Origin of the sequence: Halobaculum gomorrense (assembly GCF_900129775.1) — an archaeon.
Classification (GTDB): domain Archaea; phylum Halobacteriota; class Halobacteria; order Halobacteriales; family Haloferacaceae; genus Halobaculum; species Halobaculum gomorrense.
Genome location: NZ_FQWV01000001.1, coordinates 426,786 through 648,270 on the forward strand (window position 1 = coordinate 426,786; position 221,485 = coordinate 648,270).

A 221,485-nucleotide genomic window follows, 5' to 3' on the forward strand; every position below is an offset into this window, starting at 1 on the left:
GACGACCTTGCCGCGGTCGATCTCGACGGCGTCCATGTCGAACGCCTCCGGCTCGAACGTCTGCTCGGTGACCGCCATCGCGAGGTCGGCCGCGAGATACACCGGGGTCTGGTACTTTTCGGCGAGGTTGAACGCCTCGACGGTCTTCCAGAAGCACTCGTCGACGGTGGTGGGCGCGAGGACGAACCGCGGGATCTCGCCGTGCCCGCCGTACAGCATCATGTTGAGGTCGCCCTGCTCCTGCTTGGTCGGCATCCCCGTCGAGGGACCCGAGCGCATCACGTCGACGATGACAAGCGGCGTCTCGGAGGTCGCCACGAGGCCGAACGTCTCGGTCATCAGGTCGATGCCGGGACCGGAGGTCGCGGTCATCGAGCGGGCGCCGGCGCGGGCGGCGCCGAGCGCGAGGTTGATCGCGGCGAGTTCGTCCTCCGCCTGAACGACGTGGCCGCCGAAGTGCTCGATGCGGCCCTTCAGGTACGTCATCACGTCCGTCGCGGGCGTGATCGGGTAGCCGGCGTAGTACTTGCAGCCGGCCGCAATGGCGCCCATGCCGATCGCCTCGTCACCGTTGAGCAGGACGTAGTCGTTGTCGGTCGTTTCGAGATCGTAGTCGAGGTCGGAGTCGGGGTAGTTCTCCTGAACGTACTCCTGACCGAGTCGAGCCGCCTGCTTGTTGTTGTCGACGAGCGCCTGCCCCTTGTCGCCGAAGCGCTTCTTCAGCGAGGAGTCGAGGTGCTCGATGTCGAAGTTCGTCGCCTCGCAGGCGGCGCCCAGCGCGACGACGTTGCGCATGATGGCCCCGCCGGCGTCCTCCGCGAGGCTCTTGAGCGGCACGTCGAGCCCGATCATTCCGTCGGGGATCTCGACGTCGGCCATCGTCGTCCGCTCGCCGTCGTAGATGATGACCGAGCCCTCGTGGAGCTCGTCGAGGTTCTCATCGATCGTTCGGGGCGTGAGCGCGACGAGGACGTCCAGCCGGTCGACGACGGACCGGACCTTCTCCGTGGACGTGCGCACCTTGTACGCGGTGTAGCCGCCCCGGATCCGGGAGGCGAAGTCCTTCGACGTGAAGACGTGTCGACCCGCCCGGGAGAGCGCCTGCGCGAAGATTTTCCCGGTGGAGTCGATGCCATCGCCGGCCTCCCCGCCGATGGCCCAGTTGAAGTCCGCTGGCATACTGGTCACACCTTCCCACGGTCGGTGGAAAAGCCTTCTGAATAGGTGGACGGCCGGTTTCCGACGGATCGTCGGACATCCTCCCGAACGAAACGACAATTGTGGGCTCGAACGTCCGAATGGCCGCAATGCGACCGACGATCGATCGGTTCTCGCCGTTTCACGGCAGGAATTGTATCGGTTGCCGAACGGACCGGATCTCGGGTACGACAGGCGTACTAGCCGGGTTCGACGGCCGACGACGATCGGGACGCGGTCACGGTCGAAGTGATCGGGACGCGGTCACGGTCGAAGTGATCGGGACGCGGTCACGGTCGAAGTGGTCGGGACGCGATCGAGGCGGTCGGGGGTCGACCGCCGCCCGGGGAGCCGCGGCGGGGCGTCGAAAGCGACAGCTTCGGGTACCCCGACGCGCAATCGGCGCGCATGGACGCAACAGTCGCGGTGCGGTCAGTCGCGGAGGTCGGTCCCGACACGGTCGCGGTGACGCTGGACTCGCCTGCGGAGTTCGAGGGTAAGCCGGGACAGTTCGTGAAGCTCACCGCCGCCGTCGATGGGGAGGAGGTGTCGCGCTTCTACACGATCTCCTCGCCGGATACGGACGGCGACTTCGAGACGACCGTCGGCCTCGACGGTGGCGACTTCTCGCGGTACCTCGCCGACCTCGCCGCGTGCGACGAGATCGACGTGAGCGGTCCGTTCGGCGACGACTACTACGAGGGCGAGTCGCGCGCGGTCGTGCTGGCGGGCGGGCCGGGCGTCGGTCCCGCCGTCGCTATCGCGGAAGCCGCGCTCGGCGCGGGCAACGAGGCGGCGGTCGTCTATCGAGACGACGCGCCGGCGCACGGGGCGCGGCTCGACGACCTGCGCGAGCGCGGCGCGAGCGTCGTCGTCACCGACGGCGACTTCACCGACGCGGTCGCGGCGGCGGTGACGGGCGCCGATGGCGAACAGGCGTTCATCTACGGCTTCGCAGACTTCGTCGACAAGGCGACCGCCGCGCTGGAGGCGGCGGGGTACGCGGGCGACGCGAAAGTCGAGAACTTCGGGTAACGCGGTCGATCGGGGTAGTTCACACCAGGCTGGCGCCGTCGAAGTCGGCGCGGGCGTGCTCCACGTCCATCAGGTCGAGGATTGTCGGCGCGATGTCGAGCAGGTCCGCGTCGACGATGGTCGCGTCGGGGTCGTCGACGAACAGCGTCGCATTCTCGAAGCTGTGCATCCCGTTTCGCGGCCCGGTGGAAAAGACCCCGTCGTCGTGCGGCTTGAACTTCGCCTTCAGGTCGAAGCCGTGGTTCGGGATGATCGTCAGGTCAGGCGCGATGTCGTCGTGCTCGCCCCGGAACGCGTCCTCCTTCTCGACGACGCGCTTGGCGACGGGCGTCCCGTCGGGGCCCTCGAGCGCCTCGATGTCGGCTTTCAGCTCGTCGCGGACGGCCTCGTAGTCCGACTGGGACACCGATCCGCGGGGCTCGCGGCCATCGAGGTTGATGTAGAGCCGACCGGGAATAAGCGAGTACGCGCGCGCATCGTCGGCGATGTCGCCCAGTTCCTCGTGGTCGTCGTCCTCGAACGAGAGCCACCCCTCGTCCTGGAGCCACTGGTTGATCTCGACCTCGTAGTCCTGCACGGTGAAGCCGTGGTCGGAGGCGACGACGAGCGTCACGTCCTCGGGGAGCATGTCGCGAATCTGGCCGACGTAGTCGTCGACCTTCTCGTAGAACTCCATGAACTCCTCGTAGTACTCGCCGTCGCGGGCGTAGTCCTCGAACAGGAAGTGGTTCACCCGGTCGGTCGTCATGAAGACGCCGAAGAACAGGTCCCAGTCGTCCTGCTCGATGTAGTGGGTGAACGCCTCGAAGCGCTTGTCGATGGTCTCGTGGGAGACCTCGATGAACTCCGATTTGTCGTCCTGGTGGCCGAGCTTCGCGTTCGTGTCGATGCGGTAGTCGATCGACTCGAGGTACTCGCGCAGGTCGTCGGGGTAGGCGGCCTTGTCGACGCCCGGCGAGAGGAACCCCGAGACCATCCGCTGGACGTTCCGCTGGGGCGGGAACGTCACCGGGACGTTCAGTACGCTCGCGTCGCGCCCGGTGTCCGCGATGCGGTCCCAGATGCGCGTCGCCTGCACGTCCCGGCCCATCGGAACGTACGTGTCGTAGCTCCCGATCTCGCGGTCCTGGAAGCCGTACACGCCCGTCTCACCGGGGTTGACGCCGGTCGTGAGCGCGGGCCAGCACGCCGACGACTCCGGCGGCACGATGGAGTCGATGGCCGCGGCCGACCCCTCGTCGGCGAGCGCGGCGAAGTTCGGAAACCGGTCGGGGTGGTCCTCCAACAGCGAGTGCGGCACCCCGTCGATACCGACGAACGCGACCCGGGGATCGTCGTCCCCGCGGAGCCGGTCGAATAGTCCCATAGGGGAGTCATCTGCAGGGGCGCGTAAAGTAATTCAGGTTCTGTCGGTCGGTGCCGACGGTCATCGACACCGGCGATCCTCGCCGGGTCGGGACTGTCGAGACGGCTCGCCGCCCCCGGTACGGTTTTGGGTTCCCCGTTCGCAGCGTACGCCGATGGTAGACCGCTCCGATCCGGGCGGCGGCGCGACGACCGATGCGGAGCCGGAGCCCGATCCCTTCGATTCCTTCCGGCAGTTCACCGCGCTCCCGGGCGACGTGCTCGTGGTCTCACTGGCGATGTTCGCGTTCAGCCTCGGCTTCCAGGCGACCGGGCGGTACCTGCCCCAGTACCTCGCGGTGCTTGGCGCCTCCAGCCTCGCGCTCGGCGCGTACGGCTCGGTCGGGAACCTCATCTCCGCGGTGTTCCCGTACCCCGGCGGCGCGCTGTCGGACCGCCTCGGCTCGCGCACGTCGCTCACGCTGTTCGGCTTCGCCTCGACGCTCGGCTTCCTCGTGTGGTGGGCGGCGGACCCGTTTCGGGACGTGACCGTCGGGCCGACGAACCTCGCGGTCGTCATGGTCTTCCTCGGGCTGTTTCTCTCGCAGGCGTGGAAGTCGTTCGGGCTCGGAGCGACGTTCGCCGTCGTGAAGCAGTCGGTGCCGCCGGACCGGCTCGCCTCCGGGTTCGCCGCGACGGAGACGTTCCGCCGGACCGCGTTCCTGCTGGGGCCGCTGCTGGTCGCCGCCGTGCTCTCGGCGTACGCGTTCACCGACGGGTTCCGGCTCGTACTGCTGGGGGCGGCCGCCGTCGGGGCGGTCGCGACCGTCGCGCAGTACGTCCTGTACGACGCCTCCAACGACTCCATCGGCAAGTCGTTCGCGGGCGTCGCGACGGTGCTCGACGACCTGCGGTCGCTCCCGGACCCGCTCCGTCCGTTGCTCGTGGGCGACTCGCTCGTTCGCTTCGCCAATGGCATGGTGTACGTGTTCTTCGTGCGCGTCGTCGTCGACGTGCTCGCCGTGGGCGCGACCCTCCCCGTCGTCGGCGCGCTCTCTCCGGAGGCGTACTTCGGCGTCCTGCTGGGCGTCGAGATGGCCGTCGCGCTGCTCACGATGGTGCCCGTCGCGCGCCTCGCGCGGTCGGTCGGCCTCAAGCCGGTGGTCGCGATCGGGTTCGCGGTTTACGCCGTGTTCCCCGCGATGTTGATCTTCGCGCCGCCGGACGCGACGGTGTTGGCCGCGCTGTTCGCGTTTTCAGGGGTCCGGTTCGCGGGGCTACCCGCGCACAAGGCGCTCATCGTCGGGCCGGCCGAGGCGGACGCCGGCGGGCGCGTGACCGGGACCTACTACCTCGTCCGCAATATGATCACGATCCCGAGCGCCCTCGTGGGCGGGTGGATCTACGGCCGCTCACCCGAGGTCGCGTTCGGTCTCGCGACGGTTGTGGGACTCGTCGGCGTCGCGTTCTTTCTCCTGCGGGGGCGGGAGTTCGAGGCGTACGCGACCGTGTGAGGCCCGCCGCACCCGGCGCGCGATTGCGGCGTCGAATGGCGAAGGCGATGGGAATTTGAGGTGGAGGCCCCAAACCGAACCGTGAGCGAGGAGTCACGCGACGCCGGCGACCGGTCGGCCCCCACAGAGTCGCGCCCGGATCGCCCGCCGATCGCCGGGCTGCTGGCGACGCTGTCGGTGAAGCGCAACGTGACGGTCGGGGCGGCCGTCGGCGTCGCGCTTGCGGTCGCCGTCTACGCGGTCCGCGCGCTCGAACTGTTCGGGCCGGTCGGCGGCACTCGGACGTACCCCGTGTTGGGTCCGGACGGTTACTTCCTGCTGCTCGCGTTCGTGCTCGCGTCGGCGACGACGCTGTTCGTCGCTTCCGGACTGACCGTCGTCGCCGCGGTTCGCGTGCTCCGGACGCCGGCGGAGTGACCCCCCGAGCGGTCGACAGACCGCACCCCTGTCGTCGGTCGGTCGGTCGTCGGCCGACCGCCGACCGGCGGCTCCCGAGGGATCGCCGGAACCGCAAAGTCGGTGTGGTGCGTGATCCGTTCTCATGGCCGCGATCGAGTCCGAACCGGTCGTTCGCCTCGTCCTCACGGCGATACTGTCTCTCGTCCCGACGGTCGCGTTCCTCGGACTGCTCCGGCTTCTCGACCGACTCCGGAACGACGTACTCATCGAGCACACGGTTCGGATGGCCGCCGAGGAGAGCGGGACGGGCCGTCTCGCGGGAACGAGGCTCGATCCCGCAGTCGTGCTCGGGTCGGAGCGGTCGGACGACTCGACCCGGTCGGCGGCGTCGGACGACCTGCGACGGGACCGGACGCTCGTGCTGTGTGCGGCCTGCGCGATGCTGCGACCGTCGCGGTCCGGCGCGTGTCCGACGTGCGGCGAACCGCTCTCGGCGGAGGACTCGGAGGGAACCGCCGGACAGCGCTGACGGGGGCGCAGCGCCGACGGGACGCACCGCAGCCGACGCGTCAGTCTAGGGGTCGGTACGCGTCGACCACGCGTCAGTCCACGTCGAACTCCTCGGGCGCACCAGCGAGCGCGGTGAGGCGCTCTGCGCCCGCGCGCGTCCCCTTCGCGATGAGCACGTCGCCGGCGCGAAGCCGGGTCCGCGCGCTGGGCGAGACCACCCACTCCCCGCTCCCGTCGTCGTCGCTTCCGTCCTTGCCTTTGTCGGTCTCGGCGTCGTCCCCGCCTTCGTCGGTCTCGGCGTCGTCGCCGTCCGCGTCGGTTCCTCCTCGCCGGACCGCGATCACGCGCATCCCCGTCTCGGTCTTCACCTCGCGGTCGCCAAGCGTCGCGCCGGTCAACTCCGAGTCCTCGCCGACGACGATCCGGACGATGATCTCGTCGGACTCTTCGACGGCCTCTGCGACGACCGGGTGCGCCTCCAACCCGCGGAGCACGCCCTCGCTGATCTCGAGGGCGGCGTCGCTGATCTCCTCGGTCGCGGCCGCCAGGTGAACGAGCCCGCGGAGACTGACCGGGTCGTCGACCCGCGCGGCCGCCCGCAGCGTCCACGCCTCGAAGCGCGACTTGAGCGCGTCGACCTCCGCCTCCAGCTCGGCCACCTCCTTGGCGACGCCCCGGCTGTCGAACAGCACGGCGCCGTAGGCGAGGTCGACGGCAAGCTCGCTCATGTTCTTCATCAGGACGATGGAGTCGACGGCCCGCTCCAGGTCCTCGACGGCGGGGTCGGGCGGTGTGGGAACCTCGTACGGCTCGCCGGCGGCCGCCTCGTACACCTCGCGCAGCCCCTCCTCGAACCCGCGGAGGATCAGCGTGTCGCCCGCGCGAAACTCCGTGTCGCGCCCCGGATTCGTGATCCAGCGGGCCTTCCCCGTCGCCTGATCGCGGCGGACGGCGATGACGCGTACGCCCGTCTCGGTCTCCATGTTGATCCCCGCGAGCGTTCGGCCGACGTACGCCGAGTCGTCGGCGACCGGGGCGCGCACGAGCGACTCCACGGCCTCGGGCAGGGCCGCCCGCATCGCCTCGGGAAGCCCGACCTCCTCCAGCACGACCTTCGCGATGTCGCCGGCGGCGTCGCTCACCTTCTCGGCGGCGCCGACGACGCCCAGCACCGGCGCCAGGTCTTCCACATCCTCGGGCGATCGCGCGGCCATCATCACGCTCATCCGCGCCTGCAACTGGAGTACGTCCATTCGCGATTCCAGCGCGAGCACCTCTTTCGCGAGGTCGGGGCTACCGTGCAGCACCGCCGAGTACGACAGGTCGATGAGCAGTTCGGCGGTGTCTTTCATTTCGGCCAGCACGGCCTTCACGCTCACCGGCTCGTACTCGACGGGATCGTCTCGGTGCATCCGGTTGTCGAACGGTTCGGCGGGCTGGTGCAAAAGGATTGCTCGGGCACTCGTGCCCGCCGGGATGTCGGATCGTCAGTCCGGCGTTCCGGCCCTCCGACCGTCCGTTTTTCGGTCGTTCCGTCGCTCCGTCGGGTGTCGCACCCGGCGGCTACTCCCGGTCGGCGTCGCGAAAGAGGCGGTAGGACGTGCGTCCCACGGCCACGTCCTTCTGCTCGCCGTCGGGGGCGACGCTGGAGACGAGCGTGTCGGTGAACCCCATCGAGCCGCCCGCGCGCAGCACCTCGGCCTCGACCCGAAGGTCGTTGGTCGCCGGCCGCAGGTAGGTGACGTTGAGGTCCGTCGTCGCCAGCGACCCGGTCGTCGGGTCGTCGAACGTCGACCGGAGGGCGAACCCGGACGCGGTGTCGACCAGGGTCGCCGCGATGCCGCCGTGGATTGAGCCCACGGGCGAGCCGGGATTGACGAGCTTCTCGTGGTACGGGACGGACATAACGATCCGGCCGCTATCGAGCTCCTCGACGGTGAGATCGAGCCACGAGAGGAAGCCGTGGCTCTCGATGAACGCCTGCAGCAGGTCGACGTGGTCGGCGTCGATTCGGGAGGGGTCGTCGCGCATGTCCCGAGTGGCGCCGCCCCGACACTTCACCGTTCGGTTCGGTCGCTGACGGGGAGGGTTCCGCTCGCCTTACTCGTTCGAGCCGGAGTCGAGGACGTCGCTCAGGTCCGTCTCGTCCGGCGCCGAACCCCCGCCGCCCTCGCCGAAGCCGGCCGAGAGGATCCGCGTGAGCGCCTCCTCGACCTTCTCGTCCGACTCGGTCAGGTCGTCGGGGTCGATCTCGATGACGAACCCGGTTGTGATGTTCGGCGCCGTCGGCATGAACACGACCTCGCGGCCGTCGTCGGTCGTCTTCCCGGTCTTGAACGCGGTCATGCGCATCCCGTTCCACGGTTCGATCTTCACCGGCGTCTGGAGGTCCTCGGTGCCCGTGAGCGCCGTCTCGACGGCCAGCTTCGAGGCGTTGTAGATGACGCGTAGCCCCGGCACACGGTTGATCGCGTCGTCGAGGAACCCCTCCGCGAGCCGCCCCGCAGTCGTCCGCATGAGGTAGCCCGCCGAAAAGACGATCAGGACGAACACCACGAGCGCCATGAGCACCTCCGCGAACTCGTAGAGCGCGAGGAGGTCGGGGTCCGGGTTCTCCGGGGTGATCGTGGGGACGAACGGGAGCGTCGACAGGAGGTTGTACAGCCAGTTGGCGACAAAGAGGATGACGAGGATCGGGGTGACCACGACCAGCCCGCTCGCGAAGTCGCGCTTCCACGTAGACATTCGAAGTTCACTCGCTCGTCCGGGTTGGGGCCATATCAGCCCTTCTACACGGTCGTCGACCGCACCGGGGGTCCACCGTCGGCTCGCCGTTTGACCACCACCGGGCCGCCGTTTGGCCACCGCCAGGCCACCACCGGGCCGCCGATCTCCATCGCGGTCAGACGCCGACGACCGCGCGGAGGGCGAACAGCGCGTTCTCCTTGCGCTCGCGCACCCGGCGGTAGAAGTACGAGAGCCACTTGTCGCCGTAGGGGGCGTACTGCCACACCTCGACCCCGTCGGCCGCGAGGCGGCGCTGTTCGTCCTCGCGGACGCCCATCAGCATCTGCACCTCGTAGTCGGCGCCGTACTCGGCGGCGAGTTCCTCGGCGTAGGCGATCATCGCCGGGTCGTGGCTGCCGACCGCGATCCCGCCGTCGCGCTCGCCGAACAGGAACTCCAGGTCCTCGCGGTACGCCTCGTTCACGTCGGCCTTCTCGGTGTAGGCGATCGACTCGGGCTCGTCGTAGGCGCCCTTCACGAGCCGGAGCTTCCCGGGTACGTCGGCGAGCCGATCCAGATCCTCGCGGGTGCGGCGGAGGTTCGCCTGGACGCACTGCCCGACGCCGCCGTCGAACTCGCGGGCGAGCTCCTCGAAGGCGTCGAGCGTCACGTCGGTCGTGTCGGCGTCCTCCATGTCGCACCAGACGAACACACCGTGCTCGTCGGCGGCCTCGACGATCCGGCGGAAGTTCTCGCGGAACACGTCGTCGCCGATGTCGATGCCGAGTTGCGAGGGCTTCACTGAGAGGCACGCGTCGAGGTCCGTGTCGGCCACATCGCGAACAAGCGAGACGTACGCCTCGGCGTCGGTGTCGGCGTCGGCGCGCTCGTGGTAGTGCTCGCCGAGGAGGTTGAAGATAACCTTCACGCCGTCCTCGTTGGCGCGGCGGACGTGGTCGAACGCCGTGGCCGGCGTCTCGCCCGCGACGAACCGGCTGGCGATGGGCGGGATCATGTGGGTGGCAACGCTTGCCGGTCAGGTGTCTTGAGTCTCGTGGATCTGCGCCGACAACGAGGGGGACGCCGGTGTCGTCGCCGGAGCGCGGGCGCCGTCGCCCGGAACCCCGCCAACTTAACACCAAACGCGAGCCAGCATCGGCCGATGGCCGGACTCGTCGAACTCGTCGCGGGCGCGCTGTGGGTGATGCTGCCGGCGTACGTGCCGAACAACGCCGCCGTGCTCGCTGGCGGGGGCGCGCCGATCGACGGCGGTCGAACGTGGGATGGCCGCCGGATTCTCGGTGACGGCAAGACGTGGCGGGGAACCGCCGTCGGCACGATCGCGGGCGTCGCGCTCGCCGTCGCGCTCAACGCGGTCGCCGGCCCCGTCGGCGCCGGTGCGGGCGTCGACCTCCCGTCGTTCCCCCCGCTGGCGGCACTGGGGCTCGCGCTCGGCGCGATGCTCGGCGACATCGGGGCCTCGTTCATCAAGCGCCGGTCGGGGCGCGAGCGGGGCGCCGCCTTCCCGGGGCTCGACCAACTCGACTTCGTCGTCGGCGCCCTGCTGCTCGCGCTGGCGCTGGCGCCCGCGTGGACGGTCGAAACCTTCTCGCTCGAACGGCTCGCCGTCGTGGTCGTCGCGACGCCGCTGTTGCACGTGCTCACGAACGGCATCGCCTACCTGATCGGCGTGAAGAACGAGCCGTGGTGACGACACCGTAAGCGGTAGGTTCGGCGGGTGCGGCGGATTCGGCAGTAGACGAGGCGGACGCGGCGGGTGCGGTGGATGCGACGGGCGACCACATTTAGATACTCACGCGTGAGAATTGGGACGGTGCGGTTTTCAGGTCGCCCCGCGGTGGTCCGGACGTGAGCGAACCGGACGCCGCCGCATCGAACGAGCCTCCGGAAGGCGTCGAGGAGGAGGACGAGCTATCGCCGCGCCAGCACGTGCGGGTCATGTTCCCGACGCTCGCGCTGGCGTTTATGCTCCTCGCTGCCGCCAGCGTCGCGGGCATCGGCGGCGTCGTCGCGACGGGGCTCGGCGGCGAGCCGATCGACCGTCCCGAGGGCTTCTCGTTCACGGTCGACGCCGACGGCGACGACACGGCGATCGTGATCACCCACCCGGACGGGGTCGTCCCCTCCTCGAAGCGGGTCGTCGTCGTCGACGAGACGGGCACGAAAGTACCGTGGACGGACCTACAAACCGATGTCGGCGAGGCGCGCATCACCGGCCGCAGCGCGCTCGCGTGTCCCACGCAGGGGGCGACGTACCGCGTCGTGTTCGAGGGCCGCGCGGCCGACCACACGGTCGGCGCCTACGAGGTCGACGCGCCGGTCCCCGCGAGCGTCGTCCAGCGGTGTCAGGCGGCGAACTGAGCCGCGGCGCTCGACGCCGTGTTCCCGGCCGTGCCGGTCGTCGCCGCCGATGCGGACCGATAGCCTTTCGCGGCGGCGCGCACCTCCCTCGCGTATGAGCGACACCACCGACGGCGCCGGCGAGGACGCCGACGCGGAGCTGATCGCCGCGCTGCGCGACGCGGAGGCCGTCCTGTTCGGCGAGTTCGAGCTCTCTCACGGCGGGACGAGCGACTACTACGTCGACAAGTACCGCTTCGAGACGGACCCCACGTGCCTGCGGCTCATCGCCGAGGCGTACGCCGAGCGCGTCGGCGACGCGACGCTCGCGGGCGTCGCTCTCGGGGCCGTCCCGCTCGTCGCCGCGACGGCCGTCGAGACGGGATCGCCGTACGTCATCGTCCGGAAGGCCGCAAAGGAGTACGGCACGGGGAACCGTATCGAGGGCGAACTGGATGCCGGCGAGGAGGTCGTCGTGCTGGAGGACATCGCCACCACGGGACAGTCCGCGCTCGACGCCGCCGAGGCGCTGCGCGAGGCCGGCGCGACCGTGAACCGGGTGCTCGTGGTCGTCGACCGGGAGGAGGGCGCGGCGGACCTGCTGGCCGACCACGGTCTCGAGTTGGAGTCGCTGCTGACGGCGACGCGCCTGCTGGACTCGGAGTAGTCGGCCGGTCGACGACTCGCGACGGGCCCTCCACCCGCGCTCCACTCGCGCTGCTTCTGTCGGCGGTCTCCGGCAGCCCCGCGTTTCACTGCGCTCTCGCGGCGCGGGCCGTGGTGTAGTCACACATGCGCAGGTCTGTCGACTCGACACGGTTCGAAATCCGAAGTGTTCATACTTGCACGAACGAGCATAGATCCATGAACAGGGCCGAGAAGGCCGCCCTGCAGTTGCAGGCGGTCGCCGTGTTGCGGACGCTGAAGGAGACGCGAACGTACGACGAACTCGCCGAGGTGACCGGCCTGCCGGCGGGCGATCTGAACCGCTACGTCAACGGGCACGTCCTCCCGGGTGCCGAGCGCGCGCAGGAGGTCGTCGGCGGCATCGGCCGCGAGACGCTCGCCGCGGAGCTGGAGGCGCGCATCGGCTTCGACGACGAGGGGTACGTCGACAACTCCGGCGTCGTGTTCGACCAGCCGTTCCTCGACCTGGTCGCCCCCGTCGCCGCCGAGTCGTTCGACTTCGAGACGCCGGACGTGGTCCTCACGGCCGCGACCGACGGGATCACCCTCGGCGCAGCGATGGCGAGCCACTTCGACGCCCGCGTCGCCTACGCGAAGAAGTCGAAGGAGACGGCCGTCGAGGAGTTCATCGAGTCGCGCCAGCGCCTCGCGAGCGGGATCGAACTGACGTACTACCTCCCCGCGGGTGCAATCGACCCCGGCGAGTCCGTCCTCGTCGTGGACGACCTCATCCGCTCGGGCGAGACCCAGGAGCTCCTGCTCGACATCGCCTTGCAGGCCGACGCCGACGTGGCGGGCGTGTTCGCGCTCATCGCCGTCGGCGACGAGGGCACCGAGCGGGCCGCCGAGATCACCGGCGCACCGGTCGGCGCCCTGACCCAGTTCGAGTAGGGCGTCGTCAAGCGAGCGAGACGACCCTCGGGAACTGCACGTCGCCGCCGACGCGAGCCGGACGAACAGTCCGGGCGGTTCGGTTCGGTTCGGCGGCCTCGTCGTGAGAGGTTCTGCACCGTTCAGTTAACTGACTGCTCCGCGACAACGAATATACAATATCTTGTACATCTAGTCGGCAAAAAGCCGAATAGTTAAGTAAGGTATGCACAAGTGTGCCGCCATGGGGCTGCAACAGCAGTTGGCGGAGTACTTCGACTTCGAGGAACTCGGTACGGACCTTCGGACGGAGGTCGTCGCCGGGTTGTCAACGTTCTTGACGATGAGCTACATCGTATTCGTGAATCCGAGTATCCTCGTCGGCATCGAGGGCGAGAAGCCGGGCATCATCATCGACGGCGTGCCGTACGCCCAGACCATTCAGATGGTCGCGGTCGTGACGCTCATCGCCGCCGCGGTGGCGACGCTGATCATGGCGCTGTACGCCAAGCGGCCCTTCGGCCAGGCGCCCGGCCTCGGACTGAACGCGTTCTTCGCGTTCACCGTGGTCGGCGCGCTCGGCGTTCCGTGGCAGACGGCGCTCGCCGCCGTCGTCGTCGAGGGGCTCATCTTCATCCTCCTCACGGCAGTCGGCGCGCGCGAGTACGTCATCAACGTCTTCCCGACGCCGGTGAAGCTCGCCGTCGGGACCGGTATCGGGCTGTTCCTCACCATCATCGGACTCGACGCGATGCGCATCGTCGTCGACGACCCGGCGACGCTCGTCACGCTCGGCCCCGTCGCGTCGGACCCCGTCGCGATCGTCTCGATCGTCGGCCTGTTCGTCACGTTCGGGCTCTACGCGCGTGGCGTTACGGGCTCGGTCGTGATCGGCATCCTGTTCACGGCGCTGCTGGGCGGCGTGGTGAAGGTCGCCGGGCTCGCGCCCGAGGCCGCCCTGCTCGGGAACCTCTCCGCGCAGGCGACGTACGACATCTCGCCGCTCGCGGGCGCGTTCGTCACTGGTCTGCAGGACGTGGACGCGCTCGCCTTTTCGCTGGTCGTCTTCACATTCTTTTTCGTCGACTTCTTCGACACCGCCGGCACGCTGGTCGGCGTCTCGCAGGTCGCTGGCTTCCTCGACGAGGAGGGCGATCTGCCCGACATCGACAAGCCGCTGATGGCCGACGCCGTCGGCACCACCGTCGGCGGGATGCTCGGGACCTCCACGGTGACCACCTACATCGAGTCTGCGGCCGGCGTTGAGGAAGGCGGTCGCTCGGGTATGACCGCGCTCGTCGTCGGGATCCTGTTCCTTGTCTCGCTGGCGTTCGTCCCGCTCGCGGCCGCCGTCCCGCTGTACGCCAGCCACCTCGCGCTGGTCGTCATCGGGATCGTGATGTTGCGCAACGTCGTCGAGATCGCGTGGGACGACCTGACGGTCGCCATCCCCGCCGGGATGACCATCCTGATCATGCCGTTCACCTACTCCATCGCGTACGGCATCGCCGCCGGCATCGTCACCTACCCGCTCGTGAAGGTCGCCGCGGGTCGCCGCGACGAGACCCGCCCCGGCCATTGGGCGCTCGCCGCGGCGTTCGTCGTCTACTTCGTCGTCCGTACCAGCGGTATCCTCACGAGCGCCGTCTGAGCGCGGTCGTCCCGGATGCGGAGTCTTTCGCATCCGGTTCCGTCTGGAATCTCGCACCGACGCAGTCTTGCGGTGCGGAGCACAAGAGTTTCCACCACACATCCCGCGACTGGCAGTATGGCTATTTTCCTCCCCGTCTCGCGAACGACGGTAGCGCGCGTGCTCGCCGCGCTCGCCGTCGTGGGGCTCTTCGCGCCCGCCGCCGCGCAGGCGTTCCTGCCGACCAGCACCGGAACGCCCGGGACCGTCGGCCTGGAGGCGGGCACCATCGAGTCGCCCGCGAACGACTCGACGGTCGTCGCCATCCAGGGGTTTCATTTCCAGGGGCAAGGCTCCAAAAAGAAGCCCGCGCGACTCGTGAGCGTCGCGGGCAACGGCTCGACGGAGTGGGTGTACGACGGGTCGAACCAGAACGCGCGGTGGTTCTACGACGTGGACCCGCTCGCGAACGGGAACCTGCTCGTGGTCGGCACGAACCCCGACGGGACGGTCGTCACCGAGCTGGACCCGGCCACCAGAGAGCCGGTGTGGACGGAGCGCTTCGACTTCCACGACACCCACGACGTGGACATGCTCCCCAACGGGAACCTCCTCCTCGCGAACATGCGACAGTGGAACGAGTCGGCCCAGCGCTCGGACGACCGCGTGCTCGTGTACAACCGCAGCACCGAGGAGGTCGTCTGGGAGTGGACGTTCCGGAAGCACTACCCCAACTCGACCGACGGCGGATTCAGCAAGGACTGGACCCACATCAACGACGTGGACCGCATCGCCGAGGGCCAGTATCTCGTCTCCCCGCGTAATTTCGACCAGGCGATCGTAATCAACCGCTCCACGAAGGCGATCGACTACCGACTCGGCAGCGACGGGAATCACGACGTGCTCGACGAGCAGCACAACCCGGACTGGCTCCTCAGCGAAGACGGCAACCCGACGATCCTCGTCGCGGACTCCGAGAACGACCGCGTCGTCGAGTACGAGCGCCGCGACGGCGAGTGGGTGCAGACGTGGACGGTCGGCACCGGCCAACTCGACTGGCCGCGCGACGCGGACCGACTGTCGAACGGGAACACGCTCATCACCGACTCTCTGAACCACCGGGTCATCGAGGTGACGCCGCGCGGGGAGATCGTCTGGGAGTACTACGCCACGTGGGGGCCGTACGAGGCCGAGCGGATCGGAACCGGCGACGAGTCGACCGGCCCGACGATGGCCGATCTGGGTGTGACCGGGAGCTACCAGATCTACGGCTCCGCGGGACTCATCGAGGGGACCGGCGACTCGCTGACGTTCGCGACCGCCGTGCACAACACCTTCGCCGGCACGGTGTTCGCCGGTCCCGCCATCGCGTTCGCGGACGCCTGGTCGGGCGTGACGCCGTGGGTCCGCCCGGTCTGGATGGGATCGTGGGCGTTCGCGGCCGCCGTCGCCGGCCTGATCGTCGCCCTCGGGTGGGCACTCGTCGAGTTCGTCGCCGCGCGCGAGACGATCCGACGCGGCGTGCGGAAGGCGGCGAGCCAGGTTCGCGCGCGCTGATCGGACGGCAGGTGCGGCGGAAGCTGGCGCCTCGGTCGTTCGCTTCGCTCACTCTCTCGGCGACGCCGTTGAGGGGCGGTTCGCCCACAAGCTCACCGCCGCGTAATCGTCGCCTCGGTCGTTCGCTTCGCTCACTCTCTCGGCGACGCACGTGACGCGTGCGTTCCGCAAACACCTTATATCGACGTGGGCAAACCCACAGACGACGAGTATCCATGCCGAGACCCGAAGTTCTCGAACGCGTGAAGGAGGCCGAAGCCGATGCCGAGGAGATCGTCGCCGAGGCCGAGGCCGACCGCGAGGCGCGGATCTCGGAGGCCAGGTCCGAGGCCGACGAGATCGTCGCCGAGGCTGAAGCCGAGGCCGATCGCATCGAGCAGGAGCGCCTCGACGAAGCGCGCGACCAGATCGAGGAGAAACGCGAAGAGACTATCGCGGCGGGCCGCCGCGAGCGGAACGAACTCGTCGACGAGGCGAGCGACCGGATCGACGAGGTCGTCGAGTTCGCGGTCGAACGGTTCGAGGAGGCGGTACATGCTCAGGCCTGAGCGGATGAGCAAGGTCTCAGTGACCGGGTCGAAGGCGTATCTGGACCCGGTCGTCGAGGCCGTCCACGAGCTGAATCTCCTACACGTCACCGACTACGGCGGCGGCTGGGAGGGGTTCGTTCAGGGGAACCCGCAGTCGGAGGCCGAAGACGCCGCCGAGAAGCTGGTCACCGTCCGCTCGCTGAAGTCCATGCTCGACGTGGACGAGGACGACGCGGGGCCGACCCGCGTGTTCGACGACGACGAGCTGGCGGCCGAGCTCGAAGATCTCCGCGAGGAGGTCAACGCGCTGGACGACCGCCGCGACGAGCTTCGGTCGCAGCTCCGAACGATCGAGGAGCGCGTCGAGGCGGTCGAGCCGTTCGCCGAGCTCGGCATCGACCTCGACCTGCTGCAGGGGTACGACTCCCTGCAGGTCGCGGTCGGCGAGGGCGCCCGCGAGACGGTCGAACGAGCCATCGTCGACGCGGCCGCGCTCACCGAGTACCAGATCTTCGGCGACGACGTGCTCGCCGTCTTCGCCCACCCCGAGGGCGACGCCGACGAGAGCGCGCTCGCCGACGCGCTGGTGAGCGCCGAGTTCGCCGCGCTCGACGTTCCGGAGGTCGACGACGACAACGTCTCTCCGGAGGCGTACGTCGACGAACTCGAGCGCGAGCGGCAGTCGATCGAGTCCGACCTCGAGACTGTCGAGTCGGAACTCGACGCGGTGCGCGCCGACGCCGCCGACTTCCTGCTGGCGGCCGAGGAGAAGCTCGCAATCGAGGTCCAGAAGACGGAAGCGCCGCTGTCGTACGCGACGACGGCGAACGCCTTCGTCGCCGAGGGATGGATCCCCACCGATAGCTACACCCAATTCAAGTCTGCGGTGCAGGACGCGGTCGGAAGCCACGTCGAAATCGAAGAGGTCGAGCGCGCGGCGTTCGGCGCCGACGGTGAAGTGCAGGTCCGCGAGGACGTGCCCCCGGCGGTCGAGGACGCCGGTCCCGACGAGGGCGTCGAGGCGACCGACGAAGACGAGGCCGAGCAGCGACGCGCCGTCGCCGACGGTTCGGGCGGCTCGGTCGTCATGCGCAACGACGACCCGCCGGTCGTGCAGGACAACCCCGGGCTCGTCTCGCCGTTCGAGGTGCTCGTGCAGGCGGTCGGGCGCCCGAACTACCGCGAGTTCGACCCGTCTGTCGTCCTGTTCCTCACGTTCCCGGCGTTCTTCGGGTTCATGATCGGGGACCTCGGCTACGGGATCCTCTACGGGCTCATCGGGTACTACCTCTACTCGAACTTCGACTCGCAGGCGTTCAAGTCCATGGGCGGCGTCACGATGGCCGCTGGACTGTTCACCGCCGGCTTCGGCGTGTTGTACGGTGAGATATTCGGGCTCCACCTGATCTCGACGTACCTCTGGGAGGGCGCACTCGGTCTGCACGGTCCGCCGATCCACAAGGGACTGCAGCCGGCCGACATTTACTGGGCACAGGCGTGGCTGGTCGTCTCGACCGTCGTCGCGCTGATCCACCTGGACATCGGCTACGTCTTCGGCTTCCTCGAGGAACTGGAGTTCCACGGGGCGAAGGCGGCCATCACCGAGAAGGGCTCGTGGCTCCTCGGCATGAACGGCCTCTGGCTGTTCGTGTTCAGCCGGCTGTACGCCGGTAAGAAGCCGTCGTTCATCTTCTCGGTGTTCGACGGCACGGGCGTCGCGCCCGAAGCCCAAGGCGAGTTCGCCTCGACGGCGTTCGCCCTCGGCTTCAACGGCTTCCCGCCGGTCGTCGGCTACCTCGGGCTCGGGATGTTCGTCCTGGGCGCGCTGCTTCTGGCCGTCGGCGCGCCCGCGGAGATCCTCGAGATCTTCGATGTGCTCGTGAACGTGCTGAGCTACACCCGGATCGCGGCGGTGCTGCTCGCCAAGGCGGGGATGGCGTTCGTCGTCAATCTTCTGTTCTTCGGCGCCTACCAGCACGACGGCGAGTTCCACTTCATGCTCTCTCACGGGCCCGAGCACTACGCCGCAGAGTACGGTCGTGAGGCGATCATGTTCGGCGGGCTCGTCCACGGCGGGATCGCTGCGCTCGTCGGCGGCATCGTGATCCTCGTGCTGGGGCACCTGCTCGTGCTCGCGCTCGGAGTCACGTCCGCCGGCCTGCAGGCGGTCCGTCTCGAGTACTACGAGTTCTTCTCGAAGTTCTTCGAGGGCGGGGGGACGGAGTACACGCCGTTCGGCCACGAACGTCGCTTCACGAGCGACGAGTAGCCGCTCCCGACCGCCCCGCCCGGGGCGGCCGAACCGCTGTTACGGAAGTGCAAGGAGAAAGCCCCGCCTTCAGGGCGGGAATGAATCCGACAATTGCTGACGCAATACACCGCCGATAGCCGTTCGAGTTTGATTCTTAACACTCATGTGGGGTTCGACCGTGCTACGTGATGATGGTCTTTCCCACCCACGGGACGACGGCTTCGCCGTCTACTGGTCTTCGACCAGTGACCGAGGTGGGTAACAAAACCAGCACCAGTCCGCCACGTCCTCGTAATGGAGACGCGAATGGCGGTACCCAAGAGGCTGGATACCCTCCCGTAGAGGGAATCGGTATTCCCGTTGAAGCGTCCAGCGCGTCTGGATGGGAAGGTCCCGTTGACAGGGCTGTATCCGTTGCAATGCACGTCCTCGGTCACAATTGGACGGCTACCGCTGACGAGGCACGCGAAAGCGTCTTTGACCCCCGAGGATACACGGAACTTCAAACTCCACTTCGTGGAATCCTCGCCCTTTAGGGCGGAGAGGATGTCAACTATCACGACAGGTCCGTGTCGAGTACGGCCCGAAGTGTGGACTGTTGACACGCCAGCGGCGCGTGAGGCCGCCGTAGACGGGCTTCTCGCCGGTCGTTTTGGGAAGCTTTATGCACTCCACAGGTGCAACCACGCCTTGTCCGGAGTTAGGCATCCGCCTACCGAATACCATGCTCGAAATCGCACCCGAACTCGCTAACGTTGTACTGCAGGAAGGTAGTAACGCACCGGCCATCCCGTCCGCGTCCGCCGCGGCGCTGGCGGTCGGTCTGGCAGCCTTCGGCGCCGGCTATGCCGAGCGCGGCATCGGCTCGGCCGCCGTCGGCGCCGTCGCCGAGGACGAGGACCTGTTCGTCACGGGCCTGATCTTCACGGTCCTGCCCGAGACCCTCGTCATTCTCGCACTGGTCACCATCTTCCTGGTCTAAACCGCCCCCTCCCTTTCCACCATGAGTCTGGAGACAGTCGTCGAAGACATCCGAGACGAGGCCCACGCGCGTGCGGAGGACATCCGTGAAGAGGCCGAAGAGCGCGCCGAGGAGATCGTCGCGGAGGCCGAGGAGGAGGCCGAGAGTATCGTCGAAGAACGAGAACAAGCGGTCGAGCGGCAGATCGATCAGGAGCGCGAGCAGACGCTCTCCGCGGCGAAGCTGGAGGCGAAACAGCAGCGACTCGAGGCGCGCCGAGACGTGCTCGCTGACGTGCGCGAGCAGACCGAAGCGGCCATCACCACCCTCGAAGGCGAGGAGCGCAAGGAACTGACCAAAGCGCTGCTCGACGCGGCCGCCCCCGAGTTCGAGGACGACGAATCGGTCGCGGTCCGCGGTCGCGCCGACGATGAGAAGCTCCTGACCGAGATCCTCGAGGACTACGACGGGTGGTCGTACGTCGGCGAGCGCGAGTGTCTCGGCGGCGTGGTCGTCGAGAGCGAGGAGTCGCGCGTCCGTGTGAACAACACGTTCGACTCGGTCCTCGAGGAGGTCTGGGAAGACAACCTCAAGGAGCTGAGCGACCGACTGTTCGACGATGAGTAGCCACGGCGGAACGTCGAACCCCGAGTACGTGAACGCCCGCGTTCGATCGCGGCGCGCTGCGCTGTTCGAGGAGGACGACTACCGGAAGCTGGCCAGGATGAGTCCGGCGGAGATCGCCCGGTTCATGGAGGAGTCACCGGCCTACGAGGAGCAGATCAACGCGCTCGGGTCGCGGTTCTCGGGCGTCGACCTCATCGAGTACGCGCTGAACGCGAGCCTCGCCGAGGACTTCGAGGACATCCTCAGCTGGTGTGAGGGGGCGCTGTACGGACACGTCGCCCGCTATCTCCGTAAGTTCGACGCGTGGAACGTCAAGACCGTGCTGCGCGGCGTCTACGCGGACACCGACCGGGAAGCCGTCTCCGACGACCTCATCCGCGCCGGCGAGTTCGACGACCGCCTGCTGGAGCGGCTGCTCGACGCCGATTCCATCGAAGAGATCGTCGAGCTCCTGTCGGGCACCGTGTTCGGTCGCGCGCTCGGCGATGCGCTCGACGATTACGAGTCGACGGGCGTGCTGGTGCCGCTGGAGAACGCCGTCGATCGTGCGTACTACAAACTGCTCCGCACGGACGACCTCACCGGCGAGGCGCTCTCGGAGTACCGCGAGTTCCTGGAGGCGGAGATTGACTTCAGGAACGCGATCAACACCCTGCGGCTGGCCCGTTCAGGTGCCGATATCGACCCCTCGGAGTACTTTATCGAGGGTGGCGTGCTGTTCTCGGCAGCCGGACTGCGCCAGCTCGCGTCTAACACCGACGAACTGATTCAGCGGATCCGCGAGTCCCGCTACGGCGAAGAGCTGTCAGAGGCGCTGACCGAACTGGAGGCGGCCGAGAGCCTCATCGGATTCGAGCGCGCCCTCGAAGTGGCCCTGCTGGAGTACGCGGACTCGCTGGGGCTGGTTCACCCGCTGTCAGTGACGCCGGTCGTGTCGTACGTGCTCACGAAGGAGCGCGAGGTGGACAACATCCGCGCGATCGCGCGCGGGAAGGAAGCCGGCCTCGGCCCCGAAGAGATCGAATCCGAGCTGGTGGTCTTATGAGTCAGGAGATCGCAGTCATCGGCAGTCCCGAATTCACCACCGGGTTCCGGCTCGCCGGCGTCCGCAAGTGCGAGAACGTCCCCGAAGACGAAAAGGACGACCGCCTCGACGAGGCGGTCGAGGAGACGCTCGCGGACGACGGCATCGGCATCGTCGTGATGCGCGACGAGGACCTCGATCACCTCTCGCGGACCGTCCGCAGAGACGTGGAGGGGAGCGTGGAACCGGTGTTGGTCACCCTCGGCGGCGGCGCCGGGAGCGGCCTACGCGAACAGATCAAGCGAGCCATCGGGATCGACCTGATGGACGAGGATGAGTGAACACATGAGTCAGGCAAGCGAAACCGAGACGACCGAAGGAACCGGACGCATCAAGAGCGTGAGCGGCCCGGTCGTGAAAGCTGTCGACCTCGACGCCCGGATGAACGACGTCGTCTACGTCGGCGACGAAGGGCTGATGGGCGAGGTAATCGAGATCGAGGGCGATGTCACGACCATTCAGGTGTACGAGGAGACTTCCGGGGTCGCCCCCGGAGAGCCCGTCGAGAACACGGGCGAGCCCCTCTCCGTCGACCTGGGCCCGGGGATGCTGGACGCCATCTACGACGGGGTCCAGCGCCCGCTCGACGTACTGGAGGAGAAGATGGACAGCGCGTTCCTCGACCGCGGGGTCGACGCACCCGGCATCGACCTGGAGAAGGAGTGGGAGTTCACTCCCGAGGTCGAGGCCGGCGACACCGTGGAGGCCGGCGACATCGTCGGCGTCGTCCCCGAGACGGTCACCATCGACCACAAGGTCATGGTGCCGCCGGAGTACGAGGGTGGCGTCGTCGAGAGCGTCGAGGAGGGCAAGTTCACCGTGGACGACCCCGTCGTCACGCTCGAGAACGGCGAGGAGATCGCGATGCGTCAAGAGTGGCCGGTGCGCGAGCAGCGGCCGACCGTCGAGAAGCGCACCCCGCGCACGCCGCTGGTGTCGGGACAGCGCATCCTCGACGGCCTCTTCCCCATCGCCAAGGGCGGAACCGCGGCGATTCCGGGGCCGTTCGGCTCCGGGAAGACCGTCACCCAGCACAGCCTCGCCAAGTTCGCCGACGCCGACATCGTCGTGTACGTCGGCTGCGGCGAGCGCGGCAACGAGATGACCGAGGTGATCGAGGACTTCCCCGAGCTGGAGGACCCGAAGACGGGCAACTCGCTGATGGCCCGCACCTCGCTCATCGCGAACACCTCGAACATGCCCGTCGCCGCCCGCGAGTCGTGCGTGTACACCGGCATCACCATCGCCGAGTACTACCGCGACATGGGCTACGACGTGGCGCTGATGGCCGACTCTACCTCGCGGTGGGCGGAGGCCATGCGCGAGATCTCCTCCCGACTGGAGGAGATGCCCGGTGAGGAGGGGTACCCCGCGTACCTCGCCGCCCGGCTGGCAGAGTTCTACGAGCGCGCCGGCTACTTCGAGAACCTCAACGGCACCGAGGGATCGGTGTCGGCCATCGGTGCGGTCTCCCCGCCCGGCGGCGACTTCTCGGAGCCGGTCACCCAGAACACGCTGCGTATCGTGAAGACGTTCTGGGCGCTGGACGCCGACCTGGCGGAGCGCCGCCACTTCCCGGCGATCAACTGGAACGAGTCGTACTCGCTGTACCAGGACCAGCTCGACCCGTGGTTCGAGGAGAACGTCGCCGAGGACTGGCCCGACAAGCGGCAGTGGGCGGTCGACGTGCTCGACGAGGAGGGCGAACTCCAAGAGATCGTCCAGCTCGTCGGGAAGGACGCGCTGCCGGAGGACCAGCAGCTCACCCTCGAGGTGGCGCGGTACCTGCGTGAGGGGTACCTCCAGCAGAACGCCTTCATCGACGTGGACATGTACTGTCCGCCCGAGAAGACGTACGCGATCCTCTCGACGATCCAGACGTACAACGACGAGGCGTTCGACGCGCTCGACGCCGGAGTCCCCATCGAGGACATCACGTCCATCGACGCGGCGCCGAAGCTCAACCGGATCGCCACCCAGGAGGACTGGGAAACGTTCGTCGACGAACTGAAATCGGATATCACCGAGCAGATCCGCTCGCTCTACTGAATCATGAAAGAGTACCAGACAATCACGGAAGTCAGCGGCCCGCTGGTGTTCGCCGAGGTCGACGAGCCCATCGGCTGCGACGAGATGGTCGAGATCGAGACGCCGAGCGGCGAGACGAAGCGCGGCCAGGTCCTCGAGAGCGAGGACGGCATCGTCGCCATCCAGGTGTTCGAGGGAACGACCGGCATCGACCGCAACGCGTCCGTCCGCTTCCTGGGCGAGACGCTGAAGATGCCAGTCACCGAGGACCTCCTCGGTCGGGTGATGGACGGCTCCGGCAACCCGATCGACGGCGGTCCGGAGATCGTCCCGGACGAGCGCCGCGACATCGTCGGCGCCGCGATCAACCCGTACAGTCGGGAGTACCCCGAGGACTTCATCCAGACGGGCGTATCCGCCATCGACGGGATGAACACGCTCGTGCGCGGTCAGAAGCTCCCGATCTTCTCGGGCTCGGGCCTGCCGCACAACGACCTCGCGCTCCAGATCGCCCGCCAGGCGACCGTCCCGGAGGAGGAGGGCGAGGGCGACGACGACGAGTCGGAGTTCGCGGTGATCTTCGGCGCGATGGGTATCACGCAGGAGGAAGCCAACGAGTTCATGGACGACTTCGAGCGCACGGGCGCGCTGGAGCGCTCGGTCGTCTTCATGAACCTCGCGGACGACCCCGCGGTCGAGCGGACGGTCACGCCGCGACTCGCGCTGACGACGGCGGAGTACCTCGCCTTCGACAAGGGATACCACGTGCTCGTCGTCCTGACGGACATGACGAACTACTGTGAGGCGCTCCGTGAGATCGGTGCCGCCCGCGAGGAGGTGCCCGGCCGGCGTGGCTACCCCGGGTACATGTACACCGACCTGGCGCAGCTGTACGAGCGCGCGGGTCGCCTCAAGGACCGAGAGGGCTCGGTCACGCAGATCCCGATCCTCACGATGCCGGGTGACGACGACACCCACCCGATCCCCGACCTGACGGGGTACATCACCGAGGGGCAGATCATGATGGACCGCCCGCTGCACAGCCAGGGCATCAAGCCGCCGGTGAACGTGCTGCCCAGCCTCTCGCGGCTGATGGACGACGGTATCGGCGAGGGCCTCACCCGCGCCGATCACGCCGACGTGTCCGACCAGATGTACGCGGCGTACGCGGAAGGTGAGGACCTCCGTGACCTCGTGAACATCGTCGGGCGGGAGGCGCTGTCCGAGCGCGACAATAAGTACCTTGACTTCGCGGACGCCTTCGAGGAGGAGTTCGTCCAGCAGGGATTCGACACTAACCGGACGATCGACGAGACGATCGAGCTCGGCTGGGACCTGCTGTCGACGCTGCCGAAGACGGAACTCAACCGTGTCGACGAGGAGCTCATCGAGGAGCACTACCGCGAGGACGCCTCGGCGGTCGACGCCGAGGCTGAGGAAGTCTCCGCGGACTGAGCGCGAAATCGGTCTCGCGCACGCCGGTCACGGATCCACCTCTTTCGACCGCTCGAACCGCGAGCCTCGGCCACGTCGTCGGCCGACCGCCGCACACGCGCACGCCGACTAACAAGGATTAACACCCTCGCCGCGCAACCGCCGGACAAGACCATGGCGAACGATGTCAAACCGACCCGGAAGAACCTCATGGAGATCGAAGACCGGATCGATCTGTCCGAGCGGGGCCACGACACGCTCGAACAGAAGCGCGACGGCCTCATCATGGAGTTCATGGACATCCTCGACCAGGCACAGGACGTCCGCGAGCAGCTGGAGGCCGACTACGACACGGCCCAAGACAAGATCAACAAGGCCCGCGCGATGGAGGGCGACGTGGCCGTCCGCGGCGCCGCCGCGGCGCTGAAAGAGCACCCCGAGATCACGACCCAGTCGAAGAACATCATGGGCGTGGTTGTCCCGCAGATCGAGTCTTCGAAAGTGAAGAAGAACCTCGACGAGCGGGGCTACGGCGTGCTCGGCTCCTCCGCTCGCATCGACGAGGCGGCCGACGCATACGAGGAGCTGCTGGAGTCGATCATCCTCGCCGCGGAAGTCGAGACGGCGATGAAGAAGATGCTCGAGGAGATCGAGACGACGAAGCGCCGCGTCAACGCCCTGGAGTTCAAGCTGCTCCCCGAGCTCAACGAGAACAAAGAGTACATCGAGCAGAAGCTCGAGGAGCAGGAGCGCGAGGAGATCTTCCGGCTCAAGAAGATCAAGGCCAAAAAAGAAGAGGAAGAAAAAGAGGAGGAAGAAGAGCGCGAGGCCGCCGCGAAGGCCGAGGCCGAGGCGATCGAGACCGGCGTCGCCGAGAGCGACGACTGACGCCGTGGTCGGCGGACGGTCCTCACTGCGTTCGATCCTCTGACCGGAGCTCCGGGCCGTTCGAGGGATCGCCGCGATCGCGGCAGTCCGCGTTCGGCGTCGCGCAGGCCCCCCATCGGGGCGCCGTCGCCGCTGTCCCGAAGTTTATGTACGCTCGCTTGCGACGCCGGGTATGACCTGCCCCCAGTGTGACACCGAGGTCGTCGCCTTCGCGGTCTCGGACGCCCTCCGTACGCACGCGCCCGAGCGAACCGCGGTCGCGAGCCTCTGTCCGAACTGTCTCGCCGTCGAGGCCGTCGACGCCGACGGGCCCAAGGCGATAGCCGGCGACGGTGGCCCGGACTTCTCCCGCGTCCACGAGTCGTTTCCCGACGGCGACGGCGGGGTCGCGTTCGCGCTGCTGATCGGCACGCTGCCGTCCATCGCCTTGAACAAGGAGTCCGCGCAGGCGCTGCGTGAGCGCGCCGAGCGCGAGGGCGTCGACGTGGCGCTGGCGTTCGACCGCCTGATCGACGCGGTCGACGGTGCGGAGATCGTCCCCGAGTTCGATCTTCGGCGACGCGTCAGGCAGTTGGACTCGTTGTTGGACGGGTCGTAACTCCCGCATGGCGGCGTGGCGGCGCGGCACGAAGCGAAGACGTATGCCGGCTCGTTCCGTCACCCGAGCACGAACCGATGGACGGCGACACGACCGGGAGCCTGCTCGTGCTCGCCTCGGCGGCCGCGTTCGGCACGCTCGGCGTGCTCGGCGAGGTCGCGTTCGGCGCGGGCGTGTCCATCCCCTCGACGCTGGCCCTCCGATTCGCCGTCGGAAGCCTCGTCGTCTGGACGGGGATTCTGGCCCACCGCGCGCTGACCGACGGGCCGCACCCGGCGTTGGGTCTGCCGCCCCGCGAGGCGCTCACCGCGGTGGCGCTGGGGGCGGTGGGGTACGCGGGCGTCAGCTACGGCTTCTTCGTCGGCGTCGAACGGATGACCGCCGGATTGGCCGCCGTCGTTCTCTACACGTACCCGCTGTTCGTCGTCGCGCTCGCGGCGGTGTTCCTCGACGAGCGCGTCGGCGCGCGGACCGTCGTCGCCGCGGGGCTCACGCTCGCCGGGGTGGTGGTGATCTCGCGGACCGGGCCGGGCGCGTTCGACCCCGTCGGGGCGGCGGCGACGGTCGGTGCTGCGGTGCTGTATGCCGCCTACATCGTCGTCTCGCGCGTGACGTTGGAGTCGACGGACGAGCGCGTGCTGACCGCCTACGTCGCGCCGGCGGCCGCGGCGTCACTCGCACTCGTCGCGGCGGCGACGAACGCGGTCACGGTGCCGTCGACGCCGACCGGCTGGGGCGCGGTCGTCGCGCTCGGCGTCGTCGCCACCGCGTTCGCGATCTTCGCGTTCTTCGCCGGTCTAGCGCGCGTCGACGCGGGACGGGCCGGCGTGCTCTCGACGGCGGAGCCGACCGTCGCGGTCGGGCTCGGCGCCGTGTTCCTCGGCGAGCCGGTGACGCCCGCGATGCTCGCGGGCGGGGCGCTGGTGGTCGCCGGCGTCGTGCTGGTACAAACTGCGGCCGAGTGAACCGCCGCGGACCAGCCGATCGTTAAAAGGGGCGGGTCGGCCGTCGGCGCTCACACGCCCGTGGAGTAGCGGAGGATGCCGGCGACGCCGCCGAAGGCGTCCATGAGCTGTTCGCCCTTCTCGAAGTCGGTGGAGATGAACTTCGTCTCAGTGCCGCGCTGCTCGGCGATCTCGATGAGGTGTTCGACGACGTCCTCGCGCTCGCCGGCGTCGCTCGCGTCGACGACCTCGTCGCACTCCTCACACTCGTGGTCGGGCGTGGAGTGGCGGCGTTCGACGATCTCGCGCTCCTCGTGGCCGTTCGGACACTCGTAGGTGATCACGTCGTCCTGGAGGTCCTCAGAGAGGAGCAGGCGCTCGACCGAACCCATGATGAGGTTGCGGCGGGTCTGCTCGAAGCCGTAGGTCGCCTTGTCGCCGGTGTGGAGGTTCTCGAAGAACTCCTCCATCTCCCGTTTGTCCTTCATCACCTCCTGGTCGGCGAGCACCTCGCTCGCGGCGTCGACCAGGTCGTACAGCCCCGACTCGTCGGTGTAGGCCACGTCGAACTTCCCGATGACGTGGTCCTGCAGCTCGTGGTGGAGGTAGTCGCCGTCGAGGAACTCGTCTTTCGTCGGCGAGGGGCCGCCCACGAGGATCCCCTCGATGTCGTGGCGCTTGTCGACCATCAGGTCGTTCGCCATCCCCGCGACCTCCTGATAGAAGTTGTCGATGGCCTCCAGGCGCAGGCGGGCGAACCGCTGCGCCGACTGGCCGCCCTTCCGCTGCTTGCCGGGCACCAGCGAGGAGGCGGACTTGACGGGTTCGACGCGCTTGCCCTTGAGCCAGCCGACGTTCGCCTCCCGCCGGTCGAGGACGATGAGCCCGAACAGGCCCTTGTCGGTCATCATGTCCTCCAGCGGCTGGGTGAGGAAGTCCGAGTCGCAGTGGTAGCGGAACGACTGGATCGGCTCGGGCGGCGACTCCAGCACCTTCGTCACCATCTCGGTCTGGCCGCCGCCGGAGTCGACCGCGCCCGAGAAGATGACGATCCCGTTGTCGGGCGGGTAGGTGTCGTAGTAGCGGAGGCGGTCCTTGATGCTCGTCAGCGCGTCCTGCACGGCCGTCCGCGTCTGCTTGGACTTGATGTTGGACGCCTCGCTGTGCTCTTGGGTGACGTGCGCGACCACGTCGGAGATCTGCTTGTCGTCGGGGATGTAGATCGTGACGAGTTGGGTCCCCGAGCCCTCGAAGTCGTCGAGCTCGTCGAGGACCTTCCGGAACTCGTACTTCCGTCGGTCCTCGCTCGGTTGGCCCTCCTCGGCGTCGCTGCTCATTACGGGCTAGTAGGCCGTCCGCGGGGTAAGTACCTGTTGAATACCCGAGTGTGGGGACCCACATTTATCACGTGGGACCGCCGTACCCACGGTAAATGCCGACAATCTACGCCGTCGCGAGCGTCAAAGGGGGGGTGGGAAAGACCACGACAACCGCCAACCTCGCGGCCACGCTCGCGGCCGCCGGCTACGACACGATCGCTGTCGACGCGGATCTCGGGTCGGCCAGCCTCGGCCCGTCGCTCGGCGTCGTCCCGGGGGAGATGACGCTGCACGACGTGCTCGCGGGCGAGGCCGACCCCGCCGAGGCGACCCGCGAGGGCCCCCACGGGCTCGCGGTGCTCCCGGGCGGCGACAGCCTCGACCACTTCCGGAAGGCCGAGCCGGGGGAGATCGTCGACGTGCTGGAGGCGATCACGGGCGCCGACTACGTGATCGTCGACACGGGCGCCGGCTTGACCCACCAGACGGCCCTCCCGCTGTCGGTCGCCGACGGCGTCCTCCTCGTATCGACGCCGACGCGCGACGGGCTCGCAAACACCCGCAAGACCCAGGAGCTCACCGAGAAGCTCGGCGGCGACGTGGTCGGCCTCGCGCTCAACGAAGCCGAGGGGGACGAGGACACCGGCGCCGTCGACGTGCCGGTGCTCGGTGCGATCCCGGACGACCCGCTGGTCGCTGAGGCGCAGGCGGCGGGCAGCCCGCTGTCGGCGCACGCGCCCGACAGCGACCCCGCGGCGGCGTACCGATCGCTGGCGTCGTCGCTCACCGGCGAGCCGATCCGCCCGGCGGTCACCCCCGACAACGCGGGGGCGACACCCGACGACCCCGAGTACGACGCGGCAGCCGCGACCGACGACCAGCCCGAGGCCGCGCTGGACCTCCCCGATCCCGACGCTGACCCCGACCCGACGAGCGGTTCGACGGGCGACGCCACCGCCGAGGCCGCCGAAGCCACCGAGGCGGCTTCGACAGCGGAGGCGACCGCCGATCCGGAGGCGGACACGGCGGTCGAATCGGGTACCGAGACGGAGCCAGAGCAGGACGCCGAGACCCAATCGGACGCCGACGCGGGTACCGCGGACGATGCCGGATCTGACTCTGAGTCCGCGGCTGACCCGGATCTGGAAGTCGACGACGCGGTCATCCTCGACGACGACCCCGCCGGCGCCGGCGACGACGCGGAGGACGACGCCGCGGTGGCGGCTCGGACCACGGTACTGGAAGGCGACGAGTACGCGGGCTACCGGGAGGAGCCCGATGATCCTCCGACCGTCGAGGACGCCGAGTCTGGCGAGTCCGCGGAGATCGGCGAGGACGTGATCCCCTTCGCCCAGCAGAGCAAGGAGCGCACCGAGCAGGCGAAACAGGAGAGCGACGACGGCGACGAGGACGACGAGGAAGACGGCCGCGACAACGGCGGCTTCCTCGGTCGGCTGTTCCGGTCGTCGTAACCGGCCGCGGGAATCGAATCGGGAGTTTCTTTTCGTCGCCGCCGCCTCTCGGGAGTATGAGCGAAGCAGGCAACGACTCCGTGCCGGTCTGGTGGATCCTCGTCTTCATCGTCCTCGCGCTCGGGCTGGGCGCTATCGTGGTGCTCTCGGTCGGCGGGAGCCTGATCACGCCGGCGGGCGCGCTGTGGCCGGCGCTGGCGGTGTAGAGCCGAGACACTCCCGACCACGTTCCTTCTCCCTTACATGGACTCGGGCGCCTCGACCCCGAGCACGTCGAGTGCGTTCGCGACGGTGTGTCGCGCGGCGGCGACGAGCGCGAGGCGAGCCTCGCGGGTCGCCTCGTCGTCGGCGGTGAGCACGGGGCACTCCCGGTAGAAGGCGTTGAACGTCTCCGCGAACTCGCGGGTGTAGGTGGCGACGCGGTGCGGCTCCAGGTCCTCGGCCGCCTGCTCGACGACGGCGGGGAACCGCGCGACGACCTTCAGCAAGTCGCGTTCCTCGGGCGTCGACAGCGCCTCCGGATCGACAGCGGCGTCGGGCGCGATCTCCTCGTCGCCCGCCTCGTCAACGATCCCACAGCAGCGCGCGTGGACGTACTGGACGTATGGCGCCGACTGCGCCTCGAAGTCGAGCGCGCGGTCCCACTCGAAGGTGATCGACTTCGTCGGCTGCTTGCTGACGATGTCGTAACGGACCGCGCCGATGCCGACCTGGCGGGCGATGCGGTCGACATCCTCTTCGCGCAGGTCGTCGTCGCGGATGCGGTCGTCCATCCGGGACTCCACCTCCTCGCGGGCGCGGTTGATCGCCTCGTCGAGCAGGTCGTCGAGGTTCACGGCGGTTCCCGCGCGCGTGGACATCTTCCCCTCGGGGAGGTTCACGTACGAGTAGAACGTGGACTGCAGGCGGTCGGTGTCGTTGCCCAGCAGGTCGAGCGCGGCCTGCAGCTGCCCGGCCTGGAGCTTGTGGTCCTCGCCGAGCACCGTCACCGCGCGGTCGTAGTTCTCGAACTTCCACTCGTGGTGGGCGAGGTCGCGGGTGGTGTACAGCGAGGTGCCGTCCGAGCGGAGGAACACGAGCTTCTTCTCGTAGCCGTACTCCGAGAGGTCGACCTGCCAAGCGCCTTCCTCAAGCACCGACTCGTCGAGAGCTTTCAGACGCTCGGCGACCTCATCACAGGAGCCGTCGCGGATGAAGCGTGTCTCCTTGACGAACTCGTCGAACGCGGCCGGGAGGCGGGCGAGCGACGCCTCCATGCCCGCGAGCACGGTGTCGACGACCTCGCCGACGCGTTCGTACGTCTCCTCGTCGCCCGACTCCAGTCCCTGCAGGATCGACGAGACCTCCGCCTCCGCCGCCTCCACCGTCTGCTCGTCGCCCTCCTCCAGCACCTCGTTCCCCTTGCGGTAGTAGCGCACGAGGTCGTAGTCGGCCTTGTCGCGGGCCGGCTCGGGGAGATCGCTCTCGTCGAACGTCTCGTAGGCCCACGTGAAGATCGCCATCTGCCGGCCGGCGTCGTTGACGTAGTAGTGCCGGTCCACGTCGTAGCCGGCGTACTCGATGGCGTTGGCGACAGCGTCGCCGATGATGGGGTTGCGCGCCCGGCCGACGTGGACCGGGCCCGTGGGATTCGCGGAGGTGTGCTCCACGACGACCGACTCGCCGTTCGGCGGGAGACGGCCGTACTCGGCGTCGCGTGCGGCGTCGAGCGTGTCCGCGAGGTACGCGTCGGCGACGAAGAAGTTCACGTACGGCCCGTTGGTGTCGACGCGCGCGAGGTACTCGGTGCCCGCCACGTCGACCGCCTCGGCGACCTCGACGGACACCTCCGGCGGCGGCGCGCCCGCCTCGCTCGCCAGCCGGAACGCGACGCTTGAGGCCAGCGTTGCGTCGACGCCGTCGGGCGGGTCCTCGATGCCGAGGTCGTCGGTCGGGTAGCCGAGGTCGGCGAGCGCGTCCGAGAGCGCCGCCGCCACGGCCGACCGGAACTGTCTGAACATGCGCGAGGCTTTCCCCGCCGCCGATAAATGGGTTTCCGATGCGTCCGGCCGCGGGGCGACGGTGCAGGCGGGGCGGCGTCGGTCACGTCGGCCGATGCCGGACCCTCGTCGGTCGCCGCCGCGTTCGCCACCGACACCGACGGCTTTTGGTACGTCGCAGTCACAGTTCCGGTACAGATATTCAATGCGGCACAGTTCGTAACGGTTCTGTTACGCCTACCATATCCGGTACCCTTTTGCGTCGCGCCCACCGAGAACAGGGCAATGAGTGCTTCCACGACGACCGTCGGCCACGACGAGGTGGTCGCACTGAAGACGGTCGCGCTCTACGGCGGGCTCCGCGAGCCGGTGAAGGTCTCCTGTTCGACGCTGGGCGAGCGACTCGACGCCTCCAGCCAGACGGCCTCTCGCCGACTCCAGCGGCTCGAATCCGCCGGCTTGCTCGACCGCGACGTCGTCGGCGACGGGCAGTGGGTGACGGTGACGGACGCCGGCGAGCGCCGCCTGCGCGCGGAGTACGCCGACTACCGAAGGCTGTTCGAGGGCGAGGCCGGCCTCTCGCTGTCGGGGACGGTCACCTCCGGGATGGGCGAGGGTCGCCACTACATCCAGCTGTCGGGCTATCACGAGCAGTTCGTCGAGCGCCTGGGCTACGAGCCGTTTCCGGGGACGCTGAACGTCGAACTGTCGGAGGCCGCCGTGCGCGCCCGCGCGGGGTTGGACTCCGTCGAGGGCGTGCCGATCGACGGCTGGGAGGACGAGGAGCGGACGTTCGGGCCGGCGACGTGTTACGCCGCGGAGGTCCGCGTCGACGGCGAATCGTTTGCGCCGGTCCACGTCATCGTGCCCGAGCGCACCCACCACGACGAGGACCAACTCGAACTGATCGCGCCGGCGAGGCTGCGCGACGAGCTGGGACTGGACGACGACGACGAGGTCCGGGTGTACGTCACCGACGCCGAGCGCGCCGACGAGTCGGCGCCAGCGACCGAGGCGTCCGGCGCCGGGGGGTCGGCGTGAGCCGGCAGGCGGGGCGCCTCGACAGGGCGCTCGCGGCGTTTCGCGCCGGCGGGCCGGTGCTCGTCCACGACTTCGACGACCGCGAGGGGGAGACGGATCTCGTGTACCCCGCGGGCAGCGTCGCCCCGGCGGACGTGGCGCGCATGCGCAACGACGCCGGCGGGCTGATCTGCGTCGCCGTCTCTGACGCCGTCGCCGACGCGGTCGGGCTGCCGTTCCTCGCAGATCGGATCGACCACCCGGCGGCCGCGAGCCACGACCTCGGGTACGACGACCGCTCGTCGTTCTCGCTGCCGGTGAACCACCGCGACACGTTCACCGGGATCACCGACGACGACCGCGCCAGGACGATCACGGAGCTGGCGTCGATGGCCGCCGCCGTCGAGGGCGGCGTCGACTACGACCCGGAGGCGTTCGCCGCGGAGTTCCGCGCCCCCGGCCACGTCCACGTGCTCCGCGGTGCGCCCAACGGGCTCGACGACCGCCTGGGTCACACGGAGCTGGGGCTCGCGATGGCGGCCGAGACAGATCAGCCGCCCGCGGTCGTCGTCTGCGAGATGCTCGACGACGAGACCGGCGCCGCGCTGTCGCCGGCGGCCGCCCGCGAGTACGCCGACCGCCACGGCTTCCCGTACGTCGAGGGCGAGGAGCTGATCGAGGCGCTGCGGTAGCCGTCGGGGCTCACGACGCGCCCCGATTCGCGGTCACACGCCGCCGAAACGACTTTTCGAACGACGGCCGAGCGGAGACTCGTGTCCGCCGACATCGCCGTCCGCGTCGCCGCCGCCCGCGACCGCCGCGAGATACAGGAGACCCTGGCGCGGTCGTGGCGCCACGGCTACGACGGCGTCCTCGACGGCGACGCGCTGGCGGAGGCAACGGCCGACCCCGCCGAGTTCTATCCGGGAGCGAGGTTCGAGCGCAAGCGCGAGGCCGACGGCCTCCTGTTCCTCGTGGCGGTCGTCGATGACCGGGTCGTCGGCGTCTGCAACGTCGCGCTGGGGCCTGAACACACCCACGCGTTCGTTCCAGACGGCGCCGCGCAGCTCCGGGCGGTCTACGTCGACCCCGACCACTGGGGGGACGGCGTCGGAACCGCGCTCGTGGGGCGGGGCACGGACGCGACCGGGGACGACACGCCGGTGTACGTCGAGTGTCTGGCCGCCAACCATTGCGGGCGACGCTTCTACGAGTCGCTCGGATTCCGGCCGTGCGGCGAGGGAGTCATCGACCTGTTCGACGGGACACACGAGACTGAGCGGTTTCGCCGGTAGCGACCGAGTTGGAGAACAGTATCGCCGACCCGTCAGGGGCTCCCTCGCTTCGCCTGCGTCTCGCGTTAGTCGTCCGCGGGTGCGGCCCCCCTCTCCGCGTCCGTCGGCGTCGTCGCCCGCCCGGCCAGCGCCATCCCGACGAGCGCCAGCACCGACAGCGGCCCGAAGAAGTAGTACGGGACGAACGCCCACGACGACTCGAAGCCGAGCGCCGCCGCCATGAAGACGGCGCCGGCGTGCCACGGGAACAGCGGCCCGGTGGGGGTACCCGCGGCCTCGACGGCTCGCGAGAGGTCCCGCGAGTCGAGGCCGTACTCGTCGTACAGCTCCCGGAGGCTGACCCCGGGGACGACGATGCTCATGTACTGCTGGGCGGTGAACGCGTTCGTGAGCAGCGCGGCGGCCCCCGTGGCGACCACGAGAGAGCCGCGAGACCACACAACGTCGGCCAGCCGATCGGCCACCACCGCGAGTACGCCGGTGCCCTCCAGCAGTCCGCCCAGCGCGAGGGCGGCGACGACGACCGCGATGGTCCAGCCCGATCCGGCGACGCCGCCGGTCGCCAACAGCCCGTTGACGAGCTCGCTCCCCGTCTCGGGCGCGGTGCCGTTGAGGAACGCGTCCCAGGCGGCGGTGAACGACCGACCCTGCGCGAGCACGGCGGTGCCGGCGCCGGCGAACACGCCCGCGATCAGCGACGGGAGCGCCGGGTACCCGCTGATCGCCAGCCCGAACGTGACCACCAGCGGGAGGAACACGAGCGGACCGAGCGCGTACGCCGACGCGAGCGGCTCGGTGATCGCGGCGGCGTCGCCGCCGGACCCAGTCACCGCGAACATGCCGAGGACGGCGTAGCCGACGACCGAGAGGCCAAGCGCGACGGCGGTGCCGAGGCGCATGGCGTTGATGTGGTCGTACAGGTCAGTGTCCGTCACCGCGGCCGCGAGGTTGGTCGTGTCCGACAGGGGGCTCTGCTTGTCGCCGGCGTACGCCCCCGAGACGATGGCCCCGGCGGTCATCGGCGCCGACACGTCCAGCCCGCTCCCGATGCCGATGAACGCGACCCCGAGCGTCCCGACGGTCGTCCACGAGGAGCCGATGGCGAACGCGACGACGGCCGACAGCAGCGCGGTCGCCGGGAGGAACACGGCCGGCGACAGCAGGCCGAGCCCGTAGTACATCAGCCCCGGGATGGTCCCGGCCGCCGTCCACGTCGCGATCAGTCCGTAGATGACGAACAGAATGAGGACCGCCTGCATGCCCATCAGCAGGCCGCCCTCGGCGGCGTCGTAGACACCGTCCCAGTCGTAGCCGAGCCGGTAGCGCGCGAACAGCCCGGCGAAGGCGATGCTCCACAGCAGCGGCGCGTGCGGCGACAGCCCGAGCAGCCCCGAGCCGACGCCCAGCGAGGCGACGACGACCGCGAGCGGCACGAGCGCCTCTCGGAACGTCGGCGGCCGCACGTCGCCGCGGGCTCCGTCGGCGCGTGGCGTCTGCGTATCCATCACCGATCGGTAATTCACTGAAGTAATTAAAATATACGTTTTTATTATTCACAGTCGTAGATGGAAGTCGGATCCGGAGATCTCGACGTGGTGGCGTGTGCCGACCGGCGGTGAGCGACGCCGACGTGGCGGGACGGCGGTGACTGCGCGGGAGCCGCGAATGGGGGGTGAACGGGGGTGGGCTCCCCGGCGTTTCTGTGGTATTTATTGTCCGGCAAATCCTGCGACTGCGTATGGCTGGCTTCGCGGAGATGGACGTCGACACCATCTGGCAAAACGGCGAGTACGTCGACTGGGACGACGCGACGACGCACGTCCTCACGCACGGACTGCACTACGGCACGGGCGTCTTCGAGGGCGTGCGCGCGTACGACACCGGAGAGGGGACGGCGGTGTTCCGCTGGGAAGAGCACCTCGACCGCTTCTTCGAGTCGACGAAGCCGTACGACATGGAGATCCCCTACTCCCGAGAGGAGCTGACCGAGGCGACGATGGAGGTCATCCGCCGCAACGACCTCGACTCGGCGTACGTCCGCCCCATCGCCTACTACGGCTACCACCAGCTGGGCGTCTCGCCGGGCGACTGCCCGACCGACGTGGCGATCGCGGCGTGGCCGTGGGGCACGTACCTCGGCGACGAGGCGCTGGAGAACGGCATCAAGGCGATGGTGTCCTCGTGGCGCAAACACTCCTCCTCGCAGATCCCGACGAACGCGAAGACGACGGGGCTGTACGTCAACTCCCTGCTCGCGGGTGAGGAGGCCCGCCGCAACGGCTACAAGGAGGCCATCGTCCTCAACAAGGAGGGCAACGTCGCGGAGGGTCCCGGCGAGAACATCTTCCTCGTGCGCGACGGCGAGATCTTCACGCCCGGCCTGTCGGAATCGATCCTCGACGGCATCACTCGCAACACGGTGATCGAACTGGCCCGCGAGCGCGGCTACACCGTCCACGACAACGTGAGTATCTCGCGCGGCGAGCTGAACACCGCAGACGAGTTGTTCTTCACCGGCTCGGCGGCTGAGGTCACGCCGATCCGGCAGGTCGACAACGTCGAGATCGGCAACGGCTCGCGCGGACCGATCACCGAGGAACTCCAGACCGCGTTCTTCGACCTCGTGGAGCGTCGCACCGACGACCACGAGGAGTGGTTCACGTACGTCTAGTGATCGAACCCGCGCACGGTTTGTCCTTCTCGACCCGTAGCGACCAGCGGACGGCGTGTCCCGAGGCGGCGACCTCGTCGCCGCGATCGACCGATTACCGCTCCAACTCCTCGTCGACGCACTCGCGCACGGGCGCGACCAACTCGTCGGCCACGGTGTAAGGATCCGTTTCCTTCGCGAGCACGTCGTCGGCGAGCGCGTCGATCCCGCCGCGGGCCTCGATCACCTCCTCCAGCAGGGCCGCGGTGTCGCTGCGGACCAACTGGCGGATCTCCTCGGCGTACCGCGTGCGCGCCTTGTTATCGATCCGGCCGGTCTCGCGGAGCCACGCGGCGTGGTCGTCGAGCGTGTCGATCAGCTCCTCGACGCCGGTGGCGTCGGTGGCGACCGTCTCGACGACCTCAGGGTCCCACGTCGCCTCGTCCGCGTCGTCGATGGCGACCTGCGCCATCTCCTCCTCGTCGACGGGGCCGTGGTGGCCGGTGTTCAGCCCCGCCGCGGGGTTCTCGCGCATGTGGATCATCTCCTCCAACTCGGCGACCGTGCGCTCGGCGCCGTCCATGTCGGCCTTGTTGACGACGAACACGTCGCCGATCTCGAGGATCCCCGCCTTCAGCATCTGCACGTCGTCGCCCGAGCCGGGCTGGACGAGGACGCACACCGTGTCGGCGGTCTTCACGATGTCTACCTCGTTTTGTCCGGCGCCGACCGTCTCGATGATCACCGTGTCTTTGCCGAAGGCGTCGAGCGCTTTCACCGTGTCAGACGTGGCCGTCGAGAGGCCGCCGAGCGTGCCTCTCGCGCTCATCGACCGGAAGAACACGTCCATGTCGCCGACGTTGGAGGCCATCCGGATCCGGTCGCCCAGCACCGCCCCGCCGGTGTACGGCGAGGACGGGTCGACCGCGATGACGCCGACGGTGTCGCCGCGGTCGCGGTACGCCTTCGCCAGTTTGTCGACCAGCGTCGACTTCCCGGCGCCAGGGCTGCCTGTGATACCGATCACGTCTGCGGCCCCGGTGTGGGCGTGGAGCGCAGAGACGATCTCGCGGTAGCCCGGCGAGCGGTTCTCGATCTTCGTGATGACGCGCGCGAGCGCCCGGTGTTTTCCGTCCAGCAAGTCGTCGACCAGCGCCGACTCCGTTCTTGTGACCGTCATCACTCGCGGTCGTGAACGTTCTCGCGGACGAACTCGATCGTCTTCTCCATCGGCGTCCCGGGGCCGAAGACGGCGCCGACACCCATCTCCAGCAGGTCGTCGCGGTCGTCGTCGGGAATGATCCCGCCGACGAGGATCAAGGTGTCCTCGAACGCGTCGTACTCTTTCAGGCCGTCGACGATCTTCGGAACGAGCGTGTTGTGCGCCCCCGAGAGGATCGAGATGCCGAGGACGTCGACGTCCTCCTGGACGGCCGCCTGGACGATCTCGTCGGGCGCGCGGTGGAGACCGGAGTAGATGACCTCGAAGCCGGCGTCGCGAAACGCCCGCGAGATGACGTGCGCGCCGCGGTCGTGACCGTCGAGACCGACCTTCGCGATGAGACAGCGGATCTGCCGCCCCTCCTCGCGCTCTTGGGTACTCATGGCTCTCGGTTGGACGGCGCCGGTGTTGACTTTAACGGACGTCCATGATGTGCCGGCCGGCGGCGGGTCGGGGCCGTCGGTGGCCGGTACGAGGCCCATCGCGCCCTACGGGAACTCGACGCTCGCGGCGTACAGTCCGAACGCCGCCGTCTCGATCCCCGAAATCGGGATCGGGACCACGCCGACGGTGAGGCCGACCGGTCCGTCGTCGGTCTCGCGAGTGATCTCTCGGTGGGTCACATCGTCCGGGCCGTCGGAGCCGAACAGCGCTCGCTCCGTGTCGGTCGGGAACGCCTCCGACACGGGGCGACCGACCTCCTGTGATCCGAACATGGCCTCGTAGGCCGAGTTCATCTCCGTCAGAACGGGCTCGCCGCCGTCGGTCGACTCGACGTACACCGCTGGCGACTTGATCCCGTCGAAAAAGTAGTGCAGTCGATCGCGCTCGACGCGGAGATCGGCCTCCCGTTCGAGTCGGGCGAGCGCCTCGGCGGCGTGGGACCCGACGATCTCGATGAACTCGGCGTCTTGTCGGTCGAACGCCGCCCGCCGGTCGGTCGTCACCTGCAACACCCCGATGTCGCCGACCGGGACGCTCACCACGGACCGAAGGCCGTCGATGTCCCGCACGTGGTCCGGATCCGTCCGGTAGTCGCTGACGATCTGGGTCTCGCCCGTCTGGTAGGTCCGCCCGGCGATGCCCTCGTCGGTGTCCAGTCTGACGTTCAATTCGCCGTCGTACGTGTGGCCGTACGGATAGAACTCGTCGCCCTCACGCAGCGCGAGCGCGCACTGACCGTGTCCGAGCGCGTTCGTCACCGCCGAGACGACCGTGTCGCTCACCTCCTTGACCGACTGGCAGCCGGTCAGCTCCTCGGTGTACACGTTCAGCGCCGACAGCTTCGCGTTCGCCTCCGCGAGGGCGTTGCGCTCGCGCTCGCGCTCGACGCGCTCGGAGACGCGGCGGGCGAGCAGATCCGTCCCCCCGTCGGTGGCGATGACCTCGTCCACGGGGACCGTCGGCACTTCGTCCCCGTAGACGATCAGCGGGACCGCCCTCGCCGCGGAAGCGATGTTCTCGACGCAGTTCGACCGGACGGAGACGACGACGACGCAGTCGAGTGTCGGTCCCAGTTCGCGGAGGAACTCGGTCGCGACGGAGCCGCGTTTGTGCAGGACGGTCGCGTCGAGGCTCGATTCGATCGCGTCCACGACATCCGCGCCGAATCCGCTGGGCGTGCGGCTCGACACCGCAACGACGACGCGGGCGTCGTGAGAAGAAGACATCAGTCGTTCAGTGTGACCTGATGGATCGCAAAGAAGATAATTCATTCGTCCGGCCGGTGACGGGACGGCGTCGCGGCCGAGGGTGCACGGCCGACGACCGGTTCCGCCGACCGCCTCAACCCCTCACACGTGTTCGTGGAGGAACTCGACGACCGCGCGGTACGCCTCGATGCGGTTCTCCAGCTTCGAGAAGCCGTGCCCTTCGTCCTCGAAGATCAGCTTCTTCGTCGGGACGTGTTCGCTCGCCTCCTCGACGATCTGTTCGGCCTCGTCGACGGGAACCCGGGGGTCGTTTGCGCCGTGGAGGACGAACAGCGGCGCCGCGATCTCGTCGACGTGGTTGATCGGCGAGATGGACTCCAGGAACTCCCGGTCGTCCGCGAGGCTCCCGTACTCGGCCTCGCGCAGTTCGCGGCGCCAGTCGCCGGTGTTCTTGAGGAACGTGACGAAGCTTGCGATGCCGACGATGTCGACCCCGGCGGCCCACAGGTCGGGGTACTCCGTCATCGCCGCGAGCACCATGAAGCCGCCGTAGCTGCCGCCCATGGCGACGATCCGGTCGGGGTCGACGGCGGGGTGGTCGTGGAGCCACTCGACGGCCGCCTCGATGTCGGCGACCGAGTCCATCCGGCGTTCCACGTCGTCGAGGTGGGCGTACGCCTTCCCGTACCCCGAAGAGCCGCGCACGTTCGGCTCGAACACGCCGTAGCCGTTGTTGAGGAAGTACTGCTTCACGGCGTTGAACGACGGCCGGCGCTGGCTTTCGGGACCGCCGTGGATGTCGACGACGACGGGCGTCTCGCCATCGGTCGCGTCGTCGGGCGTCGAGAAGAACGCGGGGATCTCGCGGCCGTCGAAGGTCGGGTAGTGGACCAGCTCCGGCTCGACGAACGTCTCCTCGGGAATGCCCGCGGTCGCGGCGTGGGTCCACCGCGACGCCTCGCCGGTCTTCACGTCCACGACGTACGCGTTCGCGTTGACGGTGCTGCCGGTGACGGTGGCCGCCAGTCGGTCGGCGTCGGGGCCGAACGAGACGCCGCCGGCGACGCCCTTCGGGAGCTCCGCCTCGGCGAACGGGTCGATGCGGTCGGCCGCGGTGAACTCGCCGACGGTGATCTCCGTGTAGCCGTCGACGTTGCGCGAGTAGGCGACCCGGGTGGTGTCCTCGTCGACGACGACGCCGTCGACGTTCCAGTCGCCGCCGTCCTCGACGACGAACAGGTCGCCGAGCGCCGCATCGCCGTCGCGGTTCCCGTCGCCACCGCTCTCGTCTCCCCGTCCGTCTCCGCCGCGATCGCTGCCACCGGGGGCGATCCGCTCCAGCCGGAGAGTGTCGGAGGCGTGGTCGGTGCACACGTACACGCCGTCGCCGTCGGGCGCCCACTCGGGGCTCTGGAAGCGCGCCTCGCTCGTGTGAGGCGTGAGGTGGATGAGGTCGCCGGTCTCCACGTCGAGCACGTGGAGGTCGTGGTCGAAGCTCGCGTGCGCCTCGTGGACGAGCAGCCGCGTGTCGTCGGGCGACCAGCCCGCCACCGACAGCCAGCCGTCTCCTTCGTACACCAACTCGGCCTCGTCGCCGGTCTCGTCACGCCCCTGCACGTACACGTCGAAGACGGACTCGTCGCGTCGGTTCGACGCGAACGCGAACTGCTCGCCGTCGTGGGACCAGCCGCCCCAGCGGTGTTTCGCGTCGGGCATTCCGGTCCACTCGGTGACGACGCCGGCGTCGGGATCGAGCCGGTACAGCTGCATCCGCTCGTTGCCGCCCTCGTCCATGCCGAACGCGAGTTCGCGGCGCTCGGGAGACCAGTCCACGAACGTGACGCGCTCCTCGTAGAAGGTGTGCTGTGCGGGCCAGGCCCCCGCCTCGTCGAGGCTCCACACCTGCGGGGTGCCGGTGGTGTCCATCAGGAACGCGAGGGTGCCGTCGGGGGCGAACGCGGCGCTGTGGGCCGAGCGGACGTTGAGGTACCGCTCGATGTCGTACGTCGGGTCGCTCATAGCGTTGTAATCCCCGTCGCGCGTCGAAAGCGTTCGGGTCGGCGAACGGGCTCGCTCCCCGCGTCGCGCGTTCGGGGCGGGCGTCGTCGCGGCGCCGACCGCACCCCGGGGAGTATCGCCTCTCTTTTTATTCCCCCACTGGTAGCCGATCGCACAATGCGCGTCGCGGTGGTCTCGATGGACACGGTAACAACGCGGGACGCCCCCGCGGTCCGTCGGACGCGCCGCGTCGCCACCGGGCTCGACGCCCGCGGACACGATGTCCACTGGCTGTGCGCGCAGTGGTGGGGCGGCGAGATCCGGCAGTTCGAGCAGGACGATATCGCGTACCACGCGGTGACCGAGCGGCCCGCCGCCGCCCGCTTCCGATCGAAGCTCCCCTTCGCCCTCCGCCGCGTCGACCCGGACATCGTCCACGCCGTGTCGGTGCCGCCGGGACACGCGACGACCGCGAAGACGACCGCCGCGATGCTGCGGGTCCCGGTCGTCCTCGACTGGTGGGAGCGCGATCCAGACCGCGGCTCCGACCGCCGGTACCGGAAGGCGGCGACGCGCGCCGACCGGGTAGTCGCGCCCTCCGAGACGGTCCGCACGGCCGTGCGCGAGCACGGCGCCAGCGGCGTGAACGTCCGCGTGATCCCCGAGAGCATCGACATCGACCTGGTCCGCTCGGCCGACGCGGACGACCGCTTCGACGTGGTGTGGGGCCGCGATCTCGACGGCGACGCCAACGTCGGCGAGTTCCTCCTCGCGCTGGCGGAGCTGCGCGACCGCGACTGGCGGGCGGCGGTCGTCGGCGACGGCCCCGCCCGCGACGACGCCGAGCGCATGGCCGCGGACCTGCGGATCGACGACCGGGTGCGGTTCCTCGGCGACCTCGACGCCGCGGAGTTCGTCCCCGTGCTCAAGGGCTCGCACGTGTTCGCCCAGACGGCGACCTACGAGCCGTTCGCGACGGGGCTGCTGTGGGCGCTGGCGTGCGGTTGCGTCGGCATCGTCGAGTACCAAGCGGGGTCGTCGGCGCACGAACTCGTCGAGGGGCTCGACCGCGGGCGGCTCGTCACCTCGCCCCAGGAGCTGGCCGACGAGATCGTCGCCTGCGGCGACCTCCCCCAGTGGGAGACGAACGACGGGTTCGCCGGCTTCGGCCACGACGAGGTGCTCTCCGAGTGGGTCGACTGGTACGAGGACGCGATCGACGACCACGGCTGGTTCTAAAGAACCTCTTTTCGCCTCGGGTTTCCTCGCGCGCCGCTTCGCGGCGCGCTGCGGGAACCGCTCGGCGAAAACCCGTTCATACCAAAGTTCCCGCTCGCTCGGCCTTCGGCCTCGCTCGCGGAACAACTACTAGTGACTTCCACACCGCTTCAGCGACCGCGTCCGCACCGCTTCAGCGACCACGCCCGCACCGCTTCGACGACCGCGTCCGCACCGCTTCAGCGACCGCACCGCCCCCGCGTCCGTACCGCCTCCGCACCGTCCCCCGCCACGGATTCGATCGACGGATATAGGTTCGGGACACGCCAAGCCGCGGGCATGGAAGACGACACGCTCAGCCGCCGGAGCTTCCTCCGGGGGGCGGCGGGCGCGACCGCCGCCGCGGGCGCGGTCGCAGCGGGCGCCGGGAACGCCGCCGCGCAGGCCACCGCCGACGGCTCCGGCACCGTCGAGGTTGGCGCCGGGTCCCAGGGCCTCAAGTACGTCCCCGGCACCGACCAGACGCTGTACGTGACCCCCGGAACCACCGTCACGTTCGAGTGGGTGACGGGCGGCCACAACATCATCGTGGAGAGCCAGCCCGATGGCGCCTCCTGGGGCGGCCACGAGCCGCTCGAGGATGAGGGCTTCTCGACGGAGTTCACCTTCGAGACGACCGGCGTGTACGAGTACTACTGCGAGCCCCACCAGTCGCTTGGGATGGTCGGGACGCTGGAGGTCGTCGAACAGCTCCCGACGCCGACGGCAACGGCTGCCGGTCCGCCCGAGGTGCCCGACTCAGCGAAGAGCCTCGGTATCGCCTCGTTCATCGCGATGGTGTCGACGCTCGGGCTGGCATTCTTCTTCACGAAGTACGGCGGCGACTACGAACCGCCCGAGGAATAGCCGACGCGACGGTAGTTGGCGGCTTTTTCGGCGACGTAATCCAACTAATGGCACGGCTGTCTGCCCCGTGTAGAGCCGCCTCAGTGTCTACACGTGCCCACTCTCAACCGCGCTACTGGTCGCTGTCAGTTGCTACTGGTCGCCGTCGCTGGCGGGCGGAGCGTCGTCGCAAAATCGAACGGCCAGCCGCGGAATCCAGTGAGCGAGTCGAGTTATCCGAACTTCCCGCTGATGTACTCCTCGACGCGCTGGGACTGCGGGTTCTCGAAGATCTTGTCGGTGTCGTCGTACTCGACGAGTTCACCGCCGGTGAGGAAGACGGCCGTCTGGTCGGAGATACGCGCCGCCTGCTGCATGTTGTGCGTCACGATGACCACCGTGTAGTGCTCGGAGAGGTCGTCGATCAGGTCTTCGATCTTCGCGGTCGCGATGGGGTCCAGCGCGGACGCTGGCTCGTCCATCAGGATGACCTCCGGGTCGACGGAGAGACAGCGCGCGATACAGAGGCGCTGTTGTTGCCCGCCGGAGAGGCCGAGCGCGTTGTCGTCGAGACGATCGGACACCTCGTCCCACAGCGCCGCGTCGCGCAGACAGCGCTCGACGAGTTCGTCGCGCTCGTCCTCGTTCGCGCGCCCGAGGAGGCGCGCGAGCAGCCCCGTCTCGATGTCGCCGTGTTTGCGTGGGCCGTAAGAGATGTTCTCGGCGATCGACTTCGGGAACGGGTTCGGCGACTGGAACACCATGCCGACGCGCTTGCGGAGTTCGACGAGGTTGACGCCCTCCTGGTAGATCTCTTGGCCGTCGAGTTTCACCGAGCCGTCGATGCGGGCGCTCTTGACGCGGTCGTTCATCCGGTTGAGACAGCGGAGGAACGTCGACTTCCCGCAGCCAGACGGTCCGATGAGCGCTGTGACGCTGTTCTTGGGGATGTCCATCGAGACGCCCTTGAGCGCGTGGTCGTCGCCGTAGTACACGTCCAGATCGTCGACGGCGAGTTTCGGTTCGCCGGCGAACTCGTAGTTGCGCCACTCGTCTTGGACCTGTTCTTCGGTCTCGCCGGTGGTCGTCTCGGGGTCGGTCTGCGTGTCGGTGCGGTTCTCGGTCTCCATGTCGGTCGTTCGCTGAGTGGTCTCGCTCATTGGTTAAGTTCCCTCCGGAAGTAGTACCTCGCCGCGATGCCGATCGCGTAGAACGACAACACGACGACGAGCAGTACGAGCGCGGTCGCCCACTTGAACTCGTCAGGGTTGGCGACGTTGCCGGACGCGCCAACGCCGGCGGTGATCAGGGCGTACAGTTGGTACGGCAGCGCCGATGCCGCATCGAGCAGCACCGGATTCTCGACGAACGGCGGCGACGAGGTGAACGCGAAGCCGCCGACGATGTCGGGCGTCTGGCTGCCGGGGACGAACACGCCGCCCGCCATCGTCAGCAGGATGGGTGCCGTTTCGCCGGCGATGCGGCCGACGCCGAGGATGATGCCCGTGACGACGCCCGGCAGCGCCGCCGGGAGGACGACGCTGCGGATGGTCTGCCACTTCGTGACGCCCAGCGCCGCGCTGGCGTCCCGGTACTCGTCGGGCACCGACAGCATCGCCTCACGGCTGGTGATGACCACAAGCGGGAGGAGCATGAATCCGAGCGTGAGCATTCCCGCCAACAGCGACTTCCCGTTGCCGAAGCGGGGGATGAGGAACGCGAACCCGAACAGGCCGAAAACGATACTCGGCGTCGACCAGAGGCCGTTCGTCGCCACCTCGACCGCCTGCGTGAAGCGGCCGCGCTCGGCGTACTCGGTGAGGAAGATGGCCGCGCCGACGCCCAGCGGCACCGCGAACAGCACCGCGCCGACGACGAGCCAGATGGTTCCCACGATGGCCGGGAGGACGCCGTTGAACTCGTTCATCAGGCCAACACCGTTCATCACGAACGGGAGGTACACCGGCCAGTCAAACGAGAACGCGATGCCAAACAGCACGACCGTCGACGTCGGGCCGACGCCCGCACCGACCGCGAAGCCGTTGAGCACGCCGCCGATACCCTTGTACACGGTGAACGCGAGCAGAATGAAGAGGACGCCGACGATGGAGACGGCGTTGAGATAGACGAGCGTGTACGCGCCCGTGTGGCGGCCGCGTGCGCCGAAGCCGCCGTACGCCTTCGCGGCGGCCCACCCCGAGAGGAGCGAACTGAACAGCGTCAACGTCGGGATGGTGAAGCCGGCCGTGAACGACGCCTGCTGTTCCCAGCCGAGATTCCACACCCACGACGGACCGATGACGCCGGTGACGAACACGAGGCCCACGAACGCGGTGAGCACGCCCGCGGGAAGCGTCGACCCGATGTCCTCGCGGGTGACGACGCTCACCGCGAACACGCCGCCGCCGACGAAGATCGCCGAGAGCAGCCACCCGATCGTGCCGACTCCGATCGTCTGGGAGGCGACGAGGCCGCCGGCGACGAACCAGACGAATCCGAACGCGATGCCGGCGACCATGCCGGCGCTTGCCTGCGGTTCGGTCTCGACGTAGCCGAGTCGCGAGCCGACGCCGAAGACGACGACCGCGCCGCCGAGCACGACCAGCGCACCGCCGAGGAACGTCGAGACGGGAACGCCCGCGAGCGTGTCGGTCAACGATAGCTGTTGGAACAGCGCCGCGAGCGAGAGCGCGAACAGCAGCGCCGCGAGGGCGACCGCGCCCGCGGCGACGAGTCCGGTGCTCTCTGCGCCGTCGCGGACGAGCGGGTTTCGGGTGTCGGTCTCGGTCGACATCACTGCTCACCTCCGAGCTTGCTCCGCATGCGAGCTTCGACGTACTGCGACCCGATCGAGAGGAACATGACAGTGATGAAGAGAATGACGCCAGCCATGAACAACGCACTCAGCTGGAGGCCGTCGGCCTCGCCGTAGTTGCGCGCGATGAGCGACGTGAGCGTCTCCTGTCCGTAGAAGGCGTTGTACAGCGGTTCGGTCAGCTTCGGGACCCCCCGGAGCATCACCGTTGCCGCCATCGTCTCGCCGATGGCCCGACCGACGCCCAGCAGGACCGCCGCCGAGACGCCGGAAAACGCCGCGGGAAGCGTGATCGAGATCATCGTCTGCCAGTCGGTGGTGCCCATGGCGAGCGACCCACTCTTCATCGACTCCGGCACCGACGAGAGGGCGTCCTCCGCGACGGAGACGACCGTCGGGAGCGCCATCAGGCCGACGACGATACCCACGAACAGATACGTCCCCTGTCCGAGGATGTCGAACTGGTCTGAGGCCCACGGGCTGAGGATGGTGAAGCCGATGAAGCCGTAGACGATCGACGGGATACCGGCGAGAATCTCCACGCCGGGCTTGACCGCCTCGCGGACGGGAGCGGGCGCGATCTCAGAGAGGAACAGCGCGGCCGCGACGCCCAGCGGCGCGGCGACGGCCGTCGCGATGATCGTCACCATGACCGTCCCGTGGATCATCGGGACCATCGAGAAGCGGATAGGCGGGGAGACGGCGTCCCAGTTCGGTTGGATGAACATGCGGACGCCGGGGATCGACACCCCGAACACGGTCACGCTCTCGTAGCGGACGACGGGGACTGCCTCAACGATGATGAAGACGGTGATCAACAACAGTATCAGGATCGTCGACACGGTCGTCGCCAGCGCGAGGACCTTGGCGGTGAGTTCCTGGTGTCGAACCCAGCCGTAGCCCGCGGAGATGACGAAGACCGCGAACGGGAGTATCGTCAGCGACGAGACGAGTAGGAAACCGACGAGGGCGAACAACAACGAGGCGACGACGACGCCGGCGACGGCGACGGCCTCGGGTTCCTCGTCCTCGAGGGAATCCCTAACGCGACGGACGGTTCTGGCTGCCGTCTCGACGCTCGATTCTACTCTGTTGGTTGCTTGTGCCATCGTGCGTGTATTGCGGTGGTTCGGACGTATGGAAATAAACGGCGTGATGATACGGCGAGACGAAACGGCAGCGTGACAGGTCGTCTTAGACCTGGTCTGGCAGCTTCTCGAACTCGCTTTTGATGTCTTTCGTCGGCAGCGGGATGTAGTTGTTCGCCTTGACAAAGACTTGCTGTCCGAAGTCCGTCAGGAACATGTTCATGAACGCGGCCTCGCGCATGTCTGTGCCCGAGGGCGTCTCCTCCGTGATCTTCGTGTACTGGTGAAGGTCACGGTTGAGTGGGTACGCGGAGTCGAAGATGGTGTTCTTCGCGTCCTTGTCGGGCTTGTAGACGGTGCCATTGAAATTGATCGCGATGGGACGAACCGACTCGCTGGTGAACGCCAGCGCCATGTACGCGATTGCGCCCTCGTTCTGCTGGACGGCCTGTGCGACCTGCTGGTTCTGGCCGAAGCGCGTGTCGACGCCCGACATCGGAGCGTCTGCGGAGCCCAGCATATTCAGACGGAAGGCGGTGTCCGTCCCCGAGCCCTCGGCACGGCCGATGACGTAGATCTCTTGGTCTGGGCCGCCGACCTCGTTCCAGTTGGTGATCTCGTCTTGGTAGATCTTGCGGATCTCTTCGCCGGTCAGTTGCGTGACGCCGGCCTCGTAGATGTCGGAACTGACGACGACGGGTTGGCCGTCACGACCGAGGACGTGGTCGACGACTTCCTCGTTGGCTTTCTCCTGGCTCCAGCCGAGTTCGGCCGTGATGGGGCCCGAGGAGTTGCCGATGTCGACGAGGCCGTCGACGACGGACTGACAGCCGGTGCCCGAGTGGCTCAGGCCGATCGACGTCGGGTACGGCGGGGTCGCCTGCTGTCCGGTCGGCTCGAATCCGTAGAGGCTGGCGAAGTAGTCGGCGAGGCGCATGTCCGACGCGCCGTTGCTCGCGAGTTCGTTCCAGCCGGGGACGGTGTTACCCTCCTCCTCGTTGCTGCCCCAGTACTCACCGTCGGAGGACGGCGGGTTGGAGTTCCAGTAGGAGGAGCCCTTGTTGGCGATCGGATACACGGTCGAAGATCCCTCCGCCGTCAGCATCGACGGAGCCGAGGAACTGTCTCCGGAGCTCCCCGAGTCGCTTCCTCCGGAGCCGCCCGAGCTATCGGAGCCGCCCGAGCTATCGGAGCCGCCCGAACCGCTGTCAGTCGACGAGGCCGAACAACCCGCGAGTCCGGCGACGCCCGCCGCGCCGGAGGCCGCGAGGAACGTTCTCCGCGAGAGACGTTTGGTGCTGGCCGCAGTATCCTGCGTCATCACCTGGGTGGATGTCTCTGGAGTAAAAAGCGGTTTATATGATAGGTACCGTGAAGTTGGGTAGCTAACCATGTGAAGAACTGTGTTACGTATCAAACCTAGCCAGTTGTATAGGTATATAGTTCAATATATCTATTGGCGGTACCGGTAGCGATCGAGTGACTGCGCTCACATGACTGCGTACCGAAGCTATATTGGTTGCTGACGCCCGAGCGAGTCACCATGGACGACGCCGCCGACAGCGACGACGAACTCGTCGGAACGACGCTCGCCGAGGCGGCCGCACGCGTCGCCGACCAGCGTGAGAGTGTCGACGAGGGCTCCGCGCGGGTGACGCTCTCGTCGATCAGCGACGAGGGTGAAATAACGATAGAGACGATCCACGACGCCGTGGCGTACGCGGCGAAGGTCGTCTCCACGCCGGCTACGCGTGCCGAGTTCGCCGCGCTCGACATCGAGGATGCCCGCGATGCCGCCAGCGACGTGGACGACGTCGACGCGGTCGCCGCTCGCCTCGACGGCTTCGACGAGCGACTGGCCGCCATCGATTCGCGGGTGGCCGACCTCGACACCGACCTCCAACAGTTGGTCGCCCGTGCGGGCGAGCGCGCGAACGGCGATGTTCCCGACGACGTGTACGCCTTCGCGCAGGATCTGAACCGACTCCAGACGGCGGCGAACGAGCAACAGGGCGCGGCGGACGAACTCGCGATGGAGGCCGAGGCGTTCGAGCGGTGGCTGTCGTCACCCAGCGAACGTGTGGAAGAACTCACCGCCGACGTGGAGGAACTGGCGACGGCGGTCGACCGGCTGGCCGACGACGTGGAAGCGGTGGCTGCCGCGAACGGGGACGCTGACCTGTGGTTCGACTGTACGCTCCGGCGGCGCGTCCTCGAGCTCCAGGTGCGTGACCTGCGAGCGGAGGTTCGCGACCTGGAGACGCTCGCGGACCGGGCGGACAACGTCCCGGCCGGTCACCACGACGATCTGACCGACGCCGTAGAGCGACTCGACGACTTCGGCGCGGCGGTCGACGAGGCGGCCCGCCGACTCGACGACGCCGCCAGTCCGGAGTGGTACGATCACTTTGAGGAGCGCCTCGAAGCCCTCGATGACGACCTCGATGCGGTGTCGCCACCGGTCCCGTGGGGCCGTGTCCTGCGGGCACTCGAAGCGGCGCGCGAGGAGTAACGACCGGCACATCACCACGCGGGCCTCTCACGCGGCTCCATCGACGGGCGATCACAGTTCTCACGACAGGTTGCCAGAACCGACCGACTCGATCGGGGGGCGATCACAACGTGAGACGCATCTGTGAGCAACTGGCAAATTTATTCCAGATCCAATAAGTTGACAAGGAAATCCGAGAACGCTCACCCGGGGTGCCCGGGAGCGCGATGTCAGAGGCACACGACGGGGCCGCCCCACCGCGGCCGTCTCCGCCCGAGGCGGCCGGGGACCCGCTGACGCGAGGCCGTTTCTTCGCGAGCGCTTACAGCGAGTAGTCGTGGCTGCCGTCCTCGCTGTCGAGGAACGCCGTCAGCAGGTCGATGGTCGCGCGGATGTCCTCGCGGTGGGCCGTCTCCGTCACCGTGTGGAGGTACCGCGTCGGGATCGAAATCGCGCCCACCGGCTTCGCGCCGTTGGTGTTCTGGAAGCCGGCCGTATCGGTGCCGCCGGCCGGGAGCACTTCCAGCTGGTGTGGGATCTCCTCGGACTCGGCCACGTCGCGCAGGCGGCGGGTCACCTTCGGGTTCGTGATGACCGAGCCGTCCTTGAGCTTGATCGCCGCGCCGTCGCCGAGGCGGGTCACCTGCTTGTCCTCGGAAACACCGTCTATGTCGGAGGCGATGGTCACGTCGAGTGCGACGGCGAGGTCCGGGTCGACGTCGACGCCGAGCGCCTGCGCGCCGCGGAGGCCGACCTCCTCTTGGACGGTCGCACAGAAGTGGATCGTCGCCTCGGAGGCCTCCAGTTCGCGGGCGGATTCGAGCATCGCGAACAGGCACACGCGGTCGTCGAGCGCCTTTCCGGTGACCGTCTCGCCCATCCGGACGGTGGACTGCTCCATCGTCACGAGATCGCCGACGGAGACGAGGTCGTCGACCTCTTCGGCGTCGCGCCCGAGGTCGATGACAACATCCTCGACGGCGTCCTCCTTCTCGCGGTCCTCCTCCGAGAGCGTGTGCGGCGGCACCGAGCCGATGACGCCGGTGAGGTCGCCCTGTTGCGTGTGGACGCGCACGCGCTGAGCGCGCAGTACGCGGGGGTCCCAGCCGCCGAGCGCGTCGACCTTCAGGAAGCCGTCGTCGGTGACGTGCTTCACTATGAAGCCGATCTCGTCCATGTGCGCGGCGACGGCGACCTCGTAGTCGCCGCTGCCCTCGACGGTCCCGATCACGTTCCCCATCGCGTCGGTGCGCACCTCGTCGACGGCTTCGTCGAACACCGTCCGCACGCGGTCGCGCACGCGATCCTCGTAGCCGGGGACGCCGCTGGCCTCGGTCAACTCACGCAGCAGGTCGAAATCGAAATCGAACGCCATAGCCCACAGTTCGGCCCGCCCAGGATTAATCGCGGGGATTCCGGCCCGGTCCGCCGGGTGCTGAAACTCTCCCGGTGTTTACCGTGGTTCCGGAACGCTTTTGCGGCCGTCGCCCGGCGGTGTGCGTATGTCTGACGACGTGGAAGCCGACCTCCGCAAGCAGTTCGAAGACGCGTTCTCCGGCGCCGACTTCCCGGTGTCGAGCCAGATGGATCTCGTGCCCGCGCTCCCCCAGGGCCCCGGCACGAAGTTCGAGTCCGGCGACTTCTCCGTCACCGCGATGGAGCTGGCCGCCAAGCTGGGCTCCAGCCAAGACTTCCCCTACGAGAACGTCGACTCGCTCGTCGACGACGTCATCCAGGGGCTGAAAGACAACGGAATGATCTGAGCGGCAGCGACACCACCCTCTTCCTCCTCTCTTCACCGCCACCTCCCGAGCGACTGCGCCGCGGGCCCGTGCACCGCTGTCTATATAGATCACGGTCGTCGTCATCTATATAGCGTCTAGACGCCGTCGGCTGTCCGGACGACGATGCGGGCGCGTCCGCACGCGGCTCCGGCGGACCGGCGAGGGGTTCAATAGCGCCGGTCGCCAACCGCGGGTGTGTTCGGTGAGTGGCTCGCCGCGCTGCCGGGATGGCTCTTGTGGGGCGTCGCCGCCGGCGTCCTCGCCTCCGCCGGCGTCGCCGGCGTCTTCCTCGCGGCCAATCGCCTGTTTCCCGATCCGCCCGCCCGCCCGGGCGGCCCCGACCAGGGGTCGCTCCGGCGGAAGGCGGAGATCCGCGACTACCTCCGGCGTATCGACGAGCGGTTCGTCGAAGACGCCGACATCGACGGCGTTCGCGTCGCCTTCTACCTCCCGGACCGACGGGTCGCGCTCACCTTCGACGTGCACGCGTACTTCGGCATCACGAACGACGACTCGCGCGACGAACACGTCGTGCTCTGTGAACACGAGATGCCGGGTCGTCACCTGGGACGGCGGCTCCCGTTCGAGGTTCCCGAGGTCCACCTCGGCCCCGACCCGGCGGCGTCGCCCCCGGTCACCGCCGCGTTCGACACGCTTGGCCTGCCCGCGACCGCCGACGAGGCGTCCGTCGAGCGGGCCTACCGGGAGAAAGTGAAGGAGACGCACCCGGATCAGGGGGGGAGCCGCGAGGCGTTCACCGAGGTCCGCGAGGCGTACGCCACCGCGCTCGATCACACCGAGGAGCCACCGGAAGCGGGCCGCGAGCGTGACCGGGGACGCGGCCGCGTCTGACCGGACGGCCGTGCTACCGCGAGATCCCGCCCTCGCCCTCGGCGACGACGCGCTCGACCTCTGTGGGCGTGACGACCGCTAGGTCCCCCGATATCGTCCGCTTGAGCGACGCGGTCGCGGCGCCCCACTCCAGGGCGGCGTCCACGTCGCCGCCGGCGCACCGCTTCGCGAGGAAGCCGCCGACGAACGCGTCGCCGGTGCCGATGGCGTCGAGCGTGTCGGCCTCGTACACCGGCTGCTCGAACACCTCGCCGCCGTGGAGCGCGAGCGCGCCGCGGTCGCCACGGGTGATCACGACCGTTTCGAACCCGAAGTCGGTGGCGAGGCCGTGGGCGACCTCGACCGCCTCGCCCTCGCGCTCGAGCACCGCCTCCGCGTCCCGCTTCGCGACGAACAGCGCGTCGACGTGATCGAACAGGGCTGTCAGGGTTTCGCGTGCCTCCGCGTGGCTCCAGAGTTTGCTCCGGTAGTTCAGGTCGAAACTCGTGGTCGCGCCCGCGGCGCTCGCGCGTTCGAGCACCGCGCGCGTCGTCTCGGCGGCGGCGTCCGACAGCGCCGGGGTGATTCCGGTCGTGTGGAACGCGGTCGCATCGTCGAGCACGCCCAGCGGGAGCTCCTCGGTCGACACCGTCGTCACCGCCGAGTCCGCGCGGTCGTAGATGACGTTCGTGCCGCGCGGCTCGCCGCCGTGTTCGAGGTAGTACGTGCCGAGGCGCGCGTCGTCGCCGTCGTCCCACGCGACGCCGGTCCGGACGCCGTGGGCGCGCAACTCACTCACGACGCGGCGGCCAAGCGGCGAGCGCGGGAGCTTCGAGAGCCACACTGAGTCGAGCCCCAGCGACGCCCCCGCGACCGCGACGTTGCTCTCGGCGCCGCCGACGCGCACGTCAAATTCGGCTGTCGTCTCCAGGCGGGTCCCCTGCGGCGGAGAGAGTCGAAGCATCGTCTCCCCGAACGTGACGAGGTCGGTCATGCGCGAGGTGACGGCAGGGGCCACCAAGAAGGGTCTGGAAGCGCCGCGCCGGTCGAGTCGACGCCGCCTACTCTTCGCGCCGCCCGCCGTGACCGGGGTAGTCGCGTTCGAAGCGGTCCTCGATCTCCCCGCGGCCGAACTCCACGAGCACTGGGCGCCCGTGCGGGCACGCGTAGGGGTTCTCGCAGGCGTCGAGCGCGTCCAGCAGCTCCGCCACGCTGCCCTCGGTCAGCGAGGTGTTACCAGTGACCGACGGGTAGCACGCCAGGTCCGCCAATAGGGCGTCTGCCACCTCCGAGACGGGGCGGTCGCCGGCGGTCACCTCGTCGGCGAACGCCGCGAGCACGTCCCGCAGCAGGTCCGGGTCAAGCGTTGCGTCGAACACCGCCGGAACCGCCGTCACCGCGACGGCGTGGCCCGTGGAGGGATCTTCGCTGTCGTCGTTGCGATCACCGTTCCCTCGCTCCACCCGCTCCGCGCGGAAGCAGACCTCCCGCAGCGCCTCACGGAACGTCTCGAACAGCTCCGACTCGCGGGCGGTCAGCTCCAACTCGACGGGGCTCGCGAGCGTCTGGGCCGGCGCGGCGTCGCCGACGGCGTCGCGGAGCCGCTCGTAGTTGACGCGCTCGTCGGCGGCGTGCTGATCGACGAGCATCAACCCGTCGTCGGTCTCGCAGACGACGTAGGTGTCGTCGTACTGCCCCAGGATGCGCATCGGCGGGAGGCGGTCGCGTTCGGTCCGCTCGTCGGTGGTGCCGCCGGCGAGGGTCGACTGCGAGGGCGTCCCCCACGTGCGGTCCCCGGCCGGCAGTTCGCCATCGTCCGCCGTTCCGTCGTCGACCACTGTCTCGCCGTCGTCCGCCGCCTCGCCGCCGTTCGACTGCCAGGCTCGCGGCGAGGGCGCGCCGCCGGCGGTCGCGTCGGTCCGCCCGCGCTCGGGGTGGTCCGTCGGTCGGTCGGTCGCGTCGCCGCTCCCACCGATGTCGACCCGCCACGCCGCGTCGCCGTCGTCGGTCGCGGTGTCCGTGTCGGTCGCGGTGTCCGTGCCGGTCGCGGTGTCCGTGCCGGTCGCGTCGGTCGCCGGCGTGTCGGCCGATTCGCCCGCCGGCTCAGACTCCGGGGTGCCCGTGTCGCCGTCGGGCGGTGTCACGCCGTCCGCCGGCGCGTCCGCGGGGTCGTCGGGCGTCGCGTCGGCGGACTCACCCCAGGCGTCGAGCACCGAGGAGGTGGGCTCCGCGCCCGCGCTCGTCGCGTCGGCGGTCTCCCCGTCGCCGCTGGTGTCGCTGTCGTCGCCGTTGTCGCCGCCACCGTCGTCATGCTCGACGGCCCCGCCGCCCGCTCCCTGCCGCTCGCGCGCGGCGCGTTCGTGATCGGTCCCGGCGCCGCCGACGACCTCGGGGTCGACGGCGGCCTCCTCGGGCGCCGAGCGTCCCCGCGGCGCCGATGAGCGCACGAGGCCGTGCTCCAGCAGCGCCGCCCGGACCGCCTCGCGGGCGGTCTCGATCACGTCGGCGTCGTCGTCGAAGCGCACCTCCGTCTTGCGCGGGTGGACGTTCACGTCGACCGCGCGGGCGGGCACGTCGACGAACAGGACGGCGAACGGGTAGCGGTCGGTGGCGAGTTGGCCGCCGTAGGCGTCGACGACGGCGCCGCGGAGGTCGCCGTCGCGCACCCAGCGGTCGTTCACGTAGGTGGTGAGGTACTCCCGGCCCGCGCGGGTCGTCTCCGGGTGTGAGACGAGCCCCGAGACGCGGACCTCGCCCGAGTCGGACTCGTGGTCCACGTCGATCATCGATTCCGCGACCTCGCGGCCGTACACCGCCAGCACCGCCGAGCGACGGTTCCCGTCGCCGGGTGAGGCGAACACCTCCCGGCCGTCGTGCTCCAGCGACACGGCCACCCCGGGGTTCGCGAGCGCGTACGCGGAGACGACGCCGCTGACGCGATCGAACTCCGTGGCGGGCGTCTTGAGGAACTTCCGGCGCGCTGGCGTGCGTCCGAACAGGTCCCGGACCTCGACGGTGGTGCCGACGGGACACCCCGCCGGCTGCACGTCGCCCTCGTCGCCGTGGTCGACGACCAGCTCCGCGCCGGTGTCGGCGTCTGGGGTGCGCGAGCGGACCGTCAGCTCCGCGACCGCGCCGACGGAGTGGAGCGCCTCGCCCCGGAAGCCGAGCGTGGCGACGCCCGAATCGAGGTCGTCCATGCCGTCGAGCTTGCTGGTGGCGTGTTTCGCCACGGCCATCGGGATCTCGTCGGGGGGGATCCCGGCGCCGTCGTCGCGGACACGGATGCCGTCGATGCCGCCGTTCTCGACGGCGACGGCGACCCTGGATGCGCCGGCGTCGAGCGCGTTCTCGACGAGTTCCTTCACGACGGAGGCGGGTCGCTCGACGACCTCGCCCGCGGCGATCTCGCGGACGGTGCGGTCGTCGAGCGCGCGGATCTCCCTTGTCATGCTTCCGATCGAGGCGACCGAACCGTATCAATCCCGTGTTCGGCGGTCCGCACGCTGTGCTCTGTGTTCTGGACTATCGTGCCTGACCGATGCTCAAATCGCCCGTCGGCGACAGGACTTTTATCCGTTCGGTCACCACGGCCCTACACTCACAGTGACCCGTCGATTTTCACCGGACACGACCGCAGCAGCGACCCGTAAACCGATCCCCGCGAGCCGGGGTGTCAGGTAGTGTTCGGAACGGGGGTCCCGGCCGTCGGGCTCGTCGTGCTCGTGGTGCTCGGGTTCACCATCGCCACGACGGTGAACACCTTCGCGATGGAGGCCGCCGTGCTGTTCGTTCCCGCGTTCCTGTTCGTATTCCCGGCGCTCGTTCCTGGGTTCCCGGACCTCGCGGTCAACGCGGCCGTCGGGCTGGCGCTGTTCGTCGAGCTGTTCGGGTACTCCTCCAGCGTCGCCGCGTACTGGTACCGCCACCAGATCGATTTCAACGTCGCCGCGCGGCTGCTCGCGATCGCGGTGCCGGTCGCCGCCATCGCCCGTGTCGGCTCGTACTTCGTCCCCTCGAACGCGCTCATGCTCGGGTTCGGCGGCCTGCTCGTGACGCTCGCGGTCGTCCTCTACGAGGCACACGAGCACGGCCCGTCGCTCGTCGACGCGGTCGCGGAGAAGCCGGAACTGTCCGTGCTCGCCGTCCTCGACGCCGACTACGAGCCGCAGACGCGTGTGTTCTCGGACACGCACGACGCCGCCGAGACGCCGCCGAGCGACCACATGGGCGGGGCGGCCGATTCCCCGAGCCAGCGGGGCAGCGGCGACGCCGTCGTCGGCGACGGCGGCGACCCGGCCGACTTCCACCTCGAACTGCCGGACGTCCTCGTCACCGTGCTCGGGGGCACGCTCGCGGGGCTGGTGGGTATCGCCATCGGGGAGCTCACTCAGGCGATGCTCACGCTCCGCCGGCGCGTCCCGCTGAAGCTCTCGACGGGGACGAGCGCGCTCGTGCTCCACGTCACCATCGTCGCGGCGCTGCTCGCCAACCTCGCGCTCCTGCGGTTCGTCCCCTCGATCACCGGCGAGGGGTTCACGGTCCCCTTCGGTGTCGGGATCTTCGTCGCGACCGGCTGCCTGTTCGGGGGACAAGCCGGCGCCTACCTCAACAACCGCCTCTCGGAGTCGACCGTGATGCGGATGCTCATCGGCGTCTACTTCCTCGTCGGCGTGTTCGTCGTCGTCCGAACCCTGTTCCTCGGCGGCGCGGCCCACTGAGGTCGTTGTCGCGATCGCCTGATTACCGTCGGTGAGAATCCGGGGGAATCGATTACGTACACCACCCGCGTCGGCGGGGGTAGACACCATGAGCGGGCGCGGGAGGGCGGGACACGCGACGGGCGAGGGCGACGGCGTCGAGAGGCAGGACGCCGGCGAACCGCGAACACGGACATCGAAGGCGGAACTGGCGTTGACGCCGCCGGGTGCCGAGCGGCGGACGACGCTGAAGCGGCAGGCCGTGACGGGGTACGTCGAGCACCCAACGGTGGTGGAGTTCACCTACGACACGGACCCGGTGACGCTCCACGAGCGCTGGCGCGCGGAGGTCGGCTCCCCGCCGTGTCACATGGTGGTCGACGCCTCGGGCACCGGCGAGGTCCCGGGCCCGGGGGTCGCCGCCGACGGGGGGTCGTTCGCCGCCGAGACCGCCCACCCGCACGACCTCACCGGCCTGTGCATGAAGTGGCAGGACGCCCTCGGGGAGGCGCGCACCCACGGCGGCCTCTTCGTCGCGTTCGACTCCGTGACGGCGCTGCTCCAGTACGTTGATCTGCGGGAGGCGTACCGGTTCCTGCACACGCTGGTCACGGGCGTTCACCGGACCGGCGCCCGCGGGCAGTTCTACCTCGACCCGCGGGCCCACGACGATCGAACCGTCTCCACGCTCCAGGGGCTGTTCGACGCCGTGCGTTGCGTCGACTGACGCTGTCGGAGGGCGGCGACCGCCCGGAGCGGCGGGTTCGGTCGGCCACGCACCGCACCCTCACCGCGGAAGCTCCACTTCCGCGCCGTCCGCGTACACGGTCGGCTCGGTCACGATCCCGTCGAGGTGGAGGGGCGCGTCCGTGTCGCCGCCGATGCCCGCGTCGTCGCCGATGGCGACGTGGACGGTGCCGGCGGCCTTCTCGTCGAGCAGGACCGAGCCGACCAGGTCCGTGACCCCGACGTTCGTCCCGATCCCGAGTTCCGCGAGGTTGTAGGCGTCCTCGCCGACCTCCTCGGCGGCGGCCTCCACCTGCTCGCGCACCTCGTCGTCGGAGATGTGGGTCACGTAGCCGTCCTCGACCTCGAACGCGAGTTCCCGGCCCTCCAGCAGCCCGTGTGGCATCATCGTCCCGTCGACGACGTACGTCCCGTTCGCGGTCTCGGGGCTGACGAACACCTCGCCCGCGGGGAGGTTCGAGAACGACCCCGGCTCGCTCACGTCGCCGGTGTCCGACAGGAACTCCCGGGACCCCGGCTCGACGGTGAGGTCGGTGCCGGCCTCCGTAGTCACCCGGATCTCCTCGGCGTCGTCGACCTGCTCGCGCACCTCGGCGCAGTGACGGGCGATGGCCTCGTAGTCGGCGTCGAGTCCAGTGAGGAACACTTCGCGGGTGATTCCCGGGAGCGTCGCGCCGCGCGAGCCCGCCTCGCAGGCGGCACCGCGAGCGCGAGTATGGCTCAGGCTCTTGGTCGTCGGCGCGAGGAAGGCGTCGGCCTCCCGCATCGCGGCGGCGACGGGCGCCGGCGGTTCCTCACCGTGCTGGCTCGCGGACGGATACCGGACCACGCTCGCGTCGAGCATCACCTCGCCGGCGACCGCGTACAGCGCCTCGCCGATCTCGGCGCGCTTGTCGTCGGTGACGACTGCGAGCGACTCCTCGTCCCCGAGGTCGAGACACTGGTGGATCGCCGTTTCCGCGGCGGCACGGAGGTCGTCGTCCATACCGGCGCTGCGAGCCGATTCGGTTTGGACCTGTCGGAGCGCCGCCCAAGACCGGGGTCGACGACTCCCGAGATCGTCCCGATCGCGCGTGGGCGATTCCGGCGAATTCGGGGAGCTTACTCGGTCCGTAGTTGCTTTCTGGTTATACAACCCGTAACGATTAACCCCGGTCACGAAGGACCATCTGACAATGATCCAGGTGGGCGTCAACGGGTACGGCACGATCGGAAAGCGCGTCGCCGACGCGGTGGCCGCACAGCCCGACATGACGCTGACGGGCGTGGCGAAGACCCGCCCGAACTACGAGGCGGAGGCGGCGATCCGGAAGGGGTACCCGCTGTACGCCGCGATCCCGGAGCGCGCGGACCTGTTCCACGAGGCGGGCATCGACCTCGCCGGCGAGGTCGAGGACATGGTGATGACCGCGGACGTGGTCGTCGACACGACGCCCTCCGGCATCGGCGCCGACAACCGCGAGCTGTACGAGCGCTACGACACGCCGGCCATCTTCCAGGGAGGCGAGGACGCAGACATGGCCGACGTGAGCTTCAACGCCCGCTCGAATTACGACCGGGCCCGAGCCGACGATGTCGACGCCGCCCGCGTCGTCTCCTGCAACACGACGGGGCTCTCGCGGCTGCTCACCCCGCTGATCGAGACCTACGGCGTCGAGAAGTCCCGCGTGACGCTCGTTCGCCGCGGCGGCGACCCCGGACAGACCTCCCGCGGACCGATCAACGACATCCTCCCGGACCCGGTCACGATCCCCTCTCACCACGGCCCCGACGTGAACACGATCATCCCCGACGTGGACATCGACACGCTCGGCGTGAAGGTGCCCGCAACGCTGATGCACCTCCACTCGGTGAACGTGACGCTGGAGGAGGCGCCCTCCGCCGACGAGGTGCGCGATCTGCTCTCGGCGGAGTCGCGGCTGTTCCTCGTCCCCGAGGAGACGGGGATCGACGGGACGGGGAAGCTGAAAGAGTTCGCGATGGACACCGGGCGCCCCCGCGGCGACCTCTGGGAGAACTGCATCTGGGAGCACTCCGTCTCGATGGAGGGGCGCGACCTGTACCTGTTCCAGTCGATCCACCAAGAGTCCGACGTGATCCCGGAGAACATCGACGCGATCCGGGCGCTGCTCGACTGGGAGGACCGCGAGACGAGCATGGCGACGACCGACGAGACGCTCGGCGTCGGCCTGGAGTCACTGTTCGATGGCCAGCGCCAGCGGGTGGTTCCGAAGAGCAACAGCGACGACTGACCCCGGTTCACGCGATTCCCGAACGGTCCGTCGGTCCCGCTATCCGAGCCCGACGAACGACACCTCGTCGGACGCGGTATCGACGACTGCGGCGGCGGGCTCCTCCTCCCGTCCCGGGATCGGAACGCCGCCGGGGTTGATGTGGACGGTCCCCCCGCGCTCCTCGTGCACCCGTTCGTGGGTGTGACCGCGACAGACGTAGTCGTAGTTCTCGCTGGCGATCAGGGCATCGACGATCGGCTCGCTGGTGCCGTGGTAGACGGCGAAGTCCGCGCCGTCGAGCGTCAGCTCCGCGAACTCGCCGTGGTAGGTGCCGAACGACTCGACCGCGTCAGCGAGCGCCCACTCGCCGTCGTTGTTGCCGCGGACGGCGTGAAGCTTCCAGTCTGCGTCCGAGCCGTCGACTGCGTCCGGGTCGAACGGCGTCACGGAGAACGGCGCGACGATGTCGCCGCAGTGGACCACGGCGTCGACGCCCGCGTCAGCGAAGGCGGCGACCGCCGCGTCGACGTACTGTGCGTTGTCGTGGGTGTCGGAGACGACGCCGACGAGCATGGTCGGCGGGTCGCGCCGTCGAGTAATCAAACCATGCGCCTGCGCTGCGACGCCCGCGCTCGCGCGTGGTCACAGAGCGGGCCGTGTTACGCCTCGCGCTCGGCGCTCTGGACCAGTAGTTCGACCGCGGGAAGTGGCTCGCCCGTGAGCGCGCGGATGTACGCGCCGCCGGCGATGGAGACGTGCGAGAAGTCGCTCTCCGACATCCCGTACATCGTGATCGCGCGGGAGGTGTCGCCGCCGCCGACGACCGAGAAGCAGTCCGTCTCGGCGATGGCTTCCAGCACGCCCACCGTGCCGACGCTGAAGCGCTCGTCCTCGAAGACTCCGAGCGCGCCCTTCACGAACACCGCCTCGGAGTCGCGGACCACCGGCTCGTAGTCGGCGACCGTGTCGGAGCCGATATCCAGGAACGATTGCGACTTCTCCTCGATGTCGCCCACGGCGACCTCGGCGCGCTCGCCGTCGTCGTCCTCGTAGGCGAGGTCGGTCGCGAGCGTCACCTGATCGCGTCGCTCGTCGAGCACCGAGCGGATGACCTCCTCGTTGGCGTCCCACTGATCGTCGAACAGGTCAGTCTCCACGTCCTCGCCGACCGAGTAGCCGGCCGCGCGGAGGAACAACTCGCCGGCGACGCCGCCCAGCAGGAACCGGTCGACGGTCTCATCGAGCGCCTCCATCACGCCGATCACGTCGGTCGCCTTCGTCCCGCCGATGACCATCGTCACGTCGCCGTCGAACTCCCGCTCGGCGATGGCGGTGTTGGCCTCGTACTCCGTCTGCATCACCCGGCCGGCGTAGCTCGGGAGCGCGAGCGGGAAGCCGACGAGCGAGGCGTGTTTGCGATGCGCGGCCGAGTAGGCGTCGTTGACGTACGCGTCGAACTCCGCCGCGAGTGTCTCGACAAAGTCGCTCGCGGCGTGCCCCTCGGGCTCTTTTTCCGGCAGTTCATCGTCGGTCATCCGGGTGTTCTCCAACAGGAGCACGTCGCCCGCGTCGAGGCCGCGGATGGCCGCGAGGGCGTCGTCGCCGAAGGTGTCCGGGACGAAGTCCACGTCGACGCCGGCGTGCTCCGCGAGGATGTCGGCGTGCTGCTCCAGCGAGACGAAGGTGTCTCTGCCGGGGCGACCCTGGTGGGCCATGAGCGCGACGCGGTGGCCGGCCTCGGCGAGTTCGGCGACGGTCTCGGCGTGGCGCGAGAATCGGCGGTTGTCCTGCACGACGCCGTCCTCGACCGGGGAGTTGAGGTCCAGGCGGACGAGCACGCGCTGCTGTGCCGGCAGGTCGTCGAGGGTGCGGAAGGAACGCATCACGCGAACGGTCGGCGCTTCGCGACTTAGAAGGCGCGGATGGCGCAGACCGACGCAGCCGCTTCGGAGCCGTTCCAGATTGGCGAACAGGTGGCCGTGCTCGGGGCGAGGGGACCGGCAGTCGCGTCCGCTCGCTTTCGAGCGCGCCGTCGGGCCACGCAACCGCGTCCCGGCGCGCCGTCGCAGTTAGCGCATTGTGGTGGCTGGTCCGGTATCGGTGAAGAAGGCACGGGCGAACCCACACGTCGCTCGCTTCCGCCTCAGTCGTCGCTCGCTTCCGCCTCAGTCGTCGCTCGCTTCCGCCTCAGTCGTCGCTCGCTTCCGCCTCAGTCCGGGAGGCGCGCTTGGCCGCGCGGTCGATGAACTCCTGCGGGAGTTCGTCGATCTCTCCGGCCTGCACGCCCCACAGGTGGGCGTAGAGACCGTCCTCGCCGAGCAGTTCCTCGTGGGAGCCGCGCTCGGCGATCCGGCCGTCCTCCAGCACGACGATCTGGTCGGCGTCCTTGATCGTCGAGAGCCGGTGAGCGATGGCGAAGGTGGTGCGATCCTCGGTCAACTTGTCGATAGAGCGCTGGATGAGCATCTCGGTCTCCGTGTCGACGTCGGAGGTCGCCTCGTCGAGGACGAGGACCTCGGGGTCCTTCAGGATCGCGCGGGCGATCGAGAGGCGCTGCCGCTGGCCGCCCGAGAGCTTCACGCCGCGCTCGCCGATCTCGGTGTCGTAGCCTTCCGGGAGGTTCGTGATGAACTCGTGGGCCTCGGCGGCCTTCGCCGCCTCGCGGATCGCGTCCTCGTCGGCGTCGAAGGTGCCGTAAGCGATGTTGTCGCGGACGGTCCCGTAGAACATGAACGTGTCCTGACTCACGTAGCCGAGCGACTGGCGCAGGCTCGGGATCGTCACGTCGCGGATGTCCTGTCCGTCGATCGTGATGCTCCCCTCGTCGACATCGTACATCCGCAACAGCAGTTTCAGCACGGTTGACTTCCCGGCGCCGGTCGGCCCGACAAGCGCGAGCGTCTCGCCGCCGTCGACGTCGAAGGAGATGTCGTCGACGATGATCTCCTCGTCGTCATAGCTGAACGTCACGTCGTCGTAGACGACCTCACCGTCCTCGACCACGAGGTCCTCCGCGGCGGGGTCCTCGACGATCCGCGAGGGCGTGTCCATCAGGCCGAACAGGCGGGCGCTGGACGCGCGAGCGCGCTGGTACATGTTGATAATGGAGCCGAACTGCGCCATCGGCCAGATGAACCGCTGGGTGTAGAGAATAAACGTCGTGAACGTCCCGACCGTGAGGCTCTCACTACCGGTGATCCACGTCGGTGCGACCCCGAGCACCCAAAAGCCGCCCACGCCGAAGGTGATGACGAAGCCGATGCCGGCGATGACCCGCAGGGCGGGGAAGAACTTGATCCGGGTGGTGATCGCGTCCCAGTTGGCGTCGTAGTACTCCCCGGAGACGTCGTCGACGCGGTCGGACTCAAATCCCTCGGTGTTGAACGTCTTGATCACCTTGATACCGCCGAGGTTGTTCTCCAGCCGGGAGTTGAGGTGGCCGACCGTCGATCGGACCTCGGCGTACTTCGGCTGGATCACGTCGATGAACTTCCAGGTCACGGCGGCGATGATGGGCACCGGAAGCAGCGAGACGACCGCGAGCCGGGGATTCAACCAGAACATGATCCCCGCGATCCCGAGTACCATCACCGACAGACGGAACGCGGAGTTCATCCCGTCATTGAGGAACCGCTCCAGTCGGTTCACGTCGTTCGAGAGGACCGACATCATCTCGCCGGTCTGCTTCTCGGCGAAGAAGTCCATGTTCAGCCGCTGCATCTTGTCGTAGGTGTCCGTCCGGATGGCGTGCTGGATGTTCTGTGCGAAGGAGTTCCAGCCGTAGTTGCGGATCCAGTGGAACACCGATCCGCCGAAGAACGCGAACGCTATCACGCCGAGGGTGAACACGAGTTGGCCGTTCGGCTCCGTCGGGAGCAGCCCCTGCGGGACCAGCGGGAGGGTGAACGGTCGGTCGTTACGGAAGATCGCGTCGATGGCGAGACCGAGCAGCAGGGGAGGCAACAGGTCGAGCAACCGCGCGGCGACGCTACCGAAGAATCCGAGCCCGAAGAAGCGGGCGTTGGCGGTACCGTACTCCGAGAACAACCGCTTCATCGGGTTATCCGTTTTCTCACGGATATCCTCGAAGGGATCGTCCTCGTCGGAGGGATGGCTCATTACATACTCTCAGCGACACCAGCATCCTAAACAGTTCGCTTCGAATCGAAACACGCCTCGATGTCGGTGCGGTCACCCCCGGTACTCTCCGCCGCGGCGACGCTCAGTAGTCGCCGGCGATTTCCACGGTGTCGCCCTCGCATACGTCGTGATCGCTCGTCCAGCCGTACGGCACTTCGAGCACGTACTTCCCGGTTCCGCGGTAGCGGGTGAGGTCGGACCCGCTCGTTCCCTCGGCCGGGAGTTCGGCGTGGTGGATCCGGGCGATCGTGCCGTTAGCGGCGACGAACACGATGTCGATCGGGAACGCCATGTCGCGCATCACGTACGCGTGGCTGCCCTCGGTGTCGTGGACGAACAGCATGCCCTCGTCCGGTCCGAGCGATTCGGTGTCGGAGAGTCCGGTGTAGCGCTTGTCGAAGGTGTCGGCGACGCGCGCGTCCACGCTGCCGAGTTCGGTGCCGCTCCCGTCGACGACGGTGACGGTCGTGTGCTCGTACTCGCCGTCGTTCGCGACGTTCGCGACGGTTCCGATGCAGCCGGCGAGCACGACCAGCAGCGCGAGGAGCGCGGGGGCGACGCGGCGGGCGGCCATTGTGACACCGTCGGGCGGGGAGCGGGAAAGGGTATCGGGCAAAAGGTAAGCGTTATTCGAGCGCAGGCGGTCTGTCCGGTACGGGCTCGTGGTCTAGTGGTTATGACGCTTCCCTTACAAGGAAGAGATCGGTGGTTCAACTCCGCCCGAGCCCAGTTCTGCCGCCGACACGGCGAGGAGCGAAGCGACGAGCGTCGGCGGCGTCTGGCCTGTCGGGAGTTGAGCCCTGCAAGTCGCGCGCAACGAGCGAAGTGAGTGAGCATGTCTTGCTCCGGTTCAACTCCGCCCGAGCCCACTTCTTCAGTCTAGAACGTCGCCGACGAGGGGCACGACGCGAAGTTACTTCGCGGGGACGGCCTCCTCCGCGTACGGGAAGTTCCCGACCGTCTCCTCGCGGAACGCCGCTTCGTCGAAGGTGTACTCGCCGTCGAAGAAGTCCATCAGCGTGTGAGTATCACGCATCGCGTTCTTGAGGCACGTCGAGGCCCCGGGCGACGGCGTGATGTTGAAGATGATGTCTTTGCCGACGATCTTCGCTTCCCCCATGTCGAGCGAGCGCTGCTCGGTGTCGACGATCTGTGGACGGACGCCGCCGTACCCCTTGGCGCGCTCGATGTCGTCGAGTTCGACGCTCGGGATGACCTTCTGGACGTGCGGGAGGAACTGCTTCGGCCCCACCGCCGGGAGGTCGTACACGAGGTTCCGGACCACGTACGGCAGGAGGATCGGGTCCGCGAGGATGTTGGCGTAGCTGAGGAACGACGCCGCGTTGAGTCCGAACACGTCGAAGAAGTCGGACACCGTTGAGAGGCGCCCGCGTTCCAGGGCGGGAACGAGCTTCGCGGTCGGGCCGAACCGCGTCACACTTTGATCGTGCACGTCCGCGTCGCCGTGGACGGCCGCGAAGGGGAGCTTCTTCATTTGCAGCGTGTACACCTTGCCGTTCAGGAGGTCGTCGGCGAGGAAGAAGCTGCCTGCGACGGGTAACAGGACCTTGTTTTTGCCGTACCCGAGCTCCTTCGCCATCTGGAGGCTGTGTGAGCCCGCGGCGACGACGGCCGCCCGCGACTCGACCTGTCCGCCGGACGTCTCGAACGTGTAGCCGTCGGGCGTCGGTTCGACGGACGTGACTGCGGTCCCGGTCTTGATGTCGACAGTCGCCTCCTCGCGGGCCTGCTCGACGAACGACTTCGTCGTCTCGCCGTAGTCGACGACGTAGCCGTCGGGTGTCTGTAGCGCGAGCATCTCGGTGTCCGGGTCGCGTCCCTCGACGACCTTCGGCTCGATCTCGCCGATCTCGTCGCGCCCGATCGGCCGGAGCTTCGCGAAGAGATCTCCGAACCCGTTCTCGTGGTAGCGCTGCTCCAGCTTTTCGACCTCCTCGTCGCCGACGCCGAGCACCATCTTGCTGCGCTTGGCGTGCATCTCTCGGTCGGGGTCCTCGTTCTCGAGGTAGCCGGCGAGCAGCTCCGCGCCTTCTTTCACCTCCTCGGCCTTCTCGAGGGTGTAGTTGGTCTCGATGTCCCCGAAGTGGAGGGTCTGGGAGTTGTTCGTGTGGTGTGAGTTGATCGCGGCGACGGCGGGCTCTTTTTCGATCAGCGCGATCGACTCGATGTCAGTGAACTTCGCCGTCGTGTACAACAGCGACGCCCCACTGATACCGCCACCGACGATAACGAGGTCGTACTTATCGGTCATTGTGGGAAGTGCTACCTACACTGCGATTCTGAAGCCAATTAACTCATCTTCTTTGCGCCTGTTCTTTCTCGCGAGTGACGAATCTCCGAAGACCCGCCGACAGCGCCGACGTTCGGGGCGCCCCGTGACGGTTAATCCGGCTGGAGCCGCCTGAACGGCCACCTCCGCTTATGATCGGCGTCCCCCATCGTCCACCTGATGTACGAGCGTATCTTACGAGGGGAACCGAGATGAGCCTGCGACGGATACTCGCGGTGCTGGCGGTCGTCGCGGTCGTCGCCGTCGGCGGCGCCGCGGCGTTCATCGCCGGCGTCGGCCCCTTGGGGGACATCGGCGGCGGAGCCTCGGACACGGTGACCGAGACGCCCGAGTCGACCGGGACGGTGTACGGCGACGCGGGCGGATCGTCGGGGGACAGCGGCGGCGCGACGAACACCGCGTCGGGCGGATCGAGCGACGCGAACTCGCTCCCGCCGTACACCTTCGCCGTCACGTCGATCGAGGAGTGCGGACAGACGTGCCGCGACGTGACCGTCCGACTCGACAACAACCGCAACGAGACGGCGACGGGCGTCACCATGTACACGCGGATCTTCGCCGGCAACTCCACCGATTCGAGCGACAAGGTGTGGGAGGGCAAGCGCGATGTCGGCACCCTCGAAGCGGGCGAGTCCATTACGGCGACGAGCCGGGTGCAACTCTCCTACTCCGAGGGGTACCAGGTCAAGCAGGCGGACGGCTGGGTGACGATCCTCACGACCGTCGAGTCGGACGACGTGACGATCACGTTCAAACAGCGACGCGACGTGCTGTGACCGCCCGCCCGCGGGGCGATTCGAAACGTTTTTTCATACCGCCGGGGTTCCTTGAGGTGCGCCGCCTTAGCTCAGACTGGGAGAGCACTCGACTGAAGATCGAGCTGTCCCCCGTTCAAATCGGGGAGGCGGCATACTTTTCCGGGCGACACCGCGAACGAGCGTAGCGAATGAACCGTCGGCCGATGGTACTGCGTCCCCGAGCCGATTTGCACACGGAAGTCACTTTGCACACGGGAGGTTGCAGTCAAGCGAAGTGAGGTCGTCTTCAGGAGTGCAAATCGGGGAGGCGGTACAGCTTTTTACTCGGATTGGATTCGCGAGCCTGGCGTTCTCGCCGCCCGGGGCAACGGTCTTGTCGGCCCGGACCGACACTCCATCGATGCACTCGGATACCTTTCGACTGCGGTCTACGTCCGACGGCCCGCTGGTGTACGTGATGGGACTGCTCTACGTCGCCGCGGGCGTGGCGCACTTCGTCGCGCCGGGCCCGCTCGCGCGGATCGTGCCAGAGGAGCTTCCGGCTCCGCGCGCGCTCGTGTATCTCTCCGGGCTCGCCGAGGTCCTCCTCGGCGTCGGCGTGCTGTTCCCGCGGACCCGGCGCTCCGCCGCGAAGGGACTGATACTGCTGTTGCTAGCCGTCTTCCCCGCGAACGTCACCATGGCAACGCGCGGTGCGGGGCTGGATGCGGTGCCCGAGCGCGCGCGCCCCGCCGCGACGGCGGCCGCGTGGGTCAGGCTCCCGCTGCAGGGGGCGTTGATCGCGTGGGCGTGGTCGTACGCTTGCGCGGGCGACGACGACTGACTCGTGACCGGTGTGGCGTCGGCGCGAACCGACCGGTACGGCCCGGTGATCGATCGGGCTGTCGGGGTATTTATTGACGAAGATCGCGATCACCCTGCAGCGTCGAGAAGGCACGTCCGCCGAGGCGTTCCGGGAGTACTACCGGGAGGAGCACGCGCCGCTCGCGGCCGAGCTTTCCGGACTAGAGCGGTACACCGTCTCGTTCCCCGCCGACTCCGACTCGGCGTCGTACGACGCGCTCGCGGAGTTGCACTTCCCCGACGGCGAGGCCATAGCCGCGGCGTTCGACTCCGAACTGGGCCGAGAGGTGACCGCTGACGCCGAGGCGTTCGCCGACATGGACGCCGCCGGGCGCGTCGTCCTCGACGAGGAGGTCGTCGTCGGCCGAGCGCGGCGCAGAACCGGCGTTCTGATCGATATTCTTCTGTTCACTGGCCGCAGCGGTGCGATTCTACCGCCGCGAGTGGACAGTTCACACGCACGCCGACGACTCGGAAGGGTTATCAGTGGTCCTCCGTTCATATCGTGTATGGCAACTGGGAAGGTCGACTTCTTCAACGACACCGGCGGCTACGGATTCATCGAGACTGAGGACGCGGACGAGGACGTTTTCTTCCACATGGAGGACGTTGGCGGTCCGGACCTCGAGGAAGGGCAGGAGGTTGAGTTCGATATCGAGGAGGCCGAGAAGGGCCCCCGCGCGAAGAACCTGCAGCGCCTGTAAGGCTCCGACGAACCGGTCGCAAGACCGTGCCGCAGTTTTCACCGTTTTTCACCCCACAGCGAGCGACCGCTCACCGGTGGGTCCGTCCGACGCGGACGGGGGGCGGTCGGCCGCCAGCGACGGCGCCGGGTTCATCCCGGCGCCGCGTCGTACCGCCGTCGCCCGAGATCGGTCGCCTTCGCTTCCTCGCGTCGTTTATTATCGCTCAGATCGAATCCCGGCCGTGAACACGGTTCGGCGCCGGTCGCTCCGACGGTGGTCGCGGTGACGGCGACGACGCTGCACGACCCATCCCACCGCGAGGCGCTGTGGGAGCTGGAGGCGGCGTTCGAGCGCGGCGACCTGATCACGCTGTTCGGCACCTGCACCGTCGAGTACGACGGTCGCGCGGCGTCCTCGCTCGGTCCCGGGGCACGCCTGCTCGTGCTCAAACCGGACGGGTCGGCGCTCGTCCACACCGACGAGGGGCGCACGCCGGTGAACTGGCAGCCGCCGGGGAGCGAGCACCGCGCGGCGGTGCGCGACGGTCGCCTGCGCGTGCGCAGCGTCCGAACCGAGCCCGCGGAGACGCTCGACGTCCGCTTTTCGGTCGTCGACCAGCTCGCCGCCTACGGCGTCACCGGCGGCCGGTCGGTCGAGGTCGTTGGCAGCGAGGCGGATCTCAAGGGGCGCGTGCTCGACGACCCGAGCGTCGTCGAGCCCGGCTTCGAGCCGCTGGCGACCGAGCGCGAGTCCGACGCCGGCCCCATCGACGTGTTCGGTCGCGACGCCGAGGGCCGCCCGGTCGTCGTGGAGCTGAAGCGCCGTCGCGTCGGTCCCGACGCGGCTGGGCAGCTCGCGCGCTACGTCAGCGCCATCGAACGCGAGGAGCCCGACGGCACCGAGGTCCGGGGGGTGCTGCTCGCGCCGTCGGTGACCGACCGCGCTCGCGCCCTGCTGGCCGACGAGGGGCTCGAACACGTCGCCGCAGAGCCGCCCGACGGCGGCGAGGGCGATGCCGGCGCCGGCGGCGACCCGTAACCGCCGGCGCGAGGGCCTCGGCAGGGCTCCCCCGCCGGCGCGGTCGAGGCGCGCCTCGGACGGGCGAAACGTAGGCTTTAACCACGCCACCGCCGTCGACTCGGACAAGTAACCATGTCCGACAAACCGGCCTCCATGTACCGGAAGATCGACAAGCCGTCGTACACGCGGCGGGATTACGTCACCGGGATTCCGGGCTCGAAGATCGCACAGCACAACATGGGCGACCTCACGAAGGACCCCGAAGACTACCCCGTCCACATCTCGCTGGTCACCGAGGAGGATGTCCAGATCCGCCACGGCTCGCTCGAATCGGCGCGCCTGTCGGCCAACCGGCACCTCATCCGCGAACTGGGCGAGGGTAACTACAAGATGGTCCTGCGGAAGTTCCCGCACCAGATCCTGCGCGAGAACAAGCAGGCAACCGGCGCGGGTGCAGACCGCGTCTCCGACGGGATGCGCCAGGCGTTCGGCAAGCCGGTGGGCACCGCCGCTCGCATGAACGCCGGCGAGACCGTCTTCACCGCGTACGTCGACGTTGACCAGGCCGACGCCGTGAAGGAGGCGTTCCGCCGCGCGTACAACAAGATGTCCCCGCCGTTCCGCGTCGTCGTGGAGAAGGGCGAGGACCTGCTCGTCCGGTAGTCCAGACGGCGACCGACCGCGAACTTCTCCGAGGCCCGCCGTCCGTCAGCGACTGCGCCGGCGGTCTAGCAGCGCGGGCGGCATCTGAACACGGAATCGAGTAAATCCGCACGACAGCGGCGCCGACGACGCGAAACTCCGGCAAGCCTTTGCCCGCCGGGCGTCGACCGTCGTATATGACAGGAGTCCGAGTCGCGGGCGTCGGTCTCACCCCCTTCGGGGCGCACGAGGGCCGGACGGGTCGCGACCTGTTCGCGGAGGCGGCGCTCGCGGCACTCGACGACGCCGGCGTCGCCGGCGACGACGTGGAGCACCTCAACTACGGCAACTTCATGGGCGCGCTCGCGGAGCGACAGGGCCACCAGGCGCCGCTGATGGCCGAGGCGGCCGGCCTGCGGTGTGCGGGCACGCGCTACGAGGAGGCGTGCGCCTCCGCCGGCGTGGCGGTCCGCGAGGCCGTCCGCGCGGTCCGCTCGGGCGAGAACGACGTGCTGCTCGCAGGCGGGATGGAGCGCATGACCAACCTCTCGACGGCGGAGGTGACCGAGTCGCTGGCGGTCGCCGCCGACGAGCTGTTCGAGGTGCGCGCGGGCGTCACCTTCCCCGGCGCGTACGCGCTGATGGCGCGGGCGTACTTCGACGAGTACGGCGGCGACCGCGAGGACCTGGCGCACGTCGCGGCGAAGAACCACGCGAACGCCGTCCCCAACGAGTACGCCCAGTACCAGCGCGAGATCACCGTCGAGGAGGCGCTCGACTCGCCGGCGGTCGCCTCGCCGCTGCACTTGTTCGACGCCTGCCCCATCACCGACGGCGCGAGCGCGCTCGTGCTCGTCTCCGAGGAGTACGCCGAGGCGCACGACATCGCCGCACCCGTCGCCGTCACGGGGACCGGGCAGGGCGGCGACCGCGCGGCCCTGCAGGACCGTGCGGACATGGCCTGCACGCCCGCCGCGGCCGACGCGGCCGCCGAGGCGTACGCCGACGCGGGTGTCGACAGTGACGACGTGGACGTGGCGGAGGTCCACGACTGCTTCACCATCGCCGAGGTGCTGGCGCTGGAGGCGTTGGACTTCTTCGACCCCGGCGAGGCGGTCGGCGCCGCCCGCCGCGGCGACACGACCCGCGACGGCGACCTCCCGGTGAACCTCTCGGGCGGCCTGAAGGCGAAGGGTCACCCAGTCGGCGCGACCGGCGGGTCGCAGATCGCCGAAATGACGCGCCTGCTGCGCGGCGATCACCCCAACAGCGACGCCGTGCCCGACGCGACCGTCGGGCTCACCCACAACGCGGGCGGAACGGTCGCCAGCGCCGTCGTCCACGTGCTGGAGGTGGCCGAATGAGCGACGCCGACCCCGAGGCACCCGCAAACACCGGGTACGACGAGTGGGTCGACGCGCTCGCCGAGGGCGGCTACTTCATCGAGTGCGCGAACGGCCACGGGAGCCTCCCGCCGCGGCGCGTCTGCCCCGAGTGCGGCAGCGTCGACCTCTCGGAGGAGTCGCTGCCGGAGACCGGCGAGGTCGCGACGTTCTCGGAGATTCACGTCGCGCCCTCCGGGTTCGGCGAGGAGCCGCCGTACGTCACCGCCGTCGTCGACTTCGGCCCGGTTCGGGTCACCGGGATCGTCCGCGATCTGTCGGCCGACGAGGTCGAGATCGGCACCGCCGTCCGGCCGGACGCCGAGGAGAACGGCGCGAGTGAGAACCTGGTGGTCGTGTTCCGGCCGGTCTGAGGCGGTCGCGAGCGGTCGGCCGATCCCGTTTCCGTCGCCGAACTACCCGCCGTCCTCCTGCTCCACGGTCACGGTCGCGTCGGGTCGTTCGCCGGCGACGACGCCGACGAACTGGTCGCCGAACTCGACGTGGGGAAGCAGCATCGCGTCGTCGAACACGACCAACTCGCAGCCGGCGGCGTCCGCGAGGTCGCGTCCCTCGGCCAGCGGCGGGAGGTCGGCCTCGCGACCCCACACGATCGTCGTCGGCACGTCGAGGGCCGCGAGCGCGTTCGCGAGGTCCACGTCGCTGTTGAGGAACCCGGAGACGAACGACGCGGGGGCGAAGCGGGCGTTCTCTTGGTGGGTCGTGCGCCACTCGTAGTCGGGCCAGTCGTCGCCCGCCTTCTCGGGGTCCCAGTAGCCGTGGTCGGCGTTGAAGTACGCGATCGAGGGCTTGGACGCGAGGAGGCCGAACACCGCGTCGCCGACGATCGGCGCCCGGATCAGTTCGCGGACCGCCGGCTTGGGCGGGTCGGGACCGGCGACCGCGGTCGGACACACGAGCGTGAGGTCCGCCAGGTCGAGGCCGTCGGCGACGCCGACGACGTACGCCGCCGTCAGCGACGACGCGACGACGCGCTGTCCGTCGTACCCCGTGAGGAAGTCGCGGACGAAGTCCTCGTATAGCGCCGCCGAGTAGCGCAGCGGCGGGCGGTCTGACCGGCCGAATCCGGGGAGATCGGGGGCGACGACGTGGTACTCATCGGCGAGGTCCGCGAACACCTCGCGCCACTCGCCCGCCGAGCCCGCGGCGTTGATCCCGTGGAGCAGGACGACCGTCTCGTCGTCCTCGTCGCCGGCTTCCGTGTAGGCGATGTCCATCCCGCGCCAGCGGGAGGTGCGTTTCCGGCCGTCGAGCGGCGGTTCGAGTTCGCCCGCTTTCGCGCGAAGCGCGCGCGTCGCGGCGACGGTGAAGCCGGCGCCGAGCGCGGCGTATTTGAGCGTCGAGGAGAGCGTCGATCGAAGTGTCATGCGCCGTCGTAGGGCCGCGGAGAACTTAGTTCGCGTGGCGACCGATCGGCACGCGGTCATACGCCGCGGGAATGAGGGGGGTTCGGTGCCGCGGCGAGAGCGACCGGCGTTCGGTACCGCGGCGCCCGGCTGCCGCGACACTCGGGCGCCGCGCTCGGGTGTCGAGGGCGCCTCCAGCCCCGCTACAGCGGTTCCTTGCCGTCGACGATCCGCAGACACCGCTGAGCGAGCGCCGGCACCCGCGTCTCCATCGTCGGGTACAGCGGGTCGTCGCTGTTGCCCTCCAGGTACCGCCGGTAGAACATCTCTCCGAGCGCCGCGAGCTTGTACACCGCGAGCGTCCGGTAGAAGCGGTCGCGCTCGTAGTCGATCCCGGTCGCCTCCTCGTAGCGCGCGACCAGACCCCGTCGGCTCGGGTACCCGTCGCGCTCCATGAACGTCGAGGTGAGCTCCGGCGTCGCGGGCGCAGGATCGCCCGGGTCGCGCCAGAAGGAGAGCATCCAGCCGAGGTCGGTAAGGGGGTCGCCCAGCGCCGACAGCTCCCAGTCGAGCACGGCGACCAACTCGGGCGGCGTTCCGGGCGCGAACATGACGTTGTCCAGCTTGTAGTCGCCGTGGACGAGCGCGTGGTCGTGGTCGGCGGGGACGTTCGCCTTCAGCCACTCGGTGACCTCGGCGATCTCGGGCACCTCGCGGTCCTCAGCGGTCACCTCGAACGCCCACTGAAACTGCTTCGCCCAGCGATCCACCTGGCGCTCGGTGAAGCCGGCGGGGCGGCCGAAGTCGCCGAGGCCGACCGCCTCGGGGTCGACCGCGTGGACCGCCGCGAGGCCGTCGACGAGCTTCTCGCCGACGCGGCGGCGGTGTGCGGGCGCGGCGAACCGCTCGGGCTCGTCGTCACGGAGCACGTCGCCCGGAGTTCGATCCATCACGTAGAAATCCGAGCCGAGCACGTCGCGGTCGTCGCACGCGAGCACCGTCTCGGGCAGCGGGACGGCGGTGTCCTGGAGCGCGTCCATCACCCGGTACTCGCGGAGCACGTCGTGGGCGGTCTCGGCGGTCTCTCCCGGCGGTGGCCGGCGGATCACGAGCTCCCGGTCGCCGTAGGTGACGAACAGCGTCTCGTTGGAGTGGCCCGCCGGGTGGCGGCGCACGTCGAACGCGTCGGCGGGCCCCAGCTCGGTCGCGAGGTACGAGCGGAGGCGCTCGGGGTCGACGAGCCGCCGGACGTACGCCTCGGAGTCGTCGGACATGCGGGTCGGTTGCACACCCCCCGGCAAAAGCGCCGGGGGTAGTGTTTTGGCGCCGCGGTCGGTGGCGACGGTATGGAGTACGACGACAGCGAGGCCGCGCGCGCGCTCGCCGAGCGGACGCGCGAGTTCGTCGACGAGGAGGTGATCCCCGTGGAGCGGGAGGTGCTCGGGGACGGCCCCGTGAGCGACGAGCGGCTCGCGGAGCTCCGGGAGACCGCACGCGAGTACGACGTGTTCTGCCCGCAGATTGGCGAGGAGTTCGGCGGCATGGGGATGGCCTTCCGCGACGTGCTTCCCATGTTCGAGCAGGCGGGGCGCTCGCTGCTGGGCGCGTCGGCCTGCCGCGTCGACGCCCCTGACGAGGGCAATATGCACACGCTGGAGCTGTTAGGCACCGACGAGCAGCGGGAGCGGTGGCTCCGACCGCTCGTCGCCGGCGAGGTCTCCTCGGGGTTCTCGATGACCGAGCCCATGCAGGGCGGCGGCTCCGATCCGAAGATGATCTGCACGAGCGCCGAGCGGGAGGGTGACGAGTGGGTCATCGACGGTCACAAGTGGTGGACCACCGGCGGAAGCGAGGCGGACGTGCTCATCGTGATGGCCCGTACCGATCAAGACGCGCACCCCTACGAGGGCACGTCGCTGTTCCTCGTGCCCGCGGATACGTCGGGGGTGAACGTCGTCCGCGACATCCCCCACGTGGGTGGCGAGGTGACCGGCGTCGGCCACGCCGAGATCGAGTACGACGGCGTTCGCGTCCCCGAGGAGAACCTCCTCGGGACCCTGAACGAGGGGTTCGCCCACGCACAGCAGCGCCTCGGCCCTGCCCGTCTGACCCACTGCATGCGCTTCGCGGGGATGGCCGAGCGCGCGCTCGACGTGGCGAAGGCGTACACGAGCGAGCGCGAGGCGTTCGGCGGGCCGATCGCCGACAAGCAGGCCGTCCGTCACGAGGTCGCCGACGCGGAGACGGAGCTGCACGCCGTGCGGACGATGGTGCGCGACGCGGCCGACCGGATCGACCGCGGCGAGGAGGCGCGCGTGCAGGTGGCGATGAGCAAGAACTTCGCGGCCAACACGGTCCAGGAGATCGTCGACGCCGCGCTCCAGCTGTGCGGCGCCAACGGGATCGGGAAGGACCTCCCGATCGGCGACTTCTACGAGGCGGTCCGGCAGTTCCGCATCATCGACGGCGCCGACGAGGTCCACCGGCGTGTCATCGCCCGCGACGCCTTCTCGGACATCGACGAGTCGGAGCTGGCGAACGTCACCCGGTACGGCGAGCCGACCGAGTAGCCGGCTCGCGGTGACCCCGCGGTCGGCGCGCCGCCCCGCCGGGCGCGGGACCGCCGCGGGCGAACCGCCGCCCCGATTTTTGTCCCCCGCGGGCGACCGGACGTCCATGGTGGGACTCGACGCGGACCACGAGGCGTGGACGGCCGCCCAATCGGAGACGACCGTGGCTGTCGACGGGCGTGAACTCGACGTGGCGTACTACGAGGCCGGGCGCGACAACGACGGCCCGCCGGTGTTCTTCCTCCACGGGATCCCCACGTGGTCGTTCCTCTGGCGCGGGGTCGCCCCCGCGGTCGCCGAGGACCGCCACGTGATCGCCCCAGACCTCGTCGGCTACGGCAACTCCCAGCGAAGCGACAACTTCGACCGGTCGGTCAGGGCCCAGACGAGCGTCCTGGCGGACCTGATCGCGGAGGCGCCCGCCGCCGAGGTGGACCTCGTCGCCCACGACATCGGGGGCGGCGTCGCCCTCCGGTACGCGGCTGCCCGTCCCCAGCAGGTCAGGACGCTCGCGCTGTCGAACGCCGCCTGCTTCGACTCGTGGCCGGTGGAGTACATTAACTCCCTCGGCGTGCCCGGCGTGGTCGAGGGCTGGGACGACGCCGCGTTCGAGGAGAACATGGCGTTCCTCTTCGAGGAGGGTGCCCACGGCGAGGCCGACCCGGCGTTCGTCGCGGGGATGAAGGCGCCGTGGGAGCGCGAGGGCGGCCGGACGGCGCTCGCGCGGGCGGCGGTCGCGACGAACACGAACCACACGACCTGCATCGACTACGGCGCGATCACCGCCGAGACGCTGTGTCTGTGGGGGGCCGACGACGTGCTCCAGCCGATCGACAACGCCGATCGCCTCGCCGACGCCGTCGCCGGCGACGCGACCGTCATCGGCCTCGACGACGCCTACCACTGGGTCACCCACGACCGGACCGAGGCGTACCGCGAGGAGCTGCGGGCGTTCCTGACGAACTGATTCGAGGGCGACGGAGGGCGGCGGGAACCGGCGGTGGCTATATGTCAGTGGGACCGAACCCCCCGCCATGTCGTTCCAGCTGTCGAGCGAGCAGGAGGCGATCCGCGACGTGGTCCGGGAGTTCGGCGAGAACGAGATCCGACCCGTCGCGCGCGAACACGACGAGTCGCGCGAGTACCCGCACGACCTCGTCGAGGAGGCCGCGCAGTACGACCTCGTTGCGCCGACGATCCCCGAGGAGTACGGCGGCGCGGGCATGGACCTGCTGACCTCGGCGGTCGTCACCGAGGAGCTGTGGCGCGCGGACCCAGGGATCGGCTCGGCGATCGGCTCGCGCGGCTTCGGCACCTCGATGATCCAGCAGTTCGGCGACGAGTGGATGAAAGAGGAGTGGCTGCCGGCGGTCGCCGCCGGCGACGCGGCCACCTGCTCGTGCATCTCCGAGCCGGCCCACGGCTCCGACGTGGCGGGCATCGAGACCCGCGCCGAACGCGACGAGGACGCCGGCGAGTGGGTGCTCAACGGCGACAAGATGTGGATCACGAACGGGACGATCGCCGACGTGGCGGTCGTGATGGCGAAGACCGCCCCCGGCGAGCGCCACCGGGGGATCACCGCGTTCCTCGTCGAGGCCGACCGCGAGGGGTTCGAGCCGACGAAGATCGACAACAAGCTCGGCATCCGCGCGTCGGATCTGGCCGAGATCCGGCTCGACGACGTGCGCGTCCCAGAGGAGAACGTGATCGGGGCAGTCGATCAGGGGTTCTACCAGCTGATGGCCTTCTTCGCGGGTGGCCGCACCTCGGTGGCGGCGCAGGCGGTCGGCGCCGCGCAGGGCGCGCTTGACGCGGCCGTCGAGTACGCCGGCGAGCGCGAGCAGGGCGGCCAGAAGATCAACGAGTACCAGGCCATCTCCCACAAGATCGCCGAGATGGCCACCGACGTGGAGGCGGCGCGCTCGCTCGTCTACCGCGCGGCGTCGGTCGTCGACGAGGGCGGGGACGACCAGCTGGCCGCGAAGTTCGCGTCGATGGCGAAGCTGTTCGCCTCCGAGCGCGCCGTTGAGGTCGCCGACGAGGGGATCCAGGTCCACGGCGGCGCCGGCTTCGTCACAGACCACCCCGCCGAGCGATTCTACCGCGACGCGCGCATCACGAAGATCTACGAGGGCACCTCCGAGATCCAGAAGAACATCATCTCCGACCAGGTGTTGTGAGGGCGCCGCGGGTCGCGGTCCCCGCAGCCCCCGGGATTGATGTGACGCGCTCCCCGAATCGCGGGCGATGTTCGAATCCCCGCCTCGGGACGGCTCGACGACGCACGCCACGCGGACACCCGCGAACCGGACGCAGGCCACGGGGTGGACGGCATGAGCGACGCCGCGGCCCGCCTCGCCGAGCGCTTCTCGATTTCGGACTCCACCGCGGTGATCACCGGCGCCTCCAGCGGCATCGGTCGGGCGATCGCCGAGGAGTTCGCGGCCGACGGCGCCGACGTGGTCGTCTGCTCGCGCGAGCAGGGGAACGTCAACCCCGTCGCCGAGGAGATCAACGAGACCGAGGAGGCGGCCGCCGACACGGACGGCGGCGCCGAGACGGGCGCGGACGCCGCCCGCGGCCGCTGTCTCGCCGTCGAGTGCGACGTGACCAACCGCGACGCCGTCGACGCGCTCGTCGAGGCGACCGTCGAGGAGTTCGGCGGGATCGACGTGCTCGTGAACAACGCGGGCGCCTCTTTCATGGCGCCGTTCGAGGACATCTCCGCGAACGGCTGGAAGACCATCGTCGACATCAACCTCCACGGCACGGTCCACTGCACGCAGGCGGCGGGCGAGCACCTCGCCGACGGCGGCGGTGCGGTCGTCAACCTCGCGAGCGTCGCCGGGCAGCGCGCCGCCGAGTACATGAGCCACTACGGCGCCGCGAAGGCGGGGGTGATCAACCTCACCGAGACGCTCGCGCTCGAGTGGGCCGGCCGTGACGTGCGCGTCAACTGCATCGCCCCGGGATTCGTGGCGACGCCGGGCGTCGAGCAACAGATGGGCGTCTCCGCCGACGAGGTCGACCGCGACGACGTGGACCGCAGGATCGGGACGAGCGAAGAGATCGCCGACATCGCTCGGTTCCTCGCGAGCGACGCGGCGAGCTACATGACGGGTGAGACGGTCGCCGCGCAGGGTGTCCCGCAGGGCGAGGAGCTTCCGCAGGCCTGAGTCCGGTCGGTTGCGGCCGGCGGCGGCTCCCTGACCCGTCGGGGGATGCCGCTCACAACGCGATGCTGGCGAGGCCGAGCGCGGCCAGCGCCGTCACCGCGAACACGGCCGCGGTGGCGAGGCCGATCCGAACCCGGTCGGCGGTCTCGGTGCGCATACGCGGAGATGCGCGACCTGGTATTTCAATCCACGGCGCCGATTATCGGCGGCGAAAACAGCTACCCGTCGCGAGAGGCGTCGACGACCTCGTAGCCGACAGCAGTCTCGCGGAGGCCGTCGGCGTGCGCGGACAGTTGCCCGGCGACGACGACGAGCACCACGTCGAGCCCGCGCATGGCGGCCTCGCGGACGGCATCGACCGTGCCGAAGCGCACGTCCGGCTCGCGGTCGAACCGCCTGACCGCGGCCACCGCCTCGGTTCCGGCGGCGACGACGAGGTCCGCGTCGGCCGCGAGGTCGCGCAGGCGCGCAGGGTCGACCGCGCCGCTGCCTCCGTCGCGGACCGCGGGGACGGCGACGGCTGTGACGGCGCCCAGCTCGTAGTCGACGACGCCGTCGAACTCGGCGACGCCCACGTCGCGCCCCGACTCGGCCGAGGTGACGGCCGCCGCGGTGGCGCCGCCGGCGTCGGCGGAGCCGGAGTCAGCGGCGGCGACGCTGCGCGCGTGGAGGACCCCGTCGCGCATCGACAGGGCCACGCGGTCGCCCTCCTCGACCGGGCCGTCCGCGAGGGCTGTCTCGACTTCCACGTCGCCGAGCACGTCGCTGGTGACGTGATCGAGGTACTCGTTGAGCTCGTCGGTGCGGGAGATGAGCCAGTCGACCCCTTCCTTCGTGACGCGGTACCGTCCGCGCCCCTCGCGGTCGACGAACCCGCCCTCCGCGAGGTCGCCGAGGTGTTCGGAGACCGCCTGCGCGGTGACGCCGATGGCGTCGGCGATCTCGCGCTGGCTCACCGCGGGCTGTCGTTCGGCGATCTCGACGAGGATCCGGTAGCGCGTCGCGTCTCGCTTGTGTCGGAGGACGCCGAGCCCGGCGTCGCCGTCCGTGGCGTCGTCGCTCACGGTCGATGGAGCGGCCACAGGAACAAATAGGGTTGCGGTCCGCCGCCCGATATCGCGGCGCTGAGCCGATCGACCACAAACGAAGTTGCGCTCTGCGGTCAGTTCGCTTCGAGCAGCCGCTGGAGGTGCGAGGGGGGAACCGCGCCGCGGGCGGCGTGGCCGTCCGCGACGAAGGTGGGAACGCCCGTGACCCCGCGCTCGCGCGCGGCGTCGAACTGCGACTCAAGCTCCTCGGCCAGCGTCTCGTCGTCGACGGCGTCGCGGATCTCCCCACCGTCGACGCCGACGGATTCGGCCAGCTCGACGAGCGTGTCGAGGTCGTCGATTTCGCGGCCGTCCTCCCAGTGGGCTTCGAGGATGGCGTCGTAGAAGCTGCGGAACGTCTCGGAGTCGGCCGACTGCTTCACGTACAGCGCGGCCTGTTGGGCGTCCCACGAGTCGGCGTCATGGACCTCGTCGAACGCGAGCATCTCGTCGGCGTCGTACTCCTCGCGCAGGCGCTGCACGTTCTCGCGCACCTGGTCGTAGTAGTCCTCGTCTTTCCCGTCGTCCACGTCGTCGCGGATCTCGCCGTCGGGCCCGCGCTTGTGCCCGCGCAGGTCGAAGAACTGCCAGTCGACCTCGACCGGCGGGAGTCCGCGGTCGTCGCGGTCGTCGCGGTACTGCCGGAGCGACGCCCGCCCGAGGTAACAGAACGGGCAGACGAAATCGGAGTAGATCGTGACCGGTCGTCGATCGTTCGGTTCGTCTGTTGGGGCGGCATCGTCAACACTCACGGCCGTCGGAAGGGTCGCCGGCTTTTAGATTCCGTCGCTCCCGGCCGTTCTCGGTGCACGACCGATCCGTCTCGCGGACGCCGGGGACGCGCGGGAGCGCTCGCGCTACCGGCGGGTTTTTCACGGGTGCGTCCCGCGTGTCGTGGTATGAATGTCCCCCGTCTCGGCGGTGCGACGGGTCGCAAGCGGCCCTGGCTGGCGGGCCTGCTCGCGCTCGTGGTCACCGGTCTGGGCCACGCGTACCTCCGCCGCTGGCTCCGTGGGTTCGGCTGGTTCGCGGCGACGTTCGCGGCGATCCTGCTGTTCGTCCCCCCGGACGTGGTGGAAGCGCTCAACACGGGCGGTCCGATCGGAAATCCGGTCGAGGCGCTCCCGCCGGTGCTCGTCGTCGTCGCCAGCGCGGTCGACGCGTACATGCTGGCCCGGCGAACGCACGCCGACGCCGTGGACCCGGCCGGAGCCGAGGCCGGTGCCGCCGCGGTCGGGAGTCGTCACCGACCCGATGAGTCGGCGCCGTCGTGTCCCAACTGCGGGAAGGAACTCGACGCCGATCTGGACTTCTGCCCGTGGTGCACGACCGAGTTGGAGTGGATCGACGCCGACGAGTCCGCCGCTCGCGGCGCTGGCGCCGGCGCCGGTGGTCGCGACGGCGGGGGGTGACGCCCGCGACGCTCCACTCGGGGCGTCGACCGCGGGCGAGCCGAGCGCGTCCGGCGCTCCGGTCGGATCGAAATCGCCACCACACTTTCGGCTCCTGCCGTCGCAGATGGGGTATGGTCGCAGTCATTGACTCGCTCATCGTTTTCGTCGTGAGCGCGCTGGTGGGGGGCGCAGGCATCTTCGCCGGGGCGGCGGTGTTGTCGGACGCGCGGAGCTACGGACACGCCGTCTGGACGGCGCTCATCGGCGCACTGGCGTGGGTCGTCGTCTCGACGCTGTTCGGCTGGCTGCCGATCCTCGGGACCGCCCTCACGTATCTCGCGTACCTCGCGGTGATCAAGTGGCGCTACGCGGGCGGCTGGCTCACGGCGGCGGGGATCGCGCTGGTCGGCTGGCTCGCGTCGACGGTCGTGTTGTCCGTGTTGGCGGCGGCGGGTCTCGGCGGGTTCTCGGCGCTCGGGGTCCCCGGCGCGTGAGCCGGCCTGCCCCGCGCGGCGCTCGGCCGACCCGGAGGCGAAACGTAGAAGCGCCCGCCGGAACCCACTTCCAAGCGTCGCCGTCGGCCCGCGGGCGTCGGGTAGGGGCGTCGCTCCGGGGTCGCGGCGGCGACACGCAGTCCGAGCGGGCCGACCGCGGCTGCGACCCGTAGCGCTTTACCCCGAGACGACCCCACTCGGTACCAGACAATGACGACCGACGCCGGCGGCATCGTGGGCGAGTTCCTCTCGCTGAAGGAGTCGACTGACGCGGACGTGCTCGCGATGCAGTGCGGCGACTTCTACGAGTTCTTCGCCGACGACGCCGAGCTCGTCGCCGACGAGCTCGACCTCAAGGTGTCGCAGAAGTCGAGCCACGGCTCCTCGTACCCGATGGCGGGCGTCCCCCTCTCCGAGCTGACGCCGTACCTGACGGCGCTCGTCGAGCGCGGCTACCGCGTCGCCGTCGCCGAGCAGTACGAGACCGACGATGGCCACGCCCGCGAGATCGAACGCGTCGTCTCCCCCGGCACCGTCGTCGACCCCGACGGCGCCGAGGCGCGCTACCTCGCGGCCGTCGAACACGAGGCGAACGCCGACGGCGACCCCTGGGGCGTCGCCTTCGCGGAGGTGACGACCGGCCGGTTCCACGCCGCCGCCGTCTCGGACCTCGACGACGTGCGCGCGGAGCTCCATCGGTTCTCCCCGGTCGAGCTGCTCCCCGGGCCGGGCGTTCGCGAGGACGACGCGCGCCTCGCCGACCTCCGGGACTCGACCGACGCCAGACTCACCCTCCACGAGGCGGAGGCGTTCGCGCCCGGTCGCGCCCGGCACCGCCTCGGCGACCACTTCGGGCAGCAGGCGCTCGGGGCCGTCGGCCTCGACGCGGACCCCGCGGTCGCCGCCGCCGGCGCGGTGCTCCACTACGTCGAGGAGACCGGCGCGGGCGTGCTGGCGTCGATGACGCGGCTCGGGGGGCTCGATCCCGGCGGTCGGGTCGCGCTCGACGCGACGACCCAGCGCAACCTCGAACTCATCGAGACGATGCAGGGCGACTCGACCGGCACCCTGCTTTCCACGCTCGACCACACCGAGACGGCCGCCGGCACGCGGCTGCTGCGCGAGTGGCTCACGCGGCCGCAGCGCGACCGCGCGGAGTTGGAGCGCCGCGGCGCCGCCGTCGCGGCGTTCGCCGGGGCGGCGCTGGCGCGCGACCGCCTGCTCGACGCGCTCGACGGGACCGCGGACCTCGAACGGCTCGCCGCGCGCGCGACGAGCGGGTCGGCGGGGCCGCGCGATCTGGTCGCGGTCCGCTCAGCGCTGGGGCGGCTCCCGGAGCTGGCCGCCGCCATCGACGGCACCGACCTCGCGGACTCTCCGGTCCCCGACGTGCTCGCGCGCCCCGACCAGGCGGCCGCCCGCGACCTCCACGACGAACTGCGCGAGGCGCTGGCCGAGGAGCCGCCGGGGAGCATCGCCGGCGACGGCGGCGTCATTGCCCGCGGCTACAACGAGGAGCTGGACGAGCTGGTGGCGGAGTACGAGGAGGCCGTCGAGTGGCTCGACACGCTCGCCGAGCGCGAGAAGCGCCGCCACGGACTCTCGCACGTCTCCGTCGACCGCAACAAGACGGACGGCTACTACATCCAGGTCGGCAAGTCGGTCGCGGGACAGGTGCCCGAGCACTACCGCGAGATCAAGACGCTGAAGAACTCCAAGCGGTTCGTCACCGAGGAGCTTGAGGAGCGCGAGCGGGCGGTGTTGCGCATGGAGGAGCGCCGCGAGGACCTCGAACGGCGGATCTTCGAGGAGGTCCGCGAGCGCGTCGCGGGCGAGGCCGAACTCCTCCAGGACGTGGGCCGGGCGCTCGCGGAACTGGACGTGCTCGCGGCGCTGGGCCACCACGCGGCGACCAACGACTGGACCCGACCCGAGTTCACCGACGACGACGAGCTCCGGATCGAGGCGGGCCGCCACCCGGTCGTCGAGCAGACGACCGACTTCGTGCCCAACGACCTGGACATGGACCGCGAGCGGGGCTTCCTCATCGTGACGGGGCCGAACATGAGCGGCAAGTCCACCTACATGCGCCAGTGCGCGCTGATCGCGCTGCTCGCGCAGACCGGCTCGTTCGTCCCCGCCGACGCCGCGACGCTCCCGCTCGTCGACGGTATCTACACCCGGGTGGGCGCGCTCGACGAACTGGCGCAGGGTCGCTCGACGTTCATGGTCGAGATGCAGGAGCTGTCGAACATCCTCCACTCGGCGACCGAGGACTCCCTCGTGATCCTCGACGAGGTGGGGCGCGGGACCGCCACCTACGACGGCATCTCCATCGCGTGGGCGGCGACGGAGTACCTGCACAACGAGGTGCGCGCGAAGACCCTGTTTGCGACCCACTACCACGAGCTGACCGCGCTCGCGGAGCACCTCCCGCGGGTCGCGAACGTCCACGTCGCGGCCGAGGAGCGCGACGGCGACGTGACCTTCCTCCGGCGGGTGCGCGAGGGACCGACCGACCGGAGCTACGGCGTCCACGTCGCGGACCTCGCGGGCGTCCCCGGCCCGGTCGTCGGCCGAGCGGACGACGTGCTCGATCGCCTGCGCGAGGAGAAGGCCATCGAAGCGAAGGGATCCGGTGGCGGCGACGAAGATGCCGGCGGCACGACCCAGGCCGTCTTCGACCTCTCTGCGGGGCAGTTCGCCGGCGCGGGCGGCGGGGACGGGGACCGGGGCGACGACGGTGGCGAGACCGGACGCGACGAGACCGGGGGTACATTTGCGGCCCACGCGGGTAACGGCGCCGCGGCGACGAGCGCCGTCGCAGAGTCCGAACGCGATCCGGCCGTCGAAGAGGTGCTCACGGCGCTTCGTGGGACGGACCTAACTGAGATGTCGCCGGTGGAACTGATGGCGACGGTGCAGGAGTGGCAAGACCGGCTCGACGACGAGTGACTCGGTCGGCGGTCGGCCTCCGCGTCCGCCGCGCGCCACCGACCAGAACGAAATTTGGTGAGAGTTCGCCCGCAGACCGGTCCGAATCCCGAGACAGTTCCGTCGCAGTTCGGAAATGGTATTTATTCTGATAGGTGATTGGTCTCGGTGTAGCAATGAGCGATACCCCACGCGGCACGGACGCGACGGACGGGACGGACGCGACGGACGGGACGAACTCGAATACCGACCGGCTCTCGCGGCGCAGGTTCGGCGGCGCGCTGGCGGCCGTCGGCGCGGCCGGTCTCGCCGGCTGTTCGAGCAACACCGGCGGCGGCGGGACGCCGACCGGGGGCACGGAGACAGAGATGGACACGCCCATGGATACGGAGACGGAGACGGAGGAGCCGACTGAGGCGGCCCCGCCGAACCCGGACATCGACGTGTTGAACTACGCGCTGACGCTGGAACACCTGGAGAACGCCTTCTACCGCGAGGGCTTGGACGAGTTCTCTGACGACGAACTGATGATGGCCGACTCGCTGTCGACGTTCAGCGAGACGCTGCGCATGCAGGTGCCCGAATACCTCGCGACCGTCGGCGCCCATGAGGCCGCCCACGTGAGCGCTATCTCCGGGACCATCGAGGACCTCGGCGGCGCACCGGTCGGGGAGGCCGAGTACGACTTCGGCTACTCGACGCCGTCGGAGTTCCTCGCGACCGCGGGCGCGCTGGAGAACACCGGCGTCGCCGCCTACACGGGCGCGGCGGCCGCGATCAAGCAGAACGCGGTGCTCGGTGCGGCCGCGGGCATCCAGAGCGTCGAGGCGCGCCACGCGTCGTTCCTCAACCTGATCAACGGCGAGGTGCCGTTCCCGAACGGCGTCGAGACCGCGAGCACCGTCGAGGAGGTGCTGGAGATCGCCGGCCAGTTCATCACTAGCGAGGTGTCCTCGCCGGCGCCGCTCGACGGCGAGAACGAGCCCGCGGCCGACAGGAAGGCCGACGACGACACCAGTGACGTGGAGGTGCTGAACTACGCGCTGACGCTGGAACACCTGGAGAACGCCTTCTACCGTGAGGGCCTGGAGACGTACTCCGACGACGAGCTGATGAACGCGAGCGTGCTCTCCGACTACGGCGAGGAGCTGCGGATGGCGGTCCCCGGCCACCTCGAAACCGTCGGAGCCCACGAGGCCGCCCACGTGAGCGCGATCACCGACACCGTGAACCAACTCGGCGGGACGCCCGTCGAGGAGGCGAGCTACGACTTCGGCTACACGAACCCCTCCGAGTTCCTCGGCGTCGCGCGGGCGCTGGAGAACGTCGGCGTCTCCGCGTACGCCGGACAGGCCGGCACGATCTCGGCGGACGCCGTCTTCGGCGCGGCCGTCGGCATCCACGCCGTCGAGGCGCGCCACGCGTCGTTCCTCAACGAGCTGAACGTCGAGTCGCCGTTCCCGATGGCTGTCGACGAGCCGCGGACGATGGAGGAGGTCACGGAGATCGCCGGCCAGTTCATCGTCGAGGAGTGAGCGTGTCTGACCGTCTCCGGTCGTCGCGTCCGGCGATCGGGCGGTCGACCGGTCGCGCGCCCCCGCTGACGCGCCCGACACGCACCGACCGCCCGCGACTCCCGCCGCCCCGCGGGTCGCTCCCGGCGGCCCGCACGCGGCCGGGAACCGGGGCGGGGGTCAGGAGGTAGCGCGTGGTCACGTTGTGGGCGACCGTCGCCCGAGTCGCCGCCGGGGTCAATCTGGTGTTGCTGGCGGCGCTCCTGGTCGTCTGGGGACGCAACGCGCTCCGTCTCCGCTCGTCGCACGCGCTCGGCTTGAGCACGTTCGCCCTCCTGCTGGCGGCCGAGAACGCCGTGGCGCTGTACTACTACCTCGCCGACCCGACGCTGTCGGCGTGGTTCTCGTCGTCTGTGCCGCCGGTCGCGTGGCGCGCGATGCTCACGCTGCACCTGTTGGAGACGGTCGCGCTGGTGGCGCTGGTCCGTGTGACCTGGGACTGAGCGCCCCCGACACGGCCCGATCCCGTTTTTTAGCTGTCGACCGGACAGCCGCGGATTTCGGTGCCGCGCATTCCGTCGGCCAGCCAGAACAGCGACAACAGCAGCGGGAGCAGCGCGATCAGCGTGAACTCCAACCCCTCGAACGGGAGCGCGAGCAGGAGCCCCGAGCCCCCGACCAGCGAGAGCAGGCCGACCAGCACCGCCGACCCGCAGGCGGCACAGCCGGCGCCGAGCGCACCGAGCACGACGCCGACGAGGCTGCCCGCGCCGCCCACGGCGTTGCCGGCGGCGGCACCCGCGCGCGCTTCCGCCTCGTCCGCGTCGCCCGCGTCGCCGAACACGCCGTTCTCGCGGAGGTGGTAGGCCGCGACCGCGAGGTTCGCGCCCGTCACCAGCGCGACGAGGACGAGCATCGCGCCCGCCGCCGGTTCGTAGGAGGTCCCGACGAACGGGTACTGCTCGACGAGGATCGTGAGCCTGGCGTCGAGCGGGAGGCTCCCGCCGACTACCGTGTCGCGGACGAGCGCGACGTTCTGGGAGAGGGCGAACCCCGAAAGCGCCAGCACTGCGGCAGCGACGGCGACGACCGCGTAGCCGGGAACGCCGAGCACGAGCCTGACCGTTCGACCGACGAGCCGGAGGTCCCGCTTCGAGGACGGGAGCCGCGGGAGGCCCAGTCGCCGACGCATCCGGGTGAGCCGTGTCGCGCCGCTCATAACTGGAGCGCCGAGGCGACCGTTTCGTAGCTCACGCTGCCCGACGCACGGGTTACGTACGCGCCGTCGCGATAGAGGAACAGCGTCGGGGTCCGGTTCGCCCCGGCGGCCTCGCCGGCGTCGAGATCCGCTTGCACGGCGTCGTCGTACGCCTTCGCCTCCGCGTCGGCGACGACGCCGGCCGCATCGAGGTCGGTGTTCGACGAGAGGAACGACTCCGTCCGGTCGAGGACGTTGTCGCCGTTCAACTGCCCCTGCGCGCCGAAGTAGTAGTCGAACAGGTCCCAGTACGCCTCGGTGCCGTCGTCGCGGGCGTACACGGCCTCCAACGCCTGGGTCGCGGGATCGCCCCACGGGTAGACGATCGGGTACACACGCGAGACGAACCGGAGGTCGCCGTCGGCGACCGGGCCGGACTTGAGCCGCGCGCCGGCGTCCCGCTCGAAGTTCCGGCAGGTCGGACACGAGGGGTCCTCGAAGGCGATTACCGTCGCGCCCGCGTCGACCGAGCCGAGGGAGGGTTGGTCGGCCAGACCCGCGGCGGCAGGGTGTTCGGCGATGGGGGTTCCGGTCCCCGAACCCCCGGATCCGCCGTTTCCAGAGCTGCCCGCGCCGCCCGTGCAGCCGGCGAGCGCGCCGAGGCCCGCGGCGCCGAGCGTCGAGAGGGCCGCGCGCCGAGTGACGTTCATACCTGCTATGTGGACACCGCACACAAGGAACTTCACTCGAGTGGGTGCCGGCGACGCACGACCGGAGCGGTCTCGGCGGGCGACGGCAGTGTCGTGCGTGCCGGAGGTGCCGGCGACCCCGCCGCGAGTGCGCGGTGAGTTTAACAGTTGTCGGGAGGTAGGTTCCGACGGAACACATGGACATCGACGCACACGCCGAGGAGCTCGCCTCCGCTCTCGGCGAAGACACAGCGGAGGTCAAACGCGATCTGGAGAATCTCTTGGAGTACAGCGTGCCGATCGACGAGGCCAAGCAGTCCGTCCGTCGGAAGTACGGCGGCGCGGGCGGCGCCGACGCGACGCCCTCGTCGGTCGACATCGCAGACATCTCGCCGGATTCGGGCAACGTCACCGTCACCGTCCGCGTGCTGACGGTCGGCAAGCGGTCGATCCGCTATCAGGGCGACGACACCGTCATCCGTGAGGGCGAACTCGCCGACGAGTCGGGGACAGTCTCCTACACCGCCTGGCAGGACTTCGGCTTCGAGCCGGGAGACACGGTCACCGTCGGCAACGCCGGCGTCCGCGAGTGGGAGGGCGAACCCGAACTCAACATCGGGCAGTCGTCCTCCGTGGCGATGGAGCAGGACCCGCTCGACGTGCCCGCCGAGGTGGGCGGCGAGCGCGACCTCGTCGACCTGCAGGCGGGCGACCGCGGCCGCACGGTCGAGGCGAAAGTGCTCGAACTCGAACAGCGCACCATCGACGGCCGCGACGGCGAGACGACGATCCACTCGGGCGTCATCGGCGACGAGACCGCCCGGCTCCCGTTCACCGACTGGCAGGCCCGCGAGGCGGTCACGAAGGGCGCGGAGCTTCGGCTGGAGGACGTGTACGTCCGGGAGTTCCGCGGCGTCCCCTCGGTGAACCTCACCGAGTTCACCGAGGTGTCGCCCGCGAGCGTCGCGGTGAGCAACGAGGCGCCGCGCGTCACCATCGGCGAGGCCGTCGGCTCGGGGGGGATGTACGACGTGGAGGTGCTCGGAAACGTGCTCGAAGTGCGCGACGGCTCCGGGCTCATCGAGCGGTGTCCCGAGTGCGGTCGCCTCGTCCAGAACGGGCAGTGCCGCAGCCACGGCCAGGTCGACCCCGAGGACGACCTCCGCGTGAAGGCGATCCTCGACGACGGCACCGCGACCGTCACCGCGATCCTCGACCGGGATCTGACCGAGGAGATCTACGGCGGCACGCTGGCGGAGGCGCTCGAGGCCGCCCGCGACGCGATGAGCCGCGAGGTCGTCGCCGACGACATCGCCGAGACCCTTGTGGGACGCGAGTACCGCGTGCGCGGGCACCTCTCGGTCGACGAGTACGGCGCGAACCTCGACGCGACGGAGTTCGCACCCAGTGATGACGACCCGGCCGCGCGTGCGGCCGACCTCCTCGCGGAGGTGGACGCGTGAGCTCCAGCGACGGCGACGACGGGAGTGACGCCGGGCCGGGGACCCGCGAGGTGGCCCACCGGATCTTCGCCGCGGAGTTCGACGACGCGGACCTCGATCACTCCGAGAGCGACGAGGAGCGCGCGCCCAACTACGTCGTCACGCCGACGGGGCTGCGCGTCAACCGCCTGTTCGCGGTGGGCGTGCTCACGGAGGTGGAGTCCGTGAACGAGCAGACCCTCCGCGGGCGCGTCGTCGATCCGACGGGCGCGTTCGTCACCTACGCGGGCCAGTACCAGCCTGACGAGGCGGCGTTCCTCGACCGGACGGCGCCGCCTGCGTTCGTCGCGCTCACGGGGAAGGCGCGGACCTTCCAGCCGGAGGACTCTGACCTGGTGTACACCTCCGTGCGCCCGGAGAGCCTCGCGACCGTCGACGCCGACACGCGCGACCGCTGGGTCGTCTCCGCTGCGGAGGCGACGCTCCGGCGGATCGCGGTGTTCGCCGAGGCGCTCGCGATGGACGAGCGCGGCGACCGCCTGCGCGCCCGCCTCGAGGACGCGGGGGTCCCCGCGGCGCTGGCCGCGGGGGTTCCGCTGGCGATCGACCACTACGACACCGGACACCGGTACCTCGAGGCCGTCCGGACGCTCGCGGTCGACTCGCTCGCCGTCGTCGCCGACGAGCGCGAGGAGGTGCGCGCGCTCACCGTCGCCCCCGTCGACCGCGGCGGCGCCGACCTCGGGTCGCTTCCCGACGTGCCGTACGACTTCGCGGGCGCGACGGCGCCCGAGGCGGAATTCGACGATCCCGTCGAGCCCGCGGCCGCGGGCACGGACGCCGCGGCGTCGACGGCGTCGACGGTCGACGAATCCAGCGCGGGCGAGACGGAGCGAGCCGGTGAACCGGCCGAGGCAGCGGACGCGACCGGCGACGATGTCGCGGTCGCGGAAGCAGATCCCGGTGCGGGCGCCGAGCCCGAGCCCGTCGAGTCGGCGGACGCGACGCGAGCGGACGAGCCCGAAGACGACGATCCGATCGCGGGCGGCACCGCGGCGGCTGGATCGACCGAGTCGCTGACCGACGCCCCCGACGAATCGGGCGGCGACGGTGGCGAGGCCGCGGCGGCGGAACCCGCGGAAGCGGCCGGCGCTGACGACGACGCCGCGGTCGCGGAGGCCGACCCCGGAGCGGACGCGGAACCGGAGCCCGTCGAGTCGGCCGGCGGTGGCGACCTCGGAGACTTCGAGGACCCGGACGACGGACCGGGCGAGTTCGACGCGGGCGGAGCGGCCGACGCAAGCGGCGAGCCGGCGTCCGCCGACGCGGCCGACGAGGCGGGCGCGCCCGAGGAGGCGGACGACCTCGGCGAGTTCGACGCCGACGCGGATGCCGATCCCGCCAACGCGGACGCCGACCCGGAGGACCTCGAGGACGCGCTCTCCGAGGAGGAGCGCCGCGAGGTCGAGGCGGAACACGGCGTCGAGTTCTCCACGGGGAGTGAGGTTCCCGACGCCGGGGAGTCCGGGATCGAGACGCCGGACCCGGACACCGGGGCGGGCGACACCACGGGGAGCGACGAGTCGACGAGCGACCCGAGTTCCGAGCCGGCCGACGCCGAACGCGAGGAGCCCGCCGGTGGCGGCTCCGACGACGGGTCTGACGACGAGGCCGACGCGAGCGACGCCCCCGCAGATGTCGACCTCGAGAGCGCCGTGGTCGACGTGATGAGCGACCTCGACGACGGCGACGGCGTCGACCGCGAGGCCGTCGTCGCGGCCGCAGTCGATCGCCACGGCGCCGACCCCGGCGACGCGGAGGACGCCATCCAGGAGGCGCTCATGAGCGGGAAGTGCTACGAGCCGGCCGACGGGACGCTCAAGCCGATCTGATGGGTACGGGCACAGACCGCGGAACCGATCAGGGTCAGAGGGGCCCAGCGGATCGCCGGCCGCCGCTCGTCGAGCCGGTGCCCGACGCGCCCGCGGCGGTCGCCGATCTCGGCGACGAGACCGGCCTGCTCCTGGCCGATTACCACGCCGGCATCGAGGTCGGCCTCCGCTACGAGCGCGGCGTCGAACTCGACAGCGCCGCCGCCGAGCGCCGCGAGCGGGTGCTCGACCTGCTCGCGCGCACGGACGCCGACCGGCTCGTCGTCTTGGGCGACGTGAGCCACCGCATCGGCGGCGTCGGCGACGCCGAGGCCGACGAACTGGAGACGCTGCTGTCGGCGGTCGACGTTCCCGTGACGCTCGCGCGCGGCAACCACGACGCGGGGGTCGCCGAGGCGTTCGGCGACCGGATCGAGGTGACGCCGCCCGGAGGTGCCCGCATCGGCCACGTCGGCGTCTTCCACGGTCACACGCGGCCGGCGCCGGAGGTGCTCGGCGCCGACGTGGTCTGCATGGGACACGAGCACGTGGCGGTCAGGCTGGAGGACGCCGTCGGCGGCGCGCGCGCGGAGAAGGCGTGGCTGCGCGGACCGCTCTCGCGGGCGGCGTTCGAGGGCGAGGTGGACCTCGCGGACGCCGGTATCGAGTGGCGAGAGCCGGAACTCGTCGCGTTCCCGGCGTTCAACGACCGGTCGGGCGGCACGTGGGTGAACGTCGACGCGCAGGGGTTTCTCGCGCCGTTCCTCCCCGAGGCGCTGGCCGCGGGCGAAGCGTACCTCCTCGACGGGACGCGGCTCGGGGACTACCGCGTCGTATGAGGCACGCGAGGATGGGCTCCGCGAGCGATCGACACGTCCAGGGGTCCGACCGCGACCCGACCGAGCGATCCGGACGAACGGTCGCGGCGGGCGTCCGATCTGACCGACCGTCGAAGCCACCGACCGCGTGTGAGCGGATCACACGTTTCCGGGGGCGTGAGGGTCCGTATCACGCGTTTTCGGCACGAAACAGCGAAGGAGTTATATACGAAACCCGTATATATGTAGCTACCAGAACGCCTTCGGGCGTGGTGGCATCGATCGCTGAATGACACGGTGTTCTCACCTAATTGGCGGACGCACGCAGTCGCAGAGCGTCCGCTCAGTCCGAAGCAGTATGGTGTCGAGGTAACGAACCATGGTAACGAAAGAGGAAGTTCTCGAAGAGTACGGTCTCGATCAGTTGGATGAATCACGAAACGTCTCCCTTTCCGAGGAGGAACTGGAGAACGATTCGAAGGGTCAGCTGATCAAGAAGGCCGGTCAGCTCCGTGACCGACGTAACGAGCTCAATCAGATGGCGTCCGAGCGCGCGTCCAAGCGCGACGACCTGAACGCGAAGACACGCGAGAAGGTCGACGAGGCGCAGGAACACCGCGAATCGCGGGACGAGCTCAACGAACAGGTCCAGGAGCACAAGGAGTCGCGAAACGAGCTGAACGCCCAGGCGAACGAGCTGTTCGACGAGGTCGAGGAGATGAAGCAGGACCTCGAACTCGGCTCGGGCAAGTCTATCGAGGAGCTCAAAGAGGAGATCGAAGACCTCGAGTTCAAGCAGCAGACCGAGGTTTTGGGCACCGAGGAGGAGCGCGAGCTCATCGAGAAGATCGAGAGCAAGCGCGAGAAGCTCGCGGAGAAGAAGGGGAAAGTCGACCAGAGCGACGAGCTCGAGGAGCTCATCGAGGAAGCCGAGGAGGTCCGCTCCGAGGCGTCGACCCACCACCAGAAGGTGACCGAGCTGGCCGACGAGGCCCAAGAGCACCACAACCAGATGATCGAGGCCTACCGCGAGGCCGACGAGATCCGCGACGAGGCCGACGCCATGCACGAGCTGTTCGTGGAGGCGCAGGAGGCCGCCGACCAGCACCACGAGGACTTCGTCCGTGTCCAGAAGCGCCTGCGCGAACTGGACAAGGAGGAGGAGGAAGAAAAGAAGGAGGAGCGCGAGGCCAAGATGGAAGAGGAGCGCGAGGAGGCCGAAGAGATCTACCAGAAGTTCAAGGAAGGCGAGACCCTCGACACCGAAGACCTGATGAAGCTCCAGAAGACGGGGCTTCTGTAACTCGGACGTTCGACGTTTCTACCGATCGAACCGCCGTTTGACACGCTTCCGTGTTCGACGCGCGACCGCGTTTCACCGCCCGCGAGCGACGGCGCCGGCGACGGTTCCGGCCGCGGTCCTCGCGTCGTCTCGACGCACGTCACCGGATCTTATTCCTCGCCCGGTCGAAGCGTGGCTATGCCAGATACCACAGGCAGATCCCTCACCGGCGCGGTCGTCCTGCTCGCCGCCGGCGCGCTCGCGGCGGCCGTCGGCTACGCGCTGTTCGTGATCCTCCCCGGCGACCTGGCGGAGTTGCTCGGCGTGGTGTTGACGCTCGTCGTCGTCGCGGTCGCGCTCAAGATCGCCGCCGGGACGCTCGCCGCGCGCTTCGCCAACTACACGGTCGCGGAGGTCGCCGTCGAGGGCCCGATCACCCGCGATGGCGACTCGTCGTCGTTCCCGCCGTCGCCGGGGACCCCCGGCGCCGACGAGATTGTCGACCAGATCGAGCGGGCGAACGAGGATCCGAACGCCGAGGCGCTGGTTGTCAAGCTGAACACGCCGGGCGGTGAGATCGTCCCCAGCGAGGACATCCGGCTGGCGGCCGAGCGCTTCGACGGCCCGACCGTCGGGTACGCGACCGACACCTGCGCCAGCGGCGGCTACGCGATCGCCGCCGGCTGCGACGAGCTGTGGGCGCGCGAGGGGAGCGTCGTCGGCTCCATCGGCGTTATCGGCTCGCGGCCGAACGTCCACGAGCTGGCCGACCGCCTCGGGGTCAGCTACGAGCAGCTCACCGCCGGTGAGTACAAGGACGCCGGGCTGCCGCTGAAGGAGGTGACGCCCGACGAGCGCGCGTACCTCCAGGGAATCGTCGACGACTACTACGACCAGTTCGTCGCGCAGGTCGCCGAGGGGCGCGACATGGAGGAGGCGGCGATCCGCGAGACAGAGGCGCGGGTGTTCCTCGGTCGGGAGGCCCGCGAGCGCGGCCTCGTCGACGGCCTCGGCGACCGCGAGGCCGTCCTCGACCGCGTCGAGGAGTTGACCGGTGCCGAGGCGGTGGTCGAGGAGTTCACGCCCACGGGAGGGCTCATGGGACGGCTCCGCGGTGGCGCGACCGCGACCGCGTACGCCCTTGGCGCCGGCGTCGCCGCCGCCGTCGCCGGCGACGGGACGGCAGACGGCGCGAGCGACGTGCGGTTCAGGCGGTAGGCGGCGGCTCCCAGACGCGCCGAGCACGACGGCGTCGCCGGCGACCCGCGTGAACCCCCGCCATGGTGGCCTTTTTTACCCGGGGGGACATCCCACCGCACGTGACGACGCTGGTCCTGTGCGTGGACCGCTCGAACGACGTGGGCCGGAAGGCCGGCGTCGACACTCCCGTCGTGGGGTGGGAAGCGGTCCGGTCGCTCGTGACGGACCTCGGCCTGGCCGACCCCGAAGACGCCGGCGTCAACTCCATGTTGGAATCGCTCCGAGTCGCGCGTGACCTCTCTGACGAGGGCGAAGACGTCTCCGTCGCGGTCGTCTCCGGCGCGGGCGACTCCGCGGTCCGGGCCGACCGCGCGCTCGCGCGCCAACTTGACGACGTGCTCGCGACCGACGAGTTTGACTCGGCGGTCGTCGTCATCGACTCCTCGGCCGACGAGCGCGCGGTGCCGATGGTCGAGTCGCGGCTGCCCGTCGACGCCGTCGACCGCGTCGTCGTGCGGCAAGCGCGCGATCTGGAGTCGACGTACTACCTCCTCAAGCAGTTCATGGCCGACGAGGAGCTCCGGGAGACGGTGCTCGTGCCGATCGGTATCGGCCTGCTCATCCTGCCGGCGCTGCTGGTATACTTCTCGCCGGCGATCGCCGTCGCGGCTGTGGCGACGCTGCTGGGCGCGGCGCTGCTGTACTACGGGCTCGGAATTGACGAGGCGGTCGAGTCCGCACCCGAGCGCGCCCGCGAGGCGTTGTACTCCGGACAGGTGTCGGTCGTGACGTACGTCGCGGCGCTGGGGCTGTCCGTCGTCGGGGTCTTCCTCGGCGCGCTCGCGGCCTCGCCCACCGCCGGCGAGTTCGTCGCGACGATGCAGTTCACCTACGCCGCCGTCCCGTGGCTCGCGCTCGCCGCGTTGACGGCGTCGTTCGGTCGGCTGCTCGACGAGCTCATCCGCGACGAGGGCGTCAGAACTCCGTACCTGAACCTCCCGTTCGGCGTCCTCGCGGTCGGTCTGCTGTTGCGCGGGTTCGCCGGCTACTTTCTCGAGCGCGAGGCGAACTGGGACAACCTGGCGGTGCTGGGCTACCGGCTGGCGCCGACCGAGCGGCTCGCGCTGTTCATCGTCGGCGGCATCGCACTCGCGCTCGTGGGCGTTCGCATCGCCGCGAGCGTCTCCCACGAGACGCTCGACGAGGTCATCGACGAGACCGGTTCGGGCTCGACCGGGGACGGGGGCGTCGGCGGAAACCGCGGCGACGGCGGTCGCCGATAAGCGGGTCAGCCGATCGCCGGCCGCGAGGTCGACCGGTCAGATTCGCGCGCTCGTTCGGCTCTCCTGCTTCGGTCGAACCACGTCAGCGAGCGCGACGAGCAGGCCGAACAGCCATCCCACCGGCACCGAGATGCCGATCCACATGAGCACGTAGGCGGTACCGCGGAGGTCGAGCCGCGCACGGATGACCTCGTTGAGGCCGCCGATCGCGAGCGGGCCGTCGAGGATCCACACCGCCAGCGACGTGGTGTTCGGGAAGACCACGTTCGCGAGCGCCGGCGAGTACAGCGCCGCGACTACGGGCGGCAACAGGAACGCGGTCACGGCGGCGGGGTACGCGATCAGGACGCTGGTCCCCCGTCCGCCGACGCGCGAGGCGCCGACGGCGACCGCCGCGGCGACGGTCGCGACCGCGCCGGCGGCGCCGACCGCGATGAGGCCGCCCGTGGAGAACTTCCGGACCCAGGCGGCGACGGTGAGTCCGCCCCACGCGACGATCGAGAGGAGTACGACGCCGACGACGCCCAGGCGCGTGGCCGCGGAGTCGATCGTGGTGGCGTACAAGCGCGCCGCGAACCCGAACAGCAGCAGGGGGTAGCCGACGACGACGAGCGGCACGCCGACGGCGGCCCAGAGGTAGTACGCGATCACCTGCGGGGTCGTCTCCGGCGTCCACTTTCCGACGACTCGTCCGGGGTCGAGCTGGCGGGGGAACGCCAGCTCCATCCACGTGGCGTGGAGCCTCGCGATGTCGATCCGAACGGCGTCCAACAGCCCCGCGGAACGTTGCTCCATCGACCGAGGGATCCGCCGGCCGCCGATTGAAAGTTTCGCTCGCCCGTTCGTCGTATCAACGCTCCGATCCGTCGACGTGGACGAGCGGCCCCGCAGTCGCCAGCGTCGGCTGTTTTCAACCGCCGTCGGTGCCGTCAGTTCCAGGGAGCGAACCCGGGGTCGACCCGGCGGTCCTCGCGGTCGATGGCGTCGATAGTCGCCACGTCCTCGTCGTCGAGCGTCACACCCAGCGACTCCCAGTTGTCGCGGATGTGGGCCTCGCCAGTCGCCTTCGGGATCGCGGTGACTCCCTTCTCGCGCAGCCACGCGAGGCTCACCTGCGCCTCGCTCGCGTCGTGTTTCTCGGCGATCTCGGTCAATTCGGGCACGTCGAACACGCCGCCGCGGGCAAGCGGCGAGTAGGCGACGACCTCTACGTCGTGTTCGGCACAGGCCTCGCGCAGCTCCTCCTGCTGGAGCAGCGGGTGCAGCTCGACTTGGTTCGCGAAGACCGGCGCGTCGCTGATCTCGACGGCCTCGGCGACCTGCCTGGGCTCGAAGTTGGAGATCCCGATGCGGTCGATCAGGCCGTCGTCGTACAGGTCGTTGAACGCTGCGAGCGTCTCCTCCGCGTCGTACTCGCGCGCGGGCCAGTGGACGTACATGAGGTCGACGGCGTCGACGCCGAGGCGGTCGAGGCTCTCCTCGGTCGTCGCGCGAACATCCTCGGGCGCGAGGTTGTCGATCCACACCTTACTCGCGAGGAAGATGTCCTCGCGGTCCACGTCGGCGCGGGCGATGCCGTCGCCGACTTCCGCCTCGTTGCCGTAGATCTGGGCGGTGTCGACGTGGCGATAGCCCATCTCCAGCGCGGTCGCGACTGCGTTCCGGCACGCCTCGGGGTCGGTGTTCTCCCACGTGCCGAGCCCGGGCATGGGCATGCCGTTGGCGGACGGGGCGTCGTCGTGACCGAACGACTGCTGGTCTGTCATCGATCAACCGAAGGCGGCTCGCGCGAAAAGGCGTTGTGGCAGGCGCGCGGGCTGCCGGTATGCGGGTGCGTCACGATGTCGCCGCGACGGCGCTCGACTCGGACGCGGCCAAGCCGTCCGCGGTCGAACCGAACGCCGTCAGCCGATGTAGCGCAGCTCGTCCTCGCTGGGCATCCCGCCGTCACCGCCGCCCTGCATCTCCTGGATCTTACCGACGACCTCTTCCATCTCCTCGGCGCGCTCCTCCAGATCGGAGCAGTCGACCTCGATGTCGAGCAGGGTCTGAAGGACTTCGAGCACCGCCTGTGCGCTCTTGGGGTCGACGAGGTAGCCGGAGGTCTCGCCCATCAGACACGCCGCGGGGAGCCCGCGCCGGGCGCCCAGCCCGAGCACCAGCCCGGAGACGCCGACGATGCCGCCGGCGGGCTCGTTCTCGCGGAACTCGACGCCCGCATCCTCCAACGCCTCGCGGTCGGTGTCCGGGGAGCCGGCGCCGAGCACGTCGTACTCGTCGTCCTCGATGAGTTCGCCCGTGGGGACACCCCCGAGCGCGAACGCGCGTTCGCAGCCGAACGCCTCGGCGATGTTGAGAAACGCCGTCGTCAGGGTGTAGTGCCCCTCGTTGCTCGCGGCCTGGTGGTCACCGGTGAGCACCAGTAGGTCCTGCCCGTCGGCGTCGACGTGATGGAACTCCGCGTGCGTCAACTCGGCGACGCCGTCCTCGTCGACGGTCACCTGCGGGGGGAAGTCGGTCGTGTAGACGCGCCTGACGAGCTCGCCGTCGAACTCCTCGACGAGGTGCTCGGCGACGAGCTTGCCGACGTGGCCGACGCCGGGCAGCCCCTCGATGAAGACGGGATTCGAGAGGTCGGGGTCGGCGACGGCCTCGATGTCGATGTCGTCCATGTGCGTGGTGACGGGGCGGGGAAGGTAAAGACGCGTCGGCTCGATCCCTCGGTCTCCTGTGGGGGCCATCTCGGAGACTGAGTGGGACGGGACTGTTCGCGAGTAGACGACCGCGAAAGCCCCACCCGTGGTTTGAACGGGCGTCGTCGCACCCGTTCGCGCGGCACGCACGCCCGCGGCTGGTCTGGGTCGAAATCGGTGGAACCCGTGGCGTGGGTCGCTACTCGTCGTCGCTGTTGCCGTCGCGGTTCCGCACCCGGGCGCGTCGTCGGTACTCCCCGTGCGGTTCCTCGGGGTTGAACGGCGCGGGCGCGGAGTTGACCGCCGCTGCGCCGCACTCAGGGCAGGCGTCGCCGAGGGTGTAGACGGGGCGCTCGTGGGTCGCCTCCCAGTCGCCGCACACCCGGATGTCGGACTTCACGTGTCGGTTGCGGGTTACTCGTCTTCGGTCTCGCGCTCGCGGTGGAAGCGGCCGGTGCCGCCGGCGGCCTCGATCGCCTCGCGAGCGCGCTCGGCCGACGCCTCCAGTTCGGTCTCGGCGGTCTTGTAGTCGGGTGCGCGGACGCGGATGCGGTACTCCGGCGAGCCGACGTACGACACGTCGAGTTCGATCTCCTCGGGCACCTCGCCGTTGCCCTCGGCGGCCTCCAGGGCGTCGCGCACGTCGTCGACGCCGTCGTGGCCGGGCGAGGAGAGGTCGACGTAGCCCGTGACGTTCACGTACGGGACGGAGACGTTCTCGCGGGCGGTCTCGACGATCGCCTCGGTTTCGCTCTCTGAGAGGTCGGTGTCTTCGAGCGCCTCCGCGCCGTGGATCGCGGCGGCCTCGAAGCCGTCGTACATCGAACCGAACTCGGCGTACAGCGCCTCGGCGACGGCGGTGTACTTGTCGTCGTCCACGTCCTCCCCGAAGGCGATACTCATCCAGTTGTCGGCCTTGCGCTCGTTTTTCCACTCTTGGATCTTGTCCGAGCGCTGGTGATCGTTGACGTCTTTGATCGACAGGTCGATCTGCTGGCTCGACTCGTCGACGTCGAGCACTTTCGCGACGACGCGGTCGCCGACGTTCACGTGGTCGCGGATGTTCTTGATCCACCCGGAGGCGACCTCCGAGACGTGCGTCAGCCCGCGCTTGTCCTCGTACTCGTCCAAGTCGACGAACACGCCGAAGTCGGCGATCTCGTCGACCTCGCCTACGACGAGTTCGCCCTGCTCGGGCCAGCCGGTGAATTTCATGCGCGAGTGTACCCGACCGAGCCTAATACCGTTTGCCAATCGACGGGGGATCGAGGTGGATCGTTCACCGTCGGCGATACTCCGACCGCGGTGGCGCGCGCCGCGCCCGCTGTGTCGGGCGCGGGAGCGTGCGAGGGGCGAACGACCGAGCGGAGCGAGGGAGTGAGCCGGCTGGGGAGGGTGAGGCTGCGGCGGGAGTGACTTTCGGCGGCACCCCCTCTCCGACACAACCGCAGACACCTCCCACACAACCACTAGTTCCCGTCACCCAACTCGAACAGCGAACCGACTCGAACAGCGAACCGACTCGAACAGCGAACCGACTCGAACAGCGAACCGACTCGAACAGCGAACCGACTCGAACAGCGAACCGACTCGAACAGCGAACCGACTCGAACAGCGAACCGACTCGAACAGCGAACCGACTCGAACAGCGAACCGACGAGATCAGGCCGTCGACGCGAAACAGCGCAACCGCTCACCACGTACAAACCGAAAGGGAGAAACGCGAATTACCGCGCTTCGACCGTCTCGACCACGCTGCCGGTGAACTCGGCGTCGCCGCCGGTGGGGCGCGCGATCGTCGTCCCGCAGACGGCGCAGTTGACCTCGCTGGCAGCCTTGCCGAAGACAACCTGTTCGTTCTCGCAGTCCTGACACGCGACGCGGAAGAAGCTCCCTGCCATGCTTACTCCTGGAAGGTGAGCCGACCCGCGCGCCATCCCTCGCGCATGTGGGCCTTGCCGCAGTCGCCGCAGCGGTACTTGAGGTGGGTCTTCTTGGTGGGCTTGTCGCCGCCGGGCACCTTCGAGAACTTGCCGGCGTTCCCGATGACGGACGTGCCGCGGGCCTGCTGGCGATCGGTCCACTTCATGCCGGTCTGTCGGCCGGTTCGGACCTTCTCGACCTCGTGTTCGTGATGGGCGTTGCAGTGCGGACAGTACGTGTTCATCCGGCGTGGCATCTCCATAGCGGAATCTCCTCTTGTAACACTGTTCAGCGTCGGCGCTTAAAACCCATACGGTACGGAGTTGCCCGGCGTGCGAGCCAGTCGCACTCGCCTGGGGGTCGGTGACCGCGCGGCCGGCGCTTCGGCGGCGACGGAACCGGGGAACTGGCCGAGGGCAGGCGACGAGAAGCGGGAACAGAACGGCGGGGAACGCGGGAAGGCGACTCAGTACTTCGGGTCTGCGCCCGAGACCGCGTACAGGTCGTCCATGAGCGAGTCGCGCTGCTGTTTCCAGCCCGCGAAGGCGCCGGGACGCTCGGGGTAGCGATCGTAGTGGTCCTTCAGGTCGCCGGCGATCCGGCGGACCTTGTACAGCTCCCACAGCGTGTCCCAGTGACCGTACGTGTCGAACAGCGTCTTCAGCTTCAGGCGCAGCCCCATCGAGGTCTCGCCTTTCGTCATGGCGTCGACGAGCTGCTGGCCGGGCAGGGCGGTGATGACGTCGGTCAGCTCGTCGACCTCGTGGGCCGTGCCCCAGATGTTGTACACGTCCATCGCGGCGAAGCGCTTGCCGAAGTCGGTCATCACGTCGTGGTTGTAGCGCCACAGGCGCTCCTCGGTCACGTCCCCCTCGACGACGGCGTCGACGGCGCGCTTGATCGCCCAGTGGGCGGACTTCGCGGCGCCGGGGATCCCGCCGCCGGTGGTGGGGTTGACGTGGCCCGCGGCGTCGCCCACGGCGACGAAGCCGTCGGCGACGGCCGAGTCGTACGGGCGGCGGGTGGGCAGCGCGGCGCCGAGCTTGTCTTTCACGGTCGCGCCCTCGAACTCCGGGCGCCGGCTCATGTCGCGCTTGAGCACCTCGACGAGCTTCATCGGCGGCTCGGTCATCTGGAAGCCGAGCCCGGCGTTGATCTCGGTTCCGGTGCGCGGGAAATACCAGAGGTACCCCAGCTCTTCGGTCGGCTTGAACACGATGGCGTCCTCGTAGTCGACCGGTTCGGGCACCTCGACGACCTCGCGGTAGGCCGAACAGAACTGCGAGTACGAGACATTCGTGTCGAAGCTGGCGTCGCCGAACTCGCCTTTGTCCTGGAGGATCGACAGGGCCCCGGCGGCGTCGACGGTGAGGTCGGCTTCGTAGGTGATCACGTCCCCGCCGCGCTTCGCGCGGACGCCGGTCACGGTGCCGTCGTCGTTCTGGAGCACGTCCTGAACGACGGTGTCGTAGTGGATGTCGGCGCCGACGCGTTCGGTCTCCTCGAGGATCACCTCGCCGTAGCGCTTCCGGTCGAGCACCGCTCCCGCCTGACCGAAGGGAACGTCGAGTTCCTCGCCGGTCTGGGGGTTCTCGAACACCGCACGGCGGATGTTCTGGTTGGTGAACGACTCCTCGCGGAGGTAGTCGAGGTCGATGACATCCGGGAACGTCGACTTCCCTTTAATCGCGTCGCCGCAGGCGATGTGGCCGGCTTCCTCCTCGGGCTTCCGCTCGAGGATGACGGCGTCGAGCCCTTCGCTCGCGGCCGTCGACGCCGCGAAGGCGCCCGCCGTGCCCGCGCCGATGACGACGATATCGTACGAGTCCGATGCCGCAGACATAGCCCTCTTTACCGAATCGTCCCTGAAAAAAGGCGCGTATCCGGCCGCGACGGACGCGACCCGCCGTCGGCCCCCGCGTGGTACTGCCGTCGTCACCGGCGGCCGCACCCGCGAGTGCGCCGGCCCGGTGACCCGGGGCTACGGGCGTCTCTCAGACGGCGCCGGCCTCGCCCTCGCGGTCACCGTCGCCGTCGCCGCCCTGCGGGAACCGCGACTCCGCCACGGCGAACGTCAACGTCGAGAGCACGCCCAGGAGCGTTCCCGCGGTGAGTGCCAGCGCGAGCCTGGTGAGCGACAGCGGCGCCGTCCCGATCGGCGGGAGCCCCGGGAGGAAGTACCCCGACACTCCGTACAACACGATCGCGATGGCAACGACGTAGAACGGGGCGTTGAGATACCGCCAGCGGAACCGACCGGCGAGGTACTCGTCAGTCACCTGCCCCAGCGAGGAGGTGATCCCCGCGGCGGCAGCCCACCGCACCGACGCGTGGACGAACACCGCGAGCCGCTGAGTAACCGAGAGGGCGGCATCCGCGCCCCCACCGGCACCCGCGGCGGCGGCGCGCTCGGCGGCCCCGAGCGTCTCGATCCCCTGGACCCCGCCGATGACAAGCAGGGTCGCCGCGACGAGGTACGTCACAATGGTCACGCGGCCGGCGTATAGGCTCGTGCGGGCGCGCTCGGCGACCTCGTCGACCGCCTCCTCGAGTCCGAGCCCGCGCCACAGCGAGTAGAGTCCCAGTAGCGTGGAGATGGCGCCGACCACGACCGCGCCGGGGAGATTCATCATCCCCGCGATCACGGAGAAGGGGTACACGAGCAGGAGCACGCCCAGCGGGATGAGGATCGTGCCGCGGGTCTCCGGGTCCGACAGCACCTGCTTCATCGTGTAGTAGATCGACTCCAGGTCCTGCGCCTGCCGGACGACGACGCGGCGGACGCCGTCCAGCGGCACCCGCGAGCGGATCACCGGGAGGACGGACTCGTCCTGTGCGCCGTCGGTGATCACGATTGCACGGACCTCCTCACCCGTCGAGAGGGCCGCGAGCACGGTGTCGATCTCCTCGCCCACCGCGCGGTTCGCCTTCACGTCGCTCTCGTTGACGCCGGTGACGGCCGCGACGGCGACCTCCTCGTCGAGCGTCGGGTCCGCGAGCAGGTCCTCGTAGGCGTTGATCGCCTGAAAGAGGACGTTCACGTCCGAGTCCTCCGGGTCGGCCGTCGCGAGCTTCACCGCTGCCTCCTCGACGGCGTCCCGACCGATGACCGGCGTGCGCACGCCGGTCTTGCGGCCGAGGTCGTCGTCGAGGTCGACGGGGAGGACGAGGATCATTGCCGTGCGGCGGATTAACTCTCCGGGTATATCTGCCTTCGGGCGATCACCGGGATCGGTTGACTGGACGGTGGTCGGAACGTGGACCGTGGCGGTGATTGTCACAACCGATCCCACGACGGCCTCGAAAGCCCCTGCCGGTCTCGTGGGCTGTGGCTCGCTGCGCTCCTCGGTTCGCTCCTTGCAGTCGCTCACCTGCGGTGCTTACTTCGCCTCGCCTCACGAGGCCGGCAGCCCCTTTCAGTCCCACCCGACCGCAACGCCGGCGCGCGCCACCGCCAGGTGCGGTTCGTGCACACCGTGCGACGGGCTACGACGCTCGGCCCGTCCGATCCACGGGCGGGAATGAACGGGGCCGCGGGGGCTTTCGGGAACTGTGACGGGTCGATCCCGACCGGCTTTCCGACGATACTGCGGTCCGATGATCACGGGAACCGACGCAGTCAACACGCCGCCCGCCGAAACACCGGGCACCGATCATGAGAGCGGCGCTCGTCATCCTCGACGGCTGGGGCCTCGGCGACCACGACCGACGCGACGCGGTGAAGGCCGCCGACGCTCCGAACTTCGACCGCCTCCGCGAGGCGGGCGCGTTCGGGACGCTCACCGCCTGGGGCCGCGAGGTGGGGTTGCCGGACGACCAGATGGGCAACTCCGAGGTCGGCCACATGAATATCGGCGCGGGTCGGACCGTCTACCAGGAGTACACCCGGATCAACGACGCGATCGAGGCCGGCGAGTTCGTCGAGGGCACCGCGCTCGAACGCGCGTTCGACCACGCCGACGCGAGCGGCGGCCGCGTCCACCTCCTCGGCCTCGTCAGTGACGGCGGCGTCCACGCCGACCAGGCGCACCTCCACGCGCTGATCGACGCCGCGGCCGATCGCGGCGTCGAGGCCGTCACCCACGCGTTCACCGACGGCCGCGACACCGCCCCGAAGTCCGGCCGCGAGTTCCTCGCGCGGCTGGAAGCCCACGCCGCCGACCGCGGCACCGGCGGCGCCGCGACCGTCTGCGGGCGGTACTACGCGATGGACCGCGACCGGAACTGGGAGCGGACGAGGCGCGCCTACGACGCGATCGTGAACCGGAAGGCCGACCACACGGCCGCTTCCGCCGTCGACGCCGTCGAGGCGAGCTACGAGCGCGGGGACACCGACGAGTTCGTCGAGGCGACGACCGTCGACGGCGAGCCGGGAATCGAGGACGGCGACGGCGTCGTCTGCTTCAACTTCCGGTCGGACCGCGCGCGGCAGCTCACCCGCATGCTCGCCGACATCGACTCCGAGGACTGGGAGGCCGGGGGCATCGAGACCAGTCCGCCGGACGTGGAGTTCGTGACGATGACCGAGTACGACGCCGAGTTCGACCTCCCGGTCGCGTTCCCGCCGACACAGCCCGAGGACACGCTCGGGGAGGTGCTCTCCGAGGCCGGCCTCACGCAACTGCGGATGGCCGAGTCCGAGAAGTACGCCCACGTCACCTACTTCCTCAACGGCGGCCGCGAGGTGGAGTTCCCGGGCGAGCTGCGCCGGATCGTCGAGAGCCCGGAGGTGCCCACCTACGACGAGACCCCAGCGATGAGCGCCGTCGAGTTGACCGACACGGCGATCGACCTGATCGGGACCGAGGACCCCGACGTGCTGGTGTGCAACTACGCGAACCCGGACATGGTGGGCCACACCGGCGATTTCGAGGCCGCCGTCGCGGCCGTCGAGGCCGTGGACGAACAGCTCGGTCGCCTCGCGGGGGCGGTCCGCGCCGCCGGCGGGCACCTGCTCGTCACCGCCGACCACGGAAACGCCGACGACATGGGGACGCCCGACGACCCGCACACCGCCCACACCTTCGCGCCCGTGCCGTTCGTCTCGGTCACGCCCGGCGGCGACGACGGGGGGATGGCGGTCCGCGACGGCGGATCGCTGATCGACATCGCGCCGACGCTGCTCGCGCTCGTCGGCGTCGAGAAACCGGCGGCGATGACGGGGGAGTCGCTGCTGGTCGAGGCGGCGAACGACGGGAAGTAGCCGCGCGGCGAACTCCGTCCAGCGGTCTCGACCGGCTACGCGGCCAGCATCCGGTCGGCGGTGACGACGCGGACGCTCGCGGGTCGCTTCACGTACTCGCCCTCGGACTCGGCGACGATCTGGTCGACGCCGCGCTGTGCGGCCACGTCGAGCACGCGCTGGGAGAGCTCTCCGTCGAGCACGAGCGCCACCGGCACCCCGTCGGCGGCGGAGATGGCGTCGACCACGTCCGCCGCCGGTACCTCCTCGACGACGCCGCAGTCGGCGTCCAGCAGCCGCGCGCGGTTCGTTCCCTCGCTGACGACCGCCGCGACGTGGTCCCGCAGCGACCTCGGGCCGTCCGGTCCGCCGGCGGCCCCCTCGGCGTCGGCCGCCTCGCCGTCGCTCGCTTCGGAATCGCTCGCCGCGTCACCGGCCTCGTCGCCGACCGCCTCTGCGTCGCCGACCGTCCCCGCCTCGTCGTCCGCGCGGTCGCCGACCTCGTCGTCCGGTGTCGCAGGCGTCGTCGGAATCTCCGGCGATTCGCTCACGGCAGACGGGTCGGTGCCTGGCGCGGGCGAGGCGCTGCCGTCGGTGGCGGCGACTGCGCCGGCGGACGCGTCGGTGCGTCCGTCGGACGCCCCGTCGAGGTCGAGCGACTCGAACGGCACCTTCTCGCGCAGTGCGGCCATCAGCTCGTGCCGGGAGAGGTCCTCGACGGAGCGGCCCTCGGGCGCGAACGCGACGTAGTCCACGTCGCCGACCTGCGCGAGTTCCCGCAGGATGAGTTCGCCGCCGCGGTCGCCGTCCAGAAACGCCGTGACCGTGCGCTCGGCGGTGAGGCCAGCCACCGCGTCGGGGACGTTCGTTCCCTCGACGGCGATCCCGTTCTTGATGCCGCAGTTCAACAGCGTGAGCACGTCCGCGCGCCCCTCGACGACGACGATGGCGTCGGAGTCGTGGACCCGCGGGCCCGCGGGGAGCCCCTCGTACTCGTCGATGCGCTCGACCCGATTGGACTCGCGCACCTCCGAGAGGATCTCGGTGGAGTCCATCACCGACTCGTCGAAGGAGTCAGCGAGCAGTTCTTTCGCGCGCTCGACGACCTCGCGGCGCTTGGCCGAGCGCATGTCCTCGATCTCGGTCACCTCGACCCGGGCCTCGCAGGGGCCGACGCGGGTGATCGCTTCGAGGCTGGCCGCGAGGATCGACGTCTCGACCTTGTCGAGTCCGGAGGCGATGGTGATCTCCCCGAAACTCTGACCGTTCTCGCTGTCGATTTGCACGTCGATGCGCCCGATCTTCGACGACTGTTGGAGGTCGCGGAGGTCCAACTCGTCGCCGAGCAGGCCTTCCGTCTGTCCGAACACGGCGCCGACCACGTCGCTCCGTTCGACGACGCCGTCGGCCGTGATTCTGGCGTGGATGAGGTATTTGGCTGAATCGTCCATGTGATGTCCCTTCCGTGGGGTGTGATGGTGATGTCACGGCGGCGCTCCGCCGACGCATATATAAGCACTGCACGGCAGAAATACCTGTCGTCAGACGGCCGGTTCCGCCGCGAAAGAACCGTCGTCGTTCCCCGACGAAATGAACTGACCACGAGTCCGGGGCGACGCGGGGGTTCGGCTCTCCTCCGCTCACACCGCTCCACTCCCACAAACGAAGCCCACCCACAGGCGCTGTGCGACGAAGCGACGATAGCCGAGCGCGCGCCGACCGCGAGTGGCGCCAGTCTCTCTTCCCGGCTCACGAGTCGCAGTTCCTCACGAGTCGCTGGCGTCGCTGGAGGCGTTGGGATCGGCGCGCTCGGTCGACCGGCGGTTATCCGTCGTAGCTGATGTAGCTCGCGGCGTCATCAGCGAAGGCGACCGCGTCGGCACCGAACGAATCCGCATAGCGGACGACGAGCGCGATGACCGCCTCCGGGCGGGCGACGCGGTAGCCGTCGTCGGTGTCGAGCAGCCCTGCGTCGGCGAGCTCACCCGCGTACGCCGAGATGGTCGGCGGCGTCACGTCGAGCGCGCGGGCCAGGTCGGCGCCCGAGGCGTCGGGGTTGCGAAGCAGTTCGAGGACCATCCCCCGCGGGGTGTTGCGCCGGAGGTAGCCGAGCGCGCGGCGCTCGAACGGGGTGAACCGCCCCGCGGGGAAGTACCGACGGTAGTCGCCGTCTTTCTGGGAGACCACCTCGCCCGCCGACTCCAGCCGCTTGAGGTGGTGCTGGGTCTCGCCGGTCGCCAGCGAGAGGTCGTCGCGCAGCTTCGAGAAGTGGGCGCCGGGCGTCGTCGCGAGGTAGCCGCGGATGGCGTCGCGGGCGGCCGACTCGTCCGCGTCGCCGCCGGCGGCGCGTGTGCGACCCCCGGCGGCCAAGGGCGTCGCCGCCCCCAGCGCTGCGAACCGCCGGAGCGTGGCGCGCTTGTCCGCGTCGACCTCGCGTGTCACACCCCATCGTAGCGAAGTTGCGAACAAAAGGGTGTCGTTGTGTCAGCCGGTGACAAGCGGACAGACGGCCGGTAGCGACTCTGTAACAAGCGGATCAGCGATCGAGGCGTACCGCGGAGCGGAGCGCCACCGCCGACTGCGCCGTCACTCGGTCTCGGGCTCAGTCTCGGGTTCGGCGGTGTCGCCGTCCTCGCCGCCGGCACCGTCGTCGGTGACGACCTCGTCCGCGGGGTCGACCGGCTCTCCCTCCTCGTCCGCTTCGGCGACGACTTCATCGGCCGACTTGATCGAGCCGCCGATGTCCCCTTCTTTCACCGCTGCGGCCTCCTGTTCGAGTGCCTCGGTGTCCATCTGGGCGGCCTCGTCGATCTCGCCGAGGATGTCCTCGATGTCGTCGAGGCCGAGCATCTCGCGGGTCTCGGCGTCGAACTCCAGCGAGTCGAGCCCCTCACTGTCCTGCACGTCGGAGCCGGTTAGCTGCTTGCCGTAGCGGCCGACGAGGCTGGTGAGCTCCTGCGGGAGGACGAACGTGGTCGACTCGCCCTGACCGATCTGTTCGAGCGTCTCCATCCCCTTGTCGATGATCGCGCGCTCGCCCATCGACTCGGCGGACTTCGCGCGGAGGACGGTGGAGATGGCGTCACCCTGCGCCTCCAGGATCTGGCTCTGCTTTTCACCCTGCGCGCGGATGATGTTCGACTGCTTTTCACCCTCGGCGGACTCGACGGCGGAGCGGCGCTCCCCCTGCGCCTCGAGGATCATCGCGCGGCGACGGCGCTCGGCGGAGGTCTGCTGCTCCATGGCCTGCTGAACGTCCTTCGAGGGGTTGACTTCGCGCACCTCGACGGATTCGACGCGGATTCCCCACTCGTCGGTGGGCTCGTCGAGCTCCTTGCGGATGCGCGCGTTGATCTCTTGGCGTTTGTTCAGCGTGTCGTCAAGTTCCATGTCGCCCAGCACCGCGCGGAGGGTCGTCTGCGCGAGGTTGGAGACGGCGACCTTGTAGTCTTCGACCTCCAGGAACGCCTTCTTCGCGTCCATCACCTTGATGTAGACGACGGCGTCGGCGGTCACGGGGGAGTTGTCGCGGGTGATCGCCTCCTGACGCGGCACGTCGAGGGTCTGCGTGCGCATGTCGAAGGTGTACGTCCGGGAGACGAACGGCGGGACGACGTTGATGCCCGGTTCGAGGAGCTTCCGGTACTCGCCGAACACGGTGAGGGCCTTCTTTTCGTATGCGTCGACGATGACGATCGCCTGATAGACGGCGACGATCGCGACCACCAGGAACAGCAGCCCGATCACCGCGGGGCCGATCCCGGCGATCTGCAGTGGGAGGACCATGGCTAACGCTTCGCCCGTCGGTGCTTAAGGGTTCTCCCGCTGTCACTCCACGAGTCGCCGACGGCGGCTCATTCCCGCTCGGGTTCCGTCTCCCGACCGTCGGCGTCGTTCGCCTCGCCGTCCCTGTCGTTCGCCTCGCCGTCTCCGTTCGCGTCCGCGCTCGCGAACTCCTCGCGGGAGCGCCCCTTCGCCAACTCCCGGTCGATGGCGTCGAGGCCCCCCTCAAGCGACTCGACGGTGAGGACGTTGCCGCCGCCGGGGTCGACGACCAGCACCACCGCGCCGACAGGGATCTCGCCGTCGACCGACCGGGCCGAGTAGTAGGGGTTGAAGCCGCCCTCGTCGAGTTTCACCTCGCCCCCGGTCGGGGTGACGGCCTCGGTGACGCGCGCGCTGGCGCCCCGGAGCGAGTCCGAGTCGGAGGTCTGCGCCTGCCCCTTCCCGCCGTACAGGTCGAGCTCTCGGTAGCCGTAGAACGCCAGCGCGCCGAACACGAGCACGAGCAACCCGAGCACGAACGGACCGGCAAGCGGCCCGAGCGCGAGTCCGACGAGTCCGGCCGAAAGCAGCGCGACCCCGATCACGACGAAGTGCGCACCGGGGGCCAGCGCTTCGGCGATGGAGAGCACGAGTCCGGCCGCGATCAACAGCAGCGGGAGTGTCTCGGGACCGACCAGCCCCGACTGGAGCAGCATGAGCGGATGGTGGGGACGCCAGGATTAAAGCGTCACCGAGAACACCAACAGGAGCGTCCCGAGAACGCCCGCGGCGACGAACAGCGCGTTCTCGGCGTCGATCGATTCCGGTTCGATCGGCGGGTTGCGCGCTGCCTCGCGCGCAGCCTCCGCTTCGGGGCCGACCTCGTCGATCGCGAAGCGCCACTCCTCGCCGTCCGAGTCGACATCTGAGTCGGCGGCGGCGCCGGCGCGGGGGTCGTCCGACATGGACCAGAGTAGCCGTCGGCGTGGTAAAGAGGTGTCGGGGGTGACGGCGACCCCTAGCCGCGGGTGACCGCGACGCCGGGCGCTCAGCGCCGCCGCGCGTGGCCGATCACGTCGCCTTCGTAGACGACGCCGCGCTCGGCGTCGACCGTCACGGTCGTGTCGTCGGCGACGGCGTCCGCCAGGGGCGCGCCCGACACCATCGGGACGCCGAGCTCGCGGGCGACGAGCGCCGGGTAGCCCGTCATGCCCGGACGGGCGTCGATGATCCCCCCGAGCTTCCCCGTGTCGCCAGTGAACTCGGCGTCGAAGTCGGCCGGGAGGTACGCGATCGTCCCCTCGGGCACGCCCGTGAGGTCGCCGTCGGGGAGCCGGCGGAGCGGGCCCGAGACGCGTCCGCCGACGACGTGGCGGCCGGTGGCGATGGTCTCGGCGGCGACGTGGAGCTTCAGGGTGTTCGTCGTGTTCGTGCCCTCCAGCTCCGTCATCATGCCCGAGAGCACGACGAGCGTGTCGCCGGACTCGGCGGCGCCGGCGTCCAGGGCGGCCGAGACCGCCGAGTCCATCACCTCCTCGACGCTGGAGTGGTAGTCGGCTGACATGGGGCGTACCCCCCACGAGAGCGCGAGCTGGCGGCGGACGCGGTCGTTCGGCGTCGTCGCGACGACGGGGACCGCCGGCCGGAACTTGGCCGTCTTGCGGGCGGTGTAGCCGGACTCCGAGGCGGCGACGACGGCGGCGGCGTCGGTGTCGCGCGCGAGGAATCGCGCCGAGCGCGCCAGCGGCTCCGTCCGCGACTCCGTCTGCGCCAGCGGGACGCGGTCCTCGCGCGTCTCGGCGTACTCGTCGCTGGTCTCGACCTTGCGGACGATCCGGCCCATCGTCTCGACGACACGGACCGGGTGGTCGCCGACAGCCGTCTCCCCCGACAGCATCACAGCGTCGGTGCCGTCGAGCACCGCGTTCGCCACGTCGGAGGCCTCCGCGCGTGTCGGGCGCCGCGAGCGGACCATCGAGTCGAGCATCTCGGTGGCCGTGATGACCGGCGTGCCGGTCTCCATGCACGTGCGGATGATGCGCTTTTGCACCATCGGCACGTCCTCCAGCGGGCACTCGACGCCGAGGTCGCCTCGGGCGACCATCACGCCGTACGCGGCGTCGACGATCCCATCGAGGTTCTCGACGGCGTCGGCGCGCTCGATCTTCGCGACGACCGGCACGTCGCTCGCGCCGCGCTCCTCCAGCGCGTCCGAGACGGCGTACACGTCGCCCGCGTCGCCGATGAACGACGCGGCGACGAAGTCCACGTCGTGGTCGGTGACGAGGTCGAGTTCGCGCTCGTCGGCCGCGGTGATCGTGGGCAACTCGAGGTCGACGCCGGGGACGTTGACCCCCTTGCGCGAGCCGAGCTCGCCGCCGGAGTCGACGCGCGCGAGCACGCCCTCGTCGCTCACTTCGACCACGGTCGTCTCGATCCGGCCGTCGTCCAAGAGCACGCGGTCGCCCGGTTCGGTCTCCCTGGGGGCGTGCGTCACGCCGATCCGGTCGGGCGTCGCCGCGTCGTCCTCGACGAACAGCACCTGGGTGTCGGTCGCGACCTCGATCGGCTCGTCGATCTCGGCGGTCCGGATCTCCGGGCCCTGCAGGTCGAGCATCGCCGCGAGCGGTTCGTTGGTCGCGTCGTCGACCGCGCGAATGCGGTCGATGACCTCGCCGCGGTGGTCGGTGTCGCCGTGGCTCGCGTTGAGCCGGGCGACGGACATCCCGGCGTCGGCGAGCGCCCGTATCGTCGGTCGGTCGTCGGAGGCGGGACCGAGCGTACAGACGATCTTGGCTCGTCGCATAGTCTTACCCGGAGATCACGCGCGCCAGTATAAAGGCCTGCGGAGAAAACTCGGTCCCGAGTGAACGATCGCTCGCCGTCGCCCCCCTACCGCGTGACCATCCAGGTCGTCCCCGAGGAGTAGCCCCACTTCTCCACGTCGATGTCGACGGCGGCGTCGACGACAGCTGACATGTTCGCGCCGACTTCCTTGGCCGACAGGCCGAGTTCCTCGGCGATGAGCCGGGACTTGAAGTACGTCTGCTCGGCGGCGTGCTCGCGGAGGTACGCCAGGATCCGGTGCTGCTTGTCGCTGAGGTCAGCGTTCGTCCCGACGGTCGCGGTCTCCTCGGTCTGGATCGACTCGACGGTGCTCGTCGCGCTCATAGCCTTGCACACATGCGCTCACATCAAAGGGGGTTTGGTACGTGGGATTAACACGCCGCAGTATGGCGATCGTGCTCCCGTCTCGACCGGCATCGCCGCCCCGGACTGGCCGCGTCGGTACGGTCGCCTAACACGGCCGCGCCGCTGGAATGACAGAAGGTTCTTACCCGGGCGCCGGCCACCAAGCGGGTAATGAGCAGTCCGAGCGAGCGCCCCGGGTCCGCCTCCGGCTCCGCCGTCGGCGACGGCGACGGCGATCGGATCCGCGTCAGCGTCGTCCTCCCCGCGTACAACGAGGCGGCGACCATCGAGGGGACCGTTCGGACGACCGTCGAGACGCTGGCGGCGTTCCTCCCGGCCGACGCCTTCGAGGTGATCGTCGCCGAGGACGGCTGCGAGGACCGGACGCCCGAGATCGCCGACCGCCTCACGCGGGAGGACGACCGGGTGCGACACCTCCACAGCGACCGCCGGCTGGGCCGAGGCGGCGCCCTGGAGTTCGCGTTCGACCGCGCGGTCGGCGACACGCTCGTCTACTTCGACACCGATCTCGCGACGGACATGCGCCACCTCGAAGAGCTGGTGACGAAGGTCGACCGGGAGGGGTACGACGTGGCCACCGGGTCGCGCTGGATGCCCGGTGACGAGGCGGACCGACCGGCCAAGCGCGGCGTCCCCTCACGGGGGTTCAACCTCCTCGTGCGGACCGTCCTCCGGTCGAGCGTCCGGGACCACCAGTGCGGATTCAAGGCGCTCTCCCGGGCGGCGTTCGAGGAGCTCCGCGACGCCGTCGAGGACGAGCACTGGTTCTGGGACACGGAGCTGCTGGTGCGCGCCCAGCGCAGGGGGCTGCGGGTCGCGGAGTTCCCCGTCGACTGGGAGCCGAAGGGCGACTCGAAGGTCGACCTCGTGCGCGATGTGTTCGGCATGGGGAGTCAGATCGTCCGGCTGTGGTGGCAGCTGTCGGTGTCGCCGCGGATCACCCGCACGAGGACGGTCGCCGCCGGCATCGTCCTCACTGTCGCCGCGCTCGCGCTGATGACGGTGTATCTCGACCCGTCGGCGGTGGTGTCGGCGTTCGAGGGCGCCGACCCCGCGCCCGTCGCGGCAGCGACGCTCGTGTACCTCGTCTCGTGGCCGCTCCGGGGGCTTCGCTACCGCGACATCCTCACGGAACTCGGCTATCGCGAGACGCTCGGGTTCCTCACGGGCGCGGTGTTCATCAGCCAGACGGGGAACCTCGTCTTCCCGGCGCGCGCCGGCGACGCCGTGCGCGCGTACGTTGTGAAGGCTCGCCGCGGGATTCCGTACCCGACGGGATTCGCCTCGCTGGCGGCCGAGCGCGTGTTCGACCTGCTCACGATCACCGCAATGGCGGGCGCGGTGCTGGCGGGGCTGCTCGCCACCGACGGCGCCGGCGCGGTCGCGACGGCGGTGTCGGCGAACGTCCCGGGGGTTCCGCCGGCCGCCGTCTCGCGTGCGATCCAGGTCGCCGCCGCCATCGGGGTGGTCGCGGTCGCCAGCCTCCTGTTCATCGTCGCGACCGCACGGAGCAACCGTAACTACGTGCGGAAGGTGGTCTCGCGGTTCTCCTCGGACTCGTACGTCGACTACGTCGCCGGCGTCGTCGAGGAGTTCGCCGCCGGCGTCCAGACGGTCGCCGGCACGCGCGGCTCGTTCGCCCGCGTCGGCGGCGTTTCCGTGCTCGTGTGGACGCTCGACGTGGTGACCGCGCTGCTCGTGCTGTCGGCGTTCCCGACCGCGACGGCCTCGATGACGTTCGCGCAGCTCGTCGTCGTCGGCTTCTTCGCCGTCTCCGTCGGCAACCTCGCGAAGGTGCTCCCGCTGTCGCCCGGCGGCATCGGGCTGTACGAGGCCGCCTTCACCGCGCTCGTGGTCGGCCTCGGCGGGGTCCCCGCGGCGGTCGCGTTCGCGGCGGCGGTGCTGGACCACGCGGTGAAGAACGCCGTCACCGTCGCCGGCGGCGTCGCGTCGATGATCGGGTTCAACGTCTCGCTCACCGACGCCGTCGACGAGACGGCCGATCTGGACGAGGACGCCGAGCGCGAGGGCTCGGAGTTCGCGACGGACGACGACTGAACGCGCCCGCCGAGGTGTCGCTGCCGGGCTTCAGTATAGATCCGTCACGAACGGCCCGAGCGCACCCGCCACGGCGGTTCGCAGCGCGTCGGTCCGGTCGACGCGGCCGCCGGTGAGCGCGCCCGCCGCGCCCTGGTTGCTCGCCACGTCGGACTCCCCGAGCACGTCGTCCATCACCGGGCCGAGCTCCTCGCCGTCGCGGACGCGTCCGGCGATGGACGGCGGGAGCGCGAGGCTCGGCCCGCCGGCGACCCCGACGCGCTCGCCGTCGGCGACCGCCGCCCACATCACGAGGAAGAGGTCGTCGCGCTCTGTGAACTCCGCGACTCCGCCCTCGATCCCGACGCCGAGGCCGTACCCCTCATCGAGCACCGCGTTCGCCCGGTTTCGGGCCCCAGATCGGGTCTCGTCGTGCCCGTGCGGCTGCTCGGGCACGCCCGACGGGACGGGACACGCCTCGACGAACGTACCGTCGCCGAAGCCGTCCGCGCCCGCAACCGCTCGTTCGGTCGCTTCGCGCTTCACCGGATTGCCTGAGCCGACGCCGATCCGCATGGCCGGGAGTTCGCGCGACCGCAAGAGTGTCTTGCCTTCCGCGGCGGCGACCCGTGGCGAGAGTTCATACCGGATGCCGGGGCCATTCACCGCCGATGCACGGACAGTCCACCTCCGCCGACCAGATCCGCGAGGCGCTTCGAGCGCTCGCGGTCGCCCCGCCCCGCCGCGACGGCGACAGCGACGGTCCGAGGTCGACCTCGCGGGTGACGCCCGCACAGCGCGATCTCGTCGCTGAGGCCGAGGAGGCGCTGACGACCGTCGAGGGGGCGGCGGCGTTCGCGGCCGACGGTGGCTTCCGGCGGACGCGGACGGTCGCCGAGGCGGCCGCCGATCTGACGCTCGCCCGCCGCGCCCGAGCGGTCGTCGAGACGATCGAGCGGTACCGCGCGGCGTACCGAGCGAGCACGGGACGTACCGGGCGAAGTGAGGCCTCGATACGAACGGGGAGGGACGACCCGTGAGCGAACGCGGCGCGGGACTCGACTGGTACGCCGCGGACCACGTTCGCTCCGCTCGCGATAGGCATATGCCGACGGCGGAACAACCGGACGACAACTGATGACGCGGGTTATCCACACCGGCGACACCCACATCGGGTATCGCCAGTACCACTCGCCAGAGCGGCGAGCGGACTTCCTCGACGCCTTCGAGCAGGTCGTCGCCGACGCGGTCGACGATGGCGTGGACGCCGTCGTCCACGCCGGCGACCTGTTTCACGACCGCCGGCCGGACCTCCCCGACCTGCTCGGCGTGCTCTCGGCCCTCCGGACGCTGGACGGCGCCGACATCCCGTTCCTCGCGGTCGTCGGCAACCACGAGTCCACGCGCGGCGGGCAGTGGCTTGACCTGTTCGAGTCGCTGGGGCTGGCGACCCGGCTGGACGACGAGCCGACCGTGATCGGCGACACGGCGTTCTACGGGCTCGATCACGTCCCAGAGAGCCGGCGTGACGCCCTGGAGTATGAGTTTGCCTCCCACGACGCCGACGCCGCGGTGCTGGTGAGCCACGGGCTGTTCGAGCCGTTCGCGTACGCCGACTGGGACACCGAGACGGTGCTGGCGGAGTCGACGGTCGCGTTCGACGCGGTGCTGCTCGGCGATAACCACACGCCGGACACCGCGCAGGTGTCGGGCGCCTGGGTGACGTACTGTGGATCGACGGAGCGCGCCTCAGCCAGCGAACGCGACCCCCGCGGCTACAACCTCGTCCGCCTCGGCGCGGACGCCGAGGCCGGCGACGATGCGGTCGACATCCGCCGTCGCGCGCTGGAGACGCGCCCGTTCGTCTTCGTCGACGTGGAGCTCGCCGAGGGAGAGGGACTCGACCGCGTGCGCGACCGCGTCCGAGAGCGCGACGTGGCGGACGCGGTCGTCATCGTGCGGGTCACGGGCGACGGCGAGCCGATCGCGCCCGCGGCCGTCGAGGAGTTCGCCGCCGACCGCGGCGCGCTCGTTGCCCGCGTCACAGACCGCCGCGAGGTGGAGGCGGAGACGGAGCTGTCGGTGAGCTTCGCCGACCCCGACGAGGCGGTCCGCGAGCGCATCGGCGACCTCGGGCTCTCCGAGGCCGCCCGCGACGTGGACGACGTGGTCCGCGGCGACCTCCCCGACTCGAACGTCCGCGAGGAGGTGAAACGCCGGATCGAGGACCGGCTGGACGGCGCCGACGGGGTCGGCCCCGCGGACGGCGACGGTGAACCGGGCGACGCCCCTGACGACGGGAACGTCGGCGGCGACGATGGCGTCGCGGCGAACGCGCCCGATACCGGCCCGGAGGAGGACTCCCCCGCGACCGACCAGGACGGCGACGGGCAGCTCACGCTGGGTGATTCACGGTGATATTCGACCGCTTGCGCCTGCGGAACTTCAAGCCGTACGCCGACACCGACCTGCGGCTGTCAGACGGCGTGACCGTCATCCACGGGCTCAACGGCAGCGGGAAGTCCTCGCTGTTGGAGGCGTGCTTCTTCGCGCTGTACGGGTCGAAGGCGCTCGACGGCACGCTGGAGGACGTGGTGACCAACGGCGCCGAGGAGAGCGAGGTCGAGTTGTGGTTCTCTCACGACGGTCGGTCCTACCGCGTGCGCCGGGAGCTGAAGCGCTACGGCGACCAGATCCAGACGACGACCTGCACGCTCGAATCCGACGACGAGGCCGTCCACCGCGACGGCGCGACGGACGTACGATCGTTCGTCGCCGACCTGCTCCGGATGGACGCGGAGGCGTTCGTCAACTGCGCGTACGTCCGCCAGGGCGAGGTGAACAAGCTCATCAACGCCACGCCGACCGAGCGGCAGGACATGATCGACGACCTCCTCCAACTCGGCACGCTGGAGGAGTACCGCGAGCGCGCCGGCGACGCGCGCCTCGGCGTCGAGGACGTTCGCTCGGCCACGCGGGGCGCGCTGGAGAGCGTCGAACAGCAGGTGACCGAGAAGGAGGAGCGAGACCTGCACGACCGGCTCAATTCCCTGGAATCAACGCTCGCGGATGTCGACGAGCAGATCGAGAACTACGAGCAGCAGCGCGAGAAGGCGGCGTCCACGCGCGATGAGGCCCGCGACGTGCTCGACGAGTACGAGCAGCGCCGCGAGGAACTGGCCGGTTTGGAGTCGGACATCGAGGACCTGGAGGCGACGATCCGCGAGGACGAGGCAGAGCGCGAGCGGCTCGGCGACCGGATCGCCGACCTCCGCGACCGCGTCGACGACGCCGAGGTCACGCTCGACGCGCGGCTCTCGACCGTCGACGTCGACGGCGCCGACCCGGAGACGCTCGACGCGCGCCGCGAGGACCTCGACGACCGCGAGGACGAGGTGCGCGAGGAGCTCCGCGAGACGCGCTCGCGGGTGAACGCCCTGACGAACCAGTCGGAGAACCTCGCGGAGACGGCCGAGGAGGCCGCCGATCGCGCAGACGAGAAGCGTGCCCGCGCCGCGGAGCTCGACGACGAGGCCGAGGCGGCGGCGGAGACGCTCGCCGAGCGCGAGGAGTCGCTCACGGAGCTGAAAACGGAGCGCGAGGAACTACGGGCGACGTTCGAGGACGCTCCCGTCTCGGTTGGCGACGCGACGGCGCACCGCGAGTCGGTCCGCGAGGACCTGGAGGCGGTGCGCGCGGAGATCCGCGAGATGAGTAGCAAGGCGAGTGCCGCGCGCTCGCGCGTGGAGGAGGCCGAGCGGCTGCTGGAGGAGGGGAAGTGTCCGGAGTGCGGTCAGCCGGTCGACGGCTCTCCGCACGTCGACGGGCTCGACGGCGAGCGCGAGCGCGTCGCGGAGTTGGAAGCGGACCTCGCCGACCTCACCGAGCGCGAGACCGAGTTGGAGGAGGCGCTCGACCGGGCGGCGGAGCTCGTCGAGGCGGAAAACCGACTCGGCCAGATCGCTGACACCCGCGGGCTGGTCGAGGACGGCATCGCCGAGAAAGAGGCGGAGATCGAACAGGCGAGCAAGCGCGCGACCGACCTGCGCGAGGAGGCCGAGGATCTGGAGTCGCAGGCCGAGGAGAAACGCGAGGTCGGCGATCAAAAGGCAGAGGAAGCCGAGGAGGCGAGCGCGGACGCCGAGGCGCTCGAATCGGACCTCGACGCGATCGAAACCGCCCGCGACCGGCTGGACGCCGTCGAGCGTGCGCGCGAGGAGATCGTAGACGCGGAAGCCGAGATCGAACGGCTGACCGAGAAGCGCGCCGACATTGCAGACCGCAACGACGAGCGACGGGAGTTCCTCGCGACGAAGCGCGAGCGCCGCGACGACCTCCGGGACGCGTTCGACGACGAGCGAGTGGAGTCAGCTCGCGAGCGCCTCGACAACGCCGAGGAGTACATCGAACAGGTGGACGAGGCGTTGGCTGACCTGCGCGCGCGCCGCGACGACCTCACGAGCCGGATCGGCGCGGTCGAGAACGAACTGGACGAGCTGGAGGCGCTGCGCGAGCGCCGAGACGCGCTGGCCGACCGGGTCGCCGAGTTGGACGCGCTCCACGACGAGACCGAGGACCTGGAGGCGATGTACGGCGACCTCCGGGCGGAGCTCCGCCGGGCGAACGTCGAGAGCCTCGAACGGATGCTCAACGAGACGTTCGAGCTCGTGTACGGCAACGACGCCTACTCCCACATCGAGCTGGACGGCGAGTACGAGCTGACGGTCTACCAGAAGGACGGCGAACCGCTGGACCCCGAGCAGCTCTCCGGCGGCGAGCGGGCGCTGTTCAACCTATCGCTGCGGTGTGCTATCTACCGCCTGCTCGCGGAGGGAATCGAAGGCGCGTCGCCGACGCCGCCGCTCATCCTCGACGAGCCGACGGTGTTCCTCGACTCGGGGCACGTCTCCCGACTGGCCGACCTGATCGAGGAGATGCGCGGGTTCGGCGTCCGGCAGATCCTGATCGTCAGCCACGACGACGAACTCGTCGGCGCCGCGGACGAACTCATCCGCGTGGAGAAGAACCCCACCTCGAACCGATCGACGGTCGAACGGGTCGCTGACCCGTCGCTCTCGGCGGTCGATATCCCGACGGGCGACGCCGAGCACACCGACGACTGACTCCTCGGGGAACCGCCGACCGCGACGGGTCCGGCCGGGCCGGCCGGTCAGCCGCGAAGGCGCTCGACGACCGCCGTCGTCGCGTCTGTCGGCTCGTAGCCGCGCTCGCCGGCGACGGTCGTCTCGTCGATCAGCCCCGCGGCGCGGAACTCCGCGAGCAGGCCGTGGAGATCGGACTCGCACAGGTCGTAAGAGTCCAGCAGCGACCGCACCGACAGCGCCCCGCGGTCGGCGAACTCGACGAGCAAGCCGAGCGCGCGCTCGTCGCGACACGCCAACACCGCCCGACGGAGGTCGGTCGGCAGACCACCGGATGCGGCCGACAGCGGCGACTCCCCGTCCGCTTCGAGGTCGGCGTTCGGGAGGAAGCGCTCCTCGCCAGTCGCCGGGTCGCGCACGAGACTCGACTCCGACGACCGCTTCACGAGCAGGTACCGCGTGCCGTCAGCGTCCCGAACCGACTGCATGGTCGGTGAGAGCGGACGAGCGCGAAAAGGCGTGTCGATGCCGGCGGTCGCGGCGACCCGGCGGCCTCCCCCACGGTTGGGGTCGGGGTCAGCTCCCGTCGGGGTCGGAATCGGGTCCGGCGGGGTCGTCCCCGGCGTCCGAACCGTCCGTGTCGTCCTCGTCGTGATCCCGCCGTTTGAACGCGCGGACCGTCTGATACACGCGGACGCCCGCGAGCAGGCCGATCGCGATCGACGCCCCGCCCAGCCGCCAGTCGCCGCGGAACCCGACGAGCATCAGACCGAGCGATACCCCCAATAGCGCGACGTTGGCGTACACGACCGCGGCGACGAACGCCCGCTGGACGGCCGGGTCGACCGTCGACGGGTCCGGCAGCGACGCCGACGGGTCGTCTACCGACGGAATATCGACGCGGGGGCCGTGCTCCTCGGCCTCGCCGGCCTGCCGTTCGAGGTCGAACAGCTCCCCGTCTTCGTCGTCCTCGCCGAACACGTGCGGTGCTTGGCCGACGACCGGCAAAAGGGTTGGTAGACCGGCGGCCACCGGCCGTCGGTCGACGGACGCGCGTCTACGCGAGGTCGGCGAGCGTCACCGCGGTGCTCGCCTCCACCCACGCGAGGGGATTCTCGGCGTCGTAGAGCACCGTTCGCCCGTCGTCCTCGTACGCCTCGACCGTCTCGACGGCCTCGTCCGGGCTCGCGCCCGAGCGATCCAACGGGGAATCGGATGCGTGGGTCATCGCTGAACCGTGGTATGTAATGGCACGGTATATGCCTTTCCGTGGCGGTTGTCCTCGCCATCGTCGCCTCGGCGGGCGATCTGCTCGCGGTATTCGAACGCCCCCTGGATCGGAGTACGTCGGGGATACCGCGGCGAACGGACATCCTACCCGCCGGTGTCCGTTGCGTTCGAACGCCTGACGGCGCCTCCGAAAGGGAGGTTTTTACCGGCGACCGGCAAAGAACCGCCAATGAGCGATTCGCAGGCGGGCCTCGACCAGTTCGCCGGCGGCGGGGACGCCGACGCCGGGGACGGCCACGGGGACCGCCCCGACGCCGAGGCGGCACACGTCGCCGGCGCGGGGCAGGGGCGAGTGAGCGCGGTCGTCGACCGCGAGGACATCGTCGTGCCGGACTCGACGGGTACTGTCGAGTTCATGGTCACCGCCGTCGACTACACCGTCGAGGGAACTGGCGCCGAGGAGTACCCCGTCGTCCACGTGTTCGGGCGGACCGCCGACAACGAGCCCGAGCACGTCCGCGTCCTCGGTATCGAGCCGTACTTCTACGTCGCGACGGCTGACATCGAGGATCGGACTCTCGTCGAGGAGTACGACGTGATCCTCGACACGCGTGAGGAGGGGCCGAACGGCGGGCGGTTCGAGTCGATCCGAGGGGAGCCGGTGACGAAGGTCGTCGCCCGAACGCCCCGCGACGTGGGCCAGATCCGCGACGACTTCGAGCGGACGTACGAGGCGGACATCCTGTTCCCGAACCGGTTCCTCATCGACCACGGCGTGACCTCGGGGCTGCGCGTCGAGGAGCGACGACTCGACGCGCGCGACGGCGAGAATCTCGGCCGGCTGCAGGTCACGCCAGACCACCTCGAACCGACTGACGTGGACGCGGACATCCGCGTGAACACCTTCGACATCGAGGTCGACGACCGCAACGGGTTCCCGGAGGATGGCGAGGAGCCGGTCGTGTGTCTCACCTCTCACGACTCCTACCGCGACGAGTACGTCGCCTGGCTGTACGACGCGCCCGTCGGCGGCGTCGACGCCCCCGCGGCACTCGACGACTACGAGCAGATCGGCGACCGCGACGGCGACCTGCGGGTCGAGACGTTCGCCGAGGAGGACGCCATGCTCGACGCGTTTCTCGAATATATCTCTAACACCGATCCAGATATTTTAACTGGTTGGAATTTCGAAGATTTCGACGCGCCGTACTTCCTCGACCGCTGTGAGGAACTCGACCCGAGGAGCGACTACGACCTCTCCCCGGACCGGCTCTCGCGCGTGAACGAGACGTGGCGCTCGGGCTGGGGCGGCCCCGACGTGAAGGGCCGGGTCGTGTTCGACCTGCTGTACGCCTACCAGCGCACCCAGTTCTCTGAGCTGGAGTCGTACAGGCTCGACGCGGTCGGCGAGCTCGAACTCAACGTGGGCAAGGAGCGCTACACCGGCGATATCGGCGACCTCTGGGAGAGGGACCCTGAGCGGCTGTTGGAGTACAACGTCCGCGACGTGGAGCTGTGCGTCGAGATCGACCGGAAGCAGAACATCGTGGCGTTCTGGGACGACGCGCGGAAGTTCGTCGGCTGTCAACTGGAGGACGCCCCCACCCCCGGCGACGCCGTCGACATGTACGTCCTCCACAACGCCTTCGGCGACTTCGTCCTGCCGACGAAGGGCCAACAGGAGGGCGAGGACTTCGAGGGCGGGGCTGTCTTCGAGCCCATCTCCGGGGTCGAGGAGATGGTGTCGGTGCTGGACTTGAAGAGCCTGTACCCGATGTGCATGGTGACGATCAACGCCAGTCCCGAGACCATCGTCGAGGACCCCGACTCCTTCGACGGGGAGACGTACCGCGCGCCCAACGGGACCCGGTTCCGGAAGGAGCCCGACGGCATGATGCGCGAGATGGTCGACGAACTGCTCACCGAGCGCGAGCGCCTGAAGGGCGAACGCAACGAGCACGACCCCGGGTCGGACGCCTACGAGCAGTACGACCGGCAGCAGGCCGCGACGAAGGTGATCATGAACTGCTTCACGCCGGATACGGAGGTCGTCACGACGGACGGCGTCAAAGCGATCACGGACCTCGACGTGGGCGACGAGGTGTACTCGCTCGACCCGGAGACGATGGAGATGGAGACGAAGCCGGTCACCGAGACGCACGCGTATCCCGACTACCGCGGGGACCTGATCGACATCGAGACGAGCAAGATGGACTTCCGCGTCACGCCGAACCACCGCATGCTCGTCCGGAAGGACGAGACGAACGGGGTCTCGAGAGAGGAGGACGACTACCGGTTCGTCGAGGCCGGCGGCCTTGACCGGGCGACGAACTACCAACTCCCACACGACTGGTCCGGCCCGGACGGGGACCGGATCAATGAGGTCGACCTCACCCGGCTGCTCGACGACGGCTACGAGGTCTGGGCGAACAACGACGTGCACGGCCACACGTTGGCCGCGGAACTTGGGTACTACCCGAAGAAGGTCGTCAAAAACGACATCGGGACGACTGGCTACGTCTTCTCGGCCGAGGAGTTCGAGGAGCACCGCGACTATCTGGACTCGGTCTGCTCTGAGTTCTACGTCCACAGCGAGCCGAACCGGAAGTGGGTCCCGCGAACGTACGACGGCGACGATTTCCTCGACCTCCTGGCGTGGTACGTCACGGAGGGGAACGTGTACACGTCCGAGGAGAAGCGGTTCGGCGATCAGCTCCGGGGGTCCGCCACGACGGTCAAGATCGCACAGAACGCCGTCGCGGATGGCGGGATGTCCCACCACGCCGCCATCGGCGACCTCCTTGACCGGATGGGGTTCGACACGTACGTCGACGACCGGGCGTACCAGTTCACGTCCAAACTCCTCGGCGAAGCGTTCAGGGAACTCTGTGGCGCGAACAGCTTCGAGAAACGAATTCCGGACCTCGTGTTCGACGCAAGTCAGGAACAGAAACGGCGGTTCCTCGACACGCTCATCGCCGGGGACGGGGACCGACAGTCGGGAAACTCGTGGCGCTACACTACGTCGAGCGACCGACTCCGCGACGACGTACTCCGGCTCTGTGCGCACATCGGACGCACCGCGAACTACAACCACGACAGCGGGTCGTGGCGCATCTACTGCACGGAGGACTCGAAGAACACCCTTCGGACGCACCGGAGCGGCGGCCGGTCCACCGCCGAGGAGGGGGTGTACTGTGTCACGGTCGCGGACAACCACACACTCCTCGCCGGCCGGAACGGCAAGTTCCAGTTCGTCGGCCAGTCGCTGTACGGCGTCTCCGGCTGGGAACGATTCCGACTGTACGACAAGGAGAACGCTGCCGCGATCACCGCGATGGGTCGTCGGGTCATCGAGTTCACCGAGCAGGCAGTCGACGAACTCGGCCGTGACGTGACATACGGTGACACGGATTCGGTTATGTTGAGTTTATCTGATATTTCCGAGGAGGAGATCGAGGACGCGACTGTCTCCGAGGAGATGGCCGAGGTCCACCCCGAGATGTCCGATCAGGATCTCCTCAGGCTCGCGGCGGTAATCCGGCTCTCACAGGAGATAGAAGAGCACATCAACGGCCGCTACGACGACTTCGCGCGCGAGGAACTCGATGCGGAGGAACACCGCTTCGAGATCGAGTTCGAGAAACTCTACCGTCGGTTCTTCCAGGCCGGCAAAAAGAAGCGCTACGCCGGCCACATCGTCTGGAAGGAGGGGAAGGATGTCGACGACATCGACATCACCGGCTTCGAGTACAAGCGCTCGGACATCGCCCCCGTCACGAAGCGCGTCCAGAAGCGGGTCATCGAAATGATCGTCCACGGGGAGGACACCGAAGACATCGCCGACTACTTGCACGAGGAGATCCAGCGCTTCCTCGACGGCGACGCCGACCTCGACGAGGTTGGGATCCCCGGCGGAATCGGCAAGCGGCTGGAGAGCTACGAAACCGACACCGCTCAGGTCCGCGGCGCCAAGTATGCGAACCTCATGCTGGGCACCAACTTCCAACGCGGGTCGAAGCCGAAGCGCCTGTACCTGGAGAAGGTCCACCCGGACTTCTTCCGCCGGATGGAGGACGAGGAGGGGTTCGACCCGCAGCGTGACCCGCTGTACGGCGAGTTCAAGCGCGACCCAGACGTGATCTGCTTCGAGTACGCCGACGAGGTGCCCGACGAGTTCGAGGTCGACTGGGACAAGATGCTCGACAAGACGCTTGAAGGACCGATCGCGCGGATCATCGAGGCGCTGGGGATGTCGTGGGAGGAGGTCAAAAGCGGGCAAGAACAGACGGGACTCGGGAGCTTCATGTAGGCGCTTCGACGACTTTCTCGCCCGAGATTTCATATCCTGAAAAGGATTTTTCTCCATCGAAAAGCGCACTCGTGTGGATGCGAAACCTTCATGCGTCGAACGACCCCATTCATCTCTAGAGGCGTATACACGAATATGGCGACACTCGAACTCAAAAATCTCCAGGCGCAGGTCGCAGAGACGGGCGAAGAGATCCTCCGGGGCGTCGACCTCGAAGTGAACAACGGCGAGATCCACGCTCTGATGGGTCCGAACGGTTCCGGGAAATCGACGACTGCGAAGGTCATCGCGGGCCACCCGGCCTACGAGGTCACCGGCGGCTCGGTGAGGCTGACGCTCTCGGAGGCCGACGTCGCGGATATCGACGTGGACATCGACGAGGCGGATCTCACGTGGGACCTGCTCGATCTGGAGCCGAACGAGCGCGCCGCCCTCGGCATCTTCCTCGCGTTCCAGTACCCCGCAGAGATCGAGGGCGTGACCATGGTGAACTTCCTCCGGCAGGCGCTCAACGCGAAGCTCGACGAGCGCGAGGAGCTCTTCGAGGACGAGGACGAGGAGGGGGCCGACGCCGAGGACGACTCGGGGTACGACACGTCCCCGATGGAGGGCCCCGCCGACGACGGCGACGTGGGCGTCGCCGAGTTCCAGCAGCTCCTGAAAGAGAAGATGGAGCTGCTCGACATGGACGAGAAGTTCGCCGAGCGCTACCTCAACGCCGGCTTCTCCGGCGGCGAGAAGAAGCAGAACGAGGTGCTGCAGGCAGCGATCTTGGAGCCGTCGATCGCCGTGCTCGACGAGATCGACTCCGGGCTCGACATCGACCGCCTGCAGGACGTCTCGGAGGGCATCAACGCCCTCCGTGACGAGCAGGGAACCGGCATCCTCCAGATCACCCACTACCAGCGCATCCTCGACTACGTCGAACCGGACCACGTCCACGTGATGCTCGACGGGAAGATCGCCAAGTCCGGCGGCGCCGAGCTCGCCGAGGAGCTCGAGGACGAGGGGTACGACTGGGTCCGCGAGGAAGTCTACGAGGCGGCGTAATCGATAATGGTTACTGAACAGCCTAATGCGTACACACCCGTAAACACGATCAACACATGAGTTCGGACCAAGACCACCTGCAGAAGACCGACACCGAGGAGCGCTTCGACTTCAAGAAGGAGTCGAAGGCGGCGTTCGCGGCCGAGAAGGGGCTCACCGAGGAGACCGTTCACGCGATTTCCGAGGACAAAGACGAGCCCGAGTGGATGTTGGAGCGGCGCCTCCGCGCCCTCGAGCAGTTCCAGGAGATGCCGATGCCGACCGACTGGCCCGGCCAGCCGGACCTGAGCGAGGTCGACATCGACGAGATCGTCCCGTACATCCGCCCCGACGTGGACGTCCGCGCGGGCGTCGACGACTGGACGGAGCTCCCCGACGAGATCAAGGACACCTTCGACAAGCTGGGCATCCCGGAGGCCGAGAAGAACGCCCTCTCGGGCGTCGGCGCCCAGTACGAGTCGGAGGTCGTCTACCAGAACATGCAAGAGCGCTGGGAGGAGAAGGGCGTGATCTTCTGCAACATGGACGAGGCCGTCCAGGAGCACGAGGAGATCGTCCGCGAGCACTTCATGACGACGTGCGTTCCCCCGAGCGACAACAAGTTCGCCGCGCTTCACGGGGCCGTCTGGTCGGGCGGCTCGTTCGTGTACGTTCCCGAGGACGTGACCGTGGAGATGCCCGTGCAGGCGTACTTCCGGATGAACTCCGAGGGGATGGGCCAGTTCGAGCACACGCTCATCGTCGCCGAGGAGGGCTCGGAGGTCCACTACATCGAGGGCTGCTCGGCCCCGAAGTACTCGGCGATCAACCTCCACTCCGGCGGCGTCGAGGTGTTCGTCGGCGAGGACGCCCACGTCCAGTACTCGACCGTCCAGAACTGGTCGAAGAACACGTACAACCTCAACACCAAGCGCGCGCTCGTCGAGAAGAACGGCCGGATGGAGTGGATATCCGGGTCCATGGGGTCGAAGGCGACGATGCTGTACCCCAGCTCCATCCTCAAGGGCCGCGGCGCCTCGGACAACCACATCACCATCGCCTTCGCCGGCGAGGGCCAGAACATCGACACCGGAGCGAAGGTGTACCACAACGCGCCGAACACGAAGTCGACCATCGAGTCGAAGTCGATATCGAAGGACGGCGGTCGCACGAACTACCGTGGCCTCGTCCACATCGCCGACGGCGCCGAGAACTCCTCGACGGCCGTCGAGTGTGACGCGCTGATGTTCGACAACGAGTCGACCTCCGACACGATGCCGTACATGGAGATCAACGAGTCGAAAGTCGACGTGGCTCACGAGGCCACCGTCGGGAAGATCGGCGACGAGGACGTGTTCTACCTGCAGTCGCGCGGCCTCGACGACGACGACGCCAAGCAGATGATCGTCTCGGGCTTCATCGAGCCGATCACGGAGGAACTGCCCATCGAGTATGCCGTCGAGCTCAACCGGCTCGTCGAACTGGAGATGGAGGGCTCGCTCGGGTAACTCCCGGCGCTCCGTCACCATCCACTCACCACACACAATGAGCACACAGCTACCCGCAAGCATCTCCGAGGAGACCGTCAACGAGATCTCCGCGGAGCGCGACGAACCGGACTGGCTCCTTCAGACGCGCCTCGAGGCGCTGTCGGCGCTCGAGGAGTTGGAGATGCCGAGCGTCATCGAGACGCCCGGTCGCCGCTGGACGAACCTTGAGGACCTCGACTACGAGTCGATCGTCGATCCCCTCGACCAGCGCGACGAGACCGAACGCGTCTCCGCCGAGGGCGCGAAGGTCCTCGACTTCGAGACCGCTCTCGAGGAGCACCCCGAGCTCGTCGAGGAGCACTTCGGCTCGGTCACCGACCCGCAGACCAACTACCTCACCGCGCTGTCGACGGCGCTGTTCACGACGGGGACGGTCATCTACGTTCCCGAGGGCGTCGACGCCGAGGACGTGAAGGTGCGCGCCGAGATGAACAGCACCTCGCTGTTCAGCCACACGCTCGTGGTCGCCGAGGACAACTCTTCGGCGACGATCCTCGAGCGAATCTCCAACGGCTCCGCGGTCGACGGCGATCGCTACTTCAGCAACCTCGTGGAGATCGTCACGGGCGAGAACGCGTACGTCCAGTACGGCTCGCTGCAGAACCTCGACGAGGACGTGTACGACTTCACGCTGAAGCGCGGCGACGCGGACCGCTACGCCACGATCGACTGGATCGAGGGGAACATCGGCTCCCGGCTCACCCGCTCGGACATCGAGACGGAACTGAACGGCGACTCCTCGGAGACGAAGATCGTCGGCGCGTTCTTCGGCCACGACGACCAGCACTTCGACATCAACGCCCGTGTGTGGCACAACGGCGAGCACACCACCGCCGACCTGGTCACGCGCGGCGTCCTCGACGACGAGGCGCGCTCGGTGTACGAGGGCGTGCAGGACGTCGGCCGCGAGGCGTGGGACACCAGCTCCTACCAGCGCGAGAACACGCTGATGTTGAGCGACGACTCCGAGGCCGACGCCTCGCCGAAGCTCATCATCCACAACCACGACACCGAGGCCTCGCACTCGGCGACCGTCGGGCAGGTGGACGCGGAGGATCTGTTCTACATGACCTCTCGCGCCATCTCGCCGAACACCGCCCGCAACATGCTCGTGGAGGGCTTCTTCGTCCCCGTCCTCGAGGAGGTCGAGGTCGACGAGCTCCGCGACGACATCGACGACCTGATCGTCGCGCGCCTCGACTGAGGCGTTCGCGGCACCCGCGTTCGGAACTCACTGTCGCGGTTTTTGCCATTTTTCGGCGTCAGCCTCGAACGTCCAGCGACTGCGCCGTCGAGTCAGTCGCCGCCCTCGACCGTCTCCACCTCGAACGACACGCCGGTTCCCTCCAGCCGGTCGAGCAGCGGCAGCCCGATCCCCGAGGCCGGCGTCAACACGCCGCCGTCGTGGGGCGACTCGATCTCTCCCCTCGCGAGACACACCGCCGATTCCCCGAGCATCCGGCATGTCGAGCCGTATCCGGGATCGCGGTCGCCGCGGACGGTCGCTTCGACGGCGAAACCGCCGGGGTGTCCGTCGGAGGCGCCCGTTCCCCGGAGACGGACCTCGAAGGAACTCCCCTCGATCGTCCCCTCGTCGGGCCCCTCGCCGGGGTCGGGGAGGACGTAGCGGTCGAGCGTCTCGCGGAGGGGGCCGATCGAGAGCGCGCCCGCGAGCAGTCTCTGGCCGGCGGTGAGCGCGCCGGCGCGGGCGAGGCCGCCGACGCCGTCGCCGGTCCGGAGCGCCTCGCTGTAGCGGAAGGTGTGGCCCCACGGATAACCGAGGAGCGCGTTCGAGCGGCTGACGACCGGCTCATTGATCCGCGCCATGACGAACGGGGCGGTCCACGTGTCGGCGTCGCGGTCGTAGCCCGGCCCGCGCTGGGGACGCTCGGCCGGCGCGCCGCGGCTCTCGGGCGGGTCGAGCGCCCGCGGGTCGGCGAGGAGCCGACGGACCTCGCGGTCCTCAGCCGCGGTCTCGTACAGCTCGAGCATGCTCGCGACCGTCCCGCCGCTGAAGGCGCCGCCGCGGATCGAGACGTGTCCGCGCACCTCGTCGCACGGTGTCTCGAACTCCTCGTCCGCGTGCGTCTGGAGCAGCAGCGTGCCGAGGTCGCTCGGCACGGAGTCGAAGCCACAGCCGTGGACGATCCGTGCGCCGGTCTCGCGGGCTCGCTCGTGGTGCTCGTCGATCGTTCGGCGCATCCAGTGGACCTCGCCCGAGAGGTCGCAGTAGTCCGTCCCGTGTTCGACGCAGGCGGCGACGAGATCGGAGCCGTACCTCGCGTAGGGACCGACGGTCGTGCAGACCACGGCCGTGCGGGCCGCGACCCGATCGAGACTCTCCCGGTCGAACGCGTCGCCCGTGAGGACATCGAGGGAGGCGAGCGCGTCGTCGCCAGTGTCGTTCCCGCCGTCGCTGTCGTTCTCGCCGCCGTCGTTCGTGTCGTGGTCGGCGATCAACTCGTCGCGAACGGCGGCGAGTCGCTCCTCGTCGCGGCCGGCGATCGCCCACTCGAGGTCGCCCGCGCCGTACCGCTCCGCCAGGTGTTCAGCGACGAGCCGCCCGGTGAAGCCGGTGGCTCCCCAGAGGACGACGTCGTGCGCCCGGTCGTCGTCAGTCATCGGACGAACAGCTCACGGGCTCGGTTGTGCGCCGAACCGCTTCAGGGTTCCTTCGAGTCGACCCTTCACGGCGGACCGCTCAACAGCGGGCTACTCCACCGTCAGGTCGGCCGGCGGCGACGAGGCGCTGCGGTTCTCGTTCCACTCCGCCAGGATCAACAGCAGCACGGCGCCGAACAGCATCGCGACGAACGCCGCGCTGCCGGCCGGGCCGTCGGTGACCGCGTGCGAGTCGAGCGTGTGGTGGAACCAGAAGAAATCCGTGAACGGCGAGTGATCGGCGTCCTCGAACGCCGACAGAATGATGTCGAGGTCCGGGAGCATCGCCCACATCCCGCTGAGGATGGCGTTTGCGCCGTTCTGGGTTGTCCGCCGGTAGAGACCGGTGGCGAGTAAGAGCACGATGGCTCCCGTCGCCCCGACAGCGAAGTGACCGATACCCAAGGATACGCACGGATTTGGGTACTTGACGCTTGTATGTCTCTCGGCGGTCCCAGGGGTCGAGAAATCCGGACCGCTCGATCGTGGTCGTCGAGCGCCCCTGACCGTCGCCGCTCGATCGCCGCCCGGCCGCCGATTCCCGTCGGCCCGCCGATGCTCTCCCTTCCGCCGACGCCGGCCTCCCCCCTCAGTCTCCGCCGCTGAACACCGCCGTCCGCCCGCTCCGTCGACCGAGCCGCACCAGCGCCGGCAGCGTCGCGACCGCCAACAGGAACTCGCTGCCGCCAGCGACGACGAACGCGGCCGTGTAGCCAAACGTCGCGGCGACGGCGCCGCCTACGAGCGAGCCGGCAAGGAAGCCGAGACTCCCGGCGGCGTTGAAGCCGGCGACGGCCGCGCCGCGTTCGCCGTCGCCCGCGAGATCGACCACAAGCGCGAGCGTCGCCGGCGCCATCAGCGCGCCGAGGACGCCCACGAGGACCATCGTCGCGGCGACTGCCGGCACCGACGGCGCGAAGCCGACCGCGATCACGACGAGGCCGAAGACGGCCGACCCGGCGGCGACCGGGATTACCCGGCCGATCCGGTCCGAGAGGAGGCCGAACGGGTACTGCAGCAGCGCGAACGGCGCGAAGAAGGCCGCCAGCATCAGGCCCGTCGCGCCCGGACCGAGCCCGAACGCCTCGCGGAAGTACAGCGTCCCGACGAGCGCGAAAAAGCCCGCGACGAGGCGGTCGGCGAACGCGAACGCGTACGGGATCGCGAGCTCGCGGCGGTCTCGGAGTCCGGCGACCAGGGTCGCGAGCCCCCCGTGGCGGCGACCGGCTGTCGCGTCGGTCTCGGTCGCCCCGTCGGCGGCTCCTCCGCCGCCTGCTCCTGGCGGACGATCTGGAACGCTTAGCGAGCCGACGGCGGCGACGGCGAGCAGTCCGGCTGCGGCGTACAGGGGGACGGTCGCGCCGACCTCGAACAGCTGCCCGCCCAGCGGCGCGCCCGTGGCGGTCCCGAGGCCGATAGCGATGCCCGCGACGCCCATGTTGCGCCCGTTTCCGCCGGCGCGATCGGCCAGCGCGGAGATCGCCAGCGAGAGCGCGCCGACGGTCATCGCGCCCTGCAGCGCCCGCAGCCCGAGCACCGCCCAGAAGGGGAGACCGACCCCGGCGACGCTCCCGAGCGCGAGGTAGCCGACCGCGCCGCCCCCGGCCGCGAGCGCGACGAGGCGGCGGCGCTCTCCGAGTCGATCCGAGAGCGTCCCCCACGGTCCGGCGAACAGCGCGAACGCGGCGAACTCGACGGCGAGAAACAGCGTCGGTCCGGCGACACCGTCGCCGCCGAACGCGGCCGTGAGCAGGTCGATACCGGGGTACACGAGCGTCTGCGCCAGTAACACGGCGTACACGACGAGCGCGAGCGCAGCCCGGTCCCGGCGGGTGCTTCCGGGGAACTCGCCGCCTCCCGCCGCGGCCGTCGTCTCCGCATCGCTCGCTCCGGTCATCGACGGTCGTTGGACGCGGGACTGCTTGAGCGTTCGGCGTCGCGGTCGGACGGGCCAGCGGATCACAACGCGGGCCCGCGCCGATCGAGTCGGCGCGAGGGGAAGGCTTACGGTTGCCGTCGCCCGACGCTGGATCAATGAACGTGGAATCGGTTGCCGAGCGATCAGCCGCCGTCGAGCCGACGGGTGATCGTCCGTGAGCGTCGGTCAACGGGTCACCTCCGACCACCAGCTCGCGCGGCTGCTACAGATCGGCGTGGTGCTCGAAGAGGTCGTCGAAGCGCGGTCGACCCAGCACCACCAGGAGATGGACGGCGATTTCGACGACGAGATCGCGGACCTCTTGGAGCATGCGGCCGAGGAGTCGGCCGGCCACCGCGAGCGGCTCGAGACGCTCATCGCGGAACTCGACGCGGAGTCCGTGTCGTACGACGAGATCGAGACGCTCGTCGAGGCGCAGTACGGGAGGACGAAGCCCGAGGATTTCGACGGCGTGCTGTACGATCAGCTGTGCAACGAGGAGACAGCGTACAAGTTCTACGACGACCTCATCGAGGCGATCGAGGAAAGCGACTCGTCGTTCTCCCTCGACCGCAAGCAGGTGCTCGACACGCTCCGTGACATCCGTGCGGAGGAGGCCGAGGGCGTCGAGGAGGTCACGGCGATCATGGAGCGACGATAACGATGAACACGGCAGACCAGTACCTGAAAGCGATCTACCTCGTACAGGAGATGGAAGACGGGCCGGCGTCGACGGGCGCGGTCGCGGACGCGCTCGACGTGAGCCCCGCCTCGGCCAACGAGATGATCGGCAAGCTCGAAGCGCGCGGCCTCGCCGAACACGAGAAGTACAAGGGCGTCTCGCTCACCGACGAGGGGATCGTCGACGCGCGCGAGGCGCTGTCGAACTACTGCATCATCGAGCGGTTCCTCGCGAACGTCCTCGAGGTCGAGGAGTTCCGTGCGGAGGCACGGTCGCTCGAAGCGGTCATCGACGACACCGTCGCCGAGCGCCTGGACACGATCATCGATCGCGCCTCGGAGTGTCCCGACTGCTTCGACGCCGAGACGGACGCCTGTAAGTACCTCGCGGAGGTCGAATCCGAGAGTCCCGCCGACTGACTCGCAGGGTCGCCGTCGGACCGTCGACCACCCCATCGGCGGCGAGCCGTCGATAGGAACTGAACGCCCCGGTATACGATCGCCCACGTGGGTGTTGGTGTGGCCAGTCGGATCAAGTCGCTCGTTGGGGCGGGCGACGACCACGACTTCGAGTTCGCCGGCCGTGAGCGGGAGTTCGGGGCGAACAACCAGCAGTGTGCCGAGTGCGACGGCTCCGACATCCGACGGATCTGACCGGGCGGGAGTGATGCGGTCCGACTGACGACCGCGGAAGGTAACCCTATTGTACGTCGGTGCGATAGTGCCGAGCACGCAGTCCCGTGGTGTAGTGGCCAATCATGAGGGCCTTTGGAGCCTTCGACGGCGGTTCGAATCCGCCCGGGACTATTTCTCGCGAACAAAGGTGAGCGAGAGATATCCTCCGGTGGATTCGAGCCCAGAGGACGAGCGAATTCGAGTCCTCGCGGTTCGAATCCGCCCGGGACTACTTTCGACCGACGATAACAGAATTACTGGATGTGGGGGCCCTGTGATCCTCGCCGACGCCCCCGCCGGAGGCGTTTTGAACGCCCGCGCTTCAGAGCCAACCGTGACGATCACCGTTCACGACATCCGGAACGGCATCCGCGGGGGTGTCGGCCGCTTCAAACGCGAGACGACCGCGACGTTCACCAAAGAGGAGCTGGCGGCGCTCGCGGACGCGCTCGGGGTTCTCGAACGGGACCGGTCGACGAACGAATCGATCCGCGCGGCGGTGCGGGTGGCCGTCGGGGTGACCGAGGCGGCCGACGAGGCGGACACGGGGCCGTTCTCGAAGCCGGAACTGCTCGCGATCGCCGACGCGCTCGGCGTCGACCCCGTCGAGGGCGACGAGCCGGAGCCGCTGTACTGAGCTGTCTCAAAGGAACGACACGGCGTACGCGAACGACGAGAACACCAGCAAGCCGACGAGAAGCACCGCGAGTACCTGTTGACGGTTCATATCGATGGCTCAAGCGAGGATCATAAAACGGCGTCGCTACAGGCTGAACAGGAGATAGGGAACGCCGAACAGCAGCAACGTCATGACGGCGACGATCGCGCCGTACCCGGCGGCGGTGCCGATGGCCGCGCGGAACGACTCGTGATCGAGGTAGCCGAGACTGAGGGTCATAGCCGTCGGTTCGGGCGCTGCGACTAAGTCGTTGCGCCCACGGTGGCGGGCGCTCACGGCGATCGACGGGTCCCGAACTCCGGCCCGTGGTCCGAACGGTTGAAGCCGGCTGCAACGGAGTGACGGGTATGGGAACGCCGCTGGACTCGCGCGAGGCGCAGGCGGTTGAGGTGCTCGACCGGCTCTACGAGGAGTACCCCGACACGGACATCTCGCTGAACTTCTCGACGAAGCTGGAGCTGCTCGTCGCCGTCGTCCTCTCGGCGCAGTGCACCGACGAGCGGGTCAACGATATCTGCGAGGACCTCTTCGAGACGTACCGTTCGCCGGAGGACTACGCCGCGGCGAGCGAGGAGGAACTCGCAGACGACATCTACGGGATCACCTTCCACAACAATAAGGCCGGCTACCTGAAGGGGATCGGCGAGATCCTCGTCGACGAGCACGACGGCGAGGTGCCGGACACGATGAGCGAGCTGACCGACCTCCCCGGCGTCGGGAGAAAGACCGCGAACGTCGTCCTTCAGCACGCCCACGACGTGACCGAGGGAATCGTCGTCGACACCCACGTCCAGCGCATCTCCCGGCGGCTCGGCCTCACCGAGGAAGAGCGCCCCGAGGCGATCGAGGAGGACCTGATGGACGTCGTCCCGGAGGATGACTGGCGGATGTTCACCCACCTGTTCATCAGCCACGGCCGAGCGACGTGTACCGCCAGATCCCCCGACTGTGCCGACTGCGTGCTCGCGGACATCTGCCCCTCCGAGCGCGGCGACTCGTCGGCCGATCTCGCCAGCGGGGCGGAGTGGTAGATCGACGGAGACGACCGCAGGGGTCGTTCGGCCACCGGACTTACCCGTCCGAGCGGTCAATCCAAACCCATGTCCGATGACGGACACGGCACCGATGTCGAAGCGGACACCGACCTCGAAACCGCCGAGGACGCGACGGCCTCGAAGGACGACGAGGATTCCCCGGAGGAGGCGATGCCGGATCAGGAGCCGGGACGCGACGACACGGACGGGGAGGCGCGCGAGGAGGAGGCCGCCGAACAGGAGAACCCCGACGCCCACCGCGACGAGGAGCCGTACCAGTAGGGGCCGAGGGTTCCGCCGGACACGTCGTTGCCGGTCACGCGACGTACAGCCCGTAGTAGCGGTACAGTCCGACCACGTAGGCGAACCCCCAGAACAGCACGTACCCGAACACGCCGATCCGGAGGCGACCCCGCCACGCGGCCATGTTCTCGTGGAGGTCGTTGAGGTTCGTGTCGGGGTCCTCGAGCTCGTAGATGTCGGCGTCGCGCTTCACCTGGAAGATGCGGACGATGCCGGTGAGGCCGAACGCCAGCAGCGCGTACGCCTGCAGTCCGAGGAAGGCGTGGAGCGCGGCGACCCCGCCGAACTGGTCGAGCAGCCGCGGGGCCATCCAGAACGCGACGGGGACCGTGTTGAGCACCAGTCCCGGGAGGATGACGCGCAGGTGTCGCACGAGCCGGTCCCAGGTGACGTGGTCTTGGTCGCGCCCGACCATGATCCACGCCCCGTACAGGTAGAACGGGAGGCTCGCCGTCACCATCGCCGCGGCCACCGTCGCCGTCGTCCCCTCGGAGACCATCCGTTCCCCCCTCCGGGTGGGGGACGCCTAAGCCCTCCGGAGCCCGGACGGCAGACGCCGTCACACGTCGCGGCGCTTATGCGCCTACGGCTCCGACATCGAAGAGATGACCGACGCCTCGGACGAGGCTGACGGCGCGCAGGCGGCCGACGCGTCGGCCGGCGTCGACGCGCCCGACGATGACGAGTCCATCGAGGCGCTGCGCGCCGAAGTCGAGGAGAAGTACGACTTCGACGACTTCGGCCCGGCGGACATGGCCGAGATGACCGCCGCTGAGTGGGACGCGGCGTTCGACCCGGACACGTGGATCACCGGCGGGGACCTGCTCGATCGCGTCGAAGACGATCTGCGCACACAGATCGCCGCTCGGGAGGTGTTCGCGGTGCTCGAACGCCGGACCGACCCGCCGTCCGTCGTTGCCTACTCCGATGAGGGCTGGGCCGTCGTCTACGAGGACGGGAGCGTCGAGGGGGAGGGGACCGTGCTCAGGGACGTGAAGCCGACCGTCGCCCTGTGCTCCATGGACTCCTACGAGGCTCGCGAGCCGCCCGAGGAGTACGAGCTACCGACACCCGACGAGGTCGAGGGGGGAACGGGGGAGTTCGGAAACCTGATGATTCAGGTGGTCGCGGGGATGCAGATCCTCGGCGGGTTGGGGCTGTTTGTGGCGTGGCTGTTCTTGGGCGTCGAGACGATCGTCGCACCGGTCATGGGCGGGTTCTTTCTCGCGGCGGGCGTGCTCCTGTTCGGACTGGTCGCGAACGCCAGGCTGTCGGACCGGTTCCGCGCCGAGGAGTATCGCGACCGGCTCCGCGCGGCCGGGGTCACCGACCGCGGCGAGCACGCGGAGTTCGTGCCGTTCGAGGAGGTCGCCGAGGAGGCGCTCGCGGCCGCCCGCGGGGAGGAACCGGAGCCACCGGAGCCCACCGTCGCGACCGGCGAAGACGGCGGCGAGTCCGCCGACGCGGCGGCGGACGAAACCGACGGATAGCGGGCCGTTCTGCGGGCTCTGTGCCGGGCCAAAGGTCGGTGGGTTTATGCGCGCCCAACCCCGAGCTGTACGTACCCATGAAGAGGCGGGACTTTATGCGACAGGCCGGCGGCGCGACGGCCGCCCTCGGGGCCGGCGCCACCGCGGCGTCCGGCACCGCCACGGCCCAGGAGGGCGGTGGCGGCGGGAAAAAGCCCGACTTCGGCGGGTACACCGAGGGCGCCAAGGGTGGCACGTATCAGGACGCCCGCGGCAGCTCCGAGGTGACCGTCGAAGTCGGCGGCGGCGGGGGCCTCGCGTTCCTGCCGACGGAACTGTGGATCGACACCGGAACGACCGTCACGTTCGAGTGGGTCTCCGGCGGCCACAACGTGCTGTTCGAGGAGACACCGTCCGACGCCGGCGTGTCCGGTCACCAGTCCATCGAGAGCGAGGGGTTCACCTTCTCCATCACGTTCGAGACGGGTGGGATCTACAAGTACTACTGCGAACCCCACAAGTCCCTGGGGATGCTCGGGGCTATCGCGGTCGGCAGCGGCGTGCCGACCGTGTCCACCGGCGGCGGCGGCGGACCGAAGGAGCTCCACGAGCTCGGCGTCGCGATCCAGGCCCACTGGGTCGGCGCCGCGACCATCCTCGGTATCATCATGAGCGTGATATTCACGTTCTACCTGGTGAAGTACGGGGAATCCGCACACACGGGGACAGGGAGGTAACCCATGTCCAGTACCGGATCCACCTACGGCGACATCCACCGCTACGAACCGGCTCGCGAGAGCACCGCAGCGGCCATCGCGATCGTCCTCCTGACGGTCATCGAGGTCGTGTTCGTGTTCATGTTCACCTACGGCCTCGTCAGCGGCTGGGGGCTGTCTGACACGGGGAACATGTTCCTCGGCGGCATCCTCGCGGTAGTCTTCATCGACCTCGCGTTCATCCTGGCGCTGTACCGCAAGGAGTTCCTCCCGGACGTCGTGATCGTCAAGAAGCGGCGTCGCAAGTGGGAAGACCTCTACATCCGCGAGGACGACGTGGACGGAACCGAACTCGGCGGCGACGCGTGGGAACAGGTGAAACGCGCCGTCTACCCCTACTACAAACGGTGAGACGATGAGTCTGGAAAAGAAAGACGAGTACGACCACAAGAACTGGCTGGAAAGCAAGGACCTCACGCCGGTGGAGGCGACGTTCCTCACCGCGCTCATCTGGGTCGACAAGCGCCTCCGCATCGTCGACTACCTCGAACTGCTGGAGTCGCTGTACTACCGGTCGAACCTCCAGATGCCGAAGTCCCACACGGAGCAGTACGACCTCGACAACAAGTTCTGGTACTGGTACGCGCTGTACACGCTGGGCTTCTTCAGTACCCTCGCATACGTCGTGGCGGCGATATCCGGCGCCTTACTGGGCTTCTACTACGTTCCCGCGGTCGGCTCTGCGGGACCGGGTGAGGCGTCGATCGCCTACAGCCAGATCGCGTTCATCATGCAGGACCTCCAGTTCGGCTTCATGCTGCGCTCGATCCACCGCTGGTCCGCGCAGGTGATGACCGCCGCGGTGTTCCTGCACATGCTGCGCGTGTACTTCACCGGCGCGTACAAGGAACCACGCGAGCTGAACTGGCTGCTCGGCATCGTGCTCATCTCGCTGACGATGGTGTTCGGGTACTCCGGGTACCTCCTGCCGTGGGACCAACTGGCCTTCTGGGCCGGCCAGATCGGCGTCGAGATGAGCCTCTCGATCCCGCTCATCGGCGAGTGGGTCGCTCAGCTCCTGTTCGGCGGGTTCTCGCTGAGTCAGGCGACGCTACAGCGCATGTACATCCTGCACGTGTTCCTGCTCCCGTTCGTGGTGACGACGCTCATCGCGATTCACATCGGCATCGTGTGGGTGCAGGGCATCGCGGAGCCGCACTAAGACAAGACCATGACCGACGACACCACCAACACGGACGGCGAACCGCAGACGGACGGCGGTTCCGGGCCCGACGGCTCGGAAGCAGATCAGACCGTCAGGTCTGATGGAGGAACGGGCATCGTCGCGCCGGACGACGAGACCCCGACGTGGCGCGAGCGGAAGGAGCGAACCGAGGGGCTCTCCCGGCTAACGTACGAGTACTTCGAGCGCGCGCGCAGCGAGGACGAGTCGCTGCGCCGGGAGTCCGACTACGTCGAGCGGGACGTGCTCGCGTTCCCGACGTGGCCCCACGAGACGGTGCGCAACCTCGCGCTCACCAGTTTCTTCGTCGGGATGATCATCTTCCTGTCGGCGACACTGCCACCGCACATCGGTGCCCCGGCGAACCCGAACTCGACGCCGGCGATCATCCTGCCCGACTGGTACCTCTACTGGTCGTTTGGCCTGCTCAAGCTCGGCCCGCTCAACCCCGAACTCGCCATCCTCGGCGGGCAGAAGCTGATGGCCGACCGCACGTACGGCGTGCTCGCGAACGGCGTCATCGTCGGCGCGATCACCGTCGTCCCCTTCATCAACAAGGGGAGCGCGCGCCGGCCCGTCGAGCAGCCGTTCTGGGCGGCCGTCGGCATGTTCGGCGTGACGCTGGCGTTCACGCTGTCGATGCTGTCGGTGAAGAACCTCATGCCCATGAACGTTCACCTGCTGTTCGACCTGACGTTCCTCGCCCCGCCGGTCGTCGGCGCGATCACCTACGCGGTGCTGAAGACGATGCGCGAGGGGTACATGTACGACCTCAACCGCCGGTATTACCGGCTCAGACCGCCGAAATAACGGCGTCCGTCGCAGGCGCCGATCCCTCGATGGTCGCCTCTTTGCTGTCCTCTGACTCGCCTCCTCGGTCGGCCGTCCAGCCTCTCACACGCCACCGTTTTCTCGCCGCGTTCGGTTTCTCACGGAGGCGCTGTCTCCCCCTCGCTCCCACACCGGCCTCCGGCGGGCGGACCCGCAGGACATAGTATCGTTCGGACCCTCTCGGACGTATGAGCGACACGGCGACCAATGGCTCCGACCCCTCGGCCGGCAGGGACAGCACGGTGGACGGCGGTTCGGGGTCAACTGCGGGCGACGACGGAGCCGAGGACGACGGCCCGGCGGGACCGGACGGACACGCCATCAGCGACGGCGGCGCTCGCGACGTGGTCGTCCCGATCGCGTTGTACAAGCGGGTCACCGCGTACTCGACGCTCGCGGCCGTGGCGGCGGTCGTGTTCGGCTTCATCATGCTGGATGCGGCGACGCTACAGGTGTCGCTCGTGCGGCGCCTCGTCACCGGCACGTTGGGCGCTTTCGGCGTCGTTCTGCCGGAGACGGCACTCACTGCGTTGTTCTCGGTGATCGGGCTCGGGCTGATCGCGTTCGGTGCAGGCGTGTACGTACTCGGATCGCGGTTTCGCGCGGCCGGAATGGGCGCGGAGAACGAAAACGCTCAAGACGGCGACGCCAAAGAGTAGGACAATGGCAGACGAGTTCATCAAGGGCCTCGGGTTGTTCGCCGGCGCAGGGCTCGCGTGGATGGTGCTCGCGGGGTGGTACCGGACGCCGTCGTTCGAGAGCCCCAAGCAGCTGATCGCGGCACCGCCCGAGCCGAACACCGTCTTCGACGCCGTCGGCATCTTCCTCAACGACGTGTTCTTTTGGACGGCCATCCTGGGAGCGCTGACGTTCTGGGTGCTTATCCCCGCGCTCAACCAGGTGCGCGAATCGTCGACGGCGTAGTCGATCTGACGGCCCGCCAGTGAGTCCCCCGTTCGAACCCCTCGCTTCGAGATCCCCCGAGTGCGGAGCGCTTTTCATCGCCGCCGCACCCAGTTGACGGTATGGACCGCAGGGCGACCGTCCGTCGCGTCGGTGCGGTCATCCTCGTCGCGAACCTGCTGCTGGCGGCTGCGAAGGCGGCCGTCTGGTACGCGACGGGGAGTCTCGCGGTGGGTTCGGAGGCGGTGAACTCGATCGCCGACGTGGCTTACTCCGCGGTCGTCGTTGCGGGATTGTATCTCACGACGCAGCCGCCGGACTTCGAACACCCCCACGGCCACGAGCGCATCGAGCCGTTCGTCTCGCTGTTCGTCGCCGCGGGGGTGTTCATCGCCGGCATCGGCGTCGCGTACTCGGGGGCGTCCGCGCTGCTCGCGCCCGGACCGGCGCGCGCCGTCGTCGGGAGTCCCCTCGCCGTCGGCGTGCTCGTGGGATCAGGGGCCGTGAAGTTGCTCCTGTACCGCTACTGCCTCCGCGTCGGTCGGCGACTGGACTCCCCGGCGCTGGTCGCGACCGCGCTCGATAACCGCAACGACACGCTCACCGCGTCCGCGGCGCTGATAGGGGTGATCGGAGCGGCGGTCGGCTATTCGGCGCTGGACGCGATGGCGGCGGTGGCCGTCTCTCTCGGCATCCTCTACACCGGCTATGAGATCGTCCGCGACAACGTCGGCTACCTCGTCGGTGCGGCACCTCCCGAGGACCTGCGCGAAGAGATCCTCGATCGGGCGCTCTCGCACCCGGAGGTCCGGGGCGCACACGACGTGGTCGCCCACTACGTCGGCCCCGAGGTGGACGTGAGCCTCCACATCGAGGTCGAGGGGGCACGCTCGCTGTTCGAGGCCCACGACATCGAGACCGAGGTGGTCGAGTCGATCCGGGCGATCCCCGCCGTCGACGACGTGTTCGTCCACGTCGACCCGAAGGAACTCGGCGAGTGGAAGGAGGCCGACGACGCACGCATCGCCGCCGACGAGGGGGTCGCCGGCGACGAGCCCGTCCGCCCGCCGAACACGAGCGACCGGTAAGCACGGCCAGCGGTGTCGCTATCGGGATTTCCGCCGATCAGTAGAAATGCAGCCGGCGGTCGTCGTCTCCGGTCGACAGCGACGCCGTCGGGTCCGCGTCGTCGACCGTCGCTCCGCGAGCCTCGCCGGTTTCGATGCGAGCGGCCGCGCGGGCGGCCGCTCGGAGCGCGGCCTCCACGGTCGCGCGGTCGTCGTCACTCGCCGGCACGCCCGCGACCGTGGTTCGACGGCCAGCGACGCGGTCGCGCTCGTGGACGGCGAGCGCTTCGGCGTCCCCCGTCCCCGCCGAGGTGATCACGAGGTCCCGCGGGTACTCCGGGTGGCGGAGGGTGACGCCGTCGGCCGGGAGGCGGTCCTCGAACTGGAGCACCTCGGTGCCGACGCGCCAGCCCGCGGGGACGAGTGCGTCGACCGGCAGCTCGTGGAGTACGTCGCGCAGCGTCCGCTCAGTCCGCGCGGCGCTCAAGCCGTTCGGCCGGTCCTCGCCGCGGGTCGGAGGCATGCGTGTCAATAGGTTGCCACCGGGCATCAATCCGACGGCCGTCCGAACGAACGCCCGTCGCTTCCGCCGCGCGGCCGGCGTCGGCTCGCCCCGGGCCGGGTCGGCGCCTCAGGCGCCGGTCAGCGCGAGCCGAATGTGACCCAACAGCGGGATCGCGACGCGCGCCTCCGACCGGATCCGGTCGGGGGCGACGATCGGCGAGTTGCCGTTCACCTGATCGTACCGGTCGTTCGCGTCGCCTTTCGTGATGAACCCCGCGTACGGGGCCGGACAGTCGGTCAGCTCCGCACACGAGTCGACGCCCGACGGGAGATACGCGGGGTTCGCCTCGCCGTACCAGTTCTCGCCGTCCTCGACGTAGAAGTGCGCTCGGTGGATGATCGGCGTCCCCGGGAGCGCCGGCGAGGAGAACACGATCACGTCGCCGCGGGCGCCGAGCGTCCGGCTGTCCGCCGGCGCCCCGTGGACCGGTCGGACACCCGCGGCGACGCCGTCGGCGCCGAAGCGCGCGGGCTCGGAGACGACGACGAGGTCGCCGCGCTCCATGTGCGGCTCCATGCTGCCGGACTCGACGGCTACCATCGGCGGCCAGACGCCGGTGACGGCGAACAGCAGCGCTGCGACGACCGCGACCGCGACTGCCGTGCTCGCGGCGTCGCGAACGACCTGTCGGAGGGCGTGGATCACGGCGAACGATGCGACTCCGATAGAATCAGTGTTCGGGTCGCGTCCGCTCGGCCACCAGTCCCCTCAGATCGGCTCGCCGAACGCGTACATCGTGTTCTGTCCGATGACCGTCACGTCGAGGAAGTCGCCGAGCTCGACGCCGTGTTCGTCCGCGTGCTGGACGATCACCTGCCGGTAGGCGCCGTCGCGGCACTTGACGGAGTCGCCGGTGCCCTCCTCGACGGCGAGGACGCGTCGTTCGCTGCCGACCATCGACTCGTACGCCTCGCCGACGATCTCGCGCTTGACGGCGCTCATCTCCTTCGAGCGGTCCTTCTTCGTCTGCCCGCCCAAGCCCTTCATCTCTGCGGCCTCCGTGCCCGGGCGCTTGGAGAAGCGCGTGACGTTCACCTTCTCGGGGCGGACCTCCCGCAACAGCGCCATCGACTGCTCGTGGTCGTGGTCGGTCTCGGTGGGGAAGCCGGCAATGAAGTCCGTCGAGAGGGTCCACTCGTCGAGACGCTCGTCGAACGTCTCGACGATCTCCAAGAACTCGTCGACGCGGTGCTGGCGCCGCATGTCCTCCAGGATCGTATCGCTGCCGGACTGCACCGGGAGGTGAATGAAGTCGTACAGTTTCTCGTTGCGCGCGAACACGTCGGCCAGCTCCTCGCGGATGCCGTGGATACCGCCGGGATTCGCCATCCCGACGCGAACGCGGAACTCGCCGTCGATGTCGCAGATGCAGTCGAGCAGTTCGGGCAGCTTCCGCTCGCCCTCGTCCCAGCCGTAGACGCCGGTGTCCTGTCCGGTGACCCGGATCTCTCTCGCGCCGGCGTGCACGAGCGCGCGGGCCTTCTCGACGTTCTCGGCGACGGGCGGCGAGTCGATCCGGCCGGTGGCGAACTTCGTGATACAGTACGAGCAGTTGCTCATGCAGCCCCGGGCGATGGGGAGGATGCCGACCTGGCCGTCGATGACCGGCGCGGTCCCCTCCGTCGGCGTCGGACACTCGCCGTTCATCACGGCGGTCGGCACGTCTTCCCAGTGGAGCACCCGCGCGTCCACGTCCGCCTCGGCGAACCGCTCGCCCTGCGCCAAGGCCATGCAGCCCGTGACGATGAGGTCGGCCGTCTCCTCGGAGAGTTCTTCCGCCCGGCGGAGCATGTTGCGCTCGGTCTTCTCGACGACCGTGCAGGTGTTGAGGATGGCCACGTCCGCCTCGGCCGGTCCGTCGACGGGGCGGTGACCGCCGTCTCGGAGCCGACGTTCGATCTCCCGGCTCTCACCCCGATTGGACGTGCAGCCGTAGGTCTCGATGTGGTACGTCGCCATTCGCGTGTCTCGATCCTACCCGCGAGCGAGGTTAAGAGGTACGGTCCGGGGTGACGGCCCCCGGGAGGTCGACGCGGCCCCGAGCGGCGATCGACCGCGGCCGCGCGGTCGGGTCAGTCGGGTCGACCCCGCGGATGGGAAACGGATATACGCCGCCCGTCGAAGGATCCGGCGAACGGATGGTCTCGCGCCGCCGCCTGCTCTCGGGGTTCGCCGCCGCCGGAGCCGCGGGGTTTGCCGGCTGCTTGGGGAACGGACCGGGCGCGACGAGTTTCTCGCCCGGCCGCGACTCGACGACGGAGTGGCCGCTCCCGGGGCGCGGCCCGCGGGCGACGAACTACGCGCCCGACGCCGTCGCGCCGCGAACGCCGCCGACCGAGCGCTGGCGAGCCGAGGTGGGCCGAGCGGTCGGCCGGGTCGTGGTCGCCGGCGACACCGTGTTCGTCCCCGCTGAGGACGCCCTCCACGCGCTGCGGCTCCGCGACGGTGAGGAGCGCTGGCGGGCGCCGATCCGCCCGTACGGGGTCGCCGTCGCCGACGGCGTCGCGTACGCCGTCAGTCGCGACGAGCCGCTGGTGTACGCCTTCGAGGCCGGGACGGGCGAGGAGCGCTGGCGCGCCGAAGCGGCCGCCGACTTCGCGGCCGCGCCGCTGCCGGTGTCCGCCGGCGACGCGGTCGTCGTCGGCGACACTGACGGCCGGGTCGCGGCGCTCGCTCCCCGAACGGGCGAGCCGCGCTGGGCGTTCCGGACGTTCACCGGCGTCTACTCGCTCGCGGCCCGCGGCGACCGCGTCTACGTGGGCACGACCGGCGGCGAGGCGTACGAACTCCACGTCGTCGAGGGCGACGACGGGAGTCCGCGCGGCGTTCCCCTGTGGCGCCGGAAGCTCCCCGGGACCGTCCGCGCCCTGACAGCCGCCCGCGAGGCGGTGTACGCGGCGACGTTCGGCGGCGGCGTCCTCCGCCTCGCGATCGGGGCCGCCGCCGGACGAACCGAGTGGCATGCCGCCGGGGCGCCCACCGTGACCGACGCGCTCGTTCACGCCGGGGGCCTCCTTGCGGGCGCGGGCCCGACGGGAGTCTCGGCGTTCGGCGACGGCGACGGCGGGCGGCGGTGGCGCGTCGGCGTCGACCGCGTCGCCCCGGTGTCGCCGGCGGTCGCCGCGGGCGACACGCTGTACGTTGGCATCGGCGGCGCGCTCCGGGCGTACGCGCTCGGCGGCGGGATCGGCGTCGGCCCCTACCGCGTCGATATCGAGCGGTGGCGGCGGGAACTCTCCGTCAGGAACGTCGTCGTCGCCGACGGCGCGCTCGTTGTCGCCTCCGACGACCTCGCCGGCTCGCCGGGCGTCGTCGTGCTGGAGTGAGCCGGCAGTCAGACCCGTTGGCTCGCCGCCGACTCCGGCGTCGCACGGGGCGTCGGCTCAGGTGCCGGGGTGTTCGCCTCAGGTGCCGGGGTATCGACTCAGGCGTCCGGGTGGCCGACGACGATGTCGACGCCCGAGGACGCGCCGATGCGAACCGCGCCCGCCTCGAGCATCGCGACCGCCTCGTCGTAGCTGCCGACGCCGCCGCTGGCTTTCACCGGCAGGTACTCGCTCATCAGCTCCACGTCGGCGACGGTGGCGCCGCGGCTCGCGAACCCGGTGGACGTCTTCACCATCGCGGCGTCGGCGTCGCGTGCGGCCGCACACGCTCGGCGCTTCTCCTCGTCGGACAGCAGCGCCGTCTCGATGATCACCTTCACCGGGACTGGGACGGCGGCGACGACCTCGGCGATCTCCTCGCGGACGGCCTCGTCGTCGCCGGCTCGCAGCCGGCCGACGTTGATCACGAGGTCGAGTTCATCCGCACCGTCGTCCCACGCGTCCTCGGCCTCGACGCGCTTGACGGTGGGCGCGTGCTGGCCGTGCGGGAAGCCGACCACCGTCGCCAGCGTCACGTCGGGCGCGTACTCGGCCGCCTCGGCGACGTAGCACGGTGGAATGCAGGCGTTCATCCCGTGTTCGGCCGCTTCGTCGAGGAGCGCCTCCATGTCGGCGAGCGTCGTCTCGGGGCCGAGCACGGTGTGGTCGATCGTCGCCGCGAACGCCGCGAGCGACAGCGAGGCGGGGTCGTCGATCGCGCGGGCGTCGACGGCGTCGTGCGCGCCGCGTCCATCCCGGGCGTCGTCGGTCATGCTCGCCACTCCGACGCGCTGCCCGGAAAAGCTACCGAGTGGGAGCGGCAGCGAGCGGGAGTCGGCCACCAGCATCGACAGCCCGCGTTCGCTGGCGGATCCCTACCCGTTCACCAAGAAGATGGCGGATCCCTCCGCGCGTTCGCTCAGGGGATTCCCCAACGCTTTCATCCGGCGGACCGCCCGAACGAGCATGGATTCGTATCCGACCGTCGCCCCGCTCCCGGGGCAACTGCTTCCGACCGGGTTCGGGCTGCCGCCGCTGCCGTACCTCGCGGGTCTCGCGCTCGCGCTGGCGGGCGTCGCGCTCGCGGTGCGCCGGCGCGACCCCGAGTTCGGCGGCCGTCACGTCCTCGCGCTGGTGCCGTGGATGTGCGTCGGCGCCGCCGGACACGTCCTCTCGGTCGTCGGCGCGCTGCCCGCCGCGGTCGCCCCGCTTTTCGGCACCCCCAGCGCCTACTTCACGACCGCGGCCGCCGCGGGGACCGCGTGGGTCGTCGCGCTCGCGGCCGGCCGCGACGACGCCCGTGCGCTCGGCCTCGCCGGCGCGGTCACGCTCCTCCCGGCGGTGGCCGGCGTCGTCGCGTACGGGATCGCGAACGGGACGCTCTCGCCGGTGCTCCCGGCGGCCGGCCTCGTCGTCGGCGCCGCGCTCGGCGTCGGTGTCGGTGCGCTCCTGTACCGCCTGCGCGAGGGCGCCGCGGTCGCGGGACGGGCGGGGCTGCTCGCGGTCGCCGCCCACGGCGTCGACGGCGTGACGACCGCCGTCGGGATTGATCTGCTCGGGTTCGGCGAGCGCACGCCCGCCTCGCGGGTGATCATCGAGTTCGCGGCCGGCCTCCCGACGGCCGACGCGCTGGGTGCCGGCTGGCTGTTCGTGCTCGTGAAGCTCGCGGTTGCGTGTCTCGTCGTCGTCGCGGTCGCGCCGACGGTGCGCGAGGAACCGCGCTACGGGTACGGGCTGTTGGCGCTCGTGACGGCCGTCGGGCTGGGCCCCGGCGTCCACAACGCGCTGCTGTTCGCGGTCGAGGTCGCGTAGGACCGCCCCGACGCCGCCTCGCCCTGCCTCGCCCCGCTCCGCCGGCCCGCCGCCCCAGCCCACGACCGCCGGTCCCCCAGTTACTCCGACGTGGCGACGCTCGTTTGCATCCCTTCGGAGTTGTACGCCGACCCGGCGCCCGCCTCGTCGAGGACGATGACGCCGGCCGAGGAGCCGGTGAGCTCGCCGAACTCGTCGATCGCGCGATCGGCCGCCGCCTGCGCGTCGAGGCCGTTCTCCAGGTGTCGCACCGCTCGCCGTGTGAGCGTCGCCTTCGCGATGTCCTCGCCGGCGCCGGTGGCGCTGGCGCCGCCCGCGGGCGCACAAAAGAAACCCGACCCGATCTGGGGAACGTCGCCGACGCGCCCAGCCAGCGCGAACGTCCGTCCGCCCGTGGAGGTGCAGGCGGCGAAGGTGTCCGTCTCGGGGTCGTGCGCGACTGCACCCACCGTGTCGTGGTCTCGCGGGTGGTCCCCGCTCGACTGCTCCGCGTCGCTGCGCGATGCGCCCCCGCCGAACGTCCCCTCCAGCCACGCGAGGTGGTTTCTCGGGCCGGCGTCCGGTTCGGGCGGGTCGGCGCCCTCGTAGGCGTCGCGGCCGTCGTCGGTCACCAACTCGCGTTCGACCTCGACCCCGAAATCGTCGGCCAGATCGACCGCGTGGACGCCCGAGACGAACACGTGGGGCGTCTCCTCCATGACGACGCGCGCGACCGCCGCGGCATTGGCCACGCCCGGCATCGAGGCGACGGCGCCGGCCTCGCGCTCGTCGGTCATGATCCCCGCGTCGGTGCGGACGACGCCGTCGGACTGGACAGCGCCGCCGTAGCCGGCGTTGAAGCGCGGGGACTCCTCCAGGTCCTCCATGGCGGAGACGACCGCGTCGACGACGCCGGTCGCGTCCGCACCGGTATCGGCCGCCTCGTCGAGGATCGCCTGTCTGGGCTCCGGTTCGTCGGGGACGCCGCCCGCGCCGCCGTGACAGATAACTCGCACGGCTCCTTCCGGGGCGGCACCGGGCATCAATCCACGGGAACCGGCCGACGGTTCGCCGCCGCGGCCGCCGGGTCGCCAGCGTCGAACGGGGACGCGCGGGGCCGGTTCGCACGGGCGTTTCGTCGCCCCGAGACGGATAACGGCAGGCTTTTTCGCCCGCCGTCGGAAGGCGAACGTGCTATGAGCTACGACATTGCCGAGCGTCCCGAAGACGGGGAGACCATCACGCTCGTCGACGAGGAGACCGGCGAACTCGACGTGCCCGAGAACCCGATTATCCCGATTATCCACGGCGACGGGATCGGCACTGACGTCGGCCCCGCGGCCCAGAAGGTGCTCGACGCCGCCGCAGAGGCGACCGGCCGCTCCATCGCCTGGATGCGCGTATTCGCCGGCGAGTCCGCCCGCGAGAAGTACGACGAGAACCTCCCCGACGAGACGGTCGAGGCGTTCCGCGAGTTCCGCGTCGGCATCAAGGGTCCGCTGACGACGCCCGTCGGATCGGGCTTCCGCTCGCTCAACGTCGCGCTGCGAAAGACGCTCGACCTGTACGCGAACGTCCGTCCCACCTACCACCTCGACGGCGTTCCCTCCCCCGTCAAGAACCCCGAGGAGATGGACATGATCACGTTCCGCGAGAACACCGAGGACGTGTACGCCGGCATCGAGTGGGAGGCCGGCACCGACGATGTCGAGCGGGTTCGCGAGTTCGTCGAAGATGAGATGGGCTTCGATTCGACCATCCACGACGGCCCGGTCGGCATCGGCGTCAAACCGGTCACGGAGTTCGGCTCCAAGCGCCTCATCCGCGAGGCCATCGACTACGCGATCAACAACGACCGCGACTCGGTCACGCTCGTCCACAAGGGGAACATCATGAAGTTCACCGAGGCCGCCTTCCGCGACTGGGGCTACGAGGTTGCCGAGGAGGAGTACGGTGAGGACGTGATCACCGAGGACGAACTGTGGGACGAGCACGACGGCGAGCAGCCCGAGGGCACAGTGGTCGTCAACGACCGCATCGCCGACAACATGCTCCAGCAGCTGCTGACGCGGACCGACGAGTACAACGTCATCGCGACGATGAACCTCAACGGCGACTACATGTCCGACGCCGCCGGCGCCCAGATCGGCGGGCTCGGCATCGCCCCCGGCGTCAACTACGGCGAAGGCAAGGCGCTCGCGGAACCCGTCCACGGCTCCGCGCCCAAGTACGCCGGTCAAGATAAGGTCAACCCGACCGCGATGATCCTCTCGGGCCGCGAGATGCTCGATTACCTCGGCTGGGACGACGCCGCAGACCTCGTGCGCGACGCCGTCGAACAGCAGATCTCCGAGGGTCGCGTCACCTACGACCTGGAGCGGCAGCGCGAGGGCGCCACGAAGCTCGCCACCTCCGAGTTCGCCGAGGAGGTCGTCGAGCGGATCCACGACCTCGCGTAAGCCGGTCGCCCATACGCCACACCGACACTCCCGCTTTTTATTTCACGCCACGTACGAGTAGCGTGGGAGATACCACTGAGGATCCCTTCGACGGGATCCCGGACGACCTGACCGCTGATTTGGACCGCTCCGAGCAGACCCTCTCGGTTCGCATCGAGCGGCGCACGTACAACAAGCCCGTCACCGTGATCGAAGGGTTCGACCCCGACGCGACCGATCTCAAGGAGTTGGCCTCGGAACTGAAGCGCGCCGTCGGCGCGGGCGGCACCGTCGACGACGGGGCTATCGAGGTGCAGGGCGACCACGAGGAGCGCGTCGGCGACCTCCTCGCGGACCGCGGCTTCAGGCTCGTGTAACTCCCGGTTTCGGACACGGCCGTCGAACCCTGTCCGGCCGGCCCGTACTCACGAACCGGACCCGTAGCGACGCCGCGCCGACGTTCACGCCGGGGAGGATGTCATTTCCCGAGGATCCGGTCGGCGCACTCGTAGCCGGCGACGACGCCCCCGTTCAGGCTCCGTTCGGGGTACTGCGCCTCGCTGGCCATTCCCGCGTAGTACAGGCCGTCGGCGACCTCCTCAGCGAGGTCGTAGGGGACGACCAGATCGAGATAGCCGCGCTCGTAGACGGGCGCCGCTCGCGGCGCGCGCGCGAGGCGGAACCGCGAGACCGAGTCGCGCGAGAACTCGGGGAACATCTCCGCGACGTGATCGAGCCACCGGTCTTCGATCGCTGTGTCGCTCGCGGTCGCGAGCCACTCGTCCTCGCGTTGCACGTAGCTGGCGACGTACAGCAGGTGGTCGCCGCCGTAGCGCTCGGGCGGGACGAAGTTCGTATGCTCGATGAGCGCGCCGAAGGGTGCGTCGTGGCCGATGTTGAGCCAGTAGGTGTCCGTCAGCGGCTCGTCCATCGTGACCACCGCACAGACGGCGCCCTGGAAGTCGATGTCGCATGCGTAGCCCGTGAGGTCCTCCAGGACGTTCGGCATCGTCGCGACGACGACGCCGTCGACGGTCTCGGTGCGCTCCTCGCCGTCCTGTCGGACGACGATCTCGGAGACGCCCCCGTCGCGGGTGTCGAGGTCGGTCACGCGGGCGTTCGTCTCGATGTGCTCGCGGCCCACGTCGTCGACGAGGGCGTCGATGACGGGCGCGAAGCCGCCGTCGAAGTAGCCGAGGATCTCCCCGCGCAAGAGATCACGCTCGCCGCGGAACTTCACCCGGCCCAGCAGCCAGGCCGCGCTAACGTCGTCTTTGCGGGAGCCGAACTTCGCGTCGAGCAGCGGCTCGAAGAAGTTCTCGTAGACGCCGCGGGAGGTGTGCTCCAGGAGGAACTCCCTGATCGGCACGTCCTCGAACTCCGCGAGGTCGTCGTACGTGTCGAACGAGGGGACTCCGCCGCGCACGTCGATCTCGAGGGTGAGCATCCCCAGCCGGAACTTGTCGTACACGCTCATGTGCGGGTACGCGAGGATCTCCCACGGGGTGTCCAGCGGGTGGACCACGCCGTCGACGTAGTAGGCGTTCTTCCCGACGAGCCACTCCAACCGGTCGCCGACCCCCAACTCCTCGGCCAACTCGACGATCGTCTCCTCGGACTTCGAGAGGTGGTGATAGAACTGCTCGATGTCGTCGCCCCCGGTCTCGTAGGTTCGCGCGAGCCCCCCCAGCGCGTCCTCGCCGCCGGCCTCGTACACCGTCACCTCGCGCCCGTTCGCGCGCAGGCGACGCGCGGCGGCCAGGCCCGCGATGCCGCCGCCGACGATAGCGATCATGTCGGTGCGTGCGCGACGGCGTGGCAAGTCGCTTGTGGATGGTCGCCGCGAGCGCCGCGGAGGGTCGTCGGCCCGGCGGGAACGCTGAAGCCGCTGGCGACCGAACGAGGTCGTATGACGGACGACGACATCGAGGTGGAGGTCGAGGTGGAGGTCGAGGTCGACAGCGACGAGCTGGAGGTCGAGGTCGACGACGCGACCGAGTACGAGGCGGAGTTGGAGACCGACGGGCTGGAGATCGAAGTCGAGGTCGAGGTCGAACGCTACGGCGGCGACGCCGAGGAACGCGATCACGAGAGCCACGGGAAGCCGGACCCCGACGTGGGGGGACCGACACACGAGCACGACGAGTGACGGCGGGCGACGGCGTCGGGATCGAGGGCGACGGCCGGACACGACCCCCGACCGGCAGTCCCGCGACCGCACCGCCGCCGGCGACGAACGCGCTTTTTAACCCACGCGGCCGCCAACGGCGGGTATGAGCGAACCACGCGTCCCCGGCGGCGGGGACGACGACGTGGAGCTACCCTGCGGCGAGACGCGGCCGCTGTCGGTGTTCGACCTGGGCATGCGCGAGTACGACTGCGCGTGCGGGGCGACCCACGGCGTCGTCACCGACGTGAACCCGCCCGAGCGCTTCCTCCCGGAGTTCCTCGTGGCGACGCTGCGGGAGGCCGTCGAGACGACCAGCGAGGAGATGCCCGAGTTCGGCACGCCGCACCTGATGGGCATCGTGTTGGAGGAGTTTCCCGAACGGGTGACGGCCGTCGACGCCAGCGAGAACCCCGACATGGGCTACTCGATGCTGTGGGTCACGGAGTTCGATTCGCGGCGCCTCCACGAGATCATCGTCGAACTCGTGATCGAGTTGATGGAGCACGCGATCAGCCACGCTGACGACACCGCGGCGATGACGAACTTCGAGGAGCAGATGCTCGAGTTCGACGTGGACGAGTTCGTCGAGCAGTACCGCGCCGAGCGGGACCTGGACGCCGACGACGTGTACATCTGACCGCGCGGAGCGGTTTCCCCCGCGATTCCGATCGCACATCCGCCAGCCATAGCGACGGCAGCGCCGACGGCGACCGGCGCCGCGTCCCGGAGCGCAGTGTGGGACACCGTGCCATTACGAATTTCGTAAAGTAGCTACGAAAATCGGCACAAGTCGTCGGCCTTATTACGATGAGCGCACTCGGAGACGGTAATGAGTCAGGACACCGACGAGGAGGCCCGTACTATCCTCCTCATCGGCAGCGGGCCCATCCAGATCGGACAGGCGGCAGAGTTCGACTACTCCGGCGCGCAAGCGTGTCGCGCGCTGCAGGAGGAGGGCGCGCGAGTCGTCCTCGTCAACTCGAACCCGGCGACGATCATGACGGACCCGGAGATGGCGGATAAGGTGTACATCGAGCCGATCACGACCGAGGCGATCTCGGAGGTCATCGCCACGGAGAACCCCGACGGCGTCATCGCCGGACTCGGTGGTCAGACGGGTCTCAACGTCACCGCCGAACTGGCCGAAGAGGGCGTGCTGGAGGAGCACGACGTGGAGATCATGGGGACGCCGCTCGACACGATCTACGCGACCGAGGACCGCGACCTGTTCCGCCAGCGCATGGAGGAGTTGGGCCAGCCGGTCCCCGCCTCGATCACCATCTCGCTGGACGAGGGCGAGGAGGTGGCCCAGCTGACCGAGGCCGACCTGCGCGAACGCGTCGAGGACGCCGTCGACGCCGTCGGCGGCCTCCCGGTCATCGCGCGCACCACCTACACCCTCGGCGGGAGCGGGTCGGGCGTCGTCGACGAGATGGAAGAGCTGATCGACCGCGTGCGAAAGGGCCTGCGCCTCTCGCGTAACTCGGAGGTGCTCATCACCGAGTCCATCTCCGGGTGGGTCGAACTCGAGTACGAGGTGATGCGCGACGCGGACAACTCCTGTGTCATCATCTGCAACATGGAGAACCTCGACCCGATGGGCATCCACACGGGCGAGTCCACCGTCGTCACGCCCTCGCAGGTCATCCCCGACGACGGCCACCAGGAGATGCGCGACGCGGCGCTCGAGGTGATCCGCGACCTCGGTATTCAGGGCGGCTGTAACATCCAGTTCGCGTGGCGCGACGACGGCACTCCCGGCGGCGAGTACCGCGTCGTCGAGGTGAACCCCCGCGTCTCGCGCTCGTCGGCGCTGGCCTCGAAGGCGACCGGCTACCCCATCGCTCGCGTCACCGCGAAGGTCGCGCTCGGCAAGCGCCTCCACGAGATCACCAACGAAATCACCGGCGAGACGACCGCGGCGTTCGAGCCCGCGATCGACTACGTCGTCACGAAGGTACCGCGCTGGCCCATCGACAAGTTCGACGAGACCGACTTCACGCTCTCGACGGCGATGAAGTCCACGGGAGAGGCGATGGCCATCGGCCGCACCTTCGAGGAGAGCCTGCTGAAGGCCCTGCGTAGCTCCGAGTACGACCCTGCGGTCGACTTCGGCGACCTGGAGGACGACGAGCTCACCGAGGAGTACCTCGTCCGCCCCAGCCCCGACCGGCCGTACGCGATGTTCGAGGCGTTCGAGCGCGGCTTCTCGCTCGAGGAGGTCGTCGAGGCGACGGGCATCTACGAGTGGTACGTCGAGCGGTTCGCTCGCATCGTCGAGGCGAGCAAGGAGGTCGTCGACGGCGAGTTCACGCCCGCGGCGATCGCCGGCTTCACGAACGCGGAGATCTCGGCGCTCGCGGGCAACGTCTTCGAGGACAGCAGCCTCACGTGGCTCCCCGAGACGCGCGGCGCCTGGCGCACCGCGGAGGCGACGGAGGCGGCCGCTGCCGGCGCCGCCGGCATCGAGACCACCGACGACGGCGTCCCCGTCTCGGCCGCCCGCGCGGGGGTCGGCGAGGTCGAGGCGAACGTCCCCGGCCGGACGTACAAGCAGGTCGACACCTGCGCCGGCGAGTTCGAGGCGTCGACGCCCTACTACTACTCCTCGCGCAAGCCCGAGTGGTTCTCCGGGCCGTTCGAGGGCGACGCCGCGGGCGGTGAACTCCGCGTCGACCGCGATGCCGAGTCGGTCGTCGTCGTGGGCGGCGGCCCGATCCGCATCGGGCAGGGCGTCGAGTTCGACTACTGTTCGGTCCACGCGGTGCGCGCGCTGCGCGAGCAGGGCGTCGAGGCCCACGTCGTCAACAACAACCCCGAGACCGTCTCGACCGACTACGACACCTCCGACGGTCTCTTCTTCGAACCCATCACGGCCGAAGAGGTCGCCGACGTGATCGAGGCGACCGCCGCCGACGGCGTGATGATCCAGTTCGGCGGGCAGACCTCCGTCGACATCGGCGAGCCGCTGCGCGACGAACTGGAGCGCCGCGGCGTCGAGTGCGACATCATGGGCACCTCGGTGGAGGCGATGGACCTGGCGGAGGACCGCGACCGCTTCAACCGCCTCATGGACGAGCGCGGTATCGCCCAGCCCGAGGGCGGCTCGGCGACTAGCGAGGCGGAGGCGCTCGAACTCGCGCGCGACATCGGCTACCCAGTGCTGGTCCGGCCGAGCTACGTCCTCGGCGGGCGCGCGATGCGGGTCGTCGACGACGACTCGGAGCTGCGGAAGTACATCGAGGAGGCCGTCCGCGTCTCCCCGGACAAGCCGATCCTCGTCGACGAGTTCCTCGCCGACGCGGTCGAACTCGACGTGGACGCCGTCGCCGACGGCGAGGACGTGCTCATCGGCGGCGTGATGGAGCACGTCGAGGCCGCGGGCGTCCACTCGGGCGACTCCGCGTGCGTCATCCCGCCGCGCTCGCTCGACGCCGAGACGATGACCCGCGTGCGCGAGGTGACCGAGGAGATCGCCGACGCCCTCGACACGGTCGGTCTGCTGAACGTCCAGCTCGCGGTCAGGGACGGCGAGGTGTACGTCCTCGAAGCTAATCCGCGTTCCTCGCGCACCGTCCCGTTCGTCTCGAAGGCGACGGGCGTCCCCATCGCGAAGCTCGCCGCCCGCGTGATGGCCGGCGAGTCGCTGGCGGACATCGCTGTCGAGGAGTCTGTCCCCGAACACTTCTCGGTGAAGGAGGTTGTCCTCCCGTTCGACCGCCTTCCCAACTCTGACCCCCGGCTCGGCCCCGAGATGAAGTCGACCGGCGAGGTGATGGGCACGGCGAGCGACTTCGGCGTCGCCTACGGGAAGGCGCTCGACGCCGCGGGACAGCGGCTCCCCGACAACGGCACGGTCGCCTTCGAGATCGTCGGCGACAGCCTCCCACTGAAGAGCACCGAGGAGTACGAGCACCTCCGCGCGGGCCTGGAAGAGTACTACGAGATCGAGCTCGTCGGCGACGTGGAGGAGGCGCTGCGTCGCGGTGACATCGACCTCCTGATCTCCGACGAGGTCGACGCGCTGCGCGCGGCCGTCACCGAGGAGGTCGCGTACCTCTCGACGACAGAATCCGTCGAGGCGTCGCTTTCGGCGCTCGCCTCCCGCGGCGAGGACCTGGACGTGCTCGCCGTGTCCGAGCGCCCGCGCCGCACGGAGGCGTGGGGTCGCGCCGACGACTGAGACACGCGACACGTGACTCGGTCCCCGGGTTCGACCGCCCCGTCGCCGCGCTACTGCAACTTTCCGAGCGCCTCGAAGAAGTCCGCGGAGGGCCCGGCGATCCGGACCGGGGGTTCGGTCGTCGCCACGGTCACCTCCGCGGGCACGTCGAGCGTGCGCTGGCCTCGCCCGTCGGTGATCACGACCGCCTCGTCGGCGTCGGTGAGGGTGACGCTCACGGCGGCATCGGGTCCGACCAGCAGCGGGGGCATCCCGGCGTCGGCGCACATCTCGGTGACGACGAGCCCGTCGACGCGCGGGTGGACCAGCGGGCCGCCCTCCGAGAGGTTGTAGGCGGTCGAGCCGGTCGGCGTCGCCACGAGCACGCCGTCGGCGTGTCCGCTGGAGTACAGCGAGCCGCCGACGCGCACCTCGTAGCCGACGCCGCCGCCGCGCCCCCGACGGGTGCCCTGCACGACGACCTCGTTTGCGGCCGGCTCCGAGCGCCACCCGTCGCAGGCGGCCGCGAGGCGAGGCGCCTCGCGGACGCGCATTCCCTCCCCGCGGAAGGCGTCCACCTCCGCGAGCACGGCGTCGACGGCGTCGTCCGGCGAGACGGCGTTGAGAAAGCCCACCTCACCGAGGTTGACCCCGAGGATCGGCACGCCGCCGGCGCCGCGGGCGGCGAAGAGGAACGTCCCGTCGCCGCCGATCGAGACGACCAAGTCGACGCGGTCCATCGCCGAGACGGGGACGCCGTCGAGGTCGAGCGCGTCCGCGGTCGCCTCGTCGACGGCGACGGGCACGTCGGCCTCGCGGAGCCTGTCGCGCAGGTCCTCCGCGAGGAACGCCGCGCGGTTGTTCCCTTTCTGGGCGACGATGCCGACTTCCATACGCGGCTCTCGCCGTCCCCGGGCAAAAAGTCACCCGACCGCGGGCGACGGCGTCGACCCGCGGTCGGGAGGCGGACGCCCGCCTCGTCGCTGGGGAACATTCATGACCGCGGACCGTCTCCGAGGTGACGATGAGCGAACGGTCGTCGGTGGCGACGGGTGCTCGACGGGCGCTCTCGCGCCGGCCGAGTTCCACAGCGCGCGATCCGTGTCCAGGTTGGCCGTGGTCCCGGGGGGGTCGGACGTGAGCGACGAGGACGACTGGTTCGAGCGCGCGCTCCGCGAGGAAGATGACACGGACGAGGAGTCGGCGGGGAGCGCCGGCGCCGAAGCCGACGCTGACGCCGAAGCCGAAGCCGGGTCCGACGCGGCGGACGCGGTGGATACAGCGGACGCAGACGCCGCGCACTCCGGCGATCGCGACGCCGTGGAGTCGATCGAAGGCGATCTCAAGGGACCCGTCGACGGGTTCGACGACGCCGCGGATGCCGACGGGTTCGACGAGGCGTTCGCCGACGGGTTCGACGACGACCGCTCGGAGGGGGGCGGCGGTGCGGTCGAGGGCGAGGGCTTCGGCGGTCTCGACGGACACGGCGGTGTGGACGGAGGCGGCGAGGAATCGCCGCCACGCGCGGACCGAACGGACGACCCCGCCGACCTATTCGGTGGGGCAGGTCCCGGTTCGGGCGACGATACGGACGCCGGCGACGGCGCAGCGGAGCCTCCGGGCGCGGCGACCGACGAGGGTGACGGAGCCGACCCGTTCGGCGAGGACTTCGCGGCGGCGATGCAGGACGCGCCGGCCGGTCAGGGCGCGGGGGGCGGGGCGGGGTTCGACGCCCCCGGCGGGGGATTCGGAGGAGACTTCGAAGGGGGGTTCGGCGGCGACGCACCCGACTTCGACGAGGAGGAGTTCGACTCCGACATCGACCGCATCGACATCGGGATCGAGGGCCTCGACGAGATGATCCTCGGCGGCGTTCCGGAGCGGTCGCTGATGACCGTCATCGGCAGCGCCGGGACCGGCAAGACCACGTTCGGGCTGCAGTTCCTGAACGAGGCGCTGGAGAACGGCGGACATGCGGTGTACATCACTCTCGAGGAGTCGCAGGAGGCGATCATCTCGACGGCAGAAGAGAAAGGCTGGGAGTACCGCCGATACGAAGCGGAGGACCGCCTCGCGGTCATCTCGATGGATCCCATCGAAATGGCGAACTCGCTGGACTCGATCCGCGACGACATCTCGCGGCTCGTCTCCGAGTTCGGCGCGGACCGGCTCGTGCTCGACTCCGTCTCGCTGCTGGAGATGATGTACGACCACCCGAGCAGGCGCCGCTCGGAGGTGTTCGACTTCGCACGGTCGCTCAAGGGGGCCGGCGTAACGACGATGCTGACGAGCGAGGCCAGCGAGGAGAACCCCTATGCCTCCCGACACGGCATCGTCGAGTACCTCACCGACGCCGTGTTTGTCCTCCAGTACGTACGTCCCTCGGACTTCCGCGAGACCCGCCTGGCCGTCGAGATCCAGAAGATCCGTGACGCGAACCACTCGCGGGAGACGAAGCCGTACGAGATCATGGGCGAAGGGCTCTCGGTGTACCGGCAGGCCAATATCTTCTAACGGATCATGTTTCTGTCGGTGCGTTCCTCGGCAGCCTCCGGCGATCGAGGAACCCTGTGACGAAAAGCGGCCCGTCCGTCTCTATCGCGAGTACCAATTCCACGAACCCGTCGGTCCTCAACGGACCCGAGACGAACTCGCTATCGCCGCCGGTACGCCATCCCGGTGACGACCGCGATCGACCCGAACAGCGCCGCGAGTGCGTACTCGGGAGCGTCGATGCTCCCTCCGAGCCCCTGGCGCTCGACGGTGACCTGCATCGGCTCGGAGGCGTCATACCGGTGGGCGTAGCCGTCGCCGTACACGATCGCCTGCATGGCGTGGGTGCCGGGCGTGCTCGCGTCGATCGACTGCGTGACGGTCAGCGTCTCGCCCGGCGCCAGCGACCGCTTGCGAAGCTCGTAGGAGTTCGTCTCGTTGTCGGGGCTGGCGACGTTCAACACCACGACCGCGGTCGCCCGCTCGTCGCCGACGTTCTCGACGGTCAGCGACAGCTCCGTCGATTCTCCGGCGGTCACGGTGGTCGAACCGAGCGACGCGTCGGTGAGACACACCTGTTGATTCCCGTTCGCCTGACACGACGACGCCTGGGCGCCGGCCGTCCCCCCGACGGCCGGACCCACGAACAGGGCCGCGATGAACAGTACCACTGCGCCGCGAACGGCCGCGCTCCGCGCTCCCATACCCGAACCGGATTCCGGATCGGACCTAAAGCCTCGCCCCCGGCTATCGAAGTTGAAACCCCGAGGACGAGAGCGGCCGCCGGGTCGCCGCGAGCGACGGCCTCGCCGACGAGCTCACCTGACGACCGTCACGGGCACCGGAGAGTTGCGGACGACCGCTTCCGCGACGCTACCGAGCACGATCCGAGAGATCCCGCTCCGCCCGTGGCTCCCGACGATGATGTGGTCGACGTCGTGGTCGGCCGCGTACTCCACGATGGCGGCCGCGGGCTTGCCGACGGTCGTCGCCGTCTCGACGGCGCCGCCGACCTCGAGTGAGTCGGCCGCCTCCGCGAGCAGCGCGTCGGCCTCGGATTTCCGGCGCTCGTACCACTGCTCTGCGCCGCTGGGAATGCCCGCGCTCGGCGCGTGGCCCGCCTCCGCGGGGTCGATCACCGTCAGCAGGACCAGATCGGCGTCGCTCCACTCGTCCGCGGCGAACGACAGCGCCTCGCGGGCCTGCGTCGAGTCGTCCACGCCGATGAGGATCCGGTCGGTCATGGCCGAACGATCCCCCCACGTCCAGAAAAAGGTCGGTTCCCGACGGCCCGCCGCGAGCGTCGCCCGCGGTGTCGTCGACCCGAGGGCCGGCGGTTCACTCCCCGTGGCGAGTCAGACAGATGGGCAGCCCCGTCACCTCGACGGGCTCGGAGTTGTCCGGCGAGTAGACGACCTGCTGGCCCTTCTCCATGTACGGCACTTTCTTCGCGAGCGACGGCGGGATGTTGACCGACTTGATCGCCTCCTCGTCGCCGAGGTTGAGCACGAGTCGGGTGTTCACCTGTTTGAAGACGGGGTCGGCGATGTCCTGTGGGTCCTGCGTGATGAGGAACAGCCCGAGGCGTTCCTTTCGGCCCTGCTTGGCCGCCTCGGTGAACGTGTTGACCACCTGCCGCGCCTGCACGTTGTCCGCGCCCGAGAGGAAGTTGTGCGCCTCGTCCATGCCGAGCACGAGCGGCGTCTCGTCGATGCGGGCGCTCCGGGGGGAGTTCGAGAGCTTGTCGTCGACGAGCATCGCGGACACCGCGAGCACGAACATCTCCTTGGCTCGCGCCGACGAGAGGTGGTACGTGGGCACGACCGTCAGCCCGCCGGGGCGCACGAGGGTGGTGTCCAACTCCGTGATCGGCGTGGCGTCTTGGTCGAACACGCCCGAGGGGACGCCGCGCACGCGCCGCTTCACCGCGTCGAAGGTGGCCTCGTGGACGCGCCCGGTCTCGTCGAGCTCCTCTTTCAGCGCCGGGTCGTCGAGGAAGCGCAGGAACTTCTGATACGTCCCGTCCTCGTGGTTGCGGAAGAAGCGGTTGATGAGGGTGAGCAGCGCGGGGTACTGGTTCTCGTTGAGCGACGCGCCGGCGACGAGCCACGGCATGTCGTACTCGTCGACGACGGAGAATGGGATCGTGAACTCGACCTGCTCGGCGCGGTGGCCCCGGCCCGGATACCGAACGCCGGCCTCCTTCGGCACGAGCGCGACGGTGTCGTCGTGGCCGCCGTACGCGACGTTCTCGCGTTCGAGCCGGCGCGCCCACTCGTCGTCGAGCGCGGGGTTGTCGTCGTGCATCTGCGCGTACTCGTCTTGCGGGTCGAACATCACGACCGCCGCGCGGGCGTCGCGCCCGTCGTCGGTCTCGTACGTGCGCCCGAGGTACTGCCGGAGGACGTTCTTTGCCCCGTGAGTCTTCCCGGAGCCGGTGCCGCCGGCGACGAGCGTGTGCCGGAACACGAGCGGGTCGCCGTCGGCGTAGTCGTCCTTCAGACGGTAGTCGACCGTCGGCGGCTCGGCCGCCGTGCGCACCTTCTCCCCGCCGACCGAGAGGTGTCCGAGGAAGACGCCATCCTCGGGGATCGCGAGCCCCGTTTTGATCTGCTCGGCGTCGCCGGCCTGCTGGACGAGTGCGCCCGGCTTGGGCACGCGGTCGACCATCCGGCGCGTGAGATCGTCGCCCTGTAAAAAGAGCACCGCCACGGGCGACAGCTCGGCGATGTACTTGTAGTCGGCCTCGGTGAACTCGCCCCCCCCGGTCTGCATCCGGCGGCGCGCGGTCAGCTCGGTGGCGTCGTCGGTGCGGAACTCCTGGGCGTATTCGAGCGCCGTGATCCGACAGAACAGCTGCTCGCCGTCGGGGTACGGAACGATCAGGTACGTGCCGATACGCACGTCCTCGCGGTTGCCGACGGTGACGAATGCCTTGAGGCTCGTCTCGTCGTCGTCCTCCGCCACGCGAAGCCCCTGCGCGACCGAGACGGTACCGATGGCGTTGGCGGTCGCCGCCTCCGCGGCGTCCATCGCGTACTGCGCGAATCCGGACTCTGCGTCCGCGTCAGCGCCCGTTCCGGCGTCGGTTCCACTGGCGTCGTCGCGGACGGCGGTCTCGTCGGCGACGCCCTCCCCGTCGCCGCCGCCCGCCTCGCCGCCGCTCGCGTCGTCGAACTGGCCGGGCTCCTCGAAGTCGCCGAGGTTCGGCTCTCCGGCGTCGGTCATGTGACGCCCTGTGGGGCGCGGGGTGAAAACCGTATCCGTCGGCCGACGGGGCGGACCTCCGACCCCGATGCGACCGCTTTTCCGACTCCGACGGGTAGCGTTCGCCATGCTACTCGTCCGCGGACGCGGCGGCGGCACCGCGCTCACCGGCACCGTCTACGAGCGCGGCGAGCGCGCCCCGTCGTTCAAGGGCGCGCCAGACGAGGACGCGCCGTACGTGTGGGTCTGCGACGCCTTTTATCAGGTCGAGTCCGGCGGCTCGGAGCTCGTCGTCGACGGCGAGGCGATCCGGGTCGCCTTCGAGTCGCCGGCCCCCCGGGGCTTCGACACGCGCGAGCAGGCGCTCGCGGCCGCGAAAGACCACGTCCGAACGCAGTTCGCCCGCGTCGGCGTTCCCGAGGCCGACGTGGAAGTCGAGATCGAGAAGCGCGACCCCGAGTGACCGGCAGCCGCGGCGTCGCCCCCGGTGTCGGCCCTGGCGTCACTCCGTTTTTTCCCACCGCACGTCGTCGTACGTCCGTAGATGCTCGGCGCCGAACCGCTCCTCGAACTTCCCGCGCAGCGCCTCCTTCTCGCCGACGCCGATCCGCGCGAGCTCGTCGGCCTTCGCCACGGGCGTCGGCGGGCCGGCCTCCGCGGCGACCTCCGAGATCACCTGTCGCGTGAGGCGGTCGCGCGTCTCCGGGTCGCTCGTGAACGCGGCGGGGGCCTCGACCTTGAACAGCACGTCCTCACGGGGCTCGTACAGGTGCATGTACGTCACCTCGTAGCCGGCCGGATCGAGGTCGCGGTCGACGCCGAGGGCGTCGCCGTCGCTCGCCAGCGGGGCGTCCGACCCGCCGCGCGAGCGCAGCCACGAGGTGAACGTGATCGCGTCATCGTCGCGCTCGCCGTCCGGGCGCCGCTCCAACAGCCGCGTGAACAGCGCGGCGTCGTCGGGCCACGGCGCCTCGACGCCCTTCCGATCGAGCGTCCGGGTGATGAACCCCGAGGTGGGGTTCTTCACGAATCCGAGCACGGGTACGCCGCGCTCGATGCACGACTCCACGAGTCGGACGTACGTCCGAACCGCCTCCTGTACCGTCTCGCCGTGGGCGACCTCGCGGAGCTCCCGGTCGCGGGTCGCCCAGTTGAGCAGGCGCTTGGGGTACAGGGGGCCGTCGAGCACGAGCAGGTCTGACACCTCGCCCCGTTCGAGGTGCTTGCGAGCGTGGTGCGACTCCGCCAGCGACAGCGCCAGTTCGTGGACCATCTCGTCGGCGAATCGCCGGCTCCGGGGCACCTTCAGCACCCGGCGCTCGGAGTTGCCGTCGTCGTACGGCATCCAGCCGTCGGGCACGTCGGGGAAGAACACCGTCGCGTCGTTGGCGTGGACCGTGACGACGATAGAGCGCGCGCGGTGGAGGTCCAGATCTGTCGGCTCGGCGCCCATCGCCGCCTGCGCCACGTCGAGGACGAGGCCGTTCTTGAACGACGTGGGGTTCAGCGTGCCGGAGTCGACGCCGCGGCTCGTCTCGAAGGGGCGCTCCGCCAGCGCGGCGTCCTCGACTGGCGTTTGCCGGAGCTCGTGGTCGCCGAGGCCCTCCAGCACGACCCGGCCGTCCTCGCGGAGCGGATCGAGCCACTCGCTCCACGCCGTTCCAGCGAGGTCGTCGTGGTCGGCGTCGTCGACCCCGTCGGCGATGGCCGAGGCGAGGTAGGCGATGGTGTCGACGTGTACGGGGTCCAGCGTCACGCCCGAACGCGGGCGCCGACGGCGCAAAAACGGTGCGGTCGGCGGCGTGGTCGGCGGCGGCGATCGGGCCCGTCGCCGCGCCGCAGCACCGCCCGGCGCGCCGCTGTCTTCATACCCCCGCGGGCTCTTCTTCCGGTCGTGATACGCGCGGTCGGGTTCGACCTCGACGACACGCTCGCCGTTCCGGAACGCTCGCGGACGCGCCTGCTCGCGGAGGCGCTCGACGCCGGCGGTGCCCCGGAACTGACCGACGTCATCGACCGCGTGGCGTACCTCGACGCCCACGCCAACCACCGCACGGCCGACAGCAGGGTGCCCGTCTTCGCGGAGCTGCTCGGCCCGCACGACGCCGAGGCCGACCCGGCCGAGGTGGCCGCGGCGTACCGCGAGGCCGTGACGACCGCACTGGTGCCGGTACCCGACGCACCCGAGTTGGTCACCGCCCTTCGCGATGCGTACCGCGTCGGCCTGCTCACCAACGGGCCGGTGCGTGCGCAGTCGGCCAAGCTCGACTACCTCGACTGGTGGGACGCGTTCGACGCGGTCCGCATCTCCGGCGACCTGCCCGCGGGCAAACCCGACGAGCGCGCCTTCGCGGCGCTGCTGGATGCGCTCGAGGCGGAGCCGAAGGAGACGGCGTTCGTCGGCGACCATCCGGTCGAGGACGTGCGGGGCGCCGCGGCGGCGGGGCTGCGGACCGTCCACGTGCTCGGCGAGGGGGACGAACCGGCGCTGGAGGCGGACGCCTCTGTCGCGCGCGACCGTCTCGCGCGCGACCTTCCGGGGATCCTCCGCGAGCTGTGATACGCTGGCGCGGCGACGCCGACGCGCTACCGGCGGCCGGCCTCACGCGGCGCCGGCGTTCACGACGGCCCGGAACGCCGACAGCGCTCGCTTCACTTGGGCGCCGTCCTCGACGAAGACGACCGTTCGCGGGGGGGTGACCGCCTTCGGACGCACGCGGAGCCCGGCCTCGCCGGCGGCCGCCGCCGCGGCGTCGGGGGCGGCGGCGAACTCGACGCGCGCGCGGTCCGGATGGACGAACACCTCGGCGAGCGGACGGGTCGCGTTCCCACCCCGGTCATCGTCGGCGTCGCCGGCGTCGCCGAGTAACACCCGGTACGCGAGCGTCCCCTGCGTCGTCGGCTCCGCGTCGGGATCGGCGTCGCGCACGCGGAGCGTGGCGAGGGCATCCCCGTCGCCGATGAGTTCCGACGCCAGCAGCTGCGCGATGCGGACGCCGTCGGTAGTCTGGTCGTCGACCATCACGAGCCCCCCGTCGCGGCGTCGTCGCCGGCGGCGTCCGGGTCCCGCTCGTCGCCACCGTTCGCTCCGTCAGCCGCCGCGAGTACCTCCTCGCGCGCCGCCTCGGCGACGGTCCCAACGTCGACGCCGCGCTCGCGCGCGACGAGCACTGCGGCCGTCTCCAGCGTCACTCCCGCTTCCCGCTGGCGCCTGTTGGCCGCGGCGACGGCGTCGCGCTTCTCCATCCCGTCGGCGACGATCGCGTCGATCGCCTGTTCGAACGTCGACTGCTCTCTCAGGATCGACTCGTCCGGGACGAAGTCGGCCGGGACGTGCACCTCGGCGGGGTCGAACTGCGTCACGAGGTCGCCGTCCTCCTCGGCGAGCAGCCCTCGCCCGGTCGCGATGTCGACGAGGCGCTTCGCCTGATCGGGCGAGAACCAGTCGCGGTCGAGCGAGAGCGCGACGACGAACTCTCCCTCGCCCATCCGGTCGGTGCCGGCGCCGCGGAACGGCGCGGCGACGGCGGCCTCCAGCGTCATACCGGTCGGTTCGCCGCCCGGAACAAAAGCCGCTCGTTGGGCGGCGCCCGTGTGGGCCGACCCCGCGGGTGCACAGTCGCGCGCACGCCAGCGAGTCACCTACGCGAACGCCAGGGAGTCGTTGGCGTCGGATTCCTCTGCCTGGGAGGCCTTCTCCCAGGCGCTGCGGAAGTCCGCCATCGTGATCTCGGTGCGGTCCTCGCGGATAGCGAACATCCCGGCCTCGGTGCAGACGGCCTTCACGTCCGCGCCCGAGGCGCCCTCGGTGAGCTCGGCCAGCTCGGCGAAGTCCACGTCGTCGTCGACGTTCATGTCGCGGGTGTGGATCTCGAAGATGAGCTTGCGCCCCTCGGCCTCGGGCTTGGGAACCTCGATGAGGCGGTCGAAGCGGCCCGGGCGGAGGATAGCCGGATCGAGCATGTCGAAGCGGTTCGTCGCCGCGATGATCCGAATCTCGCCGCGTTCGTCGAAGCCGTCCATCTCGCTCAGGAGCTGCATCATCGTGCGCTGGACCTCGGCGTCGCCCGATGTCTTCGAGTCCGTGCGCTTGGAGGCGATGGCGTCGATCTCGTCGATGAAGATGACCGCCGGCTCGTTCTCGCGGGCGACCTCGAACAGGTCGCGAACGAGCTTGGCGCCCTCGCCGATGAACTTGTGGACCAGCTCGGAGCCGGCCATCTTGATGAACGTGGCGTCGGTCTGGTTGGCGACGGCCTTCGCGAGCATCGTCTTCCCCGTGCCCGGCGGGCCGTGCAGTAGGACACCGCTGGGCGGCTGGATGCCCACCTCGGTGAACATCTCCGGGTTCTTCAGCGGCATCTCGACAGTCTCGCGCACCTCGTTCATCTGCTCGTCGAGCCCGCCGATGTCCGCGTACGTCACGTCCGGCGAGTGCTCGACCTGCATGACGCGGGCGCGCACGTCCGTCTCCTTCTCCAGCTTCTTCACGACCGACAGGGAGTTGTTGACGGCGACGCGGTCGTCGGGATCGAGGTCCTCGCGCATCTCGTCGGTGACCTCCGTCAGCGCCTCCTGATTGTTTCCGTGCTGTTTGATCACGACGCCGTCGTCGGTCAGTTCTTGGACCGTCGCGACGAACAGCGGCGACTGCTTGAGTTTCTTGTTCTCGTGCGTGAGCCGCTCGAGCTTCTGTTGGTACTTGTTGTTCTCGGCGTTCGCGTCCAGGAGCTTGTCGCGCATCTCCTCGTTTTGCCCCTCGAGAACCTCGAGGCGCTCCTGGAGGGCCTCGATCTTCTCCTGCTGCGACGCCGCCTCCTCCTCGTACGGGAGGTCAACGTCGTCAACGGTGTCAGTCATCGGCGAGGCTAGGGCGGTGAGTACTAAGAGACTTCGGGTAGGAGTGATGGTGATGAGAATCTAATACACAGAAGTAATAGAAAATATGGAAAGTATTAACAGGCGGCATCGATACGTTCCCTATACATGAGCGCATCCGACGCCGAGGCAGTCAACGACGACCCGTCGATCGACCGGTGGGAACGCGTCCGCGACCTCCCGCCGAGCGCGAAGCTGGTCGCAAAAGTGCTGGAGTACGAGGAGACGCTGAGCCAGAGCGAACTCGCCGAGGAGACGCTGCTCCCGCCGCGAACCGTTCGGTACGCGCTGACCAGGCTGGAGGAGGCGGACGCCGTCGAGTCGCGCTTCTCGTTCACCGACGCGCGCAAGCGGCTGTACACCCTGGCACTGTAACCGCTGGTACTGTAACCGGGGCCGTCCCACCCGCCGAGGCCACACCGCATATGGGGATCGTTAGTCGCCGAACGGCGCTCGCCCCGCACCGCCCGTCACTCCGACGCTTTCCCCGCCGCGTCGACGCCGTGGAGCAGTTCCGCGAGCGTTTCGATCCCCTCGACGAGCCGGGGGCTCGGCTGGTTCAACAGCGAGTCGTCGAGCACGTGGACCGTCGGGTCGACCGCCCAGCCGCGGTCGGCGAGCGCCGTGTCTGCCGGCTCTTGGTCCGTGCCGCACCAGTGCAACACCGCGTGGTCGGGGTCCGCGCGCTCGACGGCCGCGGCGTCGACCTCGCGCGAGCGTTCGCCCGGGGGGACGAACGGACACCGACCTCCGGCCGCGGCGACGGCGTCGGGCACCCAGTTCCCGGCGGCCATCGGGGGATCGCCCCACTCCTCGGCGTAGACCACGGGTCGCTCGTCGGGGTCGTCGGGAACGGTCGCCCGAACGCGCTCGGCCCGGTCGCGCAGATCGGCCGCGAGCCGCTCACCGTCGGCGGGCCGTCCGATCGCCGCCCCGACGGCGGCGACGGACGAGAACACGTCCACGAGCCGCGTCGGCTCCGCGTGGGCGACGGCGACGCCACGGTCGCGCAGCGCGGCCGCCGTCCCCCGCTGGAGCGGATCGCACGTCAGCACGACCGATGGGTCCAGCCGCTCGACCGCGTCGAGGTCCGGGTTCGGCCAGCCGCCGACGGCCGGCGGTCGCGACCCGTCGACCGGCCACTCGCAGGCGCGCGTGAGGCCCACGACCGTGTCGGCCGCGTCGAGCCTCGTGACCGTCGCCGTCGCGCTCGGTGCCAGCGAGACGACGCGCTCGGTCACCATCGCGAGATCTTCACCATCGTTCGGCCGTGAGAGCCACTCACACAAATAGCTCTCGTCTTGCGGTTATCCAATCACGTGACGGCGTCGCACTGCCGTCGCGACACCGTTTGATTTTTATATTGATCACGCATCCTTTGAGCACAGAGTCACCCGGGGTTTTTTGTATCCCCTTTCGGGCTCACGCCCACTCAGACGCAATGAGCGAGAACACACACACCCGACGCCGACCCGCCGGGCGCGACCGACGAACAGCACACGAACACGAAGACGAATCCGAACAGGAGAAGCAGTCCGGCGACGAGCTCGTCTGCCCCGAGTGCTCGGGCAACGTCATCCAGGACGAGGAACACGGCGAGACTGTCTGTGAGGAGTGCGGCCTCGTCGTCGAGGAGGACTCCGTGGACCGCGGCCCCGAGTGGCGCGCATTCGACGCCGCCGAGAAGGACCAGAAGTCCCGCGTCGGCGCCCCCACGACGAACACGATGCACGACAAGGGGCTGTCGACCAACATCGACTGGCGCGACCAGGACGCCTACGGCCGCTCGCTGGGCGCCCGCCAGCGCCAGAAGATGCGCCGCTTGCGCAAGTGGAACGAACGCTTCCGCACGCGTGACTCCAAGGAGCGCAACCTCAAGCAGGCGCTCGGCGAGATCGACCGCATGGCCAGCGCGCTTGGCCTGCCTGACAACGTCCGCGAGACCGCCTCGGTCATCTACCGCCGTGCACTGGACGAGGACCTCCTGCCGGGGCGCTCCATCGAGGGCGTCTCGACGGCCTGCGTGTACGCCGCCGCCCGGATGGCCGGCGTCCCGCGGTCGCTCGACGAGATCTCGGACGTGTCGCGCGTCTCGAAAGACGAGGTCGCGCGGACGTACCGCTACGTCGTTCGCGAGCTGAAGCTGGAAGTGAAGCCCGCCGACCCCGAGCAGTACGTTCCGCGCTTCGCCTCCTCGCTGGAACTGTCCGAGGAGTCGGAGATGCGCGCCAAGCAGCTGCTGAAGAATGCCAAAGAGAAGGGCGTCCACTCGGGCAAGTCGCCGGTCGGCCTCGCGGCCGCGGCCGTCTACGCCGCCGCGCTGCTCACCAACGAGAAGACGACGCAGGCGGCGGTCTCTGAGGTCGCTGACATCTCTGAGGTCACCATCCGCAACCGCTACCACGAGCTGCTCGAGGCCGAGGACGGCCTCGTCGCCTGAAGCGACTCGACCGACCACACCGCTTTTGACGTCTTCCGTCGTCACTCTCAGCGATGCGACCGCGCTACGAACTCCTGCAAGGCGTCTTCCTGCTCGCGGTGACTGCGGGCATCTTCCTGCTGATCGGTGTTCCGCACGACCCGGTGCTGGCGACGGTGACGCTCTTGTTCGGCGTCGGCGGGGTGTTCGCCCTCCTCGCTGGCCTCCGCGTCGAACGAGATGCCGCAGGCCAGGCGGTCGACCACCTCACGCTTCGCGGCGCGGCCGGCTGTTCGCTCGGCCTCGCGATGGGGCTGCTCGGGACGAGTCAGCTGCGAGGCGGCGAACTGCTGGGGCTGGCCATCGTGTTCGGCGGAGTGTTCGTCTTCGCCGTCGGCATCGCGACGATCCAGCGTCGGCCGTCCGTCGTCGCCGCCGCCGAGCAGTACCCACCGTGAGCGGGGGGACGCCAGCCTGCGACGGCAGGCGTGGCTCCCACGGATGGGCTTTTGCTTCCCCGACGCACACGAACGCACGTGCCCACGGAATCGACGATCGACCTCGACTCGTTCTCGCTGTGTGCGAGCACCGGCGACCTGACCGAGGAACCCGACGCCCGCGAGCACGCCGACCTCGTCGAGTTCCGGATGGATCTGGCGGCCGACCCGCTCGACGCGCTGGCGACGTACGACGGCGACCTCCCGCTGCTGGTGACGAACCGCCCGCGCTGGGAGGGCGGCGAGACGGCACCGTACGGTCGCCTCGACGCCCTCGCCGAGGCGGTCGAGCACGACGCGGTCGCCGCCGTGGACGTGGAACTGGCGACCCTCCGGGGACGACCCGCCGGGACGAACGATATCGACGCGAGGGGGCTGGTCGAGCACGCCCGCGATCACGGCGTAGTCGTCGTCGCGTCCGTTCACGACTTCGACGGGACGCCCGCCCCGGCGACGCTCGACCTGCTCCTCCGGGCGGCGGCTGTCGCCGGCGACGCTGGGAAGCTGGCGGTCACCGCCCGCACGAAGGGCGAGGCGCTGGCCTTGCTCGCGGCGACCCACCGGGCGACGACCCGCGGCGACCGCGTGGCGGCGATGGCGATGGGCGAGCACGGGAGCCACACCCGCGCCGTCGCGCCGGTGTACGGCTCGCGGCTCGGCTATGCTCCCGTCGACGCCGCCGACGCGACCGCGCCGGGGCAGTACGACCTCGCGACGCTGCGCCGCCTCGTCGACGACCTCTCGTGACGCGACCGAGGCGCCGCTCGGTTGCTCGCCCGCGGACGGCGCGCGCCCGACCCGCGGACGCGGGACCGCCGCGAAGCGGACGAGCGTCTGACGGGCCGTGAGAACCTTCTTATCGGTCGCTGCGGTCTGTTGGGCGCATGCAACGACGACCCGTCGTCGCGGCGGCGCTGGCGGTGGTGCCGGCGCTCGGACACGCGTACCTGCGTCGCTGGGGCCGCGGGCTCGCGTGGCTGTCGCTGCTCGCCGGCTCTGGGCTCGTGTTCGCCGGGCTGTTCGGCGTCGGGATCGGCGACGCCGCGACGCCGCAGTCCGGGACGGGGGCGGCGCCCGCGGTCGCGCAGTTCGCCGTTCCCGTCGCGGTCGTGCTCACGCTGTCGGCCGTGGATGCGTACGCGCTCGCCCGCCGCGACGCCCGGCGGGGCGTCCTCTCGTGTCCGCGATGCGGGCACGAGGTCGACCTCTCGCTGGAGTTCTGTTGGTACTGCTCGGTGGAGTTCGAGTACGTCCACCACGAGTCGTAGCCGACGCGGCGGGTCGCGGCGGCGACGCGCGGACTACTTCTCGATGATCGATTCTTCGACCGCCTCACCGAAGTGGCGGGCCACGTCCTCGTAGTAGACGAGCACCTCGTCGCCCTCCGCGAGATCGGTGACCGCCGTTCGGCCCTCGGTCGTCGCGACCTTCACCGTCTCGGCGTTCTGGATGAGCGTCTCGATGCGGTCGACATCGCCGTCGTCGGTCTCGATCTCCGCTTGCACGCGGAACATCGGGCGCTTCTCGATCTTTACGCGACCGACGACGGCCTCGCGTGTCTTCCCGTCGGTATCGAGCACCTGTACCTCGTCGCCCGAGCGGAGTTCGCTCAGGTACTTCGTGCCGCCGTCGGGCGTGCGGACGTACGCGTGGACCGCGCCGGCGTTGACGCGGAACGGCCGGGAGGCGACGTACGGCGAGTCGGCCGTCTCGGCGTGGACGAAGAACAGCCCCCGCGACATCGACCCCACGAGCATCCCCTCGTCGTGGTCCATCATCGTCCCGGTGTCGACGCAAACGCGGTCGGCAGAGCCGGTTCGTTCGACGGCCGTGACCGTCGCGGCGGTGAGATCCAGCGTCTCGCGGTCGGCCTCGTCTCTGACCTCCACGGTCTTGCGGATCTCGTCGGGGTCGTCCGTGTCGAGCAGGACGCCCTCGGCGCCGAGTTCGAGCGTCTCGAAGGCGGTGCGCGCCTCTTCGGCGGTCGTCGCGCCGGCCACGAGCATCGTGTCGTCGCCGATGCGGGCGATGAGGTTCTCCAGCGGGATGATCTGCCAGTTCTCGCTGGCGACGATCACGAACTCGGCGTCGCGGGCGGCCGCCTCCGCGAACGACTCGTAGTCCTCGTCGAAGATGCGGATGAACGCGCCCTGCGCGCGGTTGTCGCCGCGGCGCAGCGTCGACAGGTCCGCGGAGCCTGAGAAGTCCGAGGGGAGCTCGACCGTCCCGTCGCCCTCGCCGTCCTTGCCGACGATGTAGGCGTCGGCAACCGCCTCCTCGCCGTCGTCGGACTCAGCGTCGCCGATCACGTCCACGTCGGCGTCCGAGCGGAACGCCGCGACGTTCACGTCGCCCAACTCGCGCACCTTCGCCACGTCGCGCTCGTCGACGAGCACCCAGTCGACGCCGGCCTCCAGGCCGGCGGTGATCCGTCGCCGTCGCGCGTCCCAGTCGCCGACGCCGTCGTCGGCGCGGATCCAGACGGACCGCGTTCGTGTCATTACCGGACGCACTCGCGGCCGGCGCTTTAATATGGCGGATACGGAGACGGCTGCGACGCTGTGACGGCGAGGCCGATATCGGGACCGCGACGCCGACGTGGGAAGCGGACCGCCGGTGTCGGACCCGCGATGCGTGACGCCGGGACGGATCCCGGCACGGGCGAAACGACGTTGTCCCCGGACGCACAGGCGCCGGTAATGGCGATCCTGTTCGACCTCGACGACACCCTGTGTACGGACGACGGAGACCCGGCCGAGACGCTCGCGGCGGCGTTCGACCGCGCCGGCGTCGAGCGGTTCTGCGACGCCGAGACGTTCGTGTCGACGTGGACCGAGGTCGGCAACGTCGACAGCGACGTCGAGTTCTACCGCGAACAGCTCCGGATCGTCGCGGAGCGGACCGGCGGCGACGCCGCCGCGCCCGACCCCGACTCGCCCGCGCTGGACGCCGTGGCGCGCGCCTACGACGAGGCGCGCGACCACACGGCGGTGTCGTTCGTCCCCGGCGCCGAGGCGGCCCTGGAGGCGGCGGTCGCATCCGGGCGGCCCGTCGGGCTGGTCACGAACGGGAGCCGGGAGACGCAGACGACGAAGCTTGAGGCGCTCGGCATCCGCGACCGCTTCGACGCGTGCGTGTTCGGGGAGCCGGGACGTCCCGTGAAACCGGACCCGGAGCCGTTCGAGCGGGCGCTCGCGGCGCTGGACGCGGACCCGACTGACGCGATCAAGGTGGGGGACCGCCTCGCCGTCGACGTCGCCGGCGCGAACGCGCTGGGTATCGAGAGCGTCTGGCGCCCGGCGACGGACGACGCGACGGTCGGGCCGGACGACCCGGAGCCCGACCACCGGATCGACTCGATGGCCGAGTTCGCGTCGCTGATCTGAGACCGAGTCGCGGCCGGAACGGAAACCCGGGGGACCGCCTCCCCCCTACAGTCCCGACGCGGAGAGCGCGTCCTCGGCGTCGGCATCGTCGTGGACCACGCCGGACACCGCCCGCGTCATGGCCTCGGGGTCGTCGTGCTGGAAGATGGTGCGGCCCATCGAGACGCCGGCGGCGCCGGCGTCCATCGCGCCGCGGACGTCGCGCAGCGTCTGGAGGTCGCCCGAGGGCGACCCGCCGGCGATGATCACCGGCAGGCGCGTCGACTCGCAGACGTGCTCGAAGCTGGCGGCGTCGCCGGAGTACGCCGTCTTCACCACGTCGGCGCCGCACTCCTCGGCCAGCCGGACCGCGTGGCCGAGGTACTCGGCGTCGTGTTCGGGGTCCTCGCCCTCCAGGTTGGCGCCGCGAGCGTACGCCATCGCGAGCACGGGGACGCCGTAGTCGCCGGCCTCCTCGCACAGCTCCGAGAGGAACGTCATCTGCCCTGGCTCGTAGTCGGAGCCGACGTTGATGTGCATCGAGACGGCGTCGGCGCCCGCGCGGATCGCGCCCTTCACCGTCCCGGTGGGCCGTTTGTCGTTGCTCTCGGGGCCGACGGAGGTGGAGGCGTTCAGGTGGACGACGTAGCCCGCGCCGTTGAGGTTGTCGTGGACGCGCGGGGCGATCCCCTTCTGGGTCAGCACCGCGTCGGCGCCCCCGCGGGTGACGGCGTCGATGGTCCCCTCGATGTCCTTGAGGCCCTTCACGGCGCCGAGCGTGATGCCGTGGTCCATCGGGACCATGAGGATTCGGTCGTCCGTGGAGATGCGATCCAGTCGTGCGGCGAGTCCGGCGTGTTCCATTGGTGTGGTATGGCGTGATCGGGGGTAAATGGCTTGCGAACGACTCAGTCGGAAGTACCTTCGGGTGTCGGCGTCCGTCGCCCGTACCCCTCCAGGGCCCCCTCCTTCAGCTCGCGCGCCTTCGATTCGAGGCGATCGGCCGTCGCCTCCGTCGGTTCGTTCGACTCGTGTCCCTCGGCGACGATGTCGACGAGCGCCGAGCCGACGATGACGCCGTCGGCGCCCGCCTCGACCACCGTCGCGGCCTGCTCGCCCGAGGAGATGCCGAAGCCGACCGCCTTGGGCAGGTCGACGCCCTCCAGGCGCGCCAGCGACTCGGTCGTCCGGTCGGACACCGACGACGACGCGCCGGTGACGCCCAGCCGCGCCTGGACGTAGATGTAGCCCGAGGAGACGGCCACGAGCTTCTCCAGGCGGTCCTCGCCGGTCGTCGGCGCGACGATGGAGACCAGGTCGAGCCCGAACTCGTCGCACGCCTCCCGGAGCGCCCCCGCCTCCTCGGCCGGGAGGTCGGGAACCACGAACCCGGAGATGCCGACCGAGGCCGCCCTCTCGACGAACGGGCGGGGTCCCTGCTCGGACCCGAACTGGTAGATGAGGTTGTAGTACGTCATGCACACCAGCGGCACGTCCACGTCGAGGTCCGCGACGAACTCGAAGAAGCGCGTCGGCGTCATGCCCGCCTCCAGCGCGCGCACGACGGCGTTCTGGATCGTCGGCCCCTCCGCGATGGGCTCGGAGAAGGGGAGGCCCAGTTCGATCACGTCGGCGCCGCCCTCGGCGAGCGCCTCGACGTACGCCAGCGACGACTCGTAGTCCGGATCGCCCACCGCGAGGTACGGGACGAACGCCGGCCCGTCGGCGAACGCGGCGGCGAGGGGATCCGACCCGCCGGCGTCGCTCATCGCAGTCCCCCGTTGAACATCGACATGTCCGGCGCGTTCGACACGTCGCGTTTGGCGGTCTCCTCGATGGCGGTGTCGAGGTCCTTGTCGCCGCGCCCGGAGACGTTGATCACCGTCACGTCGCCCAGTTCGTCGTGGTGTTCGTGGAGGTAGCCGAACGCGTGGGCCGTCTCCAGCGCGGGGATGATCCCCTCCTCCTGGGAGAGGCGGTGGAACCCCTCGATCGCGGCGTCGTCGTCGACGTTCACCGGCGTCACGCGATCCTCGTCGACGAGGTGCGCGAGCTCCGGTCCGACCCCGGCGTAGTCCAGCCCCGAGGAGACGGAGTGGCTCTCGACGATCTGGCCGTCGCCGTCCTGCAGGAGCTTCGTGCGCGCGCCGTGGAGCACGCCCTCCGTCCCGGTCGACAGCGACGCGGAGTTCGGGGCGACGCCCTCCGTCTCGTCGACCGCCAGCGAGGAACCGCCCGCCTCGACGGCCAGCAGCTCGACGGACTCGTCGTCGACGAAGTGGTGGAACGACCCCATCGTGTTCGAGCCGCCGCCGGCGCAGGCGACGACCGAGTCGGGCAGCCCGCCCGTCCGGTCGACGACCTGCTCGCGCGCCTCTTCGGATATCAGCGCCTGGAAGTCACGCACCATCTTCGGGAACGGGTGCGGGCCGACGACCGAGCCGATGACGTAGTGGGTGTCCTCGACGTTCGTCGCCCAGTCGCGCATCGTCTCGGAGATCGCCTCCTTCAGCGTCCCCCGGCCCGTCGTCACCGGGGTGACCGCCGAGCCGTTGATCTTCATCCGGAAGACGTTCGGCCGCTGGCGGTTGATGTCGCGCTCGCCCATGTACACCTCGCAGGGCATGTCGAGGTGGGCGGCCGCCATCGCCGTCGCGGTGCCGTGCTGACCGGCGCCGGTCTCGGCGATGATGCGCTCTTTGCCCATGTACGTCGCGAGCAGCACCTGTCCGAGCGCGTTGTTCAGCTTGTGTGCGCCGCCGTGGAGCAGGTCCTCGCGCTTGAGGTACACCTCGGTGTCGTAGCGCTCGGAGAGCCGGTCGGCGCGCTGGAGCGGCGTGGGGCGGCCGCCGAAGTCGCGGATGCGCCGACGGAACTCGTCCACGAAGCCGTCCTCGTTGTTGAGGACGTACCGCTCGTAGGCGTCGGTCAGTTCCTCGATAGCTGGCATCAGCGCCTCGGGGACGTACTGGCCGCCGTAGCGTCCGAACTTCCCGTCGCCGGCCGGGACCCACTCCCCGTCGCCGTCGCCCCCGCTCCGATCGCCGCTGGCAGCGTCACTGCTCATACCTCCTCCTCCGTTTCCGCGGCCGTAAAGCGCCGGGTATTGGCAGAGACGTCGCCGCCGGTCCCGGCCGCGTCGTCGCCCTCGGCGTCCATGATCGCCGAGCCGATGAGCAGGGCGTCGGCGCCTGCCTCGCGCATCCGCCGCGCGTCCGCCGGCATCGCGATCCCCGACTCCGCGATCAGCGTCACCCGGTCGGGAACCTCGGGCGCGAGCGACTCGAACGTCGAGAGGTCGACCTCCAGTTTCCCCAGGTCGCGGTTGTTGACGCCGATCAGATCCGCGCCCGCAGCCAACGCCGCCGCGAGTTCCTCGCGCGTGTGGACCTCGACGAGCGGCTGGAACCCGCGGTCGCGGGCCGCCTCGACAAGCTCCGCGAGGTCGTCGTCGACGAAGCGCGCGATGAGCAGCACCACGTCGGCCTCGACGGCGTCGAGTTGGTCCTCGCGCACGAGGAAGTCCTTCCGGAGGACCGGCACGTCCACTGCCTCGCGAACCCGCTCGAGGCTCTCCACGGAGCCGTCGAAGTGATCCGGTTCGGTCAGCACCGACAGCGCCGCGGCGCCGCCCTCGACCATCGACTCCGCCAGCGCGACGGGATCGTCGCGACGCGCGCCGTCGGTCGTCGGGCTCGTCGGCTTCACCTCCGCGATCACCGGGACGCGCCCGTCGGCCTCCGCGGCCGCGAACGCTTCTGGCAGCGACCGCGCCTCGACGGATACGCGCTCGTCGCCGCCGGACCGCTCGCTCGCGGCCTCGAGGATCGAGCGCACCGCCGGCGCGAGGTCCTTCGATCGTGTGTTCATCTATGTACATCGGTGGTCTCTTTCGTACAAAAGTGTTGCGTCGACCGGGCGTCCCCGGGACGACTGCCCCCGCCGACGCCGCCAATCCGGGCCGCACGCGACGACCGCGACGGACGGGATTGAAGCGTCGTCGTCACGTCCGGTCGAGTATGACGGCCACACTCGGCGGCGGCCCGGGCGACACCGGCGTGTTCGGACGCCGCTTCGACGCGATCGATCGGGCGGTCGAGCTCGGAACCGCGAGCGGGCGGCTCATCTCCGTCTCCTTCCCCGAGGCGCTTCCGTCGGACGCCGACGGCGAGCACGCGCTGTTGGACCGGCTCCACGAGTACCTCGGCGGGGCCGAGGACGACTTCGCGGACGTCGCGGTCGCGATCACGGTCCCGACCGACCAGCGGTCGGTGTTGGAGTCCGTTCGAAACGTCCCGTACGGCGAGTCGGTCGACCTCGCGCGCGTGGCGAAGATGACGGCGGGACTCGACCACGAGGACGAGAGCGATCTCCAGACGGCCCGGCAGGCGCTTCGTGCGAACCCGGTGCCGATCGTCGTTCCGGATCACCGCGTCCGGCGCGCGGAGGGAGCGACGCCGGAGCCGGTGGCCGGTCGACTCAGGGAGATCGAGTCGCTTTGACTCCGCTGCGAACGGCGGCGCAGCGAGCCGGACGGCCGAGGGCAGCGAGCCGGACGGCCGAGGGCAGCGAGCCGGACGGCCGAGGGCAGCGGGCAGTCACGGGCGCCAGTGGAGCGGGGGGAATCGGGAGTCACGACCGACGCGCGCCTACCGCTCTGCGTAGTCGGGCTGTTCCACGTCGGCCTGCTCGTATCCCGCCTCCTGCCACGCGGTGAAGCCGCCCTCGAGGTGCGCGACGTTCGCGTAGCCCATCTCCTGTAGCGCCTTCGCGGCGAGCGCCGAGCGGCCGCCCTCGTTGCAGTACAGGACGAACCGGCGGTTCGTCTCGAAGTAGTCGCGGTAGTACGCCGTCTCGGGGTCCGCCCAGAACTCCAGCATCCCGCGCGGGGCGTGCGTGTCGCCGGGGATCGCGCCCTCGATCCACCGCTCACGCACGTCGCGCACGTCGAGGAACTTCGTCTCCGCGGGGCCGTCGTGTCCGTCCTCGTCGGCTCCGGCGCCGTCGACGGCGTCGTTCTCCTGTGCGGCCCACTCCTCGCGAGCCTCCTCGACGGTCAGCACCGCCACGTCGGCTTCGGCCTCGGCGGCCATGTCCCACGCGTGCTTGGTAACGTCGCCCATGGGTCGAGGAGAGCGAGCGCGGGACAAAGAGCTACCGGCGGGCGCCGAGGGCGTCGGCGTCGAACTCGTGGGCGACGAGCGTGAGCGCGTTCACGAGGTAGTGAGCGACGACCACCAGCAGGAAGCTCCCGGTGTGCACGAACGCGGCCGCGAGCACGAACCCGAGCGCGCCGGTGGCGACGACGCCCGCGCGTCCCTGCACGCCGTGCCCGAGCGCGAACGCGACCGACGAGCCGGCCGCCAGCAGCCACGGAGAGACGGCGACCCCGGTCGCGGCCGCGCCCGCGGCGAAGGCGCCTACGAGGACGGCACGAAAGAGGAACTCCTCGAACAGCGCGACCGTCGGCAGCACGGCGACGAGCAGGATCGCCCACCCGCCGAGCGTGTCGGGCGCGAGCGCGCCGCGGAGCGCCTCATTCACTTCCACGCCGGCCCGCTCGGCGACTTGACCGCCTGCCTCGCTGGCGAGCCACAGTGCGACGCCGAGGCCGACGCCCGAGACCAGATCCAAGAGCGTCGCCACGGGGACGAGCCCGAGCGCCGCGGCCGGCACGTCGGCCCACACCGCGGCGGCGATGAGAGCCGCGCCGAAGACGCCCTGTGAGAGCGCCACGTTCGCCAGCAGCGCGCCCGCCGACAGCGACGCCTCTCGCTCGGCGGCGGCGACGGGACTCCGCTCGGGCGTCGAGAGCGACCGCTCGGCGTCGGGTTCGGTCGCCGGGTGGAACGGGAGCCTTGTCGCTGGCCCGGGGTCCTCCGGCGCGGGGGTTGAGCCGTCGCCGGAGTCGGTGCCGTCGCGGGTCGACGGCTCGCCGGTCGGTTCGAATCGGGCCTCGGAGAGTCGCGCGAGACCCAAGAGGAGAAGCAGAACGACGCTCGCCAGCCCCGCGAACGCCGTCCAGCGCGTCACGCCGGGTCGCTACTGCGGGCTGGGGCTGGTCGGTCCGTGGCCGGCGCCCTCGCCGGTCTTCTCCAGCGCCGAGCCGGTGATGCTCTTGAGGCGGTCGACGAGCGAGTCCTTCTCGGGCTCGCCCTCCAGCGCGATGTCGAGCACCTCGGAGATGTGCTCGACGGGAATGATCTCCACCATCTCCTTGTACTCGTCTTCGATCATCACGTCCTGCTCGTTCGCCTTCGGGATGATGACCCGGTCGCAGCCGGACTTGGCGGCCGCCTCGATCTTGTGGGTGACGCCGCCGACCGGGAGCACGTCTCCCCGGACCGACAGCGAGCCCGTCATCGCGAGGTTCTGGTCGACGCCGACGTTCTCCAGCGCGGAGATGACGGCGGTGGCGACCGTGATGGACGCCGAATCGCCGTCGACGCCCTGCTGGCCCGTCTGGACGAACTGGATGTGAATGTCCTTCTCGGTGATGTCCTCGTCGGAGAACTTCTTGATGATCGCCGAGACGTTCTGGACGGCCTCCTCGGCCATCTCCTGCAGCTGCCCGGTGGCGATCACCTGGCCGGGCCCCTGCGAGGGCGTGACCTCGGCCATGACCGGAAGCATGATGCCCGAGTCCTCGCCCATGACGGCGAGCCCGTTCACGCGGCCGACCTGGTAGCCGTCGGCGACCTGCAGCTCGTAGTCCTTGCGGCGCTCGATGTAGTCGTCGGCGAGCTGCTGTTCGATCGAGCGGCTACGGCCCTTCGCCTGGAGCACGTGGTCGCGGGTGACGATGTCGGCGTCCTCGCCGCGGGCGATGTCGCCCGAGACGCGGACGAGCCCACCGAGGTTCCGTAGCTCAAGGGTGAGGTGGCCCTTCCGGCCGGCGCGACGGCGCGCGGTGAGGATGACCTCCTCGATGGCCTCCTCGCTGAACGCGGGCAGCCGCCCGTCCTTCGCGATCTCCTGGGCCACGAAGCGAGCGTACTTGCGGCGCATCTCGGGGGTGTCCTCGATGGTGTCGTCCATGTACACCTCATAGCCGTACCCCTTGATGCGCGAGCGCAGCGCAGGGTGCATGTTCTCCATCGCGTCGAGGTTCCCCGCTGCGATCATGATGAAGTCCGTCGGCACCGGCTCCGTCTGGACCATCGCGCCCGAGGAGCGCTCGGACTGGCCGGTGATGGAGAACTCGCCTTCCTGGATCGCGGTCATCAGCTTCTGCTGAGAGCGGATGTCGAGGGTGTTGATCTCGTCGACGAAGAGGACGCCCTTGTTCGCCTTGTGGATGGCGCCGGCCTCGACACGGTCGTGGCTCGGCGTCTCCATCCCGCCGGACTGGAACGGGTCGTGGCGTACGTCGCCCAGCAGCGCGCCTGCGTGGGCGCCGGTGGCGTCCTCGAAGGGCGCCGACTTCTCGTCGGCGTTGTTGACGAGGAGGTTCGGGATCATCGAGTCGGAGCCCCGCGAGCCGTAGCGGAACGCGAGGTAGATGATCCCGGCCGCGAGGATACCCAGCAGCACGTTGCTCACGACGAGCAGCGAGTAGCCGAGCACCACCGCGATGATGATCCACATGAGGAACGAGCGCATCTGGTTGCGCTTCCTGGCCTCCTCCTTGTGGGCCTCGACGATCTGCTCGCCCTTGCCTGCCGGCACCGTCCGGACTTTGGGGTTGTTGCCGTCGTCGGGGTTGTGGTAGACGAGCACGTCCTGCAGCTCCTCTTTCGGGAGCAGCTCGGACATCGCCTTCGCGAGCATCGACTTACCCGTGCCGGGCGAGCCGATCATCATCACGTGGCGACGCTGCTTGGCCGCCTTCATCACTACGTCGCGGGCATGCTCCTGTCCGATCACCTGGTCGACGAGTCGGTCGGGGACCTCGATGTCGTCGGTCGAGTCGATCTTGAGGCCGCCGAGCAAGTGGTCCTCGGCGATCTCCTCGTCGATCTCGGCGTCGATCTCGACGTCGCTCCCGAGGTCGTCGATGTCGGCCTCCTGATCGGAGGGATCGTTGGAGGCGCCAACCGACCGGCCGCCGGTCGTACCGCCGACCCCGCCGGAACCGGGATCGTCGCCCGCGGGGGCGTCGTCCGGATCCAGGACATCGCCGCCGTCTCGGCTGTCGTTTCGGTCGTTGCTCATAGAATCGTCGCTACTGAAACGGAGGGTCTGTCGATTCATATACTTTCTCCCCCCGTGAGTCATCCGTGCCAGAGCGAGAACTGTCGGGAGCGCTCGCGAGGCATCGGTTTGGGTACCTCCGGGGGACTCGCCGGGCTTATAAACTCGCCGCGAATTACGTGCACGTATGCGGGGGTTCTACATCGGGCGGTTCCAGCCTTACCACAACGGCCACCACCACATGGTCGAGGAGATAGCCGACGAGGTCGACGAGCTCGTCCTCGGTATCGGGTCGGCGGGCGACTCCCACACCCGGCGAAATCCCTTCACCGCCGGCGAGCGTGTCATGATGGTGACGAAGGCGCTGGCAGACCTGGACCTGACCACCTACGTCGTCCCCATCGAAGACCTGGAGCGCAACTCCGTGTGGGTGAGCCACGTGCAGTCGATGTCTCCGAAGTTCGACGTGGCTTACTCCAACAACCCGCTCGTCGTCCGCCTGTTCGAGGAGGCGGGCGTCGAGGTTCGCTCGTCGCCGATGTTCCGCCGCGAGGTGCTCGAAGGGAGCGAGCTCCGCCAGCGGATGATCCGCGGCGACGGCTGGAAGCGCCTCGTCCCCGACGAGGTCGCCGAGACCATCACTGAGATCGACGGCGTCAGCCGCATCCGACAGGTGGCGTCCTCCGACGCCAACGGCGCCGACCGCGGCGTCGACGGCGACGACGCCACCGAAACGGAGAGCGCCCTTCCCGAGAGCGGCCCCGACGGCTCAACCGTCGACCGGGCGTGATCCGCCGATGTTGACCCTCGCCTCCGACTTCGGCTCGCCGTACCCCGCCGCGATGAAGGGCGTGCTCCGCTCGCACGGCGTCGTCGACCTGGTCGATGTTGCCCACGACCTGCCGCGAAACGACCCCCGCGCGGCAGCCTTCTGGCTCCGGTTCGTCCTCCCCGAGTTCCCGCCCGGCGTCCACCTCGTCGTCGTCGACCCCGGCGTCGGCACCGACCGCGCGGCGATCTGCGTCCGTGCCGGCGATCACGCGCTCGTCGGCCCCGACAACGGCTGTCTCCTCCCGCCCGCTCGCGCGCTGGCGGCGAGCGGCGAGGAAGACGACGGCGGCGACGCCGCCGATATCGAGGTGTTCGCCGTCGACGACGCCGACCCCCGGTCCAGTACGTTCCACGGTCGGGACGTGTTCGCGCCCGCGGCCGCCCGCGTCCACGAGGCCGGCGTCGACGCGATCGAGTCGCTCGACGGCTTCGCCCGCGTCGACGGCTACGACGACTACGAGATCCCGAGCGCGTGGGTCGAAGCGGAGACGGCCGCCGGCGAGGTGCTCGTCGTCGACGACTTCGGCAACGCGGTCACGAACGTCCCGGGAAGCTTCCTCGACGGGCGCGTCGGCGAGACGATCGCCGTCGAGACGGCCGCCGGCGTCCGTCAGGTGCCCGTCGTCGAGACGTTCGCGGACGTGGCGAAACACGATCCGCTGGTCACCGTCGGCAGTCACGGCTACATCGAGTGCGACGTGAACCAGGGTCGCGGCGACGAGGCGTTTGAGCTGGCGCCCGGGCGGGCGGTGACGCTCTCGTTCGAGGAGGCAGTCGCGGCCGCGGTGCCGACCGCCTGATGGCCGGACCGACCGCGGCCGTGGCGACCGGTCTGGTCGTCTCTGCGGCCGCCGCCGTCGCCGCGATGAACCTCGTCGGCCTGCTCGCGTTCGCCGTCGCCGGCGCGCTCAAGGGCGCCGACGCCGGGCTGGACTCCTTTGGCGTCGCGACGCTCGGCGTGCTGACGGCGCTCGGCGGCGGAACGATCCGCGACGTGCTGGTCGGGCGCGTGCCCGCCGCGCTGCGCTCGACCGGGGACGTGCTGGTGGTGCTTGCGGGCGTCGGCGTCGGCCTCGCGGTCGCGGCGGCGCTGTCGGACGCGGCGGGTCGCGTCCGCGACCACCCCGCCTTCCTCGCGGCCGACGCGGTCGGTCTCGCCGCCTTCGCCGCCTCCGGCGCCGCCGTCGGCACGGAGGCGGGACTGTCGGCGTTCGGCGTCGTCGTCACGGCGACGCTCACCGGGGTGGGCGGCGGGAGCCTCTCGGACCTGCTGCTCGCGCGGATCCCGGTCGTGCTCCGGGAGGACTTCTACGCGACGCCCGCCCTCGCGGGCGGCGTCGCCCACGTCGCCGCCGGGGCGGCCGGCGTGCGGGGAGCGACCGCGACGCTCGGGGTCGCACTCGGCGTGTTCCTCCTCCGGGCGCTCGCGGTGGGGCGCGGGTGGTCGCTGCCGAACGTCTGACCCGGCGATCGAGGCCAGGCGGGCGGTCGCTCCAGACGGGCGGCCCGCCGTCACTCGCGTTCGGCCGCGACCCGTCCGAGCAAGTCCTCGGTGGTGAGCAGGAGGTTGTAGCTCACGGTGACGGCGACGCCGGCGGCGAACAGCGCGGGCGGCTCGGGCAGCCGGCCGTCAACGACGGTCACCACCGCGTGGACCACCAGCACTGTGCCGGTCGTGGCGAGCACGTGGACCGTCGAGACGATCGCGAGGGACCGATCGCCCCGCTCGGTCTCGACGAACAGCCCCTCGAACGCGACCGCCGCGAGGAGCGCGAACCCCGCGACTGCGCCGCCGACGAACGCGCTCGCGCCGACGACGCCGGGGACGCCGACGGCGTGAACGACGACCGCGCCGCTCCCCCACGTCGCCAGCGAGAAGCCGTACGCCTCCGACTCGGCGGCGAGGTTGCGCGCGAGCCGCGAGGACGGGCCGTCGGGGGTCATCCGGCCGCGTCGTCGAGGATCTCCTCGACCGGTTCGACCTCCTCCACAAGTGCCTCCCGCTCGAAGTACAGCAGTTCGACGCCGACGACGAAGGCCGCCAGCGCGACGACGGTGTAGAAGGTGCCCGGCTGCGTCGTGTAGAGGTGCCACGTCATGAGCGGGAGGAAGGCTCCGGCGCCGACGGCTCCGACCGCCGGCGGGACGGGATGGACGGCGTCGGCGTCGCGGTGGCGGAACGCGAGCGTGCTCATCGCGGCGAAGACGACGATGAACGCGATCGACGCGAAGTTCGTGATCGCGCCGAGCGTTCCGACCGCAGTCAGGACGGCCGTGATCGCGCCCAGTGCAAGCAGCGTCCGCTCGGGGACGCCGTCGGCGTCAGCGTCGCCGACGCGGTCGGGAAGCAGGTCCTTCGAGAGCAGGCCCTTCGCGAAGTGGCCCGTCGAGAACAGCGTCGCGTTGACCGCGCTCCCGGTCGAGAACAGCGCCGACAGCGACATGACAACCGCCCCGACCCCGGCGAGCCCGACGACGCCCGCGATCTTCGCAGCGGCGTCCGTCAGGGCGGTGTGCGGATGGTTCTGGAGGGCGACCGGAGCGAGGTTGTACGTGGCGACGGCGACGATCACGTAGACGAACACCGCGACGGGGATCGAGACCAGAACGGCCGTCCGGGTCGTCTCGATGGGGTCGCGCATGTTCCCCTGGTCGTAAAAGAGGAGCTGCCACCCCTGAAACGCGACGAACGAGACGCCGGCGGCCATCACCGGCCCGAACGACGTGATCCCGGCGATCCCGTACCGGGCGGGGTCGGGCGAGACGAGGTAGACGTAGGCGATCCCGCCGAGGCCGAAGGCGACCAGGATCGCGACCTTCGCGGCGACGAGGGCGTTCTCTGCCTGACCGGTCACGCGCGACCCGAGCAGGATCAGCCCCGTGAACCCCGCCACCGCGAGCATGGACACGACCGGGCGAAGCGGCAGTCCGACCGCGGACTCGGGGACCACCGGGAGCGCGACCGCGAACTCGCCGAAGGCGAACGCGTACATCGCCATCGAGCCGATGTAGCCGAACAACAGCGTCCAGCCGGTCATTCCCGCGAGCGTCGTGTTGCCGGTGAAACACTGGACGAACGTCACCGACCCGCCGTTCTGGTCGGCGATCGAGTTGAGGACCGTATAGGAGTAGCCCGCACACAGGGCGACGACCCCCGCGAGGAGGAACGCGGCCCACGTCGTCGCCCCCGCGATCGTCGTCACGACCCCGAGGACGGCGTAGATCCCGCCCCCGATCATGCCGCCTAGTGCCATCGAGACGCCCTCAACGACGCCGAACGATCTGTCGTCGGTCACGGCGGACAGTGTTCGGTTCGAGCACTAAACTCACACGGCCGCCCCCGCGGGCGTCCCCGGTCTGAGTCGCCCGGCCGGCGACGAACCGACTCGTCCGGCCGGCGACGAACCGCCCGCCCGTCGATCGCGTCGCTCAGTTCGCCGCGATCACGTCGTCGATCCGGAGGATCATCGTCGCCGCCTCGGTGGCCGACTCCAGCGCCTCGCGCTTGACCGCCACGGGATCGACGACGTGCTCGTCACGGGGGTCGGTGATCGCGACTGACGGACCGTCGATCACGATGCCGGCGACGCCCTCGCTGTCGTGGTGCGCGCGGAGGTCGACCAGTGCGTCGATGGGGTCGAGCCCGGCGTTCTCCGCGAGGGTGCGCGGAACGGCGTCGACCGCGTCGGCGAACGCCTCGACCGCGAGCGCCTTGCGGCCGGTGACCGCGTTTGCGCCCGAGCGGAGCCGGTCGGCGATCGCGACCTCGACGGCGCCGGCGCCCGGAACGATCTCGCCGTCCTCGTGGGCGGCGACCACGACGCCGAGGGCGTCGTCGACGGCGCGCTCGGTCTCGTCGACCACGTGGTCGGTTGAGCCGCGCACGTACAGCGTCACGGTCCGGGAGTCGTCGTTCCCCTCGACGAAGGTCACGTCGTCGCCGGCGTGCTTCTCGACGCGGATCGAGGCGGCGGTGCCGAGGTCGCTCGCCTCGATGTCGTCGATGGTCCCGAGGCGACGCGCGCCGGTCGAGCGGGCGAACGCGCGCGCCTCCGACGCCTTCACGTTCGAGAACGCGAGGATGCCCGCGTCCGCGAGGTACGCGGCGACGGGGTCGGATATCTTCTTCGAGCAGAACACCACGTCGACGCCGGCTGCCGAGAGCGTCTCGGCGATGGTGCGGCGTTCGGCGTCCTCCGCCGAGAGCGCGGCGTCGAGCTGGTCGACGGAGGTGATCGTGTACTCGGTGTCGACCTCGCCCGAGCGGACGTCGAGTTTCGTGTCCAACACCGCGACGGTCGCCTCCTCGACGCTTCGGGGCATGTTGTCGTTGGCGGGCTCCTCCTCGAAGACGACGCCGCGGACGAGCTCCGCCGCGGCCGCGGAGGCGCCGGTGCGGGTGAACACCCGGATGTCGTCGCGGTTGACGCGGCGGTCGTCGTCGTCGGCCACCTGGAGGACCGCGTCGACGACGATGCCCGCGAGGACGCCGGTCGCGATGTCGCCGGTCCCCTTCCCGGTCATCGCGGACTCCGCGACCGTCAAGAGCGCCTCGCGGTCGACTTCGCCTCCGACCAGCATACCGTCGACGGCGTCGAGCGCGAGCCGGAGCGCCTCGTGGTAGCCCTCGACCACGGCGGTCGCGTGCACGTCGTCGTCGAGGAGGTCCTCGGCGCGCGCGAGCAGCTCGCCCGCCAGCACCGCCGCCGTCGTCGTACCGTCGCCCACCTCGGCCTCCTGGGACTCGGCGACCTCGACGAGCATCTGCGCGGCGGGGTGCTCGATGTCCATCTCCTTCAGGATGGTCGCGCCGTCGTTCGTGACGACGACCCCGCCCGAGGAGTCGACGAGCATCTTGTCCATGCCGCGCGGCCCGAGCGTCGTTCGGACCGCGTTGGCGACCGCGCGGCCGGCGGCGACGTTGGAGCGTCTGGCGTCGGCGCCGCTTGTTCGCTGGGTCGACTCGGCGAGAACGTAGAGGGGTTGCTGCATGTAGCTCATGGAGTGATCACCCAGTAGGATGGTTGCGGTTCTTTATGAACATATCGTAGTGGGTCGGTGTGGAAACTACTGTAATTCGCCGGGAGAGTACCTCTCACGGCTGTCGACGGCTGCGGCAGCGTCCGTTTTCATTCCGGCGCGGCATGCCGCCCGTTCGACGCCGCCGCGGCCGGCGCGCGGAGACTGCAACACTCAAGTTGAGAGCGTCGTTGGGGGAGGATAGATGCTGGAACTGGAGCACGGGTTCCGCGTGGTCGACGTGCACGCCCGCCTCGACCCTGACGACGGGGCGGTCGTCGCCTCCCGCGGGCGCGACATCTCACCCGAGCGGCTCCAGCGCGAGATGCACCAGGCGGGCGTCGTGCAGTCGGCGGTCGCGCCGGGGCCGCGGCCGGCGGGCGAGGGGTACCTCCGCGCGAACAACGCCGTCGCGCGCCTCTCGGTCGACCGCCCGTTCCGCGCGATGGCCCGCCTGGACGGTCCCCGCGATCCGCGCGACACCGCCGTCGCTCGGCTGCGCAACTTCGCGGCGGCCCCGGACGACCACCACACCGACCCGGGCGACGTGGAGCAGTACGCCTACGACAGCCGGCTCCACGGCTTCGTGCTCGACCCGGTGCACGACGGCCTGCCGACGGAGGCCACGCTCGACCAGATCGCGGCCGCCGGCGAGCCCGTCCTCGTCCACGCCGGACGCGGCTATCCTCCGGCTGCCGTCGCCGAGACGGTGCTGTCGGACGACTTCCCGGTCATCCTCTCGTCGTTCGGCGGCTACCCCCTCGACCGGGCGCTGATGGACGAGGCGCTGGAGCTGCTGGACTCCTACGACGACCTGTACCTCGACACCGCGTTCGTGCGCTTTCGCGACGTGCTCGAACGGGGGCTGCTGGAACACCCCGACCGCGTGCTGTTCGGCTCGGGTGCGCCGGATACGCACCCGGACGTGGGCGTGATGGAGGTGCTCACTCTCGACGTGCCGGAAGATCTGCTCGATCGCGCGCTCTCGAAGAACGCTGCGCGTGTCATCGAGGCGCTGGCGCCCGGGGAACACGCCTGAATCGGAACCGCCGGATCCGCGCCGCCCCGCCGCTCGCTACGTCCGTCGGTCGTACCGCGCGACCGCGCGGTCGGCCCGGGCGGAGATGCCGTTGGGATTCCGCTTCGGCGACCGATCTCTGGTGCGCGCGACGAGCCCATCCGAAGCGCCGCTGGCGATCCCCGTGAGCACGTCGCGGCCGTTGCGGGTCCACGTCGTCGGCGTCGCGTCGCCCCCGAGCACGTCGCGGAAGGCGCCCGCGGCGTCGCCGGCGGCGTGGCGGAGCGTCCGCCGGGCCACCGACGGCCGGACTCCGTAGTTTTTCGCAAGCCGGTAGGCCAGCGCGCGGTACTTCCAGCCCAGGTCGCGGCTCTCGATCCCCCCGTCGGTCGCCTCCGACCGCCGCCGTGCGGCTGCGTCCGCGCGCCACGACACGTCGACGCCCATCCCGGCGAGCCGGTGGGCGGCGTCGCGGGCGCCGCCCGTGCGGAGGTACTCGTCGAACCCGTCCAGGTCCTCCAGTACGGCTCGCGCGAAAACGACGTTGCGACCGTTGAAGTACGACACCTCGCGGTCGACGATGCGCCGGCGCTCCAGCCCGTCGCTGGTCGCGCCGCCGCGCACCGTCCGTCGCAGCGGGCCGGTGACGACCGACGCGCCCTCCGCGAACGCGTCCTCGACCGCCTCGCGCCAGCCGGGCTCCAACTCGTGGTCGTAGCCGACGAAGGCGACCGCGTCGCCATCGGCGACCTCGATGCCCGCGTTGCGAGCGACGTTCACGTTGCGCGCCGCGATCTCGACGAGAACGTCCACGTCGTCGCGGTCGCGCACCATCCCAGTCGTCCCGTCGGCGGAGGGGCCGTTCACGACGAGTACCTCCGCGTCCGGCGCGGCGACCGCCAGCGCATCGAGGCTGGCCGCCAGCCGGTCCCGCCCGTTCAGGGTCGGGACGACCACCGAGAGCTCCATACCCCAGGGTAGGAAGTCTGTGACTTAAAAGGGGGGATTCCGATCGGAAACGGGTCGAGACCGGGTCGTCGCCAGCGATCGCGGCTGACGACCGGCTCAGGTAGCAGCTGCCTACCGATTCAGGTAGTAGACCTGCTTGCGCGCGTCCTTGAACGAGTAGCGCGAGCCCACGAGCCCCTGGTCCTCCAAGCGATTGAGGGCGTAGCGGACGGTGCGGTCGGGAAGCAGCGACTCCTCGGCCAGCTGGCCCTGCGAGAGCGGGGCGTCGCTCTCGAGAACCTTGGCCACGAGCTTCGCGCTCGGAGGCAGGTCGCTCAGGAGGTCGCGATATTCGGTGTCGGTGAGCGCGTCTGCGGCATCGGGGTCCGCGGTACTGGTGCTCATACCTCTCTGGAGCCCGAGGGTGCTGGTAAAGGTTGCCTCAATACAAGTCCAACCCCTGCATATCCCTTATACGTATTATATTACTCGGCGACCTCCGTCGATCTCGGCGGTCCTCGGGTGGTCTGTCGGGCGATCCGGGACGCCGAAGCCGTTCTTCGGGCCGGGCGAACGACCAAGTGACCGGCGGGCGAGGAGTCCCTCGTGATACCCGAGTCCCACCGCGACATCTTCGAGTCGGAAGCGTTCGCACACCTCTCGACGGTGATGCCCGACGGAACGCCGCAGGTCACCCCGGTGTGGGTGGACCACGAGAACGGCGAGTACGTGCTCGTGAACACCGCCCGCGGGCGGCGCAAGGAGCGCAACATCCGGCGGAATCCGAAGGTCGGCCTCTCGGTCACCGACCCCGACGACCCGTACCGCTACGTGTCGGTCATGGGGGAGGCCGAACTCGACGAGGAGGGGGCCGTCGAGCACATCGACAAGCTGGCGCGGCGCTACTTCGACGCCGACGAGTACCCCCACCACGGCGAGGAGTCCGGGGCGCGCGTCATCGTCCGGATCCCCACCGAGAAGATCGTCACCAGCGGGTGAGCAACCCGGGCGACGGCGTGCCCGCCGCCGGGCTATCAGTATCGTTTTACCGCTCGCCCGAGCAGTCGGGGGTAGTGTGAAGGGCCAGGAGTGGTACCAGGCCGACTCGGTCGCGGAGGAGTACGACGACAAGCGGTTCTCGAAGGGCGGCCGACTCATCGACCGCCGCGAGAAGCGTGCCGTGCTCGAAGCGCTCGCGCCGGTCGAGGACGAGCGCGTGCTCGAGATCGCCTGCGGCACCGGACGGTTCACCGTGATGCTCGCCGAGCGGGGCGCCGACATCGTCGGCCTCGACATCTCCGACGCGATGCTCGCGCAGGGGCGCGAAAAGGCCCGGCGGGCGGGGCTGGCGTCGACCGTCGAGTTCATGCGCGGCGACGCCGCGCGCCTGCCGTTCCCGGACGACCACTTCGACGCCGTGTTCGCGATGCGCTTTTTCCACCTCGCGGACACGCCCGCGAAGTTCCTCGCGGAAATGGCCCGGGTCTCGAAGGATGTCGTCTTCTTCGACACCTTCCGCGGCTCCTCGATGCGGGTGCTATACAACTGGGCGCTCCCGATGGGCTCTCGGCTGTACGCCCGCACCGAGGTCGAGCGGCTTATCGACGGCGCCGGCCTGCGCCTGCGCAGCGACGATCACGACTTCGTGTTCCCGTACGGCTTCTACCGCGAGGTCCCCAACAGCGTCGCCGACCCGTTCTGGTCGCTCGATCAGGCGATCGGCTCGAACGTGGTCGGCGAGAAGCTCTCGTCGGTCTCTTACTGGACGGCCGAGGTCTGAGACTCGGACGGTCGAAGGCGCTGTCGCCAGCGCCCGAGTAACACAGCGATCGCCGAGACGGTGACGGCGGCAGCGATCAACCACGACCAAGACGGCGACGCCGTCGCTCGTCGATCTTCTCGAAAAACGGGGTAATGCGCCGTCAGACGTCGTCGTCGATGACCTCGCCGACGGCGAAGTTGGACTTCACTTCGCTGATCTCGATTTTCACGCGTTCGCCGACCTCAGTGTCGGGGACGATGATCACGTACCCGCGTTCGACGCGGGCGATCCCGTCGCCCTGTTTCCCGAGGTCCTCGATCTCGACGTATCGGATCTCGCCGCGCTCGACCGGCGGCTGCGGGCCGTCGGTGGTCGCGGTCGATCCGGTTGCGGCGGCACCGGACCCCTCCTTATCGACCGCGTCGCGCTCGATGAGCGCGACGCGGTACACGTCGCCGAGGTCGATCGATCCGGCGTCGACCTCGCGCTTCGGAATCTCGATCGTGTAACGGTCGCCGTCCTCGCGGACTTCGGCACTGAACAGACAGATGAGTTCGTCGGAGATTTCCACGGAGATATCCCTCCACCGGCACGTTCGGGCGATGTGACATATACCTACCGCCGCACGGGGTCGACCCGCGCCGCTCCCGTCACGCGGGGGGATCGTCGTCGGGGGCGCCGGTCTGCTCGACTCGACCGTCGATCCGGTTGCCGTCGGGGCGCTTGGCGCCTTCGGAGTCGTGAACGACGACTTCGCCTGGCCCCGTCGGCGTCGGCTCGTAGGCGTCGCGGACGCCGATTGCCTCCTCCAGCTCGCGAACCGCGCGCCTCTTCAGTGCGGCCGCCAGCGACTCAGCGTCCGCGCGGTCGATGTTGCGACCGAGCCCCTCGCACTCGTGGGCGCGCACCGCGCCCTCGGGGTCGCCGGGATCATCGGCGCTCGATGGGCCCTTCAGCCCGATGCTGTCGACCACCTCCCCCATCGGCTGACTCGTGCCGTCGAGGTCGACCGAGAACGGGTACGTCTCGCAGATGAGCGGTCGGTCCTCGTGGACGGCGCACGCGCCGAGTCCGTCCTCGCCCTCCTCGTAGAACACGCAGTCGCCGCAGGCGTCGGTCTGTAGCGCCCACTCGAACGTCTCGCCCTCCGGTCCGTCCTCGCCCTCGGTCAGCCCGTAGGGCACCGGACGCGCCATATCGCGCCAGTCGCGGGCGTCGGCGTCTCCGGAACCGCCCGTCTCCGGGCGGTCGCCGCCGTCTCTCCCGTCGCTGCCGTCGCCGCCGTTGCCCCCGTCGGCGTCGCCCGCCGCGGACGCCGCCCGAAGCCGGCGCACCTCGTCGGGGAAGACGGTCGCGGTGTGGGGGTCGTCGGCCTCGCTCTTGCAGCAGGCGCCACAGCGGGTGCACTCGAAGCCGATCGCCTCGACGGCGTCGGCCAACTCTCTCACGTCGAGCGCGCGGGCGCGCTCCAGTTCGGCTTCGAGTGACTGCACGGGCGGGCGTGGGTGCCTCACGCACAAAACGGCGTCGGGGCCGCCTCGGACGTGCGCGGCGCTCCGACGGAGCGGAACTCTCGATCGGTCCCCGGAGTTCCGGTCCCCTCCGGAGGCCTCTGGATCGGTCGCGACGGGTCTTAGCGACATTTATGTGTTTTCCTCGCGTTGACACGACCATGTCGGCCGCATCCGACCGGTCACCCGAGGACGTGCGCACGCCCGACCCACGCTTTGCCGCCCCCTCCGGCCTCCGAGCCGCGGTGGTTCGCCACGACGGCGAGCCGGATCGCTGCACGCTGTACCCCGACGACGCCGCCGACGCCGACCTCGTGACGACGTGGCTCTCGGTCAACGCCGACTGCCTGGTGGAACTCCACGACGTCCGCTGACGGCGTGCCGTGGATCCGGCATGGGGATGAGGTGCCTCCCGGCAGCCCTCGCCGACGGGCCCCGAGCCGGGTCACCGGTCGGTGACGCCAACCGACCCGTCCGTCGGGTCCCAGTGCACGCGACCCGCTCGGGCCAGTTTCTCGACGTGCGCCCGAACCGTCGCGCGCGCCAGATCCCACACCCCCGTGAGGTCCTTCTCGTAGGCGCGGTCGAGTATCGCGTCGAGGTCGTCGGCGCCCGCCTCGACCGCCGCGAGAACCGTCCGTTCGCGGTCGAGGCGGTGGTCGACCAGCCGGGCGGACACCGCTTTGGGATCGTCAATCCGGGGGCCGTGTCCAGGGAACAGCGCCGGCGGATCGCGCGCGTGGAGCCGGCGGAGCGTCGTCAGGTACGCGCGCATGTCGCCCTCGGGCGCCGCGACGACGACGCTCCCCTCGGCGACGGCCACGTCGCCGCAGACGACGCCGTTGCCGGTCTCGAAGCCGACGCCGTCGGGGGCGTGGCCGGGGAGGTCGAGGACGGTCGCGGGGCCGACGCGGTCGCCGGGTCCGAAGCTTCGGTCGGGCTCGACGCCGGTCGCGTCGGCGAACCGGTCCTCGTACCCCCGGCGCGCCCACACGGCCGCGCCCGTCTCGGCGGCGTAGTCAGCGACCGCGCCGACGTGGTCCGGGTGCGCGTGCGTGACGGCGACGTGGTCGGCCACCTTCTCGCGGACGACGGTGTCCAGCGTGTCGGTTCTGGCCGCCGGGTCGACGAGCAGCGTCTCGTCGGTCCCGACGACGTAGGCGTTCGTCGTCCCGCCGGGCGCGCGGGTGTCGACGGGGACCGAGAAGCGGTCGACGTGGGTGTCGGCGTCGGGCGCGCGGTCGCCGCCGTCGGCCGAACCTCGCATCAGTCGGCGCTCCGCGGCGCCGGCGCGCCGGGGTACTCCGCGTCGGCGTCGACGCCGGGGACGCCGGCGTCGGCGAAGCGCGTCAGGTCGACGCTCGCTCCCGCCACGTCGGCGGCCTCGGCGGCGCTCGCGTACGGACGGTTCACCACCAGGTCGCCCGCGGTCCCCGTCCCGATACCGGGGATGGCCGTCAGCTCGTCCATCGAGGCGCCGTTGAGGTCCAGCGGGTACGGGACGCCCGTCACCGAGCGGTACCCCCAGTCGACGACCGCAATGTCGATCGCGCGGCCGAGGTCGTGCTCGCCGGGGACCCCGACGAGGATCGGGTAGGTACCGAGCTGTCGGCCGAAGGTGGTGCCGTCCTCGTGGTACTCCAGGTACACGTCCGGAAGGACGGTCCCGGTCGGCATCACGCGCTCCAGCATCGGGCGGTCGACCGTCTCGCGGACCTCCCGCTTGTACCGCTGGAACTCCTTTTTGTGCTCGCGCGCGAGTTCGGCGCCCGTCTCGGCCATCTCGGTGCCCTCGAACGCCATCACTTGTCTGACGTTCACCCGGCGCAGCATGAGCCCCTCGTCCATCACCGAGTCGAGGAACGCCTTGTTGTGCTCGAACGTCTCGCTGGTCTCGCCCTCCAGCCCGTGGACGAGGTTGATACCGGGCAGGAGCTTCGGGAGCCGCCGCGGGGCCGAGTCGCCGAAGCTGGGGGAGTCCGCGGGGTCCTCGCCGGGGCGCCAGCCCGCGGCCTCGTTGACGACGCGTACGGCCTCCAGGCACTCCTCGGCGCTGACGAGGAGGTTGTTTTTTTCTCTGACCTCGGGGTCGGCCGATTCGAGCCCGAACGCCGCCGTGTCGCCGGGCGTGTTGTGCCGGGCGATCACCTCGATGGCCTCCCGCGACGCCTCCGGGTAGTCGGTGATCGTCACGGGGTTCATGTTGTCGAGGTGGAGCGTGCGCAGATCAGGAGCCACCTCGCGGATGCCGCCGTACAGCTGCCGGAGCGCGTCGGGGTTCGGCGCCTCGCCGTCGCCGCCGAACGCGAGGATGTCGGCCTGCCGGCCGAGCCGGAAGTGCCGGACGCCGTGGTCCGAGAGGGCGTCGACCTCCGAGACCACGTCGGGCGCGGTCCGGAAGTCGGGGTCGCCGTACAGCGGCTCCGTGCAGAACGAACACCGGTACGCGCACCCGCGCGAGGTCTCCAGTTCGGCGATAAGGTAGTCGGGGTGGTTCGGGTGCTGCTCGACGACGAACGCGCCCATGCTCGACCACCGGGACACCTCGTCGTAGTCGCGGATGCGGTTGCCGAAGCCCTCCAGCCCGCTCTCGACGATGTCGAAGGCGGCCGCCTCCACGTCGCCCATGGCGACGAAGTCGTAGTCGAGGTCGTCGCGCTCCATCTCTTGGGCGCCCGCGTTCTCCTCGCCGACGCCGAAGCGGACCGGCCCGCCCAGCAGGGTGACGCCGTCGGCCGTCCACGCGAGTTCGCGCACCTCGTCGGGCTCGGCCGGGGTGCCGCCGACGTACTTGCCGGGGACGGTCATCCCGCCGACGTAGATCATGAGGTCGGCGTCGGCCACGTCGCCCCACTTGCGTCGGTCGTCGCGGAGCTCGTCGATGGTGTGGTAGGTGACGTTGGACTCGGGGACGCCCGCGTCGACGAGCGCGCCCGCGGTGAAGCGGGGGTACGTCGAGATGTACGGTGGGACGCCGAAGTGCGCCGGCTCGTCCACGTAGCCGTCGACGATGGTGACGGAGCAGTCGGTCGGGTCCGGCGCGGTCATACCAGTCGATGGCGGGCCGAGCGACTAAACGCGTGCGGTCCGGAACCGGACGCTCGCGCGCGCCCCGGAGTCCGGGGTCGTCGCGTTCGCTCGCGGGGCGGTCACCGGCTCACGTCACCGCCGGCGCGGCTCACCAGCCGCCGCGCGTCGGCGTCGCGTGGTCGCCGCGGTCGCGCTCGTCGCTCCCGGCGGCCACCTCTTCGATGCCGCCAACGAGCGCCGCCTCCTCGTAGGTGAGGCCGTCCCCGCCCTCGAGTATGTCGAGGAGGTCGTCGGCCGTCTTGGGCGGCTCTGCGACGGTCGCCGCGGTCTCGCGGCGCTCGGTTCGGTCGGCCTCCCGTCGGGCCTCCTGTTCCCGCTCGTGCTCCCGCCGTCTCGTGCGCATTGTGTGCACCTCACAAGGAATCGAGTGGCCGAGCTATTCAGTGTTGCGACAGATCGGGCTCTCGAACCGTTTACGCGGCTTTCAGGCGTATATCCGCGCCTCGCGCCGATCGCGGTCGTCCGCCGCGTCGTACGGACCGAGCGCAGCCCGGTAGTTCCGCGCGGCGGCGGCGGCGGCCGCGACCGCGTCGAGCGCGTCGTCGGTCGCGACGGCGCAGTCGCGGGCGGTCTCGTCGCGAAAGCGAACCCCGGCGTCCGTGAGCGCTGCGACGTTCTGACGGCGCGCCTCGACGTGCCGACGCTGGTCGCTCTTGTAGCCAGTCCGGACCGCGCCGTCGAGTCGGTCGAATACCGACGCGGGGTACGTCTCCAACACGGCGAGCCGAGGCTGTGAATCGCCGGCGCCGGCGGACGCCGGCAGCGCGGGCGGAACGCACACGTCGTCACGGTCGATCAGTCGCCGGAGGAGCACCGAGATGCCGTAGTAGGTCTGCGTTTTGATCCGGAACCCCGCGGGGTCCTGTCCGCCGTGATCATCGTCGGTTGCCCGCCGGATCGACCTGCCCGCGTCGGCGTCGGCGCCGTCGCGAACCGCCTCGTACAGGTCGCTCGGGTCGTCGACGCCGTCGAGTACGCCCCATCGGTCGGGCGTCGCCTCGACGAACTCGCGCCAGGTACGGTCGCCCAACACCCACGCGGGGAGGCTGAACGGCGCGTCGATCCCCGCGACGGCGGGCCCCTCGACGCCGCCGAGGCGGTCGGCCAACGCCGGTAGCACGTCGTCGCGGGCGGTCGAGTCGAGGTCCAGGAACTCCGAGGCAGAGGCCAACTCGGCGACGACGAGTCCGTCGTCCGCGCCCTCGTCGACGACGCAACGGGCGACCCAGGTGTCGGTGCCCGCGCTCGCGGCCGCGGCGCTGAGGTCGACGCCGTACGCCGAGTCCGGACGGGTGGGCCGAGACACAGATCTCGGGAGGAGCGCGACGCGCAAAACCGCGGCGGCTCCGGCCGCCCCGAGCGGGCGCGAACCGGGCGGCGCTCGGAGGGGCGAGGGAGCGATACCGGAAGCTCCGGCCAGCCCCACGTCGTTTATGCCGCGCGCGGTCCAAGCCGAGCGTATGCCCGCTACGAAGGAGGTCAAGTGCGTCAGCGACGACTGCGAACTCGACATGTTCGAGAACCACTACACCTACGACATCGCGGACGACCACACCGTCGCCGACCTGTCGTGCCCGCTGTGCGGCGGCAGCGACCTGGAGGAGATCGAGCTGTAACCATGCCGGAACCCGACCAGTTCGCCGAGGGCGCCAACCGGATCAGGGAAGTGAGCGAGTCCGCCGTGAACACGGTGCTCGACCGCGTCGGCCGCGGCGTCGCGACGGTACAGGAGAAGTCGCCGCTCGCGTACGACCTGCTGGAGTCCGAGGACGCCTACCTCGTCGTCTTCGATGCTCCCGGTGCCGAGCGCAGCGACGTGCAGGTGCGGTTCAACGAGGGCGCCGTCGAGGTGCGGATCGACCGATTCCGCGACTTCCGCGAGGGCTTCGAGATGCGCTTCCCCGGCCGCGGGCTCGCGCTCGACGGCCGCGCGGAGCTGCCCCCGGGCGCCGCTGTCGAGCCCGAGGACGCCACCTCGACGCTCACCGAGCACGGAACGCTCCGCGTCCGGGTTCCCAAGGCCGAAGGGGGTGCCGTCGCCGTCGAGGAGGGCGAGGCGGACGCCGAAGCCGACGACGCCAACGGCGGGGACGACAAGCCGGGACAGTTGGACAGCGAAGAAGACGACGCAGAACCGACGGAGGCGGCCGGCGAAGCCGACGCCGCCGGTTCGGACGAGGGGACCGACGACTCGGACGCCGAGGCCGACGCCGACGACGAACGGTAACTGTTCTCGTTCGCGATCAGTTTCGGGTTTCGGTTCGGTCGTCGGTGCCGGCATCGGTGTCGGACTCTGTGTCGACGGCCATCCCCTCGCTGATCTCGAACGCCTCGTCGCCGTCGAAGCGGGTCGGGTCGAACTGGGGGGTCCCGTCGGACTCGCCGAGTACCTGCCTCGCGACCGCCTCCCCGGTCGCTGGCGCGCGCATGAACCCGTGCCCCTGCCAGCCGGCGGCGACGAAGACGCCGTCGGCGACCGCGCCGAGCAGCGGATCGCCGTCGGGCGTCGCCGTGCACAGGCCGGCCCACGCGCGGTCGACCTCGGGGTCGTGCCCCGCGCGCTCGCGCAGCGTCCCGCCCACGTCCTCGACGAACCAGTCGTCGGCGTCGCGGTCCCACTCGTCGGGGTCGGCCTCGACCGGGACGGTGCCGTCGCCGGCGAGCAGGCCCGCCGGGTGGGGGCGGGCGTACGCGCCCGCCGAGGCGTCGTACCACATCGGCCCCCCGTACTCGCGCGACGAAACGAGCGCCTGCACGCGGTAGGGCTTCAGCGGGACCGCGATCCCGGCGTCCGCGAGCACCTGCTTCGTGTGCGCGCCCGCGGCGACGACGACCGCGTCGAAGCGCCGCGTCACGGGCGCCTCGCTCGCGACGGCCACGCCCGGGGGCGCCGTCGACACCGCGACGGGGCTGTCGGTTCGGATCTCGACGCCCGCCGACTCGGCGAGGTCGGCGACCGCAGCGACGTAGCTCCCCGGATCGGCCCAGCCGGCGTTGCGGGCGACGGCCGCGACCGTCACGTCGTCGACGCGGAGGCTCGGGAAGCGCCCCCGGAGTTCCTCGCCCCCGAGCGTCTCCACGTCGCGGCCGTGGACGCGCATGCGCTCGGCGGCGCCCTCGATCGCCTCCGCGAGGTCGCCGTCGCCATCGCGCGCCAGCAGCACGTACGGACAGTCGGTGAACGAGAACTCGCCCGTTCCGGAGAGTCGTCGGAAGCGCTCCAGCGCGCGGGCGCCCACTTCGGCGTCGATGTCCTCGGCGTAGGCGTCGTACAGGACGCCCGCGGCGCGGCCGGACGCCCCGGACGCGAGGTCGCCCCGCTCGAACAGCGTTACGTCCGCGCCGGCGCGCGCCAGGTCGTGAGCGGCGGTGACGCCGACGGCGCCGCCGCCGACGACCGCGACGCGCAGTCCGTCGCCCGCGGCGCCGGCCGCCGAGCCGGTTCCGGCGTCCGGGTCGGTGCCGCCCATCAGCGGTGCGGCTCCGGCGCGAGCGCGTCGAATGGCTGTTCAGCCAGCCAGCCGACGAGCGCGTCGAGTTCGCTCGTCGCCTGCTCGTACAGCTTCCGGCCTTTCTCGGCGGTCCCCTCGGTCGGTGTCCCGACCGCGCCCGACTCCGAGAAGTCGGCGGTGTCGAAGCCGACGGCGGCGCCGTGAATGGTCTTCCCCCACGAGTCGGCCGCGCCGGCCTCCGCCTCCGAGAGCAGCGCCTCGCGGACGAGGTCGTCCGCGAGGTGCGCGACCATGCTCGTCTCCATCGCGTCGGCGTGGCCGATGCCCGACTGGTCGAACAGCTCCTCGTCGAGGCCGCCGAGGCTCGACCACCAGTTCCACGGCGCCGCGTAGGCGATCTGGTCCCCGCGGAGCCGGCGGGCCGCCCGCCGGAGGGCGTCGCCGTTGCCGCCGTGGCCGTTGCAGAACACGAGCTTGCGGACGCCGTGGCTGGCGACGGACGCCGCGATCTCGCCGACGTAGTCCTCGAAGGTCTCGGGCTCGGCCCACAGCGTGCCGTCGAACTGGCGGTGGTGCGCGGAGACGCCGACCGGCACCGTCGGCAACACGACGGCGTCGTCGCGGTCGATCCCGCGCGCGACGGCCTCCGCCGCGAGGAAGTCCGTGCCCAGCGGGAGCGCCGGGCCGTGCTGTTCGACCGAGCCGGTCGGCAGGATCGCCACCTCGACGCCGTCGTCGAACGCCTCGCCCGCGCTCGCCGCCGTCTCCTCGTGCAGCAGTCGCATACCGGCCGGTCCGCGTGAGAGACCGTAGGCGTTCGGGTGGCTGGCGCGTCGACGGCGACTCGGCGACGGCAGGGGGTCGCGGGGTAACGGAGTCGCCGGGTCGCGTGGCGACGTGGTCGCGACCTACCGCAGCGCCTCGACGCCGGTCGCCGGGTAGCCGACGACGTGGTCGACGCCGACCGACTTCAGGTCGCGCACGCGCTCGCCGACCGTCTCGGGGTCGCCCACGAGCGCGTAGTCGCGAACCGCCGCCGAGAGCACTTCCCGGGCGCGCCCCGTCGCCCCGGAGTCGGTCTCGGCGCCCTCGGGGAGCGCCTCGCGGACGGGCTTTCGACGCGCCGCATACGCGCCGACCGCGTCGAGGACGGCGTCCTCGTCGTCGGTCGGGACGACGGGCGCGTACAGGGCGACCTCGCCCTCGAAGCCGGCCGCGCGAAGCGCGCGCACGTCGCGCTCGGTCGACCGCGAGAGCAGGTCATACTGGACGCCGCCCGCGGCGAGCGCGATGCGCTCGACGCCCTCGGTGCCGACCCACGGGACGCCGCCAGCCTCGCGGACGGCAGCGGCGGCGTCGCCGAGGCGGGGCGCGACCGCGCGGCCGCGCTCCGTCTCCGAGAGGTACGCGCCGTGGCCCGCCACGAGCACGCGCTCGGTGGCGTCGGGAAGCGTCGCGACCAGCGAGTCGTCGCCGCGGGGATCGAACCCGTCGGCGCGAACCGGCGTCGTCACCCGCAGGTCGACCTCCGCCGCGAGGTCCGCGAGCGTCCCGGCGTCCGGCAGCGCCTCACGTCCCTCGTAGTCGAGACATACGAGATCGACCGGGAGGTCGACAGCGACAAACACGTCGCACTCGGTCGGCTTGAGCGCGATCCCGTCGAGTCCTGTTCGCGCGGCGACGCTGTCGGCGGTTTCGGATGCGGTGAGTGTCATTGGTAGGAGCGGTGAGGCCGGTCGGTCGGAGTCGAGTCGGGCGACTGCAGTCGTGTGAAACGAACGGTTCCGGGGGTCGCTGACGCCGTCGGGAAAGAACTAGGACCGTCGCGGAACGCGATCCATCGCCTGTGCGGCCATACCTCTCGTGAGCACGCTCGTGGGAATAAGCGTGGTGTTCTCGTCAGAATCGGCGACCGGATCGCGGGGGATCGGCGCTCGAGGGCCGAGGATTCTTGCCCTCGGACCGACGCAGGTGGGGTATGTCAGACGCCGGCGGCGCCGACCGCGGCCCGATCGTCACGAGCGGAGAGCGCTCGATCACCGACCGGTTCGGGAGCGCCGACGGGTGGGTGACGGCCGCGCTGGTCCTCGGGGGGTTCCTCGCGCTGTTCTTCCTCGCGCTCGTCGTCATCAGCTACGCGTAGGCGCCCGCCGGCGCGGGTCGCGTCGGGATCAGACGGGGAGATCGGCGTCGGGGTCGACGACGCGGTCGACCTCTGCCGGCATCTCCCAGTCGGTGAGCAGTTCGAGCAGCTGCACGAGCATCCGTCCGGTCGCCCCCCAGACAGTGTAGCCGTCGACGTGGAAGAAGTGGAGGCGGATCTCCCCGTAGTGTGGGTGGTCGCGGCGCTCGGACTCGTAGTTCGCGCGGGCGGTGAGCTCCGAGACGGGGAGAATCGCGATCTCGGCGACCTCGTCGTCGCTGGGCACGTACTCGCGGTCCGGGGCGGTGCCGACGAACGGCGACACGGCGTACTCCGAGACGGTCCGGATGTCGTCGAGTCGCCCGACGACGTCGACCTCCTCCGACCGCAGGCCGATCTCCTCGCGCGCCTCGCGGAGGGCCGTCGTGGTCAGGTCCGCGTCGCCCGACTCGACGCCGCCGCCGGGGAAGCTCATCTGGCCGGGGTGGCTCCCCAGGTGGTCGGCGCGCTTGGTGAACAGCACGTGCGGCGCGCCGCCGCGGTCGACTATCGGGGCCAACACCGCCGCGCGCCGTTCGGCGTCCGTCACCTCGACGGGATCGTGCCGACGAACGCGCTCGAAGTCCATACCCGCTATGCTCACCGGTCCGGCTTCAACCGTGCGGTCGTGTCGAGGGCGACTGCGCCGGGGACGCCGAACACGTTCACTCGTCCCCGGCAACCTCGCCGTTCGCCGCGTCGCGCGCGTCCGCCCGGGCGGCATCGGCGACGGCCGCGGGCGACAGGTCCGCCTCGCTCCACGGGGGCAAGCGGGTGTCCGCTCCCGGCGGGGCGATCGACGCCGCGTAGGTGTCCACCTGCTCGCGCTCGCCGCTCCGGTCGTACGAGAGTCCGTTGAACTCGGCGTCGACGGCGTAGCGGTCGACGTACGACTCGGCGACCGCGCGGTAGGTGTCCGGGAGGCTCTCGTACTCCGGGTCGACGCCGTGCTCGCCGGCCGCGCGCAATAGCGCCGCGCCGACCGAGCGGCTCATGTCCGAGAGCCCGGTCGGCCCGGAGACCGCGCGGTGGTCGTGCTCGTAGCTCCCGAGGTCGACCTGCGCGGCGCCGTCGACGCCGACGGCGTCGTAGGCGGCCGCGAGCGTCCCCACTTCCAATCCCCAGGTGCGCTGGACCGGGAACGAGGCGACCACGTCGCTCGCGGCGGCGAACTCGCCGGCGAGCGCGTAGCGGAACGCCGCCATGTACTCGAGGAACTCCGACTCGGGGTGGCCGTCGCGCAGCGCGCGCACCAGCGGCGCGTAGAACAGTCGGAAGAGGCGCCCATACAGCTGTCCGTTCTCGACGCGGGCGTAGTACCCTTTCGAGAAGTCGAAGCCGTTCGCCAGCGGGAACAGCAGCCGGCGGACGTACTCCCGGGAGTACGACTTCGTGTCCGCGTCGTGGACGACGACGTACTCCTCCTCCAGCGCGCGCCCCAGCGCGAGCCACACGTCCCGGCCCTTGCCGCGCTCGCCGTCGAGCCCCGCGTCCGCGAGCAGGTCCGCCACGCGGGGCCCGTCGCACCACACCGTCTCCAGCGGCAGCTCGAAGCCGTCGAGCCACTCCCGGAAGGCGCCGACGCGGTCGGCCGGCGCCCGCAGCGGGACGACCACCCGGGCGGGATCGAGCGCCTCCAGCTCCGAGAGGACGCGCTCGGCCGCCAGTCCGGCGTACTCGCGCTCGGTCATCGGCACGACGACCGCCGCGCGGTCGGTCGGGGCGTCGGGCGACCCGTCGCCGAACGCGTGGAGCGTGGCGACGCGCTCCTGGACGTACTCCATCGACGGATCCCAGGGCCGGACGGCGAATAAAGCCGGGTGATTGCGGGGGCGACGAGGCCGCCGGGGACGGGTCCGCGGGGCCGCTCTCGCCGCCGACCGCGGACGAGTGAAGGTACACGGCGTCGCGATCTCCACAACGAAGAAATATTCTCTTCGAAATTGCGATCGAAGAGACGAATCGACAACATTCATGGTTCATGAACGACTACCACCGCGTGATGATTCGAACACGAACAGACGCGGTGTGGATCGCGGCGTTCGCGTTGCTCGTCGCGTTCGCCGTGCCGTGGTTCCTCTGGCGGAACGCGACGGTCGTCGCTGGGCTGCCGCTGTGGCTGTGGTGGCACATCGGGTGGATGGTCCTGGCGAGCGCGACGTTCTACGCGTTCGCCCGCGGAGGCGCGTGGGAACGCGGCGTCGACGCCGGGGTGATCCGCCGTGGCTGATCTCGGCATCTCGCTGGGCGTCGTCGTCGGCTACCTGGTGGTCGCGCTCGCGATCGGCCTGGTCGCGTACCGGCTCACCGACCGCTCGGCGGAGGACTACTACCTGGCGTCGCGGTCGGTGGGAACGGTCGTCCTGCTGTTCACGACGTTCGCGACGCTGCTGTCGGCGTTCACGTTCTTCGGCGGGCCGAACCTCGCGTTCGCGGCGGGGCCGGAGTGGATCCTCGTGATGGGGCTGATGGACGGCATCCTGTTCGCGCTGCTGTGGTACGCGATCGGCTACAAGCAGTGGCTGGTCGGGAAGGCCAACGGCTACGTGACGCTCGGAGAGATGCTCGGCGACCGCTTCGACTCGACGGCGCTGCGCGGACTCGTCGCCGGCGTGAGCCTCCTGTGGCTGTTCCCGTACGTGATGCTCCAGCAGATCGGCGCCGGGCAGGCGCTCGTGGGGCTCACCGACGGCGCCGTGCCGTACTGGGCGGGCGCGGCGCTGATCACGGTGTTCATGGTCGCGTACGTGGGGCTGTCGGGGCTGCGCGGCGTCGCCTGGACGGACACGCTCCAGGGCGTGTTCATGCTCGGCGTGATCTGGCTGGCCGTCGGGTGGATCGCGACCGTCGGAGGCGGCGTCTCGGCGCTGACCGCCGGAATGACCGACGCCGCGCCGGGGTTCGCCGCCCTCGGCGGGGGCCTGTACTCCCCGCAGTGGATGATCGGCACCGCGGTCGTCATCGCCTTCGGCGTCGCGGCGTTCCCGCAGGTGAACCAGCGATTCTTCATGGCCGACCGCGTCGAGACGCTCAAGCGCTCGTTCGCGCTGTGGCCCGTCCTCGTCCTCCTGCTGTTCGTCCCCGCGTTCCTGCTCGGCTCGTGGGCGGTCGGCCTCGGGATCGAGGTGCCCGACGGGAGCAACGTCCTCCCGGTCCTGCTGACCGAGTACACGCCCGCGTGGTTCGCGGCGCTGGTGATCGCCGGCGCGCTGGCGGCGATGATGTCCTCCTCGGACTCGATGCTGCTGTCGGGGTCGTCGTACTTCACGCGCGACCTGTACCGGCCGTTCGTGGCCCCCGACGCGAGCGACGCCCGCGAGGGGTGGGTCGCCCGCGTCGGCGTCGCCGTCTTCGCCGGCTCGACGTTCCTCGCGTCGCTGTTCGTCGGCAGCGGCGGCGGCCTCGATACGCTCGTGACGCTGGGCGACACGGCCTTCGGCGGCTACGCGCAGCTCACGATCCCGTTGCTCCTCGCGCTGTACTGGGGGGGCACGACCGAGTGGGGGATGATCGCCGGCGTCGGCTCGGCGGAGGCGGTCTACCTCGCGCACGTGTTCCTCCCGATGCCGACGACGTACCTGACCTGGGACTTCGCGCTGTGGTGCATGCTGCTGTCGCTGGTCGTGACCGTCGCGGTGTCGACGGTGACCGCGAGCGCGCCCGCCGAGAACGCCGAGAAGTTCGGCGTCGGCGCCGACTGACCCGCGCCACGGCACGCGTTTCCCGCCGCCCGCTCACCACCCGGGCACGCAGACGTACGTCCTCACAGTCGGCTTCGAACGCGAGCGACTCGCTTTCACAGAGTGCCGAACGAGTAGAGACAGTACAAAAGGAGTCATGGATCTTTTTTCGGCTCTGTAATTTCGCCAGACCGCGGTCGAATCTGGCTATTTCGCCAAGGTACGTCTACCGATTTTGCGTGATCGTTATCGTTGTCAGGCAGATCTTCCGCCCGCTCGGATTTCGAGACAACGAAGAGACAGCGGTCGATTCGGAGCAGCTAGACAGTCGGGGATGTCGTAGAAGAGTTCTCAAGAATTCATTTCAGATGCTCAAATCTAAATCAGCAGTTACGATTCTGTCGCGATCAGACCGTTCACTTACCGACCGATCAAAGTCATATATTTGGCTCTGTTGAAATCCTTAGTGAGTTACAGGTTCAGTCGGTAGTTTGAGAAGATGCAGACCCTCCCGAAGTCTCGGTTGCTCCGATTTGTCCAGGACGCATTTCAGTTAGCGCACCGTGCCGTAGGTCGATACTCCTCGAAGTTCTCGAAGCAACGCTACACGCTCCATCAGCACATCGTTCTCCTCTGTCTCAAAGTTCGAAAGGACACAACGTATCGAACACTCCTCGACGAACTCATCGAAATACCTCGTATTCGGAACGCGATCAACCTCACTGAGCTGCCTGCCCCATCAACTCTCACCAGCGCTTCGAAGACGCTCCACAACCAGTTCGATCTGACTCACCGCCATCAGACGAGATTGCGCGGCTGTCGATGTGATCGACTGATCTTCCTTCCACGGTCGCTGTATGTGTCGGCGGCCTCAAAATGGCCCTTATATCTGCGTAGTACATTGTCCGCACAGTTCACAAGGCGGTCTTCTAGGTCTGTGTTGAGGCCCCCACAGTCTCAGCGGTCACTGGAACCCCTTCCCATACTCAGCTTTCAGACGCTGCTTTGACATTGCAGTACCCCACGTTCTTTCGTCGGCGCTGCCTCGTCGAGCGTGTCTGGTGCAGACTCGGCCTTTCGGCCAGCGGCCTCATATTCTTCGCGTGATATGTCCCGATCGACTGCTTCGTCGTCGATCGGCTCTCGTGTCGTCGAACGGACCCGGCCGGGAAGCGACTGCATGAAGTCCATTGGGAGGTCGTGATGGTTTCTGGGGACGTGGTCACCGGTCCGGGCCTTCTCAGCGACGTAGTTGTGCACCATGATCTCCATGCGGATCCACATGCATATCGGACTGAGTGCCACGGTACTTGACCCGAGACGGTTCACAAAAGTTCACGGAGGAAGTCCACGGCTTTAGCTGAATTGAGGCGCTAAGCCCCCTTCCTCAGCGAGCGCCGACCGACCCGAAGATGCGAGCAGGAAAGAGATACAGCGCCTCAATTCAGCTAAATGGGGCCCTCGACCAGCTACCTATTTAACCACTGACGAGTGATAGCTGCGTGATTGACACATAACCGAACGCGCGTGATGGGTTACGCTACCGGTCGACCCTGCCGAAGCGCATGGACATGGTAAGTAGCGCTGCTCTCGCGCACGTCGGCCTGCTCACCTTCTCGGCAGCGACAACGACCGTGTTAGCGGTCTATGCCTTCCGTCACCGACAGGAACCCGGTGCCACCTGGTTCGGCATGTTGATGCTGTCGTTGACTGTCTGGTCCGGCTGTTACGGCGTTGGCATCGTCACGTCCGATCCAACCTGGCGTGTGTTCTGGGCGCGCGTGCAGTGGTTCGGCGTCGCGACCATCTACGTCTGGTTGTTCCTGTTCGCGCTGTCCTACACCGGTCACGACAAGTTTGTCACTCGATGGAACGTCGTCGGGTTCTGTCTCGTTCCGATGCTGGCTATCATCGGCGCGTGGACGAATCCGTTCCACCACCTCCTCTGGCGTACCGCTCAGGTGAGGGTTGTGGACGGCATCTCGCTGATCGATTTCACCTACGGACCGATTTTTTGGGTGGACATCATCTACGGTTACGCGTTGATCGCCATCGCAACGGCTCTCTTGCTCCGCCTGGTCTTCCAGTCTGACTATCTCTACACAGACCAGTCGGCGCTCCTGCTCGTAGGCATCGCCGCTCCGTTCCTCGGGAACGTCGCGGAAAACTTCTTCTGGACGTCCCAACTCGTCATCGACCCGACGCCCCACGCGTTCACGGTGACCGGCATCACGTTCGGGTACGCGCTCTTCCGGCGACAGCTGTTCGATCTCGTTCCCGCAACCAGACAGCTCGGCCGCAACGCCGCTATCAGTCAACTCGACACCGGAGTCGTGATCGTGGACAACGCCCGCCGCGTCGTCTACTGCAACTCGGCCGCTGTCAACGTGATCGACAGTGACCCTGCTGACGCGCTCGGTCGAGAGATCCGGTCGCTCGTTGACAGCGACGTGATCGACTTCGAGGCCGAGGACGCCCTCGCGGAACTCGAAATCGACGAGAGCGTCTACGAGGTCAGAACCTCGCCGATCACCGACCAGCACGACCGCCAGATAGGCCACACCCTCGTCATCCACGACGTCACCACCCGAAAGCGGCGCGAACGGGGACTCGCTGCCCAACGTGATGAGCTCGCCACCGTCAACGAACTGAACGCGGTCATTCGAGGCGTCAACCAGGCGCTCGTTTCGGCGACCAGCCAGGAAGCCGTCGAACGCGCCGTCTGTGAGCGTCTCGCCGACTCCGACCTCTACCGGACCGCCTGTGTAGCCGATGTCACCACGTGGACCGGCGACGCCGATCGATGGCTCGTAGCGGGCGACCAGGTCGAGTCTACTCCACCCGCACTCGATGACGACGGCATCGAAAGCAGGGCGCTCGAACGTAGCGAGGAGGCGAGAACTCAAACTATCGCACCCGAACCGACGACTGGCGACGGTACCTGGGCCATCGTTCCGGTCGTCTACGGTCGTACTGTTCACGGCGTACTCGGCCTCTACACCGACCGCGAGGAGATCAGCGACCGCGAGCGAGCGGTCCTTGGCGAACTCGGCGAGATCGTCGGCCACGCCGTCAATGCTGTCGGAATGCGTCAGCTCCTCTCAGCCGAGGCGGTCACCGAGGTCGAACTCGAGAGCACCGACGACAGCGACTCGCTGGTCGCCGCGTCGGTCTTCACAGAGTGCGACCTCGAACTCGCAGGCCTCGTTCCAGGGGGCAAAGCGGGTCACGTCGCATACGTCCGCCTCGAAGATGGCGACGTCTCAGCAGTTGCCGACGAACTCGAGTCGTCAGGCGAGGTTCGGTTGATCAGCGATGGCGAGACTGGCGGTCTGCTCGAATGGCAGGTCACCGGCGATGCGCTCCTCGGGATGCTCGTCGACTTCGGGGCGAACGTCCAGCACGCCACGGTCGAGGATGGCCGTGCCAGTTACACTCTCGAGATCGCTGCCGGATCGAGCGTCAGGGCACTGATCGACGCGGTCGAACAGCAGTTTCCCGACACGCGGCTGGTTTCGAAACGCCAGCGCCCCCGCGCCGTCGAACGTGCCGACACACTTACCGAGCACAGCCTAGCGGATCTCACCGAGCGCCAGGCGGAAGCTTTGGAGGCGGCCTATCGAGCCGGCTACTTCAGGTGGCCCCGGGACTCCACTGCAGAGGACGTCGCCGCGGTCCTCGACATCTCGGCCCCGACCCTCCACGGTCATCTCAGGAAAGCCGAGGAACAGATCCTCACCGACCTGTTCGATCCAGAGACGACCGAATGAGCCACCCACCGCGTACATCAGTGGCGTACTCAGCACCACCGCAGATCCGAATTAGACATGAAACTGGACGCTCTCTGGTCTCTCACCGGTAGCACACCGGTCGAGTGCTACTCCCCCTTGACGACTGTGTTGTACTCCTGATAGGTACTCCCGAGGCCGCCGAACGGGTCGACGGTGACGTCATCGTATGCGAACCGCTCGTCGATCGGGTGATACAGCGGTAAGAGCGCGACGTCCTCCCAGTTCGCCTCCTCCATCGTGACGTAGGCCGCCTCACGGTTCTGGCGCGCTCGCTCTGTCGGTTCCAGGGAGGATTCGACGCGTTGCCAGGCCCGCGCAGCGGTTTGACTCGCCGCAGTGCCGCCCCAGTTGAGGTAGAACCCCTCGGGAGACCCGTCGGTCTCGGTCGCCGGCGGGTTGAGGTTCTCGAGGAAGTTATCCGGATTGGGATAATCGGGAACCCAGCCAAGGAAGTAGGCGTCGACGTTGCCCTTGTACCCTCGATTGATCAGGGAACTGAAATGCGTCTCCTCGTACCGCAAGTCGATGTGGGCGGCAGCGAGTGTGTCCTGCAGCCGCTGGCCGATTTTCTTGTTGACCGATGAACTGTAGGACGTCAGCGTGAACTGGTACCGATTGCTCGGACCGTAGCCCGCATCTTCCATCACACGACGGGCCGCTTGCAGCTCTGCTGCATCGTAGCTGTACGGATATTCACTGTCCGCGTGCGACTGGTAGCCGCCGTGCGGATAGATCGGGGGTGGTGTGAGGTGGGCCGCGGGTGTGGCGCGCGTATTCAGGGCTCGATTGACGGCCCACTGCTGATTCAGCCCGTAGGCCATGGCCACGCGTACGGGCTTGTGGACCCTGTTCGTGTTGAACCCGATGTAGAACGTTTGCGCCAACGGCGCAGAGAGGTACGAGACCGTCTCGCCGTTCTCCATCGGGCCGTACTCGCCGAACCGACGGCCGCTATCGTCCGTTTGCGCGATGCGAACCCGCCGCGGGTCGTACTCCGCGTCCGGCACGGTGACGAAGTCCGCGTTCCGGTTCTGCCCGTAGTTGTACGCGGCTGTCGAGTCTGTGAGGACCCGCCATCGGATGCCGTCGAGGTCCGGGGCGGTCCCGTGGTAGTCGTCGTACCGCGTGACTGTGACCTCTTCGGTCTTGTTCCAGTGCTCGAAGACGAACGGGCCGCTCCCGATTGGACTTTCCGCGAAGCTCTGATAGGACATCCGGCCGACGTAGCCATCGATGTCCCCGACGATGCCTTCTGGAACGATTGCGAACGCCGGATGCGCGAGTAGCTCGAGCGCCGCAAAGTTCGGTTTGGCCAGCCTGAAGCGAAGTGTGGTATCGTCGACCGCTCGCACGGCCATCGAGCCCGGAACGTACCCTCCACCGGTGAAGCCGTGCGCTACGTTGAGATACTCAAGAAGGTAGTACGCCCTGCGGGAGTTGTCGGATGCCGCGAGCCGCTCCCACGAGTAGACGACGTCCGAGGCGGTAACCTGCGAGCCGTCGTGGAACGTGGCCCCTTCCCGGAGCGATATCGTGTAGGTTCGTCCGTCAGCCGAGATGGTAACATCTGTCGCGAGTTGGAGCTCCGCTGTGGTCTCCCCGTTCGGGAACGTCGTCAGTCCGTCGAAGAGATTCTCGAGGACTGCCATCGAGGATGAGTCAGTCGCAGCGATGGGATCGAGCATCGTGAGCGTCCCGCTCGTCAACTGGAGTGTTCCCCCCATCCGTTGTTGGGGCTTCGAGGTCGGTGTCGCGGCAGCCGATGTCGTGGTATTCGACGGTGCGTTCGAAGGCGCGGGCGTGTCGTCCCGTGTCGTCGTCTGCATCGGCATGCCGGTCGTCTCCACCGCCGGTGAATCGCCGTCGTCGTTTTCGAAGTCGACTTCGACCCCGTCCTCGGTCGTTCTGACGGTACATCCTGCGAGCCCTGTCGCGACCGCGGACGCACCGATCACCGACAGGAAGTGGCGTCTCCCCACCGAAGACCGGGACCGGTCATCAGCAGGCATCGAGCGTACCTCCAGTCGTGATGTATCGCTCGGGATCGGTCGCTCGCCAAACACACTCGTTGACAGTCGTTCGAACGGGTCGGTCAGTCGACGCCCGGAGCGTCGAACGTTGCGAAGTAGTAGTTGACATCTAACGTGTCCCTCGCCATCACGTGGTGACAGGTATCGCTTGGTACACCACGCTACGTGGTTAGTGTCGCAACTGCCGAGCACAGCTCGACCACGTTCGGGAGTCGGCTCGAATAGTAGCAAGATACTAACCACGTAGCGTCAATATTCAACCCGACCCCTGAACGCTTGTTTGACGTGTTCAACCCAGGCGAATTCCGCAGACGCGACTTCCTTTCTGGCCTGTCGGTCCTCGGAGCGACATCGCTTGCCGGCTGCTCAGACGTGACGAACCAGCGATTCGAATCGACTCCAGTCGAGTTACCGCGTTCCGATCAGGACGGGCTGCTACTGAGTGAAATCGCGAGTGACTCCAGGAGTGTTTCTCGAACTGGCCCGAACGGTGACCTCGAAATCACCGTCACCAGTCACTTCGCGTCCTACAGCAGAGCGGAGGGAGTCGCTGACAACGGCACGGTACGAACGGCGGTCGGGCAGTACGTGGCGGACCTGAACGGCGGGCGACTCGGGGCCGGAGCGACGCTCACGTCCGCGACCGACCTCGTCTCGAAGAGTCAACCTCTCCCCGTCTTCGGATCCGACGTCGAGATCGACCCCGAAGCGATCGCCCTGTTCGCACCCGCAGGATTGCGCACCGACGCGACCGGGGACCCCATTTCGGTGTTCAGTGGGGCCGCTATCGAGCGAGAGACGATCCGACTCGGCGAGCTGGGAGGTGTGAGCGCGTACGTCGTCCCGGGGCGAAACTTCTTGCCGGGGAGTATGTGGACGACGGACGAGGAACTGTATCCGGGGAGCATGTGGTATCCGGGGAGCATGTGGTATCCGGGGAGCATGTGGATCGCAGAGACTGGCTGGTATCCGGGGCGGACCTGGGTCCCCCCCACCCAGAACGCGGGTGCTGAAACGGACGCCGGGACGTCCTCCCAGCAGGAATCGGTCCCGGCTCCGGCGCTCGTATTCTTACCGGAGGGTCGGTCGTTCGCCGAGGTCTTCGGTGTGGACCTCGCCTCGGTCGGCGGGCGTTCCGTCGAGCCCGGAGAAACGTTCGACGTGCAAACTCTGACCGTCGCGAGCGTCGGGAATGCGCTCTTCAGTTGGGAATTCCCCGACGAGTACGGAGTGCTGTTCAGAGACGGCCGGCCAGCCGCGCTCGCGGGTGCCGTATTCGACTTGGCCGTCCTCTCCACCCCGTCGGCGTCGATCGCGGGTGTCGAAGCAAACCCGATCGTGTCGATGGATTCGGAAACGCTGTTGACCGCTGACACCACTCGACGGCTCCTCCGAAATGCGGGAGTTTCTGACGCGGACGACGTTCGATGGGTCGACGGACCGAAACGACTCTCCCCGGAGGGCTATCTCTCGCTCGATGCGGAGATTGCCGACAACGTACCTGAATCGCTGACGGGATTGGAGCCGACGATCTTCGACGAGACGACGACTATCGAGACGTACGCGGGCGTGCTCAGCGGCCGGAGTGGACAGTGGGCCGTCGGCATTCATATCGCACGCGCGACCCCGGGCGATCACGTGATGGCTATCGGTACGCAACGGGCACCGCTGGAATCTGCCGGTGGGGTCACCGACGGAGAAGAAACGGAACCGCCGATACCGTTCCCGATCATCTCCTGGAAAAATTGGTATCTCGATGCCCGAGCGATGATGCAGGTCGTCGTGCCTCGCCTCACCGAGCGACGGGATTGAGAACGGATGAACGGACTACCATTCCCGTTGATGGACGCTGTGCCCGGTCGCGAACGGACGGGACCCGACGGCACTGTCGTGGAGCGTGGGCTCTGATGCCGCGAAGCTGGCAGGTCGTGTTTCTGGGGTTCCTCGCCCAGTTAGCGGTCGGTGGTGTGATGCTCGGTTCGGAGATGACCGGCACGCCGGAGAACGCGAGCACCATCGTGCGCCTCGTTCTCGGCGGAGGCATCCTCGTCGTGACCGCGGCAGCGTTCCTCGTGACACTCCCCGCGATCTATCTGTTGTATCGCGGATCGTACCGGCTCGTTGCGACTACTATCGTAACCATTGTTGGGGCGGTGTTCCTCGTCGGCAGTATCGCATCCCCGGTTGTCGCGGTTCTACCCGCGTTTCTGTTCATCGGCATAGTACTGTCGTGGCGTGAACGGACAAGCTCCTGATCTCCGTCTGTCTCCGTTAGTTACCCTGCTTCCGGAGGCAGCCCAGCGTCTTGCGGAGTTGGCGGCTCTCGATCCGCCAGGCGGTCCCCACCGTAGACGACCACCAACACGGTGACATCCTCCTCGCGGTACACGGCGAGGCTTCCCGTCCCGCAGGTGGGGTATTTGCTGGTCTACGAAACGACCTGTTCTCTCGTTTTGAACGTCCCGCTCTCGTGGTCGAACAAGTGTGTCGATGGCTGTGCCACACAGGCGTTACTCTATCCTCGCCGTGAGGACTCGGAGTTATCTTCTGCCTCATATTCTCCGCCCCGTTGCAATCCGCGTTCCCGACCAACCCACACGACTGGCAGACGTACAACCCACGCTCAACACGGTTCGCTTTCGTGTCGTCGCCACACTGTGAACACGTCTTCGAGGTGTTTTCCACTCGTTGTCTTTCAGTACCTCGACACCACGAATCTCACCCTTGTATTCGAGGTACTGGTAGATGCGGTCGAAGGCCCACGTATGGAGTTTCTTATTGCCTGTCTTTCCCCAGTCGGACTCTCGCACGTCTTCGGGCCAACTCACCGCGAGTGTGCCCACACCGCGTTCGACACACTCTGTGATGATGGTGTCTGAGAGGGCGTGGTAGAAGTGGGTCTCACGGTCTGCGAGTTTCTGACGCGCCCACATCGACCTCTCAGACGGGCCGTTCTCACCTTCCGTGTCGTACTCAGCACGCTTGAAGTAGTGCTTGTCCTGCTTGAGCGAGTTACCGGGGTAGAGAACGTATTCGTCTGGGAACACGACCGTAGCGAATTTGTGATCCCGAGGTCAATACCGGCCACTTCGTCACCTACTGAGTCGTTTGTTTCGAGTTCGACTTTACAGACGAAGTGGCTCTGTTGGAATCCTTCAGAGTTGACATTGGGAACAGCTACTCTCCCCACCGGTTTTCGTCGGTACGGTTGGAAACTAGCCTCTCAGCAAATCGCAAGACGTGAAGAGGATTTCGACAGATCCATATATCCCTATTCCCGGTTACTCAGTCCAGATCCGATCGCAGCACCAATTGCCACTCCGATCACGAGCCACAGACCGAGATCATCCGTAGCAGAACCGATAGCGACGCCGATTGCAAGTCCAATCGCTATCCCTGCCCCAGTGTCTTTCCCGCTCGACTCTGTCTCGCTTGCCTCGCTCATGTACCATCAGGAAACTGTAGCAGGTGATAAGCCAACGGTCTGTCGCGACCAATTCGAAGCTCACGAGACGGGGAGTACCGACTGTTCTGTGACTTCCTCGTCCTCAGTACGTTCTCACATCCGTCGCCCCGGAAAGAGTCAATATAACAATCTGTGCCGAAAATGCTTCCGTTGCGTTTCGTTCTCAACTCCTCCGTGTCGCGAGTACAGCCACGCTCAGCAACGCAAGCACGGCCCCGACCACTCCGAATCCAGGTCCGGCTGTCGATGTCTCACTCCGACCTGACTCGGACGAAGTCGTGCGTGTGTCCGTTTCGGACTGAGCCGTGCTGGGTCGTTCTGTTGGTGTCTCCGAAGGCGATGGGGACTCTGTGGGCGTTGCATTTGTCGTTGTAGCCTCTGGCGTAGCAGTCGACCTCGGTGTCTCAGGCGTAACGGTTGCGGTCACCGCACTCCGATTCTCTGTGATTGATTTCGACGAGGTATTGGTAGATGAGCTCGGCGCTGTGTCACTCGGCGATCCAGATGTGTCGGAGTCATCACTCTCACTCGGCGATCCAGATGTGTCGGAGTCATTACTCGAGTCTGTATTCGATGATGAACTATCGGTATTCACGTCGTCGCCCGTGTTCGGCGACGTATCCGATGGACCGCTACTGTCGGTCGTCTCATTCTCACTCGTTCCGGATACAGCGGGCTGGATAGACACGGTTCCCGCGGAGTAGTGGATCGGTATCTCGACCACTATCCCACCGCTTTCGTTCTGTGCCGAGATACTGGTTGAGTTCCCAGCGTATGCTGCTGTCAGCGCCCCCGGATCGGTGACGCCCCACGAGGACAGTAGCGAACCTGGCAGAAAGGCCTCATAATACCCCTCATTGACTGTTTCACCATCCGGTTTGAAGTGCGGGCCAGCCACGAGCAAGGACAGCTTTGGCTCCGTTAAGGCACCACCCGATTGGTACTCAAGTTGGCCGAAGGTCTGTGCGTCAGTCATGATGATCGTCCCGTTGAACCGCTCGCGTGGCTCCGTCGACGTGGCGTACTGATCCATCGGATCGAACGCGAGGTCAACGGTTGCGTTTCGGTGGAAGGTCGCTGTGTCATCGGCGCCGGTCGGCCACGCACCGAGGCGCGCACCCTCAACCAGATCGAACTCCGACGCGGTCACCTTCACGACGTGCCGCGTGTGGGTACTGTTGATCGTCGTCCGATTCCACGTCGCGTTGTGCCCTGTCCCGATCAGCACCGGTGCCGAGAAGTTCTGTGTCACGAGCTCGACACGGAACCGAGTCTGTGTGGTTGCGTTCGTCGTATCAAGGCTGCTCCCAGCCTGCGTTTTCAGGCTTCCTTGGAGCATGTTTGCATCAAGCCCCAGGTCTGCGACGATCTCGGACTCGGGACACGGACCGGCGATACAGGTCACGTTCGAGGACGCCACAACCGGTTCACGAACAGTCAGATTCGCCGTTCGGTCGCCAAGCATCACTGTCCCCGCATCAACTCGTTCGGGGAACTGCACGAGCCAACCCACGGATTTCTGTTCGGTCGAATTCACGGTCCGGTTCCAGCTCCCGAGGACAGTCCCGTTCCAGACGACCGTCTGGTTTGCAAATCCCTTCGCATCTCCGAGATTGTGAGCCGTCGCAGCGAGGAACGTCTCCTCACCGACGACTGCAGTCACGTTGGTGCCCACATTGGTCAGGGCGATGTGTGTCCCATCGGCGAGGGCGAACCCGGTCGTCCGTGTTCCATCTGGGAGCAACAGGTCGAAGCGGTTCGGGTTCGGCGCGGTAACATTGAGTTGGACCGTCTTCACCGTGTCTCCCGGAACAGTGACGGTCGTACTGTTGGAGATTCGCTCGTCGGTGTAGACGGTTCCAAATCCATCGACTCGTATATTTTGTTGTTGCTCGGTCGACGCAGTGTTGTTGAGGGTGACATTCACACTGAACTGCTCACCCGTCGGCACTTCGGTTGACACGACCGACGCTGATTTGACCTGGATTCCTGCGGAGGTCGTCTCATCGGCACTTGTGGTATCGTTGACTGTCACTGTCGTCGCAGACTCCTGATTAACCCGAATTTCGGACGTCCCCTCTCTATCAAGGGTGAGACTCAAATTAATAACTCGCCGTTCACCACCACCGACGGAGACTGTCCGGTTTGCAAGTTCCTGATTGAACTGGTACACTGCGACAGTAAACCGGTCCTCGTTTGTGCCCGTGTTATTGAGGGTGGTATTCACCCAGAACTGTTCGCCAGGTTCCACCGTCGTATTCGAAACTGTGTACGAGTCGATAGTCACCGACGTGGTTGCTGTGAGTGCACCATCGTCAACCGCTGGGGTCGTCCCGACAACTTGACCACTCGACCGATTATACACGAGTGCGGAGTAGACGTGCTCACCTCCTGCTACAGTCCCAGCAGGAATGGTGACGGTTATGATTCCATCTGATTCTGTCAGGTTGATCGATGTCCAACCGTTTGGCCAGATAACACCAAGCGTGAGATCTGACAGAGTCTGCGATCCGTCTTCGATGTACGCCGTGACGTTATAACCGATCTCGATGTCGCTGTCAGTACTCCCGTTTATTACGGTGTCCGGAGCGACAACGCCAGTTGATGACGGGATTCCTGAAACTGTACCGCCACTCGTTGTTAGTCCACTGACGCCGGCGACTCCGGCGGCGAGGACGACCAATACTGCGATCACGCAGGTCAGTGCGGTTCGACGGTCGCGAGTTTTCCTCTGCATAGTTTTTCGACGACCACTGGCCGGCCACGGTAGACGCGAATAAGACGCCGAGAGCGCCGACTTTGGTCTTCGCCCGACAGTTTGCGCAGGCAGACTATACTTCACCGCACCAGTGTCGTCCCACGGTTGACACACTGGCCCAGCCTGTGATTTATCCGTATAACCGCTTGGCTAGAAGAGAATAATGTATACGCCAACCAGTTATTGCCTCTTAACCAAATAAAACAACTGCCTAATGGACTCAGATCTAGTGTCGTTGGCACTCGAGCGACGCACCTACTTGGAGTTAGCCGCATCCTCGCCGCGGTGGAAGCGGGACTTTGTCGACGAACTTTCCGATTCGCGGTCGACGGTCAATCGTGTCATCCCTGACCTCGTCGACGCGGATCTACTGGAGCAAAGTTCGCGTGGATATCGACTCACCTACACTGGACGGGTACTGCTTGAATCCGTCCAGGAGATAACCGCAATTGGAGACACCGTCGGTGAGACGGAAGGATTGTTGAACAACTTGCCAGACTCAGCACCAGTGAACCCTCGTCTTTTCGTTGACGCCGACATCCTGACAACTGATGTCCCGTCGGTCACCGCACTCACACAAGAGCCGAGAGAGCAAATTCTCTCGGCTGACCGAGTTCGAGCAATCGGTCTCGCTGACAACGACCCAAAAATGATTGAAGGATTTTATGACCGCGTGACCGGTGAGGATGAATTCATTCTGGAGTTGATCGCCGAAGACTCTCTTGCACGCCATCTGCTTGAGACCTATGGCGACCTCCTCGACGAAACGTTACAGATGGAATCGCTGTCGATCTCGTCGACAGATAGCGTTCCGTTTGGATTCTATCTCACGTTCTCCGATAGTGAAAGACGTGAACTGATCATGCCAATCCATGATGACCAACGGATTCTTCGTGGAATGATCCGGACGAAAAACGAGCGCGCTCTCGAGTGGGCTGACAAACTCTACGAAGAGGTTCAATCAGATGCGATACCACTCCGTGAGATAGCTGAACGTCGTTCCGACTGGCTCGGACATAGCGCCGAGTAGTGTCTCGCCTCGTTGGCTGCTAAAACGCCCTTCACGTCTTGCGATTCGCTGAGAGGCGAGTTTCTAATCCCCCCGAAACCCGGTGGGAAGGCCTTGTTGAAACCCTTGCTGACAAACATGACTGGTGAGTAGCTGGAGGAAGATGGATGCTCTCCCAAAGTCACGACTTCTTCGATTCGTTGAAAGGGCTATGATGCTGGCTCGCCGTGCTGTGGCACGGTTTTCGACTCGCTATTCACGGAAGCGGTTCATGCTCCGCCAACATGTCGTTCTGCTCTGTCTCAAGGTGAAAAAGACGACTACATACCGTGACCTTGTTGACGAACTCATCGAGATGCCTCGCATTCGTGACGCCCTCGATCTCGATTCGATCCCCGCACCCTCGACACTCTGCAAGGCGTTCGACCGCTTGGAAATGGCCGTCTGGCGGGTGCTGCTGAACGTCTCGCTCAAGGACTTGCCGCTTAACGGTGTCACCGGCATCGATGCGTCCGGGTTCGAGCGGGCGGATGCCTCAACACACTACACGAAGCGGACGAACCTCACTATCCAGCAGTTGAAGACAACGCTATTGGTCGATACGGCGACCAACGCCGTTCTCGACATCCACGTAACGACGACACGAAAACACGATACGCAGATTGCGCCACAGGTAGTGAAACGGAACGCAGCGTCCATCGCGGTCTTGACCGGTGATAAGGGATACGACGACCAGAAGCTCCGCCGGCTCGCCCGCGACCACGATATTCGACCACTCATCAAGCATCGTGAGTTCACCTCACTCCACAAAGCGTGGAATGCACGGCTGGATGGCGATCTCTACCATCAACGGAACGTGAACGAGACAGTCAACGCGGCGATCAAACAGAAGTTCGGTGCGTTCGTGCGGTCACGCCGGTGGTGGAAGCAGATCCGCGAACTCGTCATCAAGTGCGTCGTTCACAACGTGGAACGAAGCCTCGCTGTTTCGCATGAATAGTGCGAATGTCCCTACTGCTGAGAGGAATAGACTGCTGAATACAGAGCGTGCAGTCAGCAGGACCGGGTGTTCATCGCACGATAGAAAATGAATACTGAAGATACTGCTTTGGCTTTTTGATCCCGTAGTTGAACAATTCCATATGGCCATTGCGCTCGGAACTGATATCACAGTCGTGATAGGAGTGATGGCACTCTCAGGCGTATTCACCGGGTGGCTAAGCTACCGCATTCGCTATCGTGGCGACGTTCATCTTATTGCTGGGTATCGGAGCGGTATGGCCGCTGATACAGAAGCACTATCACGAGTGGTCGGTGGAGTGGTACTTATCATCGCAGTCGTCACCGTACTCGCCAGCTTGCTATATCCAGTGCTGGATAGTATCCCGGTAGATGAGGTAACCTATTGGTCCGGATACACCATCGCCGTTCTGGTGTTCAGTGGATACGCTGTCTTAACCGCCCGAAAGTATGTCTCTGAACCTGATCAGTAACGCGGCAGTGAGTTTAACTGTGGTACTTCTTCATCTGTAACCGATACGCGCTGTCTATCTTGCACTGACGATATTGATCTCTCTATCACCTGTCAGAATTGCCGTGACCGATTTAGAGGATGTAGTCAGCACGACAGTCATTATTTTTTGAATTTTTAATTTCTGAATGAAGTTCTCATATGATAGGGATCTAACTATTCAGAGGCCGACTACGTCGCGGTCAGTGTTTGCTTAATTACGACCGAGTTTGTCGGCGTGTGCACGACGCGAACTGTAATACTCTCGCCACTATTGAGTTCACATTCGGAACTAGCTAATCGGAAGGTGGCTGTTTCGCCTGCCTGCCACTGACCGCCTGCTTCACCAATTGGTCCGCTCACTGAATTATATGAGTTGTCGAAAATATCGTCGCCACGAACATACTCGCTGGTCGGTACCGGGTCGCCTCCACTTGCCGGTAAGTTCACCAATCGACCGGATTTCCCACAGGCGTCCTGTGCATTGACGGCAATTTCGAGGTTAGCAGCTGACAAAGTGTCTCCTGCGATATGCGTGATATTGACTTTTCCACCATCATTTCCTTCTTGTGTGACAAGTTCACTGCTTGATTGACCAACGATAGGTCCGGGTTGATTGGCTTCGTCGGTAAATCCAAGCGCTAACACCGAGATCGTCGCGGCCAGTATCACTACGATAGCAACCATCAAAATGTTAGCTATAACTGGTGAAACGGCCCGTGACGAAGATATTCTAACCGTATGTGTACTATTGGACGGGGGCACTAATCAATTTATATTATCTTTCAAGAGTACTGCATACGCGCCCTCTATTCAGCAGGACTGCTGAAACCTATCATCGAATGAGGGTTTCAACAAGGCCGGTGAGAAGGGAAGGTCCTCTCGATGTCAACTCTGAAGGAGTTCAACAGAGCCGGATCCGCTGGTCCGGGGCAGGCCGGAGTCACGCTCGGGGAGGCTGCGACCGCCGTGGGAACTGGCTGAGGTCGGCCTTTCTCGGTTCCTGTGAGTTGCGTCGTCGAAGCGGGAAGCCTCGACGCTTGACCCC

Annotated in this window: 216 protein-coding genes, 3 tRNA genes and 3 pseudogenes (1 of these 222 running past the window's edge); 120 read left to right on the plus strand and 102 right to left on the minus strand. The window is 68.9% G+C overall.

Annotated features, from left to right (window positions below; genetic code table 11):
• Positions 1-1,179, minus strand: the 5' portion of a protein-coding gene (locus BUE16_RS02160; protein ID WP_073306751.1) for a 2-oxoacid:acceptor oxidoreductase subunit alpha. The gene continues 594 nt to the left of window position 1, outside the view; 1,179 of the gene's 1,773 nt are visible here — the first part of the coding sequence; its start codon is at positions 1,177-1,179; the stop codon falls past the left edge of the window.
• A 426-nt stretch (positions 1,180-1,605) separates the two neighbouring features.
• Here BUE16_RS02160 and BUE16_RS02165 point away from each other — a divergent pair, with 426 nt between their 5' ends.
• The gene (locus BUE16_RS02165; RefSeq protein WP_073306752.1) at positions 1,606-2,232 is read left to right on the plus strand and encodes an FAD-dependent oxidoreductase; all 627 of its coding nucleotides are present in this window, start codon (positions 1,606-1,608) and stop codon (positions 2,230-2,232) included.
• 19 nt (positions 2,233-2,251) lie between these two features.
• On the opposite strand, the gene BUE16_RS02170 is transcribed toward BUE16_RS02165, so the two are convergent.
• Entirely contained in the window at positions 2,252-3,598 is a 1,347-nt protein-coding gene (locus tag BUE16_RS02170; RefSeq protein WP_073306753.1) for an alkaline phosphatase family protein, read from the minus strand.
• Between the two features lie 154 nt (positions 3,599-3,752).
• Between BUE16_RS02170 and BUE16_RS02175 the strand changes: the two genes are divergently transcribed.
• From BUE16_RS02175 to BUE16_RS02185, 3 genes are all read left to right on the plus strand, one after another.
• The gene (locus BUE16_RS02175) at positions 3,753-5,090 is read left to right on the plus strand and encodes an MFS transporter (protein WP_073306754.1); all 1,338 of its coding nucleotides are present in this window, start codon (positions 3,753-3,755) and stop codon (positions 5,088-5,090) included.
• Positions 5,091-5,171: 81 nt separating this feature from the next.
• Complete coding sequence (locus BUE16_RS02180; RefSeq protein ID WP_073306755.1) at positions 5,172-5,507, plus strand: DUF7536 family protein; 336 nt, start codon at positions 5,172-5,174, stop codon at positions 5,505-5,507.
• Positions 5,508-5,631: 124 nt separating this feature from the next.
• Entirely contained in the window at positions 5,632-6,018 is a 387-nt protein-coding gene (locus BUE16_RS02185; protein ID WP_073306756.1) for a hypothetical protein, read from the plus strand.
• 73 nt (positions 6,019-6,091) lie between these two features.
• Here the strand turns inward: BUE16_RS02185 and BUE16_RS02190 are convergent, their stop codons facing one another.
• From BUE16_RS02190 to BUE16_RS02205, 4 genes are all read right to left on the minus strand, one after another.
• On the minus strand, positions 6,092-7,411 hold the full coding sequence (locus BUE16_RS02190) for a potassium channel family protein (RefSeq protein ID WP_073306757.1): 1,320 nt from the start codon (positions 7,409-7,411) through the stop codon (positions 6,092-6,094).
• Positions 7,412-7,562: 151 nt separating this feature from the next.
• Positions 7,563-8,030 (minus strand): PaaI family thioesterase, encoded by a 468-nt coding sequence (locus tag BUE16_RS02195; RefSeq protein WP_073306758.1) that lies wholly within the window; start codon positions 8,028-8,030, stop codon positions 7,563-7,565.
• Between the two features lie 69 nt (positions 8,031-8,099).
• Positions 8,100-8,744 (minus strand): DUF502 domain-containing protein, encoded by a 645-nt coding sequence (locus BUE16_RS02200; protein WP_073306759.1) that lies wholly within the window; start codon positions 8,742-8,744, stop codon positions 8,100-8,102.
• 157 nt (positions 8,745-8,901) lie between these two features.
• Positions 8,902-9,741 carry a proline dehydrogenase family protein gene (locus BUE16_RS02205; RefSeq protein ID WP_073306760.1) on the minus strand — a complete coding sequence of 280 codons (840 nt, stop codon included), beginning with the start codon at positions 9,739-9,741 and terminating at the stop codon, positions 8,902-8,904.
• Positions 9,742-9,888: 147 nt separating this feature from the next.
• Here BUE16_RS02205 and BUE16_RS02210 point away from each other — a divergent pair, with 147 nt between their 5' ends.
• The 17 genes from BUE16_RS02210 to BUE16_RS02290 all read left to right on the plus strand — a co-directional run bounded on the left by BUE16_RS02210 (position 9,889) and on the right by BUE16_RS02290 (position 27,197).
• Positions 9,889-10,437 (plus strand): CDP-2,3-bis-(O-geranylgeranyl)-sn-glycerol synthase, encoded by a 549-nt coding sequence (locus BUE16_RS02210; RefSeq protein WP_073306761.1) that lies wholly within the window; start codon positions 9,889-9,891, stop codon positions 10,435-10,437.
• A 158-nt stretch (positions 10,438-10,595) separates the two neighbouring features.
• A complete protein-coding gene (locus BUE16_RS02215) occupies positions 10,596-11,108 on the plus strand; it encodes a hypothetical protein (RefSeq protein ID WP_073306762.1) in 513 nt (170 codons plus the stop codon).
• A gap of 94 nt (positions 11,109-11,202) precedes the next feature.
• A complete protein-coding gene (gene pyrE / locus BUE16_RS02220) occupies positions 11,203-11,754 on the plus strand; it encodes an orotate phosphoribosyltransferase (RefSeq protein WP_073306763.1) in 552 nt (183 codons plus the stop codon).
• 197 nt (positions 11,755-11,951) lie between these two features.
• Positions 11,952-12,665 (plus strand): phosphoribosyltransferase family protein, encoded by a 714-nt coding sequence (locus BUE16_RS02225; protein ID WP_073306764.1) that lies wholly within the window; start codon positions 11,952-11,954, stop codon positions 12,663-12,665.
• Positions 12,666-12,888: 223 nt separating this feature from the next.
• Positions 12,889-14,295, plus strand: coding sequence for an NCS2 family permease (locus BUE16_RS02230; protein ID WP_073306765.1), 1,407 nt, complete (start codon positions 12,889-12,891; stop codon positions 14,293-14,295).
• 117 nt (positions 14,296-14,412) lie between these two features.
• The gene (locus BUE16_RS02235) at positions 14,413-15,831 is read left to right on the plus strand and encodes an aryl-sulfate sulfotransferase (RefSeq protein WP_073306766.1); all 1,419 of its coding nucleotides are present in this window, start codon (positions 14,413-14,415) and stop codon (positions 15,829-15,831) included.
• 215 nt (positions 15,832-16,046) lie between these two features.
• Positions 16,047-16,379: an ATP synthase archaeal subunit H gene (gene ahaH / locus BUE16_RS02240; protein ID WP_073306767.1), complete on the plus strand. Its 333-nt coding sequence runs from the start codon at positions 16,047-16,049 to the stop codon at positions 16,377-16,379.
• On the plus strand, positions 16,366-18,630 hold the full coding sequence (locus BUE16_RS02245) for a V-type ATP synthase subunit I (RefSeq protein ID WP_073306768.1): 2,265 nt from the start codon (positions 16,366-16,368) through the stop codon (positions 18,628-18,630). Before ahaH ends, BUE16_RS02245 begins: the two co-directional genes overlap by 14 nt.
• A 706-nt stretch (positions 18,631-19,336) precedes the next feature.
• The gene (locus BUE16_RS02250; RefSeq protein ID WP_073306769.1) at positions 19,337-19,594 is read left to right on the plus strand and encodes a F0F1 ATP synthase subunit C; all 258 of its coding nucleotides are present in this window, start codon (positions 19,337-19,339) and stop codon (positions 19,592-19,594) included.
• 21 nt (positions 19,595-19,615) lie between these two features.
• Positions 19,616-20,200 (plus strand): V-type ATP synthase subunit E, encoded by a 585-nt coding sequence (locus tag BUE16_RS02255; RefSeq protein WP_073306770.1) that lies wholly within the window; start codon positions 19,616-19,618, stop codon positions 20,198-20,200.
• A complete protein-coding gene (locus tag BUE16_RS02260) occupies positions 20,193-21,245 on the plus strand; it encodes a V-type ATP synthase subunit C (protein ID WP_073306771.1) in 1,053 nt (350 codons plus the stop codon). The genes BUE16_RS02255 and BUE16_RS02260 overlap by 8 nt, the downstream gene beginning before the upstream one ends.
• Positions 21,242-21,565 carry a V-type ATP synthase subunit F gene (locus BUE16_RS02265; protein ID WP_073306772.1) on the plus strand — a complete coding sequence of 108 codons (324 nt, stop codon included), beginning with the start codon at positions 21,242-21,244 and terminating at the stop codon, positions 21,563-21,565. The genes BUE16_RS02260 and BUE16_RS02265 overlap by 4 nt, the downstream gene beginning before the upstream one ends.
• 4 nt (positions 21,566-21,569) lie before the next feature.
• Positions 21,570-23,333: an ATP synthase subunit A gene (locus BUE16_RS02270; protein WP_073306773.1), complete on the plus strand. Its 1,764-nt coding sequence runs from the start codon at positions 21,570-21,572 to the stop codon at positions 23,331-23,333.
• 3 nt (positions 23,334-23,336) lie between these two features.
• On the plus strand, positions 23,337-24,767 hold the full coding sequence (locus tag BUE16_RS02275; RefSeq protein ID WP_073306774.1) for an ATP synthase subunit B: 1,431 nt from the start codon (positions 23,337-23,339) through the stop codon (positions 24,765-24,767).
• A 153-nt stretch (positions 24,768-24,920) separates the two neighbouring features.
• Entirely contained in the window at positions 24,921-25,634 is a 714-nt protein-coding gene (locus BUE16_RS02280; protein WP_073306775.1) for a V-type ATP synthase subunit D, read from the plus strand.
• A 172-nt stretch (positions 25,635-25,806) separates the two neighbouring features.
• Positions 25,807-26,232, plus strand: a complete 426-nt coding sequence (locus tag BUE16_RS02285) for a DUF6276 family protein (RefSeq protein ID WP_073306776.1) — start codon at positions 25,807-25,809, stop codon at positions 26,230-26,232.
• Positions 26,233-26,309: 77 nt separating this feature from the next.
• A complete protein-coding gene (locus tag BUE16_RS02290) occupies positions 26,310-27,197 on the plus strand; it encodes a DMT family transporter (RefSeq protein WP_073306777.1) in 888 nt (295 codons plus the stop codon).
• Positions 27,198-27,247: 50 nt separating this feature from the next.
• Here BUE16_RS02290 and prf1 read toward each other — a convergent pair whose 3' ends face one another.
• Positions 27,248-28,513, minus strand: a complete 1,266-nt coding sequence (prf1, locus tag BUE16_RS02295) for a peptide chain release factor aRF-1 (protein WP_073306778.1) — start codon at positions 28,511-28,513, stop codon at positions 27,248-27,250.
• A 95-nt stretch (positions 28,514-28,608) separates the two neighbouring features.
• On the opposite strand from prf1, the gene BUE16_RS02300 reads away from it, so the two are divergent.
• Together BUE16_RS02300 and BUE16_RS16810 are read left to right on the plus strand one after the other, a co-directional pair.
• Positions 28,609-29,967: a MinD/ParA family ATP-binding protein gene (locus tag BUE16_RS02300; protein WP_073306779.1), complete on the plus strand. Its 1,359-nt coding sequence runs from the start codon at positions 28,609-28,611 to the stop codon at positions 29,965-29,967.
• A gap of 56 nt (positions 29,968-30,023) precedes the next feature.
• A complete protein-coding gene (locus BUE16_RS16810; protein WP_200778347.1) occupies positions 30,024-30,173 on the plus strand; it encodes a hypothetical protein in 150 nt (49 codons plus the stop codon).
• Positions 30,174-30,206: 33 nt separating this feature from the next.
• On the opposite strand, the gene argS is transcribed toward BUE16_RS16810, so the two are convergent.
• A complete protein-coding gene (gene argS, locus BUE16_RS02305; protein ID WP_073306780.1) occupies positions 30,207-31,967 on the minus strand; it encodes an arginine--tRNA ligase in 1,761 nt (586 codons plus the stop codon).
• A 264-nt stretch (positions 31,968-32,231) separates the two neighbouring features.
• On the opposite strand from argS, the gene BUE16_RS02310 reads away from it, so the two are divergent.
• From BUE16_RS02310 to BUE16_RS02320, 3 genes are all read left to right on the plus strand, one after another.
• Complete coding sequence (locus BUE16_RS02310; protein ID WP_073306781.1) at positions 32,232-32,987, plus strand: DUF120 domain-containing protein; 756 nt, start codon at positions 32,232-32,234, stop codon at positions 32,985-32,987.
• Positions 32,984-33,658 carry a 3,4-dihydroxy-2-butanone-4-phosphate synthase gene (ribB, locus tag BUE16_RS02315; RefSeq protein WP_073306782.1) on the plus strand — a complete coding sequence of 225 codons (675 nt, stop codon included), beginning with the start codon at positions 32,984-32,986 and terminating at the stop codon, positions 33,656-33,658. The genes BUE16_RS02310 and ribB overlap by 4 nt, the downstream gene beginning before the upstream one ends.
• Positions 33,659-33,739: 81 nt before the next feature.
• On the plus strand, positions 33,740-34,261 hold the full coding sequence (locus BUE16_RS02320; RefSeq protein ID WP_079991454.1) for a GNAT family N-acetyltransferase: 522 nt from the start codon (positions 33,740-33,742) through the stop codon (positions 34,259-34,261).
• A 65-nt stretch (positions 34,262-34,326) separates the two neighbouring features.
• On the opposite strand, the gene arcD is transcribed toward BUE16_RS02320, so the two are convergent.
• On the minus strand, positions 34,327-35,766 hold the full coding sequence (gene arcD, locus BUE16_RS02325) for an arginine/ornithine antiporter ArcD (RefSeq protein ID WP_073306783.1): 1,440 nt from the start codon (positions 35,764-35,766) through the stop codon (positions 34,327-34,329).
• A gap of 233 nt (positions 35,767-35,999) precedes the next feature.
• On the opposite strand from arcD, the gene BUE16_RS02330 reads away from it, so the two are divergent.
• Positions 36,000-36,932, plus strand: a complete 933-nt coding sequence (locus tag BUE16_RS02330) for a branched-chain amino acid transaminase (protein WP_073306784.1) — start codon at positions 36,000-36,002, stop codon at positions 36,930-36,932.
• A gap of 94 nt (positions 36,933-37,026) precedes the next feature.
• Here the strand turns inward: BUE16_RS02330 and meaB are convergent, their stop codons facing one another.
• The 4 genes from meaB to BUE16_RS02350 form a co-directional block, all read right to left on the minus strand.
• A complete protein-coding gene (gene meaB, locus BUE16_RS02335; RefSeq protein ID WP_073306785.1) occupies positions 37,027-38,091 on the minus strand; it encodes a methylmalonyl Co-A mutase-associated GTPase MeaB in 1,065 nt (354 codons plus the stop codon).
• Positions 38,091-38,516: a cobalamin B12-binding domain-containing protein gene (locus tag BUE16_RS02340; protein ID WP_073306786.1), complete on the minus strand. Its 426-nt coding sequence runs from the start codon at positions 38,514-38,516 to the stop codon at positions 38,091-38,093. Before BUE16_RS02340 ends, meaB begins: the two co-directional genes overlap by 1 nt.
• Positions 38,517-38,621: 105 nt before the next feature.
• A complete protein-coding gene (locus BUE16_RS02345; protein WP_073306787.1) occupies positions 38,622-39,803 on the minus strand; it encodes a GAF domain-containing protein in 1,182 nt (393 codons plus the stop codon).
• A gap of 123 nt (positions 39,804-39,926) precedes the next feature.
• A complete protein-coding gene (locus BUE16_RS02350; RefSeq protein WP_073306788.1) occupies positions 39,927-41,804 on the minus strand; it encodes a S9 family peptidase in 1,878 nt (625 codons plus the stop codon).
• 156 nt (positions 41,805-41,960) lie between these two features.
• On the opposite strand from BUE16_RS02350, the gene BUE16_RS02355 reads away from it, so the two are divergent.
• The gene (locus tag BUE16_RS02355) at positions 41,961-43,022 is read left to right on the plus strand and encodes a glycosyltransferase family 4 protein (RefSeq protein WP_073306789.1); all 1,062 of its coding nucleotides are present in this window, start codon (positions 41,961-41,963) and stop codon (positions 43,020-43,022) included.
• Positions 43,023-43,340: 318 nt separating this feature from the next.
• The gene (locus tag BUE16_RS02360) at positions 43,341-43,907 is read left to right on the plus strand and encodes a plastocyanin/azurin family copper-binding protein (protein ID WP_073306790.1); all 567 of its coding nucleotides are present in this window, start codon (positions 43,341-43,343) and stop codon (positions 43,905-43,907) included.
• Between the two features lie 212 nt (positions 43,908-44,119).
• On the opposite strand, the gene pstB is transcribed toward BUE16_RS02360, so the two are convergent.
• From pstB to BUE16_RS02380, 4 genes are all read right to left on the minus strand, one after another.
• The gene (gene pstB / locus BUE16_RS02365) at positions 44,120-45,046 is read right to left on the minus strand and encodes a phosphate ABC transporter ATP-binding protein PstB (RefSeq protein ID WP_073306791.1); all 927 of its coding nucleotides are present in this window, start codon (positions 45,044-45,046) and stop codon (positions 44,120-44,122) included.
• Positions 45,043-46,680: a phosphate ABC transporter permease PstA gene (gene pstA, locus BUE16_RS02370; protein WP_073306792.1), complete on the minus strand. Its 1,638-nt coding sequence runs from the start codon at positions 46,678-46,680 to the stop codon at positions 45,043-45,045. Before pstA ends, pstB begins: the two co-directional genes overlap by 4 nt.
• Positions 46,680-47,810 carry a phosphate ABC transporter permease subunit PstC gene (pstC, locus tag BUE16_RS02375; protein WP_073306793.1) on the minus strand — a complete coding sequence of 377 codons (1,131 nt, stop codon included), beginning with the start codon at positions 47,808-47,810 and terminating at the stop codon, positions 46,680-46,682. Before pstC ends, pstA begins: the two co-directional genes overlap by 1 nt.
• A gap of 85 nt (positions 47,811-47,895) precedes the next feature.
• Positions 47,896-49,110 carry a substrate-binding domain-containing protein gene (locus BUE16_RS02380; RefSeq protein ID WP_073306794.1) on the minus strand — a complete coding sequence of 405 codons (1,215 nt, stop codon included), beginning with the start codon at positions 49,108-49,110 and terminating at the stop codon, positions 47,896-47,898.
• 222 nt (positions 49,111-49,332) lie between these two features.
• Here BUE16_RS02380 and BUE16_RS02385 point away from each other — a divergent pair, with 222 nt between their 5' ends.
• Positions 49,333-50,301: a hypothetical protein gene (locus tag BUE16_RS02385; protein ID WP_073306795.1), complete on the plus strand. Its 969-nt coding sequence runs from the start codon at positions 49,333-49,335 to the stop codon at positions 50,299-50,301.
• A gap of 301 nt (positions 50,302-50,602) precedes the next feature.
• Here BUE16_RS02385 and BUE16_RS02390 read toward each other — a convergent pair whose 3' ends face one another.
• Complete coding sequence (locus BUE16_RS02390; protein WP_073306796.1) at positions 50,603-51,655, minus strand: M42 family metallopeptidase; 1,053 nt, start codon at positions 51,653-51,655, stop codon at positions 50,603-50,605.
• A gap of 127 nt (positions 51,656-51,782) precedes the next feature.
• Between BUE16_RS02390 and BUE16_RS02395 the strand changes: the two genes are divergently transcribed.
• Together BUE16_RS02395 and BUE16_RS02400 are read left to right on the plus strand one after the other, a co-directional pair.
• Positions 51,783-52,043 carry an MTH865 family protein gene (locus BUE16_RS02395; RefSeq protein WP_073306797.1) on the plus strand — a complete coding sequence of 87 codons (261 nt, stop codon included), beginning with the start codon at positions 51,783-51,785 and terminating at the stop codon, positions 52,041-52,043.
• Between the two features lie 216 nt (positions 52,044-52,259).
• Positions 52,260-52,916 (plus strand): J domain-containing protein, encoded by a 657-nt coding sequence (locus BUE16_RS02400; protein ID WP_073306798.1) that lies wholly within the window; start codon positions 52,260-52,262, stop codon positions 52,914-52,916.
• Between the two features lie 13 nt (positions 52,917-52,929).
• Here BUE16_RS02400 and kdgK1 read toward each other — a convergent pair whose 3' ends face one another.
• Positions 52,930-53,889 carry a bifunctional 2-dehydro-3-deoxygluconokinase/2-dehydro-3-deoxygalactonokinase gene (gene kdgK1, locus BUE16_RS02405; protein ID WP_073306799.1) on the minus strand — a complete coding sequence of 320 codons (960 nt, stop codon included), beginning with the start codon at positions 53,887-53,889 and terminating at the stop codon, positions 52,930-52,932.
• Positions 53,890-53,956: 67 nt separating this feature from the next.
• On the minus strand, positions 53,957-56,347 hold the full coding sequence (gene mutL / locus BUE16_RS02410; RefSeq protein ID WP_073306800.1) for a DNA mismatch repair endonuclease MutL: 2,391 nt from the start codon (positions 56,345-56,347) through the stop codon (positions 53,957-53,959).
• A gap of 231 nt (positions 56,348-56,578) precedes the next feature.
• Between mutL and BUE16_RS02415 the strand changes: the two genes are divergently transcribed.
• Together BUE16_RS02415 and BUE16_RS02420 are read left to right on the plus strand one after the other, a co-directional pair.
• The gene (locus tag BUE16_RS02415) at positions 56,579-57,616 is read left to right on the plus strand and encodes a sulfite exporter TauE/SafE family protein (RefSeq protein ID WP_073306801.1); all 1,038 of its coding nucleotides are present in this window, start codon (positions 56,579-56,581) and stop codon (positions 57,614-57,616) included.
• A gap of 88 nt (positions 57,617-57,704) precedes the next feature.
• Entirely contained in the window at positions 57,705-58,322 is a 618-nt protein-coding gene (locus tag BUE16_RS02420) for a DUF7504 family protein (RefSeq protein ID WP_073306802.1), read from the plus strand.
• Positions 58,323-58,382: 60 nt separating this feature from the next.
• On the opposite strand, the gene BUE16_RS02425 is transcribed toward BUE16_RS02420, so the two are convergent.
• Positions 58,383-59,327, minus strand: coding sequence for an aminopeptidase (locus tag BUE16_RS02425; protein WP_073306803.1), 945 nt, complete (start codon positions 59,325-59,327; stop codon positions 58,383-58,385).
• Positions 59,328-59,517: 190 nt separating this feature from the next.
• Between BUE16_RS02425 and BUE16_RS02430 the strand changes: the two genes are divergently transcribed.
• Positions 59,518-60,594, plus strand: coding sequence for a type II glyceraldehyde-3-phosphate dehydrogenase (locus tag BUE16_RS02430; protein ID WP_073306804.1), 1,077 nt, complete (start codon positions 59,518-59,520; stop codon positions 60,592-60,594).
• A 39-nt stretch (positions 60,595-60,633) separates the two neighbouring features.
• On the opposite strand, the gene BUE16_RS02435 is transcribed toward BUE16_RS02430, so the two are convergent.
• From BUE16_RS02435 to BUE16_RS02450, 4 genes are all read right to left on the minus strand, one after another.
• Positions 60,634-61,149 carry a metallophosphoesterase gene (locus BUE16_RS02435; protein WP_073306805.1) on the minus strand — a complete coding sequence of 172 codons (516 nt, stop codon included), beginning with the start codon at positions 61,147-61,149 and terminating at the stop codon, positions 60,634-60,636.
• An 86-nt stretch (positions 61,150-61,235) separates the two neighbouring features.
• Positions 61,236-62,459: a phosphoglycerate kinase gene (locus BUE16_RS02440; protein ID WP_073306806.1), complete on the minus strand. Its 1,224-nt coding sequence runs from the start codon at positions 62,457-62,459 to the stop codon at positions 61,236-61,238.
• Positions 62,460-62,763: 304 nt separating this feature from the next.
• Positions 62,764-64,695, minus strand: coding sequence for an ABC transporter ATP-binding protein (locus BUE16_RS02445; RefSeq protein WP_073306807.1), 1,932 nt, complete (start codon positions 64,693-64,695; stop codon positions 62,764-62,766).
• A 103-nt stretch (positions 64,696-64,798) separates the two neighbouring features.
• A complete protein-coding gene (locus BUE16_RS02450; protein ID WP_073306808.1) occupies positions 64,799-65,290 on the minus strand; it encodes a DUF192 domain-containing protein in 492 nt (163 codons plus the stop codon).
• Positions 65,291-65,372: 82 nt separating this feature from the next.
• Here BUE16_RS02450 and BUE16_RS02455 point away from each other — a divergent pair.
• Positions 65,373-65,445, plus strand: a tRNA-Val gene (locus BUE16_RS02455).
• A gap of 184 nt (positions 65,446-65,629) precedes the next feature.
• Here BUE16_RS02455 and BUE16_RS02460 read toward each other — a convergent pair.
• Positions 65,630-66,988 carry an FAD-dependent oxidoreductase gene (locus BUE16_RS02460; protein WP_073306809.1) on the minus strand — a complete coding sequence of 453 codons (1,359 nt, stop codon included), beginning with the start codon at positions 66,986-66,988 and terminating at the stop codon, positions 65,630-65,632.
• Between the two features lie 230 nt (positions 66,989-67,218).
• Here BUE16_RS02460 and BUE16_RS02465 point away from each other — a divergent pair, with 230 nt between their 5' ends.
• The 9 genes and pseudogenes from BUE16_RS02465 (at position 67,219) to BUE16_RS02505 (ending at position 72,732) form a co-directional block, all read left to right on the plus strand.
• Positions 67,219-67,803: a hypothetical protein gene (locus tag BUE16_RS02465; RefSeq protein WP_073306810.1), complete on the plus strand. Its 585-nt coding sequence runs from the start codon at positions 67,219-67,221 to the stop codon at positions 67,801-67,803.
• Positions 67,804-67,863: 60 nt separating this feature from the next.
• Positions 67,864-67,937, plus strand: a tRNA-Phe gene (locus tag BUE16_RS02470).
• Positions 67,938-68,185: 248 nt separating this feature from the next.
• On the plus strand, positions 68,186-68,608 hold the full coding sequence (locus BUE16_RS02475; RefSeq protein ID WP_073306811.1) for a DoxX family protein: 423 nt from the start codon (positions 68,186-68,188) through the stop codon (positions 68,606-68,608).
• A gap of 73 nt (positions 68,609-68,681) precedes the next feature.
• Positions 68,682-68,945 (plus strand): annotated as a pseudogene (locus tag BUE16_RS17090) (EthD family reductase); the annotation flags it as partial.
• Positions 68,946-69,137: 192 nt separating this feature from the next.
• Complete coding sequence (locus tag BUE16_RS17095; protein WP_073307057.1) at positions 69,138-69,332, plus strand: cold-shock protein; 195 nt, start codon at positions 69,138-69,140, stop codon at positions 69,330-69,332.
• Between the two features lie 264 nt (positions 69,333-69,596).
• Complete coding sequence (nucS, locus tag BUE16_RS02490) at positions 69,597-70,352, plus strand: endonuclease NucS (protein ID WP_073307058.1); 756 nt, start codon at positions 69,597-69,599, stop codon at positions 70,350-70,352.
• Between the two features lie 114 nt (positions 70,353-70,466).
• Positions 70,467-70,997 carry a 50S ribosomal protein L16 gene (locus BUE16_RS02495; RefSeq protein ID WP_073306812.1) on the plus strand — a complete coding sequence of 177 codons (531 nt, stop codon included), beginning with the start codon at positions 70,467-70,469 and terminating at the stop codon, positions 70,995-70,997.
• Positions 70,998-71,173: 176 nt separating this feature from the next.
• Positions 71,174-72,340, plus strand: coding sequence for a thiolase domain-containing protein (locus tag BUE16_RS02500; protein WP_073306813.1), 1,167 nt, complete (start codon positions 71,174-71,176; stop codon positions 72,338-72,340).
• Positions 72,337-72,732, plus strand: coding sequence for a Zn-ribbon domain-containing OB-fold protein (locus BUE16_RS02505; protein ID WP_073306814.1), 396 nt, complete (start codon positions 72,337-72,339; stop codon positions 72,730-72,732). The genes BUE16_RS02500 and BUE16_RS02505 overlap by 4 nt, the downstream gene beginning before the upstream one ends.
• Before the next feature lie 42 nt (positions 72,733-72,774).
• Here the strand turns inward: BUE16_RS02505 and BUE16_RS02510 are convergent, their stop codons facing one another.
• Both BUE16_RS02510 and BUE16_RS02515 read right to left on the minus strand, forming a co-directional pair.
• Complete coding sequence (locus BUE16_RS02510) at positions 72,775-73,746, minus strand: alpha/beta fold hydrolase (RefSeq protein WP_073306815.1); 972 nt, start codon at positions 73,744-73,746, stop codon at positions 72,775-72,777.
• 182 nt (positions 73,747-73,928) lie between these two features.
• Positions 73,929-74,999: a phosphotransferase family protein gene (locus BUE16_RS02515; protein ID WP_073306816.1), complete on the minus strand. Its 1,071-nt coding sequence runs from the start codon at positions 74,997-74,999 to the stop codon at positions 73,929-73,931.
• A gap of 72 nt (positions 75,000-75,071) precedes the next feature.
• On the opposite strand from BUE16_RS02515, the gene BUE16_RS02520 reads away from it, so the two are divergent.
• From BUE16_RS02520 to BUE16_RS02535, 4 genes are all read left to right on the plus strand, one after another.
• Positions 75,072-76,295 carry an acyl-CoA dehydrogenase family protein gene (locus tag BUE16_RS02520; protein ID WP_073306817.1) on the plus strand — a complete coding sequence of 408 codons (1,224 nt, stop codon included), beginning with the start codon at positions 75,072-75,074 and terminating at the stop codon, positions 76,293-76,295.
• 106 nt (positions 76,296-76,401) lie between these two features.
• The gene (locus BUE16_RS02525) at positions 76,402-77,262 is read left to right on the plus strand and encodes an alpha/beta fold hydrolase (protein ID WP_073306818.1); all 861 of its coding nucleotides are present in this window, start codon (positions 76,402-76,404) and stop codon (positions 77,260-77,262) included.
• A gap of 67 nt (positions 77,263-77,329) precedes the next feature.
• Positions 77,330-78,478: an acyl-CoA dehydrogenase family protein gene (locus BUE16_RS02530; RefSeq protein ID WP_073306819.1), complete on the plus strand. Its 1,149-nt coding sequence runs from the start codon at positions 77,330-77,332 to the stop codon at positions 78,476-78,478.
• A 153-nt stretch (positions 78,479-78,631) separates the two neighbouring features.
• On the plus strand, positions 78,632-79,474 hold the full coding sequence (locus BUE16_RS02535; protein ID WP_073306820.1) for an SDR family NAD(P)-dependent oxidoreductase: 843 nt from the start codon (positions 78,632-78,634) through the stop codon (positions 79,472-79,474).
• 218 nt (positions 79,475-79,692) lie between these two features.
• Here the strand turns inward: BUE16_RS02535 and BUE16_RS02540 are convergent, their stop codons facing one another.
• Positions 79,693-80,538, minus strand: coding sequence for a DUF7839 domain-containing protein (locus tag BUE16_RS02540; RefSeq protein WP_073306821.1), 846 nt, complete (start codon positions 80,536-80,538; stop codon positions 79,693-79,695).
• Between the two features lie 98 nt (positions 80,539-80,636).
• Positions 80,637-81,314, minus strand: coding sequence for a DsbA family oxidoreductase (locus BUE16_RS02545; RefSeq protein WP_073306822.1), 678 nt, complete (start codon positions 81,312-81,314; stop codon positions 80,637-80,639).
• A 147-nt stretch (positions 81,315-81,461) separates the two neighbouring features.
• Between BUE16_RS02545 and BUE16_RS02550 the strand changes: the two genes are divergently transcribed.
• The 5 genes from BUE16_RS02550 to BUE16_RS02570 all read left to right on the plus strand — a co-directional run bounded on the left by BUE16_RS02550 (position 81,462) and on the right by BUE16_RS02570 (position 87,401).
• Complete coding sequence (locus tag BUE16_RS02550) at positions 81,462-81,974, plus strand: zinc ribbon domain-containing protein (protein ID WP_073306823.1); 513 nt, start codon at positions 81,462-81,464, stop codon at positions 81,972-81,974.
• A gap of 113 nt (positions 81,975-82,087) precedes the next feature.
• Positions 82,088-82,450 carry a hypothetical protein gene (locus BUE16_RS02555; RefSeq protein ID WP_073306824.1) on the plus strand — a complete coding sequence of 121 codons (363 nt, stop codon included), beginning with the start codon at positions 82,088-82,090 and terminating at the stop codon, positions 82,448-82,450.
• Positions 82,451-82,660: 210 nt separating this feature from the next.
• The gene (gene mutS, locus BUE16_RS02560) at positions 82,661-85,405 is read left to right on the plus strand and encodes a DNA mismatch repair protein MutS (RefSeq protein ID WP_073306825.1); all 2,745 of its coding nucleotides are present in this window, start codon (positions 82,661-82,663) and stop codon (positions 85,403-85,405) included.
• A gap of 155 nt (positions 85,406-85,560) precedes the next feature.
• Positions 85,561-86,919, plus strand: coding sequence for a ferritin-like domain-containing protein (locus tag BUE16_RS02565; protein ID WP_073306826.1), 1,359 nt, complete (start codon positions 85,561-85,563; stop codon positions 86,917-86,919).
• A 173-nt stretch (positions 86,920-87,092) separates the two neighbouring features.
• Positions 87,093-87,401 carry a hypothetical protein gene (locus BUE16_RS02570; RefSeq protein ID WP_073306827.1) on the plus strand — a complete coding sequence of 103 codons (309 nt, stop codon included), beginning with the start codon at positions 87,093-87,095 and terminating at the stop codon, positions 87,399-87,401.
• Between the two features lie 29 nt (positions 87,402-87,430).
• Here BUE16_RS02570 and BUE16_RS02575 read toward each other — a convergent pair whose 3' ends face one another.
• Together BUE16_RS02575 and BUE16_RS02580 are read right to left on the minus strand one after the other, a co-directional pair.
• Positions 87,431-88,090 (minus strand): hypothetical protein, encoded by a 660-nt coding sequence (locus tag BUE16_RS02575; protein ID WP_073306828.1) that lies wholly within the window; start codon positions 88,088-88,090, stop codon positions 87,431-87,433.
• 23 nt (positions 88,091-88,113) lie between these two features.
• Entirely contained in the window at positions 88,114-88,806 is a 693-nt protein-coding gene (locus tag BUE16_RS02580; RefSeq protein ID WP_073306829.1) for a DsbA family protein, read from the minus strand.
• Positions 88,807-88,982: 176 nt separating this feature from the next.
• Here BUE16_RS02580 and BUE16_RS02585 point away from each other — a divergent pair, with 176 nt between their 5' ends.
• The 6 genes from BUE16_RS02585 to BUE16_RS02610 all read left to right on the plus strand — a co-directional run bounded on the left by BUE16_RS02585 (position 88,983) and on the right by BUE16_RS02610 (position 96,681).
• Positions 88,983-90,248: a Single-stranded DNA binding protein gene (locus BUE16_RS02585; RefSeq protein WP_073306830.1), complete on the plus strand. Its 1,266-nt coding sequence runs from the start codon at positions 88,983-88,985 to the stop codon at positions 90,246-90,248.
• Positions 90,245-92,119, plus strand: a complete 1,875-nt coding sequence (locus tag BUE16_RS02590; protein ID WP_073306831.1) for a hypothetical protein — start codon at positions 90,245-90,247, stop codon at positions 92,117-92,119. The genes BUE16_RS02585 and BUE16_RS02590 overlap by 4 nt, the downstream gene beginning before the upstream one ends.
• Positions 92,119-92,937 (plus strand): metallophosphoesterase, encoded by an 819-nt coding sequence (locus BUE16_RS02595; RefSeq protein ID WP_079991457.1) that lies wholly within the window; start codon positions 92,119-92,121, stop codon positions 92,935-92,937. Before BUE16_RS02590 ends, BUE16_RS02595 begins: the two co-directional genes overlap by 1 nt.
• Positions 92,938-93,295: 358 nt before the next feature.
• Positions 93,296-94,219 carry a coiled-coil protein gene (locus BUE16_RS02600; RefSeq protein WP_073306832.1) on the plus strand — a complete coding sequence of 308 codons (924 nt, stop codon included), beginning with the start codon at positions 93,296-93,298 and terminating at the stop codon, positions 94,217-94,219.
• A gap of 177 nt (positions 94,220-94,396) precedes the next feature.
• Positions 94,397-95,416, plus strand: a complete 1,020-nt coding sequence (gene sppA / locus BUE16_RS02605; protein WP_073306833.1) for a signal peptide peptidase SppA — start codon at positions 94,397-94,399, stop codon at positions 95,414-95,416.
• A 101-nt stretch (positions 95,417-95,517) separates the two neighbouring features.
• Entirely contained in the window at positions 95,518-96,681 is a 1,164-nt protein-coding gene (locus BUE16_RS02610) for a DUF373 family protein (RefSeq protein ID WP_073306834.1), read from the plus strand.
• Between the two features lie 36 nt (positions 96,682-96,717).
• On the opposite strand, the gene BUE16_RS02615 is transcribed toward BUE16_RS02610, so the two are convergent.
• The 9 genes from BUE16_RS02615 to BUE16_RS02660 all read right to left on the minus strand — a co-directional run bounded on the left by BUE16_RS02615 (position 96,718) and on the right by BUE16_RS02660 (position 104,473).
• A complete protein-coding gene (locus BUE16_RS02615; protein WP_394327412.1) occupies positions 96,718-97,476 on the minus strand; it encodes a hypothetical protein in 759 nt (252 codons plus the stop codon).
• Between the two features lie 134 nt (positions 97,477-97,610).
• A complete protein-coding gene (locus BUE16_RS02620) occupies positions 97,611-98,396 on the minus strand; it encodes an aldo/keto reductase (protein WP_073307061.1) in 786 nt (261 codons plus the stop codon).
• Positions 98,397-98,585: 189 nt separating this feature from the next.
• A complete protein-coding gene (locus tag BUE16_RS02625) occupies positions 98,586-99,353 on the minus strand; it encodes a proteasome assembly chaperone family protein (protein WP_073306835.1) in 768 nt (255 codons plus the stop codon).
• A 220-nt stretch (positions 99,354-99,573) separates the two neighbouring features.
• Positions 99,574-99,774 carry an RNA-protein complex protein Nop10 gene (locus BUE16_RS02630; protein ID WP_073306836.1) on the minus strand — a complete coding sequence of 67 codons (201 nt, stop codon included), beginning with the start codon at positions 99,772-99,774 and terminating at the stop codon, positions 99,574-99,576.
• Positions 99,775-99,788: 14 nt separating this feature from the next.
• Complete coding sequence (locus BUE16_RS02635; protein WP_073306837.1) at positions 99,789-100,589, minus strand: translation initiation factor IF-2 subunit alpha; 801 nt, start codon at positions 100,587-100,589, stop codon at positions 99,789-99,791.
• 512 nt (positions 100,590-101,101) lie between these two features.
• Positions 101,102-101,275 (minus strand): 30S ribosomal protein S27e, encoded by a 174-nt coding sequence (locus BUE16_RS02645; RefSeq protein WP_073306839.1) that lies wholly within the window; start codon positions 101,273-101,275, stop codon positions 101,102-101,104.
• Between the two features lie 2 nt (positions 101,276-101,277).
• On the minus strand, positions 101,278-101,559 hold the full coding sequence (locus tag BUE16_RS02650; RefSeq protein ID WP_073306840.1) for a 50S ribosomal protein L44e: 282 nt from the start codon (positions 101,557-101,559) through the stop codon (positions 101,278-101,280).
• 204 nt (positions 101,560-101,763) lie between these two features.
• Positions 101,764-103,140 (minus strand): geranylgeranyl reductase family protein, encoded by a 1,377-nt coding sequence (locus tag BUE16_RS02655; RefSeq protein ID WP_073306841.1) that lies wholly within the window; start codon positions 103,138-103,140, stop codon positions 101,764-101,766.
• A 151-nt stretch (positions 103,141-103,291) separates the two neighbouring features.
• A complete protein-coding gene (locus tag BUE16_RS02660) occupies positions 103,292-104,473 on the minus strand; it encodes a DUF373 family protein (RefSeq protein ID WP_073306842.1) in 1,182 nt (393 codons plus the stop codon).
• Positions 104,474-104,952: 479 nt separating this feature from the next.
• Here BUE16_RS02660 and gpmI point away from each other — a divergent pair, with 479 nt between their 5' ends.
• Positions 104,953-106,500, plus strand: a complete 1,548-nt coding sequence (gene gpmI / locus BUE16_RS02665) for a 2,3-bisphosphoglycerate-independent phosphoglycerate mutase (RefSeq protein ID WP_073306843.1) — start codon at positions 104,953-104,955, stop codon at positions 106,498-106,500.
• 35 nt (positions 106,501-106,535) lie between these two features.
• Here the strand turns inward: gpmI and dnaG are convergent, their stop codons facing one another.
• From dnaG to BUE16_RS02700, 7 genes are all read right to left on the minus strand, one after another.
• Positions 106,536-107,930 (minus strand): DNA primase DnaG, encoded by a 1,395-nt coding sequence (dnaG, locus tag BUE16_RS02670; protein WP_073306844.1) that lies wholly within the window; start codon positions 107,928-107,930, stop codon positions 106,536-106,538.
• Positions 107,931-108,303: 373 nt separating this feature from the next.
• Positions 108,304-108,921, minus strand: coding sequence for a winged helix-turn-helix transcriptional regulator (locus BUE16_RS02675; RefSeq protein WP_073306845.1), 618 nt, complete (start codon positions 108,919-108,921; stop codon positions 108,304-108,306).
• Positions 108,922-109,065: 144 nt separating this feature from the next.
• A complete protein-coding gene (locus BUE16_RS02680; RefSeq protein ID WP_073306846.1) occupies positions 109,066-110,265 on the minus strand; it encodes an SPFH domain-containing protein in 1,200 nt (399 codons plus the stop codon).
• 68 nt (positions 110,266-110,333) lie between these two features.
• Entirely contained in the window at positions 110,334-110,960 is a 627-nt protein-coding gene (locus BUE16_RS02685) for an NfeD family protein (protein ID WP_073306847.1), read from the minus strand.
• Between the two features lie 24 nt (positions 110,961-110,984).
• Positions 110,985-111,209: a DUF7312 domain-containing protein gene (locus tag BUE16_RS02690; RefSeq protein ID WP_073306848.1), complete on the minus strand. Its 225-nt coding sequence runs from the start codon at positions 111,207-111,209 to the stop codon at positions 110,985-110,987.
• 83 nt (positions 111,210-111,292) lie between these two features.
• The gene (gene pyk, locus BUE16_RS02695; RefSeq protein ID WP_073306849.1) at positions 111,293-113,050 is read right to left on the minus strand and encodes a pyruvate kinase; all 1,758 of its coding nucleotides are present in this window, start codon (positions 113,048-113,050) and stop codon (positions 111,293-111,295) included.
• Between the two features lie 86 nt (positions 113,051-113,136).
• On the minus strand, positions 113,137-113,415 hold the full coding sequence (locus BUE16_RS02700) for a DUF7123 family protein (RefSeq protein ID WP_200778348.1): 279 nt from the start codon (positions 113,413-113,415) through the stop codon (positions 113,137-113,139).
• A gap of 192 nt (positions 113,416-113,607) precedes the next feature.
• Here BUE16_RS02700 and BUE16_RS02705 point away from each other — a divergent pair, with 192 nt between their 5' ends.
• Positions 113,608-115,515: a flippase-like domain-containing protein gene (locus BUE16_RS02705; RefSeq protein WP_073306850.1), complete on the plus strand. Its 1,908-nt coding sequence runs from the start codon at positions 113,608-113,610 to the stop codon at positions 115,513-115,515.
• Positions 115,516-115,545: 30 nt separating this feature from the next.
• On the opposite strand, the gene BUE16_RS02710 is transcribed toward BUE16_RS02705, so the two are convergent.
• Positions 115,546-116,070: a DUF84 family protein gene (locus BUE16_RS02710; RefSeq protein ID WP_073306851.1), complete on the minus strand. Its 525-nt coding sequence runs from the start codon at positions 116,068-116,070 to the stop codon at positions 115,546-115,548.
• A 95-nt stretch (positions 116,071-116,165) separates the two neighbouring features.
• Between BUE16_RS02710 and BUE16_RS02715 the strand changes: the two genes are divergently transcribed.
• From BUE16_RS02715 to rad50, 3 genes are all read left to right on the plus strand, one after another.
• Positions 116,166-116,534, plus strand: coding sequence for a hypothetical protein (locus BUE16_RS02715; protein WP_073306852.1), 369 nt, complete (start codon positions 116,166-116,168; stop codon positions 116,532-116,534).
• A gap of 97 nt (positions 116,535-116,631) precedes the next feature.
• On the plus strand, positions 116,632-117,912 hold the full coding sequence (gene mre11, locus BUE16_RS02720) for a DNA double-strand break repair protein Mre11 (protein WP_073306853.1): 1,281 nt from the start codon (positions 116,632-116,634) through the stop codon (positions 117,910-117,912).
• On the plus strand, positions 117,909-120,617 hold the full coding sequence (gene rad50 / locus BUE16_RS02725; RefSeq protein ID WP_073306854.1) for a DNA double-strand break repair ATPase Rad50: 2,709 nt from the start codon (positions 117,909-117,911) through the stop codon (positions 120,615-120,617). The genes mre11 and rad50 overlap by 4 nt, the downstream gene beginning before the upstream one ends.
• Before the next feature lie 47 nt (positions 120,618-120,664).
• On the opposite strand, the gene BUE16_RS02730 is transcribed toward rad50, so the two are convergent.
• From BUE16_RS02730 to BUE16_RS16815, 3 genes are all read right to left on the minus strand, one after another.
• Positions 120,665-121,084, minus strand: coding sequence for a DUF7346 family protein (locus BUE16_RS02730; RefSeq protein ID WP_073306855.1), 420 nt, complete (start codon positions 121,082-121,084; stop codon positions 120,665-120,667).
• An 88-nt stretch (positions 121,085-121,172) separates the two neighbouring features.
• Positions 121,173-121,577 carry a DUF7322 domain-containing protein gene (locus BUE16_RS02735; RefSeq protein WP_073306856.1) on the minus strand — a complete coding sequence of 135 codons (405 nt, stop codon included), beginning with the start codon at positions 121,575-121,577 and terminating at the stop codon, positions 121,173-121,175.
• 76 nt (positions 121,578-121,653) lie between these two features.
• Positions 121,654-121,824: a DUF7331 family protein gene (locus tag BUE16_RS16815; RefSeq protein ID WP_200778349.1), complete on the minus strand. Its 171-nt coding sequence runs from the start codon at positions 121,822-121,824 to the stop codon at positions 121,654-121,656.
• Positions 121,825-122,055: 231 nt separating this feature from the next.
• Between BUE16_RS16815 and BUE16_RS02740 the strand changes: the two genes are divergently transcribed.
• The 4 genes from BUE16_RS02740 (at position 122,056) to sufD (ending at position 129,921) form a co-directional block, all read left to right on the plus strand.
• Positions 122,056-126,138 carry a DNA polymerase domain-containing protein gene (locus tag BUE16_RS02740; RefSeq protein WP_073306857.1) on the plus strand — a complete coding sequence of 1,361 codons (4,083 nt, stop codon included), beginning with the start codon at positions 122,056-122,058 and terminating at the stop codon, positions 126,136-126,138.
• Positions 126,139-126,273: 135 nt separating this feature from the next.
• Positions 126,274-127,188 (plus strand): ABC transporter ATP-binding protein, encoded by a 915-nt coding sequence (locus BUE16_RS02745; protein ID WP_073306858.1) that lies wholly within the window; start codon positions 126,274-126,276, stop codon positions 127,186-127,188.
• 56 nt (positions 127,189-127,244) lie between these two features.
• On the plus strand, positions 127,245-128,675 hold the full coding sequence (gene sufB, locus BUE16_RS02750; protein ID WP_073306859.1) for a Fe-S cluster assembly protein SufB: 1,431 nt from the start codon (positions 127,245-127,247) through the stop codon (positions 128,673-128,675).
• A 37-nt stretch (positions 128,676-128,712) separates the two neighbouring features.
• A complete protein-coding gene (gene sufD, locus BUE16_RS02755; protein ID WP_073306860.1) occupies positions 128,713-129,921 on the plus strand; it encodes a Fe-S cluster assembly protein SufD in 1,209 nt (402 codons plus the stop codon).
• A 92-nt stretch (positions 129,922-130,013) separates the two neighbouring features.
• Here the strand turns inward: sufD and BUE16_RS02760 are convergent, their stop codons facing one another.
• From BUE16_RS02760 to BUE16_RS02770, 3 genes are all read right to left on the minus strand, one after another.
• A complete protein-coding gene (locus BUE16_RS02760) occupies positions 130,014-131,339 on the minus strand; it encodes a saccharopine dehydrogenase family protein (protein ID WP_073306861.1) in 1,326 nt (441 codons plus the stop codon).
• A gap of 90 nt (positions 131,340-131,429) precedes the next feature.
• Positions 131,430-131,741 carry a hypothetical protein gene (locus BUE16_RS02765; protein ID WP_143165342.1) on the minus strand — a complete coding sequence of 104 codons (312 nt, stop codon included), beginning with the start codon at positions 131,739-131,741 and terminating at the stop codon, positions 131,430-131,432.
• Between the two features lie 226 nt (positions 131,742-131,967).
• Positions 131,968-133,275, minus strand: coding sequence for an MFS transporter (locus tag BUE16_RS02770; protein WP_073306863.1), 1,308 nt, complete (start codon positions 133,273-133,275; stop codon positions 131,968-131,970).
• Between the two features lie 196 nt (positions 133,276-133,471).
• Between BUE16_RS02770 and BUE16_RS02775 the strand changes: the two genes are divergently transcribed.
• From BUE16_RS02775 to BUE16_RS02790, 5 genes are all read left to right on the plus strand, one after another.
• Entirely contained in the window at positions 133,472-133,957 is a 486-nt protein-coding gene (locus BUE16_RS02775) for a rubrerythrin (protein WP_073306864.1), read from the plus strand.
• Positions 133,958-133,959: 2 nt separating this feature from the next.
• Positions 133,960-134,397 carry a metal-dependent transcriptional regulator gene (locus BUE16_RS02780; protein ID WP_073306865.1) on the plus strand — a complete coding sequence of 146 codons (438 nt, stop codon included), beginning with the start codon at positions 133,960-133,962 and terminating at the stop codon, positions 134,395-134,397.
• A gap of 99 nt (positions 134,398-134,496) precedes the next feature.
• The gene (locus BUE16_RS17300; RefSeq protein WP_268762471.1) at positions 134,497-134,631 is read left to right on the plus strand and encodes a hypothetical protein; all 135 of its coding nucleotides are present in this window, start codon (positions 134,497-134,499) and stop codon (positions 134,629-134,631) included.
• 80 nt (positions 134,632-134,711) lie between these two features.
• A tRNA-Gln gene (locus BUE16_RS02785) sits at positions 134,712-134,784 on the plus strand.
• A 202-nt stretch (positions 134,785-134,986) separates the two neighbouring features.
• Positions 134,987-135,289, plus strand: a complete 303-nt coding sequence (locus tag BUE16_RS02790) for a hypothetical protein (protein ID WP_073306866.1) — start codon at positions 134,987-134,989, stop codon at positions 135,287-135,289.
• Between the two features lie 126 nt (positions 135,290-135,415).
• Here BUE16_RS02790 and BUE16_RS17305 read toward each other — a convergent pair whose 3' ends face one another.
• On the minus strand, positions 135,416-135,550 hold the full coding sequence (locus BUE16_RS17305; protein WP_268762472.1) for a hypothetical protein: 135 nt from the start codon (positions 135,548-135,550) through the stop codon (positions 135,416-135,418).
• A 128-nt stretch (positions 135,551-135,678) separates the two neighbouring features.
• Here BUE16_RS17305 and nth point away from each other — a divergent pair, with 128 nt between their 5' ends.
• The gene (gene nth / locus BUE16_RS02795; protein WP_073306867.1) at positions 135,679-136,362 is read left to right on the plus strand and encodes an endonuclease III; all 684 of its coding nucleotides are present in this window, start codon (positions 135,679-135,681) and stop codon (positions 136,360-136,362) included.
• A 69-nt stretch (positions 136,363-136,431) separates the two neighbouring features.
• Entirely contained in the window at positions 136,432-136,647 is a 216-nt protein-coding gene (locus tag BUE16_RS02800; RefSeq protein ID WP_073306868.1) for a hypothetical protein, read from the plus strand.
• 34 nt (positions 136,648-136,681) lie between these two features.
• Here BUE16_RS02800 and BUE16_RS02805 read toward each other — a convergent pair whose 3' ends face one another.
• On the minus strand, positions 136,682-137,167 hold the full coding sequence (locus BUE16_RS02805; RefSeq protein ID WP_073306869.1) for a DUF7321 family protein: 486 nt from the start codon (positions 137,165-137,167) through the stop codon (positions 136,682-136,684).
• Between the two features lie 106 nt (positions 137,168-137,273).
• On the opposite strand from BUE16_RS02805, the gene BUE16_RS02810 reads away from it, so the two are divergent.
• The 8 genes from BUE16_RS02810 to BUE16_RS02845 all read left to right on the plus strand — a co-directional run bounded on the left by BUE16_RS02810 (position 137,274) and on the right by BUE16_RS02845 (position 142,918).
• Entirely contained in the window at positions 137,274-138,158 is an 885-nt protein-coding gene (locus BUE16_RS02810; RefSeq protein WP_073306870.1) for a DUF7319 domain-containing protein, read from the plus strand.
• Between the two features lie 77 nt (positions 138,159-138,235).
• On the plus strand, positions 138,236-138,874 hold the full coding sequence (locus tag BUE16_RS02815) for a plastocyanin/azurin family copper-binding protein (protein WP_073306871.1): 639 nt from the start codon (positions 138,236-138,238) through the stop codon (positions 138,872-138,874).
• A gap of 3 nt (positions 138,875-138,877) precedes the next feature.
• A complete protein-coding gene (locus BUE16_RS02820) occupies positions 138,878-139,264 on the plus strand; it encodes a DUF7318 family protein (RefSeq protein WP_073306872.1) in 387 nt (128 codons plus the stop codon).
• A gap of 4 nt (positions 139,265-139,268) precedes the next feature.
• Positions 139,269-140,075, plus strand: coding sequence for a cytochrome b (locus BUE16_RS02825; protein ID WP_073306873.1), 807 nt, complete (start codon positions 139,269-139,271; stop codon positions 140,073-140,075).
• A gap of 9 nt (positions 140,076-140,084) precedes the next feature.
• On the plus strand, positions 140,085-140,906 hold the full coding sequence (locus tag BUE16_RS02830; RefSeq protein WP_073306874.1) for a cytochrome b family protein: 822 nt from the start codon (positions 140,085-140,087) through the stop codon (positions 140,904-140,906).
• 209 nt (positions 140,907-141,115) lie between these two features.
• On the plus strand, positions 141,116-141,586 hold the full coding sequence (locus BUE16_RS02835; RefSeq protein ID WP_234972313.1) for a DUF7315 family membrane protein: 471 nt from the start codon (positions 141,116-141,118) through the stop codon (positions 141,584-141,586).
• A 4-nt stretch (positions 141,587-141,590) separates the two neighbouring features.
• Entirely contained in the window at positions 141,591-141,851 is a 261-nt protein-coding gene (locus tag BUE16_RS02840) for a DUF7314 family protein (RefSeq protein WP_073306875.1), read from the plus strand.
• A gap of 101 nt (positions 141,852-141,952) precedes the next feature.
• Positions 141,953-142,918 (plus strand): cation diffusion facilitator family transporter, encoded by a 966-nt coding sequence (locus tag BUE16_RS02845; protein WP_073306876.1) that lies wholly within the window; start codon positions 141,953-141,955, stop codon positions 142,916-142,918.
• Positions 142,919-142,955: 37 nt separating this feature from the next.
• Here the strand turns inward: BUE16_RS02845 and BUE16_RS02850 are convergent, their stop codons facing one another.
• The 3 genes from BUE16_RS02850 to BUE16_RS02860 all read right to left on the minus strand — a co-directional run bounded on the left by BUE16_RS02850 (position 142,956) and on the right by BUE16_RS02860 (position 145,421).
• Complete coding sequence (locus BUE16_RS02850; RefSeq protein ID WP_073306877.1) at positions 142,956-143,420, minus strand: hypothetical protein; 465 nt, start codon at positions 143,418-143,420, stop codon at positions 142,956-142,958.
• 108 nt (positions 143,421-143,528) lie between these two features.
• Positions 143,529-144,107, minus strand: coding sequence for a S26 family signal peptidase (locus tag BUE16_RS02855; protein ID WP_073306878.1), 579 nt, complete (start codon positions 144,105-144,107; stop codon positions 143,529-143,531).
• A gap of 63 nt (positions 144,108-144,170) precedes the next feature.
• Complete coding sequence (locus BUE16_RS02860) at positions 144,171-145,421, minus strand: tRNA (N(6)-L-threonylcarbamoyladenosine(37)-C(2))-methylthiotransferase (RefSeq protein WP_073306879.1); 1,251 nt, start codon at positions 145,419-145,421, stop codon at positions 144,171-144,173.
• A 179-nt stretch (positions 145,422-145,600) separates the two neighbouring features.
• Here BUE16_RS02860 and BUE16_RS02865 point away from each other — a divergent pair, with 179 nt between their 5' ends.
• Positions 145,601-146,788 (plus strand): outer membrane protein assembly factor BamB family protein, encoded by a 1,188-nt coding sequence (locus tag BUE16_RS02865; RefSeq protein ID WP_073306880.1) that lies wholly within the window; start codon positions 145,601-145,603, stop codon positions 146,786-146,788.
• Between the two features lie 98 nt (positions 146,789-146,886).
• Here the strand turns inward: BUE16_RS02865 and deoC are convergent, their stop codons facing one another.
• Positions 146,887-147,600: a deoxyribose-phosphate aldolase gene (deoC, locus tag BUE16_RS02870; protein WP_394327413.1), complete on the minus strand. Its 714-nt coding sequence runs from the start codon at positions 147,598-147,600 to the stop codon at positions 146,887-146,889.
• Positions 147,601-147,793: 193 nt separating this feature from the next.
• Here deoC and BUE16_RS02875 point away from each other — a divergent pair, with 193 nt between their 5' ends.
• Positions 147,794-148,639, plus strand: coding sequence for a DUF63 family protein (locus BUE16_RS02875; RefSeq protein ID WP_073306881.1), 846 nt, complete (start codon positions 147,794-147,796; stop codon positions 148,637-148,639).
• Positions 148,640-148,719: 80 nt separating this feature from the next.
• Here BUE16_RS02875 and BUE16_RS02880 read toward each other — a convergent pair whose 3' ends face one another.
• Complete coding sequence (locus tag BUE16_RS02880; RefSeq protein ID WP_073306882.1) at positions 148,720-149,634, minus strand: isoaspartyl peptidase/L-asparaginase; 915 nt, start codon at positions 149,632-149,634, stop codon at positions 148,720-148,722.
• Between the two features lie 180 nt (positions 149,635-149,814).
• Here BUE16_RS02880 and icd point away from each other — a divergent pair, with 180 nt between their 5' ends.
• A complete protein-coding gene (gene icd / locus BUE16_RS02885; RefSeq protein WP_073306883.1) occupies positions 149,815-151,077 on the plus strand; it encodes an isocitrate dehydrogenase (NADP(+)) in 1,263 nt (420 codons plus the stop codon).
• 62 nt (positions 151,078-151,139) lie between these two features.
• A complete protein-coding gene (gene yciH / locus BUE16_RS02890; protein WP_073306884.1) occupies positions 151,140-151,433 on the plus strand; it encodes a stress response translation initiation inhibitor YciH in 294 nt (97 codons plus the stop codon).
• Positions 151,434-151,534: 101 nt separating this feature from the next.
• Here the strand turns inward: yciH and BUE16_RS02895 are convergent, their stop codons facing one another.
• The gene (locus tag BUE16_RS02895; protein ID WP_073306885.1) at positions 151,535-152,851 is read right to left on the minus strand and encodes an NAD(P)/FAD-dependent oxidoreductase; all 1,317 of its coding nucleotides are present in this window, start codon (positions 152,849-152,851) and stop codon (positions 151,535-151,537) included.
• A gap of 114 nt (positions 152,852-152,965) precedes the next feature.
• Here BUE16_RS02895 and BUE16_RS02900 point away from each other — a divergent pair, with 114 nt between their 5' ends.
• The 3 genes from BUE16_RS02900 (at position 152,966) to carB (ending at position 157,409) form a co-directional block, all read left to right on the plus strand.
• The gene (locus tag BUE16_RS02900) at positions 152,966-153,205 is read left to right on the plus strand and encodes a hypothetical protein (RefSeq protein WP_073306886.1); all 240 of its coding nucleotides are present in this window, start codon (positions 152,966-152,968) and stop codon (positions 153,203-153,205) included.
• Between the two features lie 124 nt (positions 153,206-153,329).
• Positions 153,330-153,863: a DUF5815 family protein gene (locus BUE16_RS02905; protein ID WP_073306887.1), complete on the plus strand. Its 534-nt coding sequence runs from the start codon at positions 153,330-153,332 to the stop codon at positions 153,861-153,863.
• A 192-nt stretch (positions 153,864-154,055) separates the two neighbouring features.
• A complete protein-coding gene (gene carB / locus BUE16_RS02910) occupies positions 154,056-157,409 on the plus strand; it encodes a carbamoyl-phosphate synthase large subunit (protein ID WP_073306888.1) in 3,354 nt (1,117 codons plus the stop codon).
• Positions 157,410-157,459: 50 nt separating this feature from the next.
• On the opposite strand, the gene BUE16_RS02915 is transcribed toward carB, so the two are convergent.
• Positions 157,460-158,281: an NAD(+)/NADH kinase gene (locus BUE16_RS02915; protein ID WP_073306889.1), complete on the minus strand. Its 822-nt coding sequence runs from the start codon at positions 158,279-158,281 to the stop codon at positions 157,460-157,462.
• Between the two features lie 427 nt (positions 158,282-158,708).
• Here BUE16_RS02915 and BUE16_RS02920 point away from each other — a divergent pair, with 427 nt between their 5' ends.
• Positions 158,709-159,902, plus strand: coding sequence for a KaiC domain-containing protein (locus BUE16_RS02920; RefSeq protein ID WP_394327415.1), 1,194 nt, complete (start codon positions 158,709-158,711; stop codon positions 159,900-159,902).
• Between the two features lie 140 nt (positions 159,903-160,042).
• On the opposite strand, the gene BUE16_RS02925 is transcribed toward BUE16_RS02920, so the two are convergent.
• From BUE16_RS02925 to BUE16_RS02935, 3 genes are all read right to left on the minus strand, one after another.
• On the minus strand, positions 160,043-160,585 hold the full coding sequence (locus BUE16_RS02925) for a CARDB domain-containing protein (protein WP_073306890.1): 543 nt from the start codon (positions 160,583-160,585) through the stop codon (positions 160,043-160,045).
• Between the two features lie 114 nt (positions 160,586-160,699).
• The gene (locus BUE16_RS02930) at positions 160,700-161,125 is read right to left on the minus strand and encodes a universal stress protein (RefSeq protein ID WP_073306891.1); all 426 of its coding nucleotides are present in this window, start codon (positions 161,123-161,125) and stop codon (positions 160,700-160,702) included.
• Positions 161,126-161,219: 94 nt separating this feature from the next.
• A complete protein-coding gene (locus BUE16_RS02935) occupies positions 161,220-163,109 on the minus strand; it encodes an ATP-binding protein (RefSeq protein WP_073306892.1) in 1,890 nt (629 codons plus the stop codon).
• Positions 163,110-163,215: 106 nt separating this feature from the next.
• Between BUE16_RS02935 and BUE16_RS02940 the strand changes: the two genes are divergently transcribed.
• Positions 163,216-163,551 carry a DUF7113 family protein gene (locus BUE16_RS02940; protein WP_073306893.1) on the plus strand — a complete coding sequence of 112 codons (336 nt, stop codon included), beginning with the start codon at positions 163,216-163,218 and terminating at the stop codon, positions 163,549-163,551.
• Positions 163,552-163,590: 39 nt separating this feature from the next.
• On the opposite strand, the gene BUE16_RS02945 is transcribed toward BUE16_RS02940, so the two are convergent.
• Positions 163,591-164,844 (minus strand): DNA double-strand break repair nuclease NurA, encoded by a 1,254-nt coding sequence (locus BUE16_RS02945; RefSeq protein ID WP_073306894.1) that lies wholly within the window; start codon positions 164,842-164,844, stop codon positions 163,591-163,593.
• 138 nt (positions 164,845-164,982) lie between these two features.
• Between BUE16_RS02945 and BUE16_RS02950 the strand changes: the two genes are divergently transcribed.
• The gene (locus tag BUE16_RS02950) at positions 164,983-165,648 is read left to right on the plus strand and encodes an HAD family hydrolase (protein ID WP_073306895.1); all 666 of its coding nucleotides are present in this window, start codon (positions 164,983-164,985) and stop codon (positions 165,646-165,648) included.
• A gap of 42 nt (positions 165,649-165,690) precedes the next feature.
• Here the strand turns inward: BUE16_RS02950 and BUE16_RS02955 are convergent, their stop codons facing one another.
• The 3 genes from BUE16_RS02955 to pan1 all read right to left on the minus strand — a co-directional run bounded on the left by BUE16_RS02955 (position 165,691) and on the right by pan1 (position 167,948).
• Positions 165,691-166,110, minus strand: a complete 420-nt coding sequence (locus BUE16_RS02955; RefSeq protein ID WP_073306896.1) for a hypothetical protein — start codon at positions 166,108-166,110, stop codon at positions 165,691-165,693.
• A complete protein-coding gene (locus BUE16_RS02960; protein WP_200778350.1) occupies positions 166,110-166,631 on the minus strand; it encodes a DUF2240 family protein in 522 nt (173 codons plus the stop codon). The genes BUE16_RS02955 and BUE16_RS02960 overlap by 1 nt, the downstream gene beginning before the upstream one ends.
• A 99-nt stretch (positions 166,632-166,730) precedes the next feature.
• Positions 166,731-167,948: a proteasome-activating nucleotidase Pan1 gene (gene pan1, locus BUE16_RS02965; protein ID WP_073306897.1), complete on the minus strand. Its 1,218-nt coding sequence runs from the start codon at positions 167,946-167,948 to the stop codon at positions 166,731-166,733.
• A 126-nt stretch (positions 167,949-168,074) separates the two neighbouring features.
• Between pan1 and BUE16_RS02970 the strand changes: the two genes are divergently transcribed.
• Entirely contained in the window at positions 168,075-168,341 is a 267-nt protein-coding gene (locus BUE16_RS02970; RefSeq protein ID WP_073306898.1) for a MarR family transcriptional regulator, read from the plus strand.
• Positions 168,342-168,436: 95 nt separating this feature from the next.
• Here the strand turns inward: BUE16_RS02970 and BUE16_RS02975 are convergent, their stop codons facing one another.
• Positions 168,437-169,210, minus strand: a complete 774-nt coding sequence (locus BUE16_RS02975; RefSeq protein ID WP_073306899.1) for a helical backbone metal receptor — start codon at positions 169,208-169,210, stop codon at positions 168,437-168,439.
• A gap of 197 nt (positions 169,211-169,407) precedes the next feature.
• Between BUE16_RS02975 and BUE16_RS02980 the strand changes: the two genes are divergently transcribed.
• From BUE16_RS02980 to BUE16_RS02995, 4 genes are all read left to right on the plus strand, one after another.
• The gene (locus tag BUE16_RS02980) at positions 169,408-170,406 is read left to right on the plus strand and encodes a transcription initiation factor IIB (protein WP_073306900.1); all 999 of its coding nucleotides are present in this window, start codon (positions 169,408-169,410) and stop codon (positions 170,404-170,406) included.
• A gap of 53 nt (positions 170,407-170,459) precedes the next feature.
• Positions 170,460-170,843, plus strand: coding sequence for a hypothetical protein (locus BUE16_RS02985; protein ID WP_073306901.1), 384 nt, complete (start codon positions 170,460-170,462; stop codon positions 170,841-170,843).
• 78 nt (positions 170,844-170,921) lie between these two features.
• A complete protein-coding gene (locus BUE16_RS02990) occupies positions 170,922-171,629 on the plus strand; it encodes a type I 3-dehydroquinate dehydratase (protein WP_234972314.1) in 708 nt (235 codons plus the stop codon).
• 137 nt (positions 171,630-171,766) lie between these two features.
• The gene (locus BUE16_RS02995) at positions 171,767-172,150 is read left to right on the plus strand and encodes a DUF7575 domain-containing protein (RefSeq protein ID WP_073306902.1); all 384 of its coding nucleotides are present in this window, start codon (positions 171,767-171,769) and stop codon (positions 172,148-172,150) included.
• Between the two features lie 33 nt (positions 172,151-172,183).
• Here the strand turns inward: BUE16_RS02995 and BUE16_RS03000 are convergent, their stop codons facing one another.
• Positions 172,184-173,383, minus strand: coding sequence for a 3-dehydroquinate synthase II (locus tag BUE16_RS03000; protein WP_073306903.1), 1,200 nt, complete (start codon positions 173,381-173,383; stop codon positions 172,184-172,186).
• A 198-nt stretch (positions 173,384-173,581) separates the two neighbouring features.
• Here BUE16_RS03000 and BUE16_RS03005 point away from each other — a divergent pair, with 198 nt between their 5' ends.
• On the plus strand, positions 173,582-174,268 hold the full coding sequence (locus tag BUE16_RS03005; protein ID WP_073306904.1) for an HAD family hydrolase: 687 nt from the start codon (positions 173,582-173,584) through the stop codon (positions 174,266-174,268).
• A 45-nt stretch (positions 174,269-174,313) separates the two neighbouring features.
• Here the strand turns inward: BUE16_RS03005 and BUE16_RS03010 are convergent, their stop codons facing one another.
• From BUE16_RS03010 to trpC, 4 genes are read right to left on the minus strand one after another with little or no spacing between them, the layout of a single operon-like run.
• Positions 174,314-175,111 (minus strand): 2-amino-3,7-dideoxy-D-threo-hept-6-ulosonate synthase, encoded by a 798-nt coding sequence (locus BUE16_RS03010; protein WP_073306905.1) that lies wholly within the window; start codon positions 175,109-175,111, stop codon positions 174,314-174,316.
• Between the two features lie 44 nt (positions 175,112-175,155).
• Positions 175,156-176,016: a tryptophan synthase subunit alpha gene (trpA, locus tag BUE16_RS03015; protein WP_073306906.1), complete on the minus strand. Its 861-nt coding sequence runs from the start codon at positions 176,014-176,016 to the stop codon at positions 175,156-175,158.
• A complete protein-coding gene (gene trpB / locus BUE16_RS03020; RefSeq protein ID WP_073306907.1) occupies positions 176,013-177,314 on the minus strand; it encodes a tryptophan synthase subunit beta in 1,302 nt (433 codons plus the stop codon). The genes trpA and trpB overlap by 4 nt, the downstream gene beginning before the upstream one ends.
• Positions 177,311-178,117: an indole-3-glycerol phosphate synthase gene (gene trpC / locus BUE16_RS03025; protein WP_073306908.1), complete on the minus strand. Its 807-nt coding sequence runs from the start codon at positions 178,115-178,117 to the stop codon at positions 177,311-177,313. Before trpC ends, trpB begins: the two co-directional genes overlap by 4 nt.
• A 149-nt stretch (positions 178,118-178,266) precedes the next feature.
• On the opposite strand from trpC, the gene BUE16_RS03030 reads away from it, so the two are divergent.
• Positions 178,267-178,749 carry an MGMT family protein gene (locus tag BUE16_RS03030; protein ID WP_073306909.1) on the plus strand — a complete coding sequence of 161 codons (483 nt, stop codon included), beginning with the start codon at positions 178,267-178,269 and terminating at the stop codon, positions 178,747-178,749.
• 147 nt (positions 178,750-178,896) lie between these two features.
• On the opposite strand, the gene BUE16_RS03035 is transcribed toward BUE16_RS03030, so the two are convergent.
• The 3 genes from BUE16_RS03035 to lonB are packed head-to-tail and all read right to left on the minus strand — an operon-like array spanning position 178,897 to position 182,401.
• Positions 178,897-179,370 (minus strand): rhodanese-like domain-containing protein, encoded by a 474-nt coding sequence (locus BUE16_RS03035; RefSeq protein WP_073306910.1) that lies wholly within the window; start codon positions 179,368-179,370, stop codon positions 178,897-178,899.
• A 31-nt stretch (positions 179,371-179,401) separates the two neighbouring features.
• Positions 179,402-180,280, minus strand: coding sequence for a CPBP family intramembrane glutamic endopeptidase (locus BUE16_RS03040; RefSeq protein WP_073306911.1), 879 nt, complete (start codon positions 180,278-180,280; stop codon positions 179,402-179,404).
• Positions 180,281-180,289: 9 nt separating this feature from the next.
• Positions 180,290-182,401: an ATP-dependent protease LonB gene (gene lonB / locus BUE16_RS03045; RefSeq protein ID WP_073306912.1), complete on the minus strand. Its 2,112-nt coding sequence runs from the start codon at positions 182,399-182,401 to the stop codon at positions 180,290-180,292.
• Positions 182,402-182,567: 166 nt separating this feature from the next.
• On the opposite strand from lonB, the gene BUE16_RS03050 reads away from it, so the two are divergent.
• The 3 genes from BUE16_RS03050 to BUE16_RS03060 are packed head-to-tail and all read left to right on the plus strand — an operon-like array spanning position 182,568 to position 184,673.
• On the plus strand, positions 182,568-183,170 hold the full coding sequence (locus tag BUE16_RS03050; protein WP_073306913.1) for a nicotinamide-nucleotide adenylyltransferase: 603 nt from the start codon (positions 182,568-182,570) through the stop codon (positions 183,168-183,170).
• A 7-nt stretch (positions 183,171-183,177) separates the two neighbouring features.
• Entirely contained in the window at positions 183,178-184,011 is an 834-nt protein-coding gene (locus BUE16_RS03055; protein ID WP_073306914.1) for an SAM hydrolase/SAM-dependent halogenase family protein, read from the plus strand.
• Positions 184,011-184,673 (plus strand): trimeric intracellular cation channel family protein, encoded by a 663-nt coding sequence (locus BUE16_RS03060; protein WP_073306915.1) that lies wholly within the window; start codon positions 184,011-184,013, stop codon positions 184,671-184,673. Before BUE16_RS03055 ends, BUE16_RS03060 begins: the two co-directional genes overlap by 1 nt.
• 50 nt (positions 184,674-184,723) lie before the next feature.
• Here BUE16_RS03060 and BUE16_RS03065 read toward each other — a convergent pair whose 3' ends face one another.
• The 3 genes from BUE16_RS03065 to thsA form a co-directional block, all read right to left on the minus strand.
• Positions 184,724-185,155, minus strand: a complete 432-nt coding sequence (locus BUE16_RS03065) for a hypothetical protein (protein WP_073306916.1) — start codon at positions 185,153-185,155, stop codon at positions 184,724-184,726.
• On the minus strand, positions 185,152-186,507 hold the full coding sequence (locus BUE16_RS03070) for an APC family permease (RefSeq protein WP_073306917.1): 1,356 nt from the start codon (positions 186,505-186,507) through the stop codon (positions 185,152-185,154). Before BUE16_RS03070 ends, BUE16_RS03065 begins: the two co-directional genes overlap by 4 nt.
• A 133-nt stretch (positions 186,508-186,640) precedes the next feature.
• Complete coding sequence (thsA, locus tag BUE16_RS03075) at positions 186,641-188,203, minus strand: thermosome subunit alpha (RefSeq protein WP_073307068.1); 1,563 nt, start codon at positions 188,201-188,203, stop codon at positions 186,641-186,643.
• Positions 188,204-188,435: 232 nt separating this feature from the next.
• On the opposite strand from thsA, the gene BUE16_RS03080 reads away from it, so the two are divergent.
• The gene (locus tag BUE16_RS03080) at positions 188,436-189,269 is read left to right on the plus strand and encodes an amidohydrolase family protein (RefSeq protein WP_073306918.1); all 834 of its coding nucleotides are present in this window, start codon (positions 188,436-188,438) and stop codon (positions 189,267-189,269) included.
• Between the two features lie 36 nt (positions 189,270-189,305).
• On the opposite strand, the gene BUE16_RS03085 is transcribed toward BUE16_RS03080, so the two are convergent.
• Positions 189,306-190,217: a glycosyltransferase family 2 protein gene (locus tag BUE16_RS03085; RefSeq protein WP_073306919.1), complete on the minus strand. Its 912-nt coding sequence runs from the start codon at positions 190,215-190,217 to the stop codon at positions 189,306-189,308.
• Between the two features lie 111 nt (positions 190,218-190,328).
• Positions 190,329-190,601, minus strand: coding sequence for a MarR family transcriptional regulator (locus tag BUE16_RS03090; protein ID WP_073306920.1), 273 nt, complete (start codon positions 190,599-190,601; stop codon positions 190,329-190,331).
• Positions 190,602-190,802: 201 nt separating this feature from the next.
• Between BUE16_RS03090 and BUE16_RS03095 the strand changes: the two genes are divergently transcribed.
• Positions 190,803-191,195 (plus strand): PPOX class F420-dependent oxidoreductase, encoded by a 393-nt coding sequence (locus tag BUE16_RS03095; protein ID WP_073306921.1) that lies wholly within the window; start codon positions 190,803-190,805, stop codon positions 191,193-191,195.
• A gap of 76 nt (positions 191,196-191,271) precedes the next feature.
• The gene (locus BUE16_RS03100; protein ID WP_073306922.1) at positions 191,272-191,976 is read left to right on the plus strand and encodes a class I SAM-dependent methyltransferase; all 705 of its coding nucleotides are present in this window, start codon (positions 191,272-191,274) and stop codon (positions 191,974-191,976) included.
• Between the two features lie 142 nt (positions 191,977-192,118).
• On the opposite strand, the gene BUE16_RS03105 is transcribed toward BUE16_RS03100, so the two are convergent.
• Together BUE16_RS03105 and BUE16_RS03110 are read right to left on the minus strand one after the other, a co-directional pair.
• Positions 192,119-192,529 carry a TRAM domain-containing protein gene (locus BUE16_RS03105; protein WP_073306923.1) on the minus strand — a complete coding sequence of 137 codons (411 nt, stop codon included), beginning with the start codon at positions 192,527-192,529 and terminating at the stop codon, positions 192,119-192,121.
• A gap of 79 nt (positions 192,530-192,608) precedes the next feature.
• Positions 192,609-193,451, minus strand: coding sequence for a YkgJ family cysteine cluster protein (locus BUE16_RS03110; RefSeq protein WP_073306924.1), 843 nt, complete (start codon positions 193,449-193,451; stop codon positions 192,609-192,611).
• Positions 193,452-193,630: 179 nt separating this feature from the next.
• On the opposite strand from BUE16_RS03110, the gene BUE16_RS03115 reads away from it, so the two are divergent.
• A complete protein-coding gene (locus BUE16_RS03115) occupies positions 193,631-193,843 on the plus strand; it encodes a DUF7511 domain-containing protein (RefSeq protein WP_073306925.1) in 213 nt (70 codons plus the stop codon).
• A 71-nt stretch (positions 193,844-193,914) separates the two neighbouring features.
• Here BUE16_RS03115 and BUE16_RS03120 read toward each other — a convergent pair whose 3' ends face one another.
• From BUE16_RS03120 to BUE16_RS03135, 4 genes are all read right to left on the minus strand, one after another.
• A complete protein-coding gene (locus BUE16_RS03120) occupies positions 193,915-194,736 on the minus strand; it encodes an MBL fold metallo-hydrolase (protein ID WP_073306926.1) in 822 nt (273 codons plus the stop codon).
• Positions 194,736-196,517, minus strand: coding sequence for a radical SAM protein (locus BUE16_RS03125; protein WP_073306927.1), 1,782 nt, complete (start codon positions 196,515-196,517; stop codon positions 194,736-194,738). Before BUE16_RS03125 ends, BUE16_RS03120 begins: the two co-directional genes overlap by 1 nt.
• Positions 196,518-196,647: 130 nt before the next feature.
• Positions 196,648-196,902: a hypothetical protein gene (locus BUE16_RS03130; RefSeq protein ID WP_073306928.1), complete on the minus strand. Its 255-nt coding sequence runs from the start codon at positions 196,900-196,902 to the stop codon at positions 196,648-196,650.
• 81 nt (positions 196,903-196,983) lie between these two features.
• A complete protein-coding gene (locus BUE16_RS03135; RefSeq protein ID WP_073306929.1) occupies positions 196,984-197,865 on the minus strand; it encodes a DUF429 domain-containing protein in 882 nt (293 codons plus the stop codon).
• Between the two features lie 154 nt (positions 197,866-198,019).
• Between BUE16_RS03135 and BUE16_RS16820 the strand changes: the two genes are divergently transcribed.
• Complete coding sequence (locus tag BUE16_RS16820) at positions 198,020-198,175, plus strand: DUF7559 family protein (protein ID WP_200778352.1); 156 nt, start codon at positions 198,020-198,022, stop codon at positions 198,173-198,175.
• 2 nt (positions 198,176-198,177) lie between these two features.
• Positions 198,178-198,786 carry an Hsp20/alpha crystallin family protein gene (locus BUE16_RS03140; protein ID WP_073306930.1) on the plus strand — a complete coding sequence of 203 codons (609 nt, stop codon included), beginning with the start codon at positions 198,178-198,180 and terminating at the stop codon, positions 198,784-198,786.
• Between the two features lie 16 nt (positions 198,787-198,802).
• Here the strand turns inward: BUE16_RS03140 and BUE16_RS03145 are convergent, their stop codons facing one another.
• The 3 genes from BUE16_RS03145 to BUE16_RS03155 all read right to left on the minus strand — a co-directional run bounded on the left by BUE16_RS03145 (position 198,803) and on the right by BUE16_RS03155 (position 201,726).
• A complete protein-coding gene (locus BUE16_RS03145; RefSeq protein ID WP_079991460.1) occupies positions 198,803-200,029 on the minus strand; it encodes an NAD(P)/FAD-dependent oxidoreductase in 1,227 nt (408 codons plus the stop codon).
• Positions 200,029-200,796 carry a creatininase family protein gene (locus BUE16_RS03150; RefSeq protein ID WP_073306931.1) on the minus strand — a complete coding sequence of 256 codons (768 nt, stop codon included), beginning with the start codon at positions 200,794-200,796 and terminating at the stop codon, positions 200,029-200,031. The genes BUE16_RS03145 and BUE16_RS03150 overlap by 1 nt, the downstream gene beginning before the upstream one ends.
• A gap of 123 nt (positions 200,797-200,919) precedes the next feature.
• Positions 200,920-201,726 (minus strand): DUF7388 family protein, encoded by an 807-nt coding sequence (locus BUE16_RS03155; protein WP_073306932.1) that lies wholly within the window; start codon positions 201,724-201,726, stop codon positions 200,920-200,922.
• Positions 201,727-201,989: 263 nt separating this feature from the next.
• Between BUE16_RS03155 and BUE16_RS16570 the strand changes: the two genes are divergently transcribed.
• Entirely contained in the window at positions 201,990-202,154 is a 165-nt protein-coding gene (locus tag BUE16_RS16570) for a hypothetical protein (RefSeq protein ID WP_159435706.1), read from the plus strand.
• Positions 202,155-202,182: 28 nt separating this feature from the next.
• Here the strand turns inward: BUE16_RS16570 and BUE16_RS03160 are convergent, their stop codons facing one another.
• Entirely contained in the window at positions 202,183-202,782 is a 600-nt protein-coding gene (locus BUE16_RS03160; protein ID WP_073306933.1) for an NUDIX hydrolase, read from the minus strand.
• Positions 202,783-202,858: 76 nt separating this feature from the next.
• Positions 202,859-203,977 carry a glycosyltransferase family protein gene (locus BUE16_RS03165; protein WP_073306934.1) on the minus strand — a complete coding sequence of 373 codons (1,119 nt, stop codon included), beginning with the start codon at positions 203,975-203,977 and terminating at the stop codon, positions 202,859-202,861.
• A gap of 218 nt (positions 203,978-204,195) precedes the next feature.
• Between BUE16_RS03165 and BUE16_RS03170 the strand changes: the two genes are divergently transcribed.
• The 3 genes and pseudogenes from BUE16_RS03170 to BUE16_RS03180 form a co-directional block, all read left to right on the plus strand.
• Positions 204,196-204,423, plus strand: coding sequence for a DUF3311 domain-containing protein (locus BUE16_RS03170; protein WP_073307070.1), 228 nt, complete (start codon positions 204,196-204,198; stop codon positions 204,421-204,423).
• The gene (locus BUE16_RS03175) at positions 204,416-205,894 is read left to right on the plus strand and encodes a sodium:solute symporter family protein (RefSeq protein WP_073306935.1); all 1,479 of its coding nucleotides are present in this window, start codon (positions 204,416-204,418) and stop codon (positions 205,892-205,894) included. Before BUE16_RS03170 ends, BUE16_RS03175 begins: the two co-directional genes overlap by 8 nt.
• Before the next feature lie 478 nt (positions 205,895-206,372).
• A pseudogene (locus tag BUE16_RS03180) lies at positions 206,373-206,642 on the plus strand (IS5/IS1182 family transposase); the annotation flags it as partial.
• A gap of 224 nt (positions 206,643-206,866) precedes the next feature.
• Here the strand turns inward: BUE16_RS03180 and BUE16_RS16190 are convergent.
• Positions 206,867-207,178, minus strand: coding sequence for a hypothetical protein (locus BUE16_RS16190; RefSeq protein WP_159435708.1), 312 nt, complete (start codon positions 207,176-207,178; stop codon positions 206,867-206,869).
• A gap of 260 nt (positions 207,179-207,438) precedes the next feature.
• Between BUE16_RS16190 and BUE16_RS03185 the strand changes: the two genes are divergently transcribed.
• Positions 207,439-209,643, plus strand: coding sequence for a histidine kinase N-terminal 7TM domain-containing protein (locus BUE16_RS03185; protein WP_073306936.1), 2,205 nt, complete (start codon positions 207,439-207,441; stop codon positions 209,641-209,643).
• A 107-nt stretch (positions 209,644-209,750) separates the two neighbouring features.
• On the opposite strand, the gene BUE16_RS03190 is transcribed toward BUE16_RS03185, so the two are convergent.
• Positions 209,751-211,673: an ABC transporter substrate-binding protein gene (locus BUE16_RS03190; RefSeq protein ID WP_073306937.1), complete on the minus strand. Its 1,923-nt coding sequence runs from the start codon at positions 211,671-211,673 to the stop codon at positions 209,751-209,753.
• A gap of 306 nt (positions 211,674-211,979) precedes the next feature.
• On the opposite strand from BUE16_RS03190, the gene BUE16_RS17100 reads away from it, so the two are divergent.
• Both BUE16_RS17100 and BUE16_RS03200 read left to right on the plus strand, forming a co-directional pair.
• Positions 211,980-213,506: a DUF6517 family protein gene (locus tag BUE16_RS17100; RefSeq protein WP_234972315.1), complete on the plus strand. Its 1,527-nt coding sequence runs from the start codon at positions 211,980-211,982 to the stop codon at positions 213,504-213,506.
• Positions 213,507-213,601: 95 nt separating this feature from the next.
• The gene (locus BUE16_RS03200; RefSeq protein WP_073306939.1) at positions 213,602-213,949 is read left to right on the plus strand and encodes a hypothetical protein; all 348 of its coding nucleotides are present in this window, start codon (positions 213,602-213,604) and stop codon (positions 213,947-213,949) included.
• Positions 213,950-214,122: 173 nt separating this feature from the next.
• Here the strand turns inward: BUE16_RS03200 and BUE16_RS03205 are convergent.
• The 3 genes and pseudogenes from BUE16_RS03205 to BUE16_RS15965 all read right to left on the minus strand — a co-directional run.
• Positions 214,123-214,833, minus strand: a pseudogene (locus BUE16_RS03205) (RNA-guided endonuclease TnpB family protein); the annotation flags it as partial.
• A 132-nt stretch (positions 214,834-214,965) separates the two neighbouring features.
• On the minus strand, positions 214,966-215,139 hold the full coding sequence (locus BUE16_RS17105) for a hypothetical protein (RefSeq protein ID WP_234972316.1): 174 nt from the start codon (positions 215,137-215,139) through the stop codon (positions 214,966-214,968).
• A 184-nt stretch (positions 215,140-215,323) separates the two neighbouring features.
• Positions 215,324-217,843, minus strand: a complete 2,520-nt coding sequence (locus tag BUE16_RS15965) for a PGF-CTERM sorting domain-containing protein (RefSeq protein WP_159435712.1) — start codon at positions 217,841-217,843, stop codon at positions 215,324-215,326.
• Between the two features lie 289 nt (positions 217,844-218,132).
• On the opposite strand from BUE16_RS15965, the gene BUE16_RS16195 reads away from it, so the two are divergent.
• From BUE16_RS16195 to BUE16_RS16200, 3 genes are all read left to right on the plus strand, one after another.
• Entirely contained in the window at positions 218,133-218,948 is an 816-nt protein-coding gene (locus BUE16_RS16195) for a transcriptional regulator FilR1 domain-containing protein (RefSeq protein WP_143165346.1), read from the plus strand.
• 142 nt (positions 218,949-219,090) lie between these two features.
• Positions 219,091-219,927: an IS5 family transposase gene (locus BUE16_RS03220; RefSeq protein WP_073307071.1), complete on the plus strand. Its 837-nt coding sequence runs from the start codon at positions 219,091-219,093 to the stop codon at positions 219,925-219,927.
• Between the two features lie 142 nt (positions 219,928-220,069).
• The gene (locus tag BUE16_RS16200) at positions 220,070-220,420 is read left to right on the plus strand and encodes a DUF3784 domain-containing protein (RefSeq protein WP_073306942.1); all 351 of its coding nucleotides are present in this window, start codon (positions 220,070-220,072) and stop codon (positions 220,418-220,420) included.
• Between the two features lie 209 nt (positions 220,421-220,629).
• Here BUE16_RS16200 and BUE16_RS03230 read toward each other — a convergent pair whose 3' ends face one another.
• The gene (locus BUE16_RS03230) at positions 220,630-221,202 is read right to left on the minus strand and encodes a type IV pilin (protein WP_268762473.1); all 573 of its coding nucleotides are present in this window, start codon (positions 221,200-221,202) and stop codon (positions 220,630-220,632) included.
• Positions 221,203-221,485: the final 283 nt, after the last annotated feature.

What these genes read in the sequence shown, in the direction of transcription:
- BUE16_RS02165 (WP_073306752.1), top strand. Translation starts at nt 1,606, where the DNA reads ATGGACGCAACAGTCGCGGTGCGGTCAGTCGCGGAGGTCGGTCCCGAC.
- BUE16_RS02170 (WP_073306753.1), bottom strand. Translation starts at nt 3,598, where the DNA reads ATGGGACTATTCGACCGGCTCCGCGGGGACGACGATCCCCGGGTCGCG.
- BUE16_RS02175 (WP_073306754.1), top strand. Translation starts at nt 3,753, where the DNA reads ATGGTAGACCGCTCCGATCCGGGCGGCGGCGCGACGACCGATGCGGAG.
- BUE16_RS02185 (WP_073306756.1), top strand. Translation starts at nt 5,632, where the DNA reads ATGGCCGCGATCGAGTCCGAACCGGTCGTTCGCCTCGTCCTCACGGCG.
- BUE16_RS02190 (WP_073306757.1), bottom strand. Translation starts at nt 7,411, where the DNA reads ATGCACCGAGACGATCCCGTCGAGTACGAGCCGGTGAGCGTGAAGGCC.
- BUE16_RS02195 (WP_073306758.1), bottom strand. Translation starts at nt 8,030, where the DNA reads ATGCGCGACGACCCCTCCCGAATCGACGCCGACCACGTCGACCTGCTG.
- BUE16_RS02200 (WP_073306759.1), bottom strand. Translation starts at nt 8,744, where the DNA reads ATGTCTACGTGGAAGCGCGACTTCGCGAGCGGGCTGGTCGTGGTCACC.
- BUE16_RS02205 (WP_073306760.1), bottom strand. Translation starts at nt 9,741, where the DNA reads ATGATCCCGCCCATCGCCAGCCGGTTCGTCGCGGGCGAGACGCCGGCC.
- BUE16_RS02210 (WP_073306761.1), top strand. Translation starts at nt 9,889, where the DNA reads ATGGCCGGACTCGTCGAACTCGTCGCGGGCGCGCTGTGGGTGATGCTG.
- pyrE (WP_073306763.1), top strand. Translation starts at nt 11,203, where the DNA reads ATGAGCGACACCACCGACGGCGCCGGCGAGGACGCCGACGCGGAGCTG.
- BUE16_RS02225 (WP_073306764.1), top strand. Translation starts at nt 11,952, where the DNA reads ATGAACAGGGCCGAGAAGGCCGCCCTGCAGTTGCAGGCGGTCGCCGTG.
- BUE16_RS02230 (WP_073306765.1), top strand. Translation starts at nt 12,889, where the DNA reads ATGGGGCTGCAACAGCAGTTGGCGGAGTACTTCGACTTCGAGGAACTC.
- BUE16_RS02235 (WP_073306766.1), top strand. Translation starts at nt 14,413, where the DNA reads ATGGCTATTTTCCTCCCCGTCTCGCGAACGACGGTAGCGCGCGTGCTC.
- ahaH (WP_073306767.1), top strand. Translation starts at nt 16,047, where the DNA reads ATGCCGAGACCCGAAGTTCTCGAACGCGTGAAGGAGGCCGAAGCCGAT.
- BUE16_RS02245 (WP_073306768.1), top strand. Translation starts at nt 16,366, where the DNA reads ATGCTCAGGCCTGAGCGGATGAGCAAGGTCTCAGTGACCGGGTCGAAG.
- BUE16_RS02250 (WP_073306769.1), top strand. Translation starts at nt 19,337, where the DNA reads ATGCTCGAAATCGCACCCGAACTCGCTAACGTTGTACTGCAGGAAGGT.
- BUE16_RS02255 (WP_073306770.1), top strand. Translation starts at nt 19,616, where the DNA reads ATGAGTCTGGAGACAGTCGTCGAAGACATCCGAGACGAGGCCCACGCG.
- BUE16_RS02260 (WP_073306771.1), top strand. Translation starts at nt 20,193, where the DNA reads ATGAGTAGCCACGGCGGAACGTCGAACCCCGAGTACGTGAACGCCCGC.
- BUE16_RS02265 (WP_073306772.1), top strand. Translation starts at nt 21,242, where the DNA reads ATGAGTCAGGAGATCGCAGTCATCGGCAGTCCCGAATTCACCACCGGG.
- BUE16_RS02270 (WP_073306773.1), top strand. Translation starts at nt 21,570, where the DNA reads ATGAGTCAGGCAAGCGAAACCGAGACGACCGAAGGAACCGGACGCATC.
- BUE16_RS02275 (WP_073306774.1), top strand. Translation starts at nt 23,337, where the DNA reads ATGAAAGAGTACCAGACAATCACGGAAGTCAGCGGCCCGCTGGTGTTC.
- BUE16_RS02280 (WP_073306775.1), top strand. Translation starts at nt 24,921, where the DNA reads ATGGCGAACGATGTCAAACCGACCCGGAAGAACCTCATGGAGATCGAA.
- BUE16_RS02285 (WP_073306776.1), top strand. Translation starts at nt 25,807, where the DNA reads ATGACCTGCCCCCAGTGTGACACCGAGGTCGTCGCCTTCGCGGTCTCG.
- BUE16_RS02290 (WP_073306777.1), top strand. Translation starts at nt 26,310, where the DNA reads ATGGACGGCGACACGACCGGGAGCCTGCTCGTGCTCGCCTCGGCGGCC.
- prf1 (WP_073306778.1), bottom strand. Translation starts at nt 28,513, where the DNA reads ATGAGCAGCGACGCCGAGGAGGGCCAACCGAGCGAGGACCGACGGAAG.
- BUE16_RS02300 (WP_073306779.1), top strand. Translation starts at nt 28,609, where the DNA reads ATGCCGACAATCTACGCCGTCGCGAGCGTCAAAGGGGGGGTGGGAAAG.
- BUE16_RS16810 (WP_200778347.1), top strand. Translation starts at nt 30,024, where the DNA reads ATGAGCGAAGCAGGCAACGACTCCGTGCCGGTCTGGTGGATCCTCGTC.
- argS (WP_073306780.1), bottom strand. Translation starts at nt 31,967, where the DNA reads ATGTTCAGACAGTTCCGGTCGGCCGTGGCGGCGGCGCTCTCGGACGCG.
- BUE16_RS02310 (WP_073306781.1), top strand. Translation starts at nt 32,232, where the DNA reads ATGAGTGCTTCCACGACGACCGTCGGCCACGACGAGGTGGTCGCACTG.
- arcD (WP_073306783.1), bottom strand. Translation starts at nt 35,766, where the DNA reads ATGGATACGCAGACGCCACGCGCCGACGGAGCCCGCGGCGACGTGCGG.
- BUE16_RS02330 (WP_073306784.1), top strand. Translation starts at nt 36,000, where the DNA reads ATGGCTGGCTTCGCGGAGATGGACGTCGACACCATCTGGCAAAACGGC.
- meaB (WP_073306785.1), bottom strand. Translation starts at nt 38,091, where the DNA reads ATGACGGTCACAAGAACGGAGTCGGCGCTGGTCGACGACTTGCTGGAC.
- BUE16_RS02340 (WP_073306786.1), bottom strand. Translation starts at nt 38,516, where the DNA reads ATGAGTACCCAAGAGCGCGAGGAGGGGCGGCAGATCCGCTGTCTCATC.
- BUE16_RS02345 (WP_073306787.1), bottom strand. Translation starts at nt 39,803, where the DNA reads ATGTCTTCTTCTCACGACGCCCGCGTCGTCGTTGCGGTGTCGAGCCGC.
- BUE16_RS02350 (WP_073306788.1), bottom strand. Translation starts at nt 41,804, where the DNA reads ATGAGCGACCCGACGTACGACATCGAGCGGTACCTCAACGTCCGCTCG.
- BUE16_RS02355 (WP_073306789.1), top strand. Translation starts at nt 41,961, where the DNA reads ATGCGCGTCGCGGTGGTCTCGATGGACACGGTAACAACGCGGGACGCC.
- BUE16_RS02360 (WP_073306790.1), top strand. Translation starts at nt 43,341, where the DNA reads ATGGAAGACGACACGCTCAGCCGCCGGAGCTTCCTCCGGGGGGCGGCG.
- pstB (WP_073306791.1), bottom strand. Translation starts at nt 45,046, where the DNA reads ATGAGCGAGACCACTCAGCGAACGACCGACATGGAGACCGAGAACCGC.
- pstA (WP_073306792.1), bottom strand. Translation starts at nt 46,680, where the DNA reads ATGTCGACCGAGACCGACACCCGAAACCCGCTCGTCCGCGACGGCGCA.
- pstC (WP_073306793.1), bottom strand. Translation starts at nt 47,810, where the DNA reads ATGGCACAAGCAACCAACAGAGTAGAATCGAGCGTCGAGACGGCAGCC.
- BUE16_RS02380 (WP_073306794.1), bottom strand. Translation starts at nt 49,110, where the DNA reads ATGACGCAGGATACTGCGGCCAGCACCAAACGTCTCTCGCGGAGAACG.
- BUE16_RS02385 (WP_073306795.1), top strand. Translation starts at nt 49,333, where the DNA reads ATGGACGACGCCGCCGACAGCGACGACGAACTCGTCGGAACGACGCTC.
- BUE16_RS02390 (WP_073306796.1), bottom strand. Translation starts at nt 51,655, where the DNA reads ATGGCGTTCGATTTCGATTTCGACCTGCTGCGTGAGTTGACCGAGGCC.
- BUE16_RS02395 (WP_073306797.1), top strand. Translation starts at nt 51,783, where the DNA reads ATGTCTGACGACGTGGAAGCCGACCTCCGCAAGCAGTTCGAAGACGCG.
- kdgK1 (WP_073306799.1), bottom strand. Translation starts at nt 53,889, where the DNA reads ATGACCGACCTCGTCACGTTCGGGGAGACGATGCTTCGACTCTCTCCG.
- mutL (WP_073306800.1), bottom strand. Translation starts at nt 56,347, where the DNA reads ATGACAAGGGAGATCCGCGCGCTCGACGACCGCACCGTCCGCGAGATC.
- BUE16_RS02420 (WP_073306802.1), top strand. Translation starts at nt 57,705, where the DNA reads ATGAGCGGGCGCGGGAGGGCGGGACACGCGACGGGCGAGGGCGACGGC.
- BUE16_RS02425 (WP_073306803.1), bottom strand. Translation starts at nt 59,327, where the DNA reads ATGGACGACGACCTCCGTGCCGCCGCGGAAACGGCGATCCACCAGTGT.
- BUE16_RS02430 (WP_073306804.1), top strand. Translation starts at nt 59,518, where the DNA reads ATGATCCAGGTGGGCGTCAACGGGTACGGCACGATCGGAAAGCGCGTC.
- BUE16_RS02435 (WP_073306805.1), bottom strand. Translation starts at nt 61,149, where the DNA reads ATGCTCGTCGGCGTCGTCTCCGACACCCACGACAACGCACAGTACGTC.
- BUE16_RS02440 (WP_073306806.1), bottom strand. Translation starts at nt 62,459, where the DNA reads ATGCGTTCCTTCCGCACCCTCGACGACCTGCCGGCACAGCAGCGCGTG.
- BUE16_RS02445 (WP_073306807.1), bottom strand. Translation starts at nt 64,695, where the DNA reads ATGAGCCATCCCTCCGACGAGGACGATCCCTTCGAGGATATCCGTGAG.
- BUE16_RS02450 (WP_073306808.1), bottom strand. Translation starts at nt 65,290, where the DNA reads ATGGCCGCCCGCCGCGTCGCCCCCGCGCTCCTCGCGCTGCTGGTCGTG.
- BUE16_RS02460 (WP_073306809.1), bottom strand. Translation starts at nt 66,988, where the DNA reads ATGACCGATAAGTACGACCTCGTTATCGTCGGTGGCGGTATCAGTGGG.
- BUE16_RS02465 (WP_073306810.1), top strand. Translation starts at nt 67,219, where the DNA reads ATGAGCCTGCGACGGATACTCGCGGTGCTGGCGGTCGTCGCGGTCGTC.
- BUE16_RS02475 (WP_073306811.1), top strand. Translation starts at nt 68,186, where the DNA reads ATGCACTCGGATACCTTTCGACTGCGGTCTACGTCCGACGGCCCGCTG.
- BUE16_RS17095 (WP_073307057.1), top strand. Translation starts at nt 69,138, where the DNA reads ATGGCAACTGGGAAGGTCGACTTCTTCAACGACACCGGCGGCTACGGA.
- BUE16_RS02495 (WP_073306812.1), top strand. Translation starts at nt 70,467, where the DNA reads ATGTCCGACAAACCGGCCTCCATGTACCGGAAGATCGACAAGCCGTCG.
- BUE16_RS02500 (WP_073306813.1), top strand. Translation starts at nt 71,174, where the DNA reads ATGACAGGAGTCCGAGTCGCGGGCGTCGGTCTCACCCCCTTCGGGGCG.
- BUE16_RS02505 (WP_073306814.1), top strand. Translation starts at nt 72,337, where the DNA reads ATGAGCGACGCCGACCCCGAGGCACCCGCAAACACCGGGTACGACGAG.
- BUE16_RS02510 (WP_073306815.1), bottom strand. Translation starts at nt 73,746, where the DNA reads ATGACACTTCGATCGACGCTCTCCTCGACGCTCAAATACGCCGCGCTC.
- BUE16_RS02515 (WP_073306816.1), bottom strand. Translation starts at nt 74,999, where the DNA reads ATGTCCGACGACTCCGAGGCGTACGTCCGGCGGCTCGTCGACCCCGAG.
- BUE16_RS02520 (WP_073306817.1), top strand. Translation starts at nt 75,072, where the DNA reads ATGGAGTACGACGACAGCGAGGCCGCGCGCGCGCTCGCCGAGCGGACG.
- BUE16_RS02525 (WP_073306818.1), top strand. Translation starts at nt 76,402, where the DNA reads ATGGTGGGACTCGACGCGGACCACGAGGCGTGGACGGCCGCCCAATCG.
- BUE16_RS02530 (WP_073306819.1), top strand. Translation starts at nt 77,330, where the DNA reads ATGTCGTTCCAGCTGTCGAGCGAGCAGGAGGCGATCCGCGACGTGGTC.
- BUE16_RS02535 (WP_073306820.1), top strand. Translation starts at nt 78,632, where the DNA reads ATGAGCGACGCCGCGGCCCGCCTCGCCGAGCGCTTCTCGATTTCGGAC.
- BUE16_RS02550 (WP_073306823.1), top strand. Translation starts at nt 81,462, where the DNA reads ATGAATGTCCCCCGTCTCGGCGGTGCGACGGGTCGCAAGCGGCCCTGG.
- BUE16_RS02555 (WP_073306824.1), top strand. Translation starts at nt 82,088, where the DNA reads ATGGTCGCAGTCATTGACTCGCTCATCGTTTTCGTCGTGAGCGCGCTG.
- mutS (WP_073306825.1), top strand. Translation starts at nt 82,661, where the DNA reads ATGACGACCGACGCCGGCGGCATCGTGGGCGAGTTCCTCTCGCTGAAG.
- BUE16_RS02565 (WP_073306826.1), top strand. Translation starts at nt 85,561, where the DNA reads ATGAGCGATACCCCACGCGGCACGGACGCGACGGACGGGACGGACGCG.
- BUE16_RS02575 (WP_073306828.1), bottom strand. Translation starts at nt 88,090, where the DNA reads ATGCGTCGGCGACTGGGCCTCCCGCGGCTCCCGTCCTCGAAGCGGGAC.
- BUE16_RS02580 (WP_073306829.1), bottom strand. Translation starts at nt 88,806, where the DNA reads ATGAACGTCACTCGGCGCGCGGCCCTCTCGACGCTCGGCGCCGCGGGC.
- BUE16_RS02585 (WP_073306830.1), top strand. Translation starts at nt 88,983, where the DNA reads ATGGACATCGACGCACACGCCGAGGAGCTCGCCTCCGCTCTCGGCGAA.
- BUE16_RS02595 (WP_079991457.1), top strand. Translation starts at nt 92,119, where the DNA reads ATGGGTACGGGCACAGACCGCGGAACCGATCAGGGTCAGAGGGGCCCA.
- BUE16_RS02600 (WP_073306832.1), top strand. Translation starts at nt 93,296, where the DNA reads ATGGTAACGAAAGAGGAAGTTCTCGAAGAGTACGGTCTCGATCAGTTG.
- sppA (WP_073306833.1), top strand. Translation starts at nt 94,397, where the DNA reads ATGCCAGATACCACAGGCAGATCCCTCACCGGCGCGGTCGTCCTGCTC.
- BUE16_RS02615 (WP_394327412.1), bottom strand. Translation starts at nt 97,476, where the DNA reads ATGGAGCAACGTTCCGCGGGGCTGTTGGACGCCGTTCGGATCGACATC.
- BUE16_RS02620 (WP_073307061.1), bottom strand. Translation starts at nt 98,396, where the DNA reads ATGCCCATGCCCGGGCTCGGCACGTGGGAGAACACCGACCCCGAGGCG.
- BUE16_RS02625 (WP_073306835.1), bottom strand. Translation starts at nt 99,353, where the DNA reads ATGGACGACATCGACATCGAGGCCGTCGCCGACCCCGACCTCTCGAAT.
- BUE16_RS02635 (WP_073306837.1), bottom strand. Translation starts at nt 100,589, where the DNA reads ATGAAATTCACCGGCTGGCCCGAGCAGGGCGAACTCGTCGTAGGCGAG.
- BUE16_RS02645 (WP_073306839.1), bottom strand. Translation starts at nt 101,275, where the DNA reads ATGGCAGGGAGCTTCTTCCGCGTCGCGTGTCAGGACTGCGAGAACGAA.
- BUE16_RS02650 (WP_073306840.1), bottom strand. Translation starts at nt 101,559, where the DNA reads ATGGAGATGCCACGCCGGATGAACACGTACTGTCCGCACTGCAACGCC.
- BUE16_RS02655 (WP_073306841.1), bottom strand. Translation starts at nt 103,140, where the DNA reads ATGTCTGCGGCATCGGACTCGTACGATATCGTCGTCATCGGCGCGGGC.
- BUE16_RS02660 (WP_073306842.1), bottom strand. Translation starts at nt 104,473, where the DNA reads ATGATCCTCGTCCTCCCCGTCGACCTCGACGACGACCTCGGCCGCAAG.
- gpmI (WP_073306843.1), top strand. Translation starts at nt 104,953, where the DNA reads ATGAGAGCGGCGCTCGTCATCCTCGACGGCTGGGGCCTCGGCGACCAC.
- dnaG (WP_073306844.1), bottom strand. Translation starts at nt 107,930, where the DNA reads ATGGACGATTCAGCCAAATACCTCATCCACGCCAGAATCACGGCCGAC.
- BUE16_RS02680 (WP_073306846.1), bottom strand. Translation starts at nt 110,265, where the DNA reads ATGGTCCTCCCACTGCAGATCGCCGGGATCGGCCCCGCGGTGATCGGG.
- BUE16_RS02685 (WP_073306847.1), bottom strand. Translation starts at nt 110,960, where the DNA reads ATGCTGCTCCAGTCGGGGCTGGTCGGTCCCGAGACACTCCCGCTGCTG.
- BUE16_RS02690 (WP_073306848.1), bottom strand. Translation starts at nt 111,209, where the DNA reads ATGTCGGACGACCCCCGCGCCGGCGCCGCCGCCGACTCAGATGTCGAC.
- pyk (WP_073306849.1), bottom strand. Translation starts at nt 113,050, where the DNA reads ATGCGACGAGCCAAGATCGTCTGTACGCTCGGTCCCGCCTCCGACGAC.
- BUE16_RS02700 (WP_200778348.1), bottom strand. Translation starts at nt 113,415, where the DNA reads ATGAGCGCGACGAGCACCGTCGAGTCGATCCAGACCGAGGAGACCGCG.
- BUE16_RS02705 (WP_073306850.1), top strand. Translation starts at nt 113,608, where the DNA reads ATGAGCAGTCCGAGCGAGCGCCCCGGGTCCGCCTCCGGCTCCGCCGTC.
- BUE16_RS02710 (WP_073306851.1), bottom strand. Translation starts at nt 116,070, where the DNA reads ATGCGGATCGGCGTCGGCTCAGGCAATCCGGTGAAGCGCGAAGCGACC.
- BUE16_RS02715 (WP_073306852.1), top strand. Translation starts at nt 116,166, where the DNA reads ATGCACGGACAGTCCACCTCCGCCGACCAGATCCGCGAGGCGCTTCGA.
- mre11 (WP_073306853.1), top strand. Translation starts at nt 116,632, where the DNA reads ATGACGCGGGTTATCCACACCGGCGACACCCACATCGGGTATCGCCAG.
- BUE16_RS02730 (WP_073306855.1), bottom strand. Translation starts at nt 121,084, where the DNA reads ATGCAGTCGGTTCGGGACGCTGACGGCACGCGGTACCTGCTCGTGAAG.
- BUE16_RS16815 (WP_200778349.1), bottom strand. Translation starts at nt 121,824, where the DNA reads ATGACCCACGCATCCGATTCCCCGTTGGATCGCTCGGGCGCGAGCCCG.
- BUE16_RS02740 (WP_073306857.1), top strand. Translation starts at nt 122,056, where the DNA reads ATGAGCGATTCGCAGGCGGGCCTCGACCAGTTCGCCGGCGGCGGGGAC.
- BUE16_RS02745 (WP_073306858.1), top strand. Translation starts at nt 126,274, where the DNA reads ATGGCGACACTCGAACTCAAAAATCTCCAGGCGCAGGTCGCAGAGACG.
- sufB (WP_073306859.1), top strand. Translation starts at nt 127,245, where the DNA reads ATGAGTTCGGACCAAGACCACCTGCAGAAGACCGACACCGAGGAGCGC.
- sufD (WP_073306860.1), top strand. Translation starts at nt 128,713, where the DNA reads ATGAGCACACAGCTACCCGCAAGCATCTCCGAGGAGACCGTCAACGAG.
- BUE16_RS02760 (WP_073306861.1), bottom strand. Translation starts at nt 131,339, where the DNA reads ATGACTGACGACGACCGGGCGCACGACGTCGTCCTCTGGGGAGCCACC.
- BUE16_RS02770 (WP_073306863.1), bottom strand. Translation starts at nt 133,275, where the DNA reads ATGACCGGAGCGAGCGATGCGGAGACGACGGCCGCGGCGGGAGGCGGC.
- BUE16_RS02780 (WP_073306865.1), top strand. Translation starts at nt 133,960, where the DNA reads ATGAACACGGCAGACCAGTACCTGAAAGCGATCTACCTCGTACAGGAG.
- BUE16_RS17305 (WP_268762472.1), bottom strand. Translation starts at nt 135,550, where the DNA reads ATGACCCTCAGTCTCGGCTACCTCGATCACGAGTCGTTCCGCGCGGCC.
- nth (WP_073306867.1), top strand. Translation starts at nt 135,679, where the DNA reads ATGGGAACGCCGCTGGACTCGCGCGAGGCGCAGGCGGTTGAGGTGCTC.
- BUE16_RS02800 (WP_073306868.1), top strand. Translation starts at nt 136,432, where the DNA reads ATGTCCGATGACGGACACGGCACCGATGTCGAAGCGGACACCGACCTC.
- BUE16_RS02805 (WP_073306869.1), bottom strand. Translation starts at nt 137,167, where the DNA reads ATGGTCTCCGAGGGGACGACGGCGACGGTGGCCGCGGCGATGGTGACG.
- BUE16_RS02810 (WP_073306870.1), top strand. Translation starts at nt 137,274, where the DNA reads ATGACCGACGCCTCGGACGAGGCTGACGGCGCGCAGGCGGCCGACGCG.
- BUE16_RS02815 (WP_073306871.1), top strand. Translation starts at nt 138,236, where the DNA reads ATGAAGAGGCGGGACTTTATGCGACAGGCCGGCGGCGCGACGGCCGCC.
- BUE16_RS02820 (WP_073306872.1), top strand. Translation starts at nt 138,878, where the DNA reads ATGTCCAGTACCGGATCCACCTACGGCGACATCCACCGCTACGAACCG.
- BUE16_RS02825 (WP_073306873.1), top strand. Translation starts at nt 139,269, where the DNA reads ATGAGTCTGGAAAAGAAAGACGAGTACGACCACAAGAACTGGCTGGAA.
- BUE16_RS02830 (WP_073306874.1), top strand. Translation starts at nt 140,085, where the DNA reads ATGACCGACGACACCACCAACACGGACGGCGAACCGCAGACGGACGGC.
- BUE16_RS02835 (WP_234972313.1), top strand. Translation starts at nt 141,116, where the DNA reads ATGAGCGACACGGCGACCAATGGCTCCGACCCCTCGGCCGGCAGGGAC.
- BUE16_RS02840 (WP_073306875.1), top strand. Translation starts at nt 141,591, where the DNA reads ATGGCAGACGAGTTCATCAAGGGCCTCGGGTTGTTCGCCGGCGCAGGG.
- BUE16_RS02845 (WP_073306876.1), top strand. Translation starts at nt 141,953, where the DNA reads ATGGACCGCAGGGCGACCGTCCGTCGCGTCGGTGCGGTCATCCTCGTC.
- BUE16_RS02850 (WP_073306877.1), bottom strand. Translation starts at nt 143,420, where the DNA reads ATGCCTCCGACCCGCGGCGAGGACCGGCCGAACGGCTTGAGCGCCGCG.
- BUE16_RS02860 (WP_073306879.1), bottom strand. Translation starts at nt 145,421, where the DNA reads ATGGCGACGTACCACATCGAGACCTACGGCTGCACGTCCAATCGGGGT.
- BUE16_RS02865 (WP_073306880.1), top strand. Translation starts at nt 145,601, where the DNA reads ATGGTCTCGCGCCGCCGCCTGCTCTCGGGGTTCGCCGCCGCCGGAGCC.
- deoC (WP_394327413.1), bottom strand. Translation starts at nt 147,600, where the DNA reads ATGACCGACGACGCCCGGGATGGACGCGGCGCGCACGACGCCGTCGAC.
- BUE16_RS02875 (WP_073306881.1), top strand. Translation starts at nt 147,794, where the DNA reads ATGGATTCGTATCCGACCGTCGCCCCGCTCCCGGGGCAACTGCTTCCG.
- icd (WP_073306883.1), top strand. Translation starts at nt 149,815, where the DNA reads ATGAGCTACGACATTGCCGAGCGTCCCGAAGACGGGGAGACCATCACG.
- BUE16_RS02895 (WP_073306885.1), bottom strand. Translation starts at nt 152,851, where the DNA reads ATGATCGCTATCGTCGGCGGCGGCATCGCGGGCCTGGCCGCCGCGCGT.
- BUE16_RS02900 (WP_073306886.1), top strand. Translation starts at nt 152,966, where the DNA reads ATGACGGACGACGACATCGAGGTGGAGGTCGAGGTGGAGGTCGAGGTC.
- BUE16_RS02905 (WP_073306887.1), top strand. Translation starts at nt 153,330, where the DNA reads ATGAGCGAACCACGCGTCCCCGGCGGCGGGGACGACGACGTGGAGCTA.
- carB (WP_073306888.1), top strand. Translation starts at nt 154,056, where the DNA reads ATGAGTCAGGACACCGACGAGGAGGCCCGTACTATCCTCCTCATCGGC.
- BUE16_RS02915 (WP_073306889.1), bottom strand. Translation starts at nt 158,281, where the DNA reads ATGGAAGTCGGCATCGTCGCCCAGAAAGGGAACAACCGCGCGGCGTTC.
- BUE16_RS02925 (WP_073306890.1), bottom strand. Translation starts at nt 160,585, where the DNA reads ATGGGAGCGCGGAGCGCGGCCGTTCGCGGCGCAGTGGTACTGTTCATC.
- BUE16_RS02930 (WP_073306891.1), bottom strand. Translation starts at nt 161,125, where the DNA reads ATGACCGACCGGATCCTCATCGGCGTGGACGACTCGACGCAGGCCCGC.
- BUE16_RS02935 (WP_073306892.1), bottom strand. Translation starts at nt 163,109, where the DNA reads ATGACCGACGCCGGAGAGCCGAACCTCGGCGACTTCGAGGAGCCCGGC.
- BUE16_RS02940 (WP_073306893.1), top strand. Translation starts at nt 163,216, where the DNA reads ATGCTACTCGTCCGCGGACGCGGCGGCGGCACCGCGCTCACCGGCACC.
- BUE16_RS02955 (WP_073306896.1), bottom strand. Translation starts at nt 166,110, where the DNA reads ATGGTCGACGACCAGACTACCGACGGCGTCCGCATCGCGCAGCTGCTG.
- BUE16_RS02960 (WP_200778350.1), bottom strand. Translation starts at nt 166,631, where the DNA reads ATGACGCTGGAGGCCGCCGTCGCCGCGCCGTTCCGCGGCGCCGGCACC.
- pan1 (WP_073306897.1), bottom strand. Translation starts at nt 167,948, where the DNA reads ATGACTGACACCGTTGACGACGTTGACCTCCCGTACGAGGAGGAGGCG.
- BUE16_RS02970 (WP_073306898.1), top strand. Translation starts at nt 168,075, where the DNA reads ATGAGCGCATCCGACGCCGAGGCAGTCAACGACGACCCGTCGATCGAC.
- BUE16_RS02975 (WP_073306899.1), bottom strand. Translation starts at nt 169,210, where the DNA reads ATGGTGACCGAGCGCGTCGTCTCGCTGGCACCGAGCGCGACGGCGACG.
- BUE16_RS02980 (WP_073306900.1), top strand. Translation starts at nt 169,408, where the DNA reads ATGAGCGAGAACACACACACCCGACGCCGACCCGCCGGGCGCGACCGA.
- BUE16_RS02985 (WP_073306901.1), top strand. Translation starts at nt 170,460, where the DNA reads ATGCGACCGCGCTACGAACTCCTGCAAGGCGTCTTCCTGCTCGCGGTG.
- BUE16_RS02995 (WP_073306902.1), top strand. Translation starts at nt 171,767, where the DNA reads ATGCAACGACGACCCGTCGTCGCGGCGGCGCTGGCGGTGGTGCCGGCG.
- BUE16_RS03000 (WP_073306903.1), bottom strand. Translation starts at nt 173,383, where the DNA reads ATGACACGAACGCGGTCCGTCTGGATCCGCGCCGACGACGGCGTCGGC.
- BUE16_RS03005 (WP_073306904.1), top strand. Translation starts at nt 173,582, where the DNA reads ATGGCGATCCTGTTCGACCTCGACGACACCCTGTGTACGGACGACGGA.
- BUE16_RS03010 (WP_073306905.1), bottom strand. Translation starts at nt 175,111, where the DNA reads ATGGAACACGCCGGACTCGCCGCACGACTGGATCGCATCTCCACGGAC.
- trpA (WP_073306906.1), bottom strand. Translation starts at nt 176,016, where the DNA reads ATGAGCGACGCCGGCGGGTCGGATCCCCTCGCCGCCGCGTTCGCCGAC.
- trpB (WP_073306907.1), bottom strand. Translation starts at nt 177,314, where the DNA reads ATGAGCAGTGACGCTGCCAGCGGCGATCGGAGCGGGGGCGACGGCGAC.
- trpC (WP_073306908.1), bottom strand. Translation starts at nt 178,117, where the DNA reads ATGAACACACGATCGAAGGACCTCGCGCCGGCGGTGCGCTCGATCCTC.
- BUE16_RS03030 (WP_073306909.1), top strand. Translation starts at nt 178,267, where the DNA reads ATGACGGCCACACTCGGCGGCGGCCCGGGCGACACCGGCGTGTTCGGA.
- BUE16_RS03035 (WP_073306910.1), bottom strand. Translation starts at nt 179,370, where the DNA reads ATGGGCGACGTTACCAAGCACGCGTGGGACATGGCCGCCGAGGCCGAA.
- lonB (WP_073306912.1), bottom strand. Translation starts at nt 182,401, where the DNA reads ATGAGCAACGACCGAAACGACAGCCGAGACGGCGGCGATGTCCTGGAT.
- BUE16_RS03050 (WP_073306913.1), top strand. Translation starts at nt 182,568, where the DNA reads ATGCGGGGGTTCTACATCGGGCGGTTCCAGCCTTACCACAACGGCCAC.
- BUE16_RS03055 (WP_073306914.1), top strand. Translation starts at nt 183,178, where the DNA reads ATGTTGACCCTCGCCTCCGACTTCGGCTCGCCGTACCCCGCCGCGATG.
- BUE16_RS03060 (WP_073306915.1), top strand. Translation starts at nt 184,011, where the DNA reads ATGGCCGGACCGACCGCGGCCGTGGCGACCGGTCTGGTCGTCTCTGCG.
- BUE16_RS03065 (WP_073306916.1), bottom strand. Translation starts at nt 185,155, where the DNA reads ATGACCCCCGACGGCCCGTCCTCGCGGCTCGCGCGCAACCTCGCCGCC.
- thsA (WP_073307068.1), bottom strand. Translation starts at nt 188,203, where the DNA reads ATGCAGCAACCCCTCTACGTTCTCGCCGAGTCGACCCAGCGAACAAGC.
- BUE16_RS03080 (WP_073306918.1), top strand. Translation starts at nt 188,436, where the DNA reads ATGCTGGAACTGGAGCACGGGTTCCGCGTGGTCGACGTGCACGCCCGC.
- BUE16_RS03085 (WP_073306919.1), bottom strand. Translation starts at nt 190,217, where the DNA reads ATGGAGCTCTCGGTGGTCGTCCCGACCCTGAACGGGCGGGACCGGCTG.
- BUE16_RS03090 (WP_073306920.1), bottom strand. Translation starts at nt 190,601, where the DNA reads ATGAGCACCAGTACCGCGGACCCCGATGCCGCAGACGCGCTCACCGAC.
- BUE16_RS03115 (WP_073306925.1), top strand. Translation starts at nt 193,631, where the DNA reads ATGTCGGCCGCATCCGACCGGTCACCCGAGGACGTGCGCACGCCCGAC.
- BUE16_RS03120 (WP_073306926.1), bottom strand. Translation starts at nt 194,736, where the DNA reads ATGCGAGGTTCGGCCGACGGCGGCGACCGCGCGCCCGACGCCGACACC.
- BUE16_RS03125 (WP_073306927.1), bottom strand. Translation starts at nt 196,517, where the DNA reads ATGACCGCGCCGGACCCGACCGACTGCTCCGTCACCATCGTCGACGGC.
- BUE16_RS03130 (WP_073306928.1), bottom strand. Translation starts at nt 196,902, where the DNA reads ATGCGCACGAGACGGCGGGAGCACGAGCGGGAACAGGAGGCCCGACGG.
- BUE16_RS16820 (WP_200778352.1), top strand. Translation starts at nt 198,020, where the DNA reads ATGCCCGCTACGAAGGAGGTCAAGTGCGTCAGCGACGACTGCGAACTC.
- BUE16_RS03140 (WP_073306930.1), top strand. Translation starts at nt 198,178, where the DNA reads ATGCCGGAACCCGACCAGTTCGCCGAGGGCGCCAACCGGATCAGGGAA.
- BUE16_RS03145 (WP_079991460.1), bottom strand. Translation starts at nt 200,029, where the DNA reads ATGGGCGGCACCGACCCGGACGCCGGAACCGGCTCGGCGGCCGGCGCC.
- BUE16_RS03150 (WP_073306931.1), bottom strand. Translation starts at nt 200,796, where the DNA reads ATGCGACTGCTGCACGAGGAGACGGCGGCGAGCGCGGGCGAGGCGTTC.
- BUE16_RS03155 (WP_073306932.1), bottom strand. Translation starts at nt 201,726, where the DNA reads ATGACACTCACCGCATCCGAAACCGCCGACAGCGTCGCCGCGCGAACA.
- BUE16_RS16570 (WP_159435706.1), top strand. Translation starts at nt 201,990, where the DNA reads ATGTCAGACGCCGGCGGCGCCGACCGCGGCCCGATCGTCACGAGCGGA.
- BUE16_RS03160 (WP_073306933.1), bottom strand. Translation starts at nt 202,782, where the DNA reads ATGGACTTCGAGCGCGTTCGTCGGCACGATCCCGTCGAGGTGACGGAC.
- BUE16_RS03165 (WP_073306934.1), bottom strand. Translation starts at nt 203,977, where the DNA reads ATGGAGTACGTCCAGGAGCGCGTCGCCACGCTCCACGCGTTCGGCGAC.
- BUE16_RS03170 (WP_073307070.1), top strand. Translation starts at nt 204,196, where the DNA reads ATGATTCGAACACGAACAGACGCGGTGTGGATCGCGGCGTTCGCGTTG.
- BUE16_RS03185 (WP_073306936.1), top strand. Translation starts at nt 207,439, where the DNA reads ATGGACATGGTAAGTAGCGCTGCTCTCGCGCACGTCGGCCTGCTCACC.
- BUE16_RS03190 (WP_073306937.1), bottom strand. Translation starts at nt 211,673, where the DNA reads ATGCCTGCTGATGACCGGTCCCGGTCTTCGGTGGGGAGACGCCACTTC.
- BUE16_RS03200 (WP_073306939.1), top strand. Translation starts at nt 213,602, where the DNA reads ATGCCGCGAAGCTGGCAGGTCGTGTTTCTGGGGTTCCTCGCCCAGTTA.
- BUE16_RS17105 (WP_234972316.1), bottom strand. Translation starts at nt 215,139, where the DNA reads ATGAGCGAGGCAAGCGAGACAGAGTCGAGCGGGAAAGACACTGGGGCA.
- BUE16_RS16195 (WP_143165346.1), top strand. Translation starts at nt 218,133, where the DNA reads ATGGACTCAGATCTAGTGTCGTTGGCACTCGAGCGACGCACCTACTTG.
- BUE16_RS03220 (WP_073307071.1), top strand. Translation starts at nt 219,091, where the DNA reads ATGGATGCTCTCCCAAAGTCACGACTTCTTCGATTCGTTGAAAGGGCT.
- BUE16_RS16200 (WP_073306942.1), top strand. Translation starts at nt 220,070, where the DNA reads ATGGCCATTGCGCTCGGAACTGATATCACAGTCGTGATAGGAGTGATG.